A 225849-nucleotide genomic window follows, 5' to 3' on the forward strand; every position below is an offset into this window, starting at 1 on the left:
CAGACGGGCCGCTGGCGGGTGACCTGGACCAGCTGAACGACTTTTTCGACTTCCCGGCGGATACGCTGGTGCTGCGTGAAAGCCTGACCGGAGAAGACGGGCGCCAGGCCGAGCTTCAGATCGACGAATTCGGCACCTTCGACGACCGGGTCTCTGCGCTGATGCTGGTCGATATCGAGGGCGTGCGCATCCAGATGCTGGTGAACGCCGATGCCGGCACCCCGGTCGAGGATATGCGCCGCATGAGCGTTGCACTGTTCGAGGCCGCCGACCTGATCTGTCCCGGCGGGTGTTATTGACATGATGCGCGGCCTGCTTCCCCTTCCTGTCCTTGCCCTGATGGCGCTGCCTGCGCTGGCGGATGCACCGCAGGATGCCTGCCTGCCGCTGACCGACATGGCAGAGCTATGCCTGCAGGACACCGACTGGGCCACGGGTTTCTGGATGCAGGGCGGCGATGGCAGCGCCCTGACGCTGGGCAATGTGACGCTGGCCATGTCGCGCGACTGGACCGGCCGCGACGCGGATGCAGAGGATCGCGAAGGCGAGATCGAGGCGGTGGTCGCTGGCGTCACCTCCTCCTACCCCGAGGCAAGGGTCATTCCGCTGGACCGGATCGACATGCCCGGTTTCGTCGTCTATCGCAGCGCCGTGGATTTCGGCGCGGATGCGGCGGGGCTCCGCGGTGCGATCTATGCGATTGCCGACGTGCCCGGCCCGGACGACCATTTCCTGCCTCTGCTGTCGGATGTCGACCTGACGGCCGACCTTTACGAGCTGCACGCCACCGCCCTGCGCGCCCTTCGGATCAAGGAGCCCGAATGACCCAACCTTTCCTGATCGGTGACCAGATGACCGGCGGTTACGGCCGCGGGCCCGACATCCTGCATGGCTGCACCATCGCGGTGAACCCCGGTGAGATCGCGGTGATCGTCGGCCCGAACGGTGCGGGCAAGTCCACGGCGATGAAGGCGCTCTTCGGGATGCTGGATGTGCGGTCGGGCCAGGTTCTGCTGGACGGACAGGATATCTCCGCGCTCAGCCCGCAGGACCGGGTGCGCCAGGGCATGGGTTTCGTGCCGCAGGTGAACAACATCTTCCCGTCGATGAGCGTTGAGGAAAACCTGGAAATGGGTGCCTTCATCCGGACCGACGATATCTCGGGCACGATGGAGCAGGTCTACACCCTCTTTCCCATCCTCAAGGACAAGCGCCGCCAGGCCGCGGGCGAATTGTCCGGCGGGCAGCGTCAGCAGGTGGCCGTGGGCCGCGCGCTGATGACGAAGCCCAAGGTGCTGATGCTGGATGAACCGACCGCCGGGGTCAGCCCGATCGTGATGGACGAACTGTTCGACCGGATCATCGAGGTCGCCCGCACCGGGCTGCCGGTTCTGATGGTCGAACAGAATGCCCGCCAGGCGCTGGAAATCGCGGATCGCGCCTATGTGCTGGTCCAGGGTGCCAATGCCCATACCGGGACGGGCAAGGAATTGCTGGCCGATCCCGAAGTGCGCCGGTCCTTCCTGGGGGGATGAGGATGAAGCTGCCCGTGCCCTTGCTGTCGCTCGCTGTTGCCGGCCTCGCCGCTATGCCCGCTTGGTGCGAAGGCGCGCGGATGATGCTGGATTGCACCGCCGTGACCAGCTGCACCCAGACCGGCACCTGCAATGAGGCGTCCCGGCCCTACGCGATCACCATTGCTCCGCAGGACATCGACGTGGATGGCGCCGGCAGCTACGCGATCACCATCAGCGAGACCAGTCACGACGCCAAAGGTTTCGCCCGGACAGGCCCGTTCCACTGGCAGGTGGGCGATTACGGGCTGCACACGCTGACCCTGACTGGCGAGGCGACCGCGCTGATGATCCGCCAGGACACGACGCCCAATGGCACCGTCGCGCCCCGCGCCGACATAGACTTCCTGCAATGCGAGGTGACGTTTTGACCTCTGTGACCCATCCTGAAGAAAGGGCCGACACATGGACGCGCTGAATGCGATCGTCGCCTTTTCCAACTTCGTCATGGTTCCGGCGCTGGCCTATGGCGCGCAGCTGGCGCTTGGCGCGCTCGGGGTGACGCTGATCTACGGGATCCTGCGGTTTTCCAACTTTGCCCATGGCGACACCATGGCCTTCGGCACGATGTCGGTGATCCTGTTCACCTGGCTGTTCCAGGGCTGGGGACTGTCGCTCGGGCCGCTTCCGACCGCCCTATTGGCGCTGCCCTTCGGCATCGCGCTCTGCGCGGTGCTGGTGTTGGGAACAGACCGGGTGGTCTACCGGTTCTACAGGGCGCAGAAGGTCAAGCCTGTGGTGCTGGTGATCGTGTCGATGGGCGTGATGTTCGTGACCAACGGGCTGGTGCGTTTCATCATCGGCCCCGATGACCAGCGCTTTGCCGATGGCGAACGCTTCCTGATCTCGGCCCGCACGTTCAAGCAGATGACGGGCCTCGATGAAGGGCTGGCGATCAAGACGGGCCAGGCGCTGACGCTGGTGATCGCGGTGATCGCCGTGGCGCTGCTGTTCTGGTTCCTGAACCACACCCGCACCGGCAAGTCGATGCGAGCGTATTCCGATAACGAGGACCTGGCGCTGCTGTCGGGCATCAACCCGGAAAAGGTCGTCATGGTCACCTGGCTGATCGTCGCCGCGCTGGCCACCGTGGCCGGCACGCTTTACGGGCTCGACAAGTCGTTCAAACCGTTCACCTATTTCCAGCTGCTTCTGCCGTTCTTTGCGGCCGCCATCGTCGGCGGGCTGGGATCTCCGCTCGGGGCGATCGTGGGCGGATTTGTCATCGCCTTTTCCGAGGTGATGATCACCTATGCCTGGAAAAAGGTGCTGGGCTACCTGATGCCCGAAAGCCTTGAGCCGTCGGGCCTCGTCCAGCTTCTTTCCACCGATTACAAGTTCGCGGTCTCGTTCGTGATCCTGCTTGTGGTCCTGTTGTTCCGCCCCACGGGGCTATTCCGGGGGAAAGCCGTATGAAACTGCGCGATGCCGGATTGTTCGCTCTCGTGGCGCTGCTGATCGTCCTGACGGGCGTGATGCAAAGCTGGAACCTGGCCCTTCAGGTGCTGAACATGGGGCTGATCTCGGCGATCATGGCCCTGGGTGTGAACCTGCAATGGGGCTTTGCGGGCCTGTTCAACGTGGGCGTGATGGGCTTTGTCGCGCTTGGCGGGCTGGCCGTTGCGATCACCGCCATGCCGCCCGTGCCGGAGGCCTGGAGCGCCGGTGGCGCGCGTGTGCTGCTGGCCATGGTCGTGGCCGGTGCCACCATCGCCGGCGCGGTCGCCATCTGGCGGAAACGGCCGAAGGCGCGCGGCTGGCTGGTCGCGGCTCTGATCGTGGTCGGGTTCATCTTCTACCGGTTCCTCTTCGACCCGGCCCGCGATGCGATCGAGGCGGTGAACCCCGCGCTGCAGGGCAATCTGGGCGGCCTGGGCATCCCGGTGCTTCTGGCCTGGCCGATCGGCGGGCTGCTGGCGGCGGGCGCGGCCTGGCTGATCGGCAAGACTGCCCTGGGCCTGCGGTCGGATTACCTGGCCATCGCGACGCTCGGCATTGCCGAGATCATCATCGCGATCATGAAGAACGAGGATTGGCTGGCCCGTGGCGTGAAGAACGTGATCGGCATCCCCTCGCCCCTGCCCTCGGCCATCGAGTTGCAGCAGGGCGAAGGCTTTGCCGAACGCGCCGCCAGCTGGGGCGCCGATCCGGTCACCGCCTCCACCATTGCGGTCAAGCTGGGCTATGCCGGGCTGTTCGCCGCCGTGCTGATCATCCTGCTGGTCCTGATGCAGCTGGCGCTGAATTCGCCGTGGGGGCGCATGATGCGCGCGATCCGGGACAATGAAACCGCGGCCGAGGCCATGGGCAAGAACGTCACCAAGCGGCACCTGCAGATCTTCGTTCTGGGCTCTGCCATCTGCGGCATTGCCGGGGCGATGATGACGACGCTGGACGGGCAGCTGACGCCGGGCACCTACCAGCCGCTGCGCTTCACCTTCCTGATCTGGGTGATGGTGATCGTCGGCGGGTCCGGCAACAATTACGGCGCGGTGCTGGGCGGGTTCCTCGTCTGGTTCCTCTGGGTTCAGGTAGAGCCGATGGGCCAATGGCTGATCGGCACGCTGACCTCGGGCCTGCCCGAGGGCGACCTGAAGCAGCACCTGCTGGGCAGCGCCGCCTATATGCGGCTGTTCACCATGGGGGTGCTGATGCTGATCGTGCTGCGCTTCTCGCCCCGCGGCCTGATCCCGGAGCGCTGAGCCATGGCCATGCCCCGTACCGCCACCACCTTTGCGCCTCCGGTCATGGAAGCCCGCCGCTGGCTGGCAGAGGCCGATCTGCCCGCCGACATGCCGCTCATCAACGTGAGCCAGGCGGCACCGGTCGATCCGCCGCCACAGGCCCTGCGCGCCGAGATCGCGCGCCTCGCGCTGGAGGAACCGCAGGCGCACCTCTATGGCCCCGTGCTGGGCCTGCCCGATCTGCGGCAGGAGGTCGCCAACCAATGGTCCGCCGCCTATGGCGGGTCGATCGATGCGCCGCAGGTCGCCATCACCTCGGGCTGCAACGAGGCGTTCTGCGCCACCATCGCGACCCTGCTGGCCGAAGGCGACGAGGTAATCCTGCCGACGCCCTGGTATTTCAACCACAAGATGGCGCTGGACATGATCGGCGCGACATCTGTCGCGCTGCCGACAGGGCCATCGCTGGTCCCCGATGCCGAGGATGCGGCGCAGCTGATCACCGAGCGCACCCGGGCCATCGCGCTGGTGTCGCCCAACAATCCCGCCGGGGTCGAATACCCGCCCGAGGTGCTGTCGGCCTTTTTCGAGCTGTGCCAGGCGCGCGGGATCGCCCTGATCCTCGACGAGACCTATCGCGATTTCCATTCCTCCACGCAGGCGCCGCATGACCTGTTCACCCGGCCCGGTTGGGAGGAGACGCTGATCCAGCTTTACTCCTTCTCCAAGGCGTACCGACTGACCGGGCACCGGGTGGGCGCCATGGTCGCGGGTCGTGAACGGCTGGCGGAGGTCGAGAAATACCTCGACACCGTCACCATCTGCCCGGCCCAGCTGGGGCAGTTCGCGGCGCTGTGGGGGATGCGGAACCTGCAGCAATGGCTGGCCGGCGAACGCGCCGAGATCCTGGCGCGCGGCGAGGCGATCCGCAGCGGCTTTGGCCCGCTGGCGGACAAGGGATGGACCTTGCTGGGGGCCGGGGCCTATTTCGCCTATCTTCGGCATCCGTTCGACCAGCCCTCGGACGTGATCGCCCAGCGGCTGGTGTCGGAGGCCGGGATCCTGATGCTGCCCGGCACGATGTTCACCCCCGAGGGCGACGCCGCGGGCCAGGCGCAGATGCGGGTGGCCTTTGCCAATCTCGACGCCGACGGGATCGCCGGATTCATCGACCGCCTCGCCAATTGGACCGCCTAGTCCAGCCGCCAGCGCCAATGTGAGCCGCGCGGCCCTTGCCCCTGCCGCACAGGGGCACTAGACAGTTCCGGCATTGGCCCAGCACGATCATGACACCACGATCAGCATGGGGATCAAGGCGCAGGCAAAGCGCACCAAGGAGGAGCGGCACATCATGGCGGCAAGCAAGGGCAGCAAGGTAGCGATCTGGATCCTGATGGGTCTGTTGATCCTCGGGCTGGGCGGGTTCGGCGCAACGAACTTCTCCTCCACCGTGCGCAGTGTCGGGTCGGTCGGCGATCAGGATATCTCCACCATGGAATACGGCCGCGCCCTTCAGGAAGAAATGCGCGCGATCGAGTCGCAGATGGGCCAGTCGCTGTCCTTCGAACAGGCGCAGGCCTTCGGTTTGCCGGGCCGTACGCTGTCCCGTCTCGTGGCCGATGCGTCACTGGACAACGAGGCCGAGCGGATCGGCCTGTCCGTGGGTGACGAGATCCTCGGCCAGCAATTGCAGAACATCCCCGCCTTCCGCGGTATCGACGGCAATTTCGACCGCGAAACCTATTCCTTCGCCCTCGACCGCGCAGGCATGTCCGAGACGGAGTTCGAGAACTCCCTGCGGGACGAAACCGCGCGCACCCTGCTGCAAGGCGCCGTCGTTTCGGGCAAGGCTCTGCCCGACAGCTATATCGACACGATGCTGACCTACCTGGCCGAACGCCGCCGCGTGACCTGGGCACGGGTGTCGAGCGACGAGATCACCGGCCCGACCTTCGATCCATCCGAGGAAGACCTGCGCACGCTCTACGAGAACGAGATCGACCGCTTTACCCTGCCCGAGCGCAAGATCATCACCTATGCTTGGCTGACGCCCGAGATGATCCTGGACGATGTCGAACTGGACCCGGCCCTGATCGAAGAGGAATACGAGGCGCGTTCGGCGGACTTCAACAAACCGGAACGCCGCCTTGTCGAACGTCTGGTCTATGCCAATGACGACGCCGCGCAGGAGGCCGCAACGCGGCTGGAAAAAGGCGAGGTCGGGTTCGAGGACCTGGTGCTGGAACGCGGTCTGGTGCTGGCCGATATCGACATGGGCGACGTGACCCAATCCCAGCTGGGCGAAGCCGGTGAGGCCGTCTTTGCCGCCGAAAGCGGCGATGTCGTGGGGCCCGAGCAGACCAACCTCGGCCCGGCCCTGTTCCGCATCAACGGCATCCTGTCGGCCGAAGTCACCCCGCTGGAAGACGCGCAAGCGATGATCCGCGAAGAGCTGGCCTTCGACCGCGCCAGCCGCCGCGTCTCGGCCGAGGCAGAGCCTGTCGAAGACCTTCTGGCCGCCGGCGCCACGCTCGAAGAGCTGGCCCAGGAAACCGACATGCAGCTGGACAGCGTCGAATGGGCCGAGGGCCAGACCGAGGGCATCGCGTCCTATGAAGGTTTCGAAGCGGCGGCCAAAGCCCTGCAAGAAGGCGATTTTCCCGAAGTCATGCAGCTGACCGATGGCGGCATCTTCGCGATGCGCCTGGACGAGGTGATCGCGCCGGAACCGGCCCCCTTCGACGATGTCCGCGACCGTGTGCTGAACATCTGGGAAACCCGCCGCAACATGGAACGCCTGAATGCCGTAGCCGATGACTACATCGCCAAGCTGGGCGAAGCGGCCGATTTCGCGTCCCTCGGGCTGGAAGCGCAGACCGAAGAAGCCCTGATCCGCGACAGCGACGTTCTGGGCACGCCTCCGGAATTCGTCACCCGCGCCTTCCAGATGCAACCCGGCGAGATTTCCAAGGTCGATGCCTTCGGGTCCGTCCTGATCCTGAAGCTTGACGAGATCCTGCCGCCTAACCTGGAAGACCCGGACACCGCCGCGCTGCGTGACAACCTGCAACAGCGTCTGTCGACCTCCGTGTCGCAGGACATCTACCGCGCCTTCGCCGAAGATGCCCGGACCCGTGCCGGCGTCGATATCGACCAGACGGCGATCAACGCGGTGCACGCGAATTTCCAGTAACGGCGCGGAATTCCGCAGCACGCCGTTTCCAAACCTTCCAATGCCGCCCGCCACCCTTTCCGGCGGGCGGTTCGCGTTCTAGTGTCTGCCCGAACCCAAGTGACCACCCGGAGATTTCATGTCCGACCCCAACGATCAGCCCCTCGTGATCTTTACCCCGTCCGGCAAGCGCGGCCGCGTCGCACCCGGCACAACCGTGCTGGCCGCGGCCCGTCAGCTGGGGGTCGACCTGGATTCGGTCTGCGGCGGGCGTGGCATCTGTTCGAAGTGCCAGATCACGCCGTCCTATGGGCAGTTCTCGAAACACGGCGTCACCGTGCACGAAGACGCATTGTCCGAATGGAACAAGGTCGAACAGCGCTATGACGACAAGCGCGGCCTGAAACAGGGCCGCCGCCTGGGCTGCCAGGCCTGCATTCAGCGCGACGTGGTGCTGGACGTGCCGCCCGAGAGCCAGGTGCACCGCCAGGTCATCCGCAAGAGCGCCGACACCCGTCCCATGGTGATGGACCCGGCCACGCGGCTCTATTTCGTCGAGGTGGCAGAGCCCGACATGCACGAGCCGTCGGGAGATTTCGAACGCCTCGCCACCGCCCTGAAAGAGCAGTGGAAAGTCGAGGCCGTGACCGCCGATCCGTCGTTCCTGGCCAAGCTTCAGGGCGTGCTGCGCAAGGGCGACTGGCAGGTGACGGTCGCGGTCCATGCCGACCACACCGGGGCCACGCCGCGGGTTCTGGATATCTGGCCCGGCCTGCATGAAGGCGGCCTGTTCGGGCTGGCGATCGACCTCGGTTCCACCACCATCGCCGCGCATCTGACCGACCTGGAAACCGGTGAGGTCAAGGCGGCGTCGGGGCTGATGAACCCGCAGATCCGCTTCGGCGAGGACCTGATGTCCCGTGTCTCCTACGTGATGATGAACCCCGGCGGCGAAAAGGAACTGACCGCAGCCGTGCGCGGCGCGCTGGCCGATCTGGCCAAGGCCCTGGCCAAAGAGGCCGGCATTTCGCCCGATCTGATCGTCGAGGCGACCATCGTCTGCAACCCGGTCATGCATCACCTGCTGCTGGGCATCGACCCGACGGAGCTGGGCCAGGCGCCCTTTGCCCTCGCCCTGTCCGAAGCGCTGTCCCTGCCCGCCGGCGATCTGGACCTGACCACGATCAACACCCGTGCCCGGACCTATATCCTGCCTTGCATCGCGGGCCATGTGGGCGCCGATGCCGCCGCCGTATCTCTGGCCACGGCGCCTGAAATGTCGGACGAGCTGATGCTGGTCATCGACGTCGGCACCAATGCGGAGATCCTGCTGGGCGACAAGTCCCGGGTGCTGGCCTGTTCGTCCCCGACCGGGCCGGCCTTCGAGGGGGCGCAGATCTCCTCGGGTCAGCGTGCCGCGCCGGGCGCCATCGAACGGGTCGAGATCAACCCCGAGACCAAGGAACCGCGGTTCCGCGTGATCGGCGTGGATCACTGGTCCGACGAGGACGGCTTTGCCGCCGCCGCGGCCTCGACCGGTGTCACCGGCATCTGCGGGTCCGGCATCATCGAGGCGGTGGCCGAGATGCGCATGGCCGGATTGATCGACCCTTCGGGCCTGATCGGATCGGCTGAGCAGACCGGCACTGCCCGCTGCGAAGCCGAGGGCCGCACCCATTCCTACGTGATCTATGATGGCACCGACGAAGGCGGCCCCAAGGTCAGCGTGACCCAGGGCGACATCCGCGCGATCCAGCTTGCCAAATCCGCGCTCTACGCCGGTGCGCAGCTGCTGATGGACGAACGCGGTGCCGAAAAGGTCGACCGGATCGTCCTGGCCGGGGCCTTTGGGGCGCATATCTCGCCGAAACACGCGATGGTTCTGGGCATGATCCCGGATGCGCCGCTGGACAAGGTGACCTCCGCCGGGAACGCCGCGGGGACCGGGGCACGGATGGCTCTGTGTTCCGTCGCCGCGCGCCGCCAGATCGAGACCGGGGTTGGCAAGATCACCAAGATCGAGACGGCCATCGCGCCCCGTTTCCAGGAGCATTTCGTAGCCGCCAATGCGATCCCGCACGCCACCGCGCCCTTCCCGGAGCTGAGTTCCGTCGTCAATCTGCCCACCGTGTCCTTCAACACCGGCGGAGACGGATCGGGCGGCAATCGCAGACGCCGCCGCCGCGGCTGATCCTGCCCCCATTGCGGCGCCCTGATCCAAAGGCGCGCCTGCGGCGCACACCATGTTTTGCGGCTCTTGCTGCGCAAGAGCCGCGGTGCCTCCGGCGGGGATATTTGGCGGCCAGATGAAAGCCGGGGGCGCCTGACAGGAGGCCTTGACCATCCCCAGGGCTTGCCGTACTCAATCGCCGTATTGCGGGTGTAGCTCAATGGTAGAGCAGGAGCTTCCCAAGCTTAAGACGAGGGTTCGATTCCCTTCACCCGCTCCAATCCTCACCGAACCGGATCCCGCGTGAGCCTGACACAGCACATCAAACCGCGCCTGATCCTTCTTCATATCGGTCTGATCCTCGTTGGCACCCTGGGTGGGCTTGCCGCTCAGGCCATGGGCTTGCCGCTGCCCTTCGTGCTTGGCTCCCTCATCCTTGTCGCCATCGTGGCGCAGCTGGATGAGCTGGCCGGGATCCGCGGCGGGTCCTCTCTTCTGGGCGATTTCAAGTTCGACGACCAGTTCCGCGCGCTCTTCATCGCGCTGATCGGGGTGGCCATCGGCGCGCAGATCACCTGGGCCGTGATCGCGGCCATCCCCCGCGCAGCCCTGTCCTTTCTTGCTCTGACGCTCTTCGTGCCGATCGCGTTCTGGGTGAATTACCAGATCTTCCGCAGGGTCGGGAAATACGACCACGCCACCGCGCTGTTCTCTGCCTCGCCCGGCGGGCTATACGAGGCGATCATGCTGGGCGAGAAAAGCGGCGCGGATATCCGCCTGCTGACGCTGGCGCAATTCCTGCGCATCATCTTCGTGGTGACGCTGCTGCCCATCGGCCTGTCGCTCTATATCGGGCATCCAGTCGGGTCCTCGGGCGGGATGAGCCTCAGCCCCGCCGATGCGGGCTATGAACATGTGCCGCTGGTGATCGTCACGGGCCTTGTCGGGCTGTTCCTGGGCTACAGGCTGAACGTACCGGCGCCGCAGCTGATCGGCCCCCTGCTGGCCGCCGCCGTCGTCAGCGTCAGTGGGCTTGCCGTGCTGGACATGCCGCCCTGGATGCTGAGCGCGGCACAGATCGTCATCGGAACGACGCTGGGCACGCGGTTCACCGGCATCCGGCCCGCCATGCTGATGCGCGGGGCCTGGCTGGGCTTTCTGACCGTCGGGTCGATGCTGGTGATCGGCGGGATCATGGCCATCGCGGTGATGCCGGTCACGGGCGAATCCTTCGACGTGCTGCTGATCTCGTTCTCGCCCGGCGGCGTGACCGAGATGGCGCTGATCGCCCTGTCGCTGAACGCAAACCCGGCCTTCGTGACGATGCACCACCTCTACCGGATCGTGCTGACCGTCTTCGTCATCGTCCGGGCCGCGAAGCGCTTTATACCAGATCTTTAAGGGACGGCCTCAACCTGCTGAGGTTTCGGCCTTTTCCTCAAGCTCCAGCCATTCCTCCTCAGCGGCGGCCAGGGCTTTCTGCCGCTCCACCAGCGCCTCGGTGCCCTTGGCGAATTTCACCGGTTCCTCGGAATAGAGGTTCGGCTGGGCCAGGAAATCCTCGAGCTTGGCGATTTCCGCGGTCAGGCGGTCGATCACGCCGGGCAGTTCCTCCAGCCGGTGGCGTTCGGTGAAACTCAGCCCGTCGGCTTCGGCTTTGGGCGTGGCGGCGGGGGTGGTTTCCTTGCGCGGCTTGGCCGTGCCCTTCGCCACCGGTGCATCGGCAGATTTCTGCGCCTGGTAATCGCTCCACCCGCCGGCATAGACGGTGACGCGCCCGCGCCCCTCGAAGGCAATGGTGGTGGCGGCGACGCGGTCGATGAAATCCCGGTCGTGGCTGACCAGCAGGACCGTACCGTCATAATCGTCCAGCAATTCCTGCAACAGATCGAGCGTTTCGATATCCAGGTCGTTGGTCGGTTCGTCCAGCACCAGCAGGTTGCTTTCCCGTGCCATAAGCTTGGCCAGAAGCAGTCGCGCCTTTTCCCCGCCCGACAGGGACCGGACCGGCGCACGCGCCTGCGCCTCGTCGAAGAGGAACTCCTTGAGATAGCCCACGACATGTTTCGGCTGACCGCGCACCAGCACCTGGTCGGCCTGGCCGGAGACGCGCATTTCCTTGTCGCCGACGAGGTTTTCCCAAAGGCTCTGATCGGGGTCGAGCGCGGCACGGCTCTGATCGAAGACCGCCGGCAGGATGTTGGAGCCCTGGGTGACCGTTCCCTCGTCCGGTGCGATTTCGCCCATCAGCAGCTTGATCAGGGTCGTCTTGCCCACCCCGTTCGGCCCGACAAAGGCGACGCGGTCGCCGCGCATGATACGCAGGTCCAGCCCGTTGACGATGACCTCGTCACCGAAGCGTTTCGTCAGGCCCGTCGCCTCGATCACCTTGCGGCCGGATTTGGGACCGGCGCTCAACTCCATCGCCGCGACGCCCTGGCGCTTGATCTGCGCGGCGCGTTCGGCGCGCAGGTCCTGAAGCGCGCGCACGCGGCCCTGGTTGCGCTTGCGACGGGCCGAGATGCCCTCGACGGCCCAGCGGGCCTCGGCCTTGATCTTGCGGTTCAGCTTGTGGCGGGCAATGTCCTCTTCTTCCCAGAGCTTGTCGCGCCAGGCCTCGAACCCGGCAAAGCCCTCTTCCTGCCGTCGGACCGCCCCACGATCGATCCAGAGCGTGCCGCGGGTCAGCGCCTTGAGAAACGCGCGGTCGTGCGAGATCAGGACAAAGCCCGCACGGGTCTGTTTCAGCTCTGCTTCCAGCCACGCGATCGCCTCGATATCCAGGTGGTTGGTCGGCTCGTCCAGGAGCATCAGGTCCGGCGCCTCGGCCATCAGCCGCGCCAGCGCCGCCCGCCGCCGCTCCCCGCCAGAGGCCGTGTCGACCGGGCGGGCCGGGTCGAATTTCAGACCTTCGCTGGCCATTTCGACCTTGTAATGTTCGCTGGGATCCAGGCTGGCAGACGCAAAATCGCCCAGGGTCGCATAGGCGCCCATATCCGGATCCTGCTCCATGTAGCCGACGGACACGCCGGGCGACACGATCCGGTCGCCGCGGTCGACATCGACAAGGCCCGCCATCACCTTCATCAGCGTGGATTTGCCCGATCCGTTGCGCCCGACCAGTGCCAGCCGGTCCCCCGGCTGCACGACCAGCGACAAAGCATCAAAGACAGGATCGCCCCCGAAGGTGAGCGAGATTTCAGACAATTGCAAAAGGGGTGTACGTGCCATTCCGCTCCGCTACGCCGGTGCCTTGGCGCCGTCAAGGCCGCTTGGCGCCACCGCGGCTCTTGCCCCGCAAGAGACGCCATGGATCGCATGCGCCGCAGGCGCGCCTTTGGATCAGGATCAGCCGGTCGTCGCCCGAAGCAGACGTTTGCGCGCGGGCGGGATCGCGTTGATTTCCAGCCCGGTGAAGACGTGCAGCGTGTTCATGTGGCTGTCCACGACCGCATGGTCGCTGACCCAACCGCCCATCAGCAGGTAGGTCCGCAGCAGCGGTGGCATTCGCAGCATCGCAAGCTTGGCATCGGGCTTGCGGCGCAGTTTCTGGGCAAAGTTGAATACCTTCGGCGCCTTCACCCGCGGCAGCCAGCGTTTCGGCGCGAGGTGGCGTTCCTTCAGCATCGCGAAGGCATCCAGGTATTGGTCGGCATCCGTGCCGTGGAAGGACGAACAGCCGAACAGCATCTCCACGCCCTGCTCGTCCACATAGGTGGTCATCGCGCCCCAGGCGACGCGCAGGATGTCAGGGTCCTTGACCGACGGGTCGATGCAGAAGCGGCCCATCTCGACCATCTTGCCGGGAAAGGCCTCCAGCGCGGAAAGCTCGTAATATTGTGCGGAATAGGATCGGGCGATTTCCTGGCCGCCGGTCAAAGGCAGGATACGGAAACAGCAGACCAGGTCGCCGCTGCGCTGATCCTCGACGAGGACATGATCGCAGATGTCGTCGAACATGTCGGCATCAAGCTCGGCCTCGCGATCGCCCCGAAACGCCAGGGTGCGCAGGGCCTGGGCCGCGCCGATATCCTCGGCGGTTTCCGCAAACCGGGCGCGGTAGCGCCCTTTCTTCAGTGACAGCATCAAATCACCTCCACGGAAAGCCCGTGTCTCAAACAGGTAAGCTGCCTGCGGAATGCCTGCAAGATGTATCGATTTGATGACGCTGCCGCCGCGCGGGCGCGGCGGGCAGCAGAGGCACGGCCAGTTACAGCGTAGAGGGCACGAAATTGCCGAGGCTGCGCAGCAATTGCTGCAGGATGCCGTCGCCATCGCCTTCGTTCGTCGTCACGCGCCGCGACAGCACGACGGTCTGGCCGTCTTCCAACCCGTAGCGTTCGATATTCTGCACCACGCCGTCGCCGTCGAAGGTCACCGCGACCAGTTCGCGGTTGATCTCTTTCGGTTCGAGATAGGCGAAGTGACGGAACTGGCTGCGCACGTAGTAGAACCCGCTGGCATCCGCGACACCCGAGGTCGACGGCGCGCCCAGCACCTCCTCGACCGTGTCGCGGGTGTCCACGCCGACGGTGATCTGGGACAGGTCGTCATCGGTGGGCACGTAGCCATGGTTGCGGATACGTTCGGCACAGGCCGCGAGGGCGAACAGCGCCACGCCCAGGACAACCCCGCGCATCACGCGCCTTGCCGGACCGCGGGTCGTCTGCATTACTTCGGTCATGTCGGCCCCTTCAATTGCCACGCCAAAGCACCCCTTGTCAGGGCCGCGCATGGCTTTTATCCCGATTACATCAACTTCTTGCCCCGGTTCAAGAAAGGATCGCACCATGCCCAAGGCTGAGCCAGACCAGACCCGGTTCCGCGTTGCCGACCTGCCGGACCGGCGCGAGACCCGGTTCGAGGTCGTTCCGACTGCCGACCAACGCGCCAAGATCGCGGAGCGGCTGAAGATACTGGATATCCGCAAGCTGCGGTTCGCGGGGTCCTTGCGCCCCGAGGGCAGCCGTGGCTGGGTGCTGGAGGCTGATCTGGGCGCCACCGTGGTGCAAAGCTGCGTCGTCACGCTGGATCCGGTGACCACGCGGGTCGAGGAAACCGCGCTGCGCCGCTATACCCCCGATATCGAAGCCGCAGAGGCCGAGGCCCGTGCCCAGGCCGATGCCGATGGCGTGCCCATGCCCGAAGATGACAGCTTGGAGCCCCTGCCCCAGGTCATCGACGTGGCCGAGGTCATGGAAGAAGCGCTGGCGCTGGCCCTGCCGCTCTATCCCCGGGCCGACGGAGCCGCCATGGGCGGTGCCACCTTCGCTGAGCCGGGCACCAAACCGCTGGAAGATGAGGACGTGAAGCCCTTTGCCGGCCTTGCTTCCCTGCGGGACAAGCTGGCAGGTGACAGCGAGGACCCGGAGGATAAATGAGCGGGTCGAAGAATCGCTTGCACTTTTGGTGTTCTGAAGTATTTTCGCGCGCTCATCCGATTTGAACTTGAATGCGTAGCCCATGAAAGATTATGAGCGGCGCATCGACGAAACTCGGGCCCTGCCACATCTTCCGGCTTGGCCCCAATAGGTAAAGGTTGCGACATGGCTGTCCAACAGAACAAAGTCTCGAAGTCCCGGCGCAACAACCGTCGCGCGCATGACTCCCTCGTGGCTGCAAACCCGAACGAATGCCCCTCCTGCGGGGAACTGAAGCGTCCGCACCACGTCTGCCCGTCCTGCGGCAGCTACGCGGATCGTGAAGTCGTGGCGATGGCCGACGACATCGATCTGGACGACGACGCGGCATAAGCCAACAAAGGCAAACGGATTTCGGGCATACCCGCATGAGCGACGAGCACAGTCAGACGCCAGCGGGTCCCAGTGAAGGGGGGACCTCCGTCCCCCTATCCGATGGCCGCATCGTCATTTCCGTTGACGCCATGGGCGGCGACCGGGGTCCGGCCGCCGTTGTAGCGGGTATTGCCCGATCGGCCAAGAAGAACCCCCGGGTTGCTTTCATCCTGCATGGCAATGCGGCCGACCTGAAACGGTTGGTGAACCGGCGCAAGCATTTGCGTGGCCGGTGCGAAATCCGTGACGCCAAGGACACCGTCAAGATGACGGACAAGCCCAGCCAGGTTGTACGCCATGGCCGGGACACCTCTATGTGGTCGACGCTGGAATCGGTGCGCAACGGCGAGGCGACGGTTGCCGTGTCCTGCGGCAATACCGGGGCGCTTATGGCGCTGTCGATGATCCGCCTGCGCAAGCTGCCCGGCGTGAATCGCCCGGCCATCGCAGTGCTCTGGCCCTCTCGCAATCCCTCGGGTTTCAACGTCATGCTGGATGTCGGCGCCGATGTCCGCGCGGACGAGGACGATTTACTGCAATTCGCGCTGATGGGCGCCTCCTATGCCCGCAACGGCATGGCCATCGAACATCCCCGTATCGGACTGCTCAATGTCGGGACCGAGGAAAACAAGGGCCGTGCAGAGCTGAAATCCGCCCATGACATGATCGAGGCTGCGGCCCCGAATGCCGGTTTCGAGTTCGTCGGCTTCGTTGAAGGCGGTGATATTCCCGGCGACAGTTGCGACGTGATCGTCACCGACGGGTTCACCGGCAACGTGGCGATCAAGACCGGTGAAGGCACCGCCAAGCTGATCGGCGACCTGCTGAAAGAAGCGTTCAAGTTCTCGCCCTTGTCGCGCATCGCGGCGCTGCTGGCGCTGACCTCCATGCGGCGGCTGCAGAAACGCATCGACCCGCGCCGGGTCAATGGCGGCGTTTTCCTGGGCCTGAACGGAACGGTCGTGAAATCCCACGGCTCCGCCGATGCGACCGGTGTTGCGGCCGCGGTCAAGCTGGCCTTCCAGCTGGCTCAGAAGGATCTCGCCAACAAGATCAAAGCACGGGTTGCATCTGCGACGGTCCCAGAACAGGATGCCGCGGCAGTAACTAAGGTAGCAGAATGACAGTGCGTGCCGTGCCAACCGGGATCGGGCATTACCTGCCCGAACGGGTTGTCCCCAATCAAGAATTCGAAGCCACCCTCGACACGTCCGACGAATGGATCCGGTCCCGTTCCGGAATCGAACGTCGTCACTTCGCGGCGGACGGCGAAACCACCAGCCAGATGGCGGCCCATGCGGCGCGCAAGGCGCTGGCCATGGCCGAGCTTGCCCCCGACGATATCGACGCGGTGATCGTGGCGACCTCAACCCCGGACCTCACCTTTCCGTCCGTGGCGACCATGGTGCAGAACGAACTGGGCATGACGCGCGGTTTCGGCTTCGACGTCCAGGCGGTTTGCGCCGGGTTCATCTTTGCTTTGGCCAATGCCAACGGAATGGTGCTGTCGGGCCAGGCGGAACGCGTCCTGGTGATCGGCGCCGAAACCTTTTCGCGCATCATGGACTGGGAAGACCGGGCCACCTGCGTGCTGTTCGGCGACGGCGCCGGTGCGCTGATCCTCGAGGCGCGGACCGGGTCCGGGCATAGCGACGATCGTGGCATCCTCAGCACCGATCTGAACTCCGACGGCCGGTATCGCGAGATGCTCTATGTCGATGGCGGGGTTTCCACCTCCGGCACGGCGGGCAAGCTGCGGATGCAGGGCAACCCGCTGTTCCGCCAAGCGGTCGAGAAACTGACCAGCACCGCGCATCACGCGCTGGAAAAGGCCAACCTGACCAGCGACGATGTCGACTGGATCGTGCCGCACCAGGCCAATATCCGCATCATCCAGGGCACTGCCAAAAAGATGGGCCTGCCGATGGACAAGGTGATCGTCACCGTTCAGGACCACGGCAACACCTCTGCCGCGTCGATCCCGCTGGCCCTGTCGGTCGGCGTGGAACAGGGCAAGATCAAGCCGGGCGACCTTCTGGTGGCCGAGGCGATCGGCGGCGGACTGGCCTGGGGGTCGGTGGTGATGCGCTGGTAACAGCGTCCCCGCCCCGGTTCGCCGGGCGCGGCGCCTCGCTGAAGAGCGTCTTCCAAGTACTTGATATTGACTCGGAAAAATCCGTGCCGCAGGATGCCCGTTATGGGAAGTAAAACGGCCCTCTCGGGTCGAACGGTGGAGGTACGGGAATGAGCGAAAAGACACTCACACGTCTGGATCTGAGCGAAGCGGTCTTCCGGGAGGTCGGATTGTCTCGCAATGAATCCGCGCAGCTCGTCGAATCCATCCTGTCGCATCTGTCCGACGCCCTGGTCGAGGGCGAACAGGTCAAGATCTCGTCCTTCGGGACCTTCTCGGTCCGGGACAAGGCGGCCCGCGTCGGCCGCAACCCCAAGACCGGCGAAGAGGTCCCGATCTCTCCGCGTCGCGTGCTGACCTTCCGCCCGTCCCACCTGATGAAAGATCGCGTTGCCGAGGGCAACCGCCGCTAAGGGGGACGACTGGCGAATGGCAAAATCCGCCGACGCCTTCCGGACCATCAGCGAAGTGTCGGAGTGGCTGGACACTCCCGCACATGTGCTGCGTTTCTGGGAAAGCAAATTCACGCAGGTGAAGCCGGTCAAACGGGCCGGCGGACGCCGCTATTACCGCCCCTCCGACATGGAGCTTCTGGGCGGTATCAAACGTCTTCTCCACGATGACGGGATGACCATCAAGGGCGTGCAAAAACTCTTGCGTGACAAGGGCATAGGTCACGTCTCCGCGATGTCGCAACCTTTGGACGATGTCACCCAGGCGGTGGCCGAGGCCAGCTTTACCACCCGCAGCACCCCGGAACCGGACGCCCATCCGGCCCCTGTCTCCGCGCCAGAGCCCACGCCTATGCCGGAGCCGACCCCGGAACCGGAGATCGCCGCCCTGCCCGATCCGGTCGCCGAAGACACCGTCGAGGCCCCTTCGGAGCCGCAGGTTGCAGTAAGTTCCGAGCCTGTCGAAACGCCCGAACCGCCCGAAGACGCGCCCAGCAACGTGACCACGTTCGAACCGGTGCAACAGGTGGGAATCGACGCCGAATTCGCCCCTGATATCAGTGTCGACAGCGAGGAAGACAGCGTCAGCGCGCCTCTCGAAGCGCCTGTCGTTGCAAATATTTTCGCGCCTGAGCCCGAATCCGGTGCCGCGGAAGAAACGCCAGAGCCGACACCGGCTCCGATGGCTGAGCCGAGACCGGAGCCAGCCCCGCAACCTGTCGCAGCTGCGGCAAGTTCTGCGCCCGTCGCGCCCCCGCCGATCCCGCATCCGCTTCTGGCCGATATCTGTGAACGCACGGCACCGTTTCCCAAGGCGGATATCGCGGCGATTCGGCAATTGTCGGGACAGCTTCAGGATTGGCTTGACCGGCAAGGCGTTTGAAACGCCGGAAATTCCAAATCAGGCCAGATTGCCCCTTGCCCCTCGCGCCGAATTCGATATGAAAGCCGGACCGTCGGGCTATAGCGCAGCCTGGTAGCGCGTCCGTCTGGGGGACGGAAGGTCGCAGGTTCGAGTCCTGCTAGCCCGACCATTTACACCGACCGGTAACTTCACTGACATGATGGTAGAATAGCCAAAGCTGGCGCACTCGCGCCCGTTTGGCTGTCAAAGGGCCGCCCGCCATCACGATGACAACGGGCGGACTGGTTCAGATGAGCTTGGCGAACATCATCGGTTTGTCGTCCTGCACCGGGTGGAACATGATCTTGGCCCGTTTGCCGATGGCCAGGTCGTCATTGTCCTCGGGGCGGAACTGCACGTAGACGCGCGGCCCCTCGTCGAGCTCGAGGTAGGCCAGCGCAAAGGGCCCGCGGGGCGATTTCCGCATGACCGTCCAGGTGTAGATCGTGCCTTCGCCCGGGCTTTCCTCCCATTCGGTGTCGGCCTTGTGGCAGAGCGGGCAGATCGTGCGGGGCCAGAAATGCGCCTCTCCGCAGGCGGGGCAGCGACGCAGCAGAAACTTTCCCTCGGCGGCGGCATCCCAGAAGGGTTTGCTTTCCGGGTTGATATCGGGGGCGGGTATCTTGTCGTAGCTCATGAAATACGCTCCAGAACGGCAGAGGCGGCACCGTGGCGCACGGCAAGCGTGCCGCCGATCCCGGTGACGAAGGCGAGGCTGCAATCGGGGACCTGGACGGCCGGATGCGCCTCTCCGCGCAATTGCCGGACGGCTTCCAGCACCTTGGTCAGACCACCACGATTGACAGGGTGGTTGTTGCACAGGCCCCCACCATCGGTGTTGAAGGCCAGCTTGCCCTGACCCGAGATCAGGTTGCCATCGGCGACGAACTTGCCGCCCTCACCCTTTTCGCAGAAGCCGCAATCCTCAAGCTGCATCAGCACGGTGATGGTGAAACTGTCATAGATCGAGGCGTACTTGATATCGGACGGTTTCACCCCGGCCTCTTCCATCGCCTTCGGACCCGTATGGACCGCGCCGGAATAGGTCAGGTCGATCTTGCCCCCGCCCTGCCCCTTGATCGCTTGCGCAGCCCCCTGCAGGCGCACGTCGGGCTTGCCCAGCGACTTTGCGATCTCGGGCGTGGTGACGATGAACGCGCCGCCGCCTTCCGACACGACACAGCAATCCATCCGGTGCAGCGGGTCGGCGATCATCGGGCTTTCCAGCACCTCTTCGACCGTCACGACATCGCGCAGCATGGCGTGTTCATTGTGTTGCGCATGATGCGACGCAGCGACCTTGATCCAGGCCAGCTGTTCGCTTGTCGTACCGAATTCATGCATGTGGCGCTGCGCGGCCAGGGCGTAGATGTTCGGCGGTGAGCCACCATAGGGCATTTCCCAACCCGCTTCGGGCCCCTTGGGGCGCGGCATCGGCTTTTCACTGCGCGGTCGCCCCGCGAGGGTGACCAGAGCCACCTTGCAGCGCCCCATGGCAATCGCCGTCGCGGCGTCGTTCAGATGCGCGATATAGGATGATCCGCCGATATCGGTGGCGTCGAAATAGGTCAGGTTGCGCAGCCCCATGTAATCGACGATCGACATGAACCAACCGGCATCGCCCGCGCAGAAATATCCGTCGACATCGTCGAAGGTCAGTCCCGCATCCGCCAGCGCGCCCTGGGCACATTCGTAATGCAATTGCGGTGTCGATTTGTCCGGTGCCTTGCGCAACGGGTGCTCGTAGATGCCAACGATGCTGGCAACGCCCTTGATGCTCAAACTACTGTCTCCTCCTGAGTTTTCCGGCCCATCTTACCGCTCGGTAAGTAACTGTCCAGACGGGTCAGGGCATCGGCGTGATTGCAGCCCGTCTTTCCTTCGCCGCGCGTGCAGCGTAACGTGGCCCGCGACCGATGGAGGTAACATGAGCGGCATTATTCCCAGCCAGCACCTGCGCCAGATGATCACCCGCGGACAGATCGCCGGCACGCCCGAGATCACTGAAGCGCAGATTCAGCCGGCCAGCATTGATCTGCGTTTGGGAACAAAGGCTTACCGTGTCCGCGCTTCATTCCTGGCCGGGTCCGAAGGCACTGTCTCCGACCGACTGGCAGAGTTCGAGATGCATCAGATCGACCTGACCAACGGCGCGGTTCTGGAAAAGGGCTGCGTTTACGTTGTCCCGCTGATGGAATCCCTCGCGCTTCCGGGCGGCGTCCAGGCGGTGACCAACGCCAAAAGCTCGACCGGGCGGCTTGACCTGCTGACCCGCTGCATTGTCGATGGCGGGACCGAGTTCGACCGCATTCCGCCCGGCTATATCGGCCCGCTCTTTGCCGAGATCTGTCCGCGAAGTTTCTCTGTCCTCGTCCGTCCAGGGATGCGCCTGAACCAGATCCGGTTCCGCGCGGGCGATGCGGTGCTGGACGATGCCGCGCTGCGCCGCCTGCACATGGAAACCCCGCTCGTCGATGGCACCCCGGTGATCGAAGGCGGCTTGGGCTTTTCTGTCGATCTGCGCGCGGGTCCGGACGACATTGTCGGCTACCGCGCCAAACCGCATACCGGCGTGATCGACCTGGATCTGATAAACCATTACGATCCTTCGGATTTCTGGGACCGCGTTCGCACCGACAAGGGCCGCATCATCCTCGACCCGGGCGCGTTCTACATCCTGGTCAGCCGGGAGGCGGTGACGATCCCGCCCGACTACGCCGCCGAGATGGCCCCCTACCTCGCCATGGTCGGCGAATTCCGCGTGCATTACGCGGGCTTCTTCGATCCGGGCTTTGGTCACGATGCCGCGGGCGGCGCCGGGTCCCGCGGCGTGCTCGAGGTGCGCTGTCACGAGGCGCCCTTCGTGCTGGAACACGGCCAGGTCGTGGGCCGGCTGGTCTATGAACGGATGGCGGAGGCCCCGGAAACCCTGTATGGCGCGGATATCAAATCCAACTACCAGGGCCAGGGACTGAAACTCGCCAAGCACTTCAAATCGGATTGACCCCCTCAACCGTCGGCGCAGCTTCCCTCCCTACCCCTCTGTTCTTGCAGGACAAACATGATCTCACGACCCGTCGCCCTATTGACCGCAGCCATTGCCGTCGTGGGGGCGAATTCCATGGTTCTGGCCCCGATCACCGGGGCGGTGGCGCGCGACCTTGGTGGCGACCCGGCCGAAATCGTGCAGGCTGCGGCAGCCTACGGCATCACCACGGCGATCTCTGCCATCTTCCTGGCCCCGCGTGCCGACGTGATCGGGCCGGACAAGGCGCTGAAGCAATCGGTGGTCATCCTGATCCTGTCTATGATCCTGTCGATCCTCGCAGGCAGCAAATGGGCGCTGATCGGCGCGCAGGCCCTCGGCGGCATCGGCGCAGGCATGGCCATCCCGGCGATCTATTCTCTGGCACCGCAACTGGGCCCGAAGGGCGAGGAAAAGCGCACCATGGGCCTCGTCCTGTCGGGCTGGACGTTGGCACTGGTCGGGGGCGTCGCGGGGTCGGGGTTTCTGGCCGAATGGGCCGGGTGGCGCGCGGTCTACTGGGCGCTCTTACTGGCCATCGTCGCCGTCTTCATTGTGATGCAACGCATTGATCTGCGGGTGGAAAAGCTGTCAACCAGCCCGACCTCGCCGCTGACCGCGCTGCGCGTGCCCGGGATTGGGCGCGGGTTATTTGCGGCCATGGCCCTGATGCTGGGTTTCTACGGAACCTACGCCTTCATCGGCGCCCATGTTGACGAGGCGCTTGGCCTTGGCACCGACCGCGCCGCAGTGGTCACCCTGTTCTATGGAACGGGCTTCGGCCTGGCCGCCCTGATCGACCGCTATGTCGACCGGCTGCCACAGCGGCAGGCCGGCATTCTGTCCTTCACTGGCCTGACGATGATCTACCTCGTCCTGGCCGGGTTCGGCGGCACCTTTGCCCTGCTGACCGGCTTTGCCCTGCTCTGGGGAATTGTGCAGCACCTTGGACTGAACTTCGTCGTCTCGCGGCTGTCTTCGCTGGACGCGTCGCAGCGGGGCGCCGTACTGGGCCTGAACTCTGCCGTGACCTATATCGCGGTCACCGGCGGCGCGCTGGCCTTCCGCCCGGCTTACGAGGCCGGCGGGCTGATGCTGTGCAACCTGCTTTCGGCGATCTGCGTCGGCGCAGCGGTGATCGAAAGCCTGACGACCCCGAAGGAAGAGCTCAGAACCGCCCCATCCGACGGGTGATCCGCGCGGCCTGCTTGGCCCGTTTCGCGGTCTGTCGCGCCTGACGGGACTGGGCCTTGTTGCCCTGACCTTGGCCTTGCCCCTTCTTGCCGCCGAACTTGTCGATCCCGGCATCGATACCCCGGTTCATGGCCCGCCCGATGAACCGGCGGATGAACATCTGGATCAATCTGTCTACGTTCATCTGAGTCACTCCTCGAACATTTCGCCCTGGCCCTCGTCGCCATCGTCCTCGTCGTCGTCGACCTGGTCCAGCTCGGCCAGCCCGGGGGGCGGACGATTGTCCAGCAGGCCAGCCGCCCTCAGCTCTTTCAACCCCGGAAGATCGCGCGCCGTTTCCAGCCCGAAATGATCCAGGAAGCCGGGAGTCACCACGAAGGTGACGGGTCGGCCCGGTGTCATGCGGCGGCGGCCAAAGCGGATCCATTCCATCTCGATCAACAGATCGATCGTGCCGCGCGACACCGACACGCCGCGGATCTCTTCGATCTCGGCGCGGGTCACAGGCTGATGATAGGCGATAATGGCCAGGGTTTCGATGGCCGCGCGGGAAAGTTTCCGTGTTTCGGTGGTTTCCTTCTGCATCAGGTAACCCAGATCCGGCGCCGTGCGGATCGCATAGGCCTCACCGACGCGCACCACGCGGACGCCGCGCCCCTCGTAGCGATTGTGCAGATGTTCCACCGCCTCCTTCGCGTCGCAGCCATGTGGCATGCGCGCGTTCATGTCGGCGATCGTCACCGGATCGGCAGAGGCAAAGAGGATCGCCTCGACCATACGCTCCTGTTCCGCCATCGGTGGCGTCTCGAACAGCGATTCATTGGCCGGCTTGCTCTGGTGCGGGCGGACATCCGTCTCCTCAGCCATCTCGGTTGGTCCTGTGTCTCAGCTGGATCGGCGAGAACGTCTCGCTCTGCCGGATCTCCGCATGGCCTTCCTTCACCAATTCCAGCGCCGCTGCGAAGGTCGCCGCCGTGGCCGAGCGCCGGCGCGACGGGTCGTTGTCCCAACCGCCGGGCAGATAGGACATGATATCGGTCCAGGACCCGGCAAAGCCGATCATGCCGCGCATCCGGTCCAGCGCCTGTTCCATGGTGAAGACGTTATCGCGATCCATGACATAGGGGCGAAACTCGTCCTTCGTGCGGATCCGCGCATAGGCCTGCATGAGGTCCAGCAGTGTGGCGGAATATTCGACATTCTTGATCCGCTCCACGTCCTCGGTGATCCCCCGCGCAAAGAAGTCACGCCCCTTCTGGTCCCGCGCCATCAGCCGCGCCGCCGCATCGCGCATCGCGGCCAGCCGTTCCAGCTGAAACGCCAGGTGCGCGGCCAGTTCATCGCCCGACGGCCCTTCCGCTTCGGGATCGGGGGGCAGCAACAGGCGGCTCTTCAGGAAGGCGAGCCAGGCCGCCATGACGAGGTAATCCGCGGCCAGTTCGATCCGCAGTTCCTTGGCCTTTTCCACGAAGATCAGGTACTGCTCCGACAATTGCAGCACCGAGATCTTCAGCAGATCGACCTTCTGGGTCCGTGCCAGCGTCAGCAACAGGTCCAGCGGGCCTTCGAACCCGTCGACGTCGATGATGAGAGCCTCGGCCGCAAGGCGGTCCGACACGCTCAGCTTGTCTTCCTGGAATAAGTCGTCCTCAGCCATCGCCCCGACCGTTCAAGAGAGCTTCCAGCTTCTCTTCGACGGCGTGAATGTCAACCTCGCTGGCCTGATTGCGCAGCGCGAGCGCCCTCTCGGCACGCTCCTGCGCAATCGGCGTCATCAGCCCGGCGGCCTCTGCGACTTCGATCTTCTCGACGAGCGTGGCATTGCACAGCAGCACGACATCGCACCCGGCGGCAAGCGAGCCCTGGGTGATCTCGGCATAGCTGCCCTGCAGCGCCTTCATCGAGATATCGTCGGTCATCAGCAGATTGTCGAAGCCGATCTCGTTCCGGATCACCTGGATCATGCGCGGCGACATCGTCGCCGGCAGCGGACCATAGGCTTCGTAGACGACATGGGCGGTCATCGCCATCGGCAGGTCGTTCAGCACCTTGAAGGGCGCGAAATCCACCTGGTCCAGCTCGCTTTCCGAGGCCGAAACGATGGGCAGGTCATGGTGGCTGTCCTGCGTCGCCAGGCCATGGCCGGGAATGTGTTTCAGCACCGGCAGAACGCCGCCCGCCATCAGCCCCATCGACACGGCCCGGCCAAGCGCCGCGGCATCGGCCGGTGTGCGGCCATAACAGCGGTCGGTCAGGAAATCATGGGTATTTTCGCGCGGCACGTCGACCATCGGCGCGCAATTCACGTCGATCCCGTAGCTGCGCAGTTCCAGCGCGATCAGCAGGTAGCGCAGGTACATCGCCTTGTGCGCTTCTGCTCCGGCGGCCTGGGCGAAATCCAGCGGCGGGGTCCAGTCGCGCGCAAGTGGCGGCCGCAGGCGCTGAACCCGTCCGCCTTCCTGGTCGATCAGGATCGGCGCATCACGGCCCACGGCCTCGCGCATCTCGTCACAGAGCGCGCGCAGCTGGTTGCCGTCCTCGATATTGCGGGCAAACAGGATGAAGCCAAAGGGATCGGCTTCGCGGAACAGGGTCTTTTCATCCGCGCTCAGCCGTGTGCCTTCGGCATCGAGTATCGTCGCGCCGAATGTCACTTGGTCACCACCGGGATGCAGTCGGCATTGGCGGCAACGAGAGCGGCGCAGAAATGGCGTGCGGCGGACATGTCGGTGAAGCCCATGACCCGCAGCCGGTAGAAGGTTCGACCACCGGAAGAGGCCTTTTGGATAACCCGCTGTTTTCCGGCCATATAGTCCTGGAACCGCGTGTTGAAACGGTCCCATTCCTTGCGCGCGGTCGCCTCGCTGTCATAGGCGCCCAGCTGGGCCAGGCGGGTGCCGGCGGGGATGGTTTCGGGGGCGACGTCCAGCCCGGCCTCAATCGGCGCAGGCGCGGTGATCGGCAGTTCTTCTTCCGCCTGGGCGACCTGCGTCACCTGGTCCGCCTCGGTCGTGGTAGCGGCGGCGCGAATGACCGCCGGGCGCATCTTGGGCCGCAGGGACCGGGCCGGCACGTTGCGGGCGGTGATCGTCTTGATCGTGGGTTCCTCTGCCACGGCGGTTTCAGTGCCGGAGGCCGCGACGTTCTGGGCATTGCGCAGCGCTTCGGCAATCGCGCCATCGGCAGAGCTTTCGATCTCCTCGCCCGACAGTGGCGTCGCGCCTTCCAGCAGGCTGGCCGTCAGTGCGGCAATGGCATCGTCGTCAGCACGGTCATCGGCGGCAGGCGTTTCGGCTTCTGGGCGCGCGGCGGCCTCGGTCGGGCGATCGACCTTGTTCAACACCAGCGCGTCCTGCGGGGAATCCTCCAGCGTCAACTGAACCGGCGGCGGCGCCAGCACAAGCCGATCCGCGGGTTTCTCGGCCACGCCTTCCGCGGCAACCTTGTTCACCGCAAGCCCCATGTTGTTGGAAAGGGTGCCACCCGGGTTCTCTGGCGCCACACGCATCGCACCAGAGGCCGCACGCACCACGGGAACGCCACTGACATCACGGGCCACCATCTTGTAGCCCCAGACGCCGATGCCGATGACAAGCGCGATGGACACAAGCCCACCTGCAGCGTTGATCATCGTCCCAACGGACATGGAAGGGTGGTCCGGACCGGACTCCGCCTGATAGTCTGCCATTTTCGCCTCACACCGCGCGCCTGTTCCGGCGCGTTCATCTTTGACTGCTCGTCCCGGCGCGGCGGTGCGTTAGCGCATCTCTTCCGCGGGGGTTACGCCAAGGATAGCAAGACCTGCGGAAATCACAACATTTGTGGCCCGTGCGAGAGCCATTTTGCTTTGCGACAGCGCCGGATCGTCCTCCTGAAGGAAGCGCAGGCCCGGATTTTCGTTGCCCTTGTTCCACAGCGAATGCAGATCGCTGGCCAGTTCATACAGGTAGAAGGCCACCCGATGCGGTTCGTTGGTCCGCGCCGCGATCTCGACCAGGCGCGGCCATTCGGCCAGCTTCTTGGCCACCGACAGCTCTGCATCGTCAGTCATGCCCGACAGATCCGCGTCGCCCAGCGTGGCGTCGTCATGGGCAATCCCGGCCTCTGTCGCCTTGCGCAGCACCGAACAGACGCGGGCATGGGCGTATTGCACGTAGAAGACCGGGTTCTCGCGCGATTGCTCGAGCACCTTGTCGAAATCGAAATCCAGCGGCGCATCGTTCTTGCGGGTCAGCATGACAAAACGGGTCACGTCAGGGCCGACCTCGTCCACCACGTCGCGCAGGGTGATGAAGGTCCCTGCCCGCTTGGACATCTTGAAGGGCTCGCCATCCTTGAACAGCTTCACAAGCTGGCACAGCTTGATATCGACTGGAACGCGGGTATCCGACAGCGCCGAAACCGCAGCCTTCATCCGTTTGACATAGCCACCGTGATCAGCACCGAACACGTCGATCAGAAGGTCGTAACCCCTTGAAATCTTGTCATAGTGATAGGCGATGTCGGGGGCAAAATAGGTCCAGGACCCGTCCGATTTCATGATCGGCCGATCCACGTCGTCGCCATGTTCGGTCGACTTGAACAGCGTCTGTTCGCGCGGCTCCCAATCCTCGGGAACCTTGCCTTTCGGCGGCTCCAGCGTGCCGCGATAGATCAGGCCCTTGGACCGCAGGTCGTCGATCGCGGATTCAATCCGCCCCGTCCCGTAGAGCGATTTCTCGGAGAAGAAGTGGTCCATCTCGACGCCCAGAACCTTCAGGTCCTCGCGGATCAGGGCCATCATCGCGTCGGTGGCGTATTCGCGCACCTCGGTCAACCAGACCTCTTCGGGTTGGTCGACATAGGCATCGCCGACCTTGGCCTTCAGCGCTTCACCGACCTCGATCAGGTAATCGCCGGGATAGGTGCCGCCTTCGAAGGTGACTTCCTGCCCATGCGCTTCGAGGTAGCGAAGGTAGACGGACCGGGCCAGTACATCGACCTGCGCCCCGCCATCGTTGATGTAATATTCCCGCGTGACGTCGTAGCCGGCATAATCCAGCAGGCTGGCCAAGGCGTCGCCGAAGACCGCCCCGCGCGTGTGGCCCACATGCAACGGTCCGGTCGGGTTGGCCGAGACATATTCGACGTTGACCTTCAGCCCCTGCCCCATATCGGAACGGCCATAGGCCACGCCATCGGCCAGAACCGTCTTCACGACCCCCGCCCAGGCGGACCCGTCCAGCCGCAGGTTCAGGAAGCCCGGCCCCGCAACCTCGGCCGAGGTGATGCGCGGATCGTCGGCCAGCTTGGCGGCCAGCGCCTCCGCGATATCGCGCGGCTTGGACTTGGCGGGTTTGGCCAGCACCATCGCCGCATTGGTCGCCATATCGCCATGGCCGGGATCGCGCGGCGGCTCAACCGTGACATTGGCAAAGTCCAGCCCCTCGGGCAGCTGCCCCTCGCCCTGCATCGCGGCAAGGCTGTCGAGGACGAGAGCACGGATATCGGCAAAGAGGTTCATGAAGTGATCCTAGCAGGCATTGCGGGCGTTGTGTTGCGGGCGGTTTACCACCCGCAGGGTGAAGGTCAATGGATCGTGCGGCCTTGCTGTGCGGGCGTTCGGCCGACCGGTGTGGCCTCAGCCCTCGCCGATCCGGTCCTTGTAGCGGATATGACCGGGGCCTGAGGCGCGCAGGCCCGGTTCGGGGTCCTGTCCCGTCAGGCGCGCATGTTCGACGATGGCGAACCGGTCCGTCATGCCCGAGATATAGTCGCTCACGATCCGCGCCAGCGCCGTATCGTCGCCTTCGACATCTTCGACATCCTTGCGCCATTGCTTGGGCATCAGGTCCGGCTGCTGCATGAACAGCGGGAACAGTTCTCGCACGATCATCGTGACTTTTGCCCGCATCTCAACGACTTCCGGTGCGCGGTACATGCGATGGAAGAGGAATTCGCGGATCTGTTTCAGGTCTTTCCAGACCTCGGGCGAAAACTGCACCAGCATCCGCCCGGCCAGGCGGATATCGGTGACCGATTGCGGCCCCAGCTCCGCGATATTCGCCCGGCTGACATCGATCACGTCCTCGACCAGCACACCAAAGAAGCGCCGCAGCGCCTCGTGGCGGCGTCGGTAGTAGTTCAGATCGGGGTAACGCGCGTCCACCTCGCCAAAACAACGGTCGAGGATCGGCAATTCGGCCAATTCGTCGGTCGAAAACAGCTCTGCCCGCAGCCCGTCATGCAGATCGTGGTTGTTGTAGGCGATGTCATCGGACAACGCGGCCGCCTGCGCCTCTGCGCTGGCATGGGTGTGCAGCTCTAGATCGTGCAGGGCGTTGTATTCGGCCAGGGCATAGGGCACGTCGCCTGTCACCGGGCCATTATGCTTGGCAATGCCTTCCAGCGTGTCCCAGGTCAGGTTCAGGCCGTCCCATTCGGCGTAATGGCGTTCCAGCTTGGTGACGATGCGGATCGCCTGGGCGTTGTGATCGAACCCGCCGTAAGGGGCCATCAGCTCCGACAGCGCGTCCTCGCCCGTATGGCCGAACGGCGGATGGCCAAGGTCGTGGGCCAGCGCGACGGCCTCGGTCAGTTCTGGATTGAGGCCAAGCGCCCCGGCAATCGTCCGTGCCACCTGTGCGACCTCGATCGAATGGGTCAGCCGGGTGCGGAAGTAATCGCCCTCATGTTCGATGAAGACCTGCGTCTTATGCTTCAGCCGCCGAAAGGCCGAGGCGTGAATGATCCGGTCGCGATCCCGCTGATAGCAGGAGCGAAAGGTGCTTTCCTCCTGCGGAAAAAACCGCCCCCGCGACTGATCCGCGTGGCTGGCATAGGGCGCAAGCATGGCGCCTCCTCATCAATTATGTCCCGACGAAGCCCGAAGTTGATCCCCGGTGCTCCTTGTCGCCTAGTCTGGGTCTGCATATATTGCACGGTGATGACAGGCAAACCCTGTCTCCCCGATCGAAGAGAGGCCCCCATGCAATTGCCCCCCAAAGTGACCGACCGCGCCTTCGAACGCCTTGCCGAAATCGGTGCCGGCGACCAGGGTCAGGCCCTGCGCGTCGCCGTGGAAGGTGGGGGATGTTCCGGCTTTCAATACGAGATCAAGCTGGACGACATCGCCGATGGCGACCTCGTCCTGGAAGGCAACGGGCAGAAGGTCGTGGTCGACGACGTGTCCCTGCCCTTCCTGTCCGGCGCCGTGATCGATTTCGCGGATGAACTGATCGGCGCGCGTTTCGTGATCGAGAACCCGAACGCCACCAGTTCCTGCGGCTGCGGCACGTCCTTTTCCATGTAAGACGGGCTTTTCCGTGTCAGACGGGACGGCGGGACCACCCCCGCCGCAACCGTCGGTCCGCAACCTTTATTCCGCCGGCGGCATGACCGCTGCGGCGCGGTTCTGAATGCGTGCCTCGCGCCGTTTCTGCCCTGCGAATTGCTCGTAGACCAGGTACACGCCCGAGGCGACGACGATCGCGGCCCCCAGGAACACGTTGCTGCCCGGAACTTCGCCAAAAAAGACGAGCCCGATCAACACCATCCAGACGAATTGCAGGTTCATCAGCGGTGTCGCCGTATAGGCGGGCAGCAGGCGCAGCGCGACGACCAGCAACCAGCGCGCGCCGAAAAGCAGCGCCGCATAGGCAACTGCCAGCCCGAGATCCGTGAGTGGCATGGGCTTGAAGACAAAGGGCAGGATGGCGGCCATCACCACCATGTTCGTGAGGTTCGGGAAGAAGACCAGCGCAAGCGAATTGCATTCATACCGGCCCACATATCGCGCCATGACCATGGACAGCGTGCCCGAGAAACAGGCCAGCAACGCCACCGCATGACCCAGCGTTATTGCCTGCACGCCTTCCGGGAACAGGCACATCACGCCGACGAACCCGGCGGCAAGCGCCGCCCAGACCCGCATCGGCACACGTTCCCGCAGGATCGGGCCGGACATCAGGCCGGACATGATCGGCATCAGGCCGATGAAGATGAAGACCTCCGCGAAGGCCAGCAGACGGAACGCATAGAAAAAGGACACGCCCGCCACGACCGTCGCAACGGACCGGATCGCCATGGCATAGGGCCGCGTCGTGCGCAGCCCGCCCTCTACGGGACGCGCGCGATTGGCCAGAACACAGAACAGCGCCACCAGCCCGCCGGAAACGGCGTAAAGCTGCGGCGCTGCATAGCCCCCGGCCAGAAGCTTGGTGATCCCGTCCGCGGACGAGATCAAAGCAGTGTAGATAAGAACCAGGGTCGCCCCGGTCAGTGCTGCGACAGAGCCTGCCTTCATGCCCTCAGAACCTCCGTTCTTGGTGCGGACATGCCCGTCCGGGCGAAGCCGGCAAAGAAGTCCTCGAAACAATCGGTGGCGGCCTCGGCCCGCAGCAGCATGTCGGCGCAATCCTCGCTGACATTCTCGCAGACATAGTCGCGCATCAGGTGCCAGTCCGACGACCGACGCGTCTGAAGGCCGTAAATGATTTCGGACAATTCGCGCAGCGGCGCCGCGGTCATCCGATCGGAATGGAAGCTGACAGGTCCCGCCTGGATCGGCGCCTGGAAGCTCTTGCCTCCCGCTTCACTCAACGCCCAGTTGCAAACCAGGTATTCGTGGTAGTCGTCTTGCCGCACCGCGTGCTCCCCTTCCGCGACGGCAAAACGCCCCGTCACATTGGCGACCGCATCATCCCAATCGGAGGGCGGCACAGCCCCACAGTAGCGCATCGCGACACAAACTTCAGCAAGCAAATCCCAGTTACAGTCCAAAAATGCGAGTGTTCCCGTGAATTTAAGGCTTTGCAGAAATGCAGCGTCCACGTGCGGATCCTTGCGACCATACTCGCTCAGATAGAAGGCAATGTGGGTCAATTCGTAGGCCGCTTTCTTGTTCGGGATCGAAAACGTCGCGCTTCGGCGTCCGAAGTTTTTCAACTTGTCGTTGACCAGCGTCACGTCATCACCGCAATTGACGCCAACACGCGTCAAAAGGCGAATGGCCTCGCCACGCTGAAGGTCGGACAGCTCTGCTTCGACCAGTCCCTGGTTGGCCACCCATTGGGCCAGCGCCTCGCCCTTGCCGGCGCCCAGGCCGAGGGATTCGAGGTCCATGCAGATCGACAAAAGGAATCGGTAATATTGGGGGAAGAACTCCAGCCGTTCGCCTATCGTGTCGTAGAACGCCTCGTGGGCGATCAGCGCGTCACGGTCGACTTCCTGGCCGGTGCATTCCAGGATGTTCAGGATCTCGGCGTTTTCCTTGAGCCAGAACACGTCTCCTTCGTCGCGGCGATGCTGCGCGAAGGTTTCCAGCAGGGCCGCGTGTCGCGCGGCCCGCTGTTCGCTGCGGGAGGGGAAGGTGAGGTGGATGACATTGGACATTGTAGTTCTCCTTTGATCATCGGGGCCAGACCAGCCCCGTCCCGTCAGATGCGTCGCGACTTAGCTGCCCGAAGCGAAGGCCTGGACTTCGTCGCCCGCGTTCACGTCGGCGCCGGCCGTCGGTGCGGAACCCGAAGCGAAGGCTTCGACTGCATCGCCGGAGGTCACGTCGGAAGCCGTCGGAGCGGAACCGGAGGCGAACATCTCGGTCGCGTCGCCGGAGGTCGCGTCGGAAGCGGTCGGTGCGGAGCCCGAAGCAAACATCTCGGTCGCGTCGCCGGAGGTCGCGTCGGAAGCGGTCGGTGCGGAGCCCGAAGCAAACATCTCGGTCGCGTCGCCGGAGGTCGCGTCGGAAGCGGTCGGAGCGGAACCGGAAGCAAACATCTCGGTCGCGTCGCCGGAGGTCACGCTGGAGGCAGTCGGAGCCGAACCGGAAGCAAACATCTCGGTCGCGTCGCCGGAGGTCGCGTCGGAAGCGGTCGGAGCGGAACCGGAAGCAAACATCTCGGTCGCGTCGCCGGAGGTCACGCTGGAGGCAGTCGGAGCCGAACCGGAAGCAAACATCTCGGTCGCATCGCCGGAGGTCACGTCGGAAGCGGTCGGTGCGGAGCCCGAAGCAAACATCTCGGTCGCATCGCCGGAGGTCACGTCGGAAGCGGTCGGTGCGGAGCCCGAAGCAAACATCTCGGTCGCATCGCCGTTGCCCATTTTGGAAGCGCTCGGAGCGGAACCGGAGGCGAACATTTCGACTGCATCGCCGTTACGAGCGTCGGAAGAGCCGACCGGGGCGGAACCGGAGGCAAACATCTCGACCGCGTCGCCGGACTGAGATTCGGACTTGACAGCCGGCGCAGAGCCCGAAGCGAACATCTGAACAGCGTCACCGGACAGGGCGCGAACCGAGGCCGAAGGGGCCGAACCCGAGGCGAACATTTCGACCGCGTCGCCGGTCAGGGAAGAGGACGCGACGGGCGCCGAACCGGAGGCAAACATCTCGAGACCCTCGCCATCGAGCAGCGTGTTTTCCTCAACGATGACAGAAGCTTGGCGGGTGTTGTTTTTGCGAATTGCAGACATCTTCGTGGTCTCCCAGTTGGTGTTGGATGACCAAACGTTTGCCCGGAAATCGCGATCCGAAAAGCCCAAATTCAACCTATACGTGTGCAGGATTTTGTGGCACGCGAGGCGATTCGCGTTAACCCGTTGAAACGATTAAATCGGGCGTGATCGAATTTTTTTCTTAACTTCGACACAAAGGTGCTCCATTGCGGTCCCCAGGAGCATCATGAGCTACGAATCGACTCGAATCATCGGGGTTGCGTGACTCAACATCGGACAGCTCGACCGAGAATCTGACGCTGATTTGAACAACTTAGACGCTACTCAGCGTCGCTTGCCCCGGAACCGGGGATGCGCGATAGATGGGAAAACCATCGGAGTCGGCCATGCGTATCGCCACGTTCAACATCAACGGCATCAAGGCGCGGCATGCCGCGCTCACCGATTGGCTCGACGAGGCCTCTCCGGATGTCGTCCTCCTGCAAGAGATCAAGTCCATCGACGAGAGCTTCCCCCGCGAGATATTCGAAGAACGCGGCTACAATGTCGAAACCCACGGACAGAAAAGCTTCAACGGCGTCGGCATCCTGTCAAAACATCCGCTCGAAGACGTCACCCGCGGCCTGCCCGGCGATGACGAGGACGAACAGGCCCGCTGGATCGAGGCGACGGTCGTCGGCGAAAAGACCGCCCTGCGGCTCTGCGGGCTCTATCTGCCGAACGGAAACCCCGCGCCGGGGCCGAAATACGATTACAAACTGTCCTGGATGGAACGCCTGAAGGCCCGCGCGCAGGACCTGCTGGAGCAGGAAGAACCCGCGCTTATGGCGGGTGACTACAACATCATCCCCCAGGCCGAAGACGCCGCCCGCCCCGATGCCTGGCGCGAGGACGCGCTGTTCCGCCTCGACAGCCGGCAGGCCTGGCGGCGGATCCTGAACCTCGGCTTCACCGAGGCATTCCGCACCCGCAACCCGGCGCCCGGTCAGTATTCCTTCTGGGATTACCAGGCCGGTGCCTGGCAGCGGAACGACGGGATCCGTATCGACCATGTGCTGATGACGCCGCAATGCGCGGACTTGCTGACCGATGCGGGCATCGAAGCCGGTCTGCGCGGACGGGAAAAACCCTCGGACCACGTGCCCGTCTGGGTCGACCTCGACGTCTAGCGGCCCCGCCCTCCGGTCACCCCTCGGTCACGTCGTGATCGTAAAGCCATGAAAAACTGCGGGAAATCGCAGATGGGGCCAGCGTGCCGATCATCCGCATCCCCATATGCGCGCCCAGGGCAAAGGGTCCGCGCAGATGGTATTTCCACGCATTGCCGTTTGCCGCCCCGATGACCCGCCGCGCCCGGGCACGCCGGCGCGATTGATAGAGCGCGAGGCCCGTTGCCGCGTCATCTGCGCGCGACAGGCTGTCGGCCAGAACCCAGGCATCTTCCAAAGCCATGGACGCGCCCTGCGCCAGGAAAGGCAGCGTCGGATGTGCCGCGTCGCCCAGCAAGGCCACGTTTTCCCCGGTCCATTGCGCCGCGACCTCGTGCCGGAAAAGCCCCCACAGATGCACATAGCGCACGTCGTCCAGCATGCCGCGCACCGCCGGGCCCATCCCGGCGAAAGCCACGCGCAGGTTGTCCGGATCGTCCTTCTGGGACCAGCGCGCCTCGACCCAGGATCGCCGTTCCTCGACCGCCACGATATTGCGGACCGCGCCGCCGCGCAGTGGGTAGGTCACCAGGTGCCGCCCCGGCCCCATGAAGACCTCGGCCTCGGCCGGGCCGCCATCGCCGGGGATCAGTGCGCGCCAGGCCACCTGCCCGGTGAAGAACGGATCCGCCCCCGGGTTCAGCTGCGTCATCAGCGAGGAATGCAGACCATCGGCCGCCACGACAAGGTCCGCCTGGACCCGTGCGCCCTGGCTCAGCCGGACGCAGGGACGCGGGCCGGGATCGATCTGGGCCACGTGCTGCAACAGGTTGATCCGGACCCCGGCCTGCCGCGCACCCTGTGCCAGCACGTCGATAAGGTCGGCGCGATGCACGAAGAGGTAATCCTCGGGTCGCTTCAACCCGTCCAGCGCCATCCGCGCCACGACGCCGCCATTGCGGTTGCGCAGGGTCACGCCCTCGGCCCGCGGTGCACCGGTGGCGCGCAGCTCGTCCTCCAACCCGATGGCGCGCAGCACGGCCATGCCGTTGGGCGACACCTGCAGGCCCGCCCCGACCTCAGCGATCTCGGGCGCCTGTTCCAGGACGGTGACGCTGGCCCCGCGCAGCGCCAGCGCCCGGGCACAGGCCAACCCGCCGATGCCGGCGCCGACCACGGCGATATGTTGTCCGATCAGGCTCATGCGCCGGCTATTGCTACGAAAAACGCCGGAGGAAAACCCCCGGCGTTTTCGAATTTCAGAATGTCACCGGCGCTCAATCGTCGCGGTGGACTTTCTCACGGCGCTCATGACGCTCCTGCGCCTCGAGGCTCATGGTCGCGATCGGACGCGCATCAAGGCGCTTGAGCGAAATCGGCTCCCCGGTCACTTCACAATACCCATACTCACCTTCGTCGATGCGGCGCAGCGCGGAGTCGATCTTGGACACCAGCTTGCGCTGGCGATCTCGCGTCCGCAGTTCCAGGGCGCGATCCGTTTCCTCGGAGGCACGGTCGGCCACATCGGGGATGTTACGGGTGTTTTCCTGGAGACCTTCGACAGTGTCGCGGCTTTCCGAGAGGATCTCTTCTTTCCAGGAAAGCAGCTTGCGCCTGAAATATTCGGTCTGGCGCTCGTTCATGAAGGGTTCGTCCTCAGCCGGACGGTAATCCTCGGGCAGAAAAGTCTCTGCTTTCATTATTGGCTCCCTACTAAAGCCGTGACCCGCCAGTGCAGCCTGGCTTTCCACGGGCCCCTTACGCTGCGGGGCTTACTCCCTTTGGATAGCAATGTCACTACACATTTCTCAAAGTTGTTAACCCGGTTGGATCGGTGAATACCCGTCGGTATGCATCGCATTGCACCCATTTGCGGAACATATTATCGTCCTGCGGAATGCGGGAGAGAGAGGCTTCAAGAGCATGAAATTTCAGGGAACCGACAGCTACGTCGCCACCGAGGATCTGACCGTTGCCGTCAACGCCGCCGTCACGCTGGAGCGTCCGCTCCTGGTTAAGGGCGAGCCCGGCACCGGCAAGACCGAACTGGCGCGGCAGGTGGCCGAAAGCCTCGGTCTCAAGATGATCGAGTGGAACATCAAGTCCACCACCAAGGCCCAGCAGGGTCTATACGAATACGACGCCGTGTCCCGCCTGCGCGACAGCCAGCTGGGCGAGGAAAAGGTGCATGACGTCAAGAACTACATCAAGAAGGGTAAGCTCTGGCAAGCCTTTGATGCGGATGAGAAAGTCGTTCTTCTGATCGACGAGGTCGACAAGGCCGACATCGAGTTTCCGAACGACCTTCTGCAGGAACTCGACAAGATGGAATTCCACGTCTACGAGACCGGAGAGACCATCAAGGCCAAGCAGCGCCCGATCGTCATCATCACCTCGAACAACGAAAAGGAACTGCCCGACGCCTTCCTGCGCCGCTGTTTCTTCCACTACATCCGCTTCCCCGACATGGAGACGATGAAGCAGATCGTCGAGGTCCATCACCCCGGCATCAAGGCCGAGCTTCTGACCTCTGCGCTGACGCAATTTTTCGAACTGCGCGAAACGTCGGGCCTGAAGAAAAAGCCGTCGACCTCCGAGGTTCTGGACTGGCTCAAGCTGCTTCTGGCCGAAGACCTCAGCCCCGCCGACCTCAAGCGCGACGGTGCCAACGCTTTGCCCAAACTGCACGGTGCCCTGCTGAAAAATGAGCAGGATGTGCACCTGTTCGAACGCCTCGCCTTCCTCGCGCGCGGCCAGCGGTAAACCAGATCAACAATTGCAGAAAGGCCCCGGGGCAATTCCGCCGCCGGGGCCTTTTTCTTTTAAATGCACCTGCCCTGCGGTGAAAATCTCTGCAAGGGCGTGACAAGTCAGCCGTTTTCCCGCACATTGTGGATAATTTCTGATTCAGGGAATAGCCGCGCAAAAGACGCGGTGCCTGATCCGAGCAGTACGGAGTGAAAATTTGGCGGATGACGTGATCATCCGGCCCATCGAACCGGGTGACCGGGCCGAGTGGGGCCGGTTGTGGCAGGGCTATCTTGAATTCTACAAGACCACCCTGCCCGACGACATGTACGACCTGGCCTTCAGCCGGCTTCTGTCCGGCGAAACCGGCGAATTCCAGGGCTTCCTGGCGCTGGTGGGCGACAAGCCCGTGGGCCTCGTGCATTACCTCTTCCATCGGCACGGCTGGCGCCCCGAACCGGTCTGCTACCTGCAGGACCTTTATGCCGACCCCGATGTCCGCGGCAAAGGACTGGGCCGGGCGCTGATCACGGCGGTCTACGCCGCGGCGGACAAAGCCGGCGCGCCGTCGGTCTACTGGCTCACGCAAGAGGGCAACACGACCGCCCGTCAGCTGTATGACCGGATCGCCACCCCGACCGACTTCATGAAATACCAGAGGCCTTTGTGAGCCTGCGCGGGGTCCTGCGGTACATTCCGATGGCCTTCGCGCTGTCGGCCTGTATCGGTCCCGTGGACGCACCCCGCACCTCGCTTCCGGTCTCGTCGGAAACACCGACCCGGATGGCGCAGCCCGCGCCAACCTCCCTGCCCGCGATGAAGGTCTTTGCCCGCGCCCTGCCCCAGGCCCCGCTGCGGGCCAACAGCGACATGGCGCGGGATTTCCTCGATCTGTCCTTCCAGTTGGAATCAGGCCGCGATCTGCCGGTCTTCACCCGGTTCGAAGGCCCCATTCGCGTCTCCGTCAGCGGCACCCCGACGCAAGGCATGGTCGACGATCTGGGCCGTTTGCTGAAACGCCTGCGCGCCGAGGCCGGGATCGATATCGACTTCGGAAAGAGCGCCTCGCAGATCACGGTTCAGGCCGTATCTTCCGCCCAGATCCGTCGCTACCTGCCCCAGGCCGCCTGTTTCGTCGTGCCCGGCATCACCCGGCTCAGCCAGTATCACGCTGCCCGTCGGCGTGGCGATACCGACTGGGCGCGGCTCGACACACGGCGTCGCATCGCAATCTTCGTGCCCGTCGACGTGACCCCGCAAGAGGCCCGCGATTGCCTGCACGAGGAACTGGCCCAGGCGCTCGGCCCGCTCAACGACCTTTACCGGCTGCCCGACAGCACCTTCAACGATGACAACATGCATGCGGTCCTGACCGGGTTCGACATGCTGATGCTGCGCGCGACCTATGCGCCGGAATTGCGGTCGGGCATGACGCGGGCGCAGGTCGCCTCCGCCCTGCCCGCGCTGCTGTCGCGCCTGAACCCCGAGGGGGACGGCCGCCTGTCCCGTCCGCTGGGCCGCACGCCCGAGGACTGGACCCGCGCGATCCAGACCGCACTTGGCCCCGATGCCGATGACCGCGACCGCATTCGCGCCGCGCAACAGGCTCTGACCATCGCCGGGCGCGAGGGCTGGCAGGATCATCGCCTGGCCTTTGCCCATTTCGTCATGGCCCGCATGGTGCAGCCGACCGACCGCCGCGCCGCCCATGCCCATCTGACCCATGCGCTCAAACTCTACCGTGCGCGTCCCGACACCGCGCCGCACGCCGCCCATGTCGCCGCCCAGCTGGCCGCCCATGCGATCCGCGGCCAGGATGGCGACCGCGCGCTGGCCCTGCTTCAGGGACAGGCCGATGTGGCCCGCCGCGGCGAGAATGCCGCGCTTCTTGCCTCGATCCAACTGCTGCGGGCCGAGGCTCTGGACCTGACCGGGCGCAGCCCCGCCGCGACTTCGGTTCGGCTGGACAGTCTGGGCTGGGCGCGATACGGCTTTGGTCCGGACTGGGCCGTGCGCGCGAAACTGAACGAGATCGCCGCCCTGCGCCCGAACGATATCCGGGGCTGAAAGCATCCACCGGGGCCACGCCCCGGCTGCCAGGGGGGAACGACCGCATGATCGTGATCGCAGGAGCCTTGTTCGGCGCCATCTTCGGGGCCTGGCGCGCCAAGAGCCGCAAGGGCAAGACCGCCGACATTTTGCAATACGCCGTGGTTCATGCGATGATTTTCGCATTGCTGGGTCTCTTCGTGACCCTTCTCATCCACCGCGCGGCGATCTGATCATGTTCATACCTTTCTTCCAGACCCTAAGGGACCATGCCATTCCCGTTTCCCTGCGGGAATATCTCAGCTTTCTGGAAGCGATGCGGGCCGACCTGATCACCTATGACCCCGAGGGGTTCTACTACCTCGCCCGTGCCGCGATGGTGAAGGACGAACGCAACCTCGACAAGTTCGACCAGGCCTTTGCCAAGACCTTCGAGGGGCTCGACCAGATCAGTTTCGACGAGATGCTGGAAAAGGTCGACCTGCCCGCCGACTGGCTGCAATCCATGGCCGAGAAACACCTCTCCGAAGAGGAAAAGGCCGAGATCGAGGCCCTTGGCGGCTTCGAAAAGCTGATGGAGACGTTGAAGAAGCGCCTCGAAGAGCAGAAGGAACGTCACGAGGGCGGGTCCAAATGGATCGGCACCGGCGGCACGTCCCCCTTTGGCGCGGATGGCTACAACCCCGAAGGCGTCCGTATCGGGCAAGAGAAATCACGTCACCAACGTGCCGTAAAGGTCTGGGACAAAAGAGAATTCAAAAATCTCGACGATACGGTCGAACTGGGCACGCGCAACATCAAGGTGGCGCTCAAACGGTTGCGCAAATGGGCCCGCGACGGCGCCCAGGAAGAGCTGGACCTGAACGGAACGATCCGGGCCACCGCCGAACATGGCTATCTCGACGTGAAAACCCGCCCCGAGCGGCGCAACGCGGTCAAGGTGCTGCTGTTCCTCGATGTCGGCGGCTCCATGGACCCGCATATCAAGGTGGTCGAGGAGCTCTTTTCCGCCGCCAAGTCCGAGTTCAAGCACCTGGAGCATTTCTACTTCCACAACTGCCTGTACGAAGGCGTATGGAAGGATAACCGCCGGCGCTGGACCGAACAGACACCCACATGGGAAGTGCTGCGGACCTACGGGCCGGACTACAAGTGCATCTTCGTCGGGGACGCGTCCATGTCACCTTACGAGGTCGCCTATCCCGGCGGCGCGAACGAACACTGGAACGAGGAAGCGGGCCAGGTCTGGCTGGAACGCTGCCGCAATCAGTGGTCGTCGAACCTGTGGATCAACCCGGTGCCGGAAAAGTACTGGGGCTACACCCATTCCATCAAGCTTATCAAAGAGATATTCGAGGACAACATGGTTCCGATGACGCTTGCCGGGCTGGAAAAGGGCATGAAGGACCTGACCCGCTAGACCACGCGGGCCCGCAGGAACGGCACGATCTGGTCCTGCACCACAGCCGACAGGTTGCGATCCGTCGCGCCGCCCAGGTCCAGCCAGAGCAATTCCTCGATCTCCGAACAGGCGGCGACCTCTCCGGGTGCGCCGCCTTCGTAAAGTTTCACCTGCACGATCCGGTGGCTCTGTCCCGCGGCGGGGGCGGAAAACGTGCCGACATAGCTCAGGCCGCCCCGGTCCAGCCGCATCCCCAACTCTTCCTCGATCTCACGCTCCAGCGCGGCGATGTCATCGGCATCCCCGGCCTCGACCTTGCCGCCGGGGATCTGGAACACGTCGCTGCCCCGGCTGCGCGCCAGCAGCAGCCGGCCCTCGCGCAGAACGCAAAGGCCGACCTTGTTGATCGGGGTCCGGCTCATGCCCGCCCCTCAGGCCAGTTCGAAAGAGATGTCATGCGCGCCCTTCCACAGCACGGAATTGCCCAGCGTCTTGAGGTTCTCCAACCCGCTGGTCAGGGTGATGAAGTGGTTGCCCGCCAGTTGTCCCATCTTGGACGAGAAATCGACCCCGCCATAGGCCAGCAGGATCTCGGTCTCGCTGATCCCGCCGGGATACAGGATGATGTGGCCGGGCGCCGGGTGGCTGGTGTGGTTTTCGTAGCCGACGCCGAAATCCTCGTCGCCCAGCGGGATCCACACGCCCTCGCCCGACCAGCGCACATGCACGATCTTGCCCTTGTAGGGCATGACCTTGCGAAAGGCGGCGACGGTCTGCGGCGCGTCGGCCTCTTCGAAATGGCCGCCGAAGGTAAAGTCTCCGGCTTTGACGATCAGGTTGCTCATGGTCCTGTCCTTTCAGGAAGTCTTGTAAATCATTGCGCAGGGCCCGCCACCGGACGGCCCCTGATGTTCCGCCCCGCCCGAGACGAAAAGCTCTGTAAACCCGGTCAGGCCTGCCAGCAAACCGCCGGTGAAGCCACGGGCATGACGCGTCGCCGACAGGTCGCTGTCCTCCAGCATGACATGCCGCGCGCCCCGGATCATCCCGTCGGGTGAGGCTTCGGTCTTGGCCAGGACGGCCAGAACCTGCGTCTGCGAGGGTGGCGTCAATTGCGCGCGGAACCCCGGCTCGACCAGGTCCAGCAGGTCTGCCACGGACCCGGCATCTATGGCATCCCGCATCACCGCGTGACCGATCCTGAGATCGCCGGCCCAATCCGCGGACTGGCCCATCACCACGACCTCGCAGGCGGTCAGCTCGACCCCCGCGGAACAGGAGGCACGGGCGGACCACAGGGACCAATCCTGCCCGATCACCGCGTCGCTCAGCTGCTCCGGCGCGACCTCTCCCAGGGCCAGTGCGACACCCAGGGCGGACGCCCCGCGCGACAGCCCCATGCTTTTCAACGTATCCGTCGTGGCCACGTCCCCGCCCGCCGCCGCGATCCGCTCGGAGGTCAGCAAGGGGCACTTGATCTGCACGAAATGCACGTCGGCGGCATAGGTAATCCCGGCCTTGCGCATGGCGTCGCGGGTGGCATCCCGCACCGCCTGGACCTGCGCCATCCGACCGATGGCCTGCGGCGGCAGCGACGCGGTCAGGCTTGCGGCAAAGGCCAGGGCGGGCGGGCCATCCGGCCCCTCGCCCTCTTCCAGCACGATCCAGTGCGGGGACAGACCGCCTTCTGTTCCGCCTGACATGACCATGGGCAGTGCCCCCAGCACGTCATCCGACAGGTAGGGCGCCAGGGCCAGCCGAAGGCTCTGCACCGCGTAGCCACGGGTGAAATCGTTCACGCAGCCATTGCCCTCGGTCTTGCCCAGCACCGCGCGGAGGCCGGCAGGGTCGATCCGCCCCGCCTCGATCTCCGCCACCAGGGCCGACGCATCGTCCGGCCCCGCCATCGGCAGGCGATGCACGATCGCCCGGCGTTTCATTGCACCTCCTTGCGCATCGCCCAGCCGGCCATGCGGCGTTCGATGACCGAAAAGATCGCGTAAAGCGACATGCCCATCACCGCCAGCACCATCAGCCCGGCAAAGACCAGCGGCACGTTGAAGGACGACGCGGCGATCATCATCAGGTTCCCCACCCCCTTGTTGGAGGCCACGGTTTCCGCGATCACCGACCCAACGAAGGACAGCGTGATCGCCACCTTCAGCGAGGCGAAGAAATAGGGCATCGACCGGGGCAGCCCGACATTGCGCAGGATCTCCATCTTCGTGGCCTTGAGCGAGCGCATGACGTCTTCCAGCTCCGGCTCGACCGTGGCGATGCCGGTGGCGACGTTCACCACGATGGGGAAGATGCAGATGATCATCGCGGTCAGGATCGCGGGTACCGTGCCGGCCCCGAACCACAGAACGAAGATCGGCACGACCGCGACCTTGGGCACAGACGAGATCCCAACGAGCAGCGGATAGGCCGTCTTGTAGGCCAGTTTCGAAGACCCGATCAGCACGCCGAGGCTCAGCCCGATGGCCACGCCGAAGGCAAAGCCCACCATCGTGGTGTAGAAGGTCTGCCAGGCATGAGGCCAAATGGCCGGCGCATATTTGACCAGCGCCGCCACGATCTGGGTCGGGCGCGGCAGGACCAGTTCGGATATCCCCGCCATCAGGCAGAAGAGTTCCCAGACGACAAAGACGCTGACAATCAGCAGCGCGGGCGCGATTTTTTCCATTGTGCGGGTCATGCCGCGTCCTCCGTCCGGCCGACCGGCGCATGGACGATCTGGCCGCGCAAATCCTGCACGAGAGAGACGAAATCGCTCTCGAAGGTGATGTCGATGGGCCGCGGCCGGGCAAAGGGCACGGCGCGATCCTCGATGATGCGGCCAGGGCGTGCGCTCATCACGCAGACCCGGCTGGCCAGGTAGGCGGCCTCGCGCAGGTCGTGGGTGACCAGCATCACGGTGATGCCCCGGTCCAGCCAAAGCGCCTGCAATGTCTGCCACAGCTCTTCGCGGGTGAACTGGTCCAGCGCACCGAAGGGTTCGTCCAGCAGCAGCAGATCCGGGTCATGGATCAGCGCCCGGCACAGGTTGGCGCGCTGCATCATCCCGCCCGACAATTGCCAGGGGCTCTTGTCGGCGAAATCCAGCAACCCGACCTGGGCCAGCAGGTCATCCACCCGGTCGCGATATTCCCCGCCCTTCTTGGCGCGGAAATCGGCCTTGAAGGGCGGCACGATCTTCAGCGGCAGCATCACGTTTTCCCGCACACTCATCCAGGGCAGCAGCGACGCGCTCTGAAAGGCCATTCCGACGCGCATGGGCTTCGCACCCAGCTCGCGCCCGCCGAACAGGATGGTGCCGCTGGTGGGCTCCAGCAATTCGCTGACCAGCTTCAGGATCGTGGACTTGCCACAGCCCGACGGGCCGACCAGCGCCACGAAATCGCCTTTCGCGATGGTCAGGTCCGTGGGCACCAGTGCCTCGGTCTGGTCGGGGCCCTGACCATAGGTCACCCCCACCTTCTGCAATTCGACAATCGGCACCTGTTTCATGTCACACCTTCCGTCAGCAGGGTTGCGAGGGTCTGGTCCACGTTCTTCGGTTCGGGGGTCGGCATCGACTGGATGTCGGTCACCTGCCGGCCATGGCCCACCATGCCGGGACACAGCATGCGGTCCCGTTGCACGAAACGGCCACGGACCAAAGTGTGAACCGGAGCGCCGACGGTCTTGCGGCCCTCGAAGGGGGTGATCTTGCCGAGGCTGTGCAGATTTTCAGCGCGAATGACCTCTTCGCGGGCCATGTCGACAGCGGCGATATCCGCATGGGCGCCCACGGCGATCCGGCCCTTCATCGGATACATGCCGAAGGACCGCGCCGGGTTGGCCGAAGAGATCTTGACGTAATGCTCCAGGCTCATCCGGCCGGCGGCGACCTCGGTCAGCATCAGCGGCATCTGGGTCTCGACCCCCGGAAAGCCGCAATCGGCCTTCCAGATGATGTCGTTGTGCTTTTCCTCGGGCGTATGGGGGGCGTGGTCGGTGGCGATCATGTCCACCACGCCGGTTTGCAGCGCCTCCCAGATCGCCTTGGCATCCTTGGGCTCGCGCACCGGCGGGTTGACCCGGATGACGCTGCCCAGCCGGTCGTAATCCTCGGTCGTCAGAAACAGGTAGCAGGGGCAGGTCTCGCCGGTGATGTCGACCCCGCGCGCCTTGGCCTCGGCCAGCGGCCGCAGCTCTCCGGCCGAGGAGATATGCAGCACATGCACCCGTGCGCCGGTCCATTCCGACAGGATCGCGGCGCGGGCCACGGCCTCGATCGCGACGACCTCCGGGCGGGCGGCGATGTGATCCAGCGGCGCATGGCGCCCCGCCGCATCCAGCCGGGCTTGACGCCATGCCATGATCGACGCGGTTTCCGCATGCAGGGAGATCCGCAGCCCCGAGGGTGCGACGATCTCGAACCCTTCCAGCATCGCCCCGGTCGAGGGCGACGGCAGGTTGCCGAACGTGTTGCCCATGAAGCATTTGAACGCGTTCACGCCACCATCGATCAGGCCCTGAAGCTCGTCGATATTATCCTCGGCCAGCAGGCCGTAGATGCCGAAATCGACGCTCGCCTTCTTCGCGCAGTCCTGCTTCTGGCGCAGTTCGGTGACCGACCGCGTTGGCGGGTTCGTGTTGGGCATTTCAAAGACAGTGGTGACACCGCCCATGGCCGCGGCCTTGGTCCCGGTTTCCCAGTCTTCCTTGTGGGTGTAGCCCGGTTCGCGAAAATGCACATGCGTGTCGATGGCACCCGGGATCAGGTGCAGGCCGGTGACATCCACCACCTCTGCCCCTGTCCCGTCCAGCGTGCCGGGGGCGGCAATGGCGCTGATCAGCTCACCGGTGATGGCCACGTCGGCGACCTGCCGGCCGGTCTCGTTCACGACCGTGCCGCCCTTCAGAATAAGGTCTGTCATATTGTCCTCACAAAGATGCCCAGCCACCGTCGACCGGCAGGTCGACCCCGGTGATCTGGCGCGCGCGATCCGAGGCCAGGAACAGCGTGGCCGAGGCGATATCCTCGTCCGTGCTGACCCGCCCGAGCGCGTAATCAGAGGCGTGCTTGGCCGCCGCCTCGTCTTCACTGATGCCGTATTGCGCCGCGACCTGCGGCACGACCTTGTCGCGGAACCGCGGCCCGTCGACCATGCCCGGCGCCACGAGGTTCACGTTGATGTTGTCCGGTCCCAGTTCCAGCGCGAAACTCTTGGTCAGCCCGCGCAGCCCCCATTTGGAGCTGGAATAGGCCAGTCGCATCGCCCGCCCGCGCATCCCGAACGTGCCGCCGACATTGACGATCTTGCCTCCGCCCTGCCCCTGCATCACCGGCGCCACGGCGCGGATCAGGTTGAAGGGGCCGCGCATGTTCAGGTGCACGATCTCGTCGAACTCCGCCGCCGTCGTTTCGACCCCGGTCTTGCCGATGGGACCAGTTCCGCCGGCCACGTTGACCAGCACGTCGATCCGGCCAAACCGTGCCAGCACCGCCGCGACAACCTGGTCGACGGCCGCACTGTCGGTCACGTCGCAGGCAAAGATCTCGGCCGCGACGCCCAGGGTGCCGGCCTCGCCCTGCACCGGCGCGATGGCCTCGACATCCCGGCCCAGAAGGGCGAGGTTCGCGCCTTCGCGCGCGAACCCCAGGGTGATGGCGGCCCCCATGCCCTTGGCCGGGCCGGTGACCACCACCACCTTGTCTTTCAAGTTCAGTTCCATCTTGGCGTCACAGCAGCTTGTAGATCCGGTCTTCCGCCGGCGGCAGGAACTCGGGGGTGAACACCTCGGACATGTCCGGCGTGCGCGGCAGGCCGCGTGCTTCGACGACGATGCCGATGGCCCGCTTGAACCGCTCCTCGTCGGGATTGCCCAGGCCGGTTTCGGCGATCTCGGGCGCGTTCATCTCGTCCTGCAGGGTGGCGATCAGGCGCAGCTTCTCGACCTCCTTGTCGATCAGCGGTTCGCGCGAGGCGACGGCGTCGATCGCCGCATCCATGTCGGCCAGCGTGTCCTTGATGCCCTCGTTGATCGCCCAGTTCATGCCCTTGACCAGCTCGGGGTTCTCGGTGGCCAGCGTCTTGGACACGATCATCGCGTTGGAATAGAGGTCCATCCCGTAATCCGAGAACTTGATGAAGCGGATATCCTCGTCCGGGTTCATCCCCGACAGCATCGCCGAGAACCGGATCGTGTTGACGTAGCCGAAGACGCCCTCGACCTGTTCGGTGCGCAGCATTTGTTCGCGCAAGTTCGACTTGAAGTTCATGATCTCCACGCCGGACGTGTCGATTCCCGCGACACTGGCGAAGGCCGGGAACAGCTTCAGCGCGCCGTCATTGGCGGACCCGCCCAGCAGGCGCCCCTCCAGGTCCTTCGCCGTCTTGATGTCGGACGAGGACAGCACCCCCACGGTGAAGGGCGGCGTGTTGTACATCTGGTAGACGTTGATCGGAGCCTCTTCGGGTTTTTCGGCGGCCAGCTGGATCAGCGCATTCACATCGCCAAAGCCCACGTCATAGGCGCCACCGGCCACCTGGCCCACGGCCGCGCCGGACCCGCTGCCCTGGTCCATCACCATCTCGATGCCGACCTCGTCGAAATAGCCCTTGTCCTGCGCCAGGAAGAACCAGGCCTGCGGGCCCTGGTAGCGCCAGTTGAGGATCATGTTCAGCTTGGTCTTGCCCTGCGCGATGGCGGGTGCGGCCAGCGTGGTGGCAAGGCTCGCCCCCGCAAGCTGGGTGAATTGACGGCGGTTCAGTTTCATTGGTTTACTCCTTGTCGGATCTGTCCAGCGCTCTGAGAAGGTCGGCACTGTTTGTGGTGAAGCCATAGAGAAGGCGGATGAGGTAGAGGATCGCTTCGCCGACCTCGGCCGGCGAAACGGTGGTCGTGGCGTCTTGGACCAGAACGGCGTCATAGCCCTGGAAACAGCCATCCATCAGGGTGGCGAACACACAGCGGTCGAGATTGACGCCCGCGTAGAATAGCGTCTCGACGCCGTAACGGCGCAGAACCTGGTCCAATTCGTTGTCCCGAAACCCCGACAGCCGGTGTTTCGAAACCGCGATATCGCCAGGCGCGCGGGTGATGAGGGGATGCGAGGCCGCGCCCCAACTTCCCTCGACCAGGACGGGGCCGGTGGCGATCTCGTCGCCATAGCCGGGCAGCGCCCCGCAGCCCGTCGCCTTGTCCAGCACGTTGGCCGGCAGGTTGGCGACATCGGCGCGCACGCCCCAGTTCAGGTGGATGACCGGCGCCCCCATCTTGCGGAAGGCATCGGCCACGGCGTTGATGCGCGGCACGATCTCCAGCAGCGGCTCCGGATCGGTGCCACGTTCGGGAAACCATCCCCCGTCCGAGAGAAAATCGTTCTGCATGTCCACGATGACAAAGGCGGCGCGCGCCATGTCGATGCGCACCGGGTCCGGCTGTGCGTCAAACGCCACGGGGCGCGGCGCGGGACGGTTCCGCAGCAGGGACACGTGATCCCCGTCACGGTGCCATCTGTCGTCATGTCGGGTCGTCGTCGTGGTCATCGATCTCTCCTGGTCCTGATCATGGGCAAAGCAGTGCGTAGCTGTCGTCTGCTAAATTTCCACCTCCCCGTTGCCGAAAACGCAACACGGGGCTAAGGCTGTGTCATGAGACACCTGACCACGTTCCGCACCATCGATGAAATCGCCCGCACCGGTTCGATCCGTGCCGCGGCCGAAATCCTGTCGCAAACGCCCTCAGCGGTGCAGCGGCGGCTACAGGGATACGAGGACGAGCTGGGCTACCCGATCTTCGAACGCACCTCCAAGGGCGTGCGCCTGAACACGGCGGGTGAATTGGTGATCCTGCATATCCGCGAGACGCTGGCCGAAACCGAGCGACTTCAATCGCGCATCGCCGATCTGTCAGGGGTGCGCCGGGGTCATGTCAGCATCGGGTGCAGCCAGGCGCTCGCCCCCTACTTCCTGCCCCGCGAAATCGCCAGGTTCCAGGCCGACTCTCCCAACGTGACCTTCAGCGTCGAGATCATGGAACATATTGATGTTGCGCGGAAACTCGACAGTTACGAGATCGACCTGGGAATCGTCTTCGACGAACGCAGCGCGCCGGATTACAAGGTTCTGATGGGGGTGCCGCAATCGCTGCGCGCGGTGATGGCGCGGGACCATCCGCTGGCGCAATACGACATGCTGCGCCTGCGCCAATGCTACCAGTACCGCCTGATCCTGCCCTTCCGCTGGTTCGGCGGCCGTGCCCTGATCGAACGCGCGCTGGTCGGCAAGACCTTCGTCAAACCGCCGGTGCTCGAGGCAAATTCCTTCGAGATGCTCAAGGCCCATGTGGCCCTCAGCGACGCCATCACCTTCCAGATCGAAATCGGCGTGCCCGGCGAGGCCGGTGGAACCGGCGCCGGAGAGGGCGACCTCGTCAGCCGCCCCATTGACCCGCGGGACGTGTCCAGCGGGATGCTTTTCGTGGGGCAGAAATGGGAACGCCCCCTGCCCGTCGCGGTCTCGCGGTTTTCCGAACAGATCATCCGCGAATTGGCGGACCGTTACGGCACGATCGAGACCTGAGCGACCTCAGCGCTTGCGCTTCGGCGGCTGCGACCCGCCGGGTTTGCCGCCCTTGGGCGGCGTGAACCGCTTCGAGGTATCCGACGCGGCAGAGCGTTTCGGCGCGCCCTTGGGCGCTCCCGGCTTCCCGCCACCGGGCTTGCCGCCCGTGGGCTTGCCACCCGGTTTGCCGCCCGAAGGTTTACCCCCCGGCTTGCCGCTCCAGGGTTTGCCGCCCCCCTTGCCCGGCGCCCCTTTGCCGCCGCCGCGTGCGTCACCGCGATCCTGGCCGCGCGGCTTGGCATTGCCATGGGCGCCGTCATCGCCCCGGTCGGCTTTGTCGCGCTTCCATTTCGGGGCCGCCTCGCCACCGCGGGCGGTCTTGGGCTTGGGTTTGCCCTCGGGCTTGCCCTCGTATCTGCGCGGCTCGTCCTCTTCGTAACGCGGAGGACGCGGCGCACGCACCTTGCCCTCGTCCCAGACCTTCTTGGAGGACGGTTTGCGCGCCGGGGCCGGACGCTCTGTCCGGGCCACGGGCGCCTCGGATTGCGCGGACTCCGCCGGGGCGGCCTCGGCCGCGGGCGCGGCGTTCACCGGCGCCTCCCGGCGCGGCTTGTCCTTGTAGGGTTTGCCACCCGACGGCCGGCGGTCGTCCCATTCGGGGCGCGGGCCACGGCTGTGATCCGGCGGGCCGTCTGCGGGCCGAACCGTCACGCCGTCTTCCAGCGTCTTGCCGTCGCCCAGCGAGGCAAGGAAATTGTCGACCGCAGGCTCTGCCAATTCGACGAACGTCTCCTTGGGCTGCACCCGGATCGCGCCGATGGATTCCTTGGTCAGGTTGCCCGCGCGGCACAGCATCGGCAGGATCCAGCGCGGCTCTGCCCGGTCGTCGCGGCCCACGGACAGGGCGAACCAGCGGCTCGGGCCGAAAGGCGCACGTTCCTTCCGCTCGGGGCGGGCATCCGGCGCCGACAGCTCTTCGGGCGCGGAATTGTTGGCACGGTAGAGCCGTAGACAGGCCGCCGCGATGGCTTCGGGCGATTGCAGGCCCAGCAGGCGCTCGGCGAATTCGGCTTCTTCTGGGGTGATTTCCTCGGTCCAGGCGGGATCGGCCAGAAGGCGTTCCTCATCCTTGCGACGGATGTCTTCCGCGCTCGGCGCGGTGATCCACTCGGCGGTCACGCGCGAAGACTTCAGCAGCCGCTCCGCCCGTTTCGCCAGCTTCGGCGGCACGACCAGAGCCGAGATCCCCTTGCGCCCGGCACGACCCGTCCGGCCCGAACGGTGCAGCAGGCCTTCGGTGTTCTTCGGCAGTTCGGCATGGATCACCAGTTCCAGGTTCGGCAGGTCGATGCCCCGCGCCGCCACGTCGGTGGCCACGCAGACCCGCGCCCGCCCGTCCCGCATCGCCTGAAGCGCGTGGGACCGTTCGGTCTGGCTCAGCTCGCCCGACAGGCAGACGACCTGGAACCCACGGTTGGCAAAGCGCGCGGTCAGCCGGTTCACCGTCGCCCGCGTATTGGCAAAGACGATGGCGTTCTGCGCCTCGTGGAATCGCAGCACGTTGATGATCGCGTTTTCCGCATCATGCTGCGCCACCGTCAGTGCCTGGTAGGTGATGTCGCTGTGCTGGGATTTCTCCGACACCGTCGTGACCCGCACCGCGTCGCGCTGGTATTTCTGGGCCAGCGTCGCGATCATCGGCGGCACCGTGGCCGAGAACATCAGCGTGCGCCGGTCCTCCGGCGCCTCGCCCAGCATGAATTCCAGGTCCTCGCGGAAGCCCAGGTCCAGCATCTCGTCGGCCTCGTCCAGCACCACCGCCCGCAGGCTGGCCATGTCCAGCGATCCGCGCTTGATATGGTCGACCAGGCGCCCCGGCGTGCCCACCACGATATGCGCCCCACGTTCCAGCGCCCGGCGTTCGTCGCGCATGTCCATGCCCCCCACGCAGGAGGTCACACGCGCCCCGGCCTTGGCATAGAGCCAGTCAAGCTCGCGTTTTACCTGGAAGGCCAGTTCCCGCGTCGGCGCGATCACCAGTGCCAGCGGCGTCGCCGCCGGGCCCAGCCGGCCCGCCTCGTCCAGCAACGTCGGCCCGATCGCCAGGCCGAACCCCACCGTCTTGCCCGACCCGGTCTGGGCCGAAACCAGCAGGTCCGCGCCCTCCAGCTCAGGATCGGTCACCGCCTCCTGTACCGGGGTGAGCGTGTCATATCCGCGCTCGGCGAGCGCATCGGAGAGGGTCTGGATCATCAGGTAACCGATCTAGAGAGCGTGACGGCCACGGCCTGCCAGCACGACAGGGATTTCAACGAGGCCGGGAAAAAGGGTCCCCTAACGCATCATGCGGGCTCTGTATACTCCGGATTGCGCCGCATCCGGCGGAATATGCGCCAAACGGCGGGATTCAGCGCTGTGACCGGCCCGACCTATGCTTTTGCTCGGGTCCCGCCCTGCGCGCCGCCTTCGCGGTCCCGGCGCAATGGGCCGCGCGTCAGCCGGAAACCTCTTCGGATCGACTGTAATTCCAGCGCCGCCCGCCGCAAAATGGTCCAGCCCGCCGCCGCCCCTTGACCCGGACGCGCACAGGCTCACACTCAACCGGAAGGAGGCCCCAATGCCCGGCCCGCTGCGCCATCTCTGGCGGCATCACCCGATCGCCCTGTCGCTTTTCGCGGCCGCCGCGCTGGCCGCGTTGGTGCTGGCCGTACGCCTGACGCTCTTCACCGCCTACTGGGCCGACCCCGAGCATCGCCGCCAGCATCCCGAACCCTGGATGACGCCGGGCTATGTCGCCCATTCCTGGCACCTGCCCCCCGACATGGTGCTGCGGCAGATCGGGCTGGACCAGCCGCCAAAGAAACACCGTAGTCTCAAGGACATCGCCGACGACCTTGGCGTGCCCGCGGATGTCCTCATTGCCGACCTGGCCGCTTTCCTGGCTGAACAGTCCCAATCCGGACAGGCCCCAAACACGCATGCTCCAACGGAAGAGCCCCCAACGGAACAGGCCCCGTCCGAATGACGGAATGGCTGCTCAACGCCCTGGCCACCGGCGGTGTCCCCATCCTTGCCGTCATCACCTGCCTCAGCTGCCTGGCCATGCCGGTGCCGGCCTCGCTGATGATGCTGGGCGCGGGTGCGCTGGCCGTGTCCGGCGACCTCTCCCTACCCGGCGCGATGGCGGGCGCGTTCCTCGGCGCCGTACTGGGGGATCAGCTGGGCTACCGGATCGGCCACGCCGGGGGCCGATGGCTCGACAATCGCCTGCGCGATGGCACCAAACCCGCCCTCGCCTTCACCCGCGCGCAAGCCATGCTGCGCAAACGGGGCGCGGGGGCCGTGTTCCTGTCGCGCTGGCTGCTCTCCCCGCTCGGGCCTTACGTGAACTTCGCCGCTGGCTCGGCCCGTCTGCCCTGGCCGCGCTTCACCCTCTGGGCCGCCGCCGGAGAGGTCATATGGGTCGCGACCTATGTCAGCCTGGGCTATTTCTTCGCCACCCGCATCACCATGCTGGCCCAGATCAGCCAGGCGCTGGTCGGCCTGCTAGCCGCTGTGGCGGTGATGGTCGTCGCGGGGCTCTGGCTGCGGCAGGCGCTGCGTCGCGCACGTCGGGCCGGTGACCGGGACGCCTCGACCTCCTGAGACTTGAAATCCCGCGCCGCCGCACTCCCCTTCCTTCCAACGCAAAGGAAAGGAAACACCATGATCAAGAAATTCGGCTCCGCCATCTGGAACGGCACGATCAAGGGCGGCTCCGGCATCGTCTCCACGGAATCGGGCGTGCTGGACAAGGCGCAATACGGTTTCAAGCAACGTTTCGAAGGCGAACCCGGCACCAATCCCGAGGAACTGGCCGGCGCCGCACATGCCGCCTGCTTCTCCATGGCGCTCTCGCTGCAACTGGAACAGGCCGGCATGGAGGCCGAGGAGATCTCGACCAAGGCCACCGTCGCCATGGACCAGGTCGAAGGAGGGTTCGAAATCAAGTCGGTGCACCTGGACCTGACCGCCAAGATACCCGGTGCGGACGAGGCCAAGTTCAAGGAAGCGGCGGAAAACGCCAAGGCCGGCTGCCCCATCTCCAAGCTCTACAAGGGCGCGGATATCACGCTCGACGCGAAGCTCGCCTGAGCGGAGACCGGGCTTACGCCGTAAGCTCACCAATTCGGGACGCGCTTCGGGCATGGCTTCGGCTTGTGCCCGGGCGCGTGCCGTCCCATATCTGAGACATGTTGCGGTTCACCCCGATCCTTCTGGCCATCCTCTACGGCATCGTCGCCTGGCAATTCTCGTCCTGGCGGCTGAAGAAGGAATTGGACGCCAAGTCCACCCGCCTCGCCGATCCGCGGCTCAAGGCGATGACCGACAAGATGGCCCAGGCGCTCGACCTGCCCCGGATCGAGGTCCATGTCTACGAGATCGAGCCCGTCAACGGCATGGCCGTGCCTGACGGCCGCATCTTCATCACCCGCGGATTCCTCAACAAGTACAACGCGGGCGAGGTCACGGCCGAGGAACTCGCCTCCGTGATCGCGCATGAATTGGGCCACGTCGCGCTCAACCACACCCGCCGCCGGCTGATCGACTTTTCCGGCCAGAACGCCCTGCGCTCCGCGCTTGGCATGGTGCTGTCGCGCATCCTTCCGGGCATCGGCGGCTGGATCGCGGGGCTGCTGACCTCCCTCCTGGCCGCGCGCCTGTCGCGCAGCGACGAATACGAGGCCGACGCCTATGCCGCGGCCCTGCTGACCAAGTCCGGCATCGGCGTGCAGAACCAGATCAGCCTGTTCGAAAAGCTCGCCGCGCTGACCAAGTCGAACCATGGCGCAGCCCCTGCCTGGCTGCTCAGCCACCCGAAACCCGAAGAACGGATCGCCGCCATCCGCCGCCTCTCGGACGGCTGGCAGCAATCCTGAGAAAGTCCCAGATGCATTACTCCCTCCTCGATCTCGCCCCGATCCCCGAAGGCTCCACCGCGCAGCAGGCGATCGCCAATTCCGTGTCACTGTCCCAACATGCAGAGGCGCTTGGCTATCACCGGCACTGGCTGGCCGAACATCACAACATGCCGGGCATCGCATCCTCGGCCACCTCGGTGCTGATCGGCCATATCGCCGGGGCGACCAAGCGGATCCGCGTGGGCTCCGGCGGGGTGATGCTGCCCAACCATGCGCCGCTGGTCATCGCCGAGCAGTTCGGCACGCTGGCCACGATCCATGGCGACAGGATCGACCTTGGCCTCGGCCGCGCGCCGGGCACCGACATGGAAACCGCCCGCGCCCTGCGCCGCCACATGACCCAGCAGGACACCTTCCCGCAGGATGTGCTGGAATTGCTGGCCTATCTCGGCCCGGTCGAAGACGGCCAGCGGCTCAAGGCCGTGCCGGGGATGGGCACTAACGTTCCCGTATGGATCCTCGGCTCCTCGCTCTATGGCGCGCAACTGGCCGCACATCTGGGTCTGCCCTACGCCTTCGCCTCGCATTTCGCGCCCGAAGCGCTGGAAGAGGCCGGAGAGATTTACCGCCGCACCTTCAAACCTTCGGAATACCTGGAAAAACCGCATTTCATGGTGGCCATGAACGTCTTCGCCGCCGCGACCGAGGAACAGGCGCGTTACGCCCAATCCTCCGCCGTTCTGGGCTTTGCCAAGCTGCGCCAGGGCCTGCCCGGCCCCCTGCCGCGCCCGGTTGAGCGGCTTGAGGATCACCTGCCACCCGACTGGATCGCCGCCGCCCAGAGCCGGTTCACGGTCAGCGCCATCGGCGACCCGCAGCAGGTCAAGTACCAGCTGTCGACCCTGATCGAGCGCTACCAGCCCGACGAGGTCATCGTGAACGCCCAGATCCACGACCACCAGGCCCGCCTCGAATCGCTCCGCATCGGCGCCGAGGCCCTGCAAAGTCTGGGTGGCGTGGCTGTCGCGGCCTGACCGCTCCGCCTGAGCTCCGCAAGCCGAGCGGCCCCAACAAGCCCGTAATTTTGCTGCCCGGCGCTGCCGCCGGGCCGGTCATTCGAGTCAAACACGGCACTCACCTGCCATACTCGCCTGACCGCAGGCTACGCCTGCCAAACTGAAAAATCAGGCCGCCACCAGCGCCTTGCCCAGCCTCGGCATCCGCGCCTTCTTCATCAGGGCCCGCATGGTCCAGTCCTCGCCGGACAGCCTTCGCGCCTCGGCAAGAACCGCGTCGCAGGCACTGCGCATCACCTCCGGCTGCGCCTCGAAGAAGCCCAGCAGAAGCGTATCCGGGTCGGCCCGGGTCAGCCCCTCTTCGGCCAGGATGTTGCGCGGGAAATCCTTGGCGTTCATCGTCACGATCCCGTCCGCCGATCCCGCCACCGCGGCGGCCAGCACATGGATGTCGGCCGGGTCGGGCAGCCACAAACGCGCCTCCATCCCCTCGGGCACCGTCACGCGGGCCCGCGGCCAGGCCGCCGACAGGCTCGCGATCTCGCCCCGGGCAAAGACCTCCTGCCCCGGTTCATTGCGGGCGACGGCGCGGGCCCATTCCTCCAGCACACGCTCGGACCAGAGCGGCTGGTAGAGGCCCGCCGAGGCCGCCCCCATCAGCACTTCGCGCATCACCGTCGGATACAGGACGCAGGCATCCAGCAGCAGTTTCATAGCCGGAAGAACAGTGCCTTGAGATAGCCGCTCTCGGCCAGTTGCGGATGCATCGGATGATCCGGCCCGGCATAGCCCGTATGGATCAGCTGTGATCCTCGGCCCGTGCCGTGCAAGCCCCGCCCGATCCCGCGGATACAGGCGGTGCGGAACTTCTCCAGATCGGCCGCATGGGAACAGGAACACAGGCCCAGATAGCCGCCCTCCGCCACCAGCGGCGCAGCCAGTCGTGCCACGCGCTCATAGGCGCGCAGCCCGGCATCCAGCGCCTTTTTCGACGGCGCGAAGGCCGGCGGATCGCAGATGACGACATCGAACCTCTCGCCAGCCTCGCCCAACTCGGTCAGCACGTCGAAAGCGTCGCCCTTGCGGGTCTCGAACCGGTCCGAAAGCCCTGCGGCCTCCGCTCCGTCCCGCGCCAGCGACAGCGCCGGGTCCGATCCGTCCACCGCCAGGGCCGAAGTCGCGCCCCCCGCCAGGCAGGCCAGGCCGAACCCGCCCACATGGGAAAACACGTCCAGGACCCGCGCGCCCTGCGCCAGCCTTGCGGCAAAGGCATGGTTGGGCCGCTGGTCGTAGAACAGCCCTGTCTTCTGGCCGCCGGTCAGGTCGGCCATGTAGGTGGCGCCGTTCATCTGCACCGGCACCGGGGCCCCGGGCGCCGTACCGACCAGCACGGCATCCTTGTCGTCCAGCCCCTCCAGCACCCGCGCCCGACCGCCCGCGCTTTTCAGCACGCATGTGACGCCCGTCACCTCGACCAGGGCCGCGACCAGAACCTCAAGATGGGTTTCCGCCCAGGCGGCATTGGGCTGGATCACGCAGGCATCGCCGAACCGGTCGATGATGACGCCGGGAAATCCGTCGGCCTCGGCATGGACGAGGCGGTAAAACGGCTGGTCGAACAGCCGTTCGCGCAGCGCCAACGCCCGCGCCAGCCGCGCCCTGAACCAGCCCTGGTCCAGCGCGGTCACCCCCGGCGCATCCAGAACACGGCCCGCGATCCGCGATCCCGGCGTGACCGCGACCAGCGCCATCGGCTCGCGCCCGGCATCCTCCAGCACCGCCAGCGACCCGGGCGCAATCGCCTTGGTCCGGCGGTCCATCACCAGTTCGTTGTCATAGACCCAAGGGTATCCGAACCGGATACGGCGCGGGTCCATCTTGGGCTTCAGGCGGATCGAGGGGAGATCATCAGACATGGCGCTGCTCTAGCGCGTTGTCAGGTCCGGGGGAAGATCCCTCGCGCAGCCGGCCGGTTCACCGCCGCTTTCCTGACCGCCCGGCCCTCCGGTCCGGAAAGATGCGCCGCATATGCCGCTTGAGGGTCGCGCTCACCGTCGCAACCTGTAGACTGGCGGTACAGGCGGTGCGATGCCCCGGACGATTTGCGCCCGGCGGCGCCCTTGTTAGCGCCAACACCGCCTGTTAAGCTTTACCTGCCCCCGCGCGCCGGATGGTCCGGTGCCCTGCGGCGACAGCCGATTGCCAGACAGGAGATCCCATGCCGCTCAACTCCGTCATCGCCGAAGTCACCGACCGCATCATCGAACGCTCCGCCGGCCCGCGCCAGGGCTACGAGGATCGCATGGCCCGCGCCGCCGAGGCCGGACCGGTGCGTGCCCATCTCAGCTGCGGCAACCAGGCCCACGCCTATGCGGGTGTGCCCGACGACCAGGACGCGCTGGCCACCGGCAAGGCCGCGAACCTCGGCATCGTCACCGCCTATAACGACATGCTCTCGGCCCATCAGCCCTTCGAACGGTTTCCTGACCTGATCCGCGCCGCCGCCCGCGCCAAGGGGGCTACCGCGCAGGTCGCCGGCGGCGTGCCCGCCATGTGCGACGGCGTCACCCAGGGCCAGCCGGGGATGGAGCTGTCGCTGTTTTCGCGGGACGTCATCGCGCTGTCCGCAGGGGTCGCGCTGTCGCACAATTGCTTCGACGCCGCGCTCTATCTCGGGGTCTGCGACAAGATCGTGCCGGGCCTTGTCATGGCCGCGGCGACCTTCGGCCATATCCCCGCGGTCTTCCTGCCCGCCGGGCCGATGCCCTCGGGCCTGCCCAATGACGAAAAGGCCAAGGTCCGCCAGCAATTCGCTGCCGGAGAGATCGGCCGGGACGAGCTGATGGCCGCCGAGATGGCCTCCTACCATTCGCCCGGCACCTGCACCTTCTACGGCACCGCCAATTCCAACCAGATGCTGATGGAATTCATGGGGCTGCACCTGCCCGGCGCGTCCTTCGTCAATCCGAACACCCCGCTGCGCGACGCCCTGACCGTCGCCGGGGTCGAACGCGCGATCGAAATCACAGCGCTCGGCAACGATTTCCGCCCGGCGGGCCAGATCCTCGACGCCAAGGCCTTCGTCAACGGCATCGTCGGGCTGATGGCCACTGGCGGCTCGACAAACCTCGTGCTGCACATGCCGGCCATGGCCAAGGCCGCCGGCATCATCCTGGAGCTTGACGATTTCGAGGCGATCTCCTCGGTCACGCCGCTGATGGCCAAGGTCTATCCCAACGGGCTGGCGGACGTGAATCACTTCCACGCGGCGGGTGGCCTGGGCTACCTGATCGGCCAGTTGCTCGATTCCGGGCTGCTGCATGACGACACCGAGACCATCGCCGGAGAGGGCCTTGCCGCCTATGCCCGCGAACCCAAGCTGTCCGAGGGGCGCGTGACCTATGAACCCGGCCCCCGGCAATCCGAGAATGACAAGATCGTGCGCCCGGCCACCGATCCCTTCCAGGCCACCGGCGGACTGAAATCGCTCGACGGCAACCTTGGCCGCGGGATCATGAAGGTCTCCGCCGTTGCCTCCGAACGGCATGTGATCGAGGCCCCGGCCCGCGTCTTCGAAGACCAGGAAAGCGTCAAGGCGGCGTTCAAGGCGGGCGAGTTCACCTCCGACACCGTGGTCGTCGTCCGGTTCCAGGGCCCCCGCGCCAACGGCATGCCCGAACTGCACTCCCTGACGCCGACGCTGGCCGTGCTGCAGGATCGCGGGCTCAAGGTCGCGCTGCTGACCGACGGGCGGATGTCCGGCGCCTCCGGCAAGGTGCCCGCCGCGATCCACGTCGCCCCCGAGGCCGCCGATGGCGGGCCGCTCGCCAGGATCAAGGATGGCGACGTGATCCGCGTCGACGCGGTCGCGGGCACGATCGACGTGCTGACCGACGGCGCGCTGGATCGTCCCGCCGCCACGCCCGACCTGTCGGCCAACAGCTTCGGCATCGGTCGCGAATTGTTCGAAATCTTCCGCCAGAATGCCGGGCCCTCCAGCGCCGGCGCGGCCAACGTCGTTTGAGGTCCCAGATGAGCATCACCCCCCAGGACGCCAGCATCGCCGCGGAAAAGCTCTGCCGCACCGCCCCCGTCATCCCCGTTCTCACGGTCGAGGATGTCGCCCATGCCGCACCGCTCGCCAAGGCGCTGGTCGCCGGCGGCCTCCCGGTGCTCGAGGTGACGCTGCGCACCCCGGCCGCGCTAGACGTGATCCGGGAGATGTCCGGCGTCGAAGGTGGCATCCCCGGGGCCGGCACCATCCTGTCCCCCGCCGATGTCGAAGCCGCGCTCGAGGCGGGGGCCAAGTTCGGCGTCTCGCCCGGCGCCACCGACCGCATCCTGGACGCGGCCGAGGAAATGGGCCTGCCCATGCTGCCCGGCGCCGCCACGGCGAGCGAGGCGATGGCTCTGCTGGAACGCGGCTACACCACCCAGAAGTTCTTTCCGGCCGAGGTCGCGGGCGGCGCCAAGGCGCTCAAGGCGATCGGTGCCCCGATCCCGCAGATCCTCTTCTGCCCGACGGGTGGCGTCACGCCCTCCAACGCGGCCGATTACCTGTCGCTGGCCAATATCGCCTGCGTCGGCGGGTCCTGGGTCGCCCCGGCGGACAAGCTTGCCTCGGGCGATTGGGCCGGGATCGAGGCACTGGCGCGCGAGGCATCGATGCTGGGCGCAAGCTGAGGGTTCTTTAACCCCTTTCCTTTAGACCCCTGGTCAAAGGCGGAAGAACTCCGTCCGGCAGCCAGGCCAGAAAGGAAAGCAACATGCCGCGTACAGACCTGATTTCTCAAGATTTTCAGGGACCGCCACCGGGATTCGCACGGTCCAGGGGCGCCCGCAGCACCCTGCCCGCCTTCACCTCCCGGATGCGGACCCAGGGCAGCCCCGTCACCGCCCGCGCCCTTGCCGATCATGGCCATCCGCCCGTGCCGACCGCCGGCCTTGCCCAGATGCAGACCCTGTCGCTGCGCCGACTGCTGGCCCGGCTCGCCGCCCGCGACCCGGCCCTGCCGCGCATCGAATGCTGGATCGAAAGCGACGAGGTTCATGGATGCCCCGACCGGCTCTCCGATCTCTTCCAGCACCTGCTGCTGACGGCCGTGCGCGCCCGCGGCACCGCCCATGGCCCGGTCTGGCTGACCTCGGATGGTGGGCCGCCGCTGCTCTCCATCCACTTCCTGCCGCATCAACCCGGCAAGCCCGGGTATCAGGGCTACAAGCGCGCCACCGACCACGCCCTGCGGATCGACCTGCTGCTGGCGCGGCGCCTGGCGAACCAGGCGGGCGGTGTGCTGACCCTCGCCCCGACCGACGGGCCGCTGGGCAGCTGGGCGCGCCTCGATCTGCCCGGCGCGCCGGGCCGCGCCGACATGCACGACTACATGTGACGCGCCACCCGGCCCGGATCGCGCAGCCGATCCCGGGCCGGCCCCCCGCATCGCAACCACGCACCCGCGCGCCCCGCTTCGCCCGCGATGCAGCAAGGTCGCGCTCTCACACGGATTTTCCCGGCACCACCGCTTTCGCTTGGCCCCCGGCCCGGCTGTTCCTATAAGACCCCCGAACAGCAAGCGGAGGCGATATGCGCAGCGCCGAAATCAGCCGTCAAACGGCCGAGACCGAGATCAAAGTCAGTGTCGATCTGGACGGCACCGGCCGCTATGACATGCAGACCGGGATCGGGTTCTTCGACCACATGCTCGACCAGCTGGCCCGCCATTCGCTGATCGACATGACCGTCACCTGCAAGGGCGACACCCATATCGACGACCACCACAGCGTCGAGGATTGCGGAATCGCCCTGGGCCAGGCCCTGACCAAGGCCCTGGGCGACAAGCGCGGCATTCGCCGCTACGGCTCCTGCCTGCTGCCGATGGATGACGCGCTGGTGCGCGCCGCGCTCGACCTGTCGGGGCGGCCCTTCCTGGTCTGGGATGTCGACCTGACCACCGACAAGATCGGCACCTTCGACACCGAACTGGTCCGCGAATTCTTCCAGGCCCTGTCGACTCATGGCGGCATCACCCTGCATGTCAGCGCGCTGGCCGGGCTGAACTCGCACCATATCGCCGAGGCCGCGTTCAAGGCCGTCGCCCGCGCCCTGCGCGAAGCGGTGGAGCCCGATCCGCGCAAGGGCGATGCGATCCCCTCCACCAAGGGGACGCTCTGACCGGCGCGGGGCTTGACCCCGCGACGCTTTCACGGCACCCCGCCTCTGGCCGGCCCCGCGCCGGCCCGACAGACTGGCCCCGGACCGAGTGATCAAGGACATCGCGATGCTTACCGTGCTCATCGATTACGAAAGCGGCAACCTGCATTCCGCCGAAAAGGCCTTCCAGCGGATGGCCCGCGAAACCGATGCCGGAGAGGTCATCGTCTCGGACAAGGCCGAGGACGTGGCCCGCGCCGACCGCATCGTCCTGCCCGGTGACGGCGCCTTCCCGGCCTGCGCCAAGGCCCTGAAAGGACGCGAAAATGTCTACGACGCCCTGCGCGAGGCCGTCGAAGAGCGCGGCCGCCCCTTCATGGGCATCTGCGTCGGCATGCAGTTGATGGCCCGGATTGGCCATGAATATGAGGAAACCCGCGGCCTCGGCTGGATCGATGGTGAAGTCACCCGCATCACCCCCGCCGATCCAGCGCTGAAAGTGCCGCATATGGGCTGGAACGACCTGGTCGTGGATCAGCCGCACCCCGTCCTCGCGGGTATCGAAACCGGGCAACACGCCTATTTCGTGCATTCCTACCACATGGCTGTCGCCGCGCCCGACCAGTTGCTGGCCCATGTCGAATACGGCGCGCCGGTCACTGCCATCGTCGGCCGTGACACCATGATCGGCACCCAGTTCCACCCGGAGAAAAGCCAGGCCACCGGCCTGCGCCTCATCGCCAACTTCCTGACCTGGACGCCCTGAGCACAGACCCCGCGGACCAGCCGCCACCGGCCAGGGCCTGCGATCACCGCGCCCTACAGTCCCCTCAGGCAAAACCCGAACCTCTCCGCCCAACCCACGGGCAAGAAAAGAAAAACCCCCGCGCCAGACACGGGGGCTTACACGGTCCCGACCGGGAAATCGCGGATTACTGAACCTTCGCCCAGGTCTGGCTTGAACAGATCAGGCCGCCCGCGACACAGCCCTTCAGCTCCAGCCGGTTGCCCGACAGGTTCATCTTGCCGATGTAGATCTTGTTGTTGGACGGGCGCCAGACCTTGCCCTCGTACTTGCCGCCGCCCTGGGGCGACATGTCCCGCACCAGCTGCTTGCCGATATTGGCCGACTTGTACTCCCCGTCGGAATTGAACGTCCGCGAGATCACGCCGCAATAATTCGACCCGCAGGGCGACATGGTGACATGGGCATAGGCCCCGTCATCCACCTGCGTCTGCCAGACGCCCTCCACAGGATCGGCCAGGGCCGCGCCTGCGCTCAGCGCCATGGCCGCAAGACTTGCCAGGATATTCCGCATGATTACTCCTCCACTGCGTTTGCGCCGATCCTGCCCGCAGCGCCCCGTCCGGGCAAGCCCGCGTTGCAATTCCCCCCGCGTCATGCAAAACGGCGCGAAAGCAGACAAAGGGCCCGCGTGATGATCCTCTACCCCGCCATCGACCTCAAGGACGGCAAGGCCGTGCGTCTCTTCAAGGGGGACATGGACAAGGCGACCGTCTTCAATGACGACCCTGCCGCCCAGGCGATGGAATTCGTGGAGGCGGGCTGCGAATGGCTCCACCTCGTGGACCTGAACGGCGCCTTCGCCGGTGAACCGGTCAACGCCGCCCCGGTCGAGGCGATCCTCGCCGCCACCAAGGTCCCCGCCCAGCTGGGCGGCGGCATCCGCGACATGGCCACGATCGAGGCCTGGCTGTCCAAGGGCCTGGCCCGCGTGATCCTGGGCACCGTCGCGGTCGAGAACCCCGCGCTGGTGCGCGAAGCGGCCCGCGCCTTCCCCGGCCAGGTCGCCGTCGGCATCGACGCCCGCAACGGCCGCGTCGCCACCAAGGGCTGGGCCACGGAAACCGATGTCATGGTCACCGACCTCGCCCGCTCCTTCGAGGATGCCGGCGTGGCCGCGATCATCTACACCGACATCAACCGCGACGGCGCGATGCAGGGCCCCAATATCGCCGCCACCGCCGAGCTGGCGAATGCCGTGTCGATCCCCGTGATCGCCTCGGGCGGCGTCTCCTCGCTCGAGGACCTGGTCGCGCTCAAGACCTGCGGCGCACCGCTCAACGGCGCGATCTCGGGCCGGGCGCTCTATGATGGCGCGCTCGACCTGAAAGAGGCGCTGGAGGCCCTGAAGGATGGGTGATCTCTTCGTTCCGCTGCTGCTCAGCGTGGCCTCCTTCGCCGCCGGGTTCTACGCCAAGAACCGCGGCTCCCGCTGGTTGCTGCTGATCCTGGGCGGGGCCACCGCCGTCGGTCTGATCCTCATCATGGGGGCCGAGGCCATGGCAGTCGCCGCCGATTGCACTGGCCCGTCGGTGCGGGAAATGACCTGCCCCAGCCCCTCCGTCGATACCTCTGCCGCGCTGGCGATCGGAAAGTTCGGCAGCCTGGCCTCCCTGCCCGGTCTGATCGCCGGCCCGGTCGCCGTGCCGATTGCCGCGCTCGCCGAATACTGGACCCGCCGCAACGCAAGGCGCGGCTGAACCACGCCCAAAAGCGCAGCCAGGCCACGACACCCGGCGCAGCCAAGCCACAAGACAATTCGCAGCCAAGCCACGACACATACCCGCGGGACTGCGCAAATCGTTGCGCCGCCCCGCGGCCCGGCGTAAGACACGAACCATGTTGAAGACCCGCATCATCCCCTGCCTCGACGTCGCCGATGGCCGCGTCGTCAAAGGCGTGAACTTCGTCGACCTGCGCGATGCGGGCGATCCCGTGGACGCCGCCCGCGCCTATGACGCCGCCGGCGCGGACGAGCTCTGTTTCCTCGACATCCACGCCACCCATGAAAACCGCGGCACCATGTTCGACGTCGTCACGCGTACGGCGGAACAATGCTACATTCCCCTGACCGTGGGCGGCGGCGTCCGCACCGTGGCGGATGTGCGAAACCTGCTGCTGGCGGGCGCCGACAAGGTGTCCTTCAACTCTGCCGCCGTCGCCAACCCCGATGTCGTGGCCGAGGCCGCGGATCACTTCGGATCGCAATGCATCGTCGTCGCGATCGACGCCAAGACGGTCGAACCGGGCCGGTGGGAGATCTTCACCCATGGCGGCCGCAAACCCACGGGCATCGACGCGGTCGAATTCGCCAGGCTTGTGGCGTCGAAAGGCGCCGGAGAGATCCTGCTGACCTCGATGGACCGCGACGGCACCCGCGCGGGCTTCAACCTGCCGCTGACCCGGGCGATCTCGGACGCGGTGTCGGTCCCGGTCATCGCCTCGGGCGGCGTCGGCACGCTCGATCACCTGGTCGAGGGCGTCACCGAGGGTGGCGCATCGGCCGTGCTGGCCGCCTCGATCTTCCATTTCGGCGACCACACGATCCGCGAGGCCAAGGAACACATGGCCGCCGCCGGCATCCCGATGAGGCTGACATGAGCATTCTCGACGACCTCGCCGCCACGATCGAGGCCCGCAAGGGCGCCGATCCCGACACCTCCTGGACAGCAAAACTGCTCGCCAAGGGGCCGGAGAAATGCGCCGAGAAATTCGGCGAGGAAGCGATCGAGGCGATCATCGAGGCCACCAAGGGCGACCGCGATCGCCTGACGTCGGAGGCCGCGGACGTGCTCTACCACCTGCTGGTCATGCTGGCCGCGCGGGACGTGTCCCTCGCCCAGGTCCTGGCCGAGCTGGAACGCCGCGAAGGCACCTCCGGCATCGCCGAAAAGGCCAGCCGCGGCTGAACCTCACAGCTTCGACGAGATTACCCCGGTATTGAATCCGCCCATCCGCAGCTCTCCGAACAGGCGCTGATATTCGATCTTCGGGCAACGGTTCATGATCACGTCGATCCCCTTGGCCTGCGCCGCCGCCGCGGCCTCTTCGTTGACCACGCCGATCTGCATCCAGACGGTCTTGAGGGTCGGGAACGCGGCCATCGCCTCCTCGACGATGGGCGGCACATGTTCGGACCTGCGGAAGATGTCCACCATGTCGACCGGCGCCTCAATCTCCGACAGGCTGGCCCGGACCGTCTGGCCGAACAGCACTTCACCCGCCGCGACCGGGTTGACCGGGATCACCTTGAACCCTTTCAACGACAGGTAGCGCGCAACGTAATAGCTGGGCCGGACGGGATTCGTCGACACGCCCACCACGGCAATCACCTTGGTGCGGCGCAGGATGTCCCTGAGGAACGGGTCGGTATAGGTCTCGCTCATGGGGCCAAGATGATCCAGCCTCCGCCAGGCCGCAATGCCCAATCGTCACGCGCCCCGATCCGTTTCGCAGCAGGGGCTCTGCCCCTGGCGCCCAAAGCTGCGCTTTGGGCGCTACCCCGGAGTATTTCCGGCAAGATGAAGCAGGGGATCAGCGCGGAATCGGTCCCCGTGCGCCCGGTAGTCCGCAAAAGTGAGTGCGCAGGATCGAAACCCGCGCCCCGCCCCCTATTCATCTGGCCGACAAGTATCCCGGGATTCTCAAGGGCAGCGCCCTTGAGGGCCCTTGCGGCCCGAGCAAGATAAAATCGTGTGCGCCGCAGGCGCGCCTTTTGGCGGACGGGTTTTAGTGGACGGGTCGCAAAAAAACGCCCGGGCAGAACCCGGGCGCAGTGCGGAACGAGGGACAGTGAAAGGGATGCCGGAGTTCCGGTCCAGCATCTCAGGACTTCAGATAGGAAGCCTTGGGCAGGCTAGGGAGAGGTTGTAATACGAATGTGAACGAAGCGTTAACATCGGCGCGAATGCGGTGGCCGTTCAGGCCGGCCGCACCGCGTAGAGCGCCACGGCGGCCGCGTTGGACACGTTCAAAGAACCAAAACTTCCGGCAAAGTCGATCCGGACCAGCGCATCGCAGCTGTCCTTCGTCTTGGGCCGCAGCCCCGGTCCTTCAGCGCCCAGCACCAGCGCAATCGGGCGGTCCAGCTTGCCCTCCGCCGCCTGCTCCAGCGTGATATCGGCCTCGCCGTCCAGCCCCAGCACCAGGTAGCCCATGGATTGAAGCTCTCCGATCGTGTCGGCCAGGTTGCGCACGCGCAGATAGGGTTGCCGTTCCAGCGCGCCGCTCGCCGTCTTGGCCAGCGCGCCGGTCTCGGGCGCCGCATGGTGGCGCATGCCGATCACTGCCAGCGCGCCAAACACCTCGGACGAGCGCAGAATTGCGCCGACATTATGCGGATCGGTCACCCGGTCCAGCAGCACGACCCTCGGCACGCGTTCGCCGTCGCCAAGGCAGCGCTCGGCCACCGGGCCCCAATCCAGCGGCTTCACCTCCAGCGCGGCCCCCTGGTGCACCGATTGCGGGTCGATCGGCGCGGTGAACTTGCGCGGATCGGCCATTTCCGGCTCGATCCCGGCCGCTCCGATCGCGTCACCCAGCTTGTCGGCGGCATTTCGGGTCACGATCAGCCGCAGCTTTTCCCGCGCCGGGTTCATCAGCGCGTCGCGCACCGCGTGCAACCCGAAGAGCCAGACCGTCTCGGCCTCCGTCGCCTTGCGCTGGCGTTCCTTCTCGACCACCCATTTCGGCTTTTTCATCGTCATGTCCCGATCCCGCGCCGTGTCCTGTGCCCCGATCCGGCGCCGTTCCGGCACCGATGCGATACCGACGTTGCACCGACGTGATACCGACGCCCGTTTTCGCCCCGTTCGAGGCCCCACGCAACATGCGCCGCCACGACCGCGACGACAAGGGCGGTAAGTCGAGATTTCCTGTTGACGCCCCCCGGGCAGCTTAGTAATGACCCCCTCACGATCAGCGCCGGATTGCATATCGGGCCAGATCAGGGCGACGAGCTGCAAGGTGCGGCAGCGGACTGTAACTCCGCCGGGGAGACCCATGCCTGGTTCGATTCCAGGGTCGCCCACCATCTCCTCTCAGAACAGTTCTGATGGTGGTCGCCAGGGCCCTGACCACGGCTTTGCCAGTGTCTTCTCTTGCAACTTACCGCACGGTCAGGTCACTCTCGAACCGGGAGGAGACCATCATGACCATGCGCGCATTCGTACAATCCGGAACCGGGGTAACCCTAGCCGAGGTGCCCGTGCCCTCGCCCGGCCCCGACGACATTCTGACCCGGGTCACCGCCGCCGGGCTGAACCGCGCCGATCTGGGCATGGCGGCGGGGCATGCCCATGGCGCGGCCGGCGGGGCGGGCACGGTGCTGGGGCTGGAATGGGCCGGGGTCGTGGAAGAGGTCGGCGCGAACGTCACCCGCTTCAAGCCCGGCGACCGCGTGATGGCGTCGGGGCTGGGCGGCTTTGCTGAAAAGGCGCTATCCGATCATCGCCGCACCTTTGCCTACCCCGATGAAACCATGAGCGAAATCGAGGGCGCCACCCTTTCCGTCGCCCTGCGCACGATGCATGACGCACTGGTGCTGAACGGCGGCTTGAGCAAAGGGGAATCGGTGCTGATCCTCGGGGCCTCCTCCGGCGTGGGGATCATGGGGCTTCAGATCGCAGGGCTGATGGGCGCGGGCCAGGTGCTGGGCTCGTCGACCAATCCGACGCGCCGTGACCGGCTGGCCGAGTTCGGCGCGCAGGGGGTGATCGACACCTCCGCCTCCGGCTGGGCCGACCAGGTGTTGCAGGCCACCGGCGGGCGCGGCGTCGACCTGGTGGTCGACATGCTCTCGGGCCCTGGAACCAACGAAACCCTGCGCGCCACGGCCATCGGCGGGCGGATCGTCAATGTCGGGCGGCTGGCCGGGACCCGCGCCGAGTTCGATTTCGACCTGCACGCCCTGCGCCGCATCCAGTATATCGGCGTGACCTTCCGCACCCGCACCGCCGACGAGGTGGGCGTGATCACCGAGGCCGTGGAACGCGATCTCTGGCCAGCCCTGCGCGAGGGCAAGCTGCGCCTGCCCATCGACCGTGTCCTGCCCTTCACCGACACGCCCAAGGCGCTTGAGGAGATGGCCGCCAACCAGCATTTCGGCAAGATTGTCGTGAAGATGGAGTGAGTTACGGCATCAGCACCTGGTTGCGCTGAAAGGTGGCCTCGTCCGCCGTCAGGTCGTCATAGACCACCAGCACATTCACCTGCTCAACCGATCCCAGAGGATAGCTGCGGTACGGCAAACCGTCATCGGGGGTCAGCGCATTGGGAGCCGCGGTATCCTCGTGACAGGGCGGAAGCTGCCAATCCGCCGTCTCTTCCCCGTTGACCGAGAACCGCAACGCAACCAGCCCGCAGCGCCAGGCCATGATCTGGGTGACGTAGACCAGGTCGCGCCCGTCATATTCCCGCACCGCCACCCAGCTGGATTTCGTGGCGGTCAGGATCGGCTTGACCTCGGTTGCGGTGGTGAATTTTCCGGTCGGGATCTGCGGCTCTGCCGTATAGACGGGGCCTCCGGCTGCGGCCGGCGCATCCGGGCTGGCGGGTGACGCCGGAGCAGCGGGGCTGGCCGGTTCCGACGGTGTGGCGGGCCGCGAAATCGTGCTGGTGACCGACCTGTCAGACGGCACCGAAACGGCCATATCCGTCCCCGATCCGCCCGAAAAACCGGCGGCCCCTGCGATGAATAAGATCCAGATCCAAAAGAACATAAGCGAAAACTCCGTTGCGGCGCGACGTCACAAGACTCTGCCTTTATTTTGCCATTATCTTTGCTACGGTCGGCCTCGCCAAGCTTTGATAATTTACAAATAATTTAGGGTAGAAACTGCGATGGCAAAGCAAGGGGCTGTGACACCCGACTTCAATATCATGATTGTCGGCCAGTCCGGCCGTCTTCAATACGAGGCGATCATGTTCGCCGCCTCGCTTTTCGCCAACACAAAGGGCAAGCCGCGGCTTTTCGTGGCCGAACCTCAGCCGGGCCCGAACTGGGACGGCAACCCGACCATGCAGGGCCCCGTACGGCAATTGCTGACAGATCTGGGCGCCACGATTCTTCCTTTTGAAAACAAGGTTTTCGGCCAGACTTACCCCTATGGCAACAAGATCGAAGCGCTACAGGCCCTGCCCGAGAAAGAGCCCTTCGTCTTCTTCGACACCGACACGCTGATCCTGGACGATCTGCACGATGTGCCGTTCGATTTCTCGCGGCCTTCCGCCTCGCAGCGGGTCGAGGGGACATGGCCCAAGATCGAACTTTATGGCCCCGGCTACGGCGATATCTGGAAGTCGCTCTACGACAAGTTCGGGCTGGACTTCGAAAGCTCGCTGGACCTCGGCCAGCCCGACGAACATTGGCGCCGCTACCTCTATTTCAACGCCGGGTTCTTCTACTACGAATGCCCGCGCGTCTTTGGTGACCGGTTCCTCGACTATGCCGTGGCGATCCGCGATGACGCGCCGCCGGAACTGGCGTTGCAGACCATGGATCCGTGGCTGGACCAGGTGGCGCTGCCGCTGGTGATCCATTCCCTGGGCGGCGGACGCGAGGCGCTGCCGACCGGCTACCTCGACGGGTCCCACAGCTGTCATTACCGGGTGCTGCCGCTTCTCTATGCGCGCGAATCCGACCGGGCCGTCGACGTGATCGAAGATGTAACTTCGCCCAACAAGATCAAGAAAACGCTGAAGAATTATGAGCCGATCAAGCGGATGATCTACCAGGGGCGTGGCCAGAAGGTCCGCGCGCTCTTCGATCGCGACAACCTGCCCCGCAAGGAACAGGCCATCCGCAACCGGATCAAGCGCGAAGGCTTCTGGATGCGCTGAGGCTTAGGCCTCGATCGCCGTCGCGCCCAGCGTCTCGCACCAATGATCCCGCCGCTCCTGCGCCGTGTCGCGGCGCGCCATCGGGCTGAGCGTCGGGTCCAGCTCTTCCAGCGCCTCGATCTCCAGGTTGCCATCCCAGGCGGCCTGCATCCCCTTGGTCCGGCAATCCTGCATCCGCAAGGTAAAGCTCAGCCGGTTGCGGATCGCCTCCACGTCCCGCGTCACACCGACCCAGACCTGCCCGCCGGTGCGGGCGGCATAGATCGTCCAAATCTCGTCCCGCTGTTTCCAGGCCGCGCGGGCGGCACGTCGGTCAATCGCCATGATAATTCCTTTCCCGGCGCTGTTGATCATATTTTTACCCGGGTGTAAATAACCGACATGAGCAACGACCAATTTACCGCCTTCCAGGGCACATCCATCCTCGCCCGCGGCAGCAAGGCCCGCGTGGCCCACGCGCTGCACGATCTGGGCCACGGCCCGCATCCCGCTGATGTGCTTGTGTTTTCCGATGAAACAGGACGGGAGACCGACCTCGATCTATCCGGCAGCGCGTCGGACATCGCCGCGCGCTACACCGCCACGGAACAGCGCGAACCTGCCAGGCGCGGGCGCGGCCGGCCCAAGCTGGGCGTGAAGGCGAAGGAGGTCACCCTCCTGCCCCGGCACTGGGACTGGCTGGCCTCACAGCCCGGCGGTGCCTCGGCCACCTTGCGTCGGTTGATCGACGCCGCGCGGGCAGATGCACCGCCCAGCCCCGACCCGGCTTACCGCTTTGCCGCCTCCATGGCCGGCAACCTGCCCGGATACGAGGACGCGATGCGCCATCTGTTCGCGCATGACGGCCCGGCGCTGCGCGACGCGATCCGCGACTGGCCGACCGATCTCAGGGAGTATTTCGCCAAACTGGCGGGGCTGGACGCTCAGGCCCCCTGAGCGCCCAACATATTTGCAAAACGCGGATCAGCCCTTTGCAAACAAACCCTCGTAATCACGGAACCCTTTGATCTCGATCGGGTTTCCGGACGGGTCGCGGAAGAACATGGTCCATTGCTCGCCCGGCTCGCCTTCGAACCGCACAGACGGCTCCAGCACGAAAGCCACGTTGGCCGCCTTCAGCCGTTCGGCCATCTCCTGCCAGCGCTCCAGCGGCAGCACGAATCCGAAATGCGGCATCGGCACCATGTGCTCGCCGACCTTCCCGGTATCGGTCGTGGCAAAGGGCGGGCCCAGATGCAGCGACAATTGGTGGCCGAACAGGTCGAAATCCACCCAGGTTTCGGTGCTGCGCCCCTCTTCGGCGCCCAGGACGGTGCCATAAAAGTCCCGCGCCTCTTCCAGAGACGTGACGTGGATGGCAAGGTGAAACGGGGGGATCATGGCGGTCTCCTGATGCGAGATGGTTGAGCGCGAAGCTGCGATCCCGTAAGCACTTTGACAACCGCAAAGACGGCATTTCAGGGAGGACATTCATGACCTACGGTTTCGACACGCTGCAAATCCATGCAGGCGCACGCCCGGACCCCGCGACGGGCGCCCGGCAGACACCCATCTACCAGACCACGGCCTACGTGTTCCGCGACGCGGATCACGCCGCCGCACTCTTCAACCTGCAAGAGGTCGGCTACATCTATTCCCGCCTCACCAACCCCACCGTCGCCGTCCTTCAGGAACGCATCGCGACGCTGGAAGGCGGTGCCGGGGCGGTCTGCTGCTCCTCCGGCCATGCAGCGCAAATCATGGCGCTGTTCCCGCTTATGGCTCCGGGCCGGAATATCGTCGTATCGACAAGGCTTTATGGCGGATCCATCACCCAGTTCAGCCAGACGATCAAACGCTTTGGCTGGTCGGCGACCTTCGTCGATTTCGATGACCTCGACGCCGTGAAGGCCGCCATCGACGACGACACGCGCGCAGTGTTCTGCGAATCCATCGCCAATCCGGGCGGCTACATCACCGATCTCGACGCGATCGCCAAGATCGCGGACGAGGCCGGCCTGCCGCTGATCGTCGACAACACTTCGGCCACGCCCTACCTTTGCCGCCCCATCGAGCATGGCGCGACGCTGGTCGTGCATTCCATGACCAAGTACCTGACCGGCAACGGCACCGTCACCGGCGGCGTGGTCGTCGACTCGGGCAATTTCGACTGGTCCGCCTCGGACAAGTTCCCGTCGCTGTCCCAGCCCGAACCCGCCTATCACGGTCTGAAGTTTCACGAGACCTTCGGCCCCCTCGCCTTCACCTTCCACGGCATCGCCATCGGTCTGCGCGACCTCGGCATGACGCTGAACCCGCAGGCCGCCCATTACACGCTGATGGGGATCGAGACGCTGTCGCTGCGCATGGAACGGCACACGGCCAATGCGCTGAAGGTCGCGACCTGGCTCGAAAACGATCCGCGGGTGGATTACGTGACCTATGCCGGTCTGCCCTCCTCGCCCTATGCCGACCGGGTGCCGCGCATCTGTCCCAAGGGCACCGGCGGGCTTTTCACCTTTGCACTCAAGGCCGGATACGAGGCCTGCGTGAAATTCGTCGACTCGGTCGAGATCTTCAGCCATGTCGCCAACCTGGGCGATACGCGGTCGCTGGTGATCCATTCCGCCTCAACCACGCACCGCCAGCTGACAGAGGACCAGCAGAAGGCCGCAGGCGCCGCCCCCGAGGTCGTTCGCGTCTCCATCGGCATCGAGGATCCCGATGATTTGATCGCCGATCTCGACCAGGCGCTTGCCAAAGCCTGCGGATGATCGCCAAGTACCTGCAATCAGGGACGGATCACCTTTTCCTATTGTTAACCCTGATATAGGATCACGCAGATGCCGGGCCTCCGCGGGGGCCCGGCTCAGGCCTTTGCTGACGCCGCAGATGACGGGGACATGAAACCAAATTTCGCGCTGATACTGTCGCTTGATGGGATTTCCCTGCTGCAACGCTCGTCTCCGGGATGGGCGCTGGTTGGTGAGGCCGCGCCGGATGCCGACGATCTCGATACCCGCATGGCCGAGCTTCGCCAGATGGCCGAGGCGCTGTCGCCCGGCGATCTGACCTGCAAGGTCGTCGTGCCCAATGACCAGATCCGGTTCCTGTCTGTCTCGGGCATTCCCGCCGACCCGGTGTCGCGCAAACGCGCCGTGCAGACCGCGCTGGAAGGCGCCACGCCCTATTCCCTGGACGAACTCAGCTGCGACAGCACCATTTCGGGCGGAGAGCTTCAGATCGCCGCCGTGGCGCTGGAAACCCTGGACGAGGCCGATGCCTTCGCCCGCGGCTATGGCTTCCACCCCGTCTCTTTCGTCGCCCGCCCCGAGGCCGGCGAATATAACGGAGAGCCGTTCTTCGGTGCCGCCGAGGATATTCCCGGCGGCGAAACCGTCGAACGCGACCTGATCCCGATCCGCGTGTCCGGCCGCGCCAAGGTGCCAGAGTTGAAAGCCGCGGAGGCGCCCGCGCCGCGGACCGAGCCCACGCCCGCGGCCGAACCCGCACCGGCGGCTGAGCCTGCGCCGGAGGAAAAGGCGAAAGAGGATAAAGAGGAAGACCTCCCCGCGATCTCCTTCAGCTCCGTTCGCAAACGTCCGCCGGAGCCGCGCAAAGCCGATGCCGACAAGGATGCGGTTGAAGAAAAGGCCCGGGCTTCCGAAACGAAACCGGACACGTCCGACGCGTCCGCGACGGATGCCGGCCCCACGCTGACTCCACCGGTTCACACCCCGGCGGACCCCGCCTCGCCTGTCGCCGCTGACAGCGCCGTCGCCAAGCCCTCCACCCCGGCGAATCCCGCGGCCAAGGCCAAGCCCGCGAAACCGGCCAAGCCTCGGAAATCCTTCGGCCTGCGAGAAAAGGTCGACCAGATTCGCGACCCGAACCGCAAGTTCGAGGGCTTAGGACTCGGCATCATGTCCCGCGTTCGGAACCTGCGCGACGCCGCCAAGACCAGGGTCGAAGCACAACGCAAGGCCCGCAAGGACGCCGCAGAGGCCAGGGACCTGGCCGAAAAGGCCGCCCTGATCGCCAAACCCGCGGTCCAGCTTCCCAAGCCCGAGGACAAATCCGCCCCGCCTGCCAAGCAGAGCCTCAAGGATCTGCCGCTGCCCAAGATGGCCGTGCCCGCCGCGACCAAGGCCCCCTCTGCCAAGCTGCCGGACCTGCCCAAGGCACCGTCGGTCAAGCCGGGTGACGCGCCCGCTGCCAAGGCCGACACGAAGACGCCCAAGCCCGACGCCAAGGCCAAGAAACCCAAGCGGGGCAAGGCCAAGGACGCCGCAAAAGTCATCGAACCCGCGCCCAAGACCCCGTCGCCGGCTGCGCTAAAGAAACCCGATCCCTTCGCACTGCCGCCCGGCGCCTCGACGGCGCCGCCAATGGCCGGGGCGCTCAGCGCCAAGCAGCGCAAGTCCGAAGCCGAACGGATGACGGTCTTCGGCGCCCGCAATGCAGGCAGCGCCCCGCGTGATCGACGCTACCTGGGTGTCGTTCTGACGGTGCTGCTGGTGCTCTTCATGGCCGGTGTCGCCGCCTGGGCCTCCGTCTTCCTGGATGAGCGGATGGTGTCCCTGCTGACGCCGCGCGATGATGTTCAAGAGGCCGCTCTGACCCCCGACGAAGGCGGCGGCGAAAGCTTCGTGCCGCCCGGCCCCGGTGTCGATGCGCCTGAGGACGGTGTCGTTCTGCCCTCCGCCCTGCCCAGTCAGACGGATGAGACCGACACGGCCGAGGCCCCCGCAGAGGACGCGACCGAACCGGGCCCGGAGGCCACGACCGACAGCGCCGCGTTCGACCTGCCCGCCAAAGATGCGGAGGCAGAGGCCCGCTATGCCGCCACCGGCATCTGGCAGCGGTCGCCCGAGGCGCCGGATACTGCGCCCGAAACCACCACCGGACCCGAGAGCCTGCCGCAGATCGCGGGCGTGGGGTCGCGCAATCCGACGATCAGCCTGGCCGCGCTGACGCCCGACACGCCGCCCGAAACACCCCTGCCCGCGCCCGGCCCCGGCTACCGCGCGGACATGGATGAACGCGGCCTCGTCATCGCCACGCCCGATGGCGCGATGGCCCCGACCGGCACCATGATCTACGCTGGCCCGCCGCCCGTCGTGCCGCCCCTGCGCCCGGGCGAAGAGCCGCCGGAGGTCAAACCGGAGCCCGCCGCCGCTCCGCCAGCCGAGGACCAGTCCGAACCGGACGCCGCGCCGGAGGATGTGACCGAAGACACCATCGACCCGGACGCCCCTACGGTAACAGCTGAGGAAACGGCAGAGGACACGACCGACGCCGACACGCCGACCGACACGGCAGAGGCCACCGATACGGTTGAGGAAGAGCCGGCCCCGACGCCCGGCCCCTTCGCCGACATCCGCCCCCGCCTGCGCCCCGGCAGCGAAACGGAGACCGACACTGCCGAGGCAGAGCTGTCGGCCGAGGAACGCGCCGCCGCCCTCGCCCTGGGCCAGATTGAGGCGACGGAGGACGACACCACCGACGCCGCGCAGGATCAACCCGCCGACACCGCCGATACCTCGCAAGACAGCCCCGAATCCGACGCCACAGGCGAGGATGCCGCGCTGGACGACGCCGCTATCGAAGAAGGCACCGCCATAGCCGAGGACGCGACCCAGGACGATGTGGTCCTCGCCGCCGCGGCCTCTCTCGCGCAGGATGCCGTGCGCCGCCCGCAGGCCCGTCCCGGTTCGCTGATCGCGGACGAGGATCGCTCCTCCGTAGCGGCCGGGATCGCCGGGATCGGCACCGAGGACGAGGCAGAGGCCGACGCCACCGAAGAAGAGGCGATCGACCGCCCCGAACCCGATTTTGTGGCCCTGCGCCCGCAGACCCGCCCCGGCAATATCGAAGAACTGGCCGCCATTGCGCGCGCCACGCCGATCCCGCCGCCCTCGGTCGAGCCGGCCGTGCCCTCGCGCACCTCCGTCGCGCGGCAGGCCACCGTGCGGGACGCCATCGACCTGAGCGCGATCAACCTGATCGGCGTCTATGGCCAGCCGTCGGACCGCCGCGCGCTGGTGCGTCTGGCCAATGGCCGCTACCGCAAGGTCGAGGTCGGCGACCGTATCGACGGGGGCCGCGTGCTCGCCATCGGCGAAAGCACCCTGCGCTACCAGAAGGACGGCCGGAACGTCACCCTCGACATGCCAAGCGGCTGACCCGTCCCCGGATCAGCCGCTCTCCCTGTCGGACTTGCGTCCACGTTTATTGCTGCCTTTTGTCCCTCGTGACGCGCCCAAAGCGCGCCACGCTGTCGTTGCGGATCACTCTGCGGCGATCTCTCCGTTGTCGATCTGCTCCTGTTCGATGGATTCGAACAGCGCCTTGAAGTTGCCTTCGCCGAACCCGTCATCGCCCTTGCGCTGGATGAATTCGAAGAAGATCGGCCCGATCACGGTCTTCGAGAAGATCTGAAGCAGGATCCGTGTCTCGCCACCGTCCAGCACACCTTCGCCGTCGATCAGGATGCCGTGCTTCTTCATCCGCTCGATCGGTTCCTCATGGCCGACGACACGGTCATGAGACATGGCGTAATAGGTCTCGGGCGGCGGCGGCATGTAGCGGATGCCCTTCTCCGCGATCTGGTCGGTCGCGTCGTAGATGTCACGCGCGCCCACGGCGATATGCTGAATGCCCTCGCCGTTGTACTTCTTCAGATAGGCCACGATCTGCCCGGTCTCGCCCCGGTCCTCGTTGATCGGGATCCGGATGCGCCCGCAGGGCGAGGTCAGCGCGCGGGAATACAGCCCCGTGAACTTGCCCTGGATGTCGAAGAAGCGGATTTCACGGAAGTTGAACAGGTCGCCGTAGAACCGGAACCAGGTATCCATGTTGCCCTTGTGCACGTTGTGGGTCAGGTGATCGAGGTAGTAGAACCCCACGCCGCGCGGCTTGGACTGGGCCAGCCACTCGAATTCCTCGTTATAGGGCGAGGTCTCGTAATACTGGTCGATGAAGTAGATCAGCGATCCGCCGATCCCCTTGATCGCGGGCACGTCCATCGTCTTGCCCGGCCCCTCGTAGGGTTCTGCCCCTTTGGCGACCGCGTGATCGAAGGCATGCTGCGCATCGACGACGCGCCAGCCCATGGACGGCGCGCAGGGCCCGTGTTCCTCGATGAAGGCGGCGGCGTGGCTGCCCGGCTCGGCATTGATGATGTAGGTGATATCGCCCTGCTGCCACAGCTCGATATCCTTGGACTTGTGGCGGCCGACCAGCTCGTAGCCCATCTTGGCGAACAGATCGCGCAGCTCCTGCGGATCGGGATGGGCAAACTCGACGAATTCGAACCCGTCGGTGCCGGCCGGGTTGTCTTCGGTGATGGTGGATTTCGGGGCGTCGTGAGGGAACGGACCCATGGGAGACCTCCTGTTTGCGCGTGTTTGACGCAATCCTACGCTGTTTCGCGCCGGAAATCTGCGCGAAAGCAGGGGATTCTTGCCCCGGAAATGCGGATGTTTTACAAACTTCGCGACACAGACGCGAGTTTTCCGCACATGCTGGATTCGACCGATCTGCGCCTGCTCACGGCGCTTCAGAAAGATGCCCACCTCACCGCGCAGGAGCTCGGAGAGCTGCTTAACCTGTCCCCCTCCCAGGCCGGTCGCCGCCGCCAGCGGCTCGAGGCGGAAGGCTATATCGAGGGGTATACCGCCCGGCTCAACCCGGATAATCTCGGTCTCGCCATCCAGGCATTCGTCCAGGTCCAGCTGGGCACGCACGGACCGGACCAGTCGCGTGAGTTTGCCGCCCTCGTCCAGGCCCGGCCCGAAATCACCAGCGCCTGGACCCTCACCGGCGAGGCGGATTACCTGCTGCGCATCTATTGCACGGATCTGTCGGCCCTGCACCGGCTGATCCACGAAGTTCTGTTGTCGCATCCGACTGTCACGCGGGTGCAAAGCCAGATTGTTATGGACCAGTTCAAACAGGACGGGCCGCTGCCGACCCGTCACACCTCTTGACCGAAAGGACCGACCCCGAATGGAAGGATTTCTCTACCAGGCTACCATCTACCTCGCCGCAGCCGTGATCGCCGTGCCGATCGCGGCGCGATTGGGGTTCGGCTCCGTCCTGGGCTATCTTTCCGCCGGTATCGTCATCGGCCCGATCCTCGGCCTCGTGGGCAGCGAAACCGCCGACCTGCAGCATTTCGCGGAATTCGGCGTGGTCATGATGCTCTTCCTCATCGGGTTGGAGCTTGAACCCAAGGCGCTGTGGAACATGCGCCACCGCCTGCTGGGCCTGGGAGGGCTTCAGGTCGTGCTGACCACCGCCGCCGTCATGGCCGCCTTCATGGCCTTCGGCGAAACCTGGAACACCGCCCTGGCCGTCGGCATGATCCTGGCGCTGTCGTCGACCGCCATCGTGCTGCAGACCCTGTCGGAAAAGGGCCTGATCCAGACGCCCGGCGGCCGCTCCGCCTTCTCCGTGCTGCTGACGCAGGACATCGCGGTGATCCCGATGCTGGCCTTCCTGCCGCTGCTCGCCACCTCCGCCCCCCTGCGGTTCAGCGAGGACGGATCGCTCAACCGCCACCCGGTCGAAGACGCCCATCACACCATGTCGCTGGTCGAGGGCCTGCCCGGCTGGGGCGTCACCCTCGTCACCTTCGGCGCCGTCGCGGCGGTGATCCTGACGGGCATCTACCTCACCGCCCCGGTCTTCCGCTTCATCCATGCCGCCCGGCTGCGCGAGATGTACACTGCCCTCGCCCTCGTCATCGTCGTCGGCATCGCCTTCCTGATGAACCTCGTCGGCCTGTCGCCGGCGCTCGGCACCTTCCTTGCGGGCGTGGTGCTGGCGAACTCCGAATTCCGGCACGAGCTGGAAAGCGATATCGAACCCTTCAAGGGCCTGCTCCTGGGACTCTTCTTCATCACCGTGGGCGCGGGCATCAATTTCGCCCTCTTCTTCCGCGAACCGCTTCTGATCCTCGGCCTCGCCTTCGGCCTGATCCTCGTGAAGGGCGCGATCCTCTTCGCCATCGGCCGCGCGTTCAAGCTGCGCCGCCGCCGCCTGATGCTCTTCACCCTGTCGCTCTCCCAGGCGGGGGAGTTCGGCTTCGTCCTGCTCTCCTTCTCCGGCCAGCTCAACGTGCTGCCCCAGGTGCTGTCGGAACGGCTGCTGCTGGTCATCGCCCTGACCATGCTGATCACGCCGCTGCTTTTCCTGCTCTATGACTGGCTCAGCAAGAAGATGGGCGATTCCGGCGTCGCCCCGCGCGAACCCGACGAGATCGACGACGAGGGCGCGGTCATCATCGCCGGCATCGGCCGCTTCGGCCAGATCGTGAACCGGCTGGTGCAAAGCTCCGGCATCAAGACGGTCGTGCTCGACCATGACATGAAAACGATCGAGCTGATGCGCCGCTTCGGCTTCAAGGGCTATTTCGGCGACCCGACCCGCCCCGACATCCTGCGTGCCGCCGGGCTCGACAAGGCGCGCATCCTCGTCGCCGCCATGGACGATCCCGACGCGGTGATCCGGCTGGTCAGCTATGCCCGCAAGCAGAAGCCCGGCATCCACATCATCGCCCGCGCCCGCGACCGCCGCCACGTCTACGCGCTCTACAAGGCCGGGGCCGATGACATCGTCCGCGAAACCTTCGACTCCTCTCTCAGGGCCGGGCGCTACGTGCTTGAAAATGCGGGCTTTACCGAATTCGAGGCCTCCCGCGCCGAAGACACGTTCTACCACCATGACCGCGAAACCGTCCGCGAACTGGCCGAGCTGTGGGATCCGAACATTCCCGCCGACAAGAACGAGGACTACATCGCCCGCTCCAAGGAGCTGGAAAAAGATCTCGAGGCCGCCCTCCAGGCCCTGCTCGCCGAGGATGAAGAGGCCGCCTGACCCGGTTCAAGACCGCCCCTTTCATCTGGCCGACAAATATCCCGGGAGGTCCGGAGGGCTGGCCCTCCGGCGCCCCCCATCCGCCACAGGCGCGAACGCCGCCACAAGGCCGGACATGGCCACGGGCGCCAACCGCCCGCGCCGGCGGCGCGGGCCATGGATCGTGTCGCCGCAGGCGGCTTTTGGATCAGGGGGATCAGCCGGCGCTTACGCCCGCTTCGGCAAAGGTGGCCATGCCGGAATGACAGGCCACCGCGCCCTGCAGCACGCCGATGGCCAGCGCCGCGCCCGATCCTTCGCCCAGCCGCAGGCCCAGCGACAGAAGCGGCGCCTTGCCCAGCCGCTCCAGCAGCGCGGGATGCGCGCCCTCGGCACTGACATGACCGGCCACGCAATGATCCAGCCCATCCGCAGCAACGGCCTGAAGGCAGGCGGCGGCGGAACAGCAGATGAACCCGTCCAGGATCACCGGAATACCCGCCACGCGCGCCCGCAGGATCGCCCCGGCCATGGCCGCGATCTCGCGCCCGCCCAAGGCTCCCAGCAGGTCCAGCCCGTCGCCGCCGCCATGGCGCGCGACACCCGCCGCCACGACCTCGGCCTTGCGCGCCAGGCCCGCATCGTCCACGCCGGTGCCGCGCCCGGCCCAATCCTCGGCCTTCCCGCCATACAGCGCATGGGCCAGCGCCGCCGCGGCGGTGGTGTTGCCGATCCCCATCTCGCCGGTGACCAGCAGGTCCGCGTTTTCGTCGACCGCGTCCCAGCCCGCCGACAGGGCCGCCAGCAGATCGTCCTCGCTCATCGCCGGGCCTTCGGTGAAATCACCCGTGGGGCGGTCGAGATCGAGCGCGACCACGTCCATCCGTGCGCCAAACGTCTTGGCCAGCTGGTTGATCGCCGCGCCGCCGGCCTCGAAATTGGCTACCATCTGCACCGTCACCTCGGGCGGAAAGGCCGACACGCCGCGCGCCGCGACACCGTGATTGCCCGCAAAGATCACCACCTGTGGCGCCTCGATCCGCGGCCGTCCGTCGCCGCGCCAGCCCGCATACCAGGCCGCGACATCCTCCAACCGGCCAAGCGCCGCGGGGGGCTTGGTCAATTGGCCGTTGCGGTCGGCCGCATCGGCAATCGCCCCTGCATCGGGCCCCGGCAGGGCGCCCAGGATCTGGCGGTATTCGGCAAGAGTGGCAGGAGCCTTGGACATGTCATTCCCCGTTGAACTGAAGTCGTCCCCGGTGTCTAACGCATCGCGACGAAGGAGCAACCGAAATGCCCACCTCCCTCCGCGACCGCACCGACGAAGCCCTCTCGGCCTTCGCCCTGCTGACCCGCCTGCCCCTGCCCGATCATACCGGGCGCGGCATCGCCTCCGCCTGGGCCTTTCCGCTCGTTGGGCTTGTCTGCGCGACGCTTGCGGGGCTGAGCGGCTGGCTCTGCCTCGCGCTTGGCCTGCCGGCGCCGCTGGCCGCCCTGGTGATCGTCGTCCTGCAGGTCATGATGACCGGCGCCCTGCACGAGGACGGCCTGGCCGACACCGCTGACGGGCTCTGGGGCGGCTGGACCCGCGAAAGACGGCTCGAGATCATGCGCGACAGCCGCGTCGGCAGCTACGGCATGATCGCCATGATCCTGGCCTTGGCCGCCCGCACCGCCGCGCTGACCCTGCTGCTGGGCCAGGGAGTAGGCCCCACCTTCGCCGCGCTGATCGCCGCCGCGGTCCTCTCCCGCGCCACGATGCCCGCACTGATGGCGCTGCTGCCACCGGCGCGGCAGGACGGGCTGTCGCGATCGACCGGACGGCCCTCGCCCCGGCTCGCCACCCTGTCGGCGCTGATCGCCCTGATAATCGCCGTGCTCGCCATCGGCACCGCCCTGCCCGCCGCCGCGCTTGTCACCTTCCTCGCCGCCCTGGCCATCGCGCACATCGCGCAGCGCCGGATCGGCGGGCAGACCGGGGACATCCTCGGTGCGACCCAGCAGGTGACCGAGATCGCGGTGCTTTTCACCCTCGCCTGATCCGGCCCCGCCGCGACCCGGCGAAACGCCACCGCCGCGCCGGATTTCCGCTTGCACCGCGCCCCGCTTTCCAGTCCAAATCCGGCCAACAGACCGGGCGCGTCCCTTCCTGCAACCTCAGCGCCCCAAACCCGGCCCCAAACCCGAAGGACCCGCATGCCCCGCAAGATCATCATCGACACCGATCCCGGCCAGGACGACGCCGTCGCCATCCTGCTGGCCCTCGCCAGCCCCGAGGAGATCGAGGTTCTGGGCATCACCGCCGTCGCCGGCAACGTACCGCTGGCCCTGACGGCCAAGAATGCCCGCATCATCTGCGAACTGGCCGGCAAGACCGACATCCCGGTCTTTGCCGGCTGCGACCGCCCGATGGGCCGGCCGCTGGTCACCGCCGAACACGTGCATGGCCAGACCGGGCTGAACGGCCCCAAGCTGCCCGATCCGGAGATGCCGCTGCAGGATCAGAACGGGGTCGATTTCATCATCGACACGCTGCGCGCCGAACCTGCCGGCACGGTCACGCTCTGCCCGCTGGGGCCGCTGACCAATATCGCCACCGCCTTTGAACGCGCCCCCGATATCGTTGAAAAGGTACAGGAAGTCGTCCTGATGGGCGGCGCCTATTTCGAGGTCGGCAACATCACCCCGGCGGCCGAGTTCAACATCTACGTGGACCCGCAGGCCGCCGATATCGTCTTCCGCTCGGGCGTGCCCATCGTGGTCATGTCGCTCGACGTCACCCACAAGGCGCTGGTCACCAAGCCCCGCAACGACGCCTTCCGCGCCCTGGGCACCCGGGTCGGCACCGCCGTCGCCGAGATGACGGATTTCTTCGAACGCTTCGACCGCGAGAAATACGGCTCCGAAGGCGCCCCCCTGCACGATCCCTGCGTCACCGCCTACCTGATCCGGCCCGAACTGTTCACCGGCCGCCACATCAACGTCGAGATCGAAACGACGTCCGAGCTGACCATGGGCATGACCGTCGCCGATTGGTGGGGCGTGACCGACCGCGCGCCGAACGCGCTCTTCATGGGCACGATCGACGACCAGGGCTATTTCGACCTGCTGACGGAACGGCTGGGCCGGTTGTGACCGCGCTTCACCTTGCCACGCCTGACGATCTGCCCCGGTTGGAGCCGCTGGTCGCAGCCTTCCACGCGGAACACCAGCTGACCACCGATCAGCCCTTCCGCGAGGCCGCGCTGCTGCCGCTGCTCGAAGGCTCGCCCCATGGGGCGATCTGGCTGATCGGGCCCGCCCGGTCGCCCATCGGCTACATCATCATCTGCTTCGGATGGTCGGTCGAGCTGGGCGGCATGGACGGGTTCGTCGACGAGATCTACATCCGCCCCGGCGTGCGGGGCCGCGGCATCGGGACGGAGGTTCTGTCGGCCCTGCCCAAGACGCTTGCTGGCAGCGGCCTGAAGGCGCTCCACCTCGAGGTCGACCGCGACGATACCGCCCCGCAGGAGCTCTACCGCCGCGCCGGGTTCGCACCCCGGCCGCGCTACATGCTGATGACGCGCAACTTCACCTGAAGCCTCACTCCCACGGTTCCGCCTGCACGGCCCCGCCCGCAAACCATCGCGCCGGAACTGGACGTGAGCCGCGCGAATGCCTACCTCTGTGCCATGACCCTGCATATCGCCTTCGACAATTCCTATGCCCGCCTGCCGGACGCCCTCTACACCCGTGTCGCACCGACCCCGGTCCAGGCGCCGCATCTGCTGGCCTATAACGACGCGCTCGCCGCCGAGCTTGGCCTCGACGTGGCCGAAGCCGACCGCGCCACGCTCTTTGCCGGCAACACCGTGCCCGAGGGCGCCGATCCGCTGGCGCAGGCCTATGCCGGGCACCAGTTCGGCGGCTTTTCCCCGTCCCTGGGCGATGGCCGCGCCGTCCTGCTGGGCGAGGTCATCGACCGCAATGGCCAACGCCGCGACATCCAGCTGAAAGGGTCGGGCCGCACCCCCTATTCCCGCGCCGGCGATGGCCGCGCCTGGATGGGGCCGGTGCTGCGCGAATATGTCATCAGCGAAGCGATGCATGCCCTTGGCATTCCCACTACCCGCGCCCTGGCGGCCGTCGCCACCGGCGAACGTATCCAACGCGAAACCGGGCTGCCCGGGGCCGTGCTGACCCGCGTGGCCGGATCGCATCTGCGGGTCGGACATTTCGAATATTTCGCCGCACGCGGTGACACCGCCTCGCTCCGCGCGCTCTACGAATACGCGGTCGACCGGCATCATCCCGACGCGACCGACCCGCTCGATTTCCTGCGCGGCGTGATCGCGCGCCAGGCCGACCTGGTGACCCGCTGGATGGGGATCGGCTTCATCCATGGCGTGATGAACACCGACAACACCTCGATTTCCGGCGAAACCATCGATTACGGCCCCTGCGCCTTCATGGACAGCTATCACCCCGACACGGTCTACAGCTCCATCGACCAGTTCGGGCGCTATGCCTATTCGAACCAGCCGCAGGTCCTGCCCTGGAACATGGCCAAGCTCGCCTCGGCGCTGTTGCCGCTGATGCCCGACCCCGACGCCGCCATCGCCCCCTTCACCGAGGCCGTGCATGCCATGCCCGACCAGATCGAGGCGAACTGGCTGCGCGTTTTCGGTGCCAAGATCGGGATCTCGGCCCCCGTGGCCGAGGACCGGGCGCTGATCAGCGACCTTCTGGCGCTGATGCAGGCGGGCAATTCCGATTTCACCAACACGTTCCGCGCCCTGCCAACCGACGAGGCCAAGGATCAGCTGGCCGATCGCGACGCCTTCCTCGACTGGGTCGACCGCTGGCATGCCCGGCTTGAGGGCGAACCCGATGCCGCCGCGCTGATGAACCGCACGAACCCGGCCGTGATCCCTCGCAACCACCGCGTCGAACAGATGATCTCTGCCGCGGTCGAAGGCGACATGGCCCCGTTCCATACGCTGACGCATGCGCTGGCGACGCCGTTCGAAATGCCCGCGGACACGACGCTGACCCGCCCTCCTGTAAAAGGCGAAGAGGTCACGGCAACCTTCTGTGGCACATAGGTTTTTTGGTTCTTTCATCCTGCCGGTTATCCCATACGGGCGGCAGGATGACCGCTAGCGCCGGTTGATCAGGAAGATGCCCAGCGACACCAGCGTCAGCGCGGCGATCACCGTCCAGCGCAGCGGTTCGCCCAGCAGCAGCCAGGCCAGAACGACCGAAAAGACCGGCGTGAGGAAGGCAAAGCTTGCCACGTTCGAGGCCGGGTAGGTCTTCATCAGGTAAAACCACGCCAGGAACCCCAGGCTCGCCACCGCGACGATCTGGTAACCCATCAGCGCCCAGACCTCAGGCCCCACATCCCGCAGCACCGGGCCCATCAAAGGCGCCAGCCCTAGCAGGATCGGCGACGAGATCACCAATTGCCACAATTGCTGGCTTTCCGGCGGTGCCTCGGACAGCGGGGTAATCCGCACCACCAGCGCGATCCCGGCCCAGCCAAAGGCCCCGCACAGCGCCAGAAGATCGCCCGCCAGGCTCGCCTCGCCCCCGGCGCGGTCGGCCAGCACGATGAAGACCCCGCCAAAGGCCAGCACCAGCCCCACGACCCGCTGCGGGCTAAGCCGTTCGCCGGGGATCAGGAAATGCGCCGCGAGGCTCAGATGCATCGGCATCGTGTAGAAAATGATCGAGGCCCGCGAGACCGTCGTCAGGTCCAGCGCCGTGAAAAGGCAAAGGAATTCAAAGGAAAAGAGCAGCCCCAGGATCACGCCCGGCCAGACCTGCGGGCGCAGCGGGCCAAAGCTCACGCCCCGCGCCATCGCCCAGATCCACACGACCAGCGCCGCACCCAGCGACCTCACGCCCGCCTGAAAGACGGGGGACAGGGCATCATTGGTCAGTTTGACGACGATCTGATTCCCCGCCAGCACGGCGGAGAAACAGACCAGACCTATGCCACCGGCCAGGTCGATACGGTCTTTTCTCATGGCGCGCATCAGGACCCTGCGGCGCCGCAGGGTCAACCGCTATTTGCGGCGTTTCCGGAAGAACCGGGGATTGCGCGAAACGAAGTAGTCGATCACCCCGGTCAGCCCCCCGAAGGCCTGTTCGCGCAGGTAGAAATACCCCGCCAAAGCCCCCAGCAGCGCTCCGCCCATGTCGACGATCAGGTCGCCCATCGTGTCCATCAGCCCGGATTTCTGCATGTTCAGGCCGAACAGCTGATCCATGGTAAACTCGAACACCTCCCACATTGCGCCGATCGCCAGGGCAAAGCAGTAGGCAAAGAAGGCGATGGCGCTTGGCGGCGCGGCAAACCGGTCGCCCTGGAACATCATGAAGACCAGCACGAAGCCGATCAGGCCGAATCCCACGGCCGACCCGCCATGCATCGCGATGTCCCACCACCAGAACCGGTTGTAGAAATCGAAGACCTCGCCCAGGAACACCGTCCCGCCCACGAACAGCACCACCGCCGCCAGGAACGAAGGCGGCACCACGATCTCGGCCCAGCGGGCGACATAGACCGGCACCATCGACAGGCCCAGCGTGGCCAGCGACACGAAGGTCAGGGAAAACCGCCCCTCGATGAGCGCGGCCGCCGCGCTGATGACCAGCAGGCCCCAGACGATCCGTGTGACGAGGCTCTGTTCCCTCAACATGCGTGACATTCCCGGCTTCACGTTCAATTCTGCGCCTATGTCGGCACCCATACTTCGTATCACAACCTGGAACCTTCAGAAATGCGTCGGGCTCGACCTGCGGCGCAATCCGCAGCGCAGCCTCGATGTGCTGTCGGATATCGCGGCAGATCTCGCGGTGCTGCAGGAGGCGGACAAGCGTCTGCCCCCGCGCCCCGCCGCGCTGCCCCACGACATGGTCGAGGCTGCAGGCTGGCGCATCCTGCCGTTTTCCCCGGTCAGCGCGGGCGGGCCGTCGATCGGCTGGCACGGCAATGCGATGCTGGCCCGGCCCGGCATCCGCTGGACCGAAACCGCCCAGATCACCCTGCCGGGGCTGGAGCCACGCGGCGCGATCCGGGCCGAGCTGGAGACACCCATCGGGCCGCTGCGTGTCATCGGCGTGCATCTGGGGCTGATCCGCCGCTACAGGTTGCAGCAGCTGGCCGCGATCCGCCGGGCGCTGGCGAAACTGCCACCCCGCCCGACGCTGCTGGCCGGGGACTTCAACGAATGGGGGCGTGGCTCGGCGCTGAACCACGAAATCCGGCCGCTCACCCTGCTGCCCGCGCCGCCCAGCTTTCCGGCGCCGCGCCCGCTGGGACCGCTGGACCGGATCGCGATCTCGGCCGGTCTGCGCGCGGTCACCGCGCCACGCACCCACCTGGCGCAGCCCGCCAGGATCGCGTCGGACCACCTGCCGGTCGTGGTGACACTGGGCCGGGATGAAACTGGCGCGGTCGCATAGGCCATGCTAGGCCCGAAGCCATCAGCAGCATCCGCCGGGGGCCCCACCAGATGAATATCCTGCAAATCGCGTCCCTGCTGATCGTGCTGGCCGGGCTTTTCGGGACGATCAATTATTTCCTGCTGCGGCTGCCCTCCTCCATCGGGATCCTGGTCGTGGCGCTGCTGGCCTCATTGTCAGTGCTGGGGATCGACCTGCTGTGGCCCGCGACGACCATCGCCGAGGATATCCGCGCGATCGTCGGCGGCATCGATTTCTCAGAGGCGCTGCTGGAGGGCATGCTGGGCCTGCTGCTCTTTGCCGGTGCGCTGCATGTGAAAGTGTCGGACCTGCGCGAACAATGGCGCGTCGTCTTCCTGATGGCGACGATGGGCGTGGCGCTGTCGACACTGGTCGTGGGCTTCGGCTTTTCCTGGCTGACCGGGATGCCGCTGATCGTGGCGCTGGTCTTCGGGTCGCTGATTTCCCCGACCGATCCCGTGGCGGTGCTGGGCGTGCTGCGCGAAGCGTCGCTGCCGAAATCGCTGGAAACGAAGATCGCGGGGGAATCGCTCTTCAATGACGGGGTTGGCTATGTCGTCTTCCTCGTCCTGGTCGGGCTGGCCTTTCCGGGCGACGACCACCACGGATCGGGGTTTGCGGATGCGGCCAGGCTGTTCGCGCAGGAGGCCGTCGGCGGCGCGGTGCTGGGCCTTGTGCTGGGCTGGCTGACCTTCCGGGTGATGCGCCATATCGACGATCCCTCGCTTGAAGTGCTGATCACCCTCGGCCTCGCCTTCGGTGGCTACGAGCTGTCGGTGGCGCTGCATGTCTCGGCCCCGATCATGGCGGTCTGCGCGGGGCTGCTGATCGGTGATATCGGCGCGCGCCACGGCATGTCCGAGGAAACGCGCAAATATGTCGACCTCTTCTGGCACCTGGTGGACGAGATCCTGAACGCGGTCCTCTTCCTGCTGATCGGGGTCGAGGTCTTTGCCATCACCTTCGACGGCGATTACGTCACCGCCGCGCTGGTCGCCATCCCGCTGGCACTGGCGGCGCGGCTGGCGGCGGTGGCGGTGCCCGTCCTGCTGCTGCGCCCCTTCCGCACCTTCGTGCCGGGCACCATCCCGATCATGACATGGGGCGGACTGAAGGGCGGGATCTCGGTCGCGCTGGCGCTGTCGCTGCCCGAAAGCGACTGGACGCCGCTGATCCTGACGGCGACCTATTGCGTGGTGATTTTCTCGATCATCGTGCAGGGGCTGACGGTCGCGCCGCTGGCCGGCAAGCTGGGCCGCGAGCCGGAGCTGATGTGATGCGCTGGATCGTCCTGCTGCGCGCCGTCAATGTGGGCGGCCACGGCAAGACCCCGATGGCAGAGCTGCGCCGGGCGCTGGCAGAGGCCGGGGCGCAGGACGTCGCCACCTATATCCAGTCCGGCAATATCGTGATGGACCATCCGGCCGAGGACCCTGACGCCGTCGCCGCCCATGTCTCGGACGTGATCGAGACCCAGTTCGGTCACCGCCCCCCGGCGCTTGCCTTCACCCCGTCCGAGATCGCGGCGATCCTGGAAGCCAATCCTTATTCCGGTCCCCAAGCAGAGTACGAGCCGAAATTCGTGACCTTCCACCTGTTCCGCGCCATCCCGGCCCCGGACGCGGTCGAGGCGCTGAGCCCCCGGGCCTATCCCGGCGAAGAGGTGACGCTGGGCACGCAATGCCTCTATCACTGGCCCCCGAAGGGAATGGGCGTGTCGAAACTCGCACCAATAGTGCCCAAGGCCCTGGGCGTGACCACGACCGCCCGCAACCTCAATTCCATGCAGCGCATCCTCGCCCTCGCCTGACATTCCCAGCGGGACCCGCAGAGGTGATCCAAAGGCGCGCCTGCGGCGCACACCATGTTTTGCGTCTCTTGCTGCGCAAGAGCCGCGGTGCCTCCGGCGGGAGTATTTCCGGCAAGATGAAGCAGGGGGGCCTGGAGAAACGGTGCGTTTGCTGGACAGTCCGGCGCGCGCTGCTAGGCTCCGGGCAAACAAAGGAGTTCCCATGAGTCTCGACACCGTGCTTGCCCGTATCGACGCCGATCTGCCCCAGGCGACCGAGCGTCTGCTGAACCTTCTGCGTATCCCCTCGATCTCGACCGACCCGGCCTACAAGGACAATTGCCAGGAGGCGGCGGATTGGCTGGTGGCCGATCTTGCCTCTCTCGGTGCGCAGGTCGAAAAGCGACCCACGCCTGGCCATCCGATGGTGGTGGGGCATATCGGCGAAGGCGCGCCGCATCTGCTGTTCTACGGCCATTACGACGTGCAACCGGTCGATCCGCTGGAGCTGTGGGACCGTGATCCCTTCGATCCGCAGATCGAGGAGACCGACAAGGGCAAGGTGATCCGGGGCCGCGGCGCCTCGGACGACAAGGGGCAGCTGATGACCTTCGTGGAGGCCTGCCGCGCCTGGATCGCCGAGAATGGTAGCCTGCCCTGCAAGATCACCTTCTTCTTCGAGGGCGAGGAGGAAAGCGGGTCGCCCTCGCTGATCCCGTTCATGAAGGACAATGCGGAAGAGCTGAAATCCGACATCGCGCTGATCTGCGACACCGGCATGTTCGGCGAGGAAACCCCCGCCATCGTCACCATGCTGCGCGGCCTGCTGGGCGAGGAGGTGACGATCACCGGCCCGTCCAAGGATCTCCATTCGGGGATGTATGGTGGCGTCGCGATGAACCCGATCCGTGTGCTGGCCAAGGTCATCGCGGGTCTGCATGATGCGACCGGCCGGATCACCATTCCGGGCTTCTACGACGGTGTCCCGGAACTTACCGATGAGCTGAAGGCGCAATGGGACGGGCTGAATTTCGACGCCGGGTCCTTTCTGGGCGAGGTCGGGCTGGGCGAGCCCGCCGGGGAAAAGGACCGCTCCGCGCTCGAGATGATCTGGTCCCGCCCCACCTGCGAGGTCAACGGGATCAAGGGCGGCTATACCGGCGACGGGTTCAAGACGGTGCTGCCGTCCAAGGCCTCGGCCAAGATCTCGTTCCGGCTGGTCGGCCAGCAGGACCCGCATGCCATCCGCGAGAATTTCCGCGAGATGGTCCGCGCCCAGATCCCCGAGGATTGCACCGTCGATTTCCACGGCCACGGCGCCAGCCCCGCGGGCCAGATGGAGACCGGCGACCCGGCCTTCGAGGCTGCCCGCACTGCGCTGTCGGATGAATGGCCACAGCCCGCGGCCTTCATCGGCTGCGGCGGGTCGATCCCGATCGCGGGGTATTTCAAGACGATCCTGGGCACGGATGCGATGCTGATCGGCTTCGGCAAGGATGACGACCAGATCCATTCGCCGAACGAGAAATACGACCTGACGAGCTTCCACAAGGGCATCCGCAGCTGGGCCCGCATCCTCGACGCGCTGTCGTGACGATCCCGGGCTTCACGGACGGGCTGGCCGCGGTCAACGGCCAGCAGATCGCCTATTCCACGGGCGGCGACGGCCCGCCCGTCCTGTTGCTCCATGGCTTTCCCCAGACCCGCGCGCTCTGGGCCGTGATCGCGCCGATCCTGGCCCGGACGCATCGCGTCGTCGCCGCCGATCTGCGCGGCTATGGCGGATCGTCCAAACCCGCGGAGATGGAGGCCTATTCCTTCCGCGAGATGGGCGGCGACATGGCCGCCCTGATGACCGCGCTCGGCCATGAAACTTTCGATCTGATCGGCCATGACCGCGGCGCACGCACCGCGCATCGCATGGCGCTGGATTACCCAGACCGGATCGCATCAATGCAAGTGATGGACATCGTGCCGACGCATCTGCTGCTCGACGACCTGCAGCGGGCCACGGCGCTGTCCTATTACCACTGGTTCTTCCTGGCCCAGCCCGCGCCCTTCCCCGAACGGCTGATCGGGTCGGACCCGGATTACTTCTTCGAAACCTGCCTACTGGGCTGGGGCGCCGCGCGGAGCGAGGATTTCGCCCCCGACCAGATGCAGGCCTACCGCGCCGCCTGGCGCGACCCGGACGCGATCCGCGGCATGTGCAACGATTACCGCGCCGCGATCCATGTCGACATGGCGCTGGATGCGCAGGATCTGGACCGGCGCATCACCTGTCCCGCCCATATCCTCTGGGGGGCCGACGGGGCCATGGGACAGCAATACGACGTGCCCGCCACCTGGGCCGATCGCTGCGCCGCGCCGCCCCGGGCGACGCCGATGCCGGGCGGGCACTTCTTCCCCGACACCGCACCGCAGGACACTGCGCAGGCGCTGCTGGAGTTCCTGAACGCTCAAGGCAAAGCCTGAAGACGGCGCGGTAACCCTCAGAAAACGCCCGAGAAACGCTCCGGCAGGACGAATTGCAGATCGCGATCCTTGCGGTCGAATTCGTAATAGCCCGTCTCGCCACGCGGTCGGAACGTGTCTTGCATTTCCTGCCGGTAAGGCGACATGTCGAAGCCCTCGACCATCTCAAGATCGGCAAAGCTTTCGAACATCGCCCGGTCATCGCCCCGCGCCTCGGCGAACCAGTGGCGGCCGATCCCGGCTTCCGACGGCTTGTCCACCCCGACCGAGGCGGTGACCGAATTGCGCCGGTCCATTGCCTCGCAATAGGCCTTGAAATCGCAGAATTTCAGGTGGAACAGGTAGAGCACATCAGGCGCGTTCAGATGCTCGTATTGTGTGAAATGCCCGCCCCGCGCGATCTTGGTCCCGACCGAGATGATGCAGGGCTTGGAATAATGCGGCGCCAGGCGCACATGGCGGCGCGGCCCAAGCACATGGTCGCCCACCGGCTCTGGCTCAACGTCGATGCGATGGATGACTTCCATGCCAAGCGGCGTGAAGACCCGGTTCGGTCGCCGCGATTGAAGAAATTCCAGCAGGTTCTTCCCCGCCTGCGGATCGACCGCGACGATTTCGTCGACATCGCCGACAATGACGTGGTCGTAATAGCTGCGCAGGCCGTTGACGATGTTGTTCAGCAGCCGCCAGCGCTTCATGTCGAAATTCTTGTGATGCTCGCCGGGGATGCCGATCACGTTGGCCTCTGCGGCCATGTCGGCCACGGCCTCGCCCCGCCCGTGATTGATCACGTAGCAGTTTTCCGGCCCCAGGATCCCGCCGTAGTAATCCAGCCAGATCCTCAGGAAAAACAGGTCGTCGCGGACCATGGTCACGGCGCAGGCGGTGGATTGCATCGATCAGCCTCTCATCACGGGGCGATCCGGGCGCCCTCTTGCGGTCTTTCTACCTTGTTTTGGGCCGATTGAGAATCGTAAAAGTGACCAAGCCAGAGGACGGAGCCCCCATGCTACCCGATGATTTCGCTGAAAAAGGCATCTACATCCGCCGCGTCAGCCCCAACATGCCCGTCATGTACCAGGTGATCGGTGAACGTGCCTCGGGCACCAACATCATCCGCAAGATGCTGTTCAAGAACCTGCGCCGGATGATGCGCACCGAATGCCTGGGCTGGAAACACGGCTTTCCCCGGATGCTGGCCATCCCCGAGAACATGGTCACCTTTGTCTGCGTCCGCGACGCCCGCAAATGGGGCCTGTCGATGCACAAACGGCCCTGGCACGCGCATCCGCTGATGCAGCAATTCGACTATTCCGATTTCATCCGGGCGCGCTGGCACAGCATCGTCGACCGGGTCAGCGATTTCGAGACGATCCACCCCGAACTGGAACCCGAGGCGCCGGGCCGCCCGCTGCAATTCGACCGCCACCCGGTGACCGGCCTGCCCTTTGCCAATCTCTACGACCTGCGTCGCGCCAAGCTCGAGGGGCACCTCTCCATGCTCAATCGCGGTGGCGACGTGGTCGTCCTGCGGATGGAGAGCTTCCTGTCGGAGCCCGACCGCCTGCTCAACGAGATCACGGAGGCCTTCGGGCTGGAGCGCAAGGCCGATTACGTCCGCGAAACCCATGCGCGGCTCGGCAATCGGTTTACCTCCACCATCCGCGACCGCCCCGAAACGCCCGAAGAGATGTCGGCGGACGACATCGACTTCATGAAGTCGCAGCTCAATCTCTGCCTCGAAAGACAGCTGGGCTACGATTACGGCTGAGCGCTGGCCCGTCCGGGGTGCACGTCATTGCTGACCCGCAACGACTGTCCCGTTTCGGGGCATGTCACGTCTTGATGGGGTCTGATCGGATCGGGGGGAAAGTGGCGCGGTTGACGGGGCTCGAACCCGCGACCTCCGGCGTGACAGGCCGGCACTCTAACCAACTGAGCTACAACCGCGCGTGAGGGGCGGGATAGGCCAAGGCCCGGGACCCGTCAAGATGGAAACCGCATTTTGATGCAACTTCCCGCCGGCCGGTGCGGGCCGCCCCTGCCCGTCTGACGGCCAAGCCGCGCACCGATCCTCGCACCGACGCAATACCGACGTGACACCGACGTAATACCGACACGGAAAATCAGGGGTTTACCGGGTTTCGCCCGTCCGGTTCGCACCCCGGTCCCGGAAACGAAAAAAGCGCCCCGTGGGGGGCGCTTTCTTGGGGCAGTGGCGCGGTTGACGGGGCTCGAACCCGCGACCTCCGGCGTGACAGGCCGGCACTCTAACCAACTGAGCTACAACCGCTCGCTGCCCGTCCGGGTATGCCCCGAACGTGACGGGCGTTCTAGGCAAGCTTCGCGGGGTCGTCAAGCGCGATTGCGCATCCAAACACGGGAAAATACGCCCGACCTGTCTGCGCCTGTTTTCAGACATTGCCTGAACTCATCAGAATCGAAATAATACAAAATTATTTCAACACATTAACTGAAAATTCATTTGCTAGAAAATTTCGATATCCGACGCCGTCAGTACAGCGTTCTGTTCGAATGTTGCCATGAGAATCTGCGCTCCGGCGCCGTTCCCATCTGGATCGAACCACAGTCGCCCTCCGACCTGATCGAAGATGAACCGATCACTTCCATCCACCGCCTCCGTCCCGGCGACAAAGGCATCTGCAGATAGAACCCCAGCTGCCATGCCACCGACCACTGCGCCCTTTACGTAGAGCCTGTCGCCCTCATCTGCTTCGTTCACATTGAAGTCGATGATGCGATCGACGTTCTCTGCCCCGAGCACCCGATCGAAGACAAACGTATCCGCTCCGGCCTGTCCCTTGAGCGTGTCGCGACCATAACGGCCGATGATGAAATTATCGAACGGGGTTCCAACGATAGTGTTGTCAGCGTCATTGCCTATACCATTGAAAAGAGTGGGATCTCCGTCCTTGGTGTAAACGGTCTGCATGTAGAGCCGCTCAACATTGTCTGTCAACGCATAGGACCGATAGGCCTTAACTGTATCGGCAAGCCCTCGTCCCGCCGCCTCGATCACCGTGTCGCCAGGCGCCCGCACGTGGTAAGTGTCATTGCCCGCACCGCCCATCATCGTGTCGTTGTTCTTGCCGCCGTCGAGAATGTTATCCTCGCGGTTGCCGCGTATTTCGTTGGCTAGGCCATTCCCTGCGCCGATAATGGCAGTACCCGTCAGGTAGAGGTTCTCAATGTGAGAACCGCCCATCCTGAAATCGACCGAGGACATGACAAGATCCACCCCGGTACCGCTTCGGCTTTCGATCACCCTGTCGAAAGCGTTGTCGACGATAAAGACATCCGATCCATGTGCGCCGTACATAATGTCGCCGCCGGGCCCGCCATCCATGGTATCATCACCGATGCCACCATAGATCGTGTCACCATGGCCGCCGCCTTCGATAGAATCGTCCCCGTTCTCGCCGAACAACAAATCCCGGTCGACACCGCCAAAGACTATGTCGTCTCCGTCACCGGCCTCAATGCTGTCATTGCCAGCACCACCGTCCAGCGTGTCATTTTCCCCCAGACCATAGATCATGTCGGCGGCATCTGTTCCCGTCAGATTATCCGCGTCCTCCGTTCCAAAGATCGGGCCGAACAGAGATGATTGATAATAAACGTTATTGTCTTCAGGACTTAGCCAGAAGGTAGCAATCTTGCCATCGTTCTCGGCGACCGTAACCAAGTTGTTGTACCAGCTGGGTCTCGACCTCTGGGTCAGGAAAGCCCAGTCCAAAACGTCGCCACTTTCATGCTGAAATTGGATTTCATCGCCCGCTTCATCCAGAAGAATGAGTTTGTTCAAACCGCGCGCCCTGGATTCGGAGGCATCAGAATAGGCAACACCGACACTGCCATCAGGAACGGCAAAAAGGTCAATCCCACGGAGAACGCCAGAGGCGCTTGTGGTCGTATCGAAAACAACCTCTCCCGAGGCATCGTAGCGATGAACAACGACATCCGGTCGAAACACGCTCTGCACGATATAACCGACAGCCCATCCTCCATCCGCCGTTGCTGCGGTCTCCATCTGGCCCGACGTCAGGGTATGACTGGACGGATGCAGAGGATATTCTGTAAACGCTCCGACGGTTGCCAAATCCGCGGAAACTGTGGCGAAATAGGCTTGGGCAGTTCCGTCAGTAACGCTTCCTCCGCTATCATCCGTTTCGTAGGCCAGGCTTACGACTAGGTCGCCGGAGGTCAGGCGCAGCACATCCGCGTTAAAGGCGCCGAAGACGTGCCCACCCGTCAACATTTCTGCATTGAGAGGCAATGCGCCAAGATCTGCTGTTGCCAGCAGCGCACCCGTCTCTCCGTCGAAATGGCGCATCTGTACGCTGAGCCGGTCAGCCCCGGCCCCGGCGCCCAAGTCAATCAGTTCAAGAAGGTAGATGGAACCATCGGCCGCGTACCCCACATCTACACGTTCGCCTGTCACACTGAACTCCAGCGGGATCGGCTCCGGTATGCCGGTTTCACTGAAATGTTGAACGAACACTGTAGTGTCGACCCGATAGGACAGGGCCAATCGGCCATCAGGCCCAATTTCGATTTCGTCATCGAATGTAGCTTTGACTTGGCCCGTCGACAGAACATCAGTCCGCAGGACTGCACCATTTGGGTCGATCACCTTACTTACAAGTCCGGACTCCGCCTGATCTAAATAAGCGACGAGGTAATTTCCATCGCTTAAGACCTGAGCCGTAAGATACGTCGATTCATACGGCCCAATAACAGAAGCGTTATCAAGCACGGTGGGCGTTTCAATTGCCATTGGTCATCCAATTATCGATTTAAGCGCTTGACCCAGCGGAGGAATTTCCGGGGCACGCAAGGTATTTTCCTTACCAACCTACTTGGCCAAGATTGATTGTCAAAGTGGATTGGCCCAGTTTTTTGAGAGAGCGCTTATCGACCCGGTGGAAACCTGCTCATGCCGCAAGCGAAAACGTAGCAATAAACATGACAATGGACGACAGTATTAGATGCTGAACGGCACAGCGTAAGACACCGGCTTCCGAGTCAAACCCGTCCTTTGACCTGACGCTCTCGGAGGTCGGGGGCACAGTCGAGCATGCGAAGCGCGGCATGCAGAACTCGCTGCGCGCCAACTCGCTGGTTTTCCGTGAGCAATAATAGACGCATTATAAGGGCCGACAGCAAACTATGACGAGGTAATGCCAGAGCTACGGCCCAAAATTTAGTTGCAGGCCCTGCCGGGGTCTCATGACGGGAATTGATCCGTCGCATCCAGCAGCGCCTATTGACGTGTATGGAGAACTTTGGCTGACAGACGTGATTGCCGATCAGCTTGAACACGGTCGTATCCCCGTGCACGATCCGCCACCTCGCGCGGGACATGGACGCACAAATGTAGGTCGATCCGATCAGGACATGTAGGAGCATTCTAAACGCTCGTCGTGTACCAACGCTACGCACGAATCGAAGCAGCGCATCTTCCCGAATAACAGGTACTTGTCCGATTTCAACGCGTTGATATGGTGGGTGATGAGAGACTCGAACTCCCGACATCTTCGGTGTAAACGAAGCGCTCTACCAACTGAGCTAATCACCCGACCGGGTGCCTTTAGCAAACCCCCCGCCTCTCGCGCAAGAGCCTTATGACCAACCCCTCCCTAATTGTCTTCACCGATCTGGACGGCACGCTGCTGGATCACCATTCCTATTCCTGGGCGCCCGCCCTGCCCGCCCTGGCCAAGCTGCGCGCCATGGGCGTTCCGGTGGTGCTGGCCTCGTCCAAGACGGCGGCCGAAATCGCGCCCCTGCGCAACGAGATGCGGCTGCCGCACTGCCCGGCCATCGTCGAAAACGGCGCGGGCCTTCTGCCCGCCAAGACTGATCCCGACGAAACCGGCGAGGATTACGCCCGTCTGCGCGCGGCGCTCGACACTCTGCCCGCCGACCTGCGCACCCCTTTCCGCGGTTTCGGCGACATGAGCCCGCAGGAAGTTGCCGATATCACCGGCCTGCCGCTCGACAATGCCCGACTGGCCCGCGCCCGTGCCTTTTCCGAACCCGGCCTCTTCGACGGGACCCGCGAGACGCTGCAGGCCTTCGTCGCCGCACTCGAGGCCAAGGGCCTGACCGCACGGCGCGGCGGCCGCTTCCTGACCCTGTCCTTCGGCGGCACCAAGGCCGACCGGATGGACGAAATCATCAAAGAATACGGCAACCCCACCTCCATCGCCCTGGGCGACGCCCCCAACGACGTGGAGATGCTGGAACGGGCCGATCACGGGGTCATCATCGCCAACCCGTCGGGCAATGCGCTGCCGCTTCTGGCCGGCGAACGCGAGGGGCGCATCCTGCGCAGCGAAAAAGCCGGACCAGACGGTTGGAACGAAATGATGTTGCGGCTAGTTTCAACTTTGACAACAAGTAAATAGGAGGCCCGCCGGTGGCCGATTTTCACCAGAACGGCAATATCGCCACCCTCCACAACCTCCGAACGCAGACGGGCGAGGACCTGACACGCGAATTGGTCAGCTTCTCCACGACCCGCAAGATCAGCCTGATCCTGCCCTCGCTCTACTCGGAACTGGAGGGCGACGCGCTTCCCAAGATCCTCGACGAACTGGCCCAGGTCCCCTACCTGCACCGCATCGTCATCGGGCTCGACCAGGCGGATGAAGCCCAATATCGCCATGCGCGGGAATTCTTCTCGGTCCTGCCGCAGAACCACGTGGTGATCTGGAACAACAGCCCCCGCATGAAAGAGATCGAGGCGCGGCTGGAAAAGCTGGGCCTGGCGCCCTCTGAACCAGGCAAGGGCAAGAACGTCTGGGGCTGCATCGGGTTCCTGCTGGCCTGCGCCGACAGCACCGTGGTGGCGATCCACGATTGCGATATCGTCACCTATGAAAAGGACATGCTGTCCCGCCTCGTCTACCCGGTCTGCAACCCGAACTTCCCCTACCAGGTGGCCAAGGGCTATTACGCCCGCGTCGGCGACGGCAAGATCAACGGCCGGGTCAGCCGAATGCTGGTCTCGCCCCTGCTGATCGCGCTGAAACGGGTGATCGGCGACCGCGATTACATCGATTTCCTGCGCGCCTTCCGCTACCCGCTTTCCGGCGAATTCGCGATGCGCACGGCGATCCTGCCCGACCTGCGCATCCCGTCGGATTGGGGCCTGGAAATAGGCGTCCTGTCAGAGGCCTGGCGCAACCTCGCGCCGAAATCCGTCTGCCAGGTGGAGGTCGCGGACCATTACGATCACAAGCACCAGATCCTCAGCCCCGAAGACAAGTCCAAGGGCCTCAGCCGGATGTCCATCGACATCTGCAAGTCGATCTTCCGCAAGCTCGCCGCCGATGGCACCGTCTTCAATGAAGAGGTCTTCCGCACCCTCAAGGCCACCTATTACCGCTCGGCGCTCGACCTGCTCGAGGCCTATTACAACGACGCCCAGATGAACGGCCTGATCGTCGACCGCCATACCGAGGAAATGACCGCCGAGCTTTTCGCCGAGAACATCATGGAAGCGGGCCAGATCTTCCTCGACAACCCGTCGGAAACCCCCTTCATCCCGACCTGGAGCCGCGTCCACGCCGCCGACAGTTCGCTGATGACCGACATGCTCAAGGCCGTGGCCGCCGACCTCAAGGATTACGCCTGATCCGAAGGGCGACCGGGCCGAGGCCAGCCCCCGGCCCCTCTTTCATCTGGCCGACAAATATCCCGGGATCCTGAAGGGCAGCGCCCTTCAGAGCCCTTGCGGCTCGAGCAAGATAAAATCGTGTGCGCCGCAGGCGCACCTTTGGGTCACGCCCCCGGACGACAGCGGATCAGACCGGCCCTTTATGCCCGGTTGGTGATCCAGCGACACTGATAGGGCGCGAAATGGATCGAGGTGGTGTCGGGGTCGATCTCCTCGCCCGACAACAGGTCAACCCAATCCTCGCCCACGATCATGTTGATCGCGTAAGGATCGATCTCGATCGCATCCGCCGACACGTTATGCAGCGCAAAGATCGACTGGTCGCGGTCCAGGCTCTGCCGCCACAGCCCGAAGATGCGGCTGTCCAGTTGCAGGGTGAATTGCGTCGCATTCGGATGGAAGGCCCGCTGACGCCGCCGGATGTCGATCCGCGTCTTCATCGCGTCCAGCACGATATGCTGATCGGTCGTGGCATCGGCCAGCCGATCCTGCAGTTCTCCGTAATCCCAGCGATGCCGGTTGATCGCCCGGTTATGGCCGGATTTCTCGACGCCTTCGTAGTCGTTGGGCGTCGCCAGAAGGGCGTGGATGTAGAAGGCCGGGATCCCCTCAAGCGCCATGACCAGCGTCTGCGAGGCCAGGAAGCGCGGGATCTGCAGGTCATCCTCGCCCGCAAAGGTGCCCTTCATCATCTCGAACCAGGTGATGTTCAGCTCATAGGGCGCCTGGCCACCATCGGGCAGCGCCCGCATCGACACCTTGCCGCCGAAATCATGCACCGTCTCGATGATCTTCGTCGTTTCTTCGGAGGTGAGAATCCCCTCTGCCGGGCGCATCCCGATCCCGTCATGGGAGGCGGTGAAGTTCAGGTAGGCACATCCCAGCTGCGCCGGCGGCATCGAGCCCTGCCAGCGGATCAGGTTCTTCGCCGTCCCCGCCATCATCGCGTGCAGGACCAGCGGCGGCAGCGAGAAATTGTAGACCGCATGCGCCTCGTTCCGGTTGCCGAAATAGCTCAGGTTCTCGGTATTGGGCACGTTGGTTTCGGTCAGCAGGATCAGCGGTTCGGTCGCGAAATCCGCCAATAGCCGCATCAGCCGCACGATGGCGTGGGTCTGGGGCATGTGGATCGACTTGGTGCCGATCTCCTTCCAGATGAAAGCCACCGCATCCAGCCGCAGGATCCGCACGCCATTGTCGATATGCAGACGCATCACCCGCAGGAATTCCAGCAGGACCTCCGGGTTGCGGAAATCCAGGTCGATCTGGTCGTGGCTGAAGGTGCACCAGACATGGCGCGGCCCGCGCGACGTCTCGACCTCGCGCAGCAGCGGATGGGTGCGCGGGCGGACCACGTCGGACAGGTCATCCTCGGGCGAGGCCTCGAAGAAGAACTGGTCGTAGGGCTCATGCCCCTGAAGATAGGCCGAGAACCATTTCGATTGCGACGAGACATGGTTCAGCACCAGGTCCGACATCAGCAGGAATTCCGACCCGATCCGCTTGATATCGCTCCATTCCCCCAGCACAGGGTTCACGGCGCGATAGTCCGTCACGGCGAAACCGTCATCCGAGGTATAGGGAAAGAACGGCAGGATATGCACGCCGTTGACCACGCCCGCCATTTCGCGATGCAGGAAATCCCGCAGCAGATCCAGGGGCTTGTGCTGGCCGTCGACAATGGAATTGCCATAGGTGATGACCAGCGCGTCGCGTTCGGACCATTGCCGGTTGCCTGGGGTCCGGCCGCGGCGGCGGCGGGTGGTTCCCTCGGGCCAGAACGCCTCGACGATCTGGGCAGCCAGATCCTCGCCGGATTGCTCAGGGTAGATTTGCCCGATCAGCGTCAGCAGCCGGGCACGGAACGTGGCATCGATGTCGAGCATGGGACCTCGGGGCTTTTCTTCACTTTCCATGTCGAAGCACGGGTGACAAGCCCCCTCTCCGCCCCGATCGGTGCATGATCCAAGAACCGCCCGAACTTGCAGGGTTTTTCAGCGTGGGCGAAAAGCCGGCTGCACGGATATCGCCGGGGCCAGCACAATCCTCAACTCGCAGGTCCGGCTGACACGCCAGGAACGCGTCCAACGCATCCAGGCCTCGTCAGCCAAATCTTTGTCGGAGGGGCCTCAGAAGCCAGAATACAAGATCCGCCCGAGGCATCGTTCGATCACATGGCGCAAAGGATAGATGGTGGGTGATAAGAGATTCGAACTCCTGACATCTTCGATGTGAACGAAGCGCTCTACCACTGAGCTAATCACCCGTGAGCGGCTCTTTAGCCTTACTCGTCAGGCTCTGCAACCCCGTCTTTTGCATCCGACAAGCTGGAGACGTCGCGTCCGATCTTCTGGTTGCCGCGCAGTTCCAGGATCCGCCTGTCGGCCTTCGTCTTGGTACGCTTCACCTTGAACTTGCCGAGGCCCGGCAGGCCGACATCGCGACCTTCTGCCAGGGCTTCGCCCAGGACGGCCATCGCGGCCTCGATCGCGGGCTTGGCGTCCCGCCGCTTGATCCCGCACCGGGCCACGGCCTCGTCGACCAGTTCCTTGTTCTTCAGGTCCGGGGCCGTGATATCGGGCACATCCTCGGTCACGACCTGCGGATTGACCCGGGCCGCGGCAGCCACGGCGGCAGCCTTCGACGGGGTCTTGGTGGATTTGGGTTCTACCGTGTCAGTATTTGTCTTTGTGGGCTTCGTTGCCATCTGCTCAACCTTTTTGGTTTTGACAGGCCTTATTTACCTGATCCAAATGCGGAAATCCACTCCGCCCCGTGTCGCATCCCGTCCCCGGGCCCCGACCGGCAAGGTCATTGCCCGCGGTTTACGCAGCGAAAACCTTTGCATCGACGGGCGAGACCGCCAATTCGCTTACATCGGAAACAGTTGACGAAATGCGCACGGGGCCAATTAAATAGGGCTTTGACAAAGAAGATTGGAGAGAATTCCATGAAGAGTACGAAAACTCTGCTTCTGATCCTGGCCCTCGCCGCCCCGATGCCCGCCATCGCCGGTCCCAAGGTGTCTCGCGAAACCGTGGCCACCCAGACGATCACGAAGCCGGCCGACATCGACGGCCAGCCCCTGATCATCCTTCTGACCGCGATCACCTTCCTCACGGCGATGACAAGATGAGCCTTGACGCTTGGAAAATTGGAACGCGTTGAGTTAATTCGATAATCAGGTCTTGACCTCAAGCGTGGTTGACCCCGCACCATCGCGCCAAACCACTGAAGGACCAAGACCTTGTCCATGACCGAGATTTCCGGCGCCGGCACCGGCTGGCGCGACATGCTGTCCCCGGGCCAGCGCGGCGCGGTGCTGCTGATTTCCAGCGGCGTCGGGATGCATGCCTTCAACGATCTCGCCATCGCGGCCTCGATCCCCGTGGCCTATGCCGCGCTTGACAGCCTGCCCTTCCTGCCGTTGGCCTATGCGCTGTTCTTCCTGGGCGTGGTGCTGGGGGGCTTGCTGTCCGCCGAATTGCGCGCCCGTCTGGGGGCGCGGCGCACGGCGGTGACCGGCGCGCTGCTGTTTTCCACCGGTGTCGCGCTGACGGCGCTGGCCTGGACCGGCTGGGTCTTTGCCCTGGGCCGCGCCTTGCAGGGGCTGTCCGACGGGATCATCGTCGCGCTCTGCTACGGGTTGATCCCCGATCTCATCCGCAAGGACCTGGTCGCGCGGGTCTTTTCGGTCGAAGCCATCGTCTGGGCCGTCGCCGCCGGTCTTGGCCCCCTCGCCGGCGGCTACGCGACCGAAGCCCTGGGCTGGCGCGCCGCCATGCTCGTCTGTCTGCCGCTGGTGCTGATCTTCTTCGTGGCCGCCCTGCCCGTCCTGGGCGAGGCGCATCGCCGGGCCGATCTCTCCGCCCGCCGACCTGCGGGCCTGCCGGTCCTGCTGGCGCTGACCGGCACGCTATGTTTCGCCCTGCCCACGGCCCTGCCCGGCCGCGCATGGGGCGCCGCGCTCGTGCTGGCGGGGCTGGCGCTCTTTGCCCTCGCGCTCCGGATCGACGGCAAGCGGGACAAGGCGTTTTTCCCGCGCCGGTTCTTCAGCCTGTCGGTCACGGGCCGCGGCGCCTGGCTGAACTTCCTGATGCCGATCTCGCAATCCGCGACGACCGTGTTCCTCGCGCTGGCGCTGACCGCGATCTGGGGCATGTCGCCGATCTGGGTCGGCTGGATCATCATCACCCTCGCCCTCAGCTGGAGCGGCACGGCCATGGTGCTGTCCAACCTCACCGTGCGCCAACGGGCCGGGTTGCTGCGCTTCGGACCGATGCTTCAGGTCGTGGGGCTGTCCTGCGTGGCGATCGGATTGGGGACGTCTGTCCTGCCCATCGTGCTGGTCGGGCAGGTCCTGTCCGGCGCAAGCTTTGGCATGGTCTGGGGTCCGGCGACCGAAGTTATCATGCGGATCACGCCCGAGGCCGACAAGACGCGGGTGTCGTCCTTCCTGCCCGTCCTTCAGACCACCGGCTTCGCGGTCGGCGCCGGGCTGGTGGGCTGGGTCGCCGGGATGAGCGGCCTGACGGAGACCTTGGGAACCAAGGTCACCGCGCCGATCTACGTCCTCTGGGGCAGCGCCGCCGCCCTGTCCTGCATCGCCGCGACGCTCGCCCTCGGAATGCGGCCCGCGACAGAAGAGCTGACGTCCTAGAGCAGCATGCTCGGACATACGGGACGTGATGAAACAGACGCCGACGTAGGGTCTTCGATGCTGCGCAAAGGCTTGACGGACCTTTGCCGGATAGAAGGCCACTCCACCAAACTTACACAGTAAGCAAGGGTGCTGCGTCAGCTTCAAGCCACGGCCATTCCTGCTTTTCCGGATCCCCAAGGTGCAAGTCGGCCAGCCCCCTATGCCGACAACCCGAAACGCAATGCCGCACGCACCAATACGCCACCGTACAGCCAAACCGCCCGATCAAAAGAAAACGGCCGCGCAAGCAGCGCGGCCGTTTCCGTCAATCGTCGTGATCTTGAGACTAATGCGCCGGGCGCACGGCCTCTGCCATGGCATCGGCAGCCGCAGTGGCACGGGCGGCGGCGGCGGCCTCTTCGGCCTCCTCGTCCCATTCCACCGGCTCCGGCTCACGCGTGAGGGCCAGTTTCAGCACTTCGCTGACATGGGTCACCGGAATGATCTCCAGCCCTTCCTTCACGTTGTCCGGGATATCGGCCAGGTCCTTCTCGTTCTCCTGAGGGATCAGCACCGTCTTCACGCCACCGCGCAGGGCCGCCAGCAGCTTCTCCTTCAGCCCGCCGATGGCGGAGGCATTGCCGCGCAGCGTGACCTCGCCGGTCATGGCGATGTCCTTGCGCACCGGGATCTGCGTCAGCACCGAAACGATGGCCGTGACCATCGCCAGCCCGGCCGAGGGACCGTCCTTCGGCGTTGCCCCGTCCGGCACGTGGACGTGGATGTCCATCCGGTCGAAGCGCGGCGGCTTGATCCCGATCTCGGGCGCGACAGAGCGGACATAGGACGATGCGGCGTCGATGGATTCCTTCATCACGTCGCCCAGTTTCCCGGTCGTCTTCATCCGGCCCTTGCCCGGCAGGCGCAGCGCCTCGATCTGCAGCAGGTCGCCGCCGACCGACGTATAGGCCAGCCCGGTGACCACACCGATCTGGTCTTCCTTCTCGGTCAGGCCATAGCGGTACTTCTTCACGCCCAGGTAATCGTCGAGGTTGTCCTCGGTCACCGACACGCTGTCGACCTCGCCCTTGATGATCCGGGTGACCGCTTTCCGGGCGATCTTGCCCAGTTCACGCTCAAGGTTCCGCACCCCCGCCTCGCGGGTATAGCGGCGGATCATCTCGGTCATGGCCGCATCGCTGATCTCGAACTCGCCCTTGCGCAGGCCGTGGTTCTTGACCTGCTTGGTCAGCAGGTGACGCTTGGCGATCTCCAGCTTCTCGTCCTCGGTGTACCCGGCGAGCGAAATGATCTCCATCCGGTCCAGAAGCGGCCCCGGCATGTTGTAGGAGTTCGCGGTGGTCAGGAACATCACGTTGCTGAGGTCGTATTCCACTTCGAGATAGTGGTCGACGAACGTGCCATTCTGTTCCGGATCAAGCACTTCCAGCATCGCAGAGGCCGGGTCGCCACGGAAATCCTGGCCCATCTTGTCGATCTCGTCGAGCAGGATCAGCGGGTTCGTGGTCTTGGCCTTCTTCAGCGCCTGGATGATCTTGCCGGGCATGGAGCCGATATAGGTCCGGCGGTGGCCGCGGATCTCCGACTCGTCACGCACGCCACCCAGGGAAATCCGGATGAACTCGCGCCCCGTCGCCTTGGCAACGGACTGGCCCAGCGACGTCTTGCCGACGCCCGGCGGACCGACGAGGCACAGGATCGGCCCCTTCAGCTTTTTCGAGCGCTGCTGCACGGCCAGGTATTCGACGATGCGTTCCTTGACCTTTTCCAGGCCGTAATGGTCGGTGTCGAGGATCTTCTCGGCATTGCCGAGGTTCTTCTTCACGCGGCTCTTCACGCCCCACGGGATCGAAAGCATCCAGTCGAGGTAGTTGCGCACCACGGTGGCCTCGGCCGACATGGGCGACATGTTCTTGAGCTTCTTCAGCTCGCCCTCGGCCTTTTCCTTGGCTTCCTTGGACAGCTTGGTTTCCCGGATCCGGTTCTCCAGCTCGGCCAGTTCGCCTTCGCCCTCTTCGCCGTCGCCCAGCTCCTTCTGAATGGCCTTCATCTGCTCATTCAGATAATATTCGCGCTGCGTGCGCTCCATCTGGGATTTGACGCGGGTCTTGATCTTCTTCTCGACCTGCAGCACGGACATCTCGCCCTGCATCAGGCCATAGACCTTTTCCAGCCGTTCCGAAACGGACAGCGTCTCCAGAAGCTCCTGCTTCTGTTCCACTTCGATCCCCAGATGACCGGCGACGAGGTCGGCCAGCTTGGCGGGTTCCATCGTCTCCGCGACAGCGCTCAGCGCCTCTTCGGGGATGTTCTTCTTGACCTTGGCATAGCGTTCGAACTCTTCGCCGACCGACCGCAGCAGCGCCTCGATCGTGTCCTGGTCGCCGGTCACTTCGTTGAGGTATTCGGCCCGGGCTTCGAAGAAGTTCGGGTTGTCGATGAAATCGAGGATCTGGACACGTGCCGTGCCTTCGACCAGCACCTTCACGGTGCCGTCGGGCAGTTTCAGCAGCTGCAGCACGTTCGCCAGAACGCCAGCATCATAGATGCCATCGGCCTCGGGGTCGTCCTCGGCAGGGTCGATCTGGCTCGACAGCAGGATCTGCTTGTCCTCGGCCATGACCTCCTCGAGGGCCTTCACGGATTTCTCGCGGCCGACGAAAAGCGGGACAACCATGTGAGGGAACACAACGATGTCGCGCAGCGGCAGCACGGGATAAGATGCGTTGAGAGGCTCTTGCATGCTCTTTCCTTATCTTGGGCAAAACCCCCGGCCCCGATAATCGGCAGCACGACGGCTTTCCTGTTTACGAAAGCTGAATCTGGGGGTGCCTGTTCTCGGATTCAACCTGTTTCGGATACTCTGCCCGTCAAGGCCGCGCCCGACAAGCGCGATATCGAGTAGAATTTGCGAAAACAGTGCATAAATCTGCGTTAGACACCCGTTTTCGCCCGTTTTTCAGGGCAAAATGCAAATCCCGCGGCGTAACGTCATCCTTTGGTATAGCCCGCTCCCGACCGATCACAGGGCCGTGCGCGTGCTGATGACTTGCTCGTCATCCTCTCTCCGCTGCCCGGCGCCACGGACCAAAAAGTCACGTCTTTCCGCATCTTCGCATCGAAAGATGCACTTGTATTCTTGCAGGAAGCGACAGCGCCCGGTAACCAAATTTCGCTTGAAGGAGAATTGGCATGAGTTTTCTGGGCTTTGACAGAGATTTTGAATCGGATTCCCTGACGGTCGTGCTGGAACACATGGCCCGGAAGTCCAACCTGTGCATCAAGGTCCTCGACCGCGAAGGCCGTATCCTTGCGGTCAATCAGCATGGCATGGACCTGTTGCAGGCCGAGCGCGACGATCTCTGCGGCAAGCTCTGGAGCGAATTCTGGGATAACCCGACCGCCATCCGCGCCCGGCAGGCCATCTCCACGGCACTGATGGGGGGCACCGACCAGTTCGTCGCCCATTGTGCCGCCCTGCCCGACACGCCCCTGTGGGATGTCGAAATCTTCCCCCTCGAAACCGATACCGACGGGGTCAAGTCGATCCTTGTCGTCTCGGCCAGCCAGCCAGAGGTAACGGCAGCACCGGTCACCCTCGCCACCACCATCGCCGACAACCTCAAGGACGTGGTGCACAGCGTGTCCAACATCGCCGCCGCCACGGCCAGCGGCAGCCGCCTGCTGCGCGGTTCGGACGATCCGTCCCGAGTGACGATGATCGCCGATCACCTCGAAGATACGGTGGCACGGGCCGAGGAAACGCTTGAAACCCTGCGCAGCCTGCTGGATCAACTGATCCCCACGCCCGGGGCCTGACTGGACACGCGGCCAGCCCGAAACCAGCCCCAGATCAACCGAAGATCTGCTCGCCTTCCTCCAGCGGATGGTAGCAGGCGACCTGATGCGCCCCGGCCTCTCCCGTCGGCACGGCCAGCGGCGGCGGGGATTGCCGGCAGATATCCGTGGCCTTGGGACAGCGTGCCGCAAAGGCGCAGCCCTTGGGCGGGTTCAGCGGGTCCGGCAGGTCCGTCGCCTTGCCCTCGGGGTTCGTCAGCGGCCGCCCCACCACCGGCGCCGAAGACGCCAGCAGCTTGGTATAGGGGTGTTTCGGCGCGCGGAAGATATCCTCGGCCTGCGCCAGTTCCACCAGCGTGCCGAAATACAGCACCGCCACCCGGGTCGAGATCGCCTCGACCACCGCAAGGTCGTGACTGATGAACAGGTAGGTCAGGCCGAGGTCCGATTTCAGCTTTTCCAGCAGGTTCAGCACCTGCGCCTGCACCGACACGTCCAGCGCCGAAACCGGCTCGTCCAGGATCAGGGTCGACGCATCGGCGGCCAGCGCTCGCGCGATCCCGATCCGCTGCGCCTGCCCGCCGGAAAACTCGTGCGGATAACGCTCCAGGAATTCCTCGCGCAGGTTGACGGAGGCAAAGATCTCCCGGATCCGCGCATCCCGCGTGACCTTGTCCATGCCGTGCAGATGCTTCAGCGGCGCCTCCATCACCTGCTTGATGGATTTGCGCGGGTTCAGCGACGAAATCGGGTCCTGGAAGACATACTGGATCTTCTTGCCGAACTCCGACGGGTCCGCATTGTCCAGCGCAGCGCCATCGATCTCGATCACGCCCTCGGTCGGGTCCAGAAGCCCCACCAGCATCCGCGCCAGAGTGGATTTCCCGCAGCCGGATTCGCCCACGATGCCAAGGGTTTCGCCCTTTTCGACCTCCAGCGTGATCGGCCGCACCGCATGCACCATCGCCTTGGGCGGACGGAACATGCGCTTGCCGACCTCGAAGGTCTTGGACAGGTTCTCCAGTTTCAGCGCCGTGCTCATGCCACGTCCTCCGACAGCTTTGTTTCGGGGAAGATGCAGCGCACCGCCCGCGTCCCGTTGCCTTCCAGCTCGATCGTGCCGACCTGGCACAACGCATCCGCCTTGTCGCAGCGCGGGGCGAAGGCGCAGCCCGCGGGCAGCTTGTCCACCGCCGGCGGCAGGCCCGGGATCGCGTGCAATTCGCGCCGCCCCTCGCCCAGTTCGGGCACGCAGGCGATCAGCCGGCGGGTATAGGGATGCGCGGCATCGTCCAGCACCGCCTGGGTCGGCCCGGTTTCCACGATCCGCCCCGCATACATCACCGCCACCCGGTCACAGAGCTGCGCCACCACGCCGAAATCGTGCGTGATGAAGATGATGGACAGCCCCCGCTCCTTCCGAAGGTCGTTCAGCAGCGCAAGGATCTGCGCCTGCACGGTCACATCCAGCGCCGTGGTCGGTTCGTCCGCGATGATGACGTCCGGGTCGTTGGCCAGCGCCATGGCGATGCCGACCCGCTGGCGCATGCCGCCCGACATCTCGTGCGGATAGACCTTGGCGCGCCCTTCGGCATTGGGTATCCGCACCTGTTTCAGCAGGGCCACCGCCCGCTGCCAGGCCTCTTTCTTGGACACCTTGTGATGCACCCGGATCGCCTCGCACAGCTGATCGCCCACGGTATAAAGCGGGTGCAGCGTCGCCAGCGGGTCCTGGAAGATATAGGCCACCTTGTCGCCCCGGTAGCGGCGCAGTTTCTCGTAGGGGGCCCCGATCAGCTCGGTCTCGTCATAGCGCGCCGATCCGCCGGTGATGACCCCGGGCGGCGAGGCGACAAGCCCCATGATCGACAACGCCGTCACCGACTTGCCCGACCCGGATTCCCCGATCACGCCAAGGCACTCGCCCGGCTCGACATGCAGCGACACCTTGGACACCGCCTTGTAGACCCTCTGGCCCACGTGGAACTGCGTCTCCAGGTCGGTCAGAACCATCGTCCCGGTCTCGCGCGGCTTCGGGATCTCCGAGGTCCGCGCAACGGCCGTCGACGGCCGCGGCCGGGTCAGCGCGCCGGACCGCAGGCGCGGATCCAGTGCGTCGCGCACCCCGTCGCCCAGCAGGTTGATCGCCATGACGATGATCAGGATCATCACCCCCGGCACGATGGAGGTATGCGGATTGGTGATCAGCGCCGACCGCGCCTCGCCCAGCATCGAGCCCAGGTCGGCCTGCGGCGGTTGCGACCCCAGTCCCAGGAAGGACAGCCCCGCCGTCTCCAGGATCATCCAGCCGATGGTGGTGGACATGGCGATCACGATCACGGGGATCACGTTGGGCAGGATCTCGGTCAGGATGATCCGCAGATGCCCCTCGCCCGCCAGCTTGGCCGCGTCGACGAATTCCTTGTGCGCGATCCCCACGGTCACCCCGCGGATGTTGCGGGCAAAGAACGGGATGTTCACCGCCGCCACCGCGATCAAGGCGTTGGTCAGCCCCGGACCCAAGGCGGCCACGATCGCCAGCGCCAGCAGGATGTAGGGAAAGGCCATCAGCATGTCGACGCCGCGCATGATGATATTGTCGGTCTTGCCGCCGAAATACCCCGCGATGATCCCGATCGCCGCGCCGAAGATGGCCGCAAAGATCGCCGCGGCGATCCCCACGGCCAGGCTCAGCCGCGTGCCGTACATCAGCCGCGCCAGCAAGTCGCGCCCCAGGTGATCGGTGCCCAGCAGGTGCCCTTCGGAAAACGGTTTCACGAAACGGTTCGAGGTGTTGGTCACATCCGGATCGGGCAGCGGCAGGATCGGGGTGATCAGCGCCAGCAAAAGCACCAGCGCCATGACCACGGCCCCCGCGGCGGCCAGGCGATTGCGGATCAGAAGCTTGAGAAAGGTCATGTCTTGATCCTCGGGTCCAGAAGGCTCTGCGCCACGTCCACCGCGATGTTGAACATCACGTAGCAGGCCGCGACAAAGACGACGCCGCCCTGCACCAGCAGGATGTCACGCTTGAGGATGGCATCGACCAGCATCCGGCCCACGCCGGGCCACTGGAACACCATCTCGATATAGACCGCGCCCGACAGCACGAACCCCGCCTGCACGCCCAGGACCGGGATGATGCTGACCATCGCCGCGCGCAGCGCATGGCCCCAGATCACCCGCCCCTCGCGCACGCCCTTGGCCCGCGCGGTGCGCACGAAATCCTGCCGCAGCACTTCCAGCATGGCCGAGCGCGACAGCCGCGCCACCACGCCGGTGGCCACCACCGCCAGGGCGATGGCCGGCATGATCAGGTGGTTCAGCAAATCCGGCAGGTCGCCCCCGCCATAGATCGCGTACATCCCCGAAACCGGCAGCATCTTCCACCGCACCGCGAATAACAGGATCATCATCATGCCCAGGAAGAAGGACGGGATCGAGATCCCCAGCAGGACCGCAAAGGTGATCGCCTTGTCGGCAAAGCCATATTGCCGCGCCGCCGACACGACCCCGGCGGCGATGCCGAAGATCGCGCACAGCACAAACGACGTGCCCGCCAGGATCAGCGTGGCGGAAAACCGGTCCAGCACCTCGTCGATCACCGGGCGGTTCAGTGAAAAGGAGCGCCCGAAATCGCCGGTCAGCATGTTGCCCAGCCAGATGAAATACCGCGCCACCAGCGGCTGATCGAGGCCAAGGTCCCGGTTCAGCTTCTCGACGTTCTCCGGCGTCGCGTAGGATCCGAGGATCGCAAGCGCCGGGTCGCCCGGGATCATCGCCATGATCAGGAACACGATCACCGTGATCCCGAACAGGACCGGGATCGCCGAAACCAGTCTTTTCAGAATATACCCGCCCATAGCGGTCCTCCTTTGCTGGCCGACACCGATATTCGCGCTGGCTTGGATTGTTCGTCGACGGGTGGCATCGGATCCTGGCCCGGATCTTCATCTTGCCGGAAATACTCCCGCCGGAGGCACGCTCTTTCCGCCCCGCGGAAAGAGCGTCGGTCGGGCCGCCGTCACGCGGCCCGAAAGCTCAGTTCTTCACCACGTCCTTGAGCAGCAGGAAGAACGACGGCTCGAGTGCAAAATTCTCCACCCGGTCGTTCATCACCGCGTTCTGCTTCCAGTTGGCGACGAAGACCCAGGGCGCATCTTCCTGCACGATGGTCTGCATCTCCTTGTAGAGCTCGGCGCGCTTCTCCTGGTCGGTGGCCACGCGGGCCTCTTCCAGCAGCGTGTCGACCTCGGGGTTGGAGTAATAGCCCGAATTGAACCCGCCCTTGTCGGGCCAGGCATCGGTGCGCAGCGCCAGGTAGGGCAGCGTGTCCGGGTCATTGGTCATCCAGGCCATCTCGGCCATGTCCGCCTTGCCTTCCAGCCCCGGGTTCACTTCGCCCAGGAAGGTGTTCCACTCGTAGGTCTCGATGGTCACGTCAAAGCCCACGGCCTCCAGGTCGGCCTGGATCGCGGTGCCCATTGCCACCGGGTCCAGCATGCCCGAGCCGCCTTCGGTCACGTAGAAGGTCAGCTCGGCCCCTTCGGCGCCTGCTTCGGCCAGCAATTCCTTGGCCTTCTCGGGATCGTAGGGATAGGGCTCCAGGCTCTCGTTATAGGCCCAGGCAAAGGCCGGGGGCGTCGGGCCCGCGGCCACGTCCGCCGTGCCTTCCAGCACCTCCTCGACCAGCGCCGACTTGTTGATCGCGTAATTCGCGGCCTGGCGCACGGCCTTCTCGGCAAAGGGGCCTTCCTTGGCGTTCAGGATCAGGAACCAGACATGCGGCCCGGCCTGTTCCAGCACGGTGAAGTCGTCGCCCTGGAATTCCGACAGCGCCACGGGCGGCACTTCGACCATCACGTCGATGCCACCGGCCAGCATTTCCGCGGTGCGGGTATTGGCATCGGTGATCGGACGGAAGACGACGGCCTGGGTGCCCGGCGCACCGTCCCAGTAATCGGCATTGGCCTCAACCACGACAGCCTCGTTCGACCGCCATTCGGCAAAGGTGAAGGGCCCGGTCCCCGACGGGTTGCGCCCGAAATCGGCGCCGTATTGTTCCACTGCGGCGGGTGACACGATCAGGCCCGTGGGATAGGCAAGGTTGGACAGGAACGGCGCATAGGGCGCGTTCAGCTTGAAGGTGACGGTCAGCGGATCGACGACCGAGACCTCCTCGACGGCCGAGAAGAAGAAGGCCAGCGGGAACGGGCCGGTATCGTGATAGGGGTGCTCTTCATCCAGCATGCGATCGAAATTGAACTTCACCGCCTCGGCGTTGAACTCCGTCCCGTCATGGAACGTCACGCCCTCGCGAAGGGTGAAGGTGTATTCGGTGCCGTCCTCGCTGATCTCCCATCCCGTCGCCAGGGCAGGCTCCACCTCCAGCGTGCCGGACTTGTAGCGCACCAGCCCGTCATAGAGGTTCATCAGGATGCGGAAATCGTTCACCGCGGTGACCGCCGCCGGGTCCAGCGCCTTCGGCTCGGCGATCTGGCCGACGATCAGAACGCCCGGTGGGGTCTGCGCCTCGGCCGGGGCCACCGCCCCGAGCGCCAGCGACATGGCGACACCGGCGGCCAAGACACCCCGGCGGGTCCAGTTGAAAAAAGTGTCAGTCATGAGCCTCTCCCTGTTGCAGGCTGCGATTATTCTTCATGATAAATTGAAGTCAGGCAAATTGTCATGATAAATTCAAGTGGGCAATTGACCGGAGGACCCGCATGACCTTTTCCATCCTCGCCTATGACGCAGAAACAGGCAGATTCGGCGGCGGCGCAGCCACCGGATCCCTATGTGTCGGGGGATGGGTCCTGCGCGGTGATCTCGCCTCAGGCCTCTCCGCCAGCCAGGGCACATCGCCCTCGACCGTCTGGGGCGAAGGCGTTCTGGCCCATATGCGCAAGGGTTTGTCGGCACCCGACGCCGTCGCCGCGATGACCGATCCCGACCCGGGCCGCGCCTATCGACAGCTCGCCGCGATCGACCCGACCGGCGCGACGGCGGCCTTCACCGGCGCCGAAAGCGTGCCCGCCGCGGGCCACCGGACCGGGCCTGACGTGATCGTCGCGGGCAACATGCTGGCCGACGACTCGGTGCTCGATGCGATTCTCGACGGCTTCCTTTCGGCGCGCGGCCCCTTCAACCAGCGCATCCTCGACGCGCTTTCGGCCGGCGACAGTGCCGGGTCCGACAGCCGTGGCCTGATGTCGGCCGCCATGCTGGTGATCGGGCCGGACGTGCCGCCGCTGACCCTGCGGGTGGATCTCTCGGACACCCCCCTCGACGACCTGCGCGCCCTGCACCTGCGCGCCACGACCGGTGCCTATTCCGAATGGACCCGCCTGGTGCCGACGATCCAGACGCCGCACCGCGCGCCGACCCCCGCCGATATCGACCGGCTCAGCGCGCCTGCCGATCCCGAGGACGACATCCCGACGCCCTTCCCCGAAACCGAATGACGCCGCCCCTCAGGCCGAGATGAATCGCTTCACCATCTCGGCTTCCTGCGCTTCCATCAGCGCCTCCGCAGTGGCCATGTGATCGGACATGATCTGCCGGGCCCGTTCCGCCTCGCCCGCGCGCAGCGCCTCCAGCAATTGCAGCTGGTAGGCCCGGCCCTTCGACCACAGTTCCACGTTCGGCGGATCGTACAGCTTCCGGTAGACGGTCATGTCCGACAGCATCTGCGCCATGAACCCGATCACGAACCCCAGCAGCGCATTGTCGGCAAACTCCGCCAGCCGCTGATGCACGAGCAGCGAGGCGACATGCTGCTCCCGCTCCTCCTCCGCCGATCCTGCCGGCAGGCGCGTCCGCTCCATCAACGCCTCCAGCTCCGACAACTGCGCCTCGCTCAATTGCCCGGCCAGGGATGCGGCCAGTTCCGGCTCCAGCAACCTGCGCATCTGGTAGATGTCATGCAGGCCCAGTTCCTTGAAATAGAAGTAATTCCCCAAAAGCGCCTGGGCCCGCATCCGCGACACTTCATGCACGAAGGACCCGCCCCCCGGCCCGGTGCGCGTCTTGATCAGCCCCTGCGCCTCGAGGATGCGCATCGCCTCGCGGATCGTCCCCTTGGACCGGCCGAACCGCTCCATCATCTCGGCCTCGCCCGGCAACCGGTCCCCGCCGCGCAGCCCCTGCTCCACGACCCAGACCTTGATTGCCTCGGCCACGGCCACCGGGCGCGATTGCCGCGGGGCCTCTTCGTTCCTGTCGTCGCTCAGCGCTCCATCCCCTTCGTCGATGGCTCCCTGCCTAGCCCGTCCCGGCCCGGCGCATCAAGAAATATCATCATGAGAAATACAGGGATCCCACGGCAACCTGCCCGAATGCCCGCGCCCCGCGCCGATCAGGCACACCGCCCGGCCAGGGGCGCATCCCCTGCTTCATCTTGCCAAAAATACTCCCGCCGGAGGCCCCGTCCCCGGCCACAGGCCCCAAGGCCCGACCATGAGCACAGCCTGCGCCATACGCTCCCGTCAGCCACTCAAGCACCGGACGCAAAACGCCCTTCCCGCATCGCGGGAAGGGCGCCGGTCGGGCCGCCGTCAGGCGGCCTGAAACCAAGTGCGGAAACCTGGTGCCGGATCAATCCAGCGCTTCGTCCGTGATCTCCAGCGTATAGGCACCCTCGGGGGCCGCGGTGATCACCGGGTCCGACCCGCCGGCCAGCAGCGTGTCGACGGTCCGCTGGTAATCGGCCGGGTCAAGCGCGCCGTTGGAGCCGGCGGTCAGCTTGGCGATCTCGCCCATCATGCGCACCTGGTGCGCTTCGGTCTGGGCGCCGGTCTCGTCATAGTCCAGAACGATGCCCGCGGCCTCGTCGGGGTTCTCCTCGGCGTATTTCCAGCCCTTCATCGACGCACGGACGAACTTGACCATCTTCTCCTTGAAGGCCGGGTCTTCCAGGTTTTCTTCCAGAACGTAGATGCCGTCTTCCAGCGTGGCGACGCCCATGTCTTCATACTTGAAGGTCACCAGCTCGTCTTCCGAGACACCCGCATCCAGCACCTGACCGTATTCGTTGTAGGTCATGGTGGAAATGCAGTCGGCCTGGCGCTGGATCAGCGGATCGACGTTGAAGCCCTGCTTCAGAACCGTCACGCCATCCTCACCGCCATCGGTGGAAATGCCTTCCTGGCTCATCCAGCTCAGGAACGGGTATTCGTTGCCGAAGAACCAGACGCCGATGGTCTTGCCCTTGAAATCCTGCGGACCCTCGATGCCGGTATCCTTCCAGCAGGTCAGCATCAGGCCCGAGGATTTGAACGGCTGCGCGATGTTCACCACCGGCAGGCCCTTTTCACGGGCGGCGAGCGCCGAGGGCATCCAGTTCAGCATGGCATCCGCGCCACCACCGGCCAGAACCTGCGGCGGGGCGATGTCGGGACCGCCGGGCAGGATTTCAACCTCCAGCCCCTCTTCCTCGTAATAGCCCTTCTCGAGCGCCACGTAATAGCCCGCGAACTGGGCCTGGGTGACCCATTGCAGCTGCAGCTTGACGCTGCTGTCGGCATGGGATGCCGCAAAGGCGGGCGCGCTCAGCGCCAGCGCGATGGCCGTGGCGGCCCCGGTCAGAAGTTTCTTCATGTCTTTAGCTCCCGTTGGTTATTCATTTCATCCCCTCTGCGAGGGATGCCAGAACGTGACCTTTCGTTCGATGAGGGCCACGACACCGTAGAACGCTGACCCGGCCAGGGCGGCCACGAGGATCTCGGCCCAGACCATGTCCAGGGCCAGCTGTCCGACGGATGTTGATATGCGGAAACCCATCCCGACAATGGGGGAGCCGAAGAACTCCGCCACGATCGCCCCGATGAGCGCCAGCGTTGATGAAATTTTTAGCCCGTTGAAGACAAAGGGCATGGCCGCCGGCAGGCGCAGCGTCCAGAAGCTCTGCCAATAGCCCGCGGCCCAGGTCTTCATCTGGTCGCGCTGCATCTGCGTGGTCTCCTGCAAACCGGCGGTGATGTTCACCAGCATCGGGAAGAAGACCATGACGACGACGACCGCGGCCTTGGATTGCCAGTCGAACCCGTACCACATCACCAGGATCGGCGCGGTGCCGACGATCGGCAGGGCCGCGACGAAACTGCCCACGGGCATCAGGCCCCTGCGCAGGAAATCGCTGCGGTCGACCAGGATCGCGGTGACGAAGGCCGCGGCGCAGCCGATCACGTAGCCCGACAGCGCCCCCTTCACCACCGTCTGGACGAAATCCGCCCAGAGGATCGGCAGGCTGTCGGCAAAGCGCACGACGATCAGCGACGGCGCCGGCAGGATGACCATCGGCACGTCCAGCCCGCGTACGATCAGCTCCCACATGACCAGCAGGGTCAGGCCGAAGATCGCCGGCACCGCCAGCTTGGCCCCTTTCGTGTCTGCCTGCGCGCCATTGGCGATGCGGATGTTCATCCACCAGGCCAGGCCCCAGATCACGAGCGCGGCAATCACCAGCCCCATGACACACCTCCTGTCCGGCGCGGCGTCAGGGGCAAACCGACGGCGCACCGACACAATACCGACGTGATACCGACGTGATACCGACGGGCGTTTTTGCGCATTTTCATCGCCCCACCCCCATCCGTTTCAGCGTCGCCCGTTCCATCGCCGCGACCGCCGCGACCAGCACCGCCGCCAGGATCGCCGTCGCGAACAAAGCCGACCAGATCTGGATCGTCTGGCCGTAATAGCTGCCCGTCAGCAACCGCGCGCCCAGCCCCCGGACCGCGCCCGTCGGCAGCTCTCCGACGATGGCACCCACCAGCGAGGCCGCGATGCCGATCTTCAGCGAGGCAAACAGATAGGGCATCGAGGCCGGCAGCCGCAGCTTCCAGAAGGTCTGGCTCCGCGACGCGCTCCAGGTCCGCATCTGGTCGATCTGCATCTGCGACGGCGACCGGAAGCCCTTCACCATGCCGACCACGACCGGGAAGAACGACAGGTAGGCCGAGATGATGGCCTTGGGTATAAGCCCCTGAAGCCCAACGGAATTCAGAACTACGATGATCATCGGTGCAATGGCGAGGATGGGGATCGTCTGGGACGCGATCGCCCAGGGCATGACGCTCATGTCCATGGCCCGCGAATGCACGATCCCGACCGCCAGCAGGATGCCCGCGACGGTGCCGATGCCAAAGCCCAGAAGCGTCGCGCTCAGCGTGACCCAGCCGTGGAAGATCAGCGACCGCTTGGAGGTCACCTTCTTCTCCACCGTCGTCTCCCACAGCTCCGTCACCACCTGGTGCGGCGCGGGAAGACGCGGCTTGTCCTGCGCCCAGGTATCGCCCCAGATGCCGGTATTGCGCAGCGCCAGGGCAATGGCACCCATATCCCTCCGCTCCGCCGCCCCCTCGGGGTCGATCACCATCCCGGCCCGCTCTGCCTGTGTCGCGGCCGTATGAATGTTCATCGGAATACAGGCCGCGTACCACAGCCCCACGATCACGGCGACCACGACCGCCACGGGGAAGATCGTCCGCATCATGCGCCCCCACCCCCGGCTTCATCTTGCCAGAAATACTCACGACACGGCGCTGGCCAAGGGCGCTCCGTCGCAGAACAGGGTGCCGGGCGTTCAGTCATAGGCATGCCCCGCCCTCAGCCCCTCGCGGACGCGGTGTGCGATTTCCAGGAATTCGGGGGTATCACGGATATCCAGCGGCCGCTCCTTCGGCAGCGGACTGTCGATCACATCGGTGATCCGCCCGGGCCGCGGCGACATGACCACGATCTTGGTCGACAGATACACCGCTTCGGGGATCGAATGAGTGACGAAACCGATCGTCTTGCCGGTCCGCGCCCAGAGCTTCAGCAGCTCTTCGTTCAGGTGGTCGCGCACGATTTCATCAAGCGCACCAAAGGGTTCGTCCATCAGCAGGATATCGGCATCGAACGACAGCGCCCGCGCGATGGAGGCCCGCTGCTGCATGCCCCCCGACAGCTGCCAGGGGAACTTGCCGCCGAACCCGGCAAGATCGACCAGCTCCAGCACCTGCTCGACGCGCTTCTTCTGCTCGGCCTTGGAAAAGCCCATGATCTCGAGCGGCAGCTTGATGTTGCCCGCGATCGTACGCCAGGGATACAGCCCCGCCGCCTGGAACACATAGCCATAAGCCCTTGCCTGACGAGCATTTTCCGGGGTCATCCCGTTGACCGTCAGTTCTCCGCCCGTCGGCGTTTCCAACGCCGCGATGCACCGCAGGAAGGTGGTCTTGCCACAGCCCGACGGGCCGATGAAGGACACGAACTCCCCCTTGCCGATATCGAGGTCCACACCCTTAAGGGCATGGACCGGGCCGTCATTGGTTTCGAAGGTCAGATCAAGGGACTTGGCCGAGATCACAGGTACTTGGCTCACTTAGATCCCCGCCGGAATGTTCATCGGGTCACGCTCGACGGACCGCGGAGAGTTCAGCTCTTTCCACTTCGACAGCGCCTTGTGGGCGGAGGCGAAGGGTTTGCGCGGCACGAACCGGCCGCGGCCGGGCTGGGGCTGCGAATTCTGACCCCAGGCCCAGATGACCTCGCCACGCGACAGGGTGTAACGCGGCTGGGCGGTGACCTCGTAGCCCTCGAACACGTTGTAATCGAGGATGGAATGGTGGTTCGACGCGCTGATCGTCTTGGAGATCGACGGGTCCCAGACCACCACATCCGCATCCGCGCCCGGCACCAGCGCGCCCTTCTTGGGATACATGTTCAGGATCTTGGCGATGTTGGACGAGGTGACGGCGACGAATTCCTCCGGCGTCAGGCGGCCGGTTTCCACGCCGAAGGTCCAGAGCACGGCAAGGCGTTCTTCCAACCCGTTGGTACCATTGGGGATTTTCGTGAAATCGCCCACCCCCATCCGCTTCTGTTCGGAGGAGAACGCGGCGTGGTCAGTGGCCACGACCTGAAGCGACCCGGCCTGAAGCCCGGCCCACAAACCGTCCTGGTGTTCCTTGCCACGGAACGGCGGCGACATCACCCGGCAGGCAGAATGCAGCCAGTCCTCGGACAGGTATTCATCGTCATCCAGCGTCAGGAATTGCGCCAGCGGTTCGCCGTAGACGCGCATCCCCTTCTGGCGGGCCCGGCGGATCGCCTCGTGGGCCTGTTCGCAGGAGACATGCACGATATAAAGCGGCACACCGGCGGCATCGGCGATGGTGATCGCGCGGTTCGCGGCCTCGCCCTCGAATTCCGGCGGACGCGAGCGGGCATGCCATTCCGGCCCGGTTTTGCCCTCGGCCAGGAACTTCTTCTGCATCAGGTCGACAAGGTCACCGTTCTCGGCATGGACCATGGGCAGCGCGCCCAGTTCCTTGCAGCGAGAGAAGGATGCGAACATCTCGTCATCCTCGACCATCAGCGCGCCCTTGTAGGCCATGAAGTGCTTGAAGGAGTTCACACCCGCATCAACTGCGTCCTTCATCTCGTTGAAAACATTCTCGTTCCAGCCGGTGACCGCCATGTGATAACCGATGTCGGAGCAGATCTGCGGGGCCGATTTGCGGTGCCATTCCTGGATCGCGTTCTTGATCGACCCGTCTTCGCCCGGCAGGCAGAAATCGATCAGCATCGTGGTGCCGCCCGTGGCCGCGGCCCAGGTGCCCGTCTCGAAGGTCTCGGCGGCGGTCGTGCCCATGAAGGGCATTTCCAGGTGGGTGTGCGGGTCTATGCCGCCGGGGATCACGTAGGCTTCGGAGGCGTCGATCACCTCGTCGCCCTTCAGGTTCTCCCCAATCTCGGCGATGGTTTCGCCCTCGATCAGCACGTCGCCCTTGAACTGGCGGTCGGCGGTCACGATCGTCCCGCCCTTGATGACCTTGCTCATGAGAGTTCTCCCTGTTTCTTTTGACATGACAAACCGCGCCACTGTCCACATTCGGACAGGGCGCGCCCGCGCATCGTGCGCGGCGTGGCAGATTGTTCAGCGAACGGGCCGAGGATCATCCCCCCGCCCGCGTGACTTACTCGCAGAGCGGCCCGCGACCGCTTTGCACCGGCACCATCGACCCATCGGCCGCCGGCTGATGGAAGCAGCCGTTTTCGTCCATGACGATGCTGTCCGGCCCCAGCGGCACCGGGGCCGCGGGTTTCATTTCCGGCGCCATGATGGACACGTTGTCCGGCTTCATCGGATTGTGGGACTTGATATAGGCGCATCCGGAGGTCCCGGAGAGCAGGACGGCACAGAATAGGCCGATCGAGATTTTTGTAGGCATGGTCGCACCCCTTTTCGGCTGCGAAAAAGTCATTGAAACGGGCCGCGCCCGAATGACCCCGCCCAGACTTATCTTGCCCCGAGCCCTGCCGTTGCGGCAAGCCTCTTGATGCACGCATAACGCGCAAGAACTGTTTCCCTTGCAAATCAGAGCATTGTCCCGCGGCCTGCGCCCCGGTTGTGCCAGGATGCAGCTGGATCACTCGACGATCTCCGCCGTTTCGACTACCGCATGCAGCAGGACATCCGCGCCGGCGGTCGCCCATTCCTTGCTGATCTCTTCGGCCTCGTTATGGCTCAGCCCGTCGACACAGGGACACATGATCATCGCTGTCGGTGCGACCTGGTTGATCCAGCAGGCATCGTGGCCCGCACCCGAAATGATGTCGCGTTGCGAATATCCCAGGCGTTCGGCCGCGTCGCGCAGGGCAGTGACGCAGCCATCGTCGAACTTGACCGGATCGAAGCCGCCGACCTTTTCAAATTCGACCTTCAACTCCATCTCGTCGCAAATCTTTTGGGCGCCCTCTTTCAGGCGGGCCTCCATATCCTCGATCACCGACAGTTCCGGCGAGCGGAAGTCGACGGTGAAGACGACCTTGCCGGGGATCACGTTGCGCGAGTTCGGGAAGACCTCGATATGGCCCGCGGCCCCGACGGCGTCGGGTTTGTTGGACCAGGCGATTTCGTCCACCAGTTGCAGCACCTTGGCCATGCCCAGGCCCGCATTGCGGCGCATCGGCATCGGGGTCGACCCGGTATGGGCGTCCTTGCCGGTGATCGTCACCTGCGTCCAGGACAGGCCCTGGCCATGGGTCACGATGCCCACATCCTTGCCCTCTGCCTCGAGGATCGGGCCCTGTTCGATATGCAGTTCGAAGAAGGCATGCATCTTGCGGCTGCCCACGGGCTCTTCGCCCTCCCAGCCGATGCGCTTCAATTCATCGCCGAATTTCAGACCCTTGGCGTCTTCGCGATCCTTGGCCCATGCCTCGGTATGGACACCGGCGAACACACCGGAGGCCAGCATGGCGGGGGCGTAGCGGGTGCCCTCTTCGTTGGTCCAGTTGGTCACGACGATCGGGTGCTTGGTCTTCACGTCCAGATCATTGAGCGTACGGATCAGTTCCAGTGCGCCGAGGACGCCCAGAACCCCGTCATATTTACCGCCCGTCGGCTGCGTATCGAGGTGAGAGCCCACATAGACCGGCAGCGCGTCCGGGTCGGCACCGGGGCGCATGGCGAACATGTTGCCCATCGTGTCGAGCCCCATTTCGCACCCCGCATCCTCGCACCATTTCTGGAACAGCGCGCGGCCCTCCGCATCCTCGTCGGTCAGGGTCTGGCGGTTGTTGCCGCCCGCGACGCCGGGGCCGATCTTTGCCATCTCCATCAGGCTGTCCCACAAACGGTCGCCATTGATTCTGAAGTTTTCGCCGGGTGCCGCCATCGTATTCTCCTGGGCCGGAACATTTTGACCAATCGGTCAAAGCGAGGCTATCAGAGCGCAAGACCCAGTCAAGAAAATCGCCCGGCCAAACAGCAGCGAACTACCCGGCAATGACCATTTTTTGGTCACGGCTGGACTTGCCCGGCAAACTGCGAAACATTGATCCTCAAGACATTTTCGAAGCCGAGGCCTTGCAGTGAAAGACAATCCCGCCGGACAGACACGTATCCAACGGCATAAGATCGCGACCATCACGGATGCCGCCCTCGACGTATTCTCCACGCATGGGTTCCGCGGCTCCACCGTTGACCAGATCGCGAAGGCGGCAGAGCTGTCGAAACCGAACCTGCTGTATTATTTCCCCAGCAAGGAGGCGATCCACACCCACCTGCTGGACAACCTTCTGGACATCTGGGTCGATCCGCTGCGCCAGTTGGATCCCGAGGGCGATCCGCTGGAGGAAATCCTCACCTATGTGCGCCGCAAGCTGGCGATGAGCCGCGACATGCCGCGCGAAAGCCGGCTGTTCGCGAACGAGGTCCTCCAGGGCGCGCAGCATATTGGCGACTCGCTGTCGAATTTCCTCAAGCCGCTGGTCGATGAAAAGGCCGCGGTCATTCAATTATGGATGGACCAGGGCGCGCTGAAACCGTCCGATCCGCGTCACCTGATCTTTTCCATCTGGTCGCTGACGCAGCATTACGCGGATTTCGACGTGCAGGTGCGCGCCGTCCTGGGGCCGGAGGTCGAAGACCCCTTCCCCGAAGCCGAGGATTACCTGATCACGCTTTTCAGCCGCCAGCTGAAGGTCTGATCCCCCCTCCGCGACCCATTTTGCGATTTTGCACACCCGCCTGACGGGGTTTGTCCCCTTGCCTCCGGCACGTCCTGCTTCTAGCTGGTCCCAGGGGAGGCGCAGACAGGGTCCTCACCGATCCTCACGAGACAGAAAGCAGGTCCCGATGACCGACAAGACGGCCGACGCGCCGACCGCCGCAATGACCGGCGCGGCCAAGGAAATCTCTGCCCGCGCGGTTCTGTTCGCCCTCGCCATGGGTGGGTTCGCCATCGGCACGACGGAATTCGCGGCCATGGCGCTGGTGCCGGATTTCGCCGCCGATCTGGGCGTGACCGAGGCCAAAGCCGCCGATGCGATCAGCGCCTATGCGCTTGGCGTGGTCGTCGGCGCGCCGGTGCTGGCCGTGGCCGGCGCCCGGATGCGCAAACGGATGCTGCTGATCTGGCTGATGCTGGCCTTCGCCGTCTTCAACACGCTGTCCGCCCTTGCCCCGAGCTTCGGCCTGTTCACCGCGTCGCGGTTCCTGTCAGGCCTGCCGCACGGCGCCTATTTCGGCGTTGCTGCATTGGTCGCGGCCTCGGTCGTGCCGCGCAACAAGCGTGCCTCGGCGGTGGCGCGGGTCTTCCTGGGCCTGACCATCGCCACGACCATCGGCGTTCCGGCGGCTAGTTTCCTGAGCCAGTTCATCGGCTGGCGGTCGGGCTTTGTCATCGTCGGCGGGTTGGCCCTGGCCACGGCCGTCGCGGTCTACCTCAAGGCCCCGCGCACTCCCGCCGATCCCGATGCCAACCCCCTGCGCGAACTGGGCGCCCTGAAAAACCGGCAGGTGATCCTTACGCTGTTGACCGGGGCTATAGGCTTTGGCGGGTTCTTTGCGGTCTACACCTATATCGCCTCTACCGTGCAGACGACGTTGGGCGGGTCCGAAACCGCCGTCGCGGCGATGTTGATGGTGGCCGGGCTGGGCATGACCGTCTTCACCATCGTGATGGGTGCGCTGGCCGATCGCAGCCTGAACGTCACCGCCTTCATCGCCTTCGCGGGCGGCGTGGTCGTTCTGGGCCTCTACCCCGCCGCCGCCTATGGCGGGCTGTGGTCGATGGCCGTCGTGATCGGCTTCATGGGCGTGTTGGGCGGCGTGTCGACGGTGATGCAGACCCGGCTGATGAACGTCGCGGGCGATGCGCAGCAATTGGCGGCGTCCCTGCACCATGCAGCATTCAACACCGCCAACGCCCTTGGCCCCTTCCTGGCGGCACGGGTGATCGAGGCCGGGTACGGCTTCCCAGCCTCGGGCTATGTCGGCGCGGGGCTGAGTGCGGCCGGTTTCGTCCTTTACGCGGTGACGCTGTGGGATGCGCGGCGCAGCGGGCTGGAATAGGCCAAGCCACTCAAAAGGCATGAAAAAAGGGGGCCGAGGCCCACTTTTTGCTTCGAATGTCCGGCAATCACTCCGCCGCTTTGACCGCGCCGGGATTGTTCGGGTGGGTCGTCCAGTTGGCATAGTCTCCGACCTCGCGGCCGGTGCGCGGGTCGATGGCGCCCTTTTCCATCTGGACCATGGTGATGCAATCCTCCACCGGGCAGACATTGACGCAGAGGTTGCAGGCCACGCATTCCTCGTCCTTGACGGTGAAGACGCGGTCCTCGGACATGGCGATGGCCTGGTGCGAGGTGTCCTCGCAGGCGGCGTAGCAGCGACCGCACTGGATGCAGGCATCCTGGTCGATCTTGGCCTTGGTCACGTATTCGAGGTTCAGGTACTGCCAGTCGGTGACATTTGGCACGGCCTTGCCGACGAAATCGGAGGTCGAGGTGTAGCCCTTCTCGTCCATCCACTGCGACAGGCCCGAGATCATCTCCTGCACGACCTTGAAGCCGTAGGTCATTGCGGCGGTGCAGACCTGCACGTTGCCGCAGCCCAGCACCATGAATTCTGCCGCGTCGCGCCAGGTGGTGACCCCGCCGATGCCGCTGATCGGCAGGCCCTGGGTTTCCGGATTGCGCGCGATTTCCGACACCATCGACAGCGCGATCGGCTTGACCGCCGGGCCGCAATAGCCGCCGTGGGACCCCTTGCCGTCAATCGTCGGCTCGGGCGCCATCAGGTCAAGATCCACATGGGTGATCGAGTTGATCGTATTGATCAGCGACACCGCGTCGGCCCCACCCAGCTTGGCCGCCGTGGCGGGTTTGCGGATGTCGGTGATGTTCGGGGTCAGCTTCACGATGACCGGCTTGGAATAGTATTTCTTGCACCATTCCGTGACCATCTGGATGTATTCCGGCACCTGCCCCACGGCCGAACCCATGCCGCGTTCGGACATGCCATGAGGGCAGCCGAAGTTCAGCTCGATCCCGTCGGCGCCGGTTTCCTCGACCAACGGCAGGATTTTCTTCCAGCTTTCTTCCTCGCACGGGACCATGATCGATGCGATCAGCGCGTGGTCGGGATAGTCCTTTTTGACCCGCGTCATCTCTTCGAGGTTGCGATAGAGATCACGGTCGGTGATCAGTTCGATATTGTTAAGGCCCAGAAGACGACGATCCGCCCCCCAGATCGCGCCGTAACGGGGGCCGTTCACGTTGACGACCGGCGGGCCTTCTTCGCCCAGGGTCTTCCAGACGACACCGCCCCAACCGGCCTCGTAGGCGCGGCGGACGTTGTATTCCTTGTCGGTCGGCGGCGCCGAGGCCAGCCAGAAGGGATTGGGGGATTTGATACCCAGGAAGTCGCTCGTCAGGTCTGCCATGGTCACTCTCCCATCAGCGTGGCGTGAATGTCTTCGGCGGCATCGCGGCCCTCGGCCACGGCCGTCACGGTCAGGTCGTCCCCGCCCGAGGCGCAATCGCCCCCGGCCCAGACGCCGTCCAGCCCGGTGCGGCCCGCCTCTTCGACAGCGATCTTGCCACCGGTCAGGGTCAGCCCCTCCGGCGCGCCGGTCAGGCTTTGGCCGATGGCGCGGAAACACTGGTCGGCCTTGATGCGGAAGGTTTCGCCGGTTCCGGTCAGCCGGCCGCCTTCATCGGTGGTGTATTCGAACTCCACCTCGGCGACGGCGCCGTTGCCATGCAGGGCGACGGGCTGGACATTGGTGAGGATCGTGACGCCCTTCGAAGTCGCGAGCTCCCGCTCATATTCCGAGGCCGCCATGCGGTCCGCGCCGCGGCGATAGGCGATGGTCACCCGTTCGGCCCCCAGCAACTTGGACTGAACCGCGGCGTCCACGGCGGTCATGCCGCCGCCGATCACGACGACATCGCGCCCCACGGGCAGCGCGGCCAGATCACCGGCCTGGCGCAGATCGGCGATGAAGTCGACCGCATCGACCGCGTTCGTCTTGTCATCGCCCGGCAGGCCAAGCGCGTTGACCCCGGCCAGCCCCATCCCGAGGAAGACCGCGTCATATTCGGCCTTCAGCTGGTCCAGCGACAGGTCGGCGCCAAGCGCCTTTCCCGTCTCTATCCGGATGCCGCCGATGCGCAGCAGCCAGTCGACCTCGGCCTGGGCGAAATCGTTCGTGCTCTTGTAGCTGGCAATGCCGTATTCGTTCAGACCGCCGGGCTTGGCCTTGGCATCGAAGACGACGACGTCATGACCCTTCATTGCCAGCCGGTGCGCGCAGGACAGACCCGCAGGCCCTGCCCCGACAACCGCGACCGTCTTGCCCGTCGGGGCGGCGCGGTCGAAGGGATGGGTGTTGGAGGCCATCAATGTGTCGGTGGCGTAGCGCTGGAGGCGACCGATCTCGACCGGCTTGCCCTCGGCCACTTCGCGCACGCAGACTTCTTCGCAGAGCGTTTCGGTCGGGCAGACCCGGGCGCACATGCCGCCAAGGATGTTCTGTTCCAGGATCGTCTTCGCGGCGGCCTCGGGCGTGCCGGTGGCGATCTGGCGAATGAACAGCGGAATGTCGATCGAGGTCGGACAGGCCGTCATGCAGGGCGCATCATGGCAGAAGTAACAGCGATCTGCGGCGACATGCGCTTCGTGCGGGGCAAGGGGCGGATGCAGGTCCGAAAAGTTCTGGGCCAGCGTCTCTTTCGGCAGCCGATCCGGGGCGATGCCATCGGTGCGGGGAGAATTGCTCATCGGGGTCTCCGGCGGTTTCTGTCCCCTTCAGCCTGACACAGGTCGTTTTTTTATCAAACGGTAAAATTTGTTCCGGGCGGTCGCTGCAGGGCTGGAAGCACAAAAACCGTGCAGCGGCAGCAGACCTCATATAGCCGACGAAAAAACTCGGAAAATAGAGCTCGCGGTTGAAATAAAGAGGCCGGAGGGTCATTCCGATCTCTCCGGCCATCTATTTCAGAAATATCGTTTTCCAGAGAAAACAATATTAATGATTATTGATATCGCCCGCTTTGACGTTAACTGACGTCACAATTGCATGACGCCAATTGACGACACATGCGATCAAGCTTTGACGATCAGCATGTCCTCGGGTTTGGTTCCGGCAGCGAGCGCTTCCTTGAACCAATCCGGCTGGCGGCCACGGCCGCTCCAGGTCGTTTCCGGATTTTCAGGATGGCGGTATTTCGGCGGATTGACTTTGCGGCCTTTAGCGGCAGCACCTGTCAGATCGCTGAGGTTGAAGCCCAGTTCGGCCGCTTTCGCTTCCAATTCAGCCAGCGCGGCTTTTTTCTTGCGATCTTCAAAAGACTTGATGGCTGCATCCACATCTTTGCGAAGTTTCTTCAGCTCATCGAGGGACATCGTGTCCAGTTCAATTGCACTCATTTTTCTCTTCCACTTTTTGAGTTCAGCTCGTTTTGCCCCTTGGCGAGGCGACAGCCCTCCCAATAGCGATCCAATAGACATTTAATTCGGACAAGCGCAATGGCTAGTTTGTGTCGCCTATTCTTTCGGATAATACTTGCTCAATCTGCCATACCAATAAAACACCCGGTCCATAGACCGGGTGGGCAAGTTTGCCTATCTGAAAATGAAACTGACGTTATCGTCAGCTATCGGGACTGCCCTTGGCCGGAACAAGCAGGCTAACCACATTCTCAATCATCCGGATGCCGCAATCCTGTCCCAGGGACATGATCGACTCCGGATGGAATTGAACCGCGGCAATCGGCAACTCGGAATGCTCGACCCCCATCGGGATCCCGTCCGCAGTCTGAGCAGATATGCCAAGAGCCGTCGGAACGGTTTCGGGCTTCGCATAGAGCGAATGGTAACGCCCGATCGTCACCTGTTCGGGCAGACCCGCAAAGACCCGAGAGGAATCGTTCACCGCCACGCGGGAGGGTTTCCCGTGCATCGGGATATCCAGCTGGGCCAATTCCGCCCCGAAATATTCCGCAATCGCCTGCATCCCGAGGCACACGCCGAAGATCGGCAATTGACGCTGCATCGCCTTGTCGATCGTGGCATGGCAATCAAAGTCCTTCGGATTGCCGGGCCCCGGTGACAGGACAACCAGATCGGGCGCGAAATCGTCAAAGACCGCGTCGTCCACCGGTGTCCGCGTCGTCAGAACCTCGGCCCCGGTCTGGCGGAAGTAATTGGCAAGCGTGTGCACGAAACTGTCTTCGTGATCGACCAGAAGGACCCGGCGCCCCTGCCCCCTGGGCACGCGCCAGCCATCGCCCCCCCCGGCATTGGACGGCACGTCGCCGCGGATGGCGGCGCGCATGGCCGAGGCCTTCAACTCCGTCTCGGCCTCTTCCTCGTCCGGGTCGCTGTCGTAGAGCAGCGTGGCACCGGCGCGCACCTCGGCCACGCCATCCTTGATCCGGATCGTGCGCAGGGTCAGGCCGGTGTTCATGTCGCCATCGAAGCCCATGGCGCCAACAGCCCCTCCGTACCAGAAGCGCGTTGATTTCTCGTGCTTTTCGATGAACCGCATCGCCCAGAGCTTGGGCGCGCCGGTCACCGTCACCGCCCAGGCGTGGGACAGGAAGGCATCGAAGGCGTCCATGCCGGGGCGCAGCCGCCCCTCAATATGATCGACAGTATGGATCAGGCGCGAATACATCTCGATCTGGCGGCGGCCGATGACGCGGACAGAGCCGGGATCGCAGACCCGGCTCTTGTCGTTGCGGTCGACATCGGAACACATCGTCAGTTCGCTTTCATCCTTCTCGGATTGCAGCAGCTTGAGGATTTGTTCGCTGTCCTCGATCGCGTCGGCGCCGCGCTTGATCGTGCCGGAGATCGGGCATGTCTCGACCCGGCGGCCGGTCACGCGCACGAACATTTCGGGGGATGCGCCGACCAGGTATTCGCGGTCGCCCAGATTCATGATGAACCCGAACGGCGCGGGGTTGATCCGCTTCAGCCGTTTGAAGATCTCGGACGGGCTGTCCTTGCAAGGCTCATAGAACACCTGGCCCGGCACCACTTCGAACAGGTCGCCTCGGACAAAGCTCTTTTTCGCCTCGCGGACCAATTCGGCATATTCGCCCGGCTGGTGATCGCCGCGCGGCACATCCTGCGGGCCGCGCTCGAATGGCACGATATCGCCGCCGCCCTCGACGCCTTCGGTGCTGATCTGGCCGTCGGAGAATTCATAGCGATACCGGAAGGCCGAGGTCGAATAATGGTCGGCCACAAGGATGTCATCGGCAAGAAACAGAACCAGGTCGCGCTGATCCGCAGGACGTTTCAAGTGGAATTCGATCGGTTCAAATTGAAAGGCGAGGTCATAGCCGAATGCGCCATACAATCCGAGGTGATGATCTTCACCGCTCTTCAATTGTCCGACAATCGCGCGCAAAACGGAAAAGACCGACGGCGCACGCGACCGTTCTTCTTCGTTGTAAACCCGGTCCGGCGTTCTGATCGTCAAGTCAAAACCGCTATCGGTGTCATTGAAGGCGGCCAGTTCCGACAGGTCCGCAATGGCCGGGCGAATGAGTTTCAGAATGATCTGGCCACGGGCATTCAACGCCGTGATCTTCATCGCGCGACCACGGGATTCGATCATCACCGGCGGTTCGGCAAAGCCAAATTCCCAGCGGGTATAGCGCCCGGGATATTCGTAGTTCGAGGTGAAGAGCGCGCCGCGGCGGCTGTCCAATTGTTCGGCCAGCCGGTCGCTGTCGCTATGATAGTCGGCGGGAATTTCGCGGCGGGTGATCGTCACACCGCCTTCGGTCTGGTAAGTCAGATCGGTCATATCGGTTCTCGTGTCGGATACGGCAGGCTCAATGGCCGCCGAATTGCAAGGTCAAGGAGGTCAGCTGCGATTGACGCCGCGCCATCGCCCTCCGATCTGATTGCCTTGCCAAAGAATGCCGGTCATGGCGGTTCCTCACTCCAACGCAAGTGACGTAGCAAGGGGGTCGGCCATTGTAAACCGCCCTTTGCAATGGCGCTTTCGCACTCGACCCGCCCAGACGGTATGCCTAGGCTGGCCGCGATCCAATGACGAGGTTTTCAATGACGCTGCCCCCCCTTCCCGATCGCCCGCTGAATATCTGTGTTTATGGCGCCGGCGCAATTGGCGGCGTGATTGCCGCCCACCTGGCCAAGGCCTCCGGAACCGGTGATGTGGGCCAGGTCAGCGTGATCGCACGGGGCCCGCATCTGGCCGCGATCCAGGCCGACGGGCTGCGCCTGCGGAAACCGGATGGCGAGATCGAGGTGATCGAGGTGGCCGCGACCGACGATCCCGCCACCCTGCCGGAACAGGACGTCGTCATCACCGCGCTGAAGGGTCATCAGATCCCGCCGCTGGCGAAACCGCTGGCCGCGTTGCTGGCCCCGCATGGTCGCATCCTGCCGGTCGTGAACGGCGTGCCATGGTGGTACCCGATCCCCGATGGCCAGGGCGGGCAGAAGGGCACCGAGGAGGTCGATCCGGGCGGTGCGCTGTGGCGCGAGATCGGGCCGGAACGGGCCATCGGCTCCATCGCCTATCTGGGCGCCTCCAATCCCGAACCGGGGCTGATTTCCTACGATATCGAAGGCTATCTGGACCTTGGCCGCCTGCCCGGCCAGGACCGCAGCGACGTCGCCCGGATGGCCGAATTGCTGCGCGCCACCGGTTGGATGATCCGCGAAACCGAGCCGTTCCAGGATGCGCTCTGGACCAAGATGATGTCGAATTGCGCGCTGAATTCCGTCGCGGCGATCACACGAACTGCGAATGCCAAGAACCTGAAATCCCAGCCGATCTACGATTTCACCGCCGCGATCATGGAAGAGGTCCGCGCCATTGCGGCGGCCGAGGGCGCCGAGATCAAGATGACCACGGAAAAGCGGCTGGAGCTGGCACAGCGCAACGCGTTCAAGCCCTCGACCCTACAGGATCTGGAAAAGGGCCGCCCGATGGAGATCGAACCGATCTTTGCCGCCGCCGTCGCCGTCGGCAAGGCACGCGACGTGCCCTGCCCGTCGCTGGAACTCGCGACCGAGATCCTGCGCGCCGTCGAACGCAGCCGCGACCTCTAGTCCTCTTACGACAGACAGAAAAACGGCCCGGTCTGATCCAGACCGGGCCGTTTTCGTTGCAGGTTTGACCGCTGGCTCAGGCCAGCGCCTCGTCGCAGCGTCCGCAGGTGCCTTCGTGGCTGTGGGTGCCGACATCGGGCAGGATCTTCCAGCAGCGCTGGCACTTCTCGCCCTCCGCCTTTTCGAAGACCACGGCGATGCCCGGCACTTCGGGCAGGCGGTAGGCCTCGGCCGGGGCCGGGTCGCCGGTCAGCTGGATGTCGGAGGTGATGCAGACATCCTCGAAGGCCACGGCCTTGAGCGCCTCCAGCATCACCGCATCCTCGACATGCACGATCGGCGCGGCCTCCAGCGAGGCACCGATGACCTTCTCGGTCCGCTGCACTTCCAGCGCCGCCGTCACGACCCGCCGCGCCTGGCGTACCTTGGCCCATTTCGCGGCCAGGGCGTCGTTCTTCCACTCCGCAGGCGTTTCCGGGAAATCGACCAGGTGGACCGAGGATCCCTCGCCCGGGAAGCGCTCCAGCCAGACCTCTTCCATGGTGAAGGTCAGGATCGGGGCCAGCCAGGTGGTCAGGCGGTGGAACAGCAGGTCCAGCACCGTCCGGGCCGACCGCGCACGCAGGGTTTCCCCGTCGCAATAGAGCGCGTCCTTGCGGATGTCGAAATAGAAGGCCGACAGCTCCACCGTGGCGAAGTTGAAGACCGCCTGGAACATCGCCTGGAAGTCGAAGCCGCGATAGCCCTGCTGCACGGTCTCGTCCAGTTGGGCAAGGCGATGCAGCACCCAGCGTTCCAGTTCAGGCATGTCCTCGGGGGCGACGCGGTCTTCCTCGCGGAAATCACCAAGCGAGCCCAGCATGAACCGCAGCGTGTTGCGCAGGCGGCGATAGCTGTCGGCGACCCCTTTCAGGATCTCCGGCCCGATCCGCTGGTCGGCGGAGTAATCGGCCTGCGCCACCCAGAGCCGCAGGATATCGGCACCGTATTGCTTGACCACCTGTTCCGGCACGATGGTATTGCCGAGCGATTTGGACATCTTGTTGCCCTTCTCGTCCAGCGTGAAGCCATGCGTGACCACGTTGCGATAGGGCGCGCGCCCCTTCGTCCCGCAGGCCTGCAGCATCGAGGAATGGAACCACCCGCGATGCTGGTCGGTGCCTTCGAGATAGACATCGGCGATCCCGTCGGGTGCCCCGTCCGCGCGGTCGCGCAGCACGAAGGCATGGGTGGAGCCTGAATCGAACCACACGTCGAGGATGTCGAAGACCTGCTCATAGGCCTCGGGGTCCGCATCGTTGCCCAGGAACCGTTCCTTCGCGCCGTCCTTGTACCAGGCATCCGCGCCCTCGGCCTCGAAGGCCTCGGCGATGCGGGCGTTGACGGCCTCGTTGCGCAGCAGGAAGTCGTCATCGGTCGGCAGCGCGCCCTTCTTGACGAAGCAGGTCAGCGGCACGCCCCAGGCGCGCTGCCGTGACAGCACCCAGTCAGGACGGGATTCGATCATCGAATACAGGCGGTTGCGACCCGTCTGGGGATGCCACTTCACCAGCTTGTCGATGCTGGTCAGCGCGCGTTCGCGGATCGTGGTGCCATAGGTGTCGTCGCCGCCCACGGGCTTGTCGATGGCAGCGAACCATTGCGGCGTGTTGCGGAAGATCACCGGCGCCTTGGACCGCCAGCTGTGCGGATAGCTGTGGGTGACACGCCCGCGCGCCAGCAGGCCGCCGACCTCGACCAGCTTGTCGATGACCGCCGTGTTGGCCTTGCCTTCCTTGCCCTTGTGGTCGAACACCCGCAGCCCCGCGAAGAAGGGCACGTGGTCCAGGAATTCCGATTCCTCGCCCACGTTGTGGGTCATCCGGTCCAGCCAGTTGCGCTTGAGGAAGCATTCGTAGTCGTCGGCACCATGGCTCGGCGCGGTATGGACGAACCCCGTCCCCGCATCGTCGGTCACGTGGTCGCCGTCGATCATCGGCACTTCGTAATCCCAGAAGCCATCCGCACCCTCGGCCCCGGCCAGCGGATGCCGCATGACCAGACCATGCAATTCGTTCGTGGATACATCGCGCAAACGCTGCCACATTCCCGCCTCCAGACGGGCTTTGGACAAAACGTCTTCAGCTAGCGCATCCGCTAGCAAGTACCGATCGCCGATCTGAGCCCAACACTCCTCGGGTGTGCCGGTTACCTCGTAGAGGCCGTACGCAACTTTCGGGTTGTAGGCCACAGCTTTATTCGAGGGAATTGTCCAAGGAGTCGTTGTCCAGATCACGGCCTTTGCATTCAGCAGATCAGTGTGATCCTTAACGTCGCCCCGTTGATACTCTACGGACCTCACCACCTCGAACGGCACCCAGATCGTATGCGACTTGTGATCGTGGTATTCGATCTCGGCCTCGGCCAGCGCAGTCTTTTCGACTGCGGACCACATCACGGGCTTGGACCCCTGGTAGAGCGAGCCGTTCATCAGGAACTTCATGAATTCCTCGGCGATGACGCGCTCGGCGTGGAAATCCATGGTCAGGTACGGGTCGGCCCAGTTGCCGGTCACGCCCAGACGCTTGAACTCGGACCGCTGCACGTCGATCCAGCTGTCGGCAAAGGCGCGGCATTCCTGGCGGAAATCGACGACCGGCACCTCGTCCTTGTTCTTGCCCTTGGCGCGGTACTGTTCCTCGATCTTCCATTCGATCGGCAGGCCGTGGCAATCCCAGCCCGGGACATAGCGCGCGTCATGGCCCATCATCTGGTGCGAGCGCACGATCATGTCCTTGAGGATCTTGTTCAGCGCGTGGCCGATATGGAGGTTCCCGTTCGCATAAGGAGGGCCGTCATGCAGGATGAAGGGCTCGCGGCCTTCCTTTTCCCGCAGGCGATCGTAGACCCCGATCTCCTCCCACCGTTGCAGCCATTCGGGCTCCCGCTTGGGCAGGCCCGCGCGCATCGGGAAATCGGTCTTGGGAAGGTTCAGGGTGTCTTTGTAGTCAGGCGTGTCGGCGCACATTTCGAGTGGTCCGTTCTTTCATGTCATCAGGTCTGGGAAAGGGGCGGCGCGGTATCCCATACGCCTTGTCCCGGCGGCTCAGGTCTCAGAGCGCCGGGCATGTAATTCGAATGACGATCACATGGCTCCACAACATGAGCCGCCTTATAGGCCTGCCCGCCCCGAGGGTAAACCCGTGAAAGCTTTGGGCGCAGGGACAGAGACCTTTGCAGGGTTTCCGGTCAGCCCTTGTCGCCGAAGAGCCCGGTCAACGCCCGGCGCAGGATCACCGTCACGCGGGGCCTGCGGCCTTCGCCGAAGGGCATGGGGCGGCAGACCTCCATCGCGGCCACCCCGACCCGCGCGGTCAGCGCGCCGTTCACCACGCCCTCGCCGAAACGGCGCGACAGGCGGGCCAGAACATTGCCCCCCAACACAGTGCCCACCACGTCATCGCCCACGGCCACGGCCCCGGTCGCGACAAGGTGTGTCATCACCGCACGCGTCAGGCGCAGCGATCCCAGCGTGCCAGACCGGCCGCCGTAGATCTCTGCAATCCGCCGGATCATCCGCACGTTCGACGTCAGCGCGGCGGCCACATCCGCCAGCGCCAGTGGCACTAGGGCTGTCACCGTCGCCACCTGGCGCGAGGCCGCCTCGACCTCACGCAGGGCGGCCTGATCCAGCGGGTCAAGCAACTCCGCCTCGGCCAGCGACAGCAGCCCGGAAGCATCGAACTGATCGCCCCGCTTGTCGGCGAAGCGTTCGTGATGCCATTTCAGCTCGGCCCGCTGGGCATAGAGCCCGTCCAGCCGATCCGCGAAATCGCGCGCCTTGGACAGGTCATCCAGCGATGCGGCCTCCTCCGCCAGGGTGAACAGCTTGTCCATCCGCGACAGGCGGGAAAACGCGGCGATTTCCTTGACCACGATGGCCAGCGCCACCGCGATGAACAGCGCCAGCAGTGCCGCAACCGCGTAGCCTAGCCAGGGGGTCTGTGCGATCAGGCCGGTGACGAAGTTCCACGCCGCGGCCGAGACGACGACCCCCAGCAGGCTGAGAAGCAACCCCCAGAACCACCGCGCCAGACGCGACGGGCGCCGCGCGGCCAGGGTCGCGGCCATCTGCATCGCCTGTCCGCGGGGCTCCTCGCCCATCGGGCCGACCGCGTCAGGGACCGGGGGCACGTCACCGGGGCCCGGCGCCTCTTCGTCGGCGTCGAGTTCGATCAATACCGGGCCGCGCCGGCGGGGTTCTTCGTCTTCGCTCATCCTGCAGCCTCCGCTGTCCAGACATATCGCATGTCCGGCAGGTTCTCTTCGTTGCGGGTCCCGTCGGTGCGTTCCGTCTCGACGAAGCCCAGATGCTCGTAGAACCGCCGCGCCCGGGTGTTGGCCACGAAGGTCCATAGCTCCAACCGCCTGCAATCGGCCTGTGCGGTCTCGATCAGGCGGCGCCCGATGCCGTAGCCGCGCATCTCCCGCGCCACGTAGAGCGCATGAATGAAATCATCCTCGCGCGCCATGAAGCCACGCACCCGCCCGTCATCGGCCACGGTGACCCAGCCCAGGTCGATCATGCGGCCCATATGGTCGATATCCTCGGCCCGGCTGTGCAGCACCGGCATCCAGTCGTGTTCACGCATCGCGTCGCCCAGGATCTCTCCGGTGCGCCCGGCATCCAGCGGCTGCGCCGGCCGGATGGTCAGCACGCTCACAACTTGTCCCCGATCAGGAACTGCGCGGCACGATCCAGCCGGATATGCGGTGGCCCCTCGCCGGGCTTCAGGCGCAGCTGCGCCGGGGCAAAGTTCATCAGGTCGTATTCCCCGTCCAGCCAGGTGTCCTGCCCCGCCATCGCGGGGTTGAGCAGGCGGTTGGGATCCTCGGGCAATTCGCCGGGATACATGGCGGCCATACGGCCCCGGTTGCCATCGGCGTCCAGCAACGTGCCCCGCACGCAATCCAGCGGCTGGCCCTCGTGCTGCAACGTTTCCTCGACCGTGGCGCGCAACGCAGCGATGGACATGGCCTGCGTGTTCGCCCCGGCAAAGCGCGCCCGGTCCACCGCGTCGCGCAGCATTGCCTCCATGATCGCGGTCAGGCGGCCATGCTGGGAATGATGCAGGTGGTCGGCCTTGGTGGCGGCGAACAGGATTTTCTCCACCCGCTTGCCGCGCAGCAGCCGCGACAGAAACGCGTTCTGGCCGGGGCGGAAGGCCGACAGGATGCCAGCCATGGCGCGGCGCTGTTCCTCGACCGCCATCGGCCCCTTGTGGATCGCGCCAAGCGCGTCGACCAGTACGACCTGCCGGTCGATGCGCGAGAAATGATCGCGGAAGAACGGCTTCACCACCCGATCGCGATAGGCGTCATAGCGCCGCTCCATCTCGCGGTAGAGGCCACGGCGCGAGGGTCGATCCTCCTGCATCAGGGGCACGAAGGACAGGACCGGGGACCCCTTCATCTCGCCCGGCAGCAGGAAACGGCCCGGGGTGATGTCCGAATGCCCCGCATCGCGGGCGCGGACAAGGTAACGGCGGTAGAGGCGGGTCAGCTCCTGCACCTCCGTCTCGGTCCAGTCGGCCTTCTCGTAGGCCTTTTCGACCTCAGCAAGGAAACCCTGCGCCATGGGCCGCTTGCTGGCCCAGGACAGGACATCGCCCGCCCAATCGGCATAGCTCTTGTCGAGCAGGGCAAGGTCCATCAGCCATTCGCCGGGATAGTCGACGATATCGAGGTGAATGACCCGCGGCCCCTGGAACCCACCCAGAAACCCGTCGGGGCGCACCCGCAGGGACAGGCGCAGTTCGGAAATCGCGCTGGTACTGTCGGGCCAGTGCGGCGTCGCGGCGGTCAGGGCAGCGAGGTGACGTTCGTAGTCAAAGCGCGGCACGGTGTCGTCAGGCTGAGGCTGAAGGAAGGCGGTCTGAATGCGGCCATCGGCCTGCGCCACCAGCCCGTGCAACCGCCCGCGATCCATCAGGTTGGCCACCAGAGACGTGATGAAGACCGTCTTGCCGGCCCGCGCCAGCCCGGTGACGCCCAGCCGGATGACCGGTTCGAAAAACGTCTCCGACACGCTCTCGCCCACGGCTTCGACCTGCCGTGCGAGGCCCTCGGCCATCCTGCCAATCACCACGTCCGCAGCCCCTTCCGTTCTGGCCTCGTCTGCCTCATCCGTTTCAAGATAGGCCGCGTCCCGCGCCGACACCACCCCGGCCCGTCATGTTCCCGGAAATCCTGCACCTTTCCTGCAGCGGCCCCTGCCCTGTCCATCCACCACTGGACCCGCCCGCAGTGCTGGGCTAAAGCCGCGCCCATGCCCCGCTATGCCCTTCAGGTCGAATATCATGGCGCGCCCTTTGCCGGATGGCAGCGCCAGGCCGATCAGCCCTCTGTCCAGGGCGCGATCGAGGCAGCGCTGGCGCGGCTGGAGCCCGGCCCCCACACCATTGCCGCCGCAGGACGCACCGATGCGGGTGTGCATGCGACCGGCCAGGTCGCGCACTGCGATCTGACGAAGGACTGGGACCCGTTCCGCCTGTCCGAGGCGCTGAACCACCACCTGAAACCCGACCCCGTCGCGATCCGCAACTGCGCCCGGGTCGAGGACGATTGGCATGCGCGGTTTTCGGCGGTCGAACGGCGCTACCTGTTCCGGCTGCTGATGCGCCGCGCTCCCGCCACGCACGAAGCCGGGCTGGTCTGGCAGATCAACCACCGGCTGGACGCCGACCTGTTGCGGCAAGGCGCGGCACACCTGGTCGGGCACCACGATTTCACCACCTTCCGGTCGACCATCTGCCAGGCCAAGTCGCCGGTGAAGACGCTGGACGAGATCCGGATCGAGGAGGTCGAAACGCTTTCCGGCCCCGAGATCCATTTCCACCTGCGCGCCCGGTCCTTCCTGCACAACCAGGTCCGGTCGATCGTCGGCACGCTGGAACGGGTCGGCGCGGGCAGCTGGCCGCCCGCCCGTGTCGCCGAGGCGCTTGACGCGAAAGACCGCGCCGCATGTGGCCCGGTCTGCCCGCCGCAGGGGCTCTACCTGACAGGCGTGGGCTATCCCGACGATCCCTTCGCCGCGGGCTGATTTCGGCACCGAACCCTGCCTTTCGCACCGATTTCAGGGCAAAACGGGCAAACATTGATCTTTTCGGCCACCCGAGCGGCCATTCAGCGTCCCTGCGCGACACATGCGAACAGGACGATATTCCAGCCCGAAACAGGCGCTTGGACAATCGGTCCTTTGTCGCCATGACGCGCCCGGTGGTCGGCCCTGACGCTTTTCTTGGCGCCGCTCAGGGGCCATATAGGGGGCATGACCGACTCGCTGACACTTCCCGCTGGCCCGATGGGCGAATGGCCCGAGCTTCTGCCCGGTTGGGTCTGGCTGTGCGGCGCGGGTCCCGGCGATCCGGGCCTGCTGACGATCCACGCGCTGAACGCGCTGCGCCAGGCCGACGTGGTGATCTACGATGCGCTGGTGCAGGAGGCGATCCTCGACTGGGCGCCCCAGGCCGAACATGTCTACGCGGGCAAGCGCGGCGGCAAGCCGTCGGCCAAGCAGCGGGACATCTCCCTCCGCCTCGTCGATCTGGCCAAGGCTGGCAAGCGGGTGCTGCGTCTGAAGGGCGGTGATCCGTTCGTCTTCGGACGTGGCGGCGAAGAGGCCCAGACCCTGATCCAGCATGGCGTTCCTGTACGGATCATCCCCGGCATCAGCGCGGGTATCGGGGGCCTGGCCTATGCGGGCATCCCTGTGACGCATCGCGACGTGAACCAATCCGTCACCTTCATCACCGGCCATGACCAGACCGGAGAGGCGACCGCCTCGCTCAACTGGAAGGCCATTGCCGAAGGCGCGCAGGTCCTCGTGATCTACATGGGCATGAAACATGCCGAACATATCGCCAATGCCCTGCTCGATGCGGGCCGTCCGGCGGATGAACCCGCCGCCGTCGTCAGTTCGGCCACCACGCCCGACCAACAGGTGCTCGAGACGACGTTGGGCCGCCTGGCCGGCGATATCGCCGCCTCGGGGCTGGAGCCGCCGGCGATCCTGTGCATCGGTCGATCCGTCCTGATGCGGCAGGTTCTGGACTGGCAGGCCCTGATGAACGGCGAAACGCCCCGCGATCTCGACCCGTTGGGCCGTGGCCTCCCGGCCGAGGTCTCGTGAAGGGGCTGATCCTCGCCGCGCCGTCCTCTGGCGCGGGCAAGACGACGATCACCCTGGCGCTCCTGCGATGGCTCAGCCGCAATGGTCTCGCGGTCCGGGCGGCGAAATCCGGTCCCGACTACATCGACCCGAAATTCCACGAAGCCGCCTGCGGGCAGACCTGCCTGAACCTCGACGCCTGGGCGATGTCGCCCGACCGGTTGCGGATGCTGGCCGGCGGTGAGGTGCCACTGATCATCGAGGGCGCCATGGGCCTTTTCGACGGTGCCCCGCCCAACGGGCGCGGCGCGGTGGCAGACCTGGCGCGGCTTCTGGACCTGCCGGTCGTCCTGATCGTCGATGCGGGCCGAATGGCGCAATCCGTTGCCCCGCTGGTCGCCGGCTTCGCGGGCCATGACCCGCAGGTCCGCGTGGCCGGTATCATCCTGAACAACGTGGGCTCGGCCCGGCATGCAGGGATGCTACGCCATGCGCTGGAGCCGCTGGGCCTGCCGGTGCTGGCCGTGATGCCAAGAGCGCCGGACCTCACCATGCCCTCGCGCCACCTTGGGCTGGTTCAGGCCGGGGAACGCAGCGATCTGGACCTCTTCCTCGACCATGCCGCCGACCGCCTTGCCGCTGGCGTCGACGGGGACATCCCGCCCGGACTGGACCGCATTCTCGACCTCGCAGCCCCACTGCCCGACGCATCGGATGGCCCGAGCCTGCCGCCCCCCGCGCAGCGGATCGCACTGGCCCGGGACGAGGCGTTTGCCTTCTCCTACCCCCATATGCTGGCCGACTGGCACGCACAGGGGGCCGAGATCCTGCCCTTCTCTCCCCTCGCCGACGATCGGGTCCCCGAGGCCGATTTCGTCTTCCTGCCCGGCGGCTATCCGGAGCTTCACGCCCCCCGCATCGCCGCCGCCTCCCGCTTCCTAGATACCCTGCGCAGCCATGCGCAGTCCCGGCCCGTCTACGGCGAATGCGGGGGATACATGGTGCTGGGTGAGTCGCTGACCGATGCTGACGGCACCTCCCATGCAATGGCGGGTCTGCTGCAATTGGCCACATCCTTCGAAAAACGCCGCCTGCATCTGGGCTATCGCCGCCTCACGGCTCAGGCCGGCCCGTTTTCCGGCCCGCATATGGCGCATGAATTCCATTACGCGACAACGCTTTATGCCCACGGGACACCACTCTTCGAAGCCTGGGACGCAACCGATACGGCCCTGCCCCCGATGGGCCTGCGCAAGGGTCATGTCGCCGGGTCCTTCGCCCATGTGATCGACCGGGCCTGATCGCGCCGTCTTGCCCTTCCCCGACCGTGGGTCTACGGATTTCACATGACTGAATCCGAATACATCCCCGACGACAGCCGCGCCCGCCGCAACGTGTTTGTGCTGGTCCTTGCCCAGGCCATTCTGGGTGCGCAGATGCCGATGATCTTTACCATTGGCGGGCTGGCGGGCCAGTCGCTGGCCTCCAATATCTGCTTCGCGACGCTGCCGATCTCGATGATCGTGCTGGGCTCGATGCTGTCGGCCACGCCGCTGTCCTGGGTAATGCAGACCTATGGTCGCCGCGCCGGGTTCTTCCTGGGCGCGACCGGGGGCACGATCGGCGGCATTGTCGGGGCCTACGGGCTGTACACGGCGTCCTTCCCGATCTTCCTGCTCGGCTCGCTCTTCACCGGGCTCTACATGTCGGCGCACGGATTCTACCGCTTTGCCGCGGCGGACACCGCGTCAGACGACTTCCGGCCCAAGGCGATTTCCTACGTCATGGCCGGCGGACTGGCCTCGGCGATCATCGGGCCGCAGGTGGTCAAGGTGACGGCGGATGCGATGGTGATCCCCTTTCTGGGCACCTATATCGCCGTGATCTCGGTCAACGTGATCGGGTCTCTGCTGTTCCTCTTCCTCGACATCCCGCGCCCGCCTCGCCCGGCCGAGGACGCGCCGCGCGGCCGCAGCCGCCTTCAATTGCTGGCCACGCCGCGCATCGCCGTGGCGGTGATCTGCGCCATGGTGTCCTACGCGCTGATGAACCTGGTGATGACCTCGACCCCGCTGGCCGTGGTCGGCTGCGGTTTCGACAAGGGCAACGCGGCAGATGTGGTGACATCGCACGTCCTGGCCATGTTCGTGCCCAGCTTCTTCACCGGTCACCTGATAAACAGGTTCGGCGTCGAAAAGATCGTTGGCGCAGGCATCGTGATCCTCGCAGGCGCCGGGGCCGTGGCCCTCCAAGGCGTTGATCTTGAAAATTTCTTCATCGCGCTGGTCCTGCTGGGCGTGGGCTGGAACTTTGGCTTCATCGGCGCGACCACGATGCTGGCCGGCGCCCATGAACCGCATGAGCGAGGCCGAATGCAGGGTCTGAACGACCTGATCGTCTTTGGCGGCGTGACTGTCGCCTCGCTGGCCTCGGGCGGGTTGATGAACTGCTCTGGCGGGGATGCCCAGGCGGGTTGGACGGCCGTGAACCTGGCGATGGCACCCTTCCTGATGCTGGCCGGTGGCGCGCTGATCTGGCTGGTTTTCCGTCCCAAGGAAGAGGCCGCAGCCTGATCTGATCTACCAGAGCCGCCCTGTCATGGCCGTCAGGGTCAATGGCAGGCGGCTTCCCAGCTCTCCTCCGCCAAGCGCGCCGTCCCGCACCTTCTGCGGATCGCGCGCGGCCTGGCGCAGCACCTTGCCCGCCCCGGCCATCGGATAGAAGGCCGCCCGCGCCTGTTTCGGAACCTGTGACCAGTCGCGACGCATGGATTTCAGGTCGTCCAGCGCATGGGTCGCCAGCGTCCGGATCGCGTCGTCACCGGTATCCGACAGGGGGCGACGACCCGCCGCCTCCAGCGCCGGAAGCGCCTGAAACCAATTGGCCAGCCCAAGAGCCCTGCCGGCCCGTTCGGCCAGCGCCTCGCCACCACCAAGGGCGCGCGCAGCCACGGCGATCAGACCCCCGGCGGTTGCGTCCAGATAGGCCCAAAGCGCTGAATCATCAGGAAAAACCGACGGCTCCACGTCCCATTCCCGTGCCTCGACCAACACGTCAAGCTGCCGCGCATCCTTGTCCGAGATGACTGTGGCCAACGGGGTGACGACCTCGTGCCGGCGGACGAAACCGCCGGCCTCGATCTCGGCCAGCGCATCGCGCCACCATTGCAGCCGCATCCGGGCGATCATCGGTTCCTGCGTGACCCAGGGGGCGCGGGCGACCTCGAGGTTGAAGGCATAAAGCGGAAACAGCACCCGGCGCGCCGCCAGCGGGGCCGCCATCGTGGCGCGGAACCGGCCCGGATCCCCGCGTTCGACCAGAGCCGCACAGGCCGAGAAATCGTCGCGTTCATCCATCGGTAAGCATCGCCTTGATGGCATTGATCGCCTGCGGGGAGCTGACCACGTCGAGGTGGCTTTTCCCCTCGACCAACAGGTACTTACCCCTGTCCGTATGCTCCGCGAAGGTGGGCACGAAAGCATCGGCGACAAAGGCCTCGTCCTCGGTCCCGACGACCAGCAGGAAGGGTGGCAAGGCGGCGATATCAGACCCCCAGTCCCGGCGCGGCGCAAAGCTCTGGTTCAGGCGCCAAGAATAGGCGGTGGTCGCGCGGTGGCCTTCGGGGCCGTTCAGCACCTCGTCCGGCATGGCAAACTGAATGGCGGTCAGGTGGTCCAGCGCATGGATGCGGGCGGCGTTGAGCATCGACAGGCCGATGATGCGCCGGGTCAGCGGGCGGGCCCAGCCCCCGGAATTGGGACGGGTCGTCGGCGCGTCATATTGCACGAACGGCGCCAGCAAGATCGCCTCGTCGATCATCTTGCCATAATTGCCACCGGCAAAGCGGATGACAAGCCCCCCGCCCGAGGAATGGCCGGCCATCACAACCCTTTGATCCGGCTTGGCAAAAGCGGCGATCAGGTCGGCCAGGTCATCCTCGAACTGGCCGATATAGTCGACATCGCCCCGCCGGCCCGGCCGGGCGCCATGTCCTCGCAGATCGGGGGCGATGACCTCGGCCACCTCCGCCAGTTCGGGCGTGATCGCGTCGAACTGCCCGCCATCCCAGCCCGAGCCATGGACCAGCACGAGAAGCGGTGCGCCCTCCGGTCCCGGCAGATAACGGACCTGCGCGGCAAAGCCGTCGCGCAGCGGAACCGACAGCAACGGCAACGGGTCTGCTGTGCCTGCGACCAGCCGAGTGAAGTCCAGCCCGCCCTCGGTATCCGACAGATCTGTCGGGCGTTGCGATGCGATCAGGCCAAGCGCGATCCCGAATGGGATCGCCAGAGAAATGACTGCGATGCCAATGACTTTCAGGATCATCTTCATCCTACTCGGCGGGCGCCTTGGCCGCGCGGGTTTCGCGCAGAAGTTTCCAGTTGATCGCGTCCAGCAGCGCCTCGAACGAGGCGTCGACTATGTTGGGCGACACGCCCACGGTGGACCAGCGGCGACCCGCCCCGTCCTCGCTGTCGATGATGACGCGGGTGACGGCCTCGGTCCCGCCCTGGGTGATGCGCACCTTGAAGTCGACCAGCCGCATGTCGGCGATGGCCTCCTGGTACTGGCCGAGGTCCTTGGCCAGAGCCGTCGACAGCGCGTTGACGGGGCCGCGATCGCTGCCCGCCTCGTCCAGGCTTTCGGAGACGGAGAGCCGTTTCTCGCCATCCACCTTCACCACGACGACCGCCTCGGACAGGCTTACCATCTTGTTATACTTGTTCTTTCTGCGTTCCACCGTGACGCGGTAGCGCTTGACCTCGAAAAACTCGGGCATGTCGCCGAGCACCTGGCGGGCCAGCACCTCGAACGAGGCCTGGGCGCTGTCATAGGTGTAGCCGCGCGCCTCGCGTTCCTTGACCTCGTCCAGCATCCGCGCCAGCGCCGGATCGCCCTGCTCCACCCGAATGCCCGCATCGGCCAGGCGGCGGCGCAGGTTGGATTGCCCGGCCTGGTTGGACATCGGGATGACCCGTTCATTGCCCACCAACGCAGGGTCGATATGTTCGTAAGTCGTTGGATCCTTTAGGATTGCCGAGGCATGCAGTCCCGCCTTATGCGCGAAGGCAGAGGCCCCGACAAAGGGGGCCTGCTTGGTCGGCACACGGTTCAGGATATCGTCAAGCTGGCGCGACACCTGGGTCAGGGCGGTCAGGGCTTCGGGGGTGACGCCGATATCGTAGCGGCTGCGATAGGGCTCCTTGAGCATCAGCGTCGGGATCAGGGTGACGAGGTTGGCATTGCCGCAACGTTCGCCCAGCCCATTGAGCGTGCCCTGGATCTGCCGCGCCCCCGCATCAACGGCGGCCAGCGATCCGGCCACGGCGTTGGCCGTGTCGTTATGTGTATGAATTCCAAGGATTTCACCGGCGATCCCGGCCTCGATCACCTCAGTCACGATGCGAAAGATCTCGGTCGGGAGGGTGCCGCCATTGGTGTCACACAGCACGATCCAGCGGGCACCGGCCTGTTGCGCGGCCTTCAGGCAGCGCAGGGCATAGTCGGGATTGGCCTTGTAACCGTCGAAGAAATGTTCGGCGTCGAAGATGGCTTCTCTTTTGTTTTCAACAAGATGCGAGAGCGAGGCCTGGATGTTTTCGACATTGTCGTCCAGCCCGATGCCAAGCGCGGTGGTGACGTGGAAATCATGCGTCTTGCCGACAAGGCAGACGGTGCCGGTGCCGGCATTGACCACGGCCGCCAGAACATCGTCGTTCGCGGCGGAGCGTCCGGCCCGCTTGGTCATCCCGAAGGCAGTCATTTTCGCTTTGGTCTCAGGGGCTTCGGCGAAGAAGGCGCTGTCGGTCGGGTTGGCGCCGGGCCAGCCGCCCTCAATGTAATCGACGCCCAGACGGTCGAGCATTTCGGTGATCTGGAGCTTTTCGGGGGTGGAGAATTGCACCCCCTGGGTCTGCTGTCCGTCACGCAGGGTGGTGTCGTAGAGGTAGAGGCGTTCGCGGGTCATTTCGCCCTCCCTGAGCCGCTCAAAACGGCATCGGTATCGCGTCGGTATGACGTCGGTATTGCGTCGGTGCATCCGGACGGGGCCGCAACGATTTGGTCATGCCGGGCCGGATGCGGTTGGGTGGAGGCGGATTGCAGGTCGGAACCACGGTGAAAGCGGCGCGTGCGCCCTGCCCCCATGTCCAGCCCGGCGGCACCGCCGGGCAGCGCCCGACCGCTCCCCCGGGCGGGCGCTTTCACGCCCCCAAGCGGCCGGTCGCTGCCCTTTGTGCTTGCGGCGGCGCTCACGACAGCCCCTCCAGCTTGGCCGGATCGAAATCCGGGCCGGGGATCAGCTCGACCCCCGCCTTGGACATGCGGACCTCGACCCCCGCGGCAACGAGGGCCTGTTTCAGCGTATCGACGCGGGAGAAATCCTTGGTCTCCATCGCCTCGGCCCGGGCAGAAATCAAAGTGTCTTCCCAATCGCCCAAATCGAACGTCTCGGTGACTTGTCCCTCAAGCGCTTCCGCGAGTTCGGACCACGTGTAAAACCCGAGAAAAACAAGGTCCCGAGCAAGTTGACTTCCGTCGGTCGACCTTGCGGCCGCATCGAGGCCGGTCAGGGCCAATGGCGTATTCAGATCCGAGGCCAGCGCGTCGACAATTGCCTTCATTGGCGAGAGGGTCTTTGCATGTTCCAAATCGCCAAACTGGCGAATGAGTTCAATGTACTTCTGTAACTTGAGCTCAGCGTTCACCCGCTTCTCTTCGGTCCAGTCCATCGGCTTGCGATAATGGGTGCCCATGAACACGAAGCGGATCACCTCGCCCGGCACACCCTGATCCAGCAGGTCGCGCACGGTGAAGAAATTGCCCAGGGACTTGGACATCTTCTTGCCCTCGACCTGCAGCATCTCGTTGTGCAGCCAGAAGTTCGCCATACGGTCGGTGTGATTGGCGCAGCAGCTTTGAGCGATTTCGTTTTCGTGGTGCGGGAACATCAAGTCGTTTCCGCCGCCATGAATATCAAAAACATCGCCTAACAAGGCTTTCGACATCGCTGAGCACTCGATATGCCACCCTGGACGGCCGCGACCCCAAGGGCTGTCCCAGCCCGGCAAGTCGTCGGTCGAGGGCTTCCACAACACGAAGTCCATCGGGTTCTTTTTGTAGTTCGCCACCTCGACCCGGGCGCCCGCGATCATGTCCTCAACTGAGCGGCCCGACAGGTTCCCGTATTCTTCGAAGCTTTCGACGTCGAACAATGCATGCACCGGCTCAACGAAATTGCGACGGTCGTTGAATGAGCGTGCATCAAAGTACACTGTTGCAGCATTGTCTTGGTTGTGTCGTCTGGGATCAGGCTCCGGGTACGCGTGCTTATCTAGAATAAGTTGCTCGATCATCGCGATCATCTGGCCGATGTATTCCGTCGCGCGGGGTTCGTGATCGGGGCGCAGGGTGCCGAGCGCGTCCATGTCCTCGTGGTACCAGCGGATCGTCTCTTCCGTGCGCTCCGCGATCAGCTCTTCCAGCGTCCCGGGGGCGCCGGCCTCTTTGCGCTGAAGGGCGGTGGCGTTGATCTTGTCGTCGACGTCGGTGAAGTTGCGCACGTAGGTGACCTTGCCCCACCCGTTTTCCTTCGCGACATGGCGCAGCAGCCGGTTGAGCACGTCGAAGACCACGACGGGGCGCGCATTGCCCAGATGCGCCCGGTCATAAACCGTGGGCCCGCAGACATACATCCGCACGTTTTCGGGGTCGATCGGGGTGAAGACCTCTTTCTTGCGGGTCTTCGAATTCGTCAGTCTGATCTCGACCATGGCGGTTCCTCGCGGTCTTTCCGCGGGCGGCTTAGCAAGATCGTCAGGATTTGGAAACGAAGAAGCGGCCCGCAGAGATGTCTCAGCAGGTGATAATGCAGCAGATAATGATGCCGTGCGTCTTCATGGGGATTGCATAGCGCGGCGCGGGGGCGGTGCCAAGGGGTCTTTGTTGGGGCCCTACATCCAGCCGGTCGAGACGACCTTGGCCCAATCCTCGCGTCCGTGAGCGCTGGCCTGGGCGGCGGCGGCGTCCCAGTCATAGGGGATCTGGCGGTGATCGACCCGCCAGCCCGCCCCCTGCCGCGCGATCACCGCGTAGCTGGCCAGCGGTGTGCCGGTCTGCATGATATGAGCCGGGGCGCGGTCATCGGAATAGCCCGGACACCCGACAGAGCCCGGATTGACCAGCAGCCGCCCGTCGGCCAAGCGGATGGTCCGCGGCACATGGGTGTGGCCGTAGAGGATCAGGCTTTCGCTGATCCTGTCGGCAAGCGGCGCGATATGGTCCAGCGGCGCCAGGCGGAGCGTGCCGTCGGCCACGATCTCTGTCCAGTAGAGGTCATCCTGATCGGGCGTGGCATGGCAGAGATAGACATCCTCCAGCCGGGCCTCGGTCGGCAGGGTGCGGATCCAGTCGAAGGCGGCCTGCGGCAACAGGGTATGGGTCAGGCGGTCGGTGTCCCACATCTCCTCGGGGGCGTAGTCGACAAGGGCGCGGTCATGGTTGCCGCGCACGGTCAGCAGGTTGAGCGGTTCCAGCTGGTCCCAGACGCCCGACGGGTCCATCGGGCCCGAAAACACATCACCCAGATTGACGATCCGGGTGATCCCGGCAGCGCGGATATCGGCCAGGGCGGCCTCCAGCGCGAGGGCGTTTCCATGGATATCGGCGAGGACGGCAAAGGGTGTGTCGGTCATGGCGGCATCTGAGCGGGCTTTACGGGCGGCGGCAAGCCTTGCCGTGCGGGAAGGGCCATGTCACGCTGCCGGAATGGACCGCGATGCCGTCAAAACGATCTGCGAGGTGCTGCCCGGGGCCGAGGTGTCGGACCCGTTCGGTGGCGGCCATGACGTGTGGAAGGTCGGCGGCAAGATCTTTGCCATCGTCGGTGCGATGGACCAGGGGGTCAGCGTGAAGACGGCGGATGTCGATTTCGCCGCCATGATGATCGAGGCGGGCGATGCGATAAAGGCGCCCTACCTGCATCGCAGCTGGGTGCTGCTGCCCTGGTCCGCGCCCGATGCGCTGATCCGTGACCGGATCGAGATTTCCTATGACATCATCCGCGGCGGGCTGACGAAAAAGGCCCGGGCCGCGCTGCCGCCGCGAGGCTGAACGGCGCAGGGTTTCAGCCCGGCCCGACACGATGGTTCGGTTCGCGCCGAAGCGGGGCAGTTTGCGCTTGCCCTCGCCTGCCCTGCGGTCAATCCTGCGCCTGACTAGCCACCAGGAGGTCCCCATGCACGATCCCGGCCCCGCTTTCCGCGCCCTTCACACACCCGGCGATCCCTTCGTTCTGGCCAATGCCTGGGATATCGGATCGGCCCGTGTCCTGGCCGCGCTCGGGGCGCAGGCGCTGGCGACCTCCTCGGCGGCACATGCCTTCACGCTGGGCCTGCCGGACGGATCGGTGACACGCGACCAGGCGCTGTCCCACGCCGCCGATATCGTCGCGGCGACGCCCCTGCCCGTCTCGGGCGATTTCGAGGACGGGTTCGGCGGGGACCCGGATCACGTGGCCGAAACCGTGCGGCTGGCCTGCGAGGCCGGGCTGGCCGGGATCTCGATCGAGGACAACCCGTCCACGGGCGGCACCTATGATCGCGAGATGGCGATCGAGCGGATCAAGGCCGCGACCGCCGCCGCCCGCGCCCTGCCCCGCGATTTCGTTCTGGTGGCCCGCGCCGACGGCATCCTGAACGGGTATTACGATATCGAAGAGGCCATGGCCCGCCTGACCGCCTTCGACGCGGCCGGCGCCGATTGCCTTTACGCGCCGATCCCCAAGAGCTTTGACGACCTCGCCCGGATCTGCGCGGCCACCGACAAGCCGGTCAACGCGCTGGTTGCCGGCCAATATGCCAGCTACACGCGCGAGGATTTCGCCCGCATCGGGGTTGCGCGGCTGTCGCTCGGCTCGGGCCTGGCGCGGGCGGTGCAGCGCCGGATGATCGACGCCTTCCAGGAGATCGTCGAGGATGGCAGCTTTGCCATGCTGAAAAAGACCGTTTCGGGCGATGACGTGGACGAGATGCTGCGCCGCTACATGGCGTGACGCGCCCGTGGTTGGCCGCGCTCAGGGGCTCTGCCCCTGGCGCCCAAAGCTGCGCTTTGGGCGCTACCCCGGAGTATTTTTCGCAAGATGAAGCAGGGGACCCGCGCGGGCTGGCCACATAAGCGCCCGGCAGCCCTGCGAGGTGGCGTGCCACGACCGAACCCTTCGCTGAGTCCCTCGCTTCATCTTGCCGGAAATACTCCGGGATTCTCAAGGGCAGCGCCCTTGAGGGCCCTTGCGGCCCGAGCAAGATAAAATCGTGTGCGCCGCAGGCGCGCCTTTGGGTCACTCGGCCAGCATCCAGGTGCCGTCGGGCCAGAATGCGTGGAAGGCGAAAGCGAACATGACGTCATGGACCACGTCACGGCCCGCCGCGTCGCGGACACGGACCGAGCCGACATCGCGACCTTCGGCCATGCGGCCCGCATCGAGGGCGGAGGCTTGGCCGGGGGCCCAGCTGAGGGTCAGGCCGGCCTCGGCGATCTCTCCGGCCGCCGCGAGGCGCGCGAGCGGCCAGGCGCGGTCGCCGACGCGCACCACGCGTTCCAGCGCCGCGGTACCATGGGGCGGCGGCGCGCCGGAATAGAGGAAGGGGCGCGTGGCGCTGTCGTAATTCTGGTAGGGGTTGAAGCCATAGCGGCGCGGGTAATCCGGTTCGGCCATGATCAACCCGTCGGGATGGGCGCTGCGGAACTGGTCGACGCTTTCCAGCCAGGAGGGCAGCATTTTCAATTGCGTGCCGGTCTGCGTTCCGACGATGGCGCGGCCCAGGGCCTGTTGCCACCAGCTTTCGCTCTGGTGGTCATACATGACCATGTCCGAATTGCGCAGCTTTCCGGTGACGCCGAAGGTCAGCACTTCGTCCCCGACGCGCCCGTCAAAGGCGATGGCGGAATTGCAGAGCGGGCAGAAGGTCACCGTGACCGGGATATCACCGATCCGGTCATTCACGATTTCATGCCAGGTCATGTAGCGCAGCGGGTAGGCGCGCGGGGTTTCCCCTTCAATCGAGACGGTGAGGACCGGCTCGCGCGGCGGCAGGTCGGCCTTGTTGGCGTCGACGAATTCCGGATCGCTGAGCGCCGGGATACCGTCCTTGCCCGGCCCGCCCGAGATGATCTCGGCCCAGCTGTCGACGCTGGTCTGCGAGAAATCGGTCCGCGGCCATTCATTGGACCAGAAGCCGGGATCCGCCTCGGCGCGCGGGGCGAAGCAGCCCAGGGCGATGGCGCCGGCCAGGATCAGCATGCGGGGCAGGTATCGGGTCATGGGCGTGTCCTCCGCCGGAAGTGTGCACCGGAGCGGGGCGATCTGCCGAGTCAAATCGCCGTCAGGGGCGCGTGACGAGTGATCCGGTGGGCTGAGGGCGGAGTATCCTTTTTAACGAAGGTCGGAGGGGCGTGCTGTGACACCCTGCCCGGCCAAGGATCAATGTCGGAGGACAAGATCATGAAAAATTTCACGAAAATCGTCTTGGCCTGTGGGGCAGCCCTGTCTGCGCTGACCCTTTCCCAGGCCCAGGCGGCGGATAGGGTTGGCGAGGCGCTGGCGCCGGACATGGCCACGCTGGAGCGCTACCGTTGGCAGGCGCGGCCGGTGCTGATCTTTGCGCCCTCGCCCGAGGACCCCAGCTATCGCGCGGCCACCGCGCAGCTGGCCGCCTTGCGGGACGGGCTGGCGGAGCGCGATATCGTCGTGCTGGTCGATACCGACCCCGATGCCGGTGGCGCGCTGCGGGACCGGCTGGGCGCGGAGGGGTTCGAGATGCTGCTGGTGGGCAAGGATGGCGGCGTGAAGATGCGTGCCGGAGAGGTCATCGCGCCGGAGACATTGTTCGCCACGATCGACCGGATGCCGATGCGACAGCGCGAGATGCAGGAGTGATAACGCGTGGGCCTTGGCGATGTCCGGCAATCCGGGCCGTTCCGCCCTGCCAGACGCGAAAGGCCGGCACGTGAGGGCGCCGGCCTATTCTGTTCTACCCTGGGGGACCGTCAGGCGAGCATGACCATCGGGTTTTCCAGGTTCTCGACGATATGCTGCAGCAGTTCCGCGCCGAGCGCGCCGTCGATGACCCGGTGATCGACCGAGAGGGTGACGGACATGACCGTCGCGACCTCGATCTCGCCTTCGGCATTGACCACGGGTTTCTTGACGCCCGAACCGACGGCGAGGATCGCGCCGTGGGGCGGGTTGATGACCGCGTCGAAATTGTCGATGCCGAACATGCCGAGGTTGGAGACCGCGAAGGACCCGCCCTGGTATTCATGCGGCGCGAGCTTGCGGTCGCGGGCGCGAGTGGCGAGGTCCTTCATCTCGGCCGAGAGGGCGGAGAGGGATTTCATGTCGGCGTCCTTGAGGACCGGGGTGAAGAGCCCGCCCTCGATCGCGACTGCAACGGCCACGTCCGAGGGTTTCAGCTGCAGCACCCGGTCGCCGGCCCAGACGGCATTGGCGGTCGGCACGGCCTGGAGCGCGAGGGCGCAGGCCTTGATGATGAAATCGTTGACCGACAGCTTCACGCCGCGCCCTTCCAACTGCTTGTTCAGCTGGGAGCGGAAGGCCATCAGCGCGTCGAGCTTGATGTCGCGGCGCAGGTAGAAATGCGGGATCGTCTGCTTGGCCTCGGTGAGGCGGGCGGCGATCGTCTTGCGCATGCCGTCGAGCTTGATTTCCTCGTAATCGCGGCCCTCGTACATCTTGAGCACGGCCTCGGTCGAGGGGCCGGTCGCGACCGCGGGGGCACCACCGCCGCCGGAGGCGGCCTGGGCGGGAGCGGGGTCTGCGGATTTGGCGTCGGATTTCGCGTCGGCCTTGGCGGCTTCGACATCGGCCTTGACGATCCGGCCACGGGGGCCGGAGCCGTCGATCTTCGTCAGGTCGAGCCCCTTCTGCGCGGCGATGCGGCGGGCGAGTGGCGAGGCGAAGATGCGCTTGCCGTCGCTGTCCTTCGGGGCCGCAGGAGCGACCGCGTCGGAGCCCCCATCGGATTCGCCGTCCGTTTCGGACGCGGACGCCTCCTTGGTCGCGTCGCCCGAGGGCTCCGGCGCGGGATCCTTGGCGGGGGCGCTGTCCTTGGCGGGTTCGGAGCCGCTATCGGTATCGCCGATATCATCGGCGCTTTCGCCCTCTTCCAGCAGGACGGCGATGGCGGTGTTGACCTTGACGCCTTCGGTGCCTTCCTCGACGAGGATCTTGCCGATCGTGCCTTCGTCGACGGCTTCGAATTCCATCGTCGCCTTGTCGGTTTCGATCTCGGCCAGCAGGTCGCCGGAGGAGACGGTGTCGCCCTCCTTCACGAGCCATTTCGCCAGCGTCCCTTCCTCCATGGTCGGGGACAGCGCGGGCATGAGAATTTCAGTGGGCATCGCGGGCCTCCTTACCGGTAGGTGACTTTGTGCACGGCCTCGAGCACCTCGTCGGTGTTCGTCAGCGCCAGTTTCTCGAGGTTGGCGGCATAGGGCATGGGCACGTCCTTGCCGGTGCAGTTGATGACCGGCGCGTCGAGGTAATCGAAGGCGTTTTCCATGATGTAGGCCGAGAGGTGGTTGCCGATGGAGGCGACCGGGAAGCCCTCTTCGATGGTGACGCAGCGGTTGGTCTTCATCACCGAGGAAATCACCGTGTCGTAATCGATGGGACGCAGGGTGCGCAGGTCGATCACCTCGGCCTCGATCCCGTCCTCGGCCAGCTTTTCGGCGGCGTCGAGCGCGTAGGTCATGCCGATGCCCCAGGAGACCAGCGTGACATCCGAGCCTTCGCGCCAGATCTTGGCCTTGCCGAAGGGGATGGTGAAGTCATCGAGCACCGGGACCTCGAAGCTCTTGCCGTAGAGGATCTCGTTCTCGAGGAAAATCACCGGGTTGGGATCGCGGATCGCGGATTTCAGCAGGCCCTTGGCATCGGCCGCCGAATAGGGCTGCACGACCTTGAGGCCGGGGATATGGGCGTACCACGCGCCGTAATCCTGGGAATGCTGCGCGCCCACGCGGGCGGCGGCGCCGTTGGGGCCGCGGAAGACCATGGGCGCGCCCATCTGGCCACCGGACATGTAGAGCGTCTTGGCGGCGGAGTTGATGATCTGGTCAATCGCCTGCATGGCGAAGTTGAAGGTCATGAATTCCACGATCGGGCGCAGGCCGCCAAAGGCCGCGCCGACGCCGATGCCGGCAAAGCCGTGTTCGGTGATCGGCGTGTCGATGACGCGCTTGGCCCCGAACTCGTCCAGCAGGCCTTGCGTCACCTTGTAGGCGCCCTGGTATTCGGCCACTTCCTCGCCCATGACGAAGACGTTGGGATCGTTGCGCATTTCCTCGGCCATGGCGTCGCGGAGCGCTTCGCGGACCGTCTGGGTCTTCATCTCGGTGCCGTCGGGCCAGTCCGGGGTCTGGTCCGGCTTGGGCGGCGTGGGCGCGTCGTCCTTGGCCTTGGCAGGGGCTTTTTCGGCGGGCTTTTCATCTGCCTTTTCGTCTTCAGCCGGGGCGGCCTTGGACGAGGTGTCGATGTCGTCGGCGCTTTCGCCCTCTTCCAGCATCACGGCAATGGGCGTGTTGACCTTCACGCCCTCGGTGCCCTCTTCGACGAGGATCTTGCCGATCGTGCCTTCATCGACGGCTTCGAATTCCATCGTCGCCTTGTCGGTTTCGATCTCGGCAAGGATATCGCCGGAGGAGACGGTGTCGCCCTCCTTGACCAGCCATTTCGCCAGGGTGCCTTCCTCCATCGTGGGGGACAGGGCGGGCATCAATACTTCGGTCGGCATCTTACATCATCTCCTTCGGCGGCTGGAACACTCCGGCAAGGGGTTCGGAACCGTCTTCGCATTCGCACATCAGGGGCAGCCGGGCCGGGACCGGGGCAGCGCCCGTCCGGTGAGCGGCCGGAACATCAAAAGCAGCGCGGGCCATGGCTCAGGCGTCCTCGGTCTCGATCGCGTCGCCCTGGGGGATCTCCTCGGCGTAGATGTCGGTGTAGAGTTCGGAGACATCGGGTTCCGGGCTTTCCTTGGCGAATTCCGCGGATTTGTTGACGATGTCCTTGATTCCCTTGTCGATCGCCTTGAGGTCGTCCTCGGTCGCGTGCTTGCCCTTGAGCAGCAGGTCGCGGACATGTTCGATGGCATCCTTTTCCTCGCGCATCTTCTGCACTTCCTCGCGGGTCCGGTATTTCGCCGGGTCCGACATGGAATGGCCGCGATAGCGGTAGGTCTTGATCTCGAGGATGTAGGGGCCCTTGCCCGACCGGCAGTGCGCCACGGCCTTTTCGCCGGCTTCCTTCACCGCCAGCACGTCCATGCCGTCGACCGCTTCGCCAGGGATGCCGAAGGCCTCGCCGCGGGTGTAGATGTCGGGGGTGGAGGTCGAGCGTTTCTGGGAGGTGCCCATGGCGTACTGGTTGTTCTCGATCACGAAGATGACCGGAAGCGACCAGAGCGCGGCCATGTTGAACGTCTCGTAGACCTGGCCCTGGTTGGCGGCACCGTCCCCGAAATAGGTGAAGGTCACGCGGTCGTTTTCCAGGTACTTGTCGGCGAAGGCGAGGCCCGCGCCCAGCGGCACGTTGGCGCCGACGATGCCGTGGCCACCGTAGAAATGCTTCTCTTTCGAGAACATGTGCATGGAGCCGCCCTTGCCCTTGGAATACCCGCCTTCGCGGCCCGTAAGCTCGGCCATGACGCCGTCGGGGTTCATGCCGCAGGCCAGCATGTGGCCATGATCGCGGTAGGTGGTGATGCGCTTGTCACCCTCTTCGGCGGCGGCTTCGAGGCCGACGACGACCGCCTCCTGCCCGATATAGAGGTGACAGAAGCCACCGATCAGGCCCATGCCGTACAGTTGGCCGGCCTTTTCCTCGAACCGGCGGATCAGCAGCATGTCGCGATAATAGGATTTCAGCTCGTCTGCCGAGACATTGCTACCAGCCTTGCTCTGGGCAGCGGATTTGCGGGTCGCCATCTGGGGCCTCCTCCGATCCGGATAGTTTAGCGTTAAACTATCTCATAAAGCATTTCGCACGCCCATGCGAGGGTGAAATTGACGCGGGGGCGCTTCGCACCCAGAATAACATGGAGGAGATGACATGGGTGACAAGATCGAGGTCGAAAACATCAACACGCCGGGCAAGGTGACCCGGGTGGATGCGGCCAAGTACGAGGCGATGCGCCATGCCATGCTGGCGGGGATGACGCCGGGCGCGGTGATGAGCGTCAAGGAAATCCGCGCGGCGCTGGACCCGCATCTGGATCAGGCGCTGTTTCCCGGCGGAGCGACCGCGGGCTGGTGGCTGAAATGCGTGCAGCTGGACCTGGAGGCGAAGGGCGTGCTGGTGCGCGCAAAGGGGGCGCCGGTCAGGTTGTCGCTGAGCAAAAGCGGCTGACAGGCCTGGGGTTTGCGGTGCGGCTTACAGCGTAAGTTCGATCAGCGGACGACGATTTCGTCGGGGCGCAGGACGCCCAGAACATCGCGGGTCTGCTGGTCCAGCAGGTCGAGGTCGAGGTAATCGTCGGACAGCCTGCGGGTCAGGTTCTCCATCCGGTCGACATCCTTTTGCAGCACGGCAAGCTGGGCCGCCAGCTTGTCACGGTCGGCGGCGATTTCCGCGCGACGGAACAGTCCCATTTCCCCTTGCACGGCAGCAAAGGTGAAATAGACCCCGGCGCAGAAGACCAGCACGAAATAGACGAGTCCCGTGATGGCGGGACGACCCAGATTGCTCATGTCTGCCTCATTAATCCGTCTCTAGCGGACGGTGTAAGCACAATGACATAAGCGATTCGCGATGTGAATCCCCTGATTCGCAAAATTCGATCACGATTCGGTTTTCAGCGTAAATTTGCCACGGTGAGGGGTGCGCTTACGGCGTAAGGCGCCTGACCTGCGGGGCAATGCGGTGTGCCGCGGTGATCCCCGAACCGAGGCCGGGGATCATGTGGCACGGGTGGCGGGGGTCTGGCCCCCTGCCCTCAGCCTGCGATGGAGGCCTTGTAGATGTCGTCGATCGTGGCCGCGAGGGTCGCGTCAAAATCGGCATCGGCCTGCTGCGCCGACAATCCTTCGGTCAGCGCGCGCGAGAAGGAGGCGATCATGCCGGTCTGGCGGGACAGGCGATCATTGGCTTCTTCGCGGGAATAACCGCCCGACAGCGCGACGACCTTGATGACGCGGGGATGGTCGACCAGCGGCTTGTAGAGGTTGTCGGTCTCGGGCAGCGTCAGCTTGAGCATCACGTCCAGATCGGAGGGCAGCGCGTCCAACTGGGCCTTGATCTCGTTCAGCAGCATCTCTTCGGCCTCGGCTTTGTCGGAGATGGAGATCGTGACCTCGGGTTCGATGATCGGCACCAGGCCGTGGCCCAGGATCTGCTTGCCGACCTCGAATTGCTGGGCGACGACGGCCTTGATGCCCGCCGGGTTGGCCGCGTCGATGACGGACCGCATCTTGGTGCCGAAGATGCCCTTTGAGACACCCTTTTCCAGCAGTGCGTCGAGATCGGGCATCGGCTTCATCACCTTCACGCCGTTCTCGCTGTCGGCGAGGCCCTTGTCGACCTTGAGGAAAGGCACGACCTGGCGCTTTTCCCACAGGTACTGGGCGGTCGGGATGCCGTCGATCTCACCGTCCATGGTGCGTTCGAAGAGGATCGCGCCGACCACCTTGTCGCCGGTGAAGGCGGGGGACTTGATGATCCGGGCGCGCATCTCGTGGATGAGGCCGAACATCTCTTCATCGCCGGAATAGGCGTCTTCCTCGATCCCGTAGAGTTTCAGCGCCTTGGGCGTGGAGCCCCCGGACTGGTCCAGCGCGGCAATGAAGCCCTGGCCGTTTGCGATCTGCTGTTTCTGGTCGGATTTGCTCATGTCGGTCTTCGCCTTGATCCCTGTCCGCCGCGTGGCGCGGCCTTTCGTTCGGTCCGGTTCTAGGGCCCCGGAGGGCCGCTGACAATTCTGGTGGCGCTAACCGGCGTTCAGGCCGCACCCAATGCCGCGACACCGGGCAGGGTCTTGCCCTCCATCCATTCCAGGAAGGCGCCACCGGCGGTGGAAATGTAGGTGAAGCTGTCGGCGGCCCCTGCCCCGTTCAGCGCCGCGACCGTGTCGCCGCCCCCGGCGACCGAGGTCAGCTTGCCGGCCTTGGTCAGTTCGGCCGCGCGGGCCGCGGCGGCGTTGGTTGCCGTGTCGAAGGGCGGAATTTCGAAGGCACCGAGCGGGCCGTTCCAGATCAGCGTTTTGGCACCGTCCAGAACCTCGCCGACCTTGGCGACCGCACCGGGACCGGCATCGAGGATCATCGCATCTTCGGGGCAGGCATTGGCCGGCACGACCTCGTTCTCGGCGCCGGCCTTGAATTCGCGGGCGGTGACGACGTCGGAGGGCAGCACGATTTCGCAGCCGGCGGCCTCGGCCTTGGCGAGGATCTCGCGCGCCGTGTCGGCGAGGTCGTGTTCACACAGCGACTTGCCCACGTCGATGCCCTGCGCGGCGAGGAAGGTGTTGGCCATGCCGCCACCGATCACGAGGTGATCGACCTTGGCGACGAGGTTACCCAGCAGGTCGAGCTTGGTCGACACCTTGGCCCCGCCCACGACGGCGACGACCGGACGCTGCGGATTGCCGAGCGCGGCCTCGAGCGCCTCGAGCTCGGCCTGCATCAGGCGGCCGGCGCAGGATGGCAGGTGATGCGCGACGCCCTCGGTCGAGGCATGGGCGCGGTGCGCGGCGGAAAACGCATCGTTGCAGAACACGTCGCCCAGCCCGGCCAGGCGTTTGGCGAATTCGGGGTCGTTCTTTTCCTCGCCGGGATGAAACCGGATGTTTTCCAGCAGCATGACCTCGGCGCTGTCGTGTTCTTCGGTATGGGCCTCGGCGGCGTCGAGGGTTTCGACGAAGGCGACGGGGTGGCCCAGCTTTTCCTTCAGGGTGGGCAGGACCTGGCGCAGCGACATGTCGAGCACGACCTTGCCCTTGGGCCGTCCGAAATGCGCCACCAGGATCGGCTTGCCGCCCTTGGCGATGATGTCATCGACCGTGGGCACGATGCGTTCGATCCGTGTGGCGTCGGTGACGCGGCCATTTTCGACGGGGACGTTGATATCGACGCGCAGCAGCACCTTCTTCCCGTTGAGGTCCATGTCGTCGATGGTTTTCCAGCCCATGCTCCGTGCTCCCTGCCGATGGCTATGCAATGTCGCGCGTCTTTTCGCGCGTGCAGCACAGGCGGTCAACCTTGGTAGCGTTCTCAGTCGGATGCGGTGATCTGGCGGGGGCCGCGCAGCGCGGCGAGGGATCACATTCCCGCCGCCCGGTGCGAGCTTCCCTTCCCTTTCGGCGTCACAGCGCTTAAACCCTCCGTCAACGTTCAAAGGAGGCATGAATGGCCGATATCAAGGACCCCGAAAACACCATCCTGCTGGAGCTCAAGGACGGCACCGTCACGATCGAGCTGCTGCCCGACGTCGCGCCCAAGCACAGCGAGCGCATGAAGGAACTGGCCCGCGCCGGCGCCTATGACAACGTGGCCTTCCACCGTGTCATCGACGGATTCATGGCCCAGACCGGCGACGTCCAGCACGCCAACATGGAAAAGGATTACAACCCGCGCATGGCCGGGACCGGCGGCTCCGAGATGCCCGACCTGCCTGCCGAGTTCTCCAAGCTGCCGCATGACCGTGGCACGCTGGGCGCGGCGCGGTCGGCCAACCCGAACTCGGCCAACAGCCAGTTCTTCATCAACTTCAGCGACAACCATTTCCTCAACGGCCAGTACACCGTCTATGGCCGTGTGATCGAGGGCATGGAACATGTCGACAAGATCACCCGTGGCGAGCCCCCCGCGAGCCCCGACCGCATGGTCAGCGTCAAGGTGGCCGCCGATGCGTAACCTGGTGGCTTCCTACCTGGCGGCCCCTGTCCTGTCGGTCATGCTGGCGGCGGGCGCGGCCCAGGCGACCGGTCTGAAGATCGAGGTCGGGGGCGAGGCCCAGGGCACGATCGAGATCGACCTGTTCGAAGATGTCGCGCCCAAGCACGTGGCCCAGATCACCGCAATCGCCGAGGCCGGTGATTACGACGGGGTCTATTTCCATCGCGTGATCGAAGGCTTCATGGCCCAGACCGGCGACGTGCAATTCGCCAAGCAGGGCGGCGACATGAGCCGCGCGGGCATGGGCGGATCGGATCTGCCGGATATCCAGGCCGAGTTTTCCGACGTGCCGTTCGACCGTGGTGTCGTCGGCATGGCACGCAGCCAGAACCCGAACAGCGCCAATTCGCAGTTCTTCATCATGTTCGATGCGGGTCATTTCCTGAACGGCCAGTACACGGTCGTGGGCGAAGTGACCTCGGGCATGGAGATCGTGGACCAGATCAAGCTGGGCCTCGGGCCGAACGGCGCGGTGATCGGCGAGCCGGATCGCATGGTATCGGTGACCGTGACGGAGTGATCCGTCGCCACCGTCGAGATTGAAATGGCGCGGCCTTCGGGCGGCGCCATTTTCCGTTTGGGCCAAGCATGACTGGGTCTGCGGAACATTCACCCGTGCATGCCCGATCTTGCCCGGGTGCAAGCCGATCGCGCTTCCCTTTGGATTTGCCCGCAGATAAGGCGGGGGCATGCAGACCGACAAGACCACCACATTGGCCACGGCCATCGTCACCATCACCGGGGCCTTCTGGGGCTTTTACTGGATGCCTTTGCGCGCGCTGGATGCGGCGGGGCTGGCCGGGGCGTGGGCGACGCTGGCCATCACCGTCGCCGCCTTCGCGTTGCTGCTGGTGCCGGCGATGCGCCAGGTTTCGGTGCTGCGGGCGGCGCATCCGGTGGCGCTGGTCTCGCTGATGCTGGGGGGCGCGGCCTTCACGCTCTATTCCATCGCGCTGATCCATGGCCGGGTGGCGATGATCATCCTGCTGTTCTTCCTGACCCCGGTCTGGAGCACGCTGATCGGGCGCTACGTCATGGGCTGGCCGACACCGCGGATGCGGGTCGCGGCCATCGTTGTGGGGATCGCCGGGCTGTTCGTGATGCTGAGCGCCAAGGGTCAGGCCCCGATCCCGCAATCGAGCGGCGAGTGGATGGCGCTGCTGGCGGGGATGCTTTGGGCGGTGGCCTCGACCGGCATCCGGGTGAAATCGACCCTGCCGCCGGTGCCAGCGAATTTCGTCTTCGTGCTGGGCGCGATGCTGACCACGCTGGTTCTGGCGCTGGCCATGGAACCCCTGCCCCAGGCGCTGCCCGGCGGGCTGGCCCTGGTCACCGCGCTGAGCGTCGGGACGGGCGGCATCTGGTGGGCGTTGTCGCTGACCGCCCTGATGTGGGCGACCCTGCGGCTGGAGCCTGCGCGGGTCGGCATCCTGCTGATGATAGAGGTGCTGATCGGTGGTGTCTCGGCCGCCTTGCTGGCCGGTGAACACCTGGCCCCTATGGAGATGGCCGGTGGGGCGCTGGTGCTGATCGCCGCCGTGCTGGAGGTCTGGCCGGTACGGCAGAGGTTGGCCGACGCGACATGATTACCATGCCGGTCGGCCGCGAGTCAGATCAGGCGATCAGGAAATCATCGACAGTCAGGACAGTGTTGACCCCGAATGTAGCGACAATTTCAGCGGAACCGGCACCTGTTCCATCCGCGTCGTAACGAAGCGTCCCCGTCGACATATCGTAAAGAACATGGTCATCCGCATCCGCGGCCGCTGCCCCCAGGTGAAATTCAGACTCGGCAAGTTGACCGCTGGACAAAGCGGCAAAAACGTTGCTGTGCAACAGGATCTTGTCTTCGCCAGTTGTAAAATCGGCCACGTAATCCTGGTTGTTCGGGCCGAGCGCCCTGTCGAAAACGAAAGTATCAGCGCCGCCGTTCCCGACAAGGGTATCATTTCCCTCGCGACCGATCAGCGTGTTATTCCCCCCAGAGCCGGAAAGCACATTATCAAGACCGTTCCCGATGCCATTGGCCGTGATCTGCTTGAGCAACACAAGGTCTTCCACATGGGCCGTTAGCGCATAGCTATAGCCAGAGCGCACTGTGTCATGACCGGCATCATAGCCTTCGATGATTGTTGCGCCCTCACGATTAGAAAGATAGCGGGGTCTCAAAATGGTATAGGTATCGTCACCGTCCATTCCGAGAAATGTCTGAGTCGCCGCAAAAGCAGAACCAAAGAATTCGTTATTTCCCGAATTGCCACGAACCTCCTGAACCGGAGTGCCAGAGGTATTATTGAACGAAATATTTGCCGTCCCGGTCATGACGACTTTCTCAATTCTATGGTTACCTCCCCAGTTAAAGGACACAGACTGGAAGGCTACGTCGATTTCAACCGAGCCTGCGTAGCTGTCTTCGATGACATCGTTCACATGATCAACATAATAGACATCGGCCCCTTCTCCTCCGTCCATGGTATCAGCGTTTTCACCGCCTATCAGAGTGTCGCTTCCGGCGCCTCCGAACAACTGGTCCCCGCCAACGCCACCGTGCAGCAGATCGGCCCCGTCACCGCCGAACAGCGAGTCGGCGCTGTCCCGGCCCAAAAGAAAATCATCGCCACTTCCACCATACAAGCTGTCTGCGGCATTGCCTCCGTCGAGCCAATCGTTGCCAGCAAGACCGTTCAAAGTGTCGATGCCGGCGCCACCGTAAATTTGGTCACCATCCGCGGTGCCAGTGCCAGTCAATACGTCACCGAAATTCGTACCATTGATAATCATGAATTCTCCATCCATATTATTTATCTTGTCGCTTTATTCCCGTGAATTGGTTCAGCGACGATTCGATATATTCTAATCTCGAAGGTATTCGATATTACTGCGCGGATAGAAGAGCAATCTTCGCAAACCGGGTTTCTTGCGACATTCTGCTGATCTAACAGGGCAAGGTGTTGCAATCGTTGGCCATTCCCGGCCCCTATGACACATCGAAAGGCCACAACGTGTATGGGGCGCAATCATTCTAATATACTTGGTCGACGCCTGTTGTGGTTCTGTGAACAGGAGGACACGCGCAGCCAATTGTGACTTTAGAAAACGAGGATGTCTTCCGCCGATAGCACTGTGCCCTCCTGCATATCCAGGAAATGCTGGGCAAGACCAGCCCCGGAACCATCTGCGTCATAGATGACCGTTCCGGTCGCCTGATCGTAGATCACGCGGTGGCCCGTTTCGGTCGCTTCGGTGCCCAGGTGAAACGCTGACGCGGACAAGGCACCGGCAGACAGTGCAGTAAAGATCGAACTGCGCAACAGCAGCGTGTCCTGACCCGTCACGAAATCGAAGACGAAGTCGATATTGTCCGGCCCAAGATCACGGTCGAAGACGAAAGTATCTGCACCGCCCTGCCCGACAAGCGTGTCGTTGCCTTCGCGTCCAATGAGCGTGTTATCACCGTCGGATCCCACGATTTCATTGTCGATCCCATTACCGATGCCATTCGCAGCCGTTGTTTCGGCGGGCCTGAGATCCAGGTTTTCAACATGCGCGGTGAGTTTGTAGGACATATTGATGACAACGCGATCCGTTCCTGCGTCGTGGGCTTCGATCACATTGCCATTCGGTTGGCCAGCAACTTCAGGATTGGCCCCCAGATTGTAAGTGTCATTGCCTTTGCCCCCGATCAGTGTGACATGGGTTGTCTCGTCGGACAGAAAGAACCCGTTGGCATTGTCGTTGCCACGGATTTCCGTGACAGTCGTGGCACCTTCCAGCCAGACATTGGTTGGCGCCCACCCGTCGATCCAGACGAGTTCGACAAGCTCCGAGGATGTGTAGGTGTAATCGACGAATTGCATGACACGGTCGATGGCCCCATCGGTTCCGTTTTCGATTATGACGTCGTCCTCGTCATCCACATAGTAGACATCGGCCCCCTCACCGCCATCCATGGTATCGATCCCGCGCCCCCCCTTCAGCGTGTCGTCACCATCCATGCCATATAGGCGGTCGTTGCCCCAGCCGGCACCCAAGATATTATCCGCGTCATTTCCGGTCAGAACGTTATTACGTTGGTTACCTGAGCCGCGGATCGCAGTGTCGACAAGCGTCAGTTGCTCTAAATACAGCGCAAGCTGATAATCATAAGTGGCGATAACGAGATCATTGCCTTGGTCCGAAACCTCTACGACCGTATCGCCTGCCTGATCGGTGTAAAAGACATCGTCGCCAGACCCCCCGACCATGTAATCTGCACCGGAACCGCCGTCCAGCGTATCGCCATAGCCGCGTCCAAGAAGCGTGTCATTGTCGTCGCCGCCATACAATTCGTCCGAATGATGCCCGCCATCCAGTCGGTCATCACCTGCCAATCCGCTCAAAGTATCGGAACTAAGCCCGCCGGAAATCGTGTCCGAGAATTCGGTTCCGACGAGGTTATCCTCGTCATACGTGCCGTTGATAATCATTGGCCACCTCAGCAAAAGACGGCTCGACTACAGCCCATCCTGCGCCTGGACTGTCGTCGATCCTGTTGTCGTGCCGGTGAGGTTTGCTGAGTCTCGCGCGCCTGACACAGCAATCCCGGATCGGCGACAGAACACTCCTGTCGCCGCGGTACTCCAATGTGTCATTTTGCCGCTAAGTCGACCTTAGCCGCCGAACAGGTGATCCATCGACATCGACGGCTGATCGCAGCCCGCCTCGCCGACGATCTTGGCCGGGACACCGGCGACCGTCTTGCAGGCCGGCACGTCATGCAGCACGACAGAACCGGCTGCGATGCGCGAGCAATGGCCGACATGGATGTTGCCCAGCACCTTGGCGCCCGCGCCGATCAGGACGCCGTCGCCGATCTTGGGGTGACGGTCCTCGTCTTCCTTGCCGGTGCCACCCAGGGTCACCGAATGCAGCAGCGAGACGTTGTCGCCCACAACGGCGGTTTCCCCTACGACGATGGAATGAGCATGGTCGATCATGATCCCCTGCCCGATCCGCGCGGCTGGGTGAATGTCGACGCCGAACATTTCAGATGCGCGCATCTGCACGAAATAGGCCAGGTCCTGGCGGCCCTCGTTCCACAGCCAATGGGCGATCCGATAGGCCTGAACCGCCTGGAAGCCCTTGAAGTAGAGCAGCGGCTGAAGGAACCGGTGGCAGGCCGGGTCACGGTCGTAGACGGCCATGATATCGGCCCGCGCCGCAGAGGCGATGGCGGGGTCGGAGGCATAGGCCTCGTCGCAGATCTCGCGCAGCAGCTGTTCCGACATCTCGGAATTGGCCAGCTTCATCGCGATCCGGTAGGCCAGCGCGCTTTCGATCGAATTGTGGTGCAGTATCACCGAATGGATCATGCCACCAAGGAGCGGTTCGCCTGTGATTGCCTCTTCGGCCTCACGGGTGACACGGTCCCAGACGGGATCGACCTTGGAGATTTTTGCGCGCGTTTCGGCCATGGTGCGTCCTTTTCTGCTCCGCGTAGTGTAGCAAATAGAGACGCGGAGCGAAAACGCAATGGCGTGATGTCGACCAATCGGCCTTCGTGATGATCACAGGGACAGGCGTGCCGGCGCCCCTGCACCCACCTGGGCCGAGATCTGGGCGACCTCGATCACCTTGCCCGATGCCCCGCCATCGGCCCCCTGTTCGGCCGTGGAATAGGTCCAGCCAGGGGTGGAGAGCGTGGTTTCGCGCAGGATCGTCGGACCATCGAAGACGCGCAGACGGTAAAGCTCTGCCTCTTCCCCAAGCGGTACGTCCAGCCCGTCCCAGCGGTCGCCGTCGATACGGGTGCGCCTGATCCAGCTGATCGCGAGGTCGCCGCCCTCGGGCGCGGCCCGCAGGTGAACCGGGCTGAGCGGTTTCAGCCCGATCCCGTCAAAGGCATGCACCTGGTGGCGGTAGGACGTGTCGGAATAGCCGCGTTCCGCCGGGCCGATCCGGAAATGCCGGGCATAGCCCCGCTGCGCCCCGGTCAGACCGATCTGGGTCGGGCGGCCGTCCAGCAGCACGACGTAGGACCCGGCGGGCCAGGCAACCGGCATCCAGGCATCCGTGCCCAATTGCCCCCGCAGCCGGTGGCTGAGCAGAAAGACCCCATCGCCCCCCGGGACAACATCGCGGAACTGGAACAGTTCCCAATTGCCGGGGGTGCCATCGCCGATTGCCATCAGGTTCTTGCCAGACAACAAGGCGGCATCGCTGACCGACGACAGCTCTCCGCTGGTCAGGCGGACGGTCAGCGGGTTCGCCCGGTCGAACCGGCCCGGGGCCGCCCGCAGCAAGGCGGTTTCGGTGACGCCGATCGTGGCGCGGGCGTCGATGATCCGGTCGAGGGTGTAATCGGCATCCTCCGCCCCCTGGTAGAGCGCGACGGAACCGGGCCAGGGCCGCGCCGTCACCGCGATATGGGGCGCATGGGGCACTTCGTCCCCGGTGATGAGCGGCAGGTCGAGGAACAGCGGGAAGACCGGAACCGGCGGCACGAAGGCCTTCTGGGTCGTGGCATCCTCGATCATGTCGACGGGTCGGTAGGTTTCAGGCTCGATCCGCACCGCGTCGATCAGGCCCATCCCGGAGCGTTCGATCCGGTCGATCCGGTAGCGTGCCTCCCCGGGCCCGATCTGCACCACGTCGCCGGGGCCGAGGTCCGCGCGCGAGGGTGGCAGAGCCAGGCGGAGGGTGTCGCGGGCGATCCGCGCCTCGCTGAGCCAACGTTCGGCGACCTGCCGCCCCTCGCCCCGCAACATGGACAGGCGCAGATCCTGTCCGGCGACGGGGCCGTGATCCTCTTCCGGCAGGGCGGCTTCTTCGGCGATGGTTTCGAAATCGGCCTCGGCTTCGACAAAGCGGATACGGATGCGGCCCGCCATCTCGGCCTCCGACGCGCGGGTTTCCTCGGTCACGCCGTCCAGCTCGCTGCTGAGGGCCATTTGGTCGGGATCGAGCATGGCATCGACGCGGCCATCACGCATACGGAAGCGCAACAGCCCCTCGCGTTCGACAGCGTCAAACCCGAACCGCAGCATCAACGCCTGCAACGCCTGGCGCGCGGTGCCGCCTTCGGGCTGTTCGAACCCCCAGACCACACCCCAGAGCCCGTCGGTGTCGATCTGCGTGACCCCGGCCGAAACGCAGATCTCGCGCACGACGGAGGCGAGCGAGCGGGCAGAGGCGCGGCCGGTGATCCAGTGGCCGGTGGTGTAGTTCGCGCCGTCCGACCAGATCTCGCGGTTGCGCGGGAACCACGGAAAGGGTCGCGCATCCCAGGCCCAGACGAAGCCCCGCGACATGTCGATCATCGGTCCACCGTATTCGACCGAGACCGGGTTGTTCGCCGGATCGCCCCAATGGCTGTACATGGCGCGCAGGTATTGCAGCTGGATCAGGTCGTCGCGCCGCCCGTCCGAGGCGCGTGGCAATTGCGATTCCGAGGATTTCGGGTCGAGGAACTTGTTGGGCTGGTTGGTCGCCTTGTCGATGGCCGCGCAGCCCAGTTCGGTAAACCAGATGGGTTTGGATTGCGGCTCCCACCCGGTCGGAAGCTCCTGCCGGACGCCGTCGATCCGTTCGTGATGCGCCGAGGCCCACCAGTTGCGGATATCCTTGTAGCGCCAGATCCAGGGCTCGCCATGGGCGTCGTCGGTGATGGGCGTGCGGATCTGGGCGGCTTCGGCTTCGGGCGAATGGTAGAACCAATCATACCCCTCGCCGCCCTCGATATTGGCGCGCAGGTAGTCGAGGTCGTAGATGTCGCCCCATTGGGCATCGGCGTGGGTGTCGCCGTCGCGCCAGTCCGACAGCGGCATGTAATTGTCGATCCCGATGAAGTCGATCTCGGCGTCGGACCACAGCGGATCGAGGTGGAAGTAACGATCACCGCTGCCATCCTGCGGCTGGTAGCCGAAATATTCCGACCAATCCGCCGCATAGCCGATCTTCGTGTTGGGACCGAGGATCGTGCGCACCTCTGCCGCGAGATCGCGGAGGGCGGCAACGGCGGGAAAGCCGTTTGCATCCCGGATCTGTGTCAGGGCGCGCATCTCGGACCCGATGCAGAAACTGTCGACCCCACCGGCGGCCGCGCAGAGCGCGGCATAGTGCAGGATGAAGTGCCGGTACTGCCAATCCGGCGTCCCGACATGGCTGACCACACCGTCCCCGATCACGTAATCCGAGGCGGCCGCAGTGCCAAAGAAGGCGTCCACTTCGGACCCCGCCTGCGCGGTCCGGTCTGGGGATCCATCGACGCCAGGTGCGAGCGACGTGGTGATCCGACCGCGCCAGGGAAGCTCCGGTTGGCCTTCATCGCCCGTCCAGGGATTGGTAAGGGTGTTGCCCGGCATCTGGTCCATCAGCAGGAAGGGATAGAACATCACCTTCTGGCCGCGGGCGTTCATCTCGCGGATCGCCTGGACCACCGACGCATCGGAGGGCGTGCCGCCATAGACGGGGCGGTCGTCATCATCGCGTGGCACTTGCAGACCGATGGGCCGGGTCACGCCCGACACGCTCCATGGCATGCCGGTGCCATCCTGTGCGTTCTGTTCCAGGCGCGGGACGGTTGCGCATTCGCCGCAGCGCAGGTCGTTGCCGAACCAGCTGACGATCAGGGACACGTTCTGGCAGGCAGGCAGGGACGCCTCCATCTGGTCCAGCGCGGTCGGGAAATCGGCCTTGCCGGAGGGCGTGTTGACGTTCGCCATCCGTACCACCCCTGCGCCCAGATCAAAGCTGACAGGCGTGGTGGCCAGGGCGTATTCCCCGCTGCCGGGCATCATCGCGACCGCCTGGATCGCGCGGGCCGGGTCGTCGGGGCCTATTTCAGCGGGTGCGGGGCGCAGCACCTCGAAGGTGAATTGCGGCACGCGGTTGCCCCAGCGATCGAGGTTCAGCTCTTCGAAGACGACATAGGCCGTACCGCGATAGGCGGGCACGGTGCCCGCGCCCTCGACCGCTTCGATCTTGGGATCGGGCAACTGGTCGGCGGCGCCTGTATAGACGCGCATGCCCAGGGCTTCGGGGGCCAGTTCCGCCCCATCGGCCCAGACCCGCCCGACGCCCGAGATCTCGCCCTCGCACAGGGCCACCGCAAGGCTGACCCGGTAAGAGTAGTTGCGGATCGCGGGACTGGCGCTTTGCGACAGGCCCTTGCCGCCCCCGCCGCCGCTTTCGCTGACGACCTCGCGGAACTGGCTGGCCCAGATCACCTGACCCGCCACACGCATGCGACCATGGATGCGGGCGATCGGGTCGCCCTCTCCGGCGCCCATCAGGCGGATACGCTCGACCCGGCCGGTTTCGACGGGCTCGGCCCCCTGCCCCATCAGGCGCTGGTCGATGGCCCGGCCCAGCACGGCGCCAACGAAGCGCCCCGCCACGACGGAGGACATGCCGAGGACAGACCCGCCCAGCGTGCCCCCCAGGGCCGCACCGGCGGCTGAAAGCAGAATGGTCGCCATGGTCTAGACCTCCTCGGGGAATGCGAAACGCGCCACGATGCGGCGCTGCCAGGGTCGGCTGAGGGGGCTTTCGACAACCCCGTGGCCGGAATAGGCGTGGATGAAGGTGGGCGTGGGTCCGGTTTCGGCCTGCACGCCCAGATGTTTGGCCACCGCGCCCGCCTGCATGCGGAACAGCAGCACGTCGCCCGGCTGGGCGGTGTCGAGCGGCCTGTGCAGAAGGTGGCGACGCGCAGCCTGCCATAAAGCCTCGTCCCCGGACGGTTCGGACCAGTCGCGGGTATAGGCGGGCACGGCTTCAGGTTCTGCACCGTAAAGCTCGCGCCAGATGCCGCGCAAAAGGCCCAGGCAATCGGTTCCGGCACCGCGGACCGAGGCCTGGTGCAGGTAAGGCGTGCCGATCCACAGACGGGCAAGGTCGACGGCGCGGGTCATCGGCGGCTGCCCCCGCCAGTCTGACCGGTACGCGCGGGCATGATGGTCAGCCAGTCATCGCCCGGGATATCCGGGAAACCCTGGAAATTCAGCGTATTGGCGAACTTGAAGCGGCAGGTTTCGAACCGCTTGTCGCACCCCGCCTCCAGCCGCACGGTGTCGCCCGGCTCTATCGGGGCACGAAGCGCCTGCCACAGATCGACCGTGCGGTGTGCCTCTTCGATCAGGTCGCGCTTGATCGTGCCGGTCAGCCCTTCGGCGGTACCGGAGAGAACCGTCAGGCGGCCGCGGGTGAACCAGCCCGGCGCGAAGTCCTCGAGGCGTGGCAAGGTCAGGCGCTGACGTTCCTCGATAGTGGCAACCGCAGCCGTCACCGAATACCCGGGATCGGAGAGGTCGACACCACAGGCCGCATTGCCCAGCACCGCATCGCACGGCTTCTGGTAGACGCGGCCCGTGGGCTGGTTCAGCGCCTCGGCCAGGCCGCGCAACTCGGCCTGGAACGCGCCGCCCGCGCGCCGCATCTCTCCGATCGTGCCACGGAAAAGCATCTGGCGTTCGTCGACATTGGCCCAGTTGACGATCCAGGCCGTGACCTCTGCCCCATCGAAACGCCCGGCGTCGATCTCGGCCTCGGAAATCGCGGCATCGGTCAGCGCACCAAGCGCCTCGCTGTTGTCGACCGCCAGCCCGGTCCCCTGCTGCAGCGCCATCGCGCTGAGGCCGCTATCGGCGCGGAAGGTCCGGCCGTCGAAGCTGAGGTCGCGGTCGTGATCGGTAAAGCCCAGCACCTGCCCGTCGCGGCGCGTGATCGCCCAGGCGTGGCAGGTCGTGGTGGTCGCGGTGGCCAGATGGGCGGCCAGCCCGTCATGGAACGCCATCAGACCCGCAGCTCCACCACCGGGACGCTGGGCATGTCGCCCGCGCGAAAGGCCGCGACAGAGGTCGCGATCCGGTCCGTGTCGAACCGCACGGGCACATCGAATTCGTAGCCTGCGGTGACCTCCGCACCGGGGATCGGCGCCTCGTCCAGGGTGATGAGGCCGGTGGTGGTGTCGACCTCGAAATTCACGCCCTCGCGCTGTTCAGTGCCGTTCACGCCGACCCGGACCGTGCCCGCCACCGGCTTGGAGATCACGCGCCGATGCTCTTGCAGGCCCGAGCGATAGGTCTTGGCCATCTGGAAGACATGCGTGTCGCCATCCCCCCGCGCCAGAAGCTGGTCGGTATGGGCGATGGTGAGCGATGGCAGGCAGGAGCGGTAATCGGACCAATCCTTCCAGCGGAACCCGTAGAGCTGCCCTTGGCGCGCCTCGAAGAAGGCCAGCAGCGCCTCGATATCGTCGAGCGACCGCATCGCGACGCCCGCATCGTAGCGCCGGCGCGATTGCGACCAGGGGGCGTTGCGTTCCTCGAACCCGTTGGCCAGCGTCACGATCTCGGTCCGCCGCTCCGGCCCGCCGGAGGAGCCGAAGCTCAGCGCGGCGGGAAATCTCACCTCGTGAAAACTCATGGGGCGCTCCTTTCGAATGGGTCAGCGGTTGCGCTGGCCGCGTTGCATCGCCCGGCCCATCTGGGCGGCGATCTGGCTTTGCGAGCGGCGGAAACTGTCGGCGTCTGGGGTCGAGATATTCATCACCACATGCACGGCGCGGCCGCCCTCGGCGCGGACGCCCAGCTTGCCGTCGCTGCCGCGCGACAGCGGCATGATCGCCTCGGGCCCCGCCTCGCCCATCAGGCCGGTGCCGCCCCGCATCGGGAAGGTCACCGGGCCGCGCACGACACCGCCATCGGCAAAGGGCATCACCCGTCCCTGGGAAAAAGCGCCGCCTTGCGCGAAGGGCATCATCCCCTCGAACAGCCCGCCGATCCCCTTGGCAATCATGCCGCCGAAATGATCGGTCACTGGCTTCACCGCCGCGGAATAGGCTGTGTTGATCATCGAATTCGCGACGGTTTCCAGCGCATCGGACAGTTTCGCCCCGTCCAGCACCAGCCCGTCCAAGGCGCGGCGCAGACCACGGCTGAGACCGCGTTCCAGCACCTGCACATCCTTGCCGGTCTCGGCCATGGCCGACCGCATCCGTCGCAATTCGCTGTCGAAACCGGCGGCCATGCCGGCCGCCCCGCCCAGCGAAAGCTCCAATGCCTCGACCTGCGCCTGCAGATCGCCCAGCCCGTCAATCTCGTCCATCATCGCGTCCTTTCGCCTGGTCCGGATAGGCGGCCAGCAATTCATCCAGCCGCGCCCGCCGCAGCGGTGCCGGGGCCGCATCGCCCAGCATCAGCCGCAGCTCTGCCGGGGTCAGCGCCCAGAATTCACGGGGCCGCAATCCCAGCCCCCGGATCCCGGCCCGCATCAGCGCGGGCCAGTCGAAACCTGTCATGCATCCTCTCCTGGCAGGGCGAAGGCGCGGGTCAGCAACTCGGCCGCCGCGCGGGAGGCGCCAACCGGCCCGCCCTCGATCTCGGCGGCGAGCAGATCCTCGGCCCCGCCCTGCCAGCCGCCACCGCGCAGCCCCGCCACGATCAGCGACAGCACATCGCGGCTGGAAAAGCCCGATTGCTCGAACCGCTCGACCAGTTCGACCAGCGACCCGGTCTGCATCGCGGCCTCAAGCTCGGCCAGCGCGCCAAGCGTCAGGCGCAGCACGTGGCGTTCACCGTCGATGGTCAGCGCGACCTCTCCTGCGTGGGGATTGGCCATCAGATCGCCGTGAAGCTGAGCGCGCCGGCCGAAGCCATCGACAGCTCGTAGGTCGCCTCGCCGTCATGGGCACCGGCATATTCGATCGCGGTGACCTGGAACGGCCCCTCGATGATACCGAAATCGGGAATGACCACCTGGAAATCCGGGGTTTCCCCGTCAAAGAAGATCTGGCGCGCGCGTTCGTCGGACCCCTCGTCACGGAACACACCCGCGCCCGAGATCCCGGCCGAGCGGACCCCCGCTCCGCCCAGCAATTCGCGCCAGCCCCCCTGGCTTTCCAGAGACGTCACATCGACCGCCTCCGCGTTGAACGAAACCCGCGTCGCGCGCAGCCCCGCCAGTGTCTGGAACTGGCCATCGCTGGCCATGTCCACCTTGATCAACAGGTCCTTGCCGTTTTGGGCTGCCATGTCTGTCTCCATTGTCTGGGGGGACGCATCCCCCGGTTCGCGGGGCGGACCCCGGTTCAGTCGTCGTCGAGTAAGGCGCGGAAGGTCAGGTCGATCCGCCGCTGTTGTCCGGCCTCGTCCCGTTGGGCCCGGGCGCGCAGGAAATTCAGCGTCACGATGCGGCCGCGATCCAGCGCTCCGAGCGGTGCACCCATGACATCGGACACCGCCCCCGCCACTGCCTTTGCGTCGTGAAAGGAGGCACTGTCGGTCACGACGGAGATCATAAAATCATGCCGCGTCGCTGCACCCGACTGGTCCGAGCAATCTAGGGCCTTTTCCGGACCCAGGCTGACATAGAGCGCGGGTATCGACCCGGCGGGCGGCGCATCGAAGATCGCCGACCCGACCAGCACCTGAAGGGCCGCATCGCCCACCAGCGCGTCATAGACCGCCTTTTGCAGGGATTGGGACATCGCGTAGGTCATGCCGCCACCTCCTCGGTTGCGAAACAGGTCAGGTAGCGGCCCTTGGGGTCTTTCTCGGCCACCGCCTCGATCCGGAACAGGCGTGCGCCCTCGCGGAACCGCTGCCCGGCCTGCGGACGCGACGGCACACCCGGCGGGGCGCCGCGGGTCACGATGCGATAGGCCATCCGCCCTGTCGCGACACCGCCGTAATCCGCGCCCCGCCCCGTCCGGGCCGTCACCTCGGCCCAGACCTCTCCCAGCTCCACCCAGGTTTCGCTGTAACCGCCGGCGGCGTCAGGCACCTGCTGCGGCGCCTCCAGCGCCAGCTTGCGTGTCAGACGGACCCGCATCATTCCCGCCCCCCGGCATAGACCCGCAGCGGGCGGTATCGTTCCAGCAACGAGGTCACGCCAAACGGCATGCAGCCCTCGCCCAGCCCCGTGGCGTCGCGGTTCTCGTAGTAATGTGCGGCCAGCAGCATCACCGCCTGGCGCAGATCGGCCGGCAGATCGGACCACGCCGGCCCGAACCCGGCGTTGAAGCGCACGCGGATCGCCCCGTCGGTCGGCGCGTCCGGCAGGCCGGCGCCGCGCGGGCAGAGCCGGGGGAAGCTCAGGTCTGGCTCCAGCCGGTAACGATCAGTGTCGACATCCACCTCGGCGCCCTCGGCATCGACGCGCGACACCCTGGTGATCGCAATGACCGGTCCCACCGGCAGCACCTCACCCTCGCGATTGCGCCAGGCCGGCCGCGTCCAGACCATGCCGCGCGACAGAAGCACCTTGGAGGTACGCGCCTCCACAGCAGCCATGGCGGCCCGCAGGAAGCTTTCCAGCACCGCGTCCTGCACATTGTCCCCGGTGAACCCGGTGCCCAGGCGCAGATGCGCCTTGAAATCTTCGACCGGCAGCGCCGCCAGCGGTATTTCGTTCTCTTCGATCAACATCCACGAACCCTTTCGTCACGGCTCCCGCCTCGGCCCTGCGGCACGTGCCCGCCCACGCTGCAGCGGACGGAGGGAGCAGCTGGCCAGCGTCATACGGGCGGTCACGCACCTGCCGGGGACGCGGACGCCCCCGGCGACCCGACACCTCAGGAGGCGCCGAATTTCAGCAGCTTGATCGCCGCAAAGTCGGTCACGTCCCCGCCGACCCGCTTGGTCGCGTAGAACAGGACATGCGGCTTGGCGCTGAACGGATCGCGCAACACGCGCAGATCGGGGCGTTCTGCGACGGTGTAGCCGGCGTTGAAATCCCCGAAGGCGATGGCGCAGGCATCGGAGGCGATGTCGGGCATGTCCTCGGCGATCAGCACCGGGTAGCCCATCAGCCGTGCCGGTTCCCCGGCCGCCAGCCCGTCGGACCACAGGAAGCGCCCGTCACCATCCTTCAGCTTGCGCACCGCGCCGGCCGTCTTGGAGTTCATCACGAAGGTGCCGTTGGCCCGGTAGCGCGCGCCAAGGGCATAGACCAGATCGACGATTGCATCCGCCGGATCGTTGGGATCGAAATCGCCATCCGTGCCGGTCGCAATGTAGCCCAGGGAATCCCAGGCCCAGGACGCGTCGGCGACCATGGTGTGGGTCATGAACCCCGTAGGCTTGTCCGATCCGTTGCCGTTGACGAAGGCCGAGGCTTCTGCCCGCGTGAACTTGTCGGCGATCCGTGCGGCCAGCCAGCCCTCCATGTCGAAGGCCGTGTCGTCCAGCAGGCGCTGCGACGCCTTGGGCAGGGCCGAGAGTTCGTAAAGCGGGATCGAGATGCGATCCAGGGTCGAGGTCGTCGACTCGCTGACCGATCCACCCTCGCTGACCCAGCCCGAAGAGATATCGGTCGTGTCCATCAGCACGTCGTAGGACCCGGCCTCAACCGTCACGACGTTGCAGATCGACCGGATCGAGGCCGCCGATTGCAGCACGTTGCGGATCGTTTCGGAGGTCTGCGGATCGACCAGGTAGCCACCGTCGGAGGCGACGGAAAACGCCTTGCCCTCCAGCTCCAGCCCGCGCAGGCCGTCATCGTCGCCGGTGCGCAGATAGGCGCCGAACGCCTTGGTGTGGGGTACGGTCAGATCGGCCTCGGTGGCCAGGGCCGGGCGCAGGCCCGCATGGGTTTTTCGGTCAAGCATGGTCAAACGGCTTTCCTGTTGTTGCAGTCGCTCATCAATCGCGTCGCGGTAGCTCTTGAACTCCGCCACGAAGCCCGCCACGGCGGTCTTCATCTCGGCTGCCGGAGACAAAGCCTCTCCGGGCCGAGAACTCGTCTCGGGTTTCTCCATCGTCATTTTCCCGTTGAAGAATTCGGCCGGGCTACTGCCCTGCCATCTCCAGCCGCGCCCCGTCGAAGGCCGCCGCCAATTCGCGCATCATGTCGGTCTCGGGGCCCTCGCCCTTCGCCGCCACTCGCGCACTGGGCAGCATCGGGAAGGTCACCAGCGACACTTCCCAAAGCTCCAGTTCCGTCAGGAGCCGCCGGCCCCCGTCATCCTTCACCGCCCGTTTCGTGCGGTACCCGATCGACAGCCCGTCAAACGCGCCCGCCCCGATCAGCGCCGCCGCCTCGCGGGCCTTCGCGACCCCTTCCAGCAGGCGTCCCTTGACCCAAAGTCCGGTCTCGTCCTCGTGCAGTTCGTCCCAGACGCCAATCGGCTGGGCCGGGTCGTGCTGCCACAGCATCTTGACCCCGCGGCCCGTGCCCAGGCTGGCTGCATAAGCGCCCCGCGCCACCACGTCGCCGCCCTGGTCCGCCGCGCCGAAACGCGAGGCATAACCTTCGATCCGGTAGTCGTCGGTCACCGACAGATCATCCCCGAACCCTGCGAATTTCCTTTCCAGTTCCATCACTTACCCCTCGATCCCATTCCTCATGACGCCTGCAGCACAAACGATTGAAACGCCTCCGCCAGCACCACGCCGACAACGCCATACACTGTAAGCCAAAGGCGTTTCTCCAACCGTTCGATCGTCGCCTCGTGACGCGCGATCCGCTCTTTCAGCCCGTCGATCTGCAGCCGCGAAACCCGCTCATGGGCCTCCAGCCGCAGCGCCGGGGCACAGTCGAAGCTTTCGAACCCGTAGCGCCGTATCTCCTTCGGCTCACTCATCCCCGACCTCCGCCGGAAGCCCCAGCAGCGACCGTTTCTCGGCCCGCGTCAGGAATTCCGCCTTGGCCACGCGGGCCCATTGCGCATCGCGTTCTGCGGACAGGGCGGGCACCTGGTCGAGGTCGGGCTTCAGCATCACCGCCTCGCCCGTGAAGCCCTGCAGCCAATGCGACAGCGCGGCCGTGACCCGTGTCGCCAACGGCAACACCGTCAGGCGAAAGAACGCGCGATGCGCCTCCTGGTAATTCGCGTAGGTCGCCTCGCCCGGGATCCCCAGCAGCATGGGCGGCACGCCGAAGGCCAGCGCGATATCCCGCGCAGCGGCCTCCTTGGTCTTCTGGAATTCCATGTCCGAGGGGCTGAACCCCATCGGCTTCCAGTCCAGCCCGCCTTCCAGCAACATCGGCCGCCCGGCATTGCGGGCGCCCATGTGGTGGCTTTCCAGTTCGTTGACCAGCCGGTCGTACTGATCCGCCGCCATCGACGCCCCGTCGGCCCCGCCATAGACGATCGCACCCGAGGGACGCGCGGCATTGTCCAGCAACGCCTTCGCCCAGGCCGAAGCCGAGTTGTGAACGTCCAGCGCCTGCGCCGCCGCCTGCATCGCGCTCAGCCCGTAATGGTCGTCCTGCGGGTGAAAGCTGCGCACGTGGCAGACCGGCACCCGCGCACCCGTCACGTCGAAACGGTGCTTGCGCCCTCCGACCGCGTATTCGTAGGCCACCGGCCAGCCATCCGCGCCCGGCACGACCGACATCCGGTCCGACCGCAGCACATGAAGTTCCACCGGCGCGCCCTCTTCGGCAGCCACGGCCTCCACGTAGCCGTTCCCGGTCAGGATCAGCTGTCCGAACAGCGCCTCCAGCAGTTCTGCCTTGCCCTGAACCGGGTTGGGCCGTGCCAGCAGTTCCAGCACCGGATGCGTTTCATAGCGGCGCGTCTCGTCCTGAAGGACCAATGGCAGCGCCGCCGCGGCCTCTGCGATCATCTTGACCGCGCGAAAGCCGACCGGGTTCCCGGCAAAGCCCGTCCGGGTCAGCGACACCGTATCGCGCGGCGACCAGGCCACCCGGCCCGCACCGTGATAGGCGATCACCGGGCCAGCGGCGCTGGCCTTCGCTTCCGGGGCCGTCCCCGCATCGCGCCGGAAATAGTCGATCACTCCCATGGGTCACTCCTTCCATCCCGCGCCCCGTGGCGCTTCGGAAAAGAACATCCTACGAAAGGGTTAAACCGGCCTTCCTAGAGCGAACGCACCCTTGGCCGTTTGCGCAACGCCGCCGCATCGATCATCAGTTCGTGCAGAGCCCAGACCAGCGCATCCAGCCTGTCTGGAGAGCCCTTGCCCTCATATCCACGCGCCGTCATGGCGCAGAGCTGATCCTCAAGCGCCTCCAGCCCGCGCAGGTGATGCACCCTGCCCTGTTCGTAGAGCGCGGCCACCGGTTCGGCCCTTGCGGCCTTCCCGCGCGCCGCACGCACCTTGCGGAGCGGCACCAGCGGGTCGACCTGCCGGATTACCGCCTCGACCAGGTCACCACCCTGGTTCACCTCGGCCACGACCCGTTCGGCACCGTGCCGTTCCATCGCGGCGATTGCCGCCTCGGCCCATTGCATCGGGGACGCCGCGCGCACGCTGGCATCCTCCAGCACGAAGGCGCGCCAGTCCGAGACCTCTCCGCGCGTCACCACGCCCGCGACCACGATCCCGCATTCATCCGATCCGTCATGGCCCGTCACCGGCGGGTCCACCGCGACGACCACGCGGTCCATCTCGGGCGGGGCGTCGATCCGGCCCGCCTCAAGCGCTGCGGACGTCCACATAGCCCCTTCAGCCTCGCCCAACATCACACCGTCCAGTTCCTGCCGCCCCAGGCGCGTCTCCGCATAGCGTGCGCGAACCTCTTCCAGGAAGGACTCGGCCAGGTTCGCCCTGTTGGCCTCTGTCGGCGCCTGAGTCACCATGGTCGACGGCATCTCCAGGAGGTCCTTCAACACACCGACGTTGCGCGGCGTGGTCGTCACGCAGACCCGTGGATCATCGCCCAACCGCAGCGCGAATTGCAGCATGTCCCAGGTGTCGCGCGCCTTCTTCCACTTGGCCAGTTCGTCCACCCAGGCGGCATCGAATTGCGGGCCGCGTAGCGCCTCTGGCTCATGCGCGGAAAACACCTGTGCGACGGCACCGTTGGGCCAGACCAGCTGTTTGCGCCCCGCCTGCCAGTCCGGCCGCCGGTCGGGCGGCGAACAGGCCAGGATCCCGCTGTCGCCGAAGATCATCACCTCGCGCACCTGGTCGACGGTTTCGCCCACCAGCGCGACACGCGAACAGCGCCCGGGATCCATCGGGCGCGCGCCTTCAACCACGGAGCGCACCCATTCCGACCCAGCCCGCGTCTTGCCGGCGCCGCGTCCGCCCAGGATCACCCAGGACCGCCAGTCCCCTTCGGGCGGCATCTGGTGCGGCATCGCCCAGAACTCGAACAAAAAGGGGAGAGCACGAAGCTCTCCCTCAGTCAGGTCATCCAGAAATTTCTCCTGCACCGCAACATCGGCGGAGGCGATCCAGCTTGCACCCGATCTCGGCCCTTGCGGCGTCGAGGTCGAGCTCCCCGCTTCCGCCCCCTTGTTCCCTGCGTCGGTCTTCATGGTGTTTCGCCTCCACTTCATATGCAATCCTGAGAAAAGTCCTGACATCGCTGGCCATGCGCAACGCGTCCTTGACGCCGCCCGGCTCGCCGTCCTTGACCAGGCCCTGTACCCGGCGCAGATCGGTCTTCAACTGCCGTAGCTCCTGCACGATGTCGTCGATGTGACCGGGGATATCCCCGGCCTGTTGCTCTTCTTCGATAAGAGTCATTGTCGTTGCCCTGTTTTTGTTATTGGCCCGCCCGCCGAACCCACGAAAAAACGGCCCCGGGATTGCTCCCGCGGCCGTTGATCCACCTGTTCCAGCTTGCCTTCGTTTATACGTTCGACCGTGCGTTACGTCAAATAACCCTCTGTTTACCATAGACCTTTTCGTTTACGGATTGTTAACCCTCTGCCCTCCCGAAAACGAAAAAGGCCGCCCCCATTTCCGGGGACGGCCCTTTCGAAAAATAACAACACGATCACTCGCTGGCGCGTTCCGCCTCGATCTGCCGCCACCGGGCGACGTTCTCGTTATGCTCGGCCAGGGTCCGCGCGAAGGCGTGGCCGCCAGACCCGTCCGCCACGAAGAACAGGAAGTCGGTCGACGACGGGTTTACCGCAGCCTCGATTGCCGCGCGGCCCGGATTGGCGATCGGGGTCGGCGGCAGACCGTCGATGACATAGGTGTTGTAAGGCGTCTCGCCGCGCAACTCGCTCTGGCGCAGTCCACGGCCCAGCACGCCCTGGCCGTTGGTGATGCCGTAGATCACCGTCGGGTCGGTCTGCAGGCGCATGCCCTGGTTCAGACGGTTGATGAAGACCGAGGCTACCTGGTCCCGCTCTTCCGCGACACCGGTTTCCTTCTCGATGATCGAGGCCATGATCAGCGCCTCTTCGGGCGTGTCGTATGGCAGGTTGTCGGCCCGTTCGACCCAGGCGGCTTCCAGGATGACCTCCTGCGCGGTCTCCATGCGGTCGATCAGCGCCTGACGGTCGGCCCCCACGGTCACTTCATAGCTGTCGGGTGCCAGCGATCCCTCTGCCGGGACCTCTGCAACCTCGCCCTCCATGACGTCCACGCGGCTCAGTGCGTCAACGACCTGCCACGAGGTGACGCCTTCGGCCACCGTCACACGGTACCGCGTGTCGTTGCGCGCGCGCATTGTCTCGAAGATGGCCGGCACCGGCTCTTCCCCGGAGGGATCGAATTCGGCCCGTTCAACAAACCGGTTGGTGGTCGGGTCAAGCTCCCGCACCTGGACAGAGGACCGGGTCACGCCGATCCGGTAGACGATCTCGGTGCCGCATGTATTGGCCCCGCCACGGGTCAACACATCGACGATCTCTTCCATCGAAGCCCCGGCCGGCACCAGGAAGGATCCGGCCTTCAGCTGGTTGGTCTTGTCGGTGTAATCCGCGCCGATCCGCAGGATCGCACCGCTGCTGACCGCGCCGCGATCCTCAAGGTCCTCACTGATCTGCGACAGCCGCGCACCGCTGGGCACACGCACGCAGATCGCCTCGGCCAGGGGGCCTTCGGCATTGTATTGCTCCTTGCCCCACAGGATCAGGCCGCCCATCAGGAAGATGGCGACGATCAGCAGGGTCAGGGCGTTGGAGGCGACAGCCCGCCACATGATTTACCGAACCTTCCCGAAGATGATCGAGGCGTTGGTGCCACCGAAGCCAAAGGAGTTCGACAGCGCCACGTTGATCTCGCGCTCTTCCTTCTTGTTGGCCGCCAGCGACAGTTTCGGCGTCACCGCCGGGTTGTCGAGGTTGATCGTCGGCGGCGCGACCTGGTCCCGGATCGCCAGGATCGAGAAGATCGCCTCGATCGCGCCCGCCGCGCCCAGAAGGTGTCCGGTCGCCGACTTGGTCGAAGACATGGTGGCCTTCTTCGCCGCCTCGTCGCCCATCAGCCGCTCGACGGCGGCCAGTTCCAGCGTGTCGGCCATGGTCGAGGTGCCATGCGCATTGATGTAGTCGATATCGTCCGGGGTCAGGCCCGCACGTTCCAGCGCCGCCTTCATCGAGCGGAAACCGCCATCCATCGTCTCGTCGGGTGCGGTGATGTGATAGGCATCGCCCGACAGGCCATAACCCAGGTATTCGCCATAGATCTTGGCGCCCCGCGCCATGGCGTGCTCGTATTCCTCGAGCACCACGATGCCCGCACCCTCGCCCATGACGAAACCGTCGCGATCCGCATCGTAGGGCCGGCTGGCGCGCTTCGGATCGTCGCCATACTTGGTCGACAATGCCTTGCAGGCGTTGAACCCGGCAATCCCGATCTCGCAGATCGCGGCCTCGGCACCGCCGGCGATCATCACGTCCGCATCGCCCCACTGGATCAGGCGTGCCGCATCGCCGATGGCATGGGCGCCGGTGGAACAGGCCGTCACGACGGCGTGGTTCGGCCCCTTGAAGCCGTAACGGATCTGCACCTGGCCCGAGATCAGATTGATCAGCGCGCCGGGGATGAAGAAGGGCGACACCCGCCGCGGCCCCTTCTCGGCCATAAGCAGGGTGGTCTGTTCGATGGATTGCAGCCCGCCGATGCCCGACCCGATCATGACGCCGGTGCGCAGACGGCTTTCCTCGTCCTCGGGCGTCCAGCCCGCATCCTCGACCGCCATGGCCGAGGCGGCGATGCCGTAGAGGATGAAGTCGTCGACCTTGCGACGCTCTTTCGGCTCCATCCAGTCATCGGAATTGAACGTGCCGTCCGTGCCATCGCCCAGCGGCACCTGGCAGGCATATTTGGTGGTCACCCGTTCGGGGTTGAAACGGGTAATCGGCCCCGCCCCCGACTGACCGTCCAGGATCCGTGACCAGCTTTCCTCGACACCGCTTGCCAGCGGGGTCACCAGACCCAACCCTGTGACTACCACTCGACGCATGAATTCTGCCCTCTTTCCTTCGGTCCCGACGCTCTTACCCCGCCCCCGCCCCACGGAGCAAGAGGGACGGCCCCGGCAATAGCACATCTCTGCCCATATCGCGGCTCCCCGGCCCGTCCCGATCGCCAACCGGCGCGCCTGCGGCGCATATGATTTCATTTTGCTCAGGCCGCAAGGGCCCGGTCCGGATCGGCACCGGCGGCTCTCCGGCCACGGCAGAGGGCTCTGCCCTCCGCACCTCCCGGGATATTTCCCGGCCAGATGAAAGGGGGCGCGGCGCCCCTGCTTCATCTTGCCGGAAATACTCCGGGGTTGGCGTCAAGGCGCAGCCTTGGCGACAAGGGGCAGAGCCCCTTTCCGTCCCCTCATCCCCGTGGCGCCAGCGCCGCAAGGCAGGCCAGTTCGAACAGCATCTGCGCTGCGGCATGGGCCGTGTTGCTTGTCGGGTCATAGGACGGCGCGACCTCGACCACGTCACCGCCTTTCAGATCGATGCCCTTCAGCCCGCGCAGGATCGCCATGACCTCGCGCGGTTCCAGCCCCCCGACCTCAGGCGTGCCGGTGCCGGGCGCAAACCCCGGATCGAGGCTGTCGACATCGAAGGAGACATAGGTCGGCCCGGCGCCCACGACTTCCAGCGCCCGCGCGATCACCGCGTCGAGGCCCAGTTCGGCCACTTCCTCTGCATGAATGACGGTCATCCCGCTCTGGTAGGAGAATTCCCACAGGAAATCGCCGCCGCCGCGGATGCCGATCTGGATCGTGCGTTGCGGGTCAAGGGAGCCTTCCAACACCGCCTGCCTGAACGGGCCGCCATGGTGGAACTTCGCGCCCTCATAGACCCCGCTGGTATCGGCATGGGCGTCGATATGCACCATGCCGAGCGGGCCGTGTTTGCGTGCCAGCGCCGCCAGGATCGGGCGGGAGATCGAGTGATCCCCGCCCACAGACAGAGGCAGCAGGTCCGACGCGACCACCTTGTCGTAGAACCCCTCGATATCCTCGTGGCAGGTGGTCAGGTCATAGCGGCTGCGCATCGGCACGTCGCCCAGATCGGCAAAGCGCAGCTTCTGCAACGGGGCCACGTCCAGAACGCGGTTCCAGGGGCCGATCCGTTCGATCTCGCGCACCGCCTTGGGGCCACGACGGGACCCGGCGCGGTTGGTCACGCCCAGGTCCATCGGCACACCGATCAGCGCCACATCCAGGTCGTCGATCCGCCCGCCCTCCAGCAGCACCTGCGCCGCATCGGCAAGGTACGGCGCGTCCAGCAGGGTCGAGACGCCGGCAAAGGGCCAGGCCCGCCGCCCGCCTTCGGCGAACACGCCATCCGCCACGGCCTTTAGCCGCGGATCGTGAAAGACCGTGCCCTTGTCGTTGCCGTAGAGCGCGCGCAATTCGTCCAGTGTCTTGGCCATGGGACCTCCTTCTTTGCGGCAAGAAAGGCGTGAACTGCGCGGAATGGCAAGCCCGCCCTGACACTCGCCGCCCAGTCGGGCAGCGACGGCGCATTTTGGTGGCGTCAGCCCTGCGCGGCGAGACGCCGGAAAATGCCCACCTGCATCGCCGCGCGCGGTTCGAATCCGAGGGAGCGGTAAAGCCCGATTGCCGCATCGTTGCTGGCGAAGGCATGCAGGAAGGGCACATCCCCCGCCGCCGCGATCCCGGCGGCGACATGTTGCGACAACAGCCGGGCCAGCCCCTGCCCGCGCGCGGTTTCGGCGACGCAGACGCCGCTCACCTCGACATAGCCGTCACAGGCCATGCGCTCTCCGGCCATGGCGACAAGCGCACCGTCCTGCCGGATGCCGTAGAACCGGCCCAGGTCCAGCGCACGCAGGGTGAAGGGACCGGGTTTCGTCGCCTCTGCCAGCGCCAGCATCCCGACCGCGTCTGAGGACCCAAGCGGTTCGATGCGGGCGTCATCCACCGCCATGAAGGGACGCGTCGCGACCAGTTGCACGGCCTCGTCGCGGATCACTGTCTCGAAACCGTCCGGCTCTGCCATGCGGGATGCTTGCAGGAAGGCCGCCAATTGCCCGGGCGCGACCAACCCGGCCAGGGCTGCCGTATCCGACCCGTCATCGGCGGCAAAGGGCACGATATCGGCGTCGTAACAGATCGCTCCGCCCCTGCGTCGGGCCAGATGGGAATGGCGCGAGGTCAGCGCCGCACGCGCCGGGACATCCAGGGGATGGTCGCTCATTCGGTGTCTCCGGTCCTGCGGCTCAGCGGGCGGTCGGCCAGCCCGTCCTCGATCCGGTCTAGGTGATCCAGCAGCTCCGCCGCAAAGCCGTCGCAGAGATCCGCCACCGCACGTTCAACACGCGGCCAGACCTCGGCCCGGCATTGCGCGACAAAGGCCGTGCCTTCCTCGGTCAGCGACACGACGCGGATGCGCCCGTCACTGTCACTGGGCCGGATGGCGACCATTCCGGATTTAGAGAGGCTTGCGACCGCGCGGGTGATGCCCGGCTGGGTCACGCCCAGGGCCTCGCTGATCTGCCCCACCTGTTGCGGGCCGCGCCGGTCCAGCAGGTTCAGCAGCGGATGAGACGCGACAGGCACCTGCGTCGCGGCCTCTCCCAAGACGACCTGGGTTTCGGCCTGCAGACGTTCACCCAGGCGGCGGAAGCGCGTGCCAAGGGTCAAAAGACCGGTCGAGCGAAGGACGTCATCTGATTCATGCATAGTTATATAACTACGCATATAGATATGCCGACGCAAGGCACCAGACGGCAAATGCACAAAAGAAAAACCCCCGCCCGATCAGGCAGGGGTTTTCCGAATTCCGATGGAAGGGCCTGGGATCAGGCGGCTTCCTTGATGAACTTGACCGCGTCGCCGAAGGTCTGGATGTTCTCGGCTGCGTCGTCGGGGATTTCGATGCCGAATTCCTCTTCGAAGGCCATGACCAGTTCGACGGTGTCGAGGCTGTCTGCGCCCAGGTCATCGATGAACGAAGCGTTTTCCGTCACCTTGTCCTCTTCCACACCCAGATGCTCGACAACGATTTTCTTCACGCGCTCTGCGACATCGCTCATAGGAGTTCCCCTCACTATCTCTCTTGGGCTCGTGGCCCGGTTCTGCCCTCGCCCCAGGCGGGGTCGTGCTGTGGTGCCCCGTCGGGGCGGCTTGCTCCCGCAAAGCTGCGAGAGACCGGATCACAAAAATGCGAACCGGCCGGTCTGAGCCGCCTATATCACACGCGACACTGGACGCAAACGATTTCGCGCCCACCCCTAAATGGGGACAACGCCGCGTCATTTCCATGGTCAGGCATGGATTTCCGCATCCCGCAAGGGCCGGCAAGGTGATCCGCACCCTGCCCCGCTGGCCACGCCGGCACGGTGCCCGATCCGAGGCTGCCGCAGTGCGGCAGGCGCTCAGGCCGCCTCTGCCTCCTGCCGCGCCCACAGGCCGGAATAGCGCCCGCCCTTCAGCAGCAGATCGGCATGGGTGCCCTCCTCGACGATCTCTCCGGCCTCCAGCACGACGATGCGGTCGGCATCGGCGATGGTGGACAGACGGTGCGCGATGGTCAGAACCGTACGCCCCTCGCCGGCGCGGGCCAGCGCCTCCTGGATGCCGCGCTCGGTTTCCGTGTCCAAGGCCGAGGTCGCCTCGTCCAGAAGCAGGATCGGAGGGTTCTTCAGCAGCGTCCGGGCGATGCCCACGCGCTGCTTTTCCCCGCCCGAAAGCTTCAGGCCCCGCTCGCCGACCCGCGTTTCGTAGCCTTCCGGCAACCCGATGATGAAATCGTGGATCTGGGCGGCCCTGGCGGCGGCCTCGATCTCGTCCTGGGTGGCGCCGTCGCGGCCATAGGCGATGTTGTAACGCACGGTATCGTTGAACAGCACCGTATCCTGAGGCACCACGCCGATATTGGCATGCAGGCTATCCTGGGTGACGTCGCGCAGGTCCTGACCGTCGATGCTCAGCGATCCGCCGGTCACGTCGTAGAAGCGGAACAGCAGCCGCCCGATCGTCGACTTGCCCGACCCCGAGGGGCCCACGATGGCCACCTTCTGGCCCGGCTCGATCTTCACCGAAATCCCCTTGAGGATCGGCCGCGCCGGATCATAGGCGAATTCCACGTCCCGCAGTTCCACCGCGCCGCCGCGCACATCGAGGTCCGGCGCACCGGGCTTGTCCTTGATCTCGGCCGGCTGTTCGAGCAGGTCGAACATCTCGCCCATATCGACCAGCGCCTGCCGGATCTCGCGATAGACCCCGCCCAGGAAGTTCAGCGGCATGGAAATCTGGATCATATAGGCGTTGACCATGACGAAATCGCCCACTGTCAGCGATCCGTTCTGCACCCCCACGGCGGCCATCACCATCACGATGATCAGGCCCAGCGTGATCAGCACCGATTGCCCGAAATTGAGAAAGGCAAGCGACGTCGCTGTCTTGATCGACGCGGCTTCGTACCCGGCCATCGCCTGGTCGTACCGCGCCGCTTCGCGCCCCTCGGCCCCGAAATACTTCACGGTCTCGAAGTTCAGCAGCGAATCGATGGCCTTCTGGTTGGCGTCGGTGTCCTGGTCGTTCATGACCTTGCGCAGCTTCACCCGCCATTCGGTCACCTTGAAGGTGAAGGCCACGTAGGCCCCGATCACTGCCATCACCACCGCAAGGTACCAGAAATCGAACGCCGCCCAGAGCACGATGCCCACCAGGAACAGCTCGATGATCAGCGGCCCGATGGAAAACAGCAGGAAGCGCAGCAGGAATTCCACGCCTTTCACGCCCCGTTCGATGATCCTGCTCAGCCCGCCAGTCTTGCGGCTGATGTGATAGCGCATCGACAGGCGGTGCATGTGCTCGAACGTCTCGAAGGCCAGCTGCCGCAGCGCCCGCTGCCCGACCCGTGCAAAGACCACGTCGCGCAACTGCTGGAACCCGACCGACAACATTCGGCTCATGCCATAGACCACGGTCAACGACACCGCGCCCAGCGACACCAGCCAGCCGACGCTGTCGCCCTCACCCGCCAACGCATCGACCGCAGCCTTGTAAAGGAACGGCGTGCCCACGGCGACCAGCTTGGCCAGCAGCAGCACCACCAGCGCGATCACGACGCGCCGTTTCACCCATGTCTGACCCTCCGGCCAGAGATAGGGCACGACGCGGCGGATGATCTCCATCCCGTTCTTCGGCATTTCGGTGGTGGTCTGCGACCCGCTGCCCAATCGTCTCATCGGGTTTCCTCAATCATGCTTGCCGGATTGGCCTGACTGGCGTATCAAGGCGTAAATTTCAACGTTTCATGAGTAGTTGAAATATGAGAGAAGCACAAGCCCTCGCCGCCCTTGCGGCCCTGGCCCATGAAACCCGGTTGCAGATCGTGCGGCTGCTGGTACCCCATGGCCGAGACGGGCTGCCCGCGGGCGAGATCGGCGGCAAGGTCGATTGCTCGGCATCCCGGCTGTCGTTCCACCTGTCGGCGCTGGAACAGGCAGGGCTGATCGTGGCCCGTCGTGACGGTCGCCGGGTGATCTATTCGGCCCGCCGCCGCAAGATGGGAAGCCTGATCGGATACCTTCTGAACGATTGCTGCAATGGCGACGAAACCGTCTGCAATACCTGCGGCTTCGATGGGCCCAACGGCCGCGGCGATTGCCGCGCGGGAATTCACGGCTAGTATCAAGGGGAACAGTCCCCGCGAGGCCAAAGGACGGACCCCATGCTCGACACTTCCACACCCGTGATGGTGACCGGCGCGACCGGCTACGTGGCCGGGTGGATCGTCAAGCGCCTGCTCGAAGAAGGGATGACCGTGCATGCCCCGGTCCGCAACCCCCATGACAGCGCCAAGCTGCAGCACCTCAACGCCATCGCTGGCGGCAGCCCGGGCACGATCCGATATTTCGAGGCCGACCTGCTCAAGGACGGATCCTATGCCGACGCAATGGAGGGATGTTCGGTCGTCTTCCACACCGCCTCTCCGTTCAGCACGAACGTGAAGAACCCGCAGAAGGATCTCGTCGACCCTGCCCTGCTCGGCACCCGCAACGTACTGATCCAGGCCAACAACGTCACATCGGTGCGGCGGGTCGTCCTCACATCCTCCTGCGCGGCGATCTACACCGATGCCATCGACACGGTGAACGCCCCCGGCGGAATGCTGACCGAGGATATCTGGAACACCACCGCCTCGCTCGACTACCAGCCCTATTCCTATTCCAAGACCGTGGCCGAACAGCAGGCCTGGACTCTGGCAAAAGCGCAGGATCGCTGGGACCTCGTCACCATCAACCCCAGCCTGGTCCTCGGGCCCGCCATAGGCGGCCGGCCCAGTTCGGAAAGCTTCTCCATCATGCGACGCGCCGGCACGGGTGAATTCTCGCGCGGCGCCCCCCGCATCGGTATCGGTGTCGTCGATGTCAGAGAAGTCGCCAAGGCGCATGTGAAGGCCGCCTTTGATCCGGGCGTCTCGGGCCGGCATATCGTGTCGGGCCACGACACGGACATCTTCTCTGTCGTGAAAACGCTGGCAGAACCCTACGGCGATGAATACCCCCTGCCCCGACGCTCGCTGCCCCGCTGGCTTCTGTGGTTGGTCGCGCCCATGGTCGGGATGGAGCGCGCCTGGGTCCGCCGCAACGCCAACGTGCCGTGGCACGCGGACAATTCCAAATCCATCGAACAGCTGGGGATCGAGTATCGCCCGCTCGAGGACACCACACGAGACATGTTCGCCTACATGATCGACCAAGGCTATTTCGACAAAGGGTAACACCGGCAGATCACGCCGGCTGTCACCCCATCGGAAACCGAAATCTCAGGTCTTGTCCAAACCGGCCCTGCTTCGGCGCCCGGCCTTGGATCCGATTACTCTTCAGCGGCAGGCACCGTGAAGACCTGGCCCGGATAGATCAGGTCCGGGTCACGGATCAGGTCCTTGTTGGCGTTGAACACGCGCACATAGGCAATCCCTTCGCCGTAGCGGTCGCGTGCAATGGCCCAGAGCGTCGATCCCGGCTGCACCGTAACCGTGCTGGCCAATGTCGGCTGGGCGTCTGCCACGGCCTGCGGGGCCTCGCGCTTGAACGGCGTCTCGACCCGCGATTGCACGGTGCCGGCCTCGTCGACCTCGTCGACCCGCAAGCGATAGATGCCGGTATCCACGTTCGGCAACTCCGCGCGCCAGCGGCCATCCTCGGCGATCCGCGACACGGTGATCGGCTTGTCATCCAGGTAGATCCGGATGAAACCACCGCTGCGGCCGCGTCCCGAAAGGGACACGTCGCCGATATCGGAATAGGTGATCGAGTCGATGGCCACGTCATCCATGACCTCGGGCGACGGAGCCTGCAGCACCTCGACCCCGGCTTCGGACGACAGGATCACTACGGGCGTCACGGCCTGCGCCGCCATCGCCACCGGTTCCTCCGGGCTGTCGGTCGGCGCGACCGAAGCGACGGGCGCGGGTGCGTCGGGCTCCGTACTGGCCACCTGCGGCGTATCCGGCGCGGTCGGAGCGGTTTCTTTCCCGACCTCCGGGGCCGTGTTGGAGGGTGTCTCAGCGGCGGCGGTTTCGACCGGCTCGCCTGTCATCGCGGCCTCGCTCTGTTCCGCAGGCGTGTTCTGATCGACCGGCGCCGCTTCAGCGGTCGCAACTGGCGCTGCCGTCGAGGTCGGCTCCGTCTCAGTCTCGGGCGTCACCGCAGGATCAGCAGAAGCCACTGCCGTCGCACTCGGCTCAGCCACGGATTCCGGCGTCGCTGGAGGGTCAGCAACCTCCGCCGTTTCGGCCGGCTCCATTGTCCCGGCAGCTTCCGCAGTCTCGCTCTGTTCAACCGTCGCGGTCGGCTCCGCAGCCTCCGCGACGCTTTCCGGCGCAGCAGGGTCAGAGGCAGCAGGCGCCTCAGTCGAAGCCATTTCGCTCTCGGTTGTCGCTTCAGGCGCAGCCGGCATGTCAGGCTCAGAAACCGTTGCCTCTGACGCCGCCGCCACATCTTCAGACGTCTCGCTCGCGACCGGCTCGGACGACGTCACGTCTTCCGTCGACGGTTCCGCTTCTGCCTGCGCGACAAGGGTCGGCCCCAGGATCACCTCGTCGACCGACACGACATCCCCGTCCGGTCCGCTCATCGACAGCGACAGCACACGCGGCGAGGCCGAAGGCTCCAGGTCAAGGAAGGCCACGAACTTGCCGTCGCCGCCTGCGCGCTCCACCACGGCCTCGACCCCGTCCACGAGGATCGAGATATCGGCATTCGGCGCGCCGGCCCCGGCGACCAGCGTCTGGCCATCGGTTTCCATGCGCACGACGTCGAAACGCGGGGGATCGATTTCGGGCGCAGCGACAGGCTCGGGCGTCTCCTCGGTCGCCGTATCTTCTGCAGCCTCAACGACCTCATCCGCCTCGGGCTCAGCGGTGCCTTGCGACGCCTCCGCCTCGACCTGCGCGACATCCGCGGCCTGTTCCATCACCGCGATCGGGGCCGGTGTCGGGGCCTCCGGTTCGAACACGCCGGCGACATAGGCCACCGTTACCGCGACGCCAACCGTCGCCGCTCCCGCGACCGAGACACCCGGCCATCCGCCAAGACTTGCCAGATTCACCCGAAATCCTTTCCTAAGGGGCGCATGCATGGCTGGCATGCGCGGTTGCGCACGTATATCAACAAGCCCGACACGGGTCAAAACTCCTGACACATCCAGCTTTCAAAGGTAACCGCCATGCCACAGACCGCCCCCGTCCGCTCCATCTGCGTCTTCTGCGGCTCCCGCCCCGGTGCCCACCCGGCCTACGCCCAGGCCGCAGAGGAGATCGGGAACGCGCTCGCCGGCAGCCGCTGGCGGCTGGTCTATGGCGCAGGCGATGTCGGGCTGATGGGGCTGACGGCCCGCGCCACCCAGGCGGCGGGCGGCGACACGTTCGGGGTGATTCCCGTGCACCTGCTGCAGGCCGAGGTCGGCAAGCGCGACCTGACCAGTTTCATCGTGACCGAGAACATGCACGAGCGCAAAAAGGTCATGTACATGAATTCCGACGCCATCGTCGTGCTGCCCGGCGGCGCCGGCACGCTGGATGAATTCTTCGAGATCCTGACCTGGGCACAGCTGGGCCTGCACACCAAGCCGATCCTGCTGCTGAATACCGAAGGGTTCTGGACCCCGCTGATCGGCCTGATCGACCATGTCATCGACCAGGGCTTTGCCGATGCCGGACTGAAGGACATGATCCTCGTCGCCGATACTCCGGCGGCGGCCATGGACATCCTCAAGACCCGCCTCGCCTGAACCTCAGGCACGAAAAGACCCGCCGGGGCCTGCCCGACGGGTCCTCAGTTCCGGTCCTTGACGCGAAACGCTCAGATCACGGGCTCACGGCCCGACAATTCGACCTTCAGCATCTCCTCGATCTCGTCGAGCGGATGGTTGGTCAGCGTCTTGGGCAGCTCACCGATGACCTTGTCGGCCACTTCCTTGTGCAGCTTCTTGCGCAGCTCACCCAGGATCTTCGGCGGCGCGACGACATAGATCGCATCGAACTTGTGCTTGTGCGCCTGCTTGTACATCAGCTCGGCCAGTTCGTCGGCAAACCGTTCCTTGGCCAGCTCGTGCCAATCCGTGTCATCCATCGCCGACACCTGGCCCACACCGGTATCCTGCTTGCGCCCGGGCCGGTTGGCCGACTGGTCGATATCCTTGGGGTTGTCCTGGCTCTCCTGGCGAACGATCTCGAAATTCGGATCGGTTTCGTCGGTCAGGTTGCGCAGGAACAAGGCCTTCTCGCCATCCGCGATCAGAACCCAGCCGTTATTCGGAATACCACTCATCTCAAAGCTCCTTACACCTTTTCCTTGCTGCCGCTGCCGTCCTGATCCTGGGCCAGCGGGCGCGTCGCCCCGGCCGAGGTCTCGTCCAGCCGCTTCTTTTCGTCGCGGGATCCGACCTTGCGCTGCAGCTCACCGCCCACGGCACCCTGCTGATCGGGGGCTTCGGGCATCTGCTCGGGTTTCTCGCCCAGGACCTCTTCGGTCTCGCGGCGCATGTCCTTGGATTTCTGGCGGTCCGCCATGACGTCCTCCTCTGGTTCCGGCCGCCGAGTATCGACGGCGTCTCAGGTGAAGAACGTGCGCCCCCGTATCCGGGTTCCGCCTTACGGGACGGCGGGCGGGGCGCCGCTTCCGCAAGGGAGCGCGCGGCGTCCCGGCGGCAGGTCAGGACAATTCGATCACGGTGATCTCCGGCACGACGCCAAAGCGCACCGGCAGGATCGAACAGCCGATACCGCCGGAAACCACGAGGTCCCGCGCCCCTTCGCGAACATGACCGTAGGCATAGCGATTGCCGTACCGGGATGGCACGACCGGCGACCAGCCGAACAACCTGACCTGCCCTCCATGGGTGTGACCTGACAGCGTCAGCGCCACCCTTTCCGGGACTTCGGGGAAAATGTCAGGCTCATGCGCCATAAGGATGACCGGCGCCCCGTCATCCGGGATCTGAGCCAGGGTTCCGGGCAGATCATCCACGCCATCGAACCGCCCCCCACCCCGCACAAGGGCCAGCTGATCGCCCAGCCCGGCGAGCCATACATCGCCGCCAGCGGTGTCCAGACGAAGGGCCCGGTTCTCCAGAACCGGGATCCCGTGATCTTCCAGCGACATCTGCGCCAGCACCGGGCCATGGCCGCGTTTCTGGGCCGTCAGGTCGTCCCACCAATCGTGATTGCCCAGCACGGCAAACACACCCAACCGCCCTTTCAGGCCTGCCAGCACCTTTGCGGTTTCGGCCACCGGGACCTGGGCGGTCACGAAGCGATGGCCGGCCACAAGATCCCCCAGGATCAGAACGAGGTCGGGCTCCATCGCGTTGACCCGGGCCACGATCCGGCGCAACCGGCCCAGCCCGACATGCGGCTCTCCCATATGCAGGTCCGCCAGTACCGCGATCCGCAATTGATGCCCACGCCGCCAGCCCGGCGGAGAGATCCGCCACCGCCTGACCGTCATCCGCAGCGCCGGCTCGACGAAGAACCCGTAGGCCGCAAGAAAAAGGCCTGCCAGCGTCGCCGCCAGCAGGCCCCTGAGAAACCCTCTCCGGGTCATCTCATTTCCTCACGATTACATCCGCGATGCGACGTTTTCCCAGTTCACCAGCTTGTCGAGGAAGTTCGACAGGTAGGCCGGGCGCTTGTTGCGGAAGTCGATGTAGTAGGAATGCTCCCACACGTCACAGCCCAGCAGCGCGGTCTGGCCGAAGCAGAGCGGGTTCACACCGTTCTCGGTCTTGGTGACCTTCAGCGAGCCATCGGTGTCCTTGACAAGCCATGCCCAGCCGGAGCCGAACTGGCCGGCACCCGCGGCGGCGAAGTCTTCCTTGAACTTGTCGACCGAACCGAAGGCTTCGGTCAGGGCTTTTTCCAGCTCGCCCGGCATCTTGGACTCACCCGGGGCCATCATTTCCCAGAACTGGTTGTGGTTCCAGAATTGCGAGGCGTTGTTGAAGATGCCATTCTGGGCGACGGCAGAGGCATCGTAGGTTCCCTTGATGATCTCTTCGACGGATTTGCCTTCCCACTCGGTGCCGGCAATCGCCTTGTTGCCGTTGTCGACATAGGCCTTGTGGTGAATATCGTGGTGATACTCGAGGGTTTCCTTGGACATGCCGAGATCGGCAAGCGCGTCGTGGGCATAGGGAAGGTCGGGAAGTTCAAAGGCCATGTTGCGGCTCCTTTTGTCTTGAGCAACTCGTCTGTCCCTAGATGTTATCTTAATATTGGGAACGTCAACCCTCGCCACCTGCAACACCGCCCTGTGGATCGCTGGTATGTGCATACCGCAAGACATGCTGGGTCGCATTGTGCAAACGTGACGGCGATCGCCGCCCGAACGGGTCTTGAAACAAGGTTTGCCCATCCGATGACGTCGCCCGCCCTGCCATGCCCGGTCGCCGAGACCCTTGCCGGCTATCCCGCCGAACTGCGCCTGCGGCTGATGGAGATCCGGGCGCTGATCTTCGCAGAGGCCGCGCAGGACCCCGCCATCGGCCCGGTGCAGGAATGCCTGAAATGGGGCGAGCCGGCCTACCTGACGCCCGTCACGGGCAGCGGCAGCACGCTGCGCCTTGGCCCGGTGCGGGATCAGCCGGACATGGCCGGGCTTTTCGTGAATTGCCGTACTCTGTTGGTCGACCGGTTCCGCACCGAGTTCCCCGATGCCCTCCGCTATCGCGGCGACCGCGCCGTGTTGGTGCCGCTCGATTATGCGCTGAAGGAAACGGAGATGCGCCGGATCGTCGGCCTGGGCCTGACCTATCACCGCTGGGCGCCGGGCTGGCGCAAGGCGACCACGGCCTGAGATATCGGAGGGGGTCGGAAAGGGGCTCTGCCCCTTGCCGTCAAAGCTGCGCTTTGCCGGCTACCCCGGAGTATTTCTGGCAAGATGAAGCGGAACAGGCGCCGGTGGCGGGGCATGGCGCCACGGCGCAGGCTGCCGCGGGTGGAGCTGCCTGGTATCCTGCCGCCGGTGCATGGCATCGGCGGCAGAGGGGATCGGTCAGGCGAAGACGCGCGGGCTGCGCGCCGCCACCGACAGCAGGTCGAAGGCATATTGCGCGACCGAGCGGAAGGTGACCAGTTCGGCGACACCGACCTCGGGCATCCAGAAGGCACCGGCCACCTGGGCCAGACGCGTGCGCCGCACCATGCCCGGCCCGAAGGCGGTCTGGTGCATGTCGACCGGCGACAGGCGCGCCAGCACCTCGCGCAGGGCCGCATCCTCGCCGCTGAGACGGAAGGAGGCGCGGGCATCCGACAGGTCAGCCACCAGCGCATGGGCACCGGCCAGCGCGGCCGTCAGATCGGCCTGCGCCCCGGACACATCGCCACGCGGCAGGATCAGCATGGCCTCGTCGGGGCTCATCCAGGCCAGGCGGCGGGCGCCGTCGACGGTGATCCCGCGCTGGCCGGGCATCGCCAGACCCGACACCTTTTCCAAGGCGCCGGTGATGGCGGTGTCGTCCAGCTTGCCGCGCAGCACGATCATGCCGCGCGGGGCCATTTCCTCAACCGTGACAAGGGCTTCGGTCTTTGCGCCACCGAGGGCGGAAACGGGCTCAGACATTCTTGGTGTTCTCCTTGTCATAGAAGACGGGGTCCACGATCCTGGCCGCCACGCTGCTGCCATCGACCTTGTTCAGCTGGATGGTCTCGCCCATGCGATCCGGTCCGCGAAGGACCAGGCCCATGGCGATGCCGCGCTCCAGCGTCGGCGAGTAATAGGACGAGGTCACCCGCCCCTGCACGGTGCGCTGGCCATTGGCGTTGGTGCCATCGGCCAGGACATAGGCGCCGTCCGGCAGCACCGACTTGTCCAGCGTTTCCAGCCCGACGAGTTTCCAGCGGTCCTCGCGCGCCATGTCCTCGCGGGATTGCGCACGCTTGCCGATGAAATCCTCCTTCTTCTTGGAGATCGCCCAGTTCAGACCCAGATCCTGCGGGATGACCGTGCCGTCGGTTTCGTCGCCGATCATGATGAAGCCCTTCTCGGCCCGCAGCACGTGTAGCGCCTCGGTCCCGTAGGGCGTCGCGCCGAATTCAGCGCCCGCTTCCATCAGCGCGGTCCAGAGCGCCAGGCCCTGCCCCGCCGGGACCGCGATCTCGTAGGACAGCTCGCCCGAGAAGGAGATGCGATAGACCCGTGCGTCGATCCCGGCCAGCTTATGGTCCTGGAACGTCATGAAGGGGAAATCCTCGTTCGCGATGTTCGTCGCGCCGAGTTTTTCCAGCACGGTCCGTGCCTTGGGACCGACAACGCCGATCTGGGCGTATTGCTCGGTCGCGTTGACGGTCCAGACCTTCCAGTCCCACCATTCGGTCTGCAGCCATTCCTCCATATGGGCGTGGATGTGATCCGCGCCGCCGGTGGTGGTGTGGCACAGGAAGGTTTCCTCGTCCCAGCGGGCGACCACGCCGTCATCCATCAGGAAGCCGTTTTCCGAACACATCAGGCCGTAGCGGCAGCGCCCCGGCTGCAGCGTCGACATCATGTTCGTGTAGAGCATGTCCATGAAGCGCCCCGCATCGGGGCCCTTCACGATCAGCTTGCCCAGGGTCGAGGCATCGAGCAGGCCCAGCGAATTGCGGGTCTGGTTGATCTCGCGGGTGACGGCGGAATGCCGGTCCTCGCCGGGGCGGATGTAGCAGAACGGACGCCGCCACTGGCCCACCGGTTCGAAATCGGCGCCATTGTCCACGTGCCATTGATGCAGCGGGGTGCGGCGCAGCGGCTGGAACGTCTCGGCCCGGGCCTCGCCGGCGATGGCGCCCATGGAGATCGGGGTGAAAGGCGGGCGGAACCTGGTGGTGCCGACCTGCGGGATCGGCGTATCCAGCGCGCCCGACAGGATCGCCAGGCCGTTGATATTGGACAATTTCCCCTGATCCGTCGCCATGCCGAGCGTGGTGTAGCGCTTGGCATGTTCGACCGACTCGAAGCCTTCCTGCGCGGCCAGCTGGACATCCGTCACCTTGACGTCGTTCTGGTAATCCAGCCAGGCCTTGGCGCGCAGCTTGCGCTTGGCCGAGGCGGGCATCAGCCAGACCGGCTCGATCGGGTTGTCGCCGCGTGCCTCGGGGGCGGTCAGGTCGGATACCGACCCCGCCTGCCCGACCGCCTCGGCGGCCGCAAGGCCCGCCTTGGTGCCGCTGGCGGCAACCTCGGCGCGGTCAAAGGCGCCATCAGCGGCCCCGGCACAGATGACGAAGCCCTTGCCGTCCTCACCGGTCGGCGGGCGGGTGCCGTCGGGGCGGAACATGGCCTGGGCGTCGTCCCAGGTCAGCTTGCCGCCGCAATGGGACCACAGGTGCACCACCGGGGACCAGCCGCCGGACATCGCGACCGCGTCGCAGGCTATTTCCTCGGTCACGGCGCCCTCGCCGACCTGCTTGCAGATCGCGACGCCGGTGACGCGCTTGCGGCCCTTCACCTTGGCGATGCCGTGGCCCTTGAGCACGCGGATGCCCTTGGCTTCGGCCTCTGCGGCCAGTGCACCGCCGCCGCCCTGGCGGGCATCGACGATCACCGGCACGGTCAGCCCGGCCCCGACCAGCGCCAGCGCGGTCAGGTAGGCATCGTCGTTATTGGTCACGACCACGGTGCGGTCGCCGACCGACACACCGAACTGCACCACGTAATCCCGCAGGGCCGAGGCCAGCATGACACCGGGCAGATCGTTGCCGGCAAAGGACAGAGGGCGCTCGATCGCGCCGGTCGCGGTGATGACCTGGCCGGCCCGCACGCGCCACAGGCGGTGACGGGGGCCGGATTTTTCCGACAGGTGATCGGTCAGGCGCTCATAGCCCAGCACGTAGCCGTGGTCATAGACGCCCGCGCCCATGCAGCGGGTGCGCAGGGTGACGTTCTCCATCCCCTCAAGCTCCGCGACCAGATCGGCTACTTGTGCCTCGGCGCCGTCATCGGCGGCACGACCGCACCAATGGGCCTCCTGCTCCATCACGGTGACGCGGGCGCCGCCCGACGCAGCGGCCCGCGCGGCGGCGAGACCGGCAAGGCCCCCGCCGATCACCAGCACGTCGCAGTAATGGTAGAAATGCTCATAGGTGTCCGCATCGCGATCCTTCGGCGCCTTGCCGAGGCCCGCGGATTGCCGGATGAACGGCTCGTAGACATGTTTCCAGAACGACCGCGGCCACAGGAACGTCTTGTAATAGAAGCCCGCGGGCAGGAAGCGCGACAGCGAGGCGTTGATCTCGCCCACGTCGAATTCCAGCGACGGCCAATGGTTCTGGCTGGTCGATTCCAGGCCCTCGAAGACCTCCTGCATGGTGGCGCGCTGGTTAGGTTCGAACCGGCCACCCTGCCCGATCCCCAGCAGCGCGTTCGGCTCTTCGGTGCCCGAAGCCACGACGCCGCGCGGGCGGTGATACTTGAAGCTCCGCCCCACCATCATGCGGTCATTGGCCAACAGGGCCGAGGCGAGCGTATCGCCCTCATAGCCCTTCAGCTGCTGCCCGTTGAAACGGAAGCTCACCGGTTTGGTGCGGTCGATCCGGGCGCCGCCCTGGGTCAATCTGGTGCTCATTTAGTGGCCCTCGCGGGAAGAAGGTGGTCTTGGCGGTCGATGTGCAAAGCTGTGCGGATCACGAGAATTCTCTCCAGCTCCAGCCGGGACGTCTTTCCCGGATCTTTTCCAGCAGGTCGGCGGGCGGCTCGGTGGTCTGGGCCGAATAGGTCCCGAACACCTCCAGCGTGCCGGTGTCACGGGCGGCATGGAACCACTTGCCGCAGCCATAGACATGGCGCCAGCGCTCGAAATGCACGCCGCGGGGGTTCTCGCGGTGGAAGAGGTAGCCCTCGAAGGCCGCGTCGTCCGACCCTGGGCCTTCGCGTTTCAAATGCGCCTCGCCGCCACCGTGGAACTCGGTCTCTTCGGCGGTGACACCGCAACAGGGACAGGTGAGGATCAGCATGGACACGCCTCCTTTGCCGCGAAACGCGGGACGAAAAAAGGCCGGACGCGGAAAGCGCCCGGCCGAGTTGACAGGTAAGGGACAAGGGAAAAAACGGCTTGCGTTGTCTTCCCAGGCAGTACGTCAGAAACGATTGCAGCGCGGAAAGAGTTCCACGCGGGACGCTCGGATCCCTGCAATTCCGTTTTTGCGCGAATTTTGGCGGATAAGCGCCCAACCGGGGCGGCACCCGCGCAGCAAAACGCCCGGTCACGGCCAATCAGCCGTTCCCAGGCGTTCAGGGTCCCGCGAACGGGACGCTGCGTGATTTTATTCGGACGCGGCAGCGCCTGCTGCAGCTTCGCCACCATCGGTTTCGGCGCTTGCGCCGGCCGCTGCACTGTCGTCAGCCGCTTCCGCACCGGCCGCGCTGTCGGACGTTGCGTTGATTTCGATGTTGGACGGGGTCGACCCGCTGCCCGACTGGAATTGCTCCATGCCGCCGAAGATGAAGTATGCAAGGACGGCCACCGCGACGACAAGGCCACCGGTGATGAATGCCAGGGCGCCGCCGCTGCGGCCGGAGTGACGGGCTTCGTAGGTATGTTGTTCGGCCATGATATAGCCTCCACATCTGTTTCGCTTGCTTGCAAAACAGGCATGGGGGCCGATTGGTTCCAAACAGACCCTGCGTCACACGGGATGTTAACACTATCTTTACAATCTCGGCGGGAACCTGTCGGCACCCGCGCGAGTTGCATGAATACAGCACAAAGTTCGGGCAAATAAGCGATACCGCCCCTGCACAGGTGTGCTTCCGCTAACACAGCCACCACATCTTGTGGTAGATTAAGACCAGAAGTCTCAATACCGGCCTTCATAAAAGAGACGCGAGCATGACCGACACACTCATTTTTCCCGTAGGTGACGACCTGAACAGGCGTCAGGTCGCCTTCTTCCTGCATCCCGACATCACCAGCCTGCCCGACCGCCCCGGCATCTTCGTGCTGATGGGGCTCGACAACCAGCGCCGTCACCGGCCGCTCTACTTCGGGCTCGCTCACAGTTCCATGCTGGACGAGGTCCCCTACGATCCCGGTTTTGCCCAGGCGATCCGCTACGGCCTTGTCAGCTTCGCCTCGGCCTACGTGCCCAGCGGCGAAGACCCGCGGGAGCTGGTGACCGAACTCGCCCGCACGCTGGACGCGCCGGTCAACGCCGCCGCCGACGCCCTGGCCGAGATCGAGGCCGCTCAGGCCGGCATCCAGGCCCAGGCCGCCGCGCGCAAGATCGCCGCGCAGTAGGCCCTGGCCGAAACGCTCCGGCTGGCGACGCATCTGCGGATGCGGCACCGTACGGCCACGCCGCGCGCCGGACAGCGCGCCACCTGCTGCGGCGCCATCGCGCCCCATGCATTGCCCCTCGGACGACAGCATGACGTCACCGCCCGCGCCGGTCGCCCCGCGCGGATGACGTGCCAAACAGGCCATCGCATCAAGATGCAATTGCTCCGTCATGCCGAAATCGCCTTTCCTCGTCCTGATCTTCTGACCTAGTGCGCCACGCCTGCGGCGACGCTTTCGTCCACGAAACGGCCCTGGCGGAACCGGTCCAGCCCGATCTCCGCACAAAGCGGCCCGGGACGGCCATTCGCCATCATGTCCGCCATCGCCCAGCCAGAGCCGGGGATCGCCTTGAACCCGCCGGTGCCCCAACCGCAGTTGATGTAGCACCCGCCCAGCGGCGTCTGAGAGATAATGGGCGACCGGTCCCCGGTCATGTCCACGATCCCGCCCCATTGCCGCAGCATCTTCAGCCGCGAGATCATCGGGAAGGTCTCGACCAGCGCCCGCACGGTTTCCTCGATATGATGGAAGGACCCGCGCTGCGTGTAGTTGTTGTAGCCGTCCGCACCGCCGCCGATCACCATCTCGCCCTTGTCGGATTGCGACATGTAGCCGTGCACCGTGTTGGCCATGACGACCACGTCCATGCAGGGCTTGATCGGTTCCGACACCAGCGCCTGCAGCGCCACGGATTCGATCGGCAGCTTGAAGCCCGCCTTTTCCGCCATCACGCCGGAATGCCCGGCCACGACGATGCCCAGCTTGTTGCAGGTGATCGCGCCCTTGGTCGTTTCGACGCCCGTGACCTGCCCGCCTTCCTGGCGCACAGCGGTCACTTCGCATTGCTGGATGATGTCCATGCCCATGGCCGAACAGGCCCGCGCATAGCCCCAGGCCACGGCATCGTGCCGCGCCGTACCGCCACGCGCCTGCCACAGCCCGCCCAGGACGGGGTAACGGGGGCCGGAAATGTCGATGATCGGCACCAGTTCCTGCACCCGCTGGGGCGAGATGAATTCGGTCGTCACACCTTGCAGCGCATTGGCCTGCGCGGTGCGCTTGTAGCCGCGCACCTCGTGCTCGGTCTGGGCCAGCATGATCACGCCGCGCGGGCTGAACATGATGTTGTAGTTCAGGTCCTGGCTCAGCGTCTCGTACAGGCTGCGCGATTTCTCGTAGATCGCCGCCGACGGATCCTGCAGGTAGTTCGACCGGATGATCGTGGTGTTCCGGCCGGTATTGCCGCCACCCAGCCAGCCCTTTTCCAGAACGGCGACATTGGTGATGCCGTGGTTCTTGCCAAGGTAGTAGGCGGTGGCCAGTCCGTGGCCGCCCGCACCGATGATGATGACGTCGTAATGCGACTTCGGCTGAGCCTTCTCCCAGGCCCGCTTCCAGCCGGTATGGTCGCGCAAAGCCTCTCTGGCCAGGGCAAAGGCGGAATAGCGTTTCATGGGGCGACTCCCTCGATTTGGGCGGTGTTTCGAGACTCAGCCATATCAAGGCCGCGCCCGGAACCGTGCCGCAATACGTCGTTTTCTCGCACGATCACGACAAGGCACGAATTGTTGCCGCATCCAGCCTGCGGCATGTCGAACCAGCGCCCCCCGATCACGAGGTTTTGCCCTTTTTTGCGGCGCTCGGGAAAGATAGACGGGATGGAAGGAGAATTCGCATATGCTCGTTTGGCTGATCCCTGTTCTGATGTCCGCGGCCGTGGCCGGCCTGATCGCACTGGCCGTGATGCGCGCCCGCAAGAGCGGGGAGGATGACGCCCAGGCCGCACCGGATGTCGAAGTCTACCGCAACCAGCTGCGCGATGTCGAACGCGACCAGGCCCGCGGCACCATTCCCGTGGAAGAAGCCGAACGCCTGCGCGCCGAAATCGCCCGCCGCCTGATCGCCGCCGATACCCGCGCGGCAGACAAGCAGGACGGCCAGGAACCGCCTCGCCTGCGCCCCGTTCTGATTGGCCTGCTGGCCATAGTCCTGATCGGCGGCCCGATCGCGCTCTATGCCCGTATCGGCGCGCCGGGCTATCCCGACCTCGCCCTGCAGGACCGCCTGGCCGCCGCCGACGATCGCCGCGAAAACCGCCCCAGCCAGGCCGAGGCCGAAGGCGCGATGCCCGCAGGCGCGCTCCAGCCCCAGGGCGAAACCCCGCCCCCAGAATTCGAAGAGCTCATCGTGAAGCTGCGCGAAGCCGTCGCCGCCCGCCCCGACGACATCCAGGGTCATGTCCTGCTGGCCCGGAACGAGGCCGCGCTCGGCAATTTCACCGCCGCCTATGAAGCGCAGGAGAAATTGCTGTCGCTCAAGGGCGCGGCGGCGGATGCCACCGATTACCTGACCTATGCCGACCTGATGATCCTGGCCGCGGGCGGCTATGTGTCTCCGCAGGCGGAAAACGCCCTGCGCGCCGCGCTGGCCCGCGACCCCGAAAACGGCGCTGCACGCTATTACCTGGGCCTGATGATGCGGCAGAACGGCCGGCCCGACGTCGCCTTCCGCCTCTGGGATCAATTGCTGCGCCAGGGCCCCGAGGACGCCGCCTGGATCCCGCCGATCCGCGCCCAGATCGACGAGGCCGCGCGCCTGGCCGGGGTCGATTACGAACAGCCCCGCCCCTCCGAAAGCCTCGCCGGCCCGTCGGCCGCCGATATCGAAGCCGCCGGAGAGCTGTCGGACGAAGACCGGCAGGAGATGATCCGCGGCATGGTTTCGCGCCTGTCCGACCGCCTCGCCTCGCAGGGCGGCAGCCCGGCGGAATGGGCACGCCTGATCAGCGCCTATGGCGTGCTGGGCGATGTGGCCCGTGCCCGCGCCATCGCCAACGAGGCGCGACAGGTCTTTGCCGCCGTGCCCGAAGCCATCCAACAGATCGAAGCGGCCGAGGCCAGCCTGCCGCCCCTGACCGCGACGCCCGAAACTGAAGCCGAAGCCGACGCGCAACCCGAAGGCACCAGCGAATGATCCACGAAGAGATCGAGGATTTCGTCGCCGCCCTGCCCCCCATGCGGGCGATTGCCGGGCTGGATTTCGGCGAAAAGACCATCGGCGTCGCAGTGTCCGACACGTTCCTGTCGGTGGCCACGCCGCTCGACACCGTACGGCGCAAGAAATTCGGCCTCGACTCTGCCGCGCTTCATGCGCTGATCAAGGACCGCAACATCGCCGGTCTGGTGCTCGGCCTGCCACGCAACATGGATGGCAGCGAAGGGCCGCGCTGCCAGTCGACCCGCGCCTTTGCACGCAACCTGTCGCGACTGCCCGATTTCGCCGACATGCCCATCGGCTTCTGGGATGAACGCCTGTCGACCGTCGCCGCCGAACGCGCCCTGCTCGAGGCCGACACCTCCCGCCGCCGCCGGGCCGAGGTGATCGACCACGTCGCCGCCGGCTATATCCTGCAAGGCGTGCTGGACCGTCTGCGCCATTTGCGCGACAAGGGACTCAGTGATGACTGACAAGATCTGGAAACGTGACGAGCCGCAGAGCCCCTGTATCAAGGTCTGCGTCATTCACCCGCAGGAGCGGCTCTGCACCGGCTGCCTGCGCACGATCGACGAAATCGCGGCATGGGGGCGGCTCAGCCCCGATGAACGCCGCGCCATCATGGCAGAACTTCCGTCCCGCAAACCCCGCCTCCAGACGCGACGCGGCGGCCGAGCCGCAAGACTCGCCCGCCGGTCATCGGGGGAAAACTGAGGGTTTGGATCAGGCGGCGAGTTCGTCGTCGCCGTCTTCCTCGCAGACCAGTTCGATATGGTGCGCACGCACCTTGCCGAACCCTTCCACGACAACCGCGACACAGCGGCCACCCAGGGTGACACAGGCACTGCCGGGGCGCAGCGGGTCCTCGGCAATGCCGATCCGGCCATTGCCCGCCTCGCCGGGACGATAGGCGATCACGATCTGATCCTGCTCCGGGTCGAAATCCTCGACCAGCGGCGCGTTGGAGGTATCGGGGATCTCGGCCGTCTTGGGCAGCGGCGCATGTTCGCGAACGGCATCCTCGTGCCGTTCGGCCTGCACCTCTTCCTCGTCATCCGCATCCCAGTCGTCATCATCCCAGTCGTCGTCCATATCCATGTCCGACCCGGCAATGATGTCATCCTTCGCAGGCTGCGGCGCGGCCTCGGTTTCGGCAACCTCAGATTGATCCTCGGCGACGGCATCGTCCAGGTCATCCTCGGACTTGTCCTCGTCGCGGATCACCGGCTTCAGCGCCAGAGACGCGGCGCTCACCGCGCCGTTCTTCAGGGTCAGCATGTCGCGCGCCTTCCGCGCCACGACGTCGATGCCCAGGACACCGATCCCGGTCTGTCCCTCGGCCTCGTTCAGCGCGTCCTTCGCGGTCTTCTCGGCCATCGCCTTGCTCTCGGCCTCACCGGTCGACGAGGTGTAGACGACACCGATCGTGGCGATGGTAATCAGAACAAGCAGTTCAATCATGACACGGCCCTTTCAGTTTGGCCTTTCCACATGGCCTTCCTCGGCTTTCCCCGATTGTGCGCGTGGAATGAGGCCAAGCTTTGACACCAACCTGACTTTGCTTGGGAACAAAGCCGGGTTTCGCCACATCTTGGTCATGATCTTGGCGACAATCCCGCCAGATCGGCAGGATTGTTCACGGGCAAAAAGTCAGCCCATCAGCGCCTTCCGCAGCATGTTTGCCGCAACCAGAAGGAGAAAAACCCCGAAGACCTGCTTGAGCGGTTTCGGGTTGATCGCATGGGCGATCCGGGCGCCGTAGGGCGTGGTGATCAGGGTCATCGCGATCACCACCGCAAAGGCCGGCAGGTTGACCGCACCGATGGTGAAGGGCGGCGTGGCCTCCTCGGGCAGGCGCATGAACAGGAACCCGATCACCGACGGCACCGCGATGATCACGCCGAAGCCTGCCGCCGTTGCCACCGCCCGATGGATCGGCCGGCCATACAGCGTCATCAGCGGCACGCCGAAACTGCCCCCGCCGATCCCCATCAGCACCGACATGAAGCCCACCAGTGGCGACAGGATCGCGCGGCCCAGCCCCTTGGGCATGTCCGCGCCCAGCCGCCATTCCGACCGCCCAAAGGCCAGGTAGAGCCCGATGATCATCGCCAGCACGCCAAACAGCGCCTGCAACGCCATCGACCGCAGGGCCGAGGCCGCCAGCACGCCGATCACCGCGCCGATGGCGATCCCCGGCCCCCAGGTCTTCAGCAGGTCCCAGTCGACCGCCTTCTTGCGGTGATGCGATTGCAGGCTGCGCAGCGAGGTCACGATGATCGTCGCCAGGGACGTGGCAAGACACAGCTGCATCAGCTTCTCACCGCCAAAGCCAAGTGTCTGGAAGGCATAGAAAAACGCGGGTACAAGGACGATCCCGCCCCCGACACCCAGCAACCCGGCCAGCACCCCCGCAAAGGCCCCGATCACCGCGATCAGCGCCAGCATCGCCATCAGATTCGTCGCGTCCATCCCGTCCCATCCCGTCCAATCGTTCTGTTGCGCAAGGTCGTGGCAGTTTTCCGCCCGCAGCGCAAGTTATGCTGCACTGCCGCACAAAACGCCGCCCCGCCTTTGCAAGAACGCCGATTGACCTGTTGGTAAGGCAGGCGTACCGCAAGGCATCCTTCCCTCCCGGAGCTTTCCATCATGTTGCGTCTTGCCCTGATCCTGGGCCTTCTGTCCGCCGTTGGTCCCTTTGCAATCGATATGTACCTGCCCGCCCTGCCCCGCATCGCAGAGGCGCTGTCGGCCAACGAGGCTGCGGTCCAGATCACCCTGACCACCTATTTCATAGGGTTCGGCCTGGCACAGTTGATCTACGGCCCGATGGCCGACGCGCTTGGCCGCAAGGCCCCGCTGCTGCTGGGGCTGGCGATCTTCGCCATCGGCTCGGTCGGGGCGGCGCAGGCGGGCACCATCGCGTCGCTGGCCACTTGGCGCGCGATCCAGGGCCTTGGCGGCGCCGCGCTGATGGTGGTGCCCCGCGCCATCATCCGCGACCGCTATACCGGCAACGAGGCGACCAAGCTGATGGCGATGATCATGCTCGTCATCTCGATCTCGCCCATGCTGGCCCCGCTGGCCGGGTCCGCCGTGATCGCGGTCGCCGATTGGCGCATGATCTTCTACGTGCTGCTGGCGACCTCGATCCTGTCGATCCTGCTGCTGACCTTCGCGCTCGAGGAAACCCTGGCGCCCGACAACCGCCGCCCGCAGCGGATCGCGCCGCTGCTTTCGGGGGCCAAGCGTCTGCTACGTGACCCCTATTTCATGGGGCTGACCTTTGTCGGCGGCTTCGGCATGGCCAGCTTCTTCGTCTTCATCGCCTCGGCCTCCTTCGTCTATACCCAGCAATTCGGGCTGACGCCGACGGGCTTTTCCATCGCCTTCGCGGTCAATGCCATCGGCTTCTTCGGGGCCTCGCAGGTCGCCTCGCCGCTGGGCGCGCGGATCGGGATCGAGAAACTGGTGCGCATCGGCGTGACCGGCTTTGCCGCCATGACCGTGCTGCTGGCGCTGATCGCGCTGGCGGGGCTGGCCAGCTTCCCGGTGATCGTGATCGGACTGCTGGTGGCCAATGCCTTCCTCGGCCTCGTGATCCCCACGACCATGGTGCTGGCGCTTGATCCGCACGGCGATATCGCCGGGCTGGCCTCGTCGCTGGGCGGCACGATGCAGATGCTGGCCGGGGGCCTGATGATCGTGGCCATCGGCCCGTTCTTCGACGGCACCGCGCTCCCCATGCTTCTGGCCATCGGCCTGTGCGGGATCGTCGCTGCCGGCCTCGGCTGGGCCGTGCTGCGTCCCGACCGGACCGCACGCGAGGCATAAACGAAACGGCGTGGCGGCCTCAGGCGGCCACGCCCGTCACGGCCCCCAGAGCCTCTTGCACGAGTTCCGGCCCCGCGCCCGGCTTGTGCGCCCCCTCCGACAGGATACGCCGCCAGGCTCGCGCGCCGGGCTTGCCCGCGAAAAGGCCCAGCATATGCCGGGTCACCTGCCCCAGCTTGCCGCCCTCCGACAGGTGCCGCTCGATATAGGGCAGCATCTGGCGGGCCACCTCGACCGGGTCGCTATCGCCCTCGGCGCCAAAGATACGGCGGTCGGCCTGCGCCAGGATCGCCGTCGGATCGTGATAGGCCGCACGGCCCACCATCACCCCGTCCAGCCCGGCCTCGAGGAATCGTTCCGCTTCGTCCAGCGACGTGATGCCCCCATTCACCGACAGGTGCAGCCCGCCGAACATGCCGCGCATCCGCTGCACCAGCTCATAATCCAGTGGCGGGATATCGCGGTTTTCCTTGGGGCTCAGCCCCTGCAACCACGCCTTGCGCGCATGGATGGTAAAGCGTTCGCAACCCGCCGCGCCGACCCGCGACAGGAATTCCGGCAGCACCTCTTCGGGGGTCTGGTCATCGACCCCGATCCGACATTTCACCGTCACCTCGACCGACACCGCCGCGCGCATCGCCGCGACGCACTCCGCCACCAGCCCCGGGTCCCGCATCAGCACCGCGCCGAATGTCCCCGATTGCACACGGTCCGACGGACAGCCGCAATTCAGGTTGATCTCGTCATAGCCCGCCTCTTCCCCCAGCCGCGCCGCCTGGGCCAGCTCTTCGGGGTCCGATCCGCCCAGTTGCAACGCCACGGGATGCTCCTCGGGCGAGAAATCCAGCAGATGCACCGCCCCGCCGCGCACCAGAGCAGGCGCAGTGACCATTTCGGTATAAAGGAGCGTCTGCCGCGACAGCAGCCGGTGCAGGTAACGGCAATGGCGATCGGTCCAGTCCATCATCGGGGCGACAGACAGACGCGCGGCCCGATGCAACTCGGACCTACCTAGTTTCATTGGCTTTCCTGAGCGCTCAGGCATCCCGCATTTCCGTCATTTAGGCCGCGTATCGCGGGTTTTCACGTACAAGGGACTACAGGTGTAGGCCCGAGATCAGATTGGTCTTCGCGTGCCGAGGCTCTTAGCAGTCCGCGACAAGGGCTTCAAACCAGAGTTACCAGCGCGAAACCCAGTATTCCTTGGCGGGGAAACCTCGATTACAGGCACGACCCGATGATCCGGACGCGATCATGCCGAAAGCTATCGGCTGTACCTGCCTCACGTAACCGCGCGCTCCCCTGGATCAGACTTTCGACACTGCCTTCGGCGCGACCTTGCGCCCCAACAGCCAGGGCGCGACCCGCCACAGGTAGACACCGAATGACAGCGTCCAGAATACGGCGGAAAGATCGACGCCGTCGAAACCACCGATCACCACACCTTGCCCAACCACACGCGCCAAGGTGGCAGCGCAGATCAAGGCGAAGGCACCCGCGAGCCAGGGTCCGGCAACCAGCGACCGGCCGGTATGACCCATCGTGGCCCGCATCATCACCGCCAGCGTCATTCCGGCGACGGCTCCGATGCCCAGCACATGGGCGCTGACAGCCGGCCCCACGAGTCCCGCCGCGCCGGCTCCGATGGCCGCAAAACCCATCGGCACCATCAGGTATGCGACATGGAGCATCAGAAGAAGCGGCGACCGCCAGGTGGCCAGTCCCCGCCAGCGCAGCAGCCGCATCAGGTGCAGCAAAGCTGCGGCGCCGCCGAAAAGAACGCTCGCTACGTTTAATGGCGCGATAGCCCAGCTGAAAAGTGCCGCGGCCCCGATCAGGATGCAGACACCGTCGAAACGGTTGAACGCAACCGGCATCAGCTCCGACCTGCGTTGGGCAAGCCAGTTCCGCGTGAAGCTGGGCACGATGCGCCCCCCAATCAGCATGATCAGAAAGATCAGCAGGGCGATCCCCAACCGACGACCGATCTCGGACACGCCCTGGGTCAGCGCCTCGACGTGAAACAGGATATTTGCCCCCCACAGCAGGGACACCGGGACGAGCACCTTGAGGTTCTTCCAATTGCGCCCGGCCACGATTTCCCGTGCGATCATCGCGGCGACGGCCAGCAGGAACATCTGGTCGATGATGGCAGCCCCGACCGGACCGACAGGTAACAGCCCCGCGACACCGGCCCGTCCCGCCAGCCACAGCGCCAATAGCACCGCCAATGGCCAGCCGCGTGTCGGCATCCGCCCGGTCCAGTTGGGCACGGCCGTGAACAGAAACCCGGCGACCACGGCAGCGCCATATCCGAAGATCATCTCGTGGATGTGCCAGTCGCTCGGGGCAAAGTGGCCGCTGATGCGGACATCTCCGCGCCAGATCAACCACCACATCGGGATCGCCACGACGGCAAAGAGGCCCGCAAAAAGAAAGAATGGACGAAAGCCATAGCTGAAGAGTGCCGGACCTTCATAAATTTCGCGCGTTTTCATTGATCTTACCCCTGGAAAGCAGTCGGGCGGCACCACTGGCACCGCCCGGATCGGTCATCAGACGCGGGACGCTGCGTCATTCGACCTGGGCAATCAGATCGGCCATGCGGCCCTTCGCCTTGCCCTTCTGCTTCACGGCCTCGGCCGCTTCGAGATTGACCGCGTCGCCCACCTGGATCAGCGCGACCATACCCATGGCGTAGTGCGGTGTGCACTTGATGCCGTAGATGCCTTCGGCCTCGACGGTCAGGTCGAATTCCTTGTTGAACTTGGTCTTGAAGCCCTCGACCCCTTCGGGGAGCATCCCGTCGATATCCTCGACGTTGTGCCCCTTGTCGGTCGGAATGAACTTCACCACGTCGCCGGGCTGCGCCTTAACGAAGGCAGGCTCAAAGACCATGGCACCTGCCTCGCCTTTGTTCAGCATCTTGACCTCGAAGGTCTCGGCACCGGCGTCACCGGCGGCAAGGGCAAGTGCGGCGGTCATCATCAGTTTCGTCAGCATCGGAACATCCTTTCATTTGTCCGGTTGCGTTTGCTGACCCCGTTATGCGTTAAGGTGAGCAACCGAACGTTGCTCTGAAACAAACTCCGGACACGAAACGTGCCCAAGCTCGACGAAAGCCTGCTCAGCGATCTGCCGCCCTTCTCCCTGCTCGAGAGGTCGCAGATTCGCGAGATCCTGGATCACGCCGTCTCGCGCCGCTACGAAGAGGGCACGGCGATCTTTCGCGAAGGGCATGACGCGGACCGGTTCTATCTGCTGCTCGACGGCTATCTGCGCGTGGTCAGGACAACGCCCGGTGGTGACCAGATCATCGTGCTGCATATCTCGCCCGGTCAGCTCTTCGGGATCGCCCCGGCACTTCAGCGCGACACCTACCCCGCGACATCCATCGCCGCCGCCGAGTCGATCGCGCTCTCGTGGCCGGTCAGCCTCTGGTCCGACTTCACGGCGAACTACCCCGGCTTCGCAACCGAAAGCTACAAGACGCTTGGCCAGCGCCTGGGCCAGATCCAGGAAACGCTGACCGAGATGGCCACGCAAGCGGTGGAAAAGCGGGTCGCCTGTGCCCTGCTCCGCATGGTCAACCAGAGCGGCCGCAAGACGACCGAAGGGATCGAGATCGCTTTTCCCGTCACCCGTCAGAACATTTCCGAGATGACCGGCACCACCCTGCACACCGTGAGCCGCCTGCTGTCAGCCTGGCAGAAGGACGGCATCGTGAAATCGACGCGCAAGCACATCGTGGTGACGGACCCGCACCAGCTGGTCATCCTGAGCGGCATGCAGGGCTGACGCCCTTCAGATCAGAAGCCAAGCCAGGTAACCCGCGTAGCAGGCCAGCATGATCCCGCCCTCGCGCCGCCCGATGCGCCAGCCGGTCCAGGCGAACAGGATCAGCATCAGCGTGGCCCCGCACATCACCCAGATGTCGAATTGCAGGATTTCCGTCGGCACGGACAACGGATGAACCAACGCCGTCACGCCCAAAATGCCGAGAATGTTGAAGATGTTGCTGCCCAGCACGTTGCCCAATGCAACGTCGGCCTCGTTCTTCCGGATCGCAATGATCGACGTCACGAGTTCGGGCATCGAGGTGCCGATAGCCACGATAGTGAGGCCGATCACGGTTTCGGAAATGCCAGCTGCCTCGGCCAGGGTCACGGCACCTGAAACAAGGTAGCGCGCCCCGAATATCGTCACCGCCAGACCAAACACCGCCGTCAGCAGACCCAGCCAAATCGGCTGATCCCTACCTGGAACCGCCTTTGCTTCGGCCTCGTAAACCTCGCCGGCCGCAGTTCGCGACGCCCGGCTTTCCACGATCAGCGTAAAGGCCAGATAGGCAACAAGAACCACGACAAGGACAAGCCCGGCCAGCCGCCCGATGTCGCCAAGCCACACGACGCCAAGGCACATGAGAGTGGCAAGTATCATGACCCCGCCATCACGGCGGAACGCGGCCGGCTGGACGGCAATCGGGGTCAGCGCGGCCGTCAGGCCAAGGATCAGCAGGATGTTCCCGATATTGCTGCCGACGACATTCCCGATGGCAATGCCCGGGGCACCGGCAAACGCCGCTTGCAGGCTCGTCACGAGCTCCGGCGAAGAGGTGCCGAAGCCGACGAGGGTAAGGCCGATGACCAGTGGCGGCAGACCCAAACGGTTCGCCGCTGAGACCGCGCCCCGGACCAGCATCTCGCCTCCGATCACGAGACCGATCAACCCGATCACTACCAATCCGAATGCAGCCAAGGCGGCCCTCCTCTTTCGCGATCAGAGATAACGCGTGAGAGAGCGGCAACAAGGAGGCTTTGCAAAAATCCTACCAAACGTCCCTGGCTAACTCCGCACGGAATTCATCCTCGTCCAGATCATATTCCAGGCACGCATCGGTAATCGCGTGAAAGGGAGCGATCGGGCAGCCCGGACAAAGCATCCGGTGGGCCAGAAACATGGCAGCGGCTTCCGGCCATGCCGCGAAAAGGTCCGCGAGCGGCAGGTCCGGGTCGTCGAAGTCAGGCTTGCTCATGGCGGGTCCTTTCATACCCGCATGCTGCGCTCATCTTTCGTTCCGTTCTTTGCGTTTGCGCAACAAGCGGCCATGCGCCGCCGACTAGACGTCAGGTATCCGCAACAATTTGTCGGGACCGCGACATGTCAGAACTACTCACCAAATCGCGGGCCAGGAACGTGTTCTACGGGGGATCCATCTTCTTCGTCGTCGTGTTCGTGGCCCTGACGGCGCAGAGCCACCGTCACATCGTGGACAAGGCCACGGCCGGAATGCCCCTCACCGAAGAGGTCCGGCTGGGTAAGCACGTCTGGGAACGCCACTCCTGCATCAACTGTCACACGCTGCACGGCGAAGGCGCCTATTTCGCGCCCGAGGTCGGCAACGTGATGACGAGGTGGGGCGCCCAGGACGACCCCGAACTCGCCTACGAAATCCTCGACGGATGGATGAAGGCGCAGCCCTCGGGCATCGAGGGCCGCCGCCAGATGCCGCATTTCGAGATCACCGAGGAGGAGATGCGCGCGCTCGCCGAATTCCTCCGCTGGGCCGATCAGACCGACACCCAGAACTGGCCCCCGAACGACGCGGGCTGAGGGAGAGAGACCAATGAAATACCAATCACAAAGAGTAGCCTACGCCTACTTCCTCGCGGCCATGGGCCTGTTCGGCATCCAGGTGCTGGGCGGGCTGCTGCTGGGCTGGATCTACGTCTCGCCCAACACCCTGTCCGAGGTGCTGCCCTTCAACATCGTGCGCATGATCCACACCAACGCGCTGATCGTCTGGCTGCTGCTGGGCTTCTTCGGCGCTGCCTACTACCTGGTGCCCGAGGAAAGCGAACGCGAGATCTTCTCGGTCAAGCTCGCCTATATCCAGCTGGCGATCCTGGTGGTCGGCACGCTTGGCGCGGTCGGCTCCTACCTCGTCGGCATCCACGGCGGGCGCGAGTTCCTCGAACAGCCCCTGTGGGTCAAGTTCGGCATCCTTGTCGCGGCAGTGATCTTCCTCGTCAACGTTTCGCTGACCTTCCTCGCAGGGCGCAAGACGGCGATCACCAACATCCTGATGATGGGCCTCTGGCTGCTCTGCCTGCTCTGGGTCTTTGCCTTCATCAACCCCGACAACCTGTCGCTCGACAAGATGTATTGGTGGATGGTCGTGCACCTCTGGGTCGAGGCGACCTGGGAGCTGGTGATGGCCGCGATCCTCGGCTTCCTGATGCTGAAACTCACCGGCGTCGACCGGGAGGTGATCGAGAAATGGCTCTACGTCATCGTAGCCACGGCGCTCTTCTCGGGGATCCTCGGCACCGGGCACCATTTCTACTGGATCGGCACACCGGGCTACTGGCAGTGGATCGGCTCGATCTTCTCGACCTTCGAGGTGGTCCCCTTCTTCGCCATGATGTCCTTCGCCTTCGTGATGGTCTGGAAGGGCCGCAAGAACCACCCCAACAAGGCCGCACTTTTGTGGTCGCTCGGGTCCTCCACCGTGGCCTTCTTCGGCGCGGGCGTCTGGGGCTTCCTGCACACGCTGCACGGGGTGAACTTCTACACCCACGGCACGCAGATCACCGCTGCCCACGGCCACCTCGCCTTCTACGGCGCCTATGTGGCCCTGAACCTCGCGATGTTCAGCTATGCCATGCCGCTGCTGCGGAACCGCGCGCCCTACAACCAGGTGCTCAACATGGCGAGCTTCTGGCTGATGACCGGCGGGATGGCCTTCATGACCTTCACGCTGACCTTCGCCGGCACGATCCAGACGCATATGCAGCGGATCGTGGGCGACTACTACATGGACGTGCAGGACCAGCTTGGCCTCTTCTACCTGATGCGCTTCGGCTCGGGAGTGGCGGTGGTCCTCGGTGCGCTCCTCTTCATCTATTCCATGCTCGTGGTGCGCCGCGAGGTGGTCAAACCCGGCCCAGTCGCCGTTCCGGGAGAGTGATCCGATGAAAGACCTGAACACACCCGACCTGCCGTTCTACCAGCCTGTCGCCGATGAATGCGCGGTGTTTGAAACGGCCCATGCCAACGCTCTGCCCCTTCTTTTGAAGGGGCCGACCGGCTGCGGCAAGACGCGCTTCGTCGAACACATGGCGGCGCGTCTGGACCTGCCGCTCCACACCGTGGCCTGCCATGACGACCTCTCGGCCGCCGACCTGATCGGCCGCTACCTGCTGAAAGGCGGCGAAACCGTCTGGGTCGACGGGCCGCTTACCCGGGCGGTGCGCGAGGGCGGCATCTGCTACCTCGACGAGGTGGTGGAGGCCCGAAAGGATGTCACCGTCGTGCTGCACCCGCTGACCGATGATCGGCGCAGGCTGGTGATCGACAAGACGGGCGAGGAACTGGTCGCCCCAGACAGCTTCATGCTCGTCGCCAGCTACAACCCCGGCTACCAGAACATCCTCAAGAAGCTGAAGCCATCCACCCGGCAGCGCTTCGTCTCTGTCGGGTTCGACTTCCCGACACCGGAGGTCGAGGTGCCGGTGGTCATGCGCGAAAGCGGGCTGGAAGATGGTCGCGCGAAGGCCTTGGTCCGACTGGCGGGCGGCATCCGCAACCTCTCGGGCATGGACCTGGAAGAAGGGGTATCCACCCGCCTGCTGATCTACGCCGCCACGATGATCGCCAAGGGGATGCCCATCGACCGGGCGCTTCAGGCGGCCATCATCGAACCGCTCAGCGATGAACCGGACGTTCAACAGGCCCTGCGCGATATCGCCAGCGCCGTATTCGGGTGATGCCATGATCCACGTTCTCGACCTCATGGAGCCGGAGGAAACTGTCGGTAACCTCTGGCACGACATGGCCACGCGCCGCGCCGCGACGGATGCGGACCGCGCCGTAACATTCGACGCCGTGCGCCCCAGCCTTGCCGCGCTCTTCCGGGCACTCGGTGGCCCGGCGGGGGTCGAGATCGTGGCCTCGCCCCTCGCCTCCTCTGACCATCGGCCCGGCCTTTTCCGCCGGGTCGGCACCCCGCGCGAAATGGTGCATGTTGCAGACTTCGACGGTGACCGGCTGCGGCTACCGCCGGTGATGGACTGCTTTTCCACACGGGAGCTCAACCGCGCCGCCTATCTCTGGCTTGCTTCAATCGCAGCCTTTGCCACGGTGCCCGCGCGGCTGGCCGACGGTTATCGCAACGACCTCGCCCAGATCGCGGCCAACGAGACCGCGATGGACCGCGCATTCCGCGCCTGCCCGGGCCTACAGGCGGACTACCGCGCACTCTGCCTCGAAACCTGCGCCTTGCGCAAACGCGGCGCCCTGCCCCGACACGAAGCATCCATCGAACTGATGATCCTCGATCAGATAGGCTGTCAGCGTGGCGGGATCGGAGAAATCGACGCCCCCGCCCCGCGTGGCTACCGTACTTTTGCCCCGGTCCCGATCTGGCTGCGGTTCCTGCCGCGGACCACCGGCAAGGGCGCGTCGGACACGGCGGAGGAACCCGATCAGGCCCCCGCCTTCGCAGTTCCCAGCCGGAAAGAGGCGAAACGCGAAGAACGCGATCAGGCCAACCGCAACGACGGGTTCATCATCCATCGGTTCGAGACGATCATGTCCTGGGCCGAAAGCCTGAACATCAACCGCATGGTCGATGACGACGATCAGGACAATGCCGCAAAGGCCGCCGAGGATCAGGACCACCTGACATTCTCGGAGAACATGAAACGAGCCGCAACCCGCCTGCGCCTGTCGCTGGACCTGTCGCCGCAGGATGCCGATCACGAGAAGCTGGCCGGCAAGTTCACCTACCCCGAATGGAACCGCCGCACCGGCGATTACATGCCCGGCCATACCCGCGTGCTGGAAGCCCTCGCGAAACCGCGCGCCGAATACGCCCCCGACCCGCGCCTCGTCGCCCGGGTCAAACGCCAGTTCGCGCCGCTGCATCCGCGCCGCGTCGTCCTGCCCCGCCAGATCGACGGGGAGGACCTGGATCTCGACGCGCTTGTCACCTCCCGCACCGACATCACCTGCGGGCAGGAAGGGTCCGACCGGGTCTGGCAGGCTGGACGTCCCATAGCCCGCGACCTGAGCGTCGCGATCCTGATGGACTGCTCCCGCTCGACCGAAGCCGCAATCGGCGACACCTCCGTCATCGAGGTCGCCCGCGAAGCCCTGTCATCGCTTGCCGAAGGGATCGACACCGCCGGGGACCGCCTTGGCATCTGGGGGTTCTCCTCGCTCCGCCGCGACCGGGTCTTCCTGCACCGGGCGAAAATGTTCGAGGAGCCGATGTCGCCAGGCATCACCGCCCGCATCGGCGGGCTGACGCCGGGCCACTACACAAGGCTCGGCGCCGCGATCCGCCATGTCTCGGCCCAGCTGGCCGAAGAAGGTGCGACCCGCCGCCTGCTGCTGGTTCTGACCGACGGCAAACCCAACGACCTCGACCATTACGAGGGTCAGCACGGGATCGAGGACAGCCGCATGGCCGTCCGCGAGGCACGCGCCCTCGGCCAGGCCGTTCATGGCGTCATCGTCGATCAGGATGGACAGGACTGGTTCGCCCGCATCTTCGGCCGCGCCGGCTTTACCCTGCTGCCGCATCCCGAACGCCTGCCTCGCGCCCTGCCCGAGATCTATCAAACCCTGACCATGGAGAGCTGAGATGAAACGCATCCTCGCCACCGCCCCCTATCTTGCCATGACCCTGCCCGCCACCGCTCTGGCGGAGGCCTACGACCGCCCCATCCCGCAACCCCAGACGGAAACGGCGGAGTTCTGGTTCTTCGTCGGCTCGATCGCGCTGCTGCTGTCACTCGTCGCCGTGCAGATGCTGGTGAGCCGTCGATGAGACCCTCGCCCAAGCTCTTCGCGGCGCTCTATCCCTTCGGGGCCGGGGCCATGGGGGTGAACCTCTTCTTCGCCTCACTCATCGGGTCGTGGCTGGGCTGGCCGGTGCTGACGCCCTGGCAATCCGTCGCCGGGGGGCTGGTCATCGGCTTGCCCGCGACCTACGCCTTTGCCTGTCACATCGTGCGACTGATGGAGAAAGCCGAAAGCTGATGACCGGATGGACGGAATACACGCTCGCACTGGCGATCTTCGTCGCCAGCCACTTCCTGCCGCGCATCGGCGGCCTGCGCGACGGACTGATTGGCGCGGTCGGACGGCGGGTGTATTTCTCGGCTTATGGGCTCTTGTCCCTCGCCCTGCTCGTCTGGGTCATCGTCGCGGCGGGCCGGGCGCCTTACGTCGAACTCTGGCCACAGGCTGCTTGGACGAGGTGGGTGCCGAATATCGCGATGCCGATTGCCACCGTGCTGGTTGCTTGCGGGTTCGGTCTGCGGAACCCCTACACGCTCGGGGGGAAGCGCACCGCCATCGTCGATCCCGACCATCCGGGTTTCGCAACCGTGTCCCGACACCCGCTGTTCCTTGCGCTGGCGCTTTGGGCCGGGGCGCATCTCGTGCCGAACGGAGACCTCGCTCATGTGATCCTCTTCGGCAGCTTCACCTTAATGGCCCTCGCCGCCATCCCCGCTTTCGACGCGAAAGCCCGCCGTTCACTCGGCCCCGAAGCCACGGCATTCTTCACGACCACAGCAACATTCTCTCTACGCCCGCTGATCGACCGAGCCTGGCTCCGCGACAACGCGTGCCCGCTGACAATCCGGACAATCATAGGCCTGGTGATCTGGGTCGTCGCCCTTCACTTGCACAGCCCGTTGATCGGTGCGTCGCCCTTTCCGTTCTGAGCTTGATCCTGCGCAAAGTTCGCGACCCGGAAAAGGCACATACGGGGTTTATGAAACAGATCGACCGCCTCAGAACCCTCGGCCTCTTCGACGCCCGGGTGCCCCGCTACACCTCGTATCCCACCGCCCCGGTCTTCTCGCCCGAGGTCGGCGCCGCTCAACAGGCCAAGGCGCTCGCCGCGCTGAACCCCGACGAACCCGTCTCGGTCTATCTGCACATACCCTTCTGCGAGCGGTTATGCTGGTTCTGCGCCTGCCGGACCCAAGGCACGAAGACCCTTTCCCCGGTAGAAAGCTACATCGGCACGCTGGAGCAGGAACTCGCCTTGCTGAAGGACATCCTGCCCGAGGGATTGAAGATGGGCCGGATGCACTGGGGCGGCGGCACGCCGACGATCCTCCCGCCGCCTCTTATCCACCGGCTGGCACAGGCCGTTCGCGCCGTCATCCCCCCAACCGAGGACCACGAATTCTCGGTCGAAATCGACCCAACCATGGTCGATCCCGCCAAGATCGCGGCGCTTGCAGAGGAAGGCATGAACCGCGCCAGTATCGGCATCCAGGATTTCGACCCCAAGGTGCAGGAGGCCATCGGGCGCATTCAGCCCTTCGACGTCACGAAGGCCTGTGTCGACGACCTGCGCGCCGCGGGCATCCATTCCCTGAACGCCGACCTCGTCTACGGCCTGCCGCATCAGGATATCCCCCGGCTGGACGACACGATCACGCAAGTGCTCGAGCTGGCGCCGGATCGGTTGGCCATTTTCGGATATGCCCACGTCCCGTGGGTGTCGAAACGTCAGCAGCTGATCGACGGTGACGCCCTCCCGAAGGAGGTCGAGCGATATGAACTCGCAAGACTGGCGGCGCAGCGGTTCGTGGATGCGGGCTTCGATGCGATCGGGATCGACCACTTCGCCCGGCCCGGCGATACCCTGGCGCAGGCAGCCCGTTCCGGTCATCTACGGCGCAACTTCCAGGGCTATACCGACGACGCCTGCCCGACGCTGATCGGCCTCGGGGCCTCCTCGATTTCGCGTCTGCCCTCGGGCTACGTCCAGAACGCCCCGGCCACCGCCGCTTACATCCAGCGCATCGAATGCGGCACGCTGGCGGGTGCCCGTGGCCATGTCATGACCTGCGACGACCTGCTCAGGGCGCGCGCCATCGAAATGCTGATGTGCGACTTCCGCATTGACCGGACCGTGCTGCGCCGCGATTTCGGCGCGCAGGCAGCGACCCTCGCCCCGACGCTTGCCATAATTGCCGAACGCTACGGCGACCTCGTAACCCTGACCGGCGACCACCTGACGGTCGAACCGCAGGGTCACCCCCTGACGCGGCTCATCGCCAGTGCGCTCGATATCCACCTGTCAGGCAACGAGCGGTTTTCTCATGCATCTTGAAGCGACGGCCCTTGCCATCGGCACGAAAAGTCATCGAAAAAGGAATGTTCATATGGGCGGAAAGCAGGCTTTCGCTGCGAGATCAAGACACTACTGGTTTTTGTGTTGAGCTTCCCATTTGTAAGTCGTGTGAGAAAGATGTTTCAAGACAGCCTTTCTCTCTACTCGGATTACCCAATAGATCGCTCGGTTTCCTCGATTACCCTTTTGCGACGCGCTTGTGATATCGTGTTCACAAACGGCTGCGCTGCACCGAATGAGCTTGATGGTTGCTTTGCATATCAAGGGGCGGGCCGGATTTCTGGGAGGTGATGCGCGTGCCAGCAGGCGACTACCTGAACATCCGCAACGGAGCGGGCACTTCGAACACAATCGTCGCGCGTGCGCCGAACGGAACCATCCTGCGCAACCTCGGGTGCCGGGGCAGCAGCGATATGCGTTGGTGCCACGTGCAGACGACTGACGGACAGCACGATGGCTGGGTTTCGGGCGCCTATCTCCGGGAAAGCGGCGGCCCTGTGTCAACCACCCCCGCGCGGCCAGGCATCACCATACCCAGTGGCAGTGCCACCGCGCCCACCCTGCACGTCCGTCCAACCGGAGAGATCGAGGCGGCCTGGACTTCAGGCTGTGTCGTGCTCTTCAACAGCGCGCGGCAGCGGATCAATGCCGGCTCGACCTGTTCTGACGCCCAGTTGATCGCTTCGGACCTTTGGGTCGCCCAAATGTAATCGGTTGGCGGGTCCTCTTCAGGGCCGCGCCCAGTCGGCGATGTGAAAAGGCGGCACGGCAGCTTCGCGCTCGCAGGCGTCGCCGAGTTTCCGGCCAGGGTTGTCGAAGAAAGCGTGGGCCATGTCCGCGACACAAGGCTGGAAGCGCATGGCGATATGGCCAGCTTCCTGGATCATCACTGCCTGTGCGTTGGTCAGTCCCTCGGTCGCGAGTTCCGCCCAGCTTCCGGCGGTATTCTGATCCCAGGCCGACCCGATCAACAGTGTCGGGATGTCGCTGACGACCACCTCATGGAACCCTTCGCGCGGGTGCTGGTCGAAGGCATCGCAGCGGGCAAACATGTTCGCGGCCAGCGCGTCGTAGTCGTGGTGGAACGGAAAGGGCAGCGCGGCGGAGGTTTCCGCGTATTGTTCCGGCGAGTTGTAGGGGAGATCCTCCTGGCAATAGAAAACCAGGTTGTCGATCCGTTTCTGGAAGCTCTCGTAGGCGGCGGGCTCGACGGAGAGGGTGACATCCTCGTAGAAGGCGGCGATTTCGGTCTCGGACATGGCTCCGACGAGCGCGAGCAGACGGGCCTGGACCGGGCCATCGAAATGGTCAGTGATGAAGGTGCTCAGCCGCTCGGCATTCGCCGTGCCTTGTCGCAGGGCCGCGTAGTCGCGCAGAAAGGCGCGCAGATCGGCGCCGGCCTCGGCCAGGTCCGGAAGGGCGTCGGTCATCTCGGCATCCAGAAGGGCGGCCAACGGACCAAGGTCGCGATCCCGGCGGATGTGGGCGCGCAGCTGCGTGACGGCATCATGCAGCAGATTATCTGCATCCCCTGCGATCCGGGCGCTGGTCATTGCCTCCTTCACCAATGCCATACCGGCCTCGTCCAGGCTGGCCTCGGCCGCCGCCATCATGTCTTGCTCCGCCGTCGCGGGCGGATACATGCCCCATTCGCCGTAAACGAGATCGAAGGTCGGCGTCTCTTCCCCGCGGTGGAGTTCATAGAACATCGCCGGAAGGTAGGGTGTCGGCGACGCGGCATGGAAGTCGCTCAGATAGTCGATCAGCGTCGCAACTTCGGCCTGCGGCAGGGGTTCGCCCTTCCAGAGGATTTCGCCCTTGCCCGCCCGGTCGTAGACGTCCCGGATGACGGTGCCGAGGTCCGGATAGGCGGCGTTGCAGGCCTCTTCCGCCTCGCAATAGGCAACGAGACGTTCGAGGCTTTCCGACCGGGGCTGTGCCAGCGTGTCGTAGAGGCGCACGACCGGCGGAGCGACGCCGTCCAGCACCGCAGAACGCAGGCCCTCCGGCGCGGTACGCATGATCTCAAGCGTCAGCTTGGTGCCGTAGGAGGCGCCGAAGATATTCCACTCCTGGTAGCCAAGCGCCCGCATCACCATCTGTGCATCCAACGCATTCTGGCGCGTGTTGTATTTGGACAGGTCGCGGCCCGAGGCTTCGACCTCGGCAATGCAATCCTTCAGGAACTTCGAGGCGGTCAGGCCTCCTTCGCCGTCGTCTTCCGTCCAGTCGATGCCGTCTTTAAGAACCTTATCCAGACCCTGCGTCAGCACGCCCGCGCATTCGACGCTGCCCGAGGATATGCCCGAGGCGCGCTGGTCGAACGCTATGACATCGCGCGTGTCGCGGAACGGACCGAAATTGCTCGACAACCAGTGCGCCCCGCCGGGCAGGTTGCCGCTGCCGGGGCCGCCGTGCAGATAGAGGACGGGGTCGGGGTTGGGGAAGAGGCTCTCGGACTTGAGCAGCACGAATTCCAGATCGACAGTGTTGGGGCCATCAGGTGTGTCGTGATCCTCGGGCACGGTGACCACACCGCAGATCAGCGTCTCCCCCTCAATCTCACCGGGGTCGAGCGGGCGGGGACAGGTCTGAATCTCGACCTTCGCAACGGGGTCGTGGCCACCCGCAATCAGGCTGGAGAAGGCGCTGGTGTCGGGCTCATGCGCGATAAGAGCGGAGAGCGTGGCAATCAGTTCGGCAGTGGTCATCGGTGGTCTCTCTGTCGGAGGCTATTGGCCGGGCAGCGGATCGTCGGGCAGGACGAAGGGTGGGAGGATGTCGTCGATGCAGGAGACCTCCAGCGGCGCGGCGGGATCGTTCACGAATGCCGTGGCAATATCCCGGGCACAGGGCTGATACATGATCGTGCCGTGCCCGGCTTCCGGAATGATGTAGTTCCGGGCGTTCGTCAGCCCCTCTGCGGCTTCTGCGCCCCAGTGCATCGACGTCTGCGTATCCAGCGTGCCGTTCAGCACCAGCGTCGGGATGTCGGAGCGGACCAGTTCGTGGAACCCTTCCCTGGGGTGCTGCTCGAACAGGGCGCAGGGCGCCAGCGTCCCTTCGATCTGGGCGCGAAAGTCGGGCATACCGAAAACCGGGTAGCGTTCCGCGAAGGGGGCGGTGACCCGGTCGAACCCTTCTATCGAGTTGAAAGGCACGGCTTCCTGGCATTGGTAGATCGCGGTGCCGAGTGTCGTGGCCACCATGAGCTGATATGGGCGCAGGGACTCGGCTGCGATGTCCCAGGTGCGGGCGATATCCTCGTCGGACATGAGCGCGACCAGGGCCAGCAGGTCCGCCTTGTCCGCCCCGTCGAAGTGGTCGGACACCAGCGTGGCCAGAGCGTCCCGCGAAGGCGGCGCGGCCCGCATCAGGGTGTAATCGGCCAGCAGCGCTGGTGCGGCAGCTGACGGGTCGGGCAGATGGGTCACCGCCTCGCTCATCCGCTGATCGAAGGCCTCGGCCACACTGAGAGTTTCAAGCCCGGCCGCCAGGTCTCCGCGCAGTTGCAGCAGGGTATTGCGCGCGCCTTCGCTCAGGTCCTCCATCGCCGCAGCCATCTTCAGGGTGGCGTCGGCCAAGGCCCGTTCGTCATTTGTCAGATCAGCGGAACGAAGCAGGGCGTCCGCAGGGCGCGGCACGTCATCGTAATGCGCCAGAACGGCGTCGATCGTGTCGGTCCGCCCCTCGGCTAACTCACTGAACATGCGCGGCAGAAAACGCGTGATGTCGTGTTTCACACGCCATTTGTTCCGCTCGAGGAATGTGAGCGTATAAAGCTCTTGTGCGCCGATCTGCTGGGCGCCCCGGGCGGCCGGGATCGGATCGTTGCCGATCCGCTCCATCGCGGCATTGAAGGTGGCGCGCAGGTCCGGCCATTCGGCGGCGCAGCCCGGATCGGCGGCGCATTGGGCGACCAGCCGGTCTATGACGGCCACGTAGGGCGTGAGGAACTCGTCGAAGATCGGATTGGTCGGCCCCGCCACCCCGTCGATGACCACAGACCGCACGCCATCGGGGATCGTCCGCATCACCTCCAGCGCCAGCCGGGTGCCGTAGGAAATGCCGTAGATGTTGTAGTCGCCGTAGCCGAGCGCCGACATCAGCGCCCGCACGTCCCTCGCGTTGTTCTCGGTATTGTAGGCGGAAAGATCCGCGCCCGAGCCCTCGATCTCCTCCACGCAATCGCTCAGCAGGCGATACACGATCGTCGGGTCGTCCGGATTGACGCTTTCGCTTTTCGCGAGGTCCAGCGCATTGTCCGCGATGCTGGCGGAACACTCGACCGACCCGAACGACAGTTTCGAGGCCCGTTGATCGAAGGTGATGATGTCGCGAGTCTGGCGGTGCTTCGGGAACATGCGCCCTGCGACGGCTTCGGTGATCTGAAGCGTTCCTCCCGCTGGTCCGCCATGCAGGTAGACCAGTGGATCAGGGGCGGGCGACAGGGTTTGCGCGTCGAAGACCACGAATTGCAGATCAACGCGGCGGCCCTTGGGCGCCTCATAGTTCTCGGGCACGCTGACCGAGCCGCAGATGACGGTCTGACCCTCGACCTCAAGCGGGCCGGGCGGGTATTCGCAGGCGCTGATCGTCACGGGATATCGGTTGTCGTGGCCACCGGATCGAAGCTGGTCGAAATCCGGATTGGCGTCCTGGATAAGTAGCGACGCGATTGCCGCGATGATCTGGTCAGGCGTCATGACGGACCCTTTCGATTTGGTTCAAGGCGAACTGGCAGCAGGCACCTCGGCTCAACAAACTTGGAAAAACAGCAGGGGGGATCGCCAGATCATGTATGATGATTGCACGATTTGGCGCCACGAACCCTCGCTCGAATTGGTTGGTGGTATTTAGGCGATATCCGCAACAGCTGATGGGCGAACGAGGAGAACGAGAATGGCAACGCAGACAGAGAGGCCCGGAACACGGCTCGGTATCGCGTTGATGGCCCTGCTGGCGTGGGTGGCAATCACCTTCGTCGGGGCCAAGGTACTGCTTCCGGGCGAACGAACGCTTGATGAGATCGTCACCGAAGGCATCGCCTGGCAGATCGTTCTGGCCGGGGCGATTCTGGTCGGCGTGATCCTTTGGCGTCGCTGGCGGGATATCGGGTTTCGCGCGCCGGAACCGGGCACGCTGAAACTGCTGTGGCTGCCGATGCTCATGGTGCTGCTTCAGTTCAGCTGGGCGCTGCTGTTCGGCCTGCCAGCGACCACGGTCATCCTTCTGGTCCTCCTGAACACTTTCTTCGTCGGCTTCTCCGAGGAAACCATGTTCCGGGGGCTCCTCTACCGCGCGGTGCGAGGCCATGTGCGGATCTGGCCGGCGATCCTTCTGGTCTCCGCGGCGTTTGGATCGGTTCACGTCCTGAACGGGTTCATAACAGGAGAGTTCGCGGGTGCGGCAATGCAGGCGACCATGGCGGCCTGTTCCGGCCTGCTGCTGATGGCGATCTTCCTGCGGACCGGATCGCTCTGGGTGGCGATCATCTATCACGCGCTGTGGGATGCCGCGACCTTCCTTCTGTCCCTCGGTGCATCGGCCCATAACACTGGCGCGGAAACTGCTGCGACGACTGGCGGGCTTGCGACATTCATCCTCCCTTTGGTGATGGTCCTGCCGAACCTCCTCTATGCGCTCTGGCTGCTGCGCCACGTTCATCGCGAGGTGCCGCCCGGCGACCAGATGCCCGGCTGATCGGCCCGCCGTCGTGACGGGATCTGAAGGCAAACCCATCATGTCTCAGTCAGACTTCGGCGGAACGTAGAATTTCGGCTTTAGCGACTCAACACATGCTATGTTGACCGGCGCGCCCGGGCTCTCAATGAACCCCAGTGCAATGTCCTGCGCGCATTGCGAGAACTGGATCACGGCATGACCGGCTTCGGGGAACAGGACCGCCTGGCCGTTGGTCAGGGTGCGCACGACCCTTTCGGCAGCGTCCGGGTTGGTCTTGGTGTCCTTGGTTCCAGCCATGGCCAGCACCGGAATGTCGCTGACAACGGGATCGTGGAAACCTTCGCGCGGGTGCTTTTCGAAAAGGTCGCAGAAATCATACAGGACCAGCGTCGACTCCCGCGTGCCCGCATCGATCACGGGGAAGCGGTAGTCCGCGGCCACAGCGTCGTAGCCGTCGCGCGAGTTGAAGGGGTAATCCTCCTGGCAGGCGATGATCCCCAGGGTGAACATCATGCGGCTTTGTGCTGTCAGATTGGCCGAATCCGTCCACGCCCGCTCGTAGAAGGCGGCGATGTCCTCCACGGTCATGGCCGCGAACAGGCCCATGATGCGGGGTTTCTCGGTCTCAGGGACATGGGCGGCGAGGAAGGCCTCGACACGGTCGCGATCCGGCGTCTGACCGACGAAGAGCACGTAGTCGTGCAAGAAAGCGAGCAGCGCGTCGGCCTCCATCGTTTTCGCAATGTCGGACAGCGCTTCGTCCAGAAGGGCCTCGGTCCGCGCCGCACCGGTGCCCGACAGATCGTCTGAGAGGATCGTCATCAGCCGGGCGATGTTCGCTTCCTCCGTCCGCATGGCTTCGGCCTGTTTCAGCAAGAACTCGGCAAGCGACTTGTCGAGCGGGTCGAGGCCCGTGCCATAAGCGGCCAGCATCGCATCCGCCGTCTGCGGCGGGTTGAACCCTCCGGCGAGAAGTTTTTCGAGCGTCGCCGTCTTGCCTTCGGCGATTTCGGTGTAGACCTGCGGCAGGTAGGCCGTGAAGGGCATGGCACGCCCGTTGCTGAGTTCGAGGATTTCCTCGATGAATCCGGGGTCCAGTTCCTCTCCGGAGACTGTCACTTTCGGCTCTTCGGCAAGCCTTCGTCCGGCGGCGTTGATCGTCTCCTCCAGATCGGGATAGGCGGCGGCGCAGGCCTCCTCGGCCATGCAGTAATCGACCACCCAGCCAAGCGCCTGATCCGCCGGAACGCCGTTGGTATCATAGGCCGGGTTGTCGACCCGGCTGATGCTGTCGATGACCACGGATCGCAGACCTTCGGGTGCTGTGCGCAGCAGCTCCTGCCCCAACTTCGTGCCGTAAGAGATGCCGAAGGCGTTGTATTCGGGATAACCGAGGGC

Annotated in this window: 220 protein-coding genes and 7 tRNA genes (2 of these 227 running past the window's edge); 100 read left to right on the forward strand and 127 right to left on the reverse strand. The window is 65.0% G+C overall.

The features are described from left to right. From ATO9_RS08100 to ATO9_RS08150, 11 genes are all read left to right on the forward strand, one after another. Nucleotides 1-299 carry the 3' portion of a hypothetical protein gene (locus tag ATO9_RS08100; RefSeq protein WP_162183062.1) on the forward strand. Its footprint begins 190 nt before the window's first position, so only the last 299 of its 489 coding nucleotides appear in the window; its start codon lies off the left edge, out of view; the stop codon is at nt 297-299. A 1-nt stretch (nt 300) separates the two neighbouring features. Then, on the forward strand, nt 301-825 hold the full coding sequence (locus tag ATO9_RS08105; protein WP_043747482.1) for a hypothetical protein: 525 nt from the start codon (nt 301-303) through the stop codon (nt 823-825). Continuing rightward, a complete protein-coding gene (locus ATO9_RS08110) occupies nt 822-1535 on the forward strand; it encodes an ABC transporter ATP-binding protein (RefSeq protein WP_043747483.1) in 714 nt (237 codons plus the stop codon). Before ATO9_RS08105 ends, ATO9_RS08110 begins: the two co-directional genes overlap by 4 nt. A 2-nt stretch (nt 1536-1537) precedes the next feature. After that, nucleotides 1538-1945, forward strand: coding sequence for a hypothetical protein (locus ATO9_RS08115; protein WP_043747484.1), 408 nt, complete (start codon nt 1538-1540; stop codon nt 1943-1945). Nucleotides 1946-1979: 34 nt separating this feature from the next. After that, complete coding sequence (locus ATO9_RS08120) at nt 1980-2990, forward strand: branched-chain amino acid ABC transporter permease (protein ID WP_043747485.1); 1011 nt, start codon at nt 1980-1982, stop codon at nt 2988-2990. Further along, the gene (locus tag ATO9_RS08125) at nt 2987-4276 is read left to right on the forward strand and encodes a branched-chain amino acid ABC transporter permease (protein WP_202902118.1); all 1290 of its coding nucleotides are present in this window, start codon (nt 2987-2989) and stop codon (nt 4274-4276) included. Before ATO9_RS08120 ends, ATO9_RS08125 begins: the two co-directional genes overlap by 4 nt. 3 nt (nt 4277-4279) lie before the next feature. After that, nucleotides 4280-5455: an aminotransferase gene (locus tag ATO9_RS08130; RefSeq protein ID WP_043747486.1), complete on the forward strand. Its 1176-nt coding sequence runs from the start codon at nt 4280-4282 to the stop codon at nt 5453-5455. Between the two features lie 73 nt (nt 5456-5528). Beyond that, nucleotides 5529-7451, forward strand: coding sequence for a peptidylprolyl isomerase (locus tag ATO9_RS08135; RefSeq protein ID WP_238318695.1), 1923 nt, complete (start codon nt 5529-5531; stop codon nt 7449-7451). A gap of 118 nt (nt 7452-7569) precedes the next feature. Then, nucleotides 7570-9621 carry an ASKHA domain-containing protein gene (locus tag ATO9_RS08140; protein WP_043747487.1) on the forward strand — a complete coding sequence of 684 codons (2052 nt, stop codon included), beginning with the start codon at nt 7570-7572 and terminating at the stop codon, nt 9619-9621. A gap of 185 nt (nt 9622-9806) precedes the next feature. Then, nucleotides 9807-9880 (forward strand) — tRNA-Gly (locus ATO9_RS08145). Nucleotides 9881-9903: 23 nt separating this feature from the next. Then, entirely contained in the window at nt 9904-11001 is a 1098-nt protein-coding gene (locus tag ATO9_RS08150) for an AbrB family transcriptional regulator (protein ID WP_238318696.1), read from the forward strand. Nucleotides 11002-11010: 9 nt separating this feature from the next. Here ATO9_RS08150 and ATO9_RS08155 read toward each other — a convergent pair whose 3' ends face one another. From ATO9_RS08155 to ATO9_RS08165, 3 genes are all read right to left on the reverse strand, one after another. Beyond that, a complete protein-coding gene (locus ATO9_RS08155; RefSeq protein WP_043747488.1) occupies nt 11011-12831 on the reverse strand; it encodes an ABC-F family ATP-binding cassette domain-containing protein in 1821 nt (606 codons plus the stop codon). 117 nt (nt 12832-12948) lie between these two features. Further along, complete coding sequence (locus ATO9_RS08160) at nt 12949-13686, reverse strand: GNAT family N-acetyltransferase (RefSeq protein ID WP_052418187.1); 738 nt, start codon at nt 13684-13686, stop codon at nt 12949-12951. Between the two features lie 124 nt (nt 13687-13810). Next, entirely contained in the window at nt 13811-14335 is a 525-nt protein-coding gene (locus ATO9_RS08165) for an outer membrane protein assembly factor BamE (RefSeq protein ID WP_238318697.1), read from the reverse strand. Nucleotides 14336-14390: 55 nt separating this feature from the next. Between ATO9_RS08165 and ATO9_RS08170 the strand changes: the two genes are divergently transcribed. The 7 genes from ATO9_RS08170 (at nt 14391) to ATO9_RS08200 (ending at nt 19015) form a co-directional block, all read left to right on the forward strand. Further along, nucleotides 14391-14981, forward strand: coding sequence for a YceD family protein (locus ATO9_RS08170; protein WP_043747489.1), 591 nt, complete (start codon nt 14391-14393; stop codon nt 14979-14981). Nucleotides 14982-15146: 165 nt separating this feature from the next. Further along, nucleotides 15147-15353, forward strand: a complete 207-nt coding sequence (rpmF, locus tag ATO9_RS08175; RefSeq protein WP_043747490.1) for a 50S ribosomal protein L32 — start codon at nt 15147-15149, stop codon at nt 15351-15353. A gap of 35 nt (nt 15354-15388) precedes the next feature. Next, nucleotides 15389-16519 (forward strand): phosphate acyltransferase PlsX, encoded by a 1131-nt coding sequence (gene plsX / locus ATO9_RS08180; RefSeq protein ID WP_052418189.1) that lies wholly within the window; start codon nt 15389-15391, stop codon nt 16517-16519. Next, nucleotides 16516-17490, forward strand: a complete 975-nt coding sequence (locus tag ATO9_RS08185) for a beta-ketoacyl-ACP synthase III (protein ID WP_043747491.1) — start codon at nt 16516-16518, stop codon at nt 17488-17490. The genes plsX and ATO9_RS08185 overlap by 4 nt, the downstream gene beginning before the upstream one ends. Before the next feature lie 149 nt (nt 17491-17639). Further along, nucleotides 17640-17942, forward strand: a complete 303-nt coding sequence (gene ihfA / locus ATO9_RS08190) for an integration host factor subunit alpha (RefSeq protein ID WP_043747492.1) — start codon at nt 17640-17642, stop codon at nt 17940-17942. Between the two features lie 16 nt (nt 17943-17958). Beyond that, on the forward strand, nt 17959-18864 hold the full coding sequence (locus ATO9_RS24685; RefSeq protein ID WP_081979499.1) for a MerR family transcriptional regulator: 906 nt from the start codon (nt 17959-17961) through the stop codon (nt 18862-18864). A gap of 74 nt (nt 18865-18938) precedes the next feature. After that, nucleotides 18939-19015: transfer RNA gene (locus ATO9_RS08200), tRNA-Pro, on the forward strand. 117 nt (nt 19016-19132) lie between these two features. Here the strand turns inward: ATO9_RS08200 and ATO9_RS08205 are convergent. Together ATO9_RS08205 and ATO9_RS08210 are read right to left on the reverse strand one after the other, a co-directional pair. Next, nucleotides 19133-19522 (reverse strand): Zn-ribbon domain-containing OB-fold protein, encoded by a 390-nt coding sequence (locus ATO9_RS08205; protein ID WP_043747493.1) that lies wholly within the window; start codon nt 19520-19522, stop codon nt 19133-19135. After that, on the reverse strand, nt 19519-20667 hold the full coding sequence (locus ATO9_RS08210) for a thiolase domain-containing protein (protein ID WP_043747494.1): 1149 nt from the start codon (nt 20665-20667) through the stop codon (nt 19519-19521). Before ATO9_RS08210 ends, ATO9_RS08205 begins: the two co-directional genes overlap by 4 nt. 145 nt (nt 20668-20812) lie before the next feature. On the opposite strand from ATO9_RS08210, the gene ATO9_RS08215 reads away from it, so the two are divergent. Continuing rightward, entirely contained in the window at nt 20813-21889 is a 1077-nt protein-coding gene (locus tag ATO9_RS08215) for a 2'-deoxycytidine 5'-triphosphate deaminase (protein ID WP_043747495.1), read from the forward strand. A gap of 57 nt (nt 21890-21946) precedes the next feature. Further along, complete coding sequence (locus ATO9_RS08220; protein WP_043747496.1) at nt 21947-23104, forward strand: MFS transporter; 1158 nt, start codon at nt 21947-21949, stop codon at nt 23102-23104. On the opposite strand, the gene ATO9_RS08225 is transcribed toward ATO9_RS08220, so the two are convergent. From ATO9_RS08225 to ATO9_RS08255, 7 genes are all read right to left on the reverse strand, one after another. Then, nucleotides 23079-23288: a hypothetical protein gene (locus tag ATO9_RS08225; RefSeq protein ID WP_043747497.1), complete on the reverse strand. Its 210-nt coding sequence runs from the start codon at nt 23286-23288 to the stop codon at nt 23079-23081. The two genes, ATO9_RS08220 and ATO9_RS08225, sit on opposite strands and share 26 nt — an antisense overlap. 5 nt (nt 23289-23293) lie before the next feature. Further along, entirely contained in the window at nt 23294-23971 is a 678-nt protein-coding gene (scpB, locus tag ATO9_RS08230; protein ID WP_043747498.1) for an SMC-Scp complex subunit ScpB, read from the reverse strand. Further along, a complete protein-coding gene (locus tag ATO9_RS08235; protein ID WP_043747499.1) occupies nt 23964-24761 on the reverse strand; it encodes a segregation and condensation protein A in 798 nt (265 codons plus the stop codon). Before ATO9_RS08235 ends, scpB begins: the two co-directional genes overlap by 8 nt. Further along, a complete protein-coding gene (gene nagZ / locus ATO9_RS08240; RefSeq protein ID WP_043747500.1) occupies nt 24754-25758 on the reverse strand; it encodes a beta-N-acetylhexosaminidase in 1005 nt (334 codons plus the stop codon). Before nagZ ends, ATO9_RS08235 begins: the two co-directional genes overlap by 8 nt. After that, the gene (locus ATO9_RS08245) at nt 25755-26792 is read right to left on the reverse strand and encodes an SPOR domain-containing protein (RefSeq protein ID WP_043747501.1); all 1038 of its coding nucleotides are present in this window, start codon (nt 26790-26792) and stop codon (nt 25755-25757) included. Before ATO9_RS08245 ends, nagZ begins: the two co-directional genes overlap by 4 nt. Nucleotides 26793-26861: 69 nt before the next feature. Continuing rightward, complete coding sequence (gene argS, locus ATO9_RS08250; protein WP_043747502.1) at nt 26862-28607, reverse strand: arginine--tRNA ligase; 1746 nt, start codon at nt 28605-28607, stop codon at nt 26862-26864. Nucleotides 28608-28724: 117 nt separating this feature from the next. After that, complete coding sequence (locus ATO9_RS08255) at nt 28725-29936, reverse strand: deoxyguanosinetriphosphate triphosphohydrolase (protein ID WP_043747503.1); 1212 nt, start codon at nt 29934-29936, stop codon at nt 28725-28727. Nucleotides 29937-30071: 135 nt separating this feature from the next. On the opposite strand from ATO9_RS08255, the gene ATO9_RS08260 reads away from it, so the two are divergent. After that, on the forward strand, nt 30072-30395 hold the full coding sequence (locus tag ATO9_RS08260; RefSeq protein ID WP_043747504.1) for a HesB/IscA family protein: 324 nt from the start codon (nt 30072-30074) through the stop codon (nt 30393-30395). Between the two features lie 66 nt (nt 30396-30461). On the opposite strand, the gene ATO9_RS08265 is transcribed toward ATO9_RS08260, so the two are convergent. The 3 genes from ATO9_RS08265 to ATO9_RS24560 are packed head-to-tail and all read right to left on the reverse strand — an operon-like array spanning nt 30462 to nt 33553. Continuing rightward, entirely contained in the window at nt 30462-31388 is a 927-nt protein-coding gene (locus ATO9_RS08265) for a DMT family transporter (RefSeq protein WP_043747505.1), read from the reverse strand. Further along, a complete protein-coding gene (locus tag ATO9_RS08270; RefSeq protein WP_043747506.1) occupies nt 31385-32476 on the reverse strand; it encodes a DUF6902 family protein in 1092 nt (363 codons plus the stop codon). Before ATO9_RS08270 ends, ATO9_RS08265 begins: the two co-directional genes overlap by 4 nt. Before the next feature lie 60 nt (nt 32477-32536). Further along, a complete protein-coding gene (locus ATO9_RS24560; RefSeq protein ID WP_202902119.1) occupies nt 32537-33553 on the reverse strand; it encodes a DUF6749 family protein in 1017 nt (338 codons plus the stop codon). A 368-nt stretch (nt 33554-33921) separates the two neighbouring features. Here ATO9_RS24560 and xth point away from each other — a divergent pair, with 368 nt between their 5' ends. Continuing rightward, nucleotides 33922-34704, forward strand: coding sequence for an exodeoxyribonuclease III (gene xth / locus ATO9_RS08280; protein ID WP_043747507.1), 783 nt, complete (start codon nt 33922-33924; stop codon nt 34702-34704). A gap of 16 nt (nt 34705-34720) precedes the next feature. On the opposite strand, the gene ATO9_RS08285 is transcribed toward xth, so the two are convergent. Together ATO9_RS08285 and dksA are read right to left on the reverse strand one after the other, a co-directional pair. After that, nucleotides 34721-35887: an FAD-dependent oxidoreductase gene (locus ATO9_RS08285; RefSeq protein ID WP_043747508.1), complete on the reverse strand. Its 1167-nt coding sequence runs from the start codon at nt 35885-35887 to the stop codon at nt 34721-34723. Between the two features lie 73 nt (nt 35888-35960). Next, nucleotides 35961-36383, reverse strand: coding sequence for an RNA polymerase-binding protein DksA (gene dksA, locus ATO9_RS08290; protein WP_043747509.1), 423 nt, complete (start codon nt 36381-36383; stop codon nt 35961-35963). 223 nt (nt 36384-36606) lie between these two features. On the opposite strand from dksA, the gene ATO9_RS08295 reads away from it, so the two are divergent. From ATO9_RS08295 to ATO9_RS08310, 5 genes are all read left to right on the forward strand, one after another. Further along, entirely contained in the window at nt 36607-37446 is an 840-nt protein-coding gene (locus ATO9_RS08295; RefSeq protein WP_043747510.1) for an AAA family ATPase, read from the forward strand. Nucleotides 37447-37648: 202 nt separating this feature from the next. Then, entirely contained in the window at nt 37649-38101 is a 453-nt protein-coding gene (locus tag ATO9_RS08300; RefSeq protein WP_043747511.1) for a GNAT family N-acetyltransferase, read from the forward strand. A 2-nt stretch (nt 38102-38103) separates the two neighbouring features. Continuing rightward, nucleotides 38104-39498 (forward strand): DUF2927 domain-containing protein, encoded by a 1395-nt coding sequence (locus tag ATO9_RS08305; RefSeq protein WP_043748518.1) that lies wholly within the window; start codon nt 38104-38106, stop codon nt 39496-39498. Nucleotides 39499-39545: 47 nt separating this feature from the next. Further along, nucleotides 39546-39713 carry a hypothetical protein gene (locus ATO9_RS24565; RefSeq protein WP_202902120.1) on the forward strand — a complete coding sequence of 56 codons (168 nt, stop codon included), beginning with the start codon at nt 39546-39548 and terminating at the stop codon, nt 39711-39713. A gap of 2 nt (nt 39714-39715) precedes the next feature. Next, entirely contained in the window at nt 39716-40900 is a 1185-nt protein-coding gene (locus tag ATO9_RS08310; RefSeq protein WP_043747512.1) for a vWA domain-containing protein, read from the forward strand. Here the strand turns inward: ATO9_RS08310 and ATO9_RS08315 are convergent. Genes ATO9_RS08315 through ATO9_RS08355 form a run of 9 tightly spaced genes read right to left on the reverse strand, consistent with a single transcriptional unit; the run spans nt 40897 to nt 48423 of the window. Continuing rightward, nucleotides 40897-41304, reverse strand: a complete 408-nt coding sequence (locus ATO9_RS08315) for an NUDIX hydrolase (protein WP_043747513.1) — start codon at nt 41302-41304, stop codon at nt 40897-40899. The genes ATO9_RS08310 and ATO9_RS08315 overlap by 4 nt on opposite strands. Nucleotides 41305-41313: 9 nt before the next feature. Beyond that, complete coding sequence (locus ATO9_RS08320; protein ID WP_043747514.1) at nt 41314-41727, reverse strand: DUF3830 family protein; 414 nt, start codon at nt 41725-41727, stop codon at nt 41314-41316. A gap of 12 nt (nt 41728-41739) precedes the next feature. After that, nucleotides 41740-42822, reverse strand: coding sequence for a cyanuric acid amidohydrolase (gene atzD / locus ATO9_RS08325; protein WP_043747515.1), 1083 nt, complete (start codon nt 42820-42822; stop codon nt 41740-41742). Next, nucleotides 42819-43580 carry an ABC transporter permease gene (locus tag ATO9_RS08330; protein WP_043747516.1) on the reverse strand — a complete coding sequence of 254 codons (762 nt, stop codon included), beginning with the start codon at nt 43578-43580 and terminating at the stop codon, nt 42819-42821. The genes atzD and ATO9_RS08330 overlap by 4 nt, the downstream gene beginning before the upstream one ends. Next, nucleotides 43577-44392 carry an ABC transporter ATP-binding protein gene (locus ATO9_RS08335; RefSeq protein WP_043747517.1) on the reverse strand — a complete coding sequence of 272 codons (816 nt, stop codon included), beginning with the start codon at nt 44390-44392 and terminating at the stop codon, nt 43577-43579. Before ATO9_RS08335 ends, ATO9_RS08330 begins: the two co-directional genes overlap by 4 nt. Continuing rightward, on the reverse strand, nt 44389-45807 hold the full coding sequence (gene allB / locus ATO9_RS08340) for an allantoinase AllB (RefSeq protein ID WP_043747518.1): 1419 nt from the start codon (nt 45805-45807) through the stop codon (nt 44389-44391). The genes ATO9_RS08335 and allB overlap by 4 nt, the downstream gene beginning before the upstream one ends. Before the next feature lie 7 nt (nt 45808-45814). Beyond that, entirely contained in the window at nt 45815-46606 is a 792-nt protein-coding gene (locus ATO9_RS08345) for an SDR family NAD(P)-dependent oxidoreductase (protein ID WP_043747519.1), read from the reverse strand. Nucleotides 46607-46613: 7 nt separating this feature from the next. Further along, nucleotides 46614-47651 carry an ABC transporter substrate-binding protein gene (locus tag ATO9_RS08350; protein ID WP_043747520.1) on the reverse strand — a complete coding sequence of 346 codons (1038 nt, stop codon included), beginning with the start codon at nt 47649-47651 and terminating at the stop codon, nt 46614-46616. Between the two features lie 4 nt (nt 47652-47655). After that, on the reverse strand, nt 47656-48423 hold the full coding sequence (locus ATO9_RS08355) for a cysteine hydrolase family protein (RefSeq protein WP_043747521.1): 768 nt from the start codon (nt 48421-48423) through the stop codon (nt 47656-47658). A 105-nt stretch (nt 48424-48528) separates the two neighbouring features. On the opposite strand from ATO9_RS08355, the gene ATO9_RS08360 reads away from it, so the two are divergent. After that, nucleotides 48529-49458, forward strand: a complete 930-nt coding sequence (locus tag ATO9_RS08360) for a LysR family transcriptional regulator (RefSeq protein ID WP_043747522.1) — start codon at nt 48529-48531, stop codon at nt 49456-49458. A 6-nt stretch (nt 49459-49464) separates the two neighbouring features. Here the strand turns inward: ATO9_RS08360 and ATO9_RS08365 are convergent, their stop codons facing one another. Then, the gene (locus ATO9_RS08365; RefSeq protein WP_043747523.1) at nt 49465-51693 is read right to left on the reverse strand and encodes a DEAD/DEAH box helicase; all 2229 of its coding nucleotides are present in this window, start codon (nt 51691-51693) and stop codon (nt 49465-49467) included. A 364-nt stretch (nt 51694-52057) separates the two neighbouring features. Between ATO9_RS08365 and ATO9_RS23430 the strand changes: the two genes are divergently transcribed. The 5 genes from ATO9_RS23430 to ATO9_RS08390 all read left to right on the forward strand — a co-directional run bounded on the left by ATO9_RS23430 (nt 52058) and on the right by ATO9_RS08390 (nt 55375). After that, complete coding sequence (locus ATO9_RS23430; RefSeq protein WP_052418190.1) at nt 52058-52465, forward strand: hypothetical protein; 408 nt, start codon at nt 52058-52060, stop codon at nt 52463-52465. Then, complete coding sequence (locus ATO9_RS08375) at nt 52462-53085, forward strand: DedA family protein (RefSeq protein ID WP_043747524.1); 624 nt, start codon at nt 52462-52464, stop codon at nt 53083-53085. Before ATO9_RS23430 ends, ATO9_RS08375 begins: the two co-directional genes overlap by 4 nt. 60 nt (nt 53086-53145) lie before the next feature. Further along, nucleotides 53146-53574 carry an OsmC family protein gene (locus ATO9_RS08380; RefSeq protein WP_156127825.1) on the forward strand — a complete coding sequence of 143 codons (429 nt, stop codon included), beginning with the start codon at nt 53146-53148 and terminating at the stop codon, nt 53572-53574. Nucleotides 53575-53672: 98 nt separating this feature from the next. Further along, nucleotides 53673-54359 carry a M48 family metalloprotease gene (locus tag ATO9_RS08385; protein WP_043747525.1) on the forward strand — a complete coding sequence of 229 codons (687 nt, stop codon included), beginning with the start codon at nt 53673-53675 and terminating at the stop codon, nt 54357-54359. An 11-nt stretch (nt 54360-54370) separates the two neighbouring features. Next, nucleotides 54371-55375 carry an LLM class flavin-dependent oxidoreductase gene (locus ATO9_RS08390; protein WP_043747526.1) on the forward strand — a complete coding sequence of 335 codons (1005 nt, stop codon included), beginning with the start codon at nt 54371-54373 and terminating at the stop codon, nt 55373-55375. Nucleotides 55376-55525: 150 nt separating this feature from the next. On the opposite strand, the gene ATO9_RS08395 is transcribed toward ATO9_RS08390, so the two are convergent. Next, nucleotides 55526-56071 carry an RSP_2648 family PIN domain-containing protein gene (locus ATO9_RS08395; protein ID WP_043747527.1) on the reverse strand — a complete coding sequence of 182 codons (546 nt, stop codon included), beginning with the start codon at nt 56069-56071 and terminating at the stop codon, nt 55526-55528. Beyond that, nucleotides 56068-57273 (reverse strand): RSP_2647 family RNA methyltransferase, encoded by a 1206-nt coding sequence (locus ATO9_RS08400; protein ID WP_043747528.1) that lies wholly within the window; start codon nt 57271-57273, stop codon nt 56068-56070. Before ATO9_RS08400 ends, ATO9_RS08395 begins: the two co-directional genes overlap by 4 nt. A gap of 302 nt (nt 57274-57575) precedes the next feature. Here ATO9_RS08400 and edd point away from each other — a divergent pair, with 302 nt between their 5' ends. The 5 genes from edd to hisH all read left to right on the forward strand — a co-directional run bounded on the left by edd (nt 57576) and on the right by hisH (nt 62274). Then, nucleotides 57576-59381: a phosphogluconate dehydratase gene (gene edd, locus ATO9_RS08405; RefSeq protein ID WP_043747529.1), complete on the forward strand. Its 1806-nt coding sequence runs from the start codon at nt 57576-57578 to the stop codon at nt 59379-59381. Between the two features lie 8 nt (nt 59382-59389). Beyond that, entirely contained in the window at nt 59390-60040 is a 651-nt protein-coding gene (gene eda / locus ATO9_RS08410) for a bifunctional 4-hydroxy-2-oxoglutarate aldolase/2-dehydro-3-deoxy-phosphogluconate aldolase (RefSeq protein WP_043747530.1), read from the forward strand. A gap of 83 nt (nt 60041-60123) precedes the next feature. Next, complete coding sequence (locus ATO9_RS08415; RefSeq protein ID WP_043747531.1) at nt 60124-60747, forward strand: hypothetical protein; 624 nt, start codon at nt 60124-60126, stop codon at nt 60745-60747. A gap of 194 nt (nt 60748-60941) precedes the next feature. Next, the gene (hisB, locus tag ATO9_RS08420) at nt 60942-61529 is read left to right on the forward strand and encodes an imidazoleglycerol-phosphate dehydratase HisB (RefSeq protein WP_043747532.1); all 588 of its coding nucleotides are present in this window, start codon (nt 60942-60944) and stop codon (nt 61527-61529) included. Nucleotides 61530-61635: 106 nt separating this feature from the next. Next, nucleotides 61636-62274 carry an imidazole glycerol phosphate synthase subunit HisH gene (hisH, locus tag ATO9_RS08425; protein ID WP_043748526.1) on the forward strand — a complete coding sequence of 213 codons (639 nt, stop codon included), beginning with the start codon at nt 61636-61638 and terminating at the stop codon, nt 62272-62274. Nucleotides 62275-62440: 166 nt separating this feature from the next. On the opposite strand, the gene ATO9_RS08430 is transcribed toward hisH, so the two are convergent. Beyond that, nucleotides 62441-62827: a DUF2147 domain-containing protein gene (locus tag ATO9_RS08430; RefSeq protein WP_043747533.1), complete on the reverse strand. Its 387-nt coding sequence runs from the start codon at nt 62825-62827 to the stop codon at nt 62441-62443. 120 nt (nt 62828-62947) lie between these two features. On the opposite strand from ATO9_RS08430, the gene hisA reads away from it, so the two are divergent. The 4 genes from hisA to ATO9_RS08450 all read left to right on the forward strand — a co-directional run bounded on the left by hisA (nt 62948) and on the right by ATO9_RS08450 (nt 65222). Then, nucleotides 62948-63673 carry a 1-(5-phosphoribosyl)-5-[(5-phosphoribosylamino)methylideneamino]imidazole-4-carboxamide isomerase gene (gene hisA, locus ATO9_RS08435; protein WP_043747534.1) on the forward strand — a complete coding sequence of 242 codons (726 nt, stop codon included), beginning with the start codon at nt 62948-62950 and terminating at the stop codon, nt 63671-63673. Beyond that, on the forward strand, nt 63666-64013 hold the full coding sequence (locus ATO9_RS08440) for a hypothetical protein (RefSeq protein WP_043747535.1): 348 nt from the start codon (nt 63666-63668) through the stop codon (nt 64011-64013). The genes hisA and ATO9_RS08440 overlap by 8 nt, the downstream gene beginning before the upstream one ends. Before the next feature lie 139 nt (nt 64014-64152). Then, nucleotides 64153-64914 carry an imidazole glycerol phosphate synthase subunit HisF gene (hisF, locus tag ATO9_RS08445; protein WP_043747536.1) on the forward strand — a complete coding sequence of 254 codons (762 nt, stop codon included), beginning with the start codon at nt 64153-64155 and terminating at the stop codon, nt 64912-64914. Continuing rightward, nucleotides 64911-65222 (forward strand): phosphoribosyl-ATP diphosphatase, encoded by a 312-nt coding sequence (locus ATO9_RS08450; protein ID WP_043747537.1) that lies wholly within the window; start codon nt 64911-64913, stop codon nt 65220-65222. The genes hisF and ATO9_RS08450 overlap by 4 nt, the downstream gene beginning before the upstream one ends. 3 nt (nt 65223-65225) lie before the next feature. On the opposite strand, the gene ATO9_RS08455 is transcribed toward ATO9_RS08450, so the two are convergent. Continuing rightward, nucleotides 65226-65699: a CoA-binding protein gene (locus tag ATO9_RS08455; protein ID WP_043747538.1), complete on the reverse strand. Its 474-nt coding sequence runs from the start codon at nt 65697-65699 to the stop codon at nt 65226-65228. 534 nt (nt 65700-66233) lie between these two features. Then, nucleotides 66234-67013 (reverse strand): 23S rRNA (guanosine(2251)-2'-O)-methyltransferase RlmB, encoded by a 780-nt coding sequence (gene rlmB / locus ATO9_RS08460; RefSeq protein ID WP_043748528.1) that lies wholly within the window; start codon nt 67011-67013, stop codon nt 66234-66236. A 248-nt stretch (nt 67014-67261) separates the two neighbouring features. Between rlmB and ATO9_RS24235 the strand changes: the two genes are divergently transcribed. Then, nucleotides 67262-67345: transfer RNA gene (locus tag ATO9_RS24235), tRNA-Tyr, on the forward strand. Nucleotides 67346-67462: 117 nt separating this feature from the next. Beyond that, on the forward strand, nt 67463-68443 hold the full coding sequence (locus ATO9_RS08465; protein ID WP_156127826.1) for a zinc-binding dehydrogenase: 981 nt from the start codon (nt 67463-67465) through the stop codon (nt 68441-68443). A gap of 1 nt (nt 68444) precedes the next feature. Here ATO9_RS08465 and ATO9_RS08470 read toward each other — a convergent pair whose 3' ends face one another. Further along, nucleotides 68445-68963 carry a hypothetical protein gene (locus tag ATO9_RS08470; RefSeq protein WP_238318702.1) on the reverse strand — a complete coding sequence of 173 codons (519 nt, stop codon included), beginning with the start codon at nt 68961-68963 and terminating at the stop codon, nt 68445-68447. A gap of 190 nt (nt 68964-69153) precedes the next feature. Between ATO9_RS08470 and ATO9_RS08475 the strand changes: the two genes are divergently transcribed. After that, nucleotides 69154-70152 (forward strand): hypothetical protein, encoded by a 999-nt coding sequence (locus ATO9_RS08475; RefSeq protein ID WP_043747540.1) that lies wholly within the window; start codon nt 69154-69156, stop codon nt 70150-70152. Nucleotides 70153-70155: 3 nt separating this feature from the next. On the opposite strand, the gene ATO9_RS08480 is transcribed toward ATO9_RS08475, so the two are convergent. Further along, nucleotides 70156-70476 carry a GIY-YIG nuclease family protein gene (locus ATO9_RS08480; RefSeq protein WP_043747541.1) on the reverse strand — a complete coding sequence of 107 codons (321 nt, stop codon included), beginning with the start codon at nt 70474-70476 and terminating at the stop codon, nt 70156-70158. Between the two features lie 57 nt (nt 70477-70533). Here ATO9_RS08480 and ATO9_RS08485 point away from each other — a divergent pair, with 57 nt between their 5' ends. Further along, nucleotides 70534-71088, forward strand: coding sequence for a DUF2239 family protein (locus ATO9_RS08485; protein WP_043747542.1), 555 nt, complete (start codon nt 70534-70536; stop codon nt 71086-71088). A gap of 27 nt (nt 71089-71115) precedes the next feature. Here ATO9_RS08485 and ATO9_RS08490 read toward each other — a convergent pair whose 3' ends face one another. Beyond that, nucleotides 71116-71532: a VOC family protein gene (locus tag ATO9_RS08490; protein WP_043747543.1), complete on the reverse strand. Its 417-nt coding sequence runs from the start codon at nt 71530-71532 to the stop codon at nt 71116-71118. A gap of 92 nt (nt 71533-71624) precedes the next feature. Between ATO9_RS08490 and ATO9_RS08495 the strand changes: the two genes are divergently transcribed. After that, on the forward strand, nt 71625-72905 hold the full coding sequence (locus tag ATO9_RS08495; protein WP_043747544.1) for an O-acetylhomoserine aminocarboxypropyltransferase/cysteine synthase family protein: 1281 nt from the start codon (nt 71625-71627) through the stop codon (nt 72903-72905). A 129-nt stretch (nt 72906-73034) separates the two neighbouring features. Next, nucleotides 73035-76316, forward strand: a complete 3282-nt coding sequence (locus ATO9_RS08500; RefSeq protein WP_156127827.1) for a hypothetical protein — start codon at nt 73035-73037, stop codon at nt 76314-76316. Nucleotides 76317-76421: 105 nt separating this feature from the next. Here ATO9_RS08500 and hppD read toward each other — a convergent pair whose 3' ends face one another. Continuing rightward, the gene (gene hppD, locus ATO9_RS08505) at nt 76422-77516 is read right to left on the reverse strand and encodes a 4-hydroxyphenylpyruvate dioxygenase (protein ID WP_043747546.1); all 1095 of its coding nucleotides are present in this window, start codon (nt 77514-77516) and stop codon (nt 76422-76424) included. Nucleotides 77517-77654: 138 nt separating this feature from the next. On the opposite strand from hppD, the gene ATO9_RS08510 reads away from it, so the two are divergent. Next, complete coding sequence (locus ATO9_RS08510) at nt 77655-78122, forward strand: Lrp/AsnC family transcriptional regulator (RefSeq protein WP_043748531.1); 468 nt, start codon at nt 77655-77657, stop codon at nt 78120-78122. A 19-nt stretch (nt 78123-78141) separates the two neighbouring features. Next, nucleotides 78142-80013, forward strand: coding sequence for a monovalent cation:proton antiporter-2 (CPA2) family protein (locus ATO9_RS08515; protein ID WP_043747547.1), 1872 nt, complete (start codon nt 78142-78144; stop codon nt 80011-80013). Between the two features lie 196 nt (nt 80014-80209). Here the strand turns inward: ATO9_RS08515 and cobT are convergent, their stop codons facing one another. After that, the gene (gene cobT, locus ATO9_RS08520) at nt 80210-81220 is read right to left on the reverse strand and encodes a nicotinate-nucleotide--dimethylbenzimidazole phosphoribosyltransferase (RefSeq protein ID WP_043747548.1); all 1011 of its coding nucleotides are present in this window, start codon (nt 81218-81220) and stop codon (nt 80210-80212) included. Between the two features lie 65 nt (nt 81221-81285). On the opposite strand from cobT, the gene cobS reads away from it, so the two are divergent. The 4 genes from cobS to ATO9_RS08540 all read left to right on the forward strand — a co-directional run bounded on the left by cobS (nt 81286) and on the right by ATO9_RS08540 (nt 85079). Then, nucleotides 81286-82032, forward strand: coding sequence for an adenosylcobinamide-GDP ribazoletransferase (gene cobS / locus ATO9_RS08525; RefSeq protein ID WP_043747549.1), 747 nt, complete (start codon nt 81286-81288; stop codon nt 82030-82032). A gap of 156 nt (nt 82033-82188) precedes the next feature. Then, nucleotides 82189-83127 (forward strand): nucleoside hydrolase, encoded by a 939-nt coding sequence (locus ATO9_RS08530; protein WP_043747550.1) that lies wholly within the window; start codon nt 82189-82191, stop codon nt 83125-83127. After that, nucleotides 83124-83573, forward strand: a complete 450-nt coding sequence (locus tag ATO9_RS08535) for a GNAT family N-acetyltransferase (RefSeq protein WP_043747551.1) — start codon at nt 83124-83126, stop codon at nt 83571-83573. Before ATO9_RS08530 ends, ATO9_RS08535 begins: the two co-directional genes overlap by 4 nt. 93 nt (nt 83574-83666) lie before the next feature. Further along, complete coding sequence (locus tag ATO9_RS08540) at nt 83667-85079, forward strand: protein adenylyltransferase SelO (RefSeq protein ID WP_043748532.1); 1413 nt, start codon at nt 83667-83669, stop codon at nt 85077-85079. Between the two features lie 54 nt (nt 85080-85133). On the opposite strand, the gene ATO9_RS08545 is transcribed toward ATO9_RS08540, so the two are convergent. Beyond that, complete coding sequence (locus ATO9_RS08545) at nt 85134-86006, reverse strand: EamA family transporter (protein WP_043748534.1); 873 nt, start codon at nt 86004-86006, stop codon at nt 85134-85136. Nucleotides 86007-86045: 39 nt separating this feature from the next. Continuing rightward, nucleotides 86046-86681: a DUF2238 domain-containing protein gene (locus ATO9_RS08550; RefSeq protein WP_052418191.1), complete on the reverse strand. Its 636-nt coding sequence runs from the start codon at nt 86679-86681 to the stop codon at nt 86046-86048. Between ATO9_RS08550 and ATO9_RS08555 the strand changes: the two genes are divergently transcribed. The 5 genes from ATO9_RS08555 to ATO9_RS08575 all read left to right on the forward strand — a co-directional run bounded on the left by ATO9_RS08555 (nt 86680) and on the right by ATO9_RS08575 (nt 91732). Beyond that, nucleotides 86680-87447: an endonuclease/exonuclease/phosphatase family protein gene (locus ATO9_RS08555; RefSeq protein WP_081979501.1), complete on the forward strand. Its 768-nt coding sequence runs from the start codon at nt 86680-86682 to the stop codon at nt 87445-87447. The genes ATO9_RS08550 and ATO9_RS08555 overlap by 2 nt on opposite strands. 50 nt (nt 87448-87497) lie before the next feature. Continuing rightward, nucleotides 87498-88745, forward strand: coding sequence for a cation:proton antiporter (locus ATO9_RS08560; protein ID WP_043747553.1), 1248 nt, complete (start codon nt 87498-87500; stop codon nt 88743-88745). Beyond that, on the forward strand, nt 88745-89278 hold the full coding sequence (locus ATO9_RS08565; RefSeq protein WP_052418192.1) for a DUF1697 domain-containing protein: 534 nt from the start codon (nt 88745-88747) through the stop codon (nt 89276-89278). Before ATO9_RS08560 ends, ATO9_RS08565 begins: the two co-directional genes overlap by 1 nt. A gap of 202 nt (nt 89279-89480) precedes the next feature. Further along, entirely contained in the window at nt 89481-90851 is a 1371-nt protein-coding gene (locus tag ATO9_RS08570) for a M20/M25/M40 family metallo-hydrolase (protein WP_043747555.1), read from the forward strand. After that, nucleotides 90848-91732, forward strand: coding sequence for an alpha/beta fold hydrolase (locus ATO9_RS08575; protein WP_238318704.1), 885 nt, complete (start codon nt 90848-90850; stop codon nt 91730-91732). The genes ATO9_RS08570 and ATO9_RS08575 overlap by 4 nt, the downstream gene beginning before the upstream one ends. A gap of 17 nt (nt 91733-91749) precedes the next feature. Here ATO9_RS08575 and ATO9_RS08580 read toward each other — a convergent pair whose 3' ends face one another. Beyond that, nucleotides 91750-92628: a glycosyltransferase family 2 protein gene (locus ATO9_RS08580; protein ID WP_043747556.1), complete on the reverse strand. Its 879-nt coding sequence runs from the start codon at nt 92626-92628 to the stop codon at nt 91750-91752. Between the two features lie 110 nt (nt 92629-92738). On the opposite strand from ATO9_RS08580, the gene ATO9_RS08585 reads away from it, so the two are divergent. Then, entirely contained in the window at nt 92739-93503 is a 765-nt protein-coding gene (locus tag ATO9_RS08585; protein ID WP_043747557.1) for a hypothetical protein, read from the forward strand. 102 nt (nt 93504-93605) lie between these two features. On the opposite strand, the gene ATO9_RS08590 is transcribed toward ATO9_RS08585, so the two are convergent. From ATO9_RS08590 to ATO9_RS08605, 4 genes are all read right to left on the reverse strand, one after another. Continuing rightward, nucleotides 93606-93682, reverse strand: a tRNA-Asp gene (locus tag ATO9_RS08590). 266 nt (nt 93683-93948) lie between these two features. Further along, a tRNA-Asp gene (locus tag ATO9_RS08595) sits at nt 93949-94025 on the reverse strand. A 195-nt stretch (nt 94026-94220) separates the two neighbouring features. Further along, nucleotides 94221-96530 carry a calcium-binding protein gene (locus ATO9_RS08600; protein WP_043747558.1) on the reverse strand — a complete coding sequence of 770 codons (2310 nt, stop codon included), beginning with the start codon at nt 96528-96530 and terminating at the stop codon, nt 94221-94223. 725 nt (nt 96531-97255) lie between these two features. Continuing rightward, nucleotides 97256-97331: transfer RNA gene (locus ATO9_RS08605), tRNA-Val, on the reverse strand. A 46-nt stretch (nt 97332-97377) separates the two neighbouring features. Between ATO9_RS08605 and ATO9_RS08610 the strand changes: the two genes are divergently transcribed. Both ATO9_RS08610 and ATO9_RS08615 read left to right on the forward strand, forming a co-directional pair. Next, on the forward strand, nt 97378-98163 hold the full coding sequence (locus tag ATO9_RS08610) for an HAD-IIB family hydrolase (RefSeq protein WP_043747559.1): 786 nt from the start codon (nt 97378-97380) through the stop codon (nt 98161-98163). Nucleotides 98164-98174: 11 nt separating this feature from the next. Then, on the forward strand, nt 98175-99395 hold the full coding sequence (locus ATO9_RS08615) for a glycosyltransferase family protein (protein ID WP_043747560.1): 1221 nt from the start codon (nt 98175-98177) through the stop codon (nt 99393-99395). A gap of 182 nt (nt 99396-99577) precedes the next feature. Here the strand turns inward: ATO9_RS08615 and ATO9_RS08620 are convergent, their stop codons facing one another. From ATO9_RS08620 to ATO9_RS23435, 3 genes are all read right to left on the reverse strand, one after another. Continuing rightward, a complete protein-coding gene (locus tag ATO9_RS08620) occupies nt 99578-101323 on the reverse strand; it encodes a sugar phosphorylase (RefSeq protein ID WP_043747561.1) in 1746 nt (581 codons plus the stop codon). Nucleotides 101324-101628: 305 nt separating this feature from the next. After that, nucleotides 101629-101703, reverse strand: a tRNA-Val gene (locus tag ATO9_RS08625). An 18-nt stretch (nt 101704-101721) separates the two neighbouring features. Beyond that, nucleotides 101722-102144, reverse strand: coding sequence for an HU family DNA-binding protein (locus ATO9_RS23435; protein WP_052418193.1), 423 nt, complete (start codon nt 102142-102144; stop codon nt 101722-101724). A gap of 243 nt (nt 102145-102387) precedes the next feature. Between ATO9_RS23435 and ATO9_RS08635 the strand changes: the two genes are divergently transcribed. Together ATO9_RS08635 and ATO9_RS08640 are read left to right on the forward strand one after the other, a co-directional pair. Next, nucleotides 102388-102573, forward strand: a complete 186-nt coding sequence (locus tag ATO9_RS08635) for a hypothetical protein (protein ID WP_043747562.1) — start codon at nt 102388-102390, stop codon at nt 102571-102573. A 117-nt stretch (nt 102574-102690) separates the two neighbouring features. After that, nucleotides 102691-104097 carry an MFS transporter gene (locus ATO9_RS08640; RefSeq protein WP_043747563.1) on the forward strand — a complete coding sequence of 469 codons (1407 nt, stop codon included), beginning with the start codon at nt 102691-102693 and terminating at the stop codon, nt 104095-104097. A gap of 328 nt (nt 104098-104425) precedes the next feature. Here the strand turns inward: ATO9_RS08640 and lon are convergent, their stop codons facing one another. Beyond that, the gene (gene lon / locus ATO9_RS08645; RefSeq protein WP_043747564.1) at nt 104426-106843 is read right to left on the reverse strand and encodes an endopeptidase La; all 2418 of its coding nucleotides are present in this window, start codon (nt 106841-106843) and stop codon (nt 104426-104428) included. Between the two features lie 449 nt (nt 106844-107292). On the opposite strand from lon, the gene ATO9_RS08650 reads away from it, so the two are divergent. After that, nucleotides 107293-107919 carry a PAS domain-containing protein gene (locus ATO9_RS08650; protein ID WP_043747565.1) on the forward strand — a complete coding sequence of 209 codons (627 nt, stop codon included), beginning with the start codon at nt 107293-107295 and terminating at the stop codon, nt 107917-107919. Between the two features lie 34 nt (nt 107920-107953). Here ATO9_RS08650 and ATO9_RS08655 read toward each other — a convergent pair whose 3' ends face one another. The 4 genes from ATO9_RS08655 to ATO9_RS08670 form a co-directional block, all read right to left on the reverse strand. Further along, nucleotides 107954-108940 carry an ABC transporter ATP-binding protein gene (locus ATO9_RS08655; RefSeq protein WP_043747566.1) on the reverse strand — a complete coding sequence of 329 codons (987 nt, stop codon included), beginning with the start codon at nt 108938-108940 and terminating at the stop codon, nt 107954-107956. Continuing rightward, entirely contained in the window at nt 108937-110817 is a 1881-nt protein-coding gene (locus ATO9_RS08660; protein ID WP_043747567.1) for a dipeptide/oligopeptide/nickel ABC transporter permease/ATP-binding protein, read from the reverse strand. Before ATO9_RS08660 ends, ATO9_RS08655 begins: the two co-directional genes overlap by 4 nt. Next, nucleotides 110814-111761 (reverse strand): ABC transporter permease, encoded by a 948-nt coding sequence (locus ATO9_RS08665; protein ID WP_043747568.1) that lies wholly within the window; start codon nt 111759-111761, stop codon nt 110814-110816. The genes ATO9_RS08660 and ATO9_RS08665 overlap by 4 nt, the downstream gene beginning before the upstream one ends. Before the next feature lie 178 nt (nt 111762-111939). Then, on the reverse strand, nt 111940-113523 hold the full coding sequence (locus ATO9_RS08670) for an ABC transporter substrate-binding protein (RefSeq protein ID WP_043747569.1): 1584 nt from the start codon (nt 113521-113523) through the stop codon (nt 111940-111942). A 101-nt stretch (nt 113524-113624) separates the two neighbouring features. On the opposite strand from ATO9_RS08670, the gene ATO9_RS08675 reads away from it, so the two are divergent. Continuing rightward, nucleotides 113625-114362, forward strand: coding sequence for a DUF1028 domain-containing protein (locus ATO9_RS08675; RefSeq protein WP_052418194.1), 738 nt, complete (start codon nt 113625-113627; stop codon nt 114360-114362). A 9-nt stretch (nt 114363-114371) separates the two neighbouring features. On the opposite strand, the gene ATO9_RS08680 is transcribed toward ATO9_RS08675, so the two are convergent. The 8 genes from ATO9_RS08680 to ATO9_RS08715 form a co-directional block, all read right to left on the reverse strand. Next, nucleotides 114372-115085: a FadR/GntR family transcriptional regulator gene (locus ATO9_RS08680; RefSeq protein WP_043747570.1), complete on the reverse strand. Its 714-nt coding sequence runs from the start codon at nt 115083-115085 to the stop codon at nt 114372-114374. A 409-nt stretch (nt 115086-115494) separates the two neighbouring features. Continuing rightward, entirely contained in the window at nt 115495-116496 is a 1002-nt protein-coding gene (locus ATO9_RS08685) for an ABC transporter substrate-binding protein (RefSeq protein ID WP_043747571.1), read from the reverse strand. 27 nt (nt 116497-116523) lie between these two features. Continuing rightward, on the reverse strand, nt 116524-117369 hold the full coding sequence (locus tag ATO9_RS08690) for an ABC transporter permease (protein WP_043747572.1): 846 nt from the start codon (nt 117367-117369) through the stop codon (nt 116524-116526). Nucleotides 117370-117472: 103 nt separating this feature from the next. Beyond that, nucleotides 117473-118390 carry an ABC transporter permease gene (locus ATO9_RS08695; RefSeq protein WP_043748547.1) on the reverse strand — a complete coding sequence of 306 codons (918 nt, stop codon included), beginning with the start codon at nt 118388-118390 and terminating at the stop codon, nt 117473-117475. A 93-nt stretch (nt 118391-118483) separates the two neighbouring features. Then, nucleotides 118484-119266, reverse strand: a complete 783-nt coding sequence (locus ATO9_RS08700; RefSeq protein WP_052418195.1) for an ABC transporter ATP-binding protein — start codon at nt 119264-119266, stop codon at nt 118484-118486. Further along, entirely contained in the window at nt 119267-120727 is a 1461-nt protein-coding gene (gene hydA / locus ATO9_RS08705; protein WP_043747574.1) for a dihydropyrimidinase, read from the reverse strand. A gap of 136 nt (nt 120728-120863) precedes the next feature. Then, nucleotides 120864-121118: a hypothetical protein gene (locus ATO9_RS08710; protein WP_043747575.1), complete on the reverse strand. Its 255-nt coding sequence runs from the start codon at nt 121116-121118 to the stop codon at nt 120864-120866. Between the two features lie 198 nt (nt 121119-121316). After that, nucleotides 121317-122567 carry a Zn-dependent hydrolase gene (locus ATO9_RS08715; RefSeq protein WP_043747576.1) on the reverse strand — a complete coding sequence of 417 codons (1251 nt, stop codon included), beginning with the start codon at nt 122565-122567 and terminating at the stop codon, nt 121317-121319. Between the two features lie 196 nt (nt 122568-122763). Here ATO9_RS08715 and ATO9_RS08720 point away from each other — a divergent pair, with 196 nt between their 5' ends. Together ATO9_RS08720 and ATO9_RS08725 are read left to right on the forward strand one after the other, a co-directional pair. Then, the gene (locus tag ATO9_RS08720) at nt 122764-123381 is read left to right on the forward strand and encodes a TetR family transcriptional regulator C-terminal domain-containing protein (protein WP_043747577.1); all 618 of its coding nucleotides are present in this window, start codon (nt 122764-122766) and stop codon (nt 123379-123381) included. 148 nt (nt 123382-123529) lie between these two features. Further along, complete coding sequence (locus ATO9_RS08725; protein ID WP_081979502.1) at nt 123530-124747, forward strand: MFS transporter; 1218 nt, start codon at nt 123530-123532, stop codon at nt 124745-124747. A gap of 67 nt (nt 124748-124814) precedes the next feature. Here the strand turns inward: ATO9_RS08725 and preA are convergent, their stop codons facing one another. From preA to ATO9_RS08745, 4 genes are all read right to left on the reverse strand, one after another. Continuing rightward, complete coding sequence (gene preA / locus ATO9_RS08730) at nt 124815-126119, reverse strand: NAD-dependent dihydropyrimidine dehydrogenase subunit PreA (protein ID WP_043747578.1); 1305 nt, start codon at nt 126117-126119, stop codon at nt 124815-124817. Nucleotides 126120-126121: 2 nt separating this feature from the next. After that, nucleotides 126122-127459 carry an NAD(P)-dependent oxidoreductase gene (locus ATO9_RS08735; RefSeq protein WP_043747579.1) on the reverse strand — a complete coding sequence of 446 codons (1338 nt, stop codon included), beginning with the start codon at nt 127457-127459 and terminating at the stop codon, nt 126122-126124. 324 nt (nt 127460-127783) lie between these two features. Beyond that, nucleotides 127784-128107, reverse strand: coding sequence for an H-NS histone family protein (locus ATO9_RS08740; RefSeq protein ID WP_043747580.1), 324 nt, complete (start codon nt 128105-128107; stop codon nt 127784-127786). Nucleotides 128108-128330: 223 nt separating this feature from the next. Next, complete coding sequence (locus tag ATO9_RS08745; protein WP_043747581.1) at nt 128331-130499, reverse strand: anthranilate synthase component I; 2169 nt, start codon at nt 130497-130499, stop codon at nt 128331-128333. Between the two features lie 263 nt (nt 130500-130762). Here ATO9_RS08745 and ATO9_RS08750 point away from each other — a divergent pair, with 263 nt between their 5' ends. Beyond that, nucleotides 130763-131776, forward strand: coding sequence for a ketopantoate reductase family protein (locus ATO9_RS08750; protein WP_043747582.1), 1014 nt, complete (start codon nt 130763-130765; stop codon nt 131774-131776). 76 nt (nt 131777-131852) lie between these two features. Here ATO9_RS08750 and ileS read toward each other — a convergent pair whose 3' ends face one another. The 4 genes from ileS to ATO9_RS08770 all read right to left on the reverse strand — a co-directional run bounded on the left by ileS (nt 131853) and on the right by ATO9_RS08770 (nt 137903). Then, a complete protein-coding gene (gene ileS, locus ATO9_RS08755; RefSeq protein ID WP_043747583.1) occupies nt 131853-134783 on the reverse strand; it encodes an isoleucine--tRNA ligase in 2931 nt (976 codons plus the stop codon). Between the two features lie 221 nt (nt 134784-135004). Continuing rightward, a complete protein-coding gene (locus tag ATO9_RS08760; RefSeq protein WP_043747584.1) occupies nt 135005-136033 on the reverse strand; it encodes a YcjF family protein in 1029 nt (342 codons plus the stop codon). After that, nucleotides 136030-136479, reverse strand: coding sequence for a GNAT family N-acetyltransferase (locus ATO9_RS08765; protein WP_043747585.1), 450 nt, complete (start codon nt 136477-136479; stop codon nt 136030-136032). The genes ATO9_RS08760 and ATO9_RS08765 overlap by 4 nt, the downstream gene beginning before the upstream one ends. Continuing rightward, entirely contained in the window at nt 136476-137903 is a 1428-nt protein-coding gene (locus ATO9_RS08770) for a YcjX family GTP-binding protein (RefSeq protein WP_043748553.1), read from the reverse strand. The genes ATO9_RS08765 and ATO9_RS08770 overlap by 4 nt, the downstream gene beginning before the upstream one ends. Nucleotides 137904-138083: 180 nt before the next feature. On the opposite strand from ATO9_RS08770, the gene truA reads away from it, so the two are divergent. The 4 genes from truA to ATO9_RS08790 all read left to right on the forward strand — a co-directional run bounded on the left by truA (nt 138084) and on the right by ATO9_RS08790 (nt 142498). Continuing rightward, nucleotides 138084-138857 carry a tRNA pseudouridine(38-40) synthase TruA gene (truA, locus tag ATO9_RS08775; protein WP_043747586.1) on the forward strand — a complete coding sequence of 258 codons (774 nt, stop codon included), beginning with the start codon at nt 138084-138086 and terminating at the stop codon, nt 138855-138857. A gap of 228 nt (nt 138858-139085) precedes the next feature. Continuing rightward, nucleotides 139086-139946, forward strand: coding sequence for a uroporphyrinogen-III C-methyltransferase (cobA, locus tag ATO9_RS08780; RefSeq protein ID WP_043747587.1), 861 nt, complete (start codon nt 139086-139088; stop codon nt 139944-139946). Continuing rightward, a complete protein-coding gene (locus ATO9_RS08785) occupies nt 139943-141226 on the forward strand; it encodes a cobyrinic acid a,c-diamide synthase CobB (RefSeq protein ID WP_043747588.1) in 1284 nt (427 codons plus the stop codon). Before cobA ends, ATO9_RS08785 begins: the two co-directional genes overlap by 4 nt. 45 nt (nt 141227-141271) lie before the next feature. Continuing rightward, on the forward strand, nt 141272-142498 hold the full coding sequence (locus ATO9_RS08790) for an MFS transporter (protein ID WP_043747589.1): 1227 nt from the start codon (nt 141272-141274) through the stop codon (nt 142496-142498). Between the two features lie 6 nt (nt 142499-142504). Here ATO9_RS08790 and ATO9_RS08795 read toward each other — a convergent pair whose 3' ends face one another. The 5 genes from ATO9_RS08795 to ATO9_RS08820 all read right to left on the reverse strand — a co-directional run bounded on the left by ATO9_RS08795 (nt 142505) and on the right by ATO9_RS08820 (nt 148618). Beyond that, nucleotides 142505-143281: a squalene/phytoene synthase family protein gene (locus ATO9_RS08795; protein ID WP_043747590.1), complete on the reverse strand. Its 777-nt coding sequence runs from the start codon at nt 143279-143281 to the stop codon at nt 142505-142507. After that, on the reverse strand, nt 143274-144251 hold the full coding sequence (locus ATO9_RS08800; protein ID WP_043748556.1) for an alpha/beta hydrolase: 978 nt from the start codon (nt 144249-144251) through the stop codon (nt 143274-143276). Before ATO9_RS08800 ends, ATO9_RS08795 begins: the two co-directional genes overlap by 8 nt. Nucleotides 144252-144258: 7 nt before the next feature. Continuing rightward, a complete protein-coding gene (gene cimA, locus ATO9_RS08805) occupies nt 144259-145893 on the reverse strand; it encodes a citramalate synthase (RefSeq protein ID WP_043747591.1) in 1635 nt (544 codons plus the stop codon). 283 nt (nt 145894-146176) lie between these two features. Then, entirely contained in the window at nt 146177-147697 is a 1521-nt protein-coding gene (gene cysS, locus ATO9_RS08815) for a cysteine--tRNA ligase (protein WP_043747592.1), read from the reverse strand. 180 nt (nt 147698-147877) lie between these two features. Further along, nucleotides 147878-148618: a metallophosphoesterase family protein gene (locus ATO9_RS08820; protein WP_043747593.1), complete on the reverse strand. Its 741-nt coding sequence runs from the start codon at nt 148616-148618 to the stop codon at nt 147878-147880. Nucleotides 148619-148691: 73 nt separating this feature from the next. Between ATO9_RS08820 and ATO9_RS08825 the strand changes: the two genes are divergently transcribed. Beyond that, the gene (locus ATO9_RS08825; protein ID WP_043747594.1) at nt 148692-149036 is read left to right on the forward strand and encodes an MmcQ/YjbR family DNA-binding protein; all 345 of its coding nucleotides are present in this window, start codon (nt 148692-148694) and stop codon (nt 149034-149036) included. A 124-nt stretch (nt 149037-149160) separates the two neighbouring features. Beyond that, on the forward strand, nt 149161-149976 hold the full coding sequence (locus tag ATO9_RS08830; RefSeq protein ID WP_043747595.1) for an isocitrate lyase/PEP mutase family protein: 816 nt from the start codon (nt 149161-149163) through the stop codon (nt 149974-149976). 285 nt (nt 149977-150261) lie between these two features. Here the strand turns inward: ATO9_RS08830 and ATO9_RS08835 are convergent, their stop codons facing one another. After that, nucleotides 150262-151245, reverse strand: a complete 984-nt coding sequence (locus tag ATO9_RS08835; RefSeq protein WP_043747596.1) for a DUF3179 domain-containing protein — start codon at nt 151243-151245, stop codon at nt 150262-150264. Nucleotides 151246-151425: 180 nt separating this feature from the next. Between ATO9_RS08835 and ATO9_RS08840 the strand changes: the two genes are divergently transcribed. Further along, nucleotides 151426-151860: a DUF4174 domain-containing protein gene (locus ATO9_RS08840; RefSeq protein WP_043748562.1), complete on the forward strand. Its 435-nt coding sequence runs from the start codon at nt 151426-151428 to the stop codon at nt 151858-151860. A gap of 110 nt (nt 151861-151970) precedes the next feature. Here the strand turns inward: ATO9_RS08840 and ATO9_RS08845 are convergent, their stop codons facing one another. From ATO9_RS08845 to pdhA, 3 genes are all read right to left on the reverse strand, one after another. Next, on the reverse strand, nt 151971-153344 hold the full coding sequence (locus ATO9_RS08845; protein ID WP_043747597.1) for a pyruvate dehydrogenase complex dihydrolipoamide acetyltransferase: 1374 nt from the start codon (nt 153342-153344) through the stop codon (nt 151971-151973). Between the two features lie 11 nt (nt 153345-153355). Beyond that, nucleotides 153356-154738: a pyruvate dehydrogenase complex E1 component subunit beta gene (locus ATO9_RS08850; protein WP_043747598.1), complete on the reverse strand. Its 1383-nt coding sequence runs from the start codon at nt 154736-154738 to the stop codon at nt 153356-153358. A 148-nt stretch (nt 154739-154886) separates the two neighbouring features. Continuing rightward, nucleotides 154887-155930, reverse strand: coding sequence for a pyruvate dehydrogenase (acetyl-transferring) E1 component subunit alpha (gene pdhA / locus ATO9_RS08855; protein WP_043747599.1), 1044 nt, complete (start codon nt 155928-155930; stop codon nt 154887-154889). Between the two features lie 124 nt (nt 155931-156054). Here pdhA and ATO9_RS08860 point away from each other — a divergent pair, with 124 nt between their 5' ends. Then, nucleotides 156055-156351, forward strand: coding sequence for a DUF6958 family protein (locus ATO9_RS08860; RefSeq protein ID WP_043747600.1), 297 nt, complete (start codon nt 156055-156057; stop codon nt 156349-156351). A gap of 41 nt (nt 156352-156392) precedes the next feature. Here the strand turns inward: ATO9_RS08860 and ATO9_RS08865 are convergent, their stop codons facing one another. The 3 genes from ATO9_RS08865 to ATO9_RS08875 form a co-directional block, all read right to left on the reverse strand. Continuing rightward, nucleotides 156393-156692 (reverse strand): FtsB family cell division protein, encoded by a 300-nt coding sequence (locus ATO9_RS08865; protein ID WP_043747601.1) that lies wholly within the window; start codon nt 156690-156692, stop codon nt 156393-156395. Between the two features lie 245 nt (nt 156693-156937). Beyond that, nucleotides 156938-157831: a fructose bisphosphate aldolase gene (locus ATO9_RS08870; RefSeq protein WP_043747602.1), complete on the reverse strand. Its 894-nt coding sequence runs from the start codon at nt 157829-157831 to the stop codon at nt 156938-156940. A gap of 107 nt (nt 157832-157938) precedes the next feature. Beyond that, the gene (locus tag ATO9_RS08875; protein WP_043747603.1) at nt 157939-159126 is read right to left on the reverse strand and encodes a phosphoglycerate kinase; all 1188 of its coding nucleotides are present in this window, start codon (nt 159124-159126) and stop codon (nt 157939-157941) included. Nucleotides 159127-159344: 218 nt separating this feature from the next. Between ATO9_RS08875 and ATO9_RS08880 the strand changes: the two genes are divergently transcribed. The 3 genes from ATO9_RS08880 to ATO9_RS08890 all read left to right on the forward strand — a co-directional run bounded on the left by ATO9_RS08880 (nt 159345) and on the right by ATO9_RS08890 (nt 161479). Continuing rightward, complete coding sequence (locus ATO9_RS08880) at nt 159345-159851, forward strand: peptidylprolyl isomerase (protein WP_043747604.1); 507 nt, start codon at nt 159345-159347, stop codon at nt 159849-159851. Then, on the forward strand, nt 159844-160413 hold the full coding sequence (locus ATO9_RS08885; RefSeq protein WP_202902121.1) for a peptidylprolyl isomerase: 570 nt from the start codon (nt 159844-159846) through the stop codon (nt 160411-160413). The genes ATO9_RS08880 and ATO9_RS08885 overlap by 8 nt, the downstream gene beginning before the upstream one ends. A 169-nt stretch (nt 160414-160582) precedes the next feature. Next, a complete protein-coding gene (locus tag ATO9_RS08890) occupies nt 160583-161479 on the forward strand; it encodes a DMT family transporter (protein WP_043747605.1) in 897 nt (298 codons plus the stop codon). A gap of 28 nt (nt 161480-161507) precedes the next feature. On the opposite strand, the gene ATO9_RS08895 is transcribed toward ATO9_RS08890, so the two are convergent. From ATO9_RS08895 to ATO9_RS09025, 27 genes are all read right to left on the reverse strand, one after another. Then, nucleotides 161508-162689, reverse strand: coding sequence for a calcium-binding protein (locus ATO9_RS08895; RefSeq protein ID WP_052418196.1), 1182 nt, complete (start codon nt 162687-162689; stop codon nt 161508-161510). 293 nt (nt 162690-162982) lie between these two features. Next, nucleotides 162983-164359 (reverse strand): calcium-binding protein, encoded by a 1377-nt coding sequence (locus tag ATO9_RS08900; protein WP_043747606.1) that lies wholly within the window; start codon nt 164357-164359, stop codon nt 162983-162985. 183 nt (nt 164360-164542) lie between these two features. Beyond that, nucleotides 164543-165346, reverse strand: a complete 804-nt coding sequence (cysE, locus tag ATO9_RS08905) for a serine O-acetyltransferase (RefSeq protein WP_043747607.1) — start codon at nt 165344-165346, stop codon at nt 164543-164545. A gap of 93 nt (nt 165347-165439) precedes the next feature. Continuing rightward, complete coding sequence (locus ATO9_RS08910) at nt 165440-169351, reverse strand: baseplate multidomain protein megatron (RefSeq protein ID WP_043747608.1); 3912 nt, start codon at nt 169349-169351, stop codon at nt 165440-165442. A gap of 3 nt (nt 169352-169354) precedes the next feature. Next, nucleotides 169355-169786: an NlpC/P60 family protein gene (locus ATO9_RS08915; RefSeq protein WP_043747609.1), complete on the reverse strand. Its 432-nt coding sequence runs from the start codon at nt 169784-169786 to the stop codon at nt 169355-169357. Next, nucleotides 169783-170667 carry a DUF2163 domain-containing protein gene (locus tag ATO9_RS08920; protein ID WP_043747610.1) on the reverse strand — a complete coding sequence of 295 codons (885 nt, stop codon included), beginning with the start codon at nt 170665-170667 and terminating at the stop codon, nt 169783-169785. The genes ATO9_RS08915 and ATO9_RS08920 overlap by 4 nt, the downstream gene beginning before the upstream one ends. Further along, the gene (locus ATO9_RS08925) at nt 170667-171299 is read right to left on the reverse strand and encodes a DUF2460 domain-containing protein (RefSeq protein ID WP_043747611.1); all 633 of its coding nucleotides are present in this window, start codon (nt 171297-171299) and stop codon (nt 170667-170669) included. Before ATO9_RS08925 ends, ATO9_RS08920 begins: the two co-directional genes overlap by 1 nt. Before the next feature lie 21 nt (nt 171300-171320). Next, nucleotides 171321-171980 carry a phage tail tape measure protein gene (locus ATO9_RS08930; RefSeq protein ID WP_043747612.1) on the reverse strand — a complete coding sequence of 220 codons (660 nt, stop codon included), beginning with the start codon at nt 171978-171980 and terminating at the stop codon, nt 171321-171323. Then, complete coding sequence (locus tag ATO9_RS08935) at nt 171967-172173, reverse strand: rcc01693 family protein (protein WP_043747613.1); 207 nt, start codon at nt 172171-172173, stop codon at nt 171967-171969. The genes ATO9_RS08930 and ATO9_RS08935 overlap by 14 nt, the downstream gene beginning before the upstream one ends. Beyond that, nucleotides 172170-172493 carry a gene transfer agent family protein gene (locus tag ATO9_RS08940; protein ID WP_043747614.1) on the reverse strand — a complete coding sequence of 108 codons (324 nt, stop codon included), beginning with the start codon at nt 172491-172493 and terminating at the stop codon, nt 172170-172172. The genes ATO9_RS08935 and ATO9_RS08940 overlap by 4 nt, the downstream gene beginning before the upstream one ends. Then, nucleotides 172493-172906, reverse strand: coding sequence for a phage major tail protein, TP901-1 family (locus ATO9_RS08945; RefSeq protein ID WP_043747615.1), 414 nt, complete (start codon nt 172904-172906; stop codon nt 172493-172495). The genes ATO9_RS08940 and ATO9_RS08945 overlap by 1 nt, the downstream gene beginning before the upstream one ends. A gap of 56 nt (nt 172907-172962) precedes the next feature. Further along, the gene (locus ATO9_RS08950; RefSeq protein ID WP_043747616.1) at nt 172963-173373 is read right to left on the reverse strand and encodes a DUF3168 domain-containing protein; all 411 of its coding nucleotides are present in this window, start codon (nt 173371-173373) and stop codon (nt 172963-172965) included. Continuing rightward, nucleotides 173370-173708 carry a head-tail adaptor protein gene (locus ATO9_RS08955; protein ID WP_043747617.1) on the reverse strand — a complete coding sequence of 113 codons (339 nt, stop codon included), beginning with the start codon at nt 173706-173708 and terminating at the stop codon, nt 173370-173372. The genes ATO9_RS08950 and ATO9_RS08955 overlap by 4 nt, the downstream gene beginning before the upstream one ends. Continuing rightward, a complete protein-coding gene (locus ATO9_RS08960; RefSeq protein ID WP_043747618.1) occupies nt 173705-174301 on the reverse strand; it encodes a head-tail connector protein in 597 nt (198 codons plus the stop codon). The genes ATO9_RS08955 and ATO9_RS08960 overlap by 4 nt, the downstream gene beginning before the upstream one ends. Nucleotides 174302-174447: 146 nt before the next feature. Then, nucleotides 174448-175632, reverse strand: coding sequence for a phage major capsid protein (locus tag ATO9_RS08965; RefSeq protein WP_043747619.1), 1185 nt, complete (start codon nt 175630-175632; stop codon nt 174448-174450). A 31-nt stretch (nt 175633-175663) separates the two neighbouring features. Beyond that, nucleotides 175664-176194, reverse strand: coding sequence for an HK97 family phage prohead protease (locus ATO9_RS08970; protein WP_043747620.1), 531 nt, complete (start codon nt 176192-176194; stop codon nt 175664-175666). Between the two features lie 23 nt (nt 176195-176217). Further along, nucleotides 176218-176457, reverse strand: coding sequence for a GTA head formation protein, RCAP_rcc01685 family (locus ATO9_RS08975; protein WP_043747621.1), 240 nt, complete (start codon nt 176455-176457; stop codon nt 176218-176220). Then, entirely contained in the window at nt 176450-177625 is a 1176-nt protein-coding gene (locus ATO9_RS08980; protein ID WP_043747623.1) for a phage portal protein, read from the reverse strand. The genes ATO9_RS08975 and ATO9_RS08980 overlap by 8 nt, the downstream gene beginning before the upstream one ends. A 74-nt stretch (nt 177626-177699) precedes the next feature. Continuing rightward, nucleotides 177700-179001 carry a terminase large subunit domain-containing protein gene (locus tag ATO9_RS08985; protein WP_043747624.1) on the reverse strand — a complete coding sequence of 434 codons (1302 nt, stop codon included), beginning with the start codon at nt 178999-179001 and terminating at the stop codon, nt 177700-177702. Further along, nucleotides 178979-179317 (reverse strand): hypothetical protein, encoded by a 339-nt coding sequence (locus tag ATO9_RS24690; RefSeq protein ID WP_043747626.1) that lies wholly within the window; start codon nt 179315-179317, stop codon nt 178979-178981. The genes ATO9_RS08985 and ATO9_RS24690 overlap by 23 nt, the downstream gene beginning before the upstream one ends. A 253-nt stretch (nt 179318-179570) precedes the next feature. Then, nucleotides 179571-180728 carry an endolytic transglycosylase MltG gene (gene mltG, locus ATO9_RS08995; RefSeq protein WP_043747627.1) on the reverse strand — a complete coding sequence of 386 codons (1158 nt, stop codon included), beginning with the start codon at nt 180726-180728 and terminating at the stop codon, nt 179571-179573. Nucleotides 180729-180731: 3 nt separating this feature from the next. Beyond that, on the reverse strand, nt 180732-181994 hold the full coding sequence (gene fabF, locus ATO9_RS09000) for a beta-ketoacyl-ACP synthase II (protein ID WP_043747628.1): 1263 nt from the start codon (nt 181992-181994) through the stop codon (nt 180732-180734). A 365-nt stretch (nt 181995-182359) separates the two neighbouring features. Next, nucleotides 182360-183412 (reverse strand): agmatinase, encoded by a 1053-nt coding sequence (speB, locus tag ATO9_RS09005; RefSeq protein ID WP_043747630.1) that lies wholly within the window; start codon nt 183410-183412, stop codon nt 182360-182362. A 104-nt stretch (nt 183413-183516) separates the two neighbouring features. Then, nucleotides 183517-184200: a GNAT family N-acetyltransferase gene (locus ATO9_RS09010; protein ID WP_043747633.1), complete on the reverse strand. Its 684-nt coding sequence runs from the start codon at nt 184198-184200 to the stop codon at nt 183517-183519. Beyond that, nucleotides 184197-184685: a MarR family winged helix-turn-helix transcriptional regulator gene (locus ATO9_RS09015; RefSeq protein WP_043747635.1), complete on the reverse strand. Its 489-nt coding sequence runs from the start codon at nt 184683-184685 to the stop codon at nt 184197-184199. The genes ATO9_RS09010 and ATO9_RS09015 overlap by 4 nt, the downstream gene beginning before the upstream one ends. Nucleotides 184686-184804: 119 nt before the next feature. After that, the gene (locus tag ATO9_RS09020) at nt 184805-185038 is read right to left on the reverse strand and encodes an acyl carrier protein (RefSeq protein ID WP_043747637.1); all 234 of its coding nucleotides are present in this window, start codon (nt 185036-185038) and stop codon (nt 184805-184807) included. Nucleotides 185039-185380: 342 nt separating this feature from the next. Further along, nucleotides 185381-187198, reverse strand: a complete 1818-nt coding sequence (locus ATO9_RS09025) for an ABCB family ABC transporter ATP-binding protein/permease (protein ID WP_043747638.1) — start codon at nt 187196-187198, stop codon at nt 185381-185383. A gap of 83 nt (nt 187199-187281) precedes the next feature. Here ATO9_RS09025 and ATO9_RS09030 point away from each other — a divergent pair, with 83 nt between their 5' ends. Both ATO9_RS09030 and ATO9_RS09035 read left to right on the forward strand, forming a co-directional pair. Then, on the forward strand, nt 187282-187641 hold the full coding sequence (locus ATO9_RS09030) for an ArsR/SmtB family transcription factor (protein WP_052418197.1): 360 nt from the start codon (nt 187282-187284) through the stop codon (nt 187639-187641). Nucleotides 187642-187683: 42 nt separating this feature from the next. Further along, a complete protein-coding gene (locus tag ATO9_RS09035; protein ID WP_043747640.1) occupies nt 187684-188736 on the forward strand; it encodes an NAD-dependent epimerase/dehydratase family protein in 1053 nt (350 codons plus the stop codon). Between the two features lie 95 nt (nt 188737-188831). On the opposite strand, the gene ATO9_RS24695 is transcribed toward ATO9_RS09035, so the two are convergent. Next, the gene (locus ATO9_RS24695) at nt 188832-190568 is read right to left on the reverse strand and encodes a LysM peptidoglycan-binding domain-containing protein (protein WP_043747642.1); all 1737 of its coding nucleotides are present in this window, start codon (nt 190566-190568) and stop codon (nt 188832-188834) included. Between the two features lie 117 nt (nt 190569-190685). Here ATO9_RS24695 and ATO9_RS09045 point away from each other — a divergent pair, with 117 nt between their 5' ends. After that, on the forward strand, nt 190686-191249 hold the full coding sequence (locus ATO9_RS09045) for an LOG family protein (RefSeq protein ID WP_043747644.1): 564 nt from the start codon (nt 190686-190688) through the stop codon (nt 191247-191249). 71 nt (nt 191250-191320) lie between these two features. On the opposite strand, the gene ATO9_RS09050 is transcribed toward ATO9_RS09045, so the two are convergent. From ATO9_RS09050 to ATO9_RS09065, 4 genes are all read right to left on the reverse strand, one after another. Next, nucleotides 191321-191788, reverse strand: a complete 468-nt coding sequence (locus ATO9_RS09050; RefSeq protein ID WP_043747645.1) for a host attachment family protein — start codon at nt 191786-191788, stop codon at nt 191321-191323. Nucleotides 191789-191799: 11 nt separating this feature from the next. Further along, complete coding sequence (locus ATO9_RS09055; RefSeq protein WP_043747647.1) at nt 191800-192030, reverse strand: hypothetical protein; 231 nt, start codon at nt 192028-192030, stop codon at nt 191800-191802. Nucleotides 192031-192172: 142 nt separating this feature from the next. Further along, nucleotides 192173-193063, reverse strand: coding sequence for a metallophosphoesterase (locus tag ATO9_RS09060; RefSeq protein ID WP_043747649.1), 891 nt, complete (start codon nt 193061-193063; stop codon nt 192173-192175). A 15-nt stretch (nt 193064-193078) separates the two neighbouring features. Continuing rightward, entirely contained in the window at nt 193079-193678 is a 600-nt protein-coding gene (locus ATO9_RS09065) for a superoxide dismutase (RefSeq protein ID WP_043747651.1), read from the reverse strand. Nucleotides 193679-193876: 198 nt separating this feature from the next. On the opposite strand from ATO9_RS09065, the gene ATO9_RS09070 reads away from it, so the two are divergent. Next, complete coding sequence (locus tag ATO9_RS09070) at nt 193877-194314, forward strand: hypothetical protein (protein WP_043747653.1); 438 nt, start codon at nt 193877-193879, stop codon at nt 194312-194314. 198 nt (nt 194315-194512) lie between these two features. On the opposite strand, the gene ATO9_RS09075 is transcribed toward ATO9_RS09070, so the two are convergent. From ATO9_RS09075 to ATO9_RS09090, 4 genes are all read right to left on the reverse strand, one after another. After that, nucleotides 194513-195079, reverse strand: coding sequence for a sarcosine oxidase subunit gamma (locus ATO9_RS09075; RefSeq protein WP_043747655.1), 567 nt, complete (start codon nt 195077-195079; stop codon nt 194513-194515). Beyond that, entirely contained in the window at nt 195072-198059 is a 2988-nt protein-coding gene (locus tag ATO9_RS09080) for a sarcosine oxidase subunit alpha family protein (RefSeq protein ID WP_043747657.1), read from the reverse strand. The genes ATO9_RS09075 and ATO9_RS09080 overlap by 8 nt, the downstream gene beginning before the upstream one ends. A gap of 58 nt (nt 198060-198117) precedes the next feature. After that, nucleotides 198118-198447, reverse strand: a complete 330-nt coding sequence (locus ATO9_RS09085; protein ID WP_043747659.1) for a sarcosine oxidase subunit delta — start codon at nt 198445-198447, stop codon at nt 198118-198120. A 309-nt stretch (nt 198448-198756) separates the two neighbouring features. Further along, on the reverse strand, nt 198757-199044 hold the full coding sequence (locus ATO9_RS09090; protein WP_043747661.1) for a hypothetical protein: 288 nt from the start codon (nt 199042-199044) through the stop codon (nt 198757-198759). Nucleotides 199045-199322: 278 nt separating this feature from the next. Here ATO9_RS09090 and ATO9_RS09095 point away from each other — a divergent pair, with 278 nt between their 5' ends. Continuing rightward, entirely contained in the window at nt 199323-199730 is a 408-nt protein-coding gene (locus ATO9_RS09095; protein ID WP_043747662.1) for a hypothetical protein, read from the forward strand. A gap of 248 nt (nt 199731-199978) precedes the next feature. On the opposite strand, the gene ATO9_RS09100 is transcribed toward ATO9_RS09095, so the two are convergent. Continuing rightward, nucleotides 199979-201226, reverse strand: a complete 1248-nt coding sequence (locus tag ATO9_RS09100) for a sarcosine oxidase subunit beta family protein (RefSeq protein ID WP_043747664.1) — start codon at nt 201224-201226, stop codon at nt 199979-199981. 223 nt (nt 201227-201449) lie between these two features. Between ATO9_RS09100 and ccmI the strand changes: the two genes are divergently transcribed. Genes ccmI through ATO9_RS09115 form a run of 3 tightly spaced genes read left to right on the forward strand, consistent with a single transcriptional unit; the run spans nt 201450 to nt 203480 of the window. Then, nucleotides 201450-202745 carry a c-type cytochrome biogenesis protein CcmI gene (gene ccmI, locus ATO9_RS09105; RefSeq protein WP_081979505.1) on the forward strand — a complete coding sequence of 432 codons (1296 nt, stop codon included), beginning with the start codon at nt 201450-201452 and terminating at the stop codon, nt 202743-202745. Next, nucleotides 202742-203239 carry a Holliday junction resolvase RuvX gene (gene ruvX, locus ATO9_RS09110; RefSeq protein ID WP_043747666.1) on the forward strand — a complete coding sequence of 166 codons (498 nt, stop codon included), beginning with the start codon at nt 202742-202744 and terminating at the stop codon, nt 203237-203239. Before ccmI ends, ruvX begins: the two co-directional genes overlap by 4 nt. Continuing rightward, entirely contained in the window at nt 203232-203480 is a 249-nt protein-coding gene (locus ATO9_RS09115; protein WP_043747668.1) for a DUF1289 domain-containing protein, read from the forward strand. Before ruvX ends, ATO9_RS09115 begins: the two co-directional genes overlap by 8 nt. A gap of 9 nt (nt 203481-203489) precedes the next feature. Here ATO9_RS09115 and ATO9_RS09120 read toward each other — a convergent pair whose 3' ends face one another. Both ATO9_RS09120 and ATO9_RS09125 read right to left on the reverse strand, forming a co-directional pair. Then, nucleotides 203490-204227 (reverse strand): hypothetical protein, encoded by a 738-nt coding sequence (locus ATO9_RS09120; RefSeq protein WP_043747670.1) that lies wholly within the window; start codon nt 204225-204227, stop codon nt 203490-203492. A 189-nt stretch (nt 204228-204416) separates the two neighbouring features. Then, nucleotides 204417-205238: a sulfite exporter TauE/SafE family protein gene (locus tag ATO9_RS09125; protein WP_043747672.1), complete on the reverse strand. Its 822-nt coding sequence runs from the start codon at nt 205236-205238 to the stop codon at nt 204417-204419. A gap of 177 nt (nt 205239-205415) precedes the next feature. On the opposite strand from ATO9_RS09125, the gene ATO9_RS09130 reads away from it, so the two are divergent. Next, nucleotides 205416-206600 (forward strand): multidrug effflux MFS transporter, encoded by a 1185-nt coding sequence (locus ATO9_RS09130; RefSeq protein ID WP_043747674.1) that lies wholly within the window; start codon nt 205416-205418, stop codon nt 206598-206600. A 19-nt stretch (nt 206601-206619) separates the two neighbouring features. On the opposite strand, the gene dusA is transcribed toward ATO9_RS09130, so the two are convergent. The 3 genes from dusA to ATO9_RS09145 form a co-directional block, all read right to left on the reverse strand. Beyond that, nucleotides 206620-207621, reverse strand: coding sequence for a tRNA dihydrouridine(20/20a) synthase DusA (gene dusA / locus ATO9_RS09135; protein ID WP_043747676.1), 1002 nt, complete (start codon nt 207619-207621; stop codon nt 206620-206622). Nucleotides 207622-207907: 286 nt separating this feature from the next. Further along, entirely contained in the window at nt 207908-209098 is a 1191-nt protein-coding gene (locus ATO9_RS09140; protein WP_043747678.1) for an NnrS family protein, read from the reverse strand. A gap of 76 nt (nt 209099-209174) precedes the next feature. Next, nucleotides 209175-209603 (reverse strand): pseudoazurin, encoded by a 429-nt coding sequence (locus tag ATO9_RS09145; RefSeq protein ID WP_052418198.1) that lies wholly within the window; start codon nt 209601-209603, stop codon nt 209175-209177. Nucleotides 209604-209702: 99 nt separating this feature from the next. Here ATO9_RS09145 and ATO9_RS09150 point away from each other — a divergent pair, with 99 nt between their 5' ends. Then, on the forward strand, nt 209703-210398 hold the full coding sequence (locus tag ATO9_RS09150) for a Crp/Fnr family transcriptional regulator (RefSeq protein ID WP_043747680.1): 696 nt from the start codon (nt 209703-209705) through the stop codon (nt 210396-210398). A 6-nt stretch (nt 210399-210404) separates the two neighbouring features. Here the strand turns inward: ATO9_RS09150 and ATO9_RS09155 are convergent, their stop codons facing one another. Next, nucleotides 210405-211358, reverse strand: a complete 954-nt coding sequence (locus ATO9_RS09155) for a calcium/sodium antiporter (RefSeq protein ID WP_043747682.1) — start codon at nt 211356-211358, stop codon at nt 210405-210407. A 70-nt stretch (nt 211359-211428) separates the two neighbouring features. Further along, complete coding sequence (locus ATO9_RS09160) at nt 211429-211635, reverse strand: DUF1858 domain-containing protein (protein ID WP_043747684.1); 207 nt, start codon at nt 211633-211635, stop codon at nt 211429-211431. A 125-nt stretch (nt 211636-211760) separates the two neighbouring features. On the opposite strand from ATO9_RS09160, the gene ATO9_RS09165 reads away from it, so the two are divergent. From ATO9_RS09165 to ATO9_RS09205, 9 genes are all read left to right on the forward strand, one after another. Beyond that, nucleotides 211761-212213, forward strand: a complete 453-nt coding sequence (locus ATO9_RS09165; RefSeq protein WP_043747686.1) for a c-type cytochrome — start codon at nt 211761-211763, stop codon at nt 212211-212213. A gap of 13 nt (nt 212214-212226) precedes the next feature. After that, nucleotides 212227-213570 (forward strand): cbb3-type cytochrome c oxidase subunit I, encoded by a 1344-nt coding sequence (locus ATO9_RS09170; protein ID WP_043747688.1) that lies wholly within the window; start codon nt 212227-212229, stop codon nt 213568-213570. 4 nt (nt 213571-213574) lie between these two features. Further along, nucleotides 213575-214369, forward strand: a complete 795-nt coding sequence (locus ATO9_RS09175) for a CbbQ/NirQ/NorQ/GpvN family protein (RefSeq protein WP_043747691.1) — start codon at nt 213575-213577, stop codon at nt 214367-214369. 4 nt (nt 214370-214373) lie between these two features. Then, complete coding sequence (locus ATO9_RS09180) at nt 214374-216248, forward strand: nitric oxide reductase activation protein NorD (protein ID WP_043747693.1); 1875 nt, start codon at nt 214374-214376, stop codon at nt 216246-216248. 1 nt (nt 216249) lies between these two features. Continuing rightward, complete coding sequence (locus tag ATO9_RS09185; protein ID WP_043747694.1) at nt 216250-216435, forward strand: hypothetical protein; 186 nt, start codon at nt 216250-216252, stop codon at nt 216433-216435. Next, nucleotides 216432-216647, forward strand: coding sequence for a hypothetical protein (locus ATO9_RS09190; protein WP_043747696.1), 216 nt, complete (start codon nt 216432-216434; stop codon nt 216645-216647). The genes ATO9_RS09185 and ATO9_RS09190 overlap by 4 nt, the downstream gene beginning before the upstream one ends. Next, nucleotides 216647-217339, forward strand: coding sequence for an NnrU family protein (locus ATO9_RS09195; RefSeq protein ID WP_043747697.1), 693 nt, complete (start codon nt 216647-216649; stop codon nt 217337-217339). Before ATO9_RS09190 ends, ATO9_RS09195 begins: the two co-directional genes overlap by 1 nt. Before the next feature lie 50 nt (nt 217340-217389). Then, complete coding sequence (hemN, locus tag ATO9_RS09200) at nt 217390-218745, forward strand: oxygen-independent coproporphyrinogen III oxidase (RefSeq protein ID WP_043747699.1); 1356 nt, start codon at nt 217390-217392, stop codon at nt 218743-218745. Nucleotides 218746-219062: 317 nt separating this feature from the next. Beyond that, nucleotides 219063-219476: an SH3 domain-containing protein gene (locus tag ATO9_RS09205; RefSeq protein WP_162183063.1), complete on the forward strand. Its 414-nt coding sequence runs from the start codon at nt 219063-219065 to the stop codon at nt 219474-219476. 18 nt (nt 219477-219494) lie between these two features. On the opposite strand, the gene ATO9_RS09210 is transcribed toward ATO9_RS09205, so the two are convergent. Further along, nucleotides 219495-221477, reverse strand: coding sequence for an alpha/beta fold hydrolase (locus ATO9_RS09210; protein ID WP_043747701.1), 1983 nt, complete (start codon nt 221475-221477; stop codon nt 219495-219497). A gap of 21 nt (nt 221478-221498) precedes the next feature. Then, the gene (locus ATO9_RS09215; protein ID WP_043747702.1) at nt 221499-223472 is read right to left on the reverse strand and encodes an alpha/beta hydrolase; all 1974 of its coding nucleotides are present in this window, start codon (nt 223470-223472) and stop codon (nt 221499-221501) included. A gap of 196 nt (nt 223473-223668) precedes the next feature. On the opposite strand from ATO9_RS09215, the gene ATO9_RS09220 reads away from it, so the two are divergent. Further along, nucleotides 223669-224469, forward strand: a complete 801-nt coding sequence (locus ATO9_RS09220; protein ID WP_081979506.1) for a CPBP family intramembrane glutamic endopeptidase — start codon at nt 223669-223671, stop codon at nt 224467-224469. 45 nt (nt 224470-224514) lie between these two features. On the opposite strand, the gene ATO9_RS09225 is transcribed toward ATO9_RS09220, so the two are convergent. Further along, nucleotides 224515-225849: the 3' portion of an alpha/beta hydrolase gene (locus ATO9_RS09225; RefSeq protein WP_043747706.1), read on the reverse strand. 594 nt of this gene lie beyond the right edge of the window; 1335 of the gene's 1929 nt are visible here — the last part of the coding sequence; its start codon lies off the right edge, out of view; its stop codon occupies nt 224515-224517.

The organism is Pseudooceanicola atlanticus, from assembly GCF_000768315.1.
Taxonomy (GTDB): domain Bacteria; phylum Pseudomonadota; class Alphaproteobacteria; order Rhodobacterales; family Rhodobacteraceae; genus Pseudooceanicola; species Pseudooceanicola atlanticus.

Coding starts and splice junctions, on each gene's coding strand:
- ATO9_RS08105 (WP_043747482.1), top strand. CDS start 301: ATGATGCGCGGCCTGCTTCCCCTTCCTGTCCTTGCCCTGATGGCGCTG.
- ATO9_RS08110 (WP_043747483.1), top strand. CDS start 822: ATGACCCAACCTTTCCTGATCGGTGACCAGATGACCGGCGGTTACGGC.
- ATO9_RS08115 (WP_043747484.1), top strand. CDS start 1,538: ATGAAGCTGCCCGTGCCCTTGCTGTCGCTCGCTGTTGCCGGCCTCGCC.
- ATO9_RS08120 (WP_043747485.1), top strand. CDS start 1,980: ATGGACGCGCTGAATGCGATCGTCGCCTTTTCCAACTTCGTCATGGTT.
- ATO9_RS08125 (WP_202902118.1), top strand. CDS start 2,987: ATGAAACTGCGCGATGCCGGATTGTTCGCTCTCGTGGCGCTGCTGATC.
- ATO9_RS08130 (WP_043747486.1), top strand. CDS start 4,280: ATGGCCATGCCCCGTACCGCCACCACCTTTGCGCCTCCGGTCATGGAA.
- ATO9_RS08140 (WP_043747487.1), top strand. CDS start 7,570: ATGTCCGACCCCAACGATCAGCCCCTCGTGATCTTTACCCCGTCCGGC.
- ATO9_RS08155 (WP_043747488.1), bottom strand. CDS start 12,831: ATGGCACGTACACCCCTTTTGCAATTGTCTGAAATCTCGCTCACCTTC.
- ATO9_RS08160 (WP_052418187.1), bottom strand. CDS start 13,686: ATGCTGTCACTGAAGAAAGGGCGCTACCGCGCCCGGTTTGCGGAAACC.
- ATO9_RS08165 (WP_238318697.1), bottom strand. CDS start 14,335: ATGCGCGGCCCTGACAAGGGGTGCTTTGGCGTGGCAATTGAAGGGGCC.
- ATO9_RS08170 (WP_043747489.1), top strand. CDS start 14,391: ATGCCCAAGGCTGAGCCAGACCAGACCCGGTTCCGCGTTGCCGACCTG.
- rpmF (WP_043747490.1), top strand. CDS start 15,147: ATGGCTGTCCAACAGAACAAAGTCTCGAAGTCCCGGCGCAACAACCGT.
- plsX (WP_052418189.1), top strand. CDS start 15,389: ATGAGCGACGAGCACAGTCAGACGCCAGCGGGTCCCAGTGAAGGGGGG.
- ATO9_RS08185 (WP_043747491.1), top strand. CDS start 16,516: ATGACAGTGCGTGCCGTGCCAACCGGGATCGGGCATTACCTGCCCGAA.
- ihfA (WP_043747492.1), top strand. CDS start 17,640: ATGAGCGAAAAGACACTCACACGTCTGGATCTGAGCGAAGCGGTCTTC.
- ATO9_RS24685 (WP_081979499.1), top strand. CDS start 17,959: ATGGCAAAATCCGCCGACGCCTTCCGGACCATCAGCGAAGTGTCGGAG.
- ATO9_RS08205 (WP_043747493.1), bottom strand. CDS start 19,522: ATGAGCTACGACAAGATACCCGCCCCCGATATCAACCCGGAAAGCAAA.
- ATO9_RS08215 (WP_043747495.1), top strand. CDS start 20,813: ATGAGCGGCATTATTCCCAGCCAGCACCTGCGCCAGATGATCACCCGC.
- ATO9_RS08220 (WP_043747496.1), top strand. CDS start 21,947: ATGATCTCACGACCCGTCGCCCTATTGACCGCAGCCATTGCCGTCGTG.
- ATO9_RS08225 (WP_043747497.1), bottom strand. CDS start 23,288: ATGAACGTAGACAGATTGATCCAGATGTTCATCCGCCGGTTCATCGGG.
- scpB (WP_043747498.1), bottom strand. CDS start 23,971: ATGGCTGAGGAGACGGATGTCCGCCCGCACCAGAGCAAGCCGGCCAAT.
- ATO9_RS08235 (WP_043747499.1), bottom strand. CDS start 24,761: ATGGCTGAGGACGACTTATTCCAGGAAGACAAGCTGAGCGTGTCGGAC.
- ATO9_RS08245 (WP_043747501.1), bottom strand. CDS start 26,792: ATGGCAGACTATCAGGCGGAGTCCGGTCCGGACCACCCTTCCATGTCC.
- argS (WP_043747502.1), bottom strand. CDS start 28,607: ATGAACCTCTTTGCCGATATCCGTGCTCTCGTCCTCGACAGCCTTGCC.
- ATO9_RS08255 (WP_043747503.1), bottom strand. CDS start 29,936: ATGCTTGCGCCCTATGCCAGCCACGCGGATCAGTCGCGGGGGCGGTTT.
- ATO9_RS08260 (WP_043747504.1), top strand. CDS start 30,072: ATGCAATTGCCCCCCAAAGTGACCGACCGCGCCTTCGAACGCCTTGCC.
- ATO9_RS08265 (WP_043747505.1), bottom strand. CDS start 31,388: ATGAAGGCAGGCTCTGTCGCAGCACTGACCGGGGCGACCCTGGTTCTT.
- ATO9_RS08270 (WP_043747506.1), bottom strand. CDS start 32,476: ATGTCCAATGTCATCCACCTCACCTTCCCCTCCCGCAGCGAACAGCGG.
- ATO9_RS24560 (WP_202902119.1), bottom strand. CDS start 33,553: ATGTCTGCAATTCGCAAAAACAACACCCGCCAAGCTTCTGTCATCGTT.
- xth (WP_043747507.1), top strand. CDS start 33,922: ATGCGTATCGCCACGTTCAACATCAACGGCATCAAGGCGCGGCATGCC.
- ATO9_RS08285 (WP_043747508.1), bottom strand. CDS start 35,887: ATGAGCCTGATCGGACAACATATCGCCGTGGTCGGCGCCGGCATCGGC.
- dksA (WP_043747509.1), bottom strand. CDS start 36,383: ATGAAAGCAGAGACTTTTCTGCCCGAGGATTACCGTCCGGCTGAGGAC.
- ATO9_RS08295 (WP_043747510.1), top strand. CDS start 36,607: ATGAAATTTCAGGGAACCGACAGCTACGTCGCCACCGAGGATCTGACC.
- ATO9_RS24565 (WP_202902120.1), top strand. CDS start 39,546: ATGATCGTGATCGCAGGAGCCTTGTTCGGCGCCATCTTCGGGGCCTGG.
- ATO9_RS08310 (WP_043747512.1), top strand. CDS start 39,716: ATGTTCATACCTTTCTTCCAGACCCTAAGGGACCATGCCATTCCCGTT.
- ATO9_RS08315 (WP_043747513.1), bottom strand. CDS start 41,304: ATGAGCCGGACCCCGATCAACAAGGTCGGCCTTTGCGTTCTGCGCGAG.
- ATO9_RS08320 (WP_043747514.1), bottom strand. CDS start 41,727: ATGAGCAACCTGATCGTCAAAGCCGGAGACTTTACCTTCGGCGGCCAT.
- atzD (WP_043747515.1), bottom strand. CDS start 42,822: ATGAAACGCCGGGCGATCGTGCATCGCCTGCCGATGGCGGGGCCGGAC.
- ATO9_RS08330 (WP_043747516.1), bottom strand. CDS start 43,580: ATGACCCGCACAATGGAAAAAATCGCGCCCGCGCTGCTGATTGTCAGC.
- ATO9_RS08335 (WP_043747517.1), bottom strand. CDS start 44,392: ATGAAACAGGTGCCGATTGTCGAATTGCAGAAGGTGGGGGTGACCTAT.
- allB (WP_043747518.1), bottom strand. CDS start 45,807: ATGACAGACCTTATTCTGAAGGGCGGCACGGTCGTGAACGAGACCGGC.
- ATO9_RS08345 (WP_043747519.1), bottom strand. CDS start 46,606: ATGGAACTGAACTTGAAAGACAAGGTGGTGGTGGTCACCGGCCCGGCC.
- ATO9_RS08350 (WP_043747520.1), bottom strand. CDS start 47,651: ATGAAACTGAACCGCCGTCAATTCACCCAGCTTGCGGGGGCGAGCCTT.
- ATO9_RS08355 (WP_043747521.1), bottom strand. CDS start 48,423: ATGACCACGACGACGACCCGACATGACGACAGATGGCACCGTGACGGG.
- ATO9_RS08360 (WP_043747522.1), top strand. CDS start 48,529: ATGAGACACCTGACCACGTTCCGCACCATCGATGAAATCGCCCGCACC.
- ATO9_RS08365 (WP_043747523.1), bottom strand. CDS start 51,693: ATGATCCAGACCCTCTCCGATGCGCTCGCCGAGCGCGGATATGACACG.
- ATO9_RS23430 (WP_052418190.1), top strand. CDS start 52,058: ATGCCCGGCCCGCTGCGCCATCTCTGGCGGCATCACCCGATCGCCCTG.
- ATO9_RS08375 (WP_043747524.1), top strand. CDS start 52,462: ATGACGGAATGGCTGCTCAACGCCCTGGCCACCGGCGGTGTCCCCATC.
- ATO9_RS08380 (WP_156127825.1), top strand. CDS start 53,146: ATGATCAAGAAATTCGGCTCCGCCATCTGGAACGGCACGATCAAGGGC.
- ATO9_RS08385 (WP_043747525.1), top strand. CDS start 53,673: ATGTTGCGGTTCACCCCGATCCTTCTGGCCATCCTCTACGGCATCGTC.
- ATO9_RS08390 (WP_043747526.1), top strand. CDS start 54,371: ATGCATTACTCCCTCCTCGATCTCGCCCCGATCCCCGAAGGCTCCACC.
- ATO9_RS08395 (WP_043747527.1), bottom strand. CDS start 56,071: ATGAAACTGCTGCTGGATGCCTGCGTCCTGTATCCGACGGTGATGCGC.
- ATO9_RS08400 (WP_043747528.1), bottom strand. CDS start 57,273: ATGTCTGATGATCTCCCCTCGATCCGCCTGAAGCCCAAGATGGACCCG.
- edd (WP_043747529.1), top strand. CDS start 57,576: ATGCCGCTCAACTCCGTCATCGCCGAAGTCACCGACCGCATCATCGAA.
- eda (WP_043747530.1), top strand. CDS start 59,390: ATGAGCATCACCCCCCAGGACGCCAGCATCGCCGCGGAAAAGCTCTGC.
- ATO9_RS08415 (WP_043747531.1), top strand. CDS start 60,124: ATGCCGCGTACAGACCTGATTTCTCAAGATTTTCAGGGACCGCCACCG.
- hisB (WP_043747532.1), top strand. CDS start 60,942: ATGCGCAGCGCCGAAATCAGCCGTCAAACGGCCGAGACCGAGATCAAA.
- hisH (WP_043748526.1), top strand. CDS start 61,636: ATGCTTACCGTGCTCATCGATTACGAAAGCGGCAACCTGCATTCCGCC.
- ATO9_RS08430 (WP_043747533.1), bottom strand. CDS start 62,827: ATGCGGAATATCCTGGCAAGTCTTGCGGCCATGGCGCTGAGCGCAGGC.
- hisA (WP_043747534.1), top strand. CDS start 62,948: ATGATCCTCTACCCCGCCATCGACCTCAAGGACGGCAAGGCCGTGCGT.
- ATO9_RS08440 (WP_043747535.1), top strand. CDS start 63,666: ATGGGTGATCTCTTCGTTCCGCTGCTGCTCAGCGTGGCCTCCTTCGCC.
- hisF (WP_043747536.1), top strand. CDS start 64,153: ATGTTGAAGACCCGCATCATCCCCTGCCTCGACGTCGCCGATGGCCGC.
- ATO9_RS08450 (WP_043747537.1), top strand. CDS start 64,911: ATGAGCATTCTCGACGACCTCGCCGCCACGATCGAGGCCCGCAAGGGC.
- ATO9_RS08455 (WP_043747538.1), bottom strand. CDS start 65,699: ATGAGCGAGACCTATACCGACCCGTTCCTCAGGGACATCCTGCGCCGC.
- rlmB (WP_043748528.1), bottom strand. CDS start 67,013: ATGAAAAAGCCGAAATGGGTGGTCGAGAAGGAACGCCAGCGCAAGGCG.
- ATO9_RS08465 (WP_156127826.1), top strand. CDS start 67,463: ATGACCATGCGCGCATTCGTACAATCCGGAACCGGGGTAACCCTAGCC.
- ATO9_RS08470 (WP_238318702.1), bottom strand. CDS start 68,963: ATGGCCGTTTCGGTGCCGTCTGACAGGTCGGTCACCAGCACGATTTCG.
- ATO9_RS08475 (WP_043747540.1), top strand. CDS start 69,154: ATGGCAAAGCAAGGGGCTGTGACACCCGACTTCAATATCATGATTGTC.
- ATO9_RS08480 (WP_043747541.1), bottom strand. CDS start 70,476: ATGGCGATTGACCGACGTGCCGCCCGCGCGGCCTGGAAACAGCGGGAC.
- ATO9_RS08485 (WP_043747542.1), top strand. CDS start 70,534: ATGAGCAACGACCAATTTACCGCCTTCCAGGGCACATCCATCCTCGCC.
- ATO9_RS08490 (WP_043747543.1), bottom strand. CDS start 71,532: ATGATCCCCCCGTTTCACCTTGCCATCCACGTCACGTCTCTGGAAGAG.
- ATO9_RS08495 (WP_043747544.1), top strand. CDS start 71,625: ATGACCTACGGTTTCGACACGCTGCAAATCCATGCAGGCGCACGCCCG.
- ATO9_RS08500 (WP_156127827.1), top strand. CDS start 73,035: ATGAAACCAAATTTCGCGCTGATACTGTCGCTTGATGGGATTTCCCTG.
- hppD (WP_043747546.1), bottom strand. CDS start 77,516: ATGGGTCCGTTCCCTCACGACGCCCCGAAATCCACCATCACCGAAGAC.
- ATO9_RS08510 (WP_043748531.1), top strand. CDS start 77,655: ATGCTGGATTCGACCGATCTGCGCCTGCTCACGGCGCTTCAGAAAGAT.
- ATO9_RS08515 (WP_043747547.1), top strand. CDS start 78,142: ATGGAAGGATTTCTCTACCAGGCTACCATCTACCTCGCCGCAGCCGTG.
- cobT (WP_043747548.1), bottom strand. CDS start 81,220: ATGTCCAAGGCTCCTGCCACTCTTGCCGAATACCGCCAGATCCTGGGC.
- cobS (WP_043747549.1), top strand. CDS start 81,286: ATGCCCACCTCCCTCCGCGACCGCACCGACGAAGCCCTCTCGGCCTTC.
- ATO9_RS08530 (WP_043747550.1), top strand. CDS start 82,189: ATGCCCCGCAAGATCATCATCGACACCGATCCCGGCCAGGACGACGCC.
- ATO9_RS08540 (WP_043748532.1), top strand. CDS start 83,667: ATGACCCTGCATATCGCCTTCGACAATTCCTATGCCCGCCTGCCGGAC.
- ATO9_RS08545 (WP_043748534.1), bottom strand. CDS start 86,006: ATGAGAAAAGACCGTATCGACCTGGCCGGTGGCATAGGTCTGGTCTGT.
- ATO9_RS08555 (WP_081979501.1), top strand. CDS start 86,680: ATGCGTGACATTCCCGGCTTCACGTTCAATTCTGCGCCTATGTCGGCA.
- ATO9_RS08550 (WP_052418191.1), bottom strand. CDS start 86,681: ATGTTGAGGGAACAGAGCCTCGTCACACGGATCGTCTGGGGCCTGCTG.
- ATO9_RS08560 (WP_043747553.1), top strand. CDS start 87,498: ATGAATATCCTGCAAATCGCGTCCCTGCTGATCGTGCTGGCCGGGCTT.
- ATO9_RS08565 (WP_052418192.1), top strand. CDS start 88,745: ATGCGCTGGATCGTCCTGCTGCGCGCCGTCAATGTGGGCGGCCACGGC.
- ATO9_RS08570 (WP_043747555.1), top strand. CDS start 89,481: ATGAGTCTCGACACCGTGCTTGCCCGTATCGACGCCGATCTGCCCCAG.
- ATO9_RS08580 (WP_043747556.1), bottom strand. CDS start 92,628: ATGCAATCCACCGCCTGCGCCGTGACCATGGTCCGCGACGACCTGTTT.
- ATO9_RS08585 (WP_043747557.1), top strand. CDS start 92,739: ATGCTACCCGATGATTTCGCTGAAAAAGGCATCTACATCCGCCGCGTC.
- ATO9_RS08600 (WP_043747558.1), bottom strand. CDS start 96,530: ATGGCAATTGAAACGCCCACCGTGCTTGATAACGCTTCTGTTATTGGG.
- ATO9_RS08610 (WP_043747559.1), top strand. CDS start 97,378: ATGACCAACCCCTCCCTAATTGTCTTCACCGATCTGGACGGCACGCTG.
- ATO9_RS08620 (WP_043747561.1), bottom strand. CDS start 101,323: ATGCTCGACATCGATGCCACGTTCCGTGCCCGGCTGCTGACGCTGATC.
- ATO9_RS23435 (WP_052418193.1), bottom strand. CDS start 102,144: ATGGCAACGAAGCCCACAAAGACAAATACTGACACGGTAGAACCCAAA.
- ATO9_RS08635 (WP_043747562.1), top strand. CDS start 102,388: ATGAAGAGTACGAAAACTCTGCTTCTGATCCTGGCCCTCGCCGCCCCG.
- ATO9_RS08640 (WP_043747563.1), top strand. CDS start 102,691: ATGACCGAGATTTCCGGCGCCGGCACCGGCTGGCGCGACATGCTGTCC.
- lon (WP_043747564.1), bottom strand. CDS start 106,843: ATGCAAGAGCCTCTCAACGCATCTTATCCCGTGCTGCCGCTGCGCGAC.
- ATO9_RS08650 (WP_043747565.1), top strand. CDS start 107,293: ATGAGTTTTCTGGGCTTTGACAGAGATTTTGAATCGGATTCCCTGACG.
- ATO9_RS08655 (WP_043747566.1), bottom strand. CDS start 108,940: ATGAGCACGGCGCTGAAACTGGAGAACCTGTCCAAGACCTTCGAGGTC.
- ATO9_RS08660 (WP_043747567.1), bottom strand. CDS start 110,817: ATGACCTTTCTCAAGCTTCTGATCCGCAATCGCCTGGCCGCCGCGGGG.
- ATO9_RS08665 (WP_043747568.1), bottom strand. CDS start 111,761: ATGGGCGGGTATATTCTGAAAAGACTGGTTTCGGCGATCCCGGTCCTG.
- ATO9_RS08670 (WP_043747569.1), bottom strand. CDS start 113,523: ATGACTGACACTTTTTTCAACTGGACCCGCCGGGGTGTCTTGGCCGCC.
- ATO9_RS08675 (WP_052418194.1), top strand. CDS start 113,625: ATGACCTTTTCCATCCTCGCCTATGACGCAGAAACAGGCAGATTCGGC.
- ATO9_RS08685 (WP_043747571.1), bottom strand. CDS start 116,496: ATGAAGAAACTTCTGACCGGGGCCGCCACGGCCATCGCGCTGGCGCTG.
- ATO9_RS08690 (WP_043747572.1), bottom strand. CDS start 117,369: ATGGGGCTGGTGATTGCCGCGCTCGTGATCTGGGGCCTGGCCTGGTGG.
- ATO9_RS08695 (WP_043748547.1), bottom strand. CDS start 118,390: ATGCGGACGATCTTCCCCGTGGCGGTCGTGGTCGCCGTGATCGTGGGG.
- hydA (WP_043747574.1), bottom strand. CDS start 120,727: ATGAGCAAGGTCATCAAGGGCGGGACGATCGTGACCGCCGACCGCCAG.
- ATO9_RS08710 (WP_043747575.1), bottom strand. CDS start 121,118: ATGCCTACAAAAATCTCGATCGGCCTATTCTGTGCCGTCCTGCTCTCC.
- ATO9_RS08715 (WP_043747576.1), bottom strand. CDS start 122,567: ATGGCGGCACCCGGCGAAAACTTCAGAATCAATGGCGACCGTTTGTGG.
- ATO9_RS08725 (WP_081979502.1), top strand. CDS start 123,530: ATGACCGACAAGACGGCCGACGCGCCGACCGCCGCAATGACCGGCGCG.
- preA (WP_043747578.1), bottom strand. CDS start 126,119: ATGGCAGACCTGACGAGCGACTTCCTGGGTATCAAATCCCCCAATCCC.
- ATO9_RS08735 (WP_043747579.1), bottom strand. CDS start 127,459: ATGAGCAATTCTCCCCGCACCGATGGCATCGCCCCGGATCGGCTGCCG.
- ATO9_RS08740 (WP_043747580.1), bottom strand. CDS start 128,107: ATGAGTGCAATTGAACTGGACACGATGTCCCTCGATGAGCTGAAGAAA.
- ATO9_RS08745 (WP_043747581.1), bottom strand. CDS start 130,499: ATGACCGATCTGACTTACCAGACCGAAGGCGGTGTGACGATCACCCGC.
- ATO9_RS08750 (WP_043747582.1), top strand. CDS start 130,763: ATGACGCTGCCCCCCCTTCCCGATCGCCCGCTGAATATCTGTGTTTAT.
- ileS (WP_043747583.1), bottom strand. CDS start 134,783: ATGTGCGCCGACACGCCTGACTACAAAGACACCCTGAACCTTCCCAAG.
- ATO9_RS08760 (WP_043747584.1), bottom strand. CDS start 136,033: ATGAGCGAAGACGAAGAACCCCGCCGGCGCGGCCCGGTATTGATCGAA.
- truA (WP_043747586.1), top strand. CDS start 138,084: ATGCCCCGCTATGCCCTTCAGGTCGAATATCATGGCGCGCCCTTTGCC.
- cobA (WP_043747587.1), top strand. CDS start 139,086: ATGACCGACTCGCTGACACTTCCCGCTGGCCCGATGGGCGAATGGCCC.
- ATO9_RS08790 (WP_043747589.1), top strand. CDS start 141,272: ATGACTGAATCCGAATACATCCCCGACGACAGCCGCGCCCGCCGCAAC.
- ATO9_RS08795 (WP_043747590.1), bottom strand. CDS start 143,281: ATGGATGAACGCGACGATTTCTCGGCCTGTGCGGCTCTGGTCGAACGC.
- ATO9_RS08800 (WP_043748556.1), bottom strand. CDS start 144,251: ATGATCCTGAAAGTCATTGGCATCGCAGTCATTTCTCTGGCGATCCCA.
- cimA (WP_043747591.1), bottom strand. CDS start 145,893: ATGACCCGCGAACGCCTCTACCTCTACGACACCACCCTGCGTGACGGA.
- cysS (WP_043747592.1), bottom strand. CDS start 147,697: ATGGTCGAGATCAGACTGACGAATTCGAAGACCCGCAAGAAAGAGGTC.
- ATO9_RS08820 (WP_043747593.1), bottom strand. CDS start 148,618: ATGACCGACACACCCTTTGCCGTCCTCGCCGATATCCATGGAAACGCC.
- ATO9_RS08825 (WP_043747594.1), top strand. CDS start 148,692: ATGGACCGCGATGCCGTCAAAACGATCTGCGAGGTGCTGCCCGGGGCC.
- ATO9_RS08830 (WP_043747595.1), top strand. CDS start 149,161: ATGCACGATCCCGGCCCCGCTTTCCGCGCCCTTCACACACCCGGCGAT.
- ATO9_RS08835 (WP_043747596.1), bottom strand. CDS start 151,245: ATGACCCGATACCTGCCCCGCATGCTGATCCTGGCCGGCGCCATCGCC.
- ATO9_RS08840 (WP_043748562.1), top strand. CDS start 151,426: ATGAAAAATTTCACGAAAATCGTCTTGGCCTGTGGGGCAGCCCTGTCT.
- ATO9_RS08845 (WP_043747597.1), bottom strand. CDS start 153,344: ATGCCCACTGAAATTCTCATGCCCGCGCTGTCCCCGACCATGGAGGAA.
- ATO9_RS08850 (WP_043747598.1), bottom strand. CDS start 154,738: ATGCCGACCGAAGTATTGATGCCCGCCCTGTCCCCCACGATGGAGGAA.
- pdhA (WP_043747599.1), bottom strand. CDS start 155,930: ATGGCGACCCGCAAATCCGCTGCCCAGAGCAAGGCTGGTAGCAATGTC.
- ATO9_RS08860 (WP_043747600.1), top strand. CDS start 156,055: ATGGGTGACAAGATCGAGGTCGAAAACATCAACACGCCGGGCAAGGTG.
- ATO9_RS08865 (WP_043747601.1), bottom strand. CDS start 156,692: ATGAGCAATCTGGGTCGTCCCGCCATCACGGGACTCGTCTATTTCGTG.
- ATO9_RS08870 (WP_043747602.1), bottom strand. CDS start 157,831: ATGAGCAAATCCGACCAGAAACAGCAGATCGCAAACGGCCAGGGCTTC.
- ATO9_RS08875 (WP_043747603.1), bottom strand. CDS start 159,126: ATGGGCTGGAAAACCATCGACGACATGGACCTCAACGGGAAGAAGGTG.
- ATO9_RS08880 (WP_043747604.1), top strand. CDS start 159,345: ATGGCCGATATCAAGGACCCCGAAAACACCATCCTGCTGGAGCTCAAG.
- ATO9_RS08885 (WP_202902121.1), top strand. CDS start 159,844: ATGCGTAACCTGGTGGCTTCCTACCTGGCGGCCCCTGTCCTGTCGGTC.
- ATO9_RS08890 (WP_043747605.1), top strand. CDS start 160,583: ATGCAGACCGACAAGACCACCACATTGGCCACGGCCATCGTCACCATC.
- ATO9_RS08895 (WP_052418196.1), bottom strand. CDS start 162,689: ATGGATGGAGAATTCATGATTATCAATGGTACGAATTTCGGTGACGTA.
- ATO9_RS08900 (WP_043747606.1), bottom strand. CDS start 164,359: ATGATTATCAACGGCACGTATGACGAGGATAACCTCGTCGGAACCGAA.
- cysE (WP_043747607.1), bottom strand. CDS start 165,346: ATGGCCGAAACGCGCGCAAAAATCTCCAAGGTCGATCCCGTCTGGGAC.
- ATO9_RS08910 (WP_043747608.1), bottom strand. CDS start 169,351: ATGGCGACCATTCTGCTTTCAGCCGCCGGTGCGGCCCTGGGGGGCACG.
- ATO9_RS08915 (WP_043747609.1), bottom strand. CDS start 169,786: ATGACCCGCGCCGTCGACCTTGCCCGTCTGTGGATCGGCACGCCTTAC.
- ATO9_RS08920 (WP_043747610.1), bottom strand. CDS start 170,667: ATGGCGTTCCATGACGGGCTGGCCGCCCATCTGGCCACCGCGACCACC.
- ATO9_RS08925 (WP_043747611.1), bottom strand. CDS start 171,299: ATGAGTTTTCACGAGGTGAGATTTCCCGCCGCGCTGAGCTTCGGCTCC.
- ATO9_RS08930 (WP_043747612.1), bottom strand. CDS start 171,980: ATGGACGAGATTGACGGGCTGGGCGATCTGCAGGCGCAGGTCGAGGCA.
- ATO9_RS08935 (WP_043747613.1), bottom strand. CDS start 172,173: ATGACAGGTTTCGACTGGCCCGCGCTGATGCGGGCCGGGATCCGGGGG.
- ATO9_RS08940 (WP_043747614.1), bottom strand. CDS start 172,493: ATGGCCAATCCCCACGCAGGAGAGGTCGCGCTGACCATCGACGGTGAA.
- ATO9_RS08945 (WP_043747615.1), bottom strand. CDS start 172,906: ATGGCAGCCCAAAACGGCAAGGACCTGTTGATCAAGGTGGACATGGCC.
- ATO9_RS08950 (WP_043747616.1), bottom strand. CDS start 173,373: ATGACCTACGCGATGTCCCAATCCCTGCAAAAGGCGGTCTATGACGCG.
- ATO9_RS08955 (WP_043747617.1), bottom strand. CDS start 173,708: ATGATGCGGGTCCGTCTGACACGCAAGCTGGCGCTGGAGGCGCCGCAG.
- ATO9_RS08960 (WP_043747618.1), bottom strand. CDS start 174,301: ATGTTGATCGAAGAGAACGAAATACCGCTGGCGGCGCTGCCGGTCGAA.
- ATO9_RS08965 (WP_043747619.1), bottom strand. CDS start 175,632: ATGGAGAAACCCGAGACGAGTTCTCGGCCCGGAGAGGCTTTGTCTCCG.
- ATO9_RS08970 (WP_043747620.1), bottom strand. CDS start 176,194: ATGGAACTGGAAAGGAAATTCGCAGGGTTCGGGGATGATCTGTCGGTG.
- ATO9_RS08975 (WP_043747621.1), bottom strand. CDS start 176,457: ATGAGTGAGCCGAAGGAGATACGGCGCTACGGGTTCGAAAGCTTCGAC.
- ATO9_RS08980 (WP_043747623.1), bottom strand. CDS start 177,625: ATGGGAGTGATCGACTATTTCCGGCGCGATGCGGGGACGGCCCCGGAA.
- ATO9_RS24690 (WP_043747626.1), bottom strand. CDS start 179,317: ATGACTCTTATCGAAGAAGAGCAACAGGCCGGGGATATCCCCGGTCAC.
- mltG (WP_043747627.1), bottom strand. CDS start 180,728: ATGTGGCGGGCTGTCGCCTCCAACGCCCTGACCCTGCTGATCGTCGCC.
- fabF (WP_043747628.1), bottom strand. CDS start 181,994: ATGCGTCGAGTGGTAGTCACAGGGTTGGGTCTGGTGACCCCGCTGGCA.
- speB (WP_043747630.1), bottom strand. CDS start 183,412: ATGGCCAAGACACTGGACGAATTGCGCGCGCTCTACGGCAACGACAAG.
- ATO9_RS09010 (WP_043747633.1), bottom strand. CDS start 184,200: ATGAGCGACCATCCCCTGGATGTCCCGGCGCGTGCGGCGCTGACCTCG.
- ATO9_RS09015 (WP_043747635.1), bottom strand. CDS start 184,685: ATGCATGAATCAGATGACGTCCTTCGCTCGACCGGTCTTTTGACCCTT.
- ATO9_RS09020 (WP_043747637.1), bottom strand. CDS start 185,038: ATGAGCGATGTCGCAGAGCGCGTGAAGAAAATCGTTGTCGAGCATCTG.
- ATO9_RS09025 (WP_043747638.1), bottom strand. CDS start 187,198: ATGAGACGATTGGGCAGCGGGTCGCAGACCACCACCGAAATGCCGAAG.
- ATO9_RS09030 (WP_052418197.1), top strand. CDS start 187,282: ATGAGAGAAGCACAAGCCCTCGCCGCCCTTGCGGCCCTGGCCCATGAA.
- ATO9_RS09035 (WP_043747640.1), top strand. CDS start 187,684: ATGCTCGACACTTCCACACCCGTGATGGTGACCGGCGCGACCGGCTAC.
- ATO9_RS09045 (WP_043747644.1), top strand. CDS start 190,686: ATGCCACAGACCGCCCCCGTCCGCTCCATCTGCGTCTTCTGCGGCTCC.
- ATO9_RS09050 (WP_043747645.1), bottom strand. CDS start 191,788: ATGAGTGGTATTCCGAATAACGGCTGGGTTCTGATCGCGGATGGCGAG.
- ATO9_RS09055 (WP_043747647.1), bottom strand. CDS start 192,030: ATGGCGGACCGCCAGAAATCCAAGGACATGCGCCGCGAGACCGAAGAG.
- ATO9_RS09060 (WP_043747649.1), bottom strand. CDS start 193,063: ATGACCCGGAGAGGGTTTCTCAGGGGCCTGCTGGCGGCGACGCTGGCA.
- ATO9_RS09065 (WP_043747651.1), bottom strand. CDS start 193,678: ATGGCCTTTGAACTTCCCGACCTTCCCTATGCCCACGACGCGCTTGCC.
- ATO9_RS09070 (WP_043747653.1), top strand. CDS start 193,877: ATGACGTCGCCCGCCCTGCCATGCCCGGTCGCCGAGACCCTTGCCGGC.
- ATO9_RS09075 (WP_043747655.1), bottom strand. CDS start 195,079: ATGTCTGAGCCCGTTTCCGCCCTCGGTGGCGCAAAGACCGAAGCCCTT.
- ATO9_RS09080 (WP_043747657.1), bottom strand. CDS start 198,059: ATGAGCACCAGATTGACCCAGGGCGGCGCCCGGATCGACCGCACCAAA.
- ATO9_RS09085 (WP_043747659.1), bottom strand. CDS start 198,447: ATGCTGATCCTCACCTGTCCCTGTTGCGGTGTCACCGCCGAAGAGACC.
- ATO9_RS09090 (WP_043747661.1), bottom strand. CDS start 199,044: ATGGCCGAACAACATACCTACGAAGCCCGTCACTCCGGCCGCAGCGGC.
- ATO9_RS09095 (WP_043747662.1), top strand. CDS start 199,323: ATGACCGACACACTCATTTTTCCCGTAGGTGACGACCTGAACAGGCGT.
- ATO9_RS09100 (WP_043747664.1), bottom strand. CDS start 201,226: ATGAAACGCTATTCCGCCTTTGCCCTGGCCAGAGAGGCTTTGCGCGAC.
- ccmI (WP_081979505.1), top strand. CDS start 201,450: ATGCTCGTTTGGCTGATCCCTGTTCTGATGTCCGCGGCCGTGGCCGGC.
- ruvX (WP_043747666.1), top strand. CDS start 202,742: ATGATCCACGAAGAGATCGAGGATTTCGTCGCCGCCCTGCCCCCCATG.
- ATO9_RS09115 (WP_043747668.1), top strand. CDS start 203,232: ATGACTGACAAGATCTGGAAACGTGACGAGCCGCAGAGCCCCTGTATC.
- ATO9_RS09120 (WP_043747670.1), bottom strand. CDS start 204,227: ATGATTGAACTGCTTGTTCTGATTACCATCGCCACGATCGGTGTCGTC.
- ATO9_RS09125 (WP_043747672.1), bottom strand. CDS start 205,238: ATGGACGCGACGAATCTGATGGCGATGCTGGCGCTGATCGCGGTGATC.
- ATO9_RS09130 (WP_043747674.1), top strand. CDS start 205,416: ATGTTGCGTCTTGCCCTGATCCTGGGCCTTCTGTCCGCCGTTGGTCCC.
- dusA (WP_043747676.1), bottom strand. CDS start 207,621: ATGAAACTAGGTAGGTCCGAGTTGCATCGGGCCGCGCGTCTGTCTGTC.
- ATO9_RS09140 (WP_043747678.1), bottom strand. CDS start 209,098: ATGAAAACGCGCGAAATTTATGAAGGTCCGGCACTCTTCAGCTATGGC.
- ATO9_RS09145 (WP_052418198.1), bottom strand. CDS start 209,603: ATGCTGACGAAACTGATGATGACCGCCGCACTTGCCCTTGCCGCCGGT.
- ATO9_RS09160 (WP_043747684.1), bottom strand. CDS start 211,635: ATGAGCAAGCCTGACTTCGACGACCCGGACCTGCCGCTCGCGGACCTT.
- ATO9_RS09165 (WP_043747686.1), top strand. CDS start 211,761: ATGTCAGAACTACTCACCAAATCGCGGGCCAGGAACGTGTTCTACGGG.
- ATO9_RS09170 (WP_043747688.1), top strand. CDS start 212,227: ATGAAATACCAATCACAAAGAGTAGCCTACGCCTACTTCCTCGCGGCC.
- ATO9_RS09175 (WP_043747691.1), top strand. CDS start 213,575: ATGAAAGACCTGAACACACCCGACCTGCCGTTCTACCAGCCTGTCGCC.
- ATO9_RS09180 (WP_043747693.1), top strand. CDS start 214,374: ATGATCCACGTTCTCGACCTCATGGAGCCGGAGGAAACTGTCGGTAAC.
- ATO9_RS09185 (WP_043747694.1), top strand. CDS start 216,250: ATGAAACGCATCCTCGCCACCGCCCCCTATCTTGCCATGACCCTGCCC.
- ATO9_RS09190 (WP_043747696.1), top strand. CDS start 216,432: ATGAGACCCTCGCCCAAGCTCTTCGCGGCGCTCTATCCCTTCGGGGCC.
- ATO9_RS09195 (WP_043747697.1), top strand. CDS start 216,647: ATGACCGGATGGACGGAATACACGCTCGCACTGGCGATCTTCGTCGCC.
- hemN (WP_043747699.1), top strand. CDS start 217,390: ATGAAACAGATCGACCGCCTCAGAACCCTCGGCCTCTTCGACGCCCGG.
- ATO9_RS09210 (WP_043747701.1), bottom strand. CDS start 221,477: ATGACCACTGCCGAACTGATTGCCACGCTCTCCGCTCTTATCGCGCAT.
- ATO9_RS09215 (WP_043747702.1), bottom strand. CDS start 223,472: ATGACGCCTGACCAGATCATCGCGGCAATCGCGTCGCTACTTATCCAG.
- ATO9_RS09220 (WP_081979506.1), top strand. CDS start 223,669: ATGGCAACGCAGACAGAGAGGCCCGGAACACGGCTCGGTATCGCGTTG.